Below are 202,925 nucleotides of genomic sequence, written 5' to 3' on the forward strand. Positions count from 1 at the left end.
TGGCTTCACCCGATTCGAGCAACGCCAGCCATTGCGCGGCAGCCCGCGCCACTTCCCGCGCTTCATTACCGGGCGCTGTTCTCATCATAGATCTAGCATCAAACAATGCTCGTAAGCCGTTGTCATATAACGTTTTATTGTTCGCTCGGAAACTTGCAAGCGCTCGGCAATCTCGCGATAACCCAGGCCTTCGAGCTGACTCCATAGAAACGCCTTACGCACTGCTCGCGGCAAGCCATCGAGCAATTCATCCAGCGCTTGCAGGGTTTCCAGCAGCACCCAGCGCTGCTCAGGCGACGGCACGCATTCTTCGGGCAATTGCGCGAGGGCTTCGAGATAGGCTTTTTCCAGGCTGCGACGCGTGTAGAAATTGCTCAGCAGGCGTTTGCCGACGGTCAACAGGTACGCCCGTGGCTCACGCATGTCGGCAATCGGTTGCGCACTGCAGAGCACACGCACAAAGGTGTCCTGACTCAGGTCGGCCGCATCCCAGGCATTGCCCATGCGCCGCCGCAGCCAGGTTTCCAGCCAGCCTTGATGATCGCGATACAGTTCGTGCAGGTGCTGCGGCGATGGCGTCGCTGCTTCAGTCATCTCAAGAGTCCTGCGCGAAGTCAGTTTCAAATGAGAGTGATTCTATTTAACTTGCGCGCCGACACAAAGCCTTTTTATCCGCTACGGCATTCAAGAGCGCTTTAGCGTCTCGCTCGGTAATTCCTTGAACAACGCCCGATAACTGCTTGAAAACCGTCCCAGATGCCAGAACGACCACTGCATGGCCACCTCGGCAACGGTGGTTTCCGTGGGGCGGCGTTTGAGCAGTTCGCGGTGGGCGCTGTTCAACCGGCGCAGGCGTAACCAGTGGCTGGGCGTCATGCCGGTGTAGGCCTTGAAGGCCTGTTGCAACTGACGCAATGACACGCCCGCAACCTGCGAGAGTTCGAGCAGATTGAGGGTCTCTTCCGCGGAATCCGCCGCCCAGTCACCGACGCGTTTCATGATGGCGCGCTCTTCAGTGCGCCGCTGCAAGCCGCCGCCGTCCAGGCACACCCGCGCGTTATCGAGGATGAACAGACAGTCATCCAATAGCTGCTTTGTTAGAGCATCTTTATCAAGCGGATCAACAGCTTGCGACAACTTCGTGAGAGTCGAGCTTAACCAGCGACTGAACAAGGCGTTCTGCCCGCAGTTGAGCTGGGTCATGAACATCCCTTCCAGTTTCGCCACGTCCAGACCGTGCTGGCGAACGAACTCCGGGCCGAACACCACGGCGATTTCCTGGTAGTTCTCCGGGGTGATCCAGATGTTGCGACTGTCTTCATTGAGCAGGTAAAGCGCGTTGTCGCTGCGATCAAAACAGAACGCCAGCGCCCCCGACGGCGCACTGAAATTCTGCTCGACGCGGGTGTTCATCTGCTCTTCGTAGACCTCGACACCTTGCAGATCCAGATAGCGGATCTGCCCGGCGAAATGGCCTGGCGACATCTGTTGGTAATGCTGTACCCAACCGGGTGTCACGCGGACTTGTTCAGCGACATCGGCGGTGTTGAACGCTTGTACCTGGAGCGGATTGCACGTTGTCATGGGGTGACCTTGCGCACTCTTTTGGTGCGCTTTGGTGCTGCTTAAAGTGGATAGATGGAACTGCAAGGCTCGCCCAAGATAGTCGTCAACGCGCCACAGGGGAAGGGGCGGAAGATGAAACCCGCCCTCCCCGGCGTCTATAAAACCAATAACGAGGTCTTTATGAATGCCCCTTTCGATCAGCTGTTCACGTGGCTGAAAGATCACAAGATTACCGAAGTCGAATGTGTGGTCAGCGACCTGACCGGCATTGCCCGCGGCAAGATCGCACCGACCAACAAGTTCCTGCATGAGCGAGGCATGCGCCTGCCGGAAAGTGTGCTGCTGCAAACGGTAACCGGGGATTTTGTCGACGACGACATCTACTACGACCTGCTCGATCCCGCCGACATCGACATGGTCTGCAAACCAGTGGCTGACGCGGTCTACGTGATTCCATGGGCGATCGAACCAACCGCCATCGTCATCCACGACACCTTCGACAAATTCGGCAACCCGATCGAACTGTCGCCGCGCAACGTGCTGAAGAAAGTCTTGCAGCTGTACACCGACAAAGGCTGGAAGCCGATTGTTGCGCCGGAAATGGAGTTCTACCTGACCCAACGTTGCGAAGACCCGGATTTGCCGCTGAAGGCACCGCTGGGCCGTTCGGGCCGTGCGGAAAGCGGTCGTCAGTCGTTTTCCATTGATGCCGCCAACGAATTCGATCCGCTGTTCGAAGACGTCTACGACTGGTGCGAACTGCAAGGCCTGGACCTCGACACGCTGATCCACGAAGACGGCCCGGCGCAGATGGAAATCAACTTCCGCCACGGCGATGCGCTGGATCTGGCCGACCAGATCACCGTGTTCAAACGCACCATGCGTGAGGCCGCGCTCAAGCACAACGTTGCCGCGACGTTCATGGCCAAGCCGATCGGCGATGAGCCCGGCAGCGCCATGCACATTCACCAGAGCGTGGTCGAGATCGCCACCGGCAAGCCGATCTTTGCCAACGCTGACGGGCAAATGAGCGAATTGTTCCTCAATTACATCGGCGGTTTGCAGAAGTACATCCCGAAAGTGCTGCCGATGTTCGCGCCGAACGTCAACTCGTTCCGCCGCTTCCTGCCGGACACCTCTGCGCCGGTCAACGTTGAATGGGGCGAAGAAAACCGCACCGTCGGCCTGCGTGTGCCGACCTCCAGCCCTGAGGCGATGCGCGTGGAAAACCGCTTGCCGGGCGCGGATGCCAACCCGTATCTGGCGATTGCCGCGAGCCTGCTCTGCGGCTACATCGGCATGGTCGATGGCATCGAGCCGAGCGCCGGGGTACAGGGCCGCGCCTACGAACGCCGCAACCTGCGTTTGCCGATCACCATCGAAGAAGCGCTGACGCAGATGGAAGAGTGCGAAACCGTGGCGAAATACCTCGGCGACAAGTTCGTCCGTGGTTATGTCGCGGTGAAGCGTGCCGAGCATGAAAACTTCAAGCGCGTGATCAGCTCGTGGGAGCGTGAGTTCCTGATGCTCAGCGTTTAATTCAAATTTGCACAAAACCTGTGGGAGCGGGCTTGCCCGCGATGGCGGCGGCACATTCAGCAGTGATGTCGAAGCTGCCGGCCTCATCGCGGGCAAGCCCGCTCCCACAGGATTAGCGAACCACCTGAAAAGTCCAATAAATTAGAGGTGTCGATATGCGTCTGTTGAAATCCATGGTACCCGCCGCTCTGGCCCTGATGTGCAGCGTTGGAGCACACGCCCAGCCCCAGGTCAGCGTCTACAACTGGACCGACTACATCGGCGAAACCACCCTCGCCGACTTCCAGGCAAAAACCGGGATCAAGGTGATCTACGACGTCTTCGACTCCAACGAAACCCTCGAAGGCAAGCTCCTCGCCGGGCGCACCGGGTACGACGTGGTCGTGCCATCCAACCACTTCCTCGCCCGTCAGGTGAAGGCCGGGGCTTTCCTCAAACTGGATCGCGCGCAACTGCCGAACTTCAAAAACCTTGATCCGAAGCTGCTTGAACTGCTGGAGAAAAACGACCCGGGCAACGAGCACTCGGTGCCGTACCTGTGGGGCACCAACGGCATCGGTTACAACGTCGACAAGGTCAAGCAAGTGCTGGGCATCGATCACATCGATTCCTGGGCCGTGCTGTTCGAGCCTGAAAACCTGAAAAAACTCACCCAGTGCGGCGTGTCGATGATGGACTCCGCCGACGAAGTCTTCCCCGCGGTGCTCAACTACATGGGCATGGACCCGCGCAGCGAAAACCCCGAAGACTACAAAAAAGCTGAAGCCAAACTGCTGAGCATTCGTCCGTACATCACCTATTTCCATTCCTCCAAATACGTCTCGGATCTGGCCAACGGTGACATCTGCGTAGCCTTCGGCTATTCCGGTGACGTGTTCCAGGCCGCCAACCGCGCCAAGGAAGCCAAGAACGGCGTGAACATCGCCTACGCCATCCCGAAAGAGGGCGCCAACCTGTGGTTTGACCTGCTGGCGATTCCCGCCGACGCGAGTAACACCAAAGAAGCGCACGCCTTCATCAATTACCTGCTCGATCCGCAAGTGATTGCCAAGGTCAGCGCGTCGGTCGGTTATGCCAACCCTAACCCGGCCGCCAAGCAGTTCATGGATCCGGAGCTGGTCAATAACCCTGAGGTGTATCCGCCGCAGGAAGTGCTCGACAAGCTCTACATCTCTACCACCCCGCCTCAAGCGATCATGCGTCTGATGACCCGCTCCTGGAGCAAAGTGAAGTCGAACAAATGAATCAGTACACCGAAGAACACGCCCGCTCCTACTACGCAGCTTCAGCGCGGGCGACCACAGCCTATCCGCAACTGGAAGGTGAGCTGAGCGCCGATGTCTGCGTGATCGGCGGCGGGTTCACCGGGGTCAACACGGCCATTGAACTGGCACAGCGCGGGCTTTCGGTGATTCTGATCGAAGGCCGGCGCATCGGCTGGGGCGCCAGCGGGCGCAACGGCGGGCAGTTGATTCGTGGCATTGGCCATGACGTCGACGGCTTCGCCAAGTATGTCGGCCAGGACGGCGTGCGTTACTTGCAGCGCGCCGGCATCGACTCGGTGGAACTGGTGCGCCAGCGCATCGGCGACCACGGCATCGAGTGCGACCTGCGTTGGGGCTTCTGCGATCTGGCCAACACCTCTGCGCAGTTCGATGCATTCAAGGAAGAGCTGGTCGACCTCGCCGAACTCGGTTATGCCCACGCAACACGCCTGATCGGCCCGGAGCAGATCCGCCAGCAAGTGGTCAACTCCGAGATCTATGCCGGTGGGCTGGTGGACATGGGTTCCGGTCATCTGCATCCGCTGGATCTGGTGCAAGGCGAAGCGCGGCTGGCGGCCTCCCTTGGCGTGCGGATCTTCGAGCAAAGTCAGGTGCTGGAAATCATCCACGGCGCGACGGTGCAGGTGCGTTGTGCCCATGGCACGGTGCGTGCCGGCAGCCTGGTGCTCGGCTGCAATGCGCATCTGGATGAACTCGAACAACAACTCAGTGGCAAAGTGCTGCCGGCCGGCAGTTACATCATTGCTACCGAACCGTTGTCCGAGGAGCGCGCCGCGCAACTGATCCCGCAGAATCTGGCGGTGTGCGACCAGAAAGTCGGTCTCGATTATTACCGGCTCTCGGCTGACCGGCGCTTGTTGTTCGGCGGTGCCTGCCATTATTCCGGGCGCGATCCTGCGGACATCGCGGCTTATATGCGGCCGAAGATGCTCAAGGTCTTCCCGCAATTGGCCGACGTGCACATCGATTACCAGTGGGGCGGCAAGATCGGCATCACCGCCAACCGTTTCCCGCAGGTCGGGCGGCTCAAGCAGCATCCGAATGTGTTTTATGCGCAGGGCTACTCCGGCCATGGCCTGAACGTCACCCACTGGTGCGCGAAACTGCTCGGCGAAGCGATTCATGCCGGGCACAGCCAAGGCATGGACGTGTTCAGCGGCGTGCCGCACATGACCTTCCCCGGCGGCCCTGCGCTGCGCTCGCCCCTGCTGGCGCTGGGCATGTTCTGGTATCGCCTGCGCGAAATCCTTGGCTAACCCCCTACCCAATCTGATCGTTCCCACGCTCCGCGTGGGAATGCCTCAAGGGACGCTCTGCGTCCAGTGACGCGGAGCGTCACGGGCTGCGTTCCCACGCGGAGCGTGGGAACGATCAATAGCGGCATATGCGCTATACAGATTTGCTCTATCGCCAAGCACTTCTATATTGATGAGGTGCTTTTGCGTTCCTGACGCTCAGTGCCCAATCAATCGAGGAGGACATGGATGAAGTCGTCAGCCACCGACGAGCCGCGAGCACCAGGCCAGGCCCCCATCAAAACCCGCCGTTTCGGCATCTCACTGGTCTGGATCGTGCCGATCGTGGCCGTGCTGGTGGGCATCTCGCTGGTCGTGCACAACATCCTCCAGGAAGGCCCGACCATCGTGGTCACCTTCAAGACCGGCAGCGGGCTGACGGCGAACAAGACCGAGGTCAAGTACCGCAACGTGGTTGTCGGCCAGGTCACGGATGTCGAGTTGAGCGACGACCAGAAAAGCGTCAACGCCACCATCAAGCTGGCCAAACAGGCCGAAACCTTCACCCGTGAAGACTCGCAGTTCTGGGTCGTGCGCCCGCGGATCGGCGCTGGCGGTGTTTCCGGCATCGACACCCTGCTCTCCGGTGACTACATCGGTGCCGACATCGGCCAGTCCAATGCCCGCGCGAAAAACTTCAAAGGCCTGGAAAACCCGCCCCCCATTACCTACGGCGAGCCCGGCAAACGCTTCATGTTGCATGCCTCCGACCTCGGATCGCTGGACATCGGCTCCCCTGTTTACTACCGCAAGATTCCGGTTGGCCAAGTCGTCACTTACGCCCTCGACCCCGACGGCAAAGGCGTCAATATCGAAGTGTTCATCCATGCGCCGAACGATGCCTTCGTCACCGAAAACACACGTTTCTGGAACGCCAGCGGCATCGACGTCAATGTCGGCGCCAACGGCTTTGCGGTGAAGACCGAATCGCTCTCGACCCTGCTGGTCGGCGGCATCGCCTTCCGCGCTCCGGAATACAGCCCCAACGACGTCGCAGCGGCCGAAGACAAAGACTTCGAACTGTTCGCCGAGCAGAGCACCGCACTCGCCCCGCCCAACGGCAAGGCGCAGTACTTGAGTCTGCGCTTCGACCAATCCCTGCGCGGCCTGAAAGTGGATGCGCCGGTGGAGTTCCTTGGCATGGAGATCGGCCGAGTGGTCGGGATCAATCTGGATTTCGATGCGAAAAAACGCAGCTTCCCGCTCAACGTCGGCATCGTCATTTACCCGCAGCGCCTGGGCATGGCCTACGGCAAAATGCTCACCGCTTTCAAGCATGACCCCAACGACGAAGCGGCCGGTATTCGTCTGATCGGTACCTTTATCGACAATGGCCTGCGCGCGCAGGCGCGCAGCGGCAATCTGCTGACCGGCCAGCTTTACGTTGCCCTGGACTTCTTCCCGAAAGCCGAGAAAGTCGCGTTCGATCCGACGTTGCGCCCGGTGATGATCCCGACCGTGCCGGGTAGCCTTGAACAGTTGCAGGAAAAACTCGAAGCCGTGGTCGACAAACTCAACAAGCTGCCGGTTGATCGCATTGCCAGCAACCTCGACAGCAACCTGGTCGAACTGCGCAAAGGCCTGACCCAGTTCAACGCGAAGACCTTGCCGGGCGTGCAAAACACCCTCGCCGACGTCAGCAAAACCCTACAGTCCGCCAGCTCGACCCTGGCCGAAGATTCACCGCAACGCGAAAAGCTCACCGAGACCCTCGACGAACTCGGCCGCATGTCGCGCTCCCTGCGTGAACTCTCGGATTACCTCGGTCGCCATCCGGAATCGCTGATTCGCGGTCGCCCAGACAACGCAGCGCCGCTGGACCTGAAAGGACCGCCACGCAATTGAGCACAGGAGCTACCCCATGGCTTTACCGCTGAAGATCACCGTGCTCGCTGCTTGCATGCTGCTCGGCGCCTGCCGCAGCGACCCGATCAGTTTTCATACGCTGACGCCGGTGCAACTGGGCAGCGCCCGCCCCGGGGCGCAAATCCCGATTGAAGCCATCACCGTACCGCCGCAGGTCGACCGCCCGCAAATTGTCATTCGCCAGGGCAACAGCGGTTTGGCGATCCTTGAAACTCAATGGTGGGGCGCGAGTCTGGCGGATGAGCTGCGCAGTGCACTGGTCGATCAACTGAGCAATTCCAGCGGTCGCGGCGATGTGTCGGTGCGCATCGAGGTGCAACGTTTTGATTCAATCCCCGGCCAATACGCCCTGATCGATGCGAAATGGCGGCTGCGTCCGCTGGGTGACACCGACAGTGGCCTGGTCACTTGCCGCTCGACTTTGCAAACGCCGTCAGGGCCGAGCATCAATGAACTGGTGACTGCTCAGCAAAACAACGTCAAACGCCTGGCTGCACTCATCAGTCAGGCGGCAGGCAATCCGCGCGGCTGCCCGTCTTCCTCCTGAATCACACCTTCTGGCTCCAGCTTAAGACGCACGGCTCTCGTGCGTCGGCGAGTCGCTGCTAATCTGAATAGGAATGACATGTATTAACCGTCTTTTTGACGGTTTTTTCTCATCTGTCAGCCTGATTTGCCCGCGACTCAACAATGCAAACCCTTTGCCTCACGTCCGGCGAAGGCTTGCCCATAACGTATAAAAAGCCAGGAGCCCGCCCATGAGTCCACACCTTCCCGCCTTCCTGAAAAGCGCCGCACTGGCCACCGCCCTGCTCGGTTCCGCCCCACTGTGGGCTGCCGACGGCGTTGGCTTGTTGGTCTACAACGCCCAGCATGAAAGCCTGACCAAGGCCTGGGTCGCTGGTTTCACCGAAGAAACCGGCATTCCGGTGACCGTCCGCAATGGCGATGACACCGAAATGGGCAATCAACTGGTTCAGGAAGGTACGGCTTCCCCGGCAGACGTATTCCTCACCGAGAACTCCCCGGCGATGGTGCTGGTCGACAACGCCAAGCTGTTTGCGCCGATTGCGCCAGCCACACTGGAACAGGTGGAAGCGGCTTACCGTCCGGCGCATGGCCAGTGGATCGGCATCGCCGCGCGATCAACCGTATTCGTCTACAACTCGGCCAAACTGGCGGAAAAAGACCTGCCGAAATCCCTGCTCGATCTGGCCAAACCCGAGTGGAAAGGTCGCTGGGCCGCCTCCCCGGCCGGTGCCGATTTCCAGGCCATCGTCGCGGCGGTGCTTGAGCAGAAAGGCGAAGCCGCCACGCTCGACTGGCTCAAAGGCATGAAGACCAACGCCACCGTGTATCGCGGCAACAGCGCCGTGCTCAAAGCGGTGAATGCCGGGCAGATCGACAGCGGCGTGATCTACCACTATTACAGCTTCGTCGATCAGTCCAAGACCGGCGAAAACAGCAAGAACACCAAGCTCTACTACTTCAAGCATCAGGACCCGGGCGCGTTCGTCAGTACCTCCGGCGCCGGCGTGCTGGCCTCCAGCAAACATCAGGAAGACGCGCAGAAGTTCGTCAAATACATCACCGGCAAGGAAGGCCAGGAAATTCTCCACAGCGGCACCTCGTTTGAATACGCGGTCGGCAAAGACGCGCCGTCCAACCCGAAACTGACGCCGTTGAAGGATCTCGATGCGCCAAAAGTCGATGCGTCGAAACTCGACAGCAAGAAAGCCGTCGAGCTGATGACTCAGGCGGGAATCCTGTAAGTGATCCCGGAACCTTTACCGGCGGACGTCGTTGCGGCGTCTTCCGCTCACCTGCCACTGAAAACCCGCGCCCTCAATGGTCGCGGGGGTTCCTGGGTGGTTGCGCTGGCGATCACGGTTTCACTGCTGTCGTTGCTGCCGATCCTGTTTGTCATCGGTGTGTCGTGGGCGACCGGTTGGGCGACTATCGAAGCGTTGGTGTTTCGTCCCCGAGTGGCCGAGCTGCTGATCAACACGGTGTTGTTGGTGTTGATCACCCTGCCCTTGTGCATTGTGCTCGGCACGACGCTGGCGTGGCTGACCGAACGCAGCAACCTGCGCGGTCGGCGCCTGTGGTCATTACTGGCCGTGGCGCCTTTGGCGGTGCCGGCGTTCGTGCACAGCTATGCGTGGGTCAGCCTGATTCCATCGATTCATGGATTACCCGCCGGCGTGCTGGTGTCGGTGATCGCCTATTTCCCGTTCCTTTATCTACCGGTTGCAGCGACGTTGCGCCGACTCGATCCGGCGATTGAAGACGTCGCCGAATCCCTGGGCCTCAAACCTTGGGCGGTATTTTTCCGGGTGGTATTGCCGCAACTGCGGTTGGCGATTTGTGGCGGTGCGTTGCTGGTCGGTCTGCACCTGCTGGCCGAATACGGGCTCTACGCAATGATTCGCTTCGATACCTTCACCACGGCGATTTTCGATCAGTTCAAATCAACCTTCAACGGCCCGGCGGCGAACATGCTCGCGGGGGTTCTGGCCCTGTGCTGTCTGGCGATGCTCACCGTCGAATCTGCCGCGCGAGGCAAGGCACGTTATGCCCGCGTGGGTTCTGGCAGCGCGCGCGAACAACGCACGGTGTTGTTGAGTCGCGGCGCCAAAGCGCTTGGGCTGGGTCTGCAAGTACTGACGTGCCTGCTCGCCCTTGGCGTACCGTTGCTGACGCTGGGGCGCTGGTTGGTCGCCGGCGGTGTAGAGGTCTGGGAAAGTGGTGAGTTGCTGCCCGCGTTGTTGCAAACCCTGTCGTTCGGCGTGGCCGGTGCGTTGCTGACCAGCCTCGCGGCGATCCCCATTGCCTGGCTGTCGATCCGCGCGCCGGGCAAATTGCAGCGCCTGCTGGAAGGCTGCAATTACATCACCAGTTCGCTGCCGGGGATTGTCGTGGCGCTGGCACTGGTGACCGTGACCATCCATTTCGCCCGGCCGATCTACCAGACCACCATTACGGTGCTGCTCGCCTATCTGCTGATGTTTCTGCCTCGCGCACTGGTCAGCCTGCGTGCCGGTTTTGCCCAGGCCCCGGTAGAACTGGAGAACATCGCGCAAAGCCTCGGCCGTTCGCCGCTGCGCGCGTTGTGGCTGATTACCTTGCGCCTCGCTGCACCCGGCGCGGCGGCCGGCGCCGCCCTGGTGTTTCTGGCGATCACCAATGAATTGACCGCGACTTTACTGCTCGCGCCCAACGGCACCCGAACCTTGGCCACCGGTTTCTGGGCCATGACCAGTGAAATCGATTACGCCGCCGCAGCGCCTTACGCACTGTTGATGGTGCTGTTATCGCTGCCGCTGACGGCCATCCTCTACCACCAATCCAGGCGCACCGCTGGCCGATGAACGCACTTGAACTGATCTCCCTGAGCAAAGCCTTTGGCGCGCAGCAAGCGCTGGACGACATCTGCCTGTCCGTCCCGACCGGTAGCCGTACGGTGATTGTCGGCCCGTCGGGCTCCGGCAAAACCACGCTGTTGCGGATGATCGCCGGCTTCGAATTTCCCGACGCCGGCAGCCTGATGCTCAATGGTCAGGTGCTGGTCGACAGCACCCACGCCGTACCGGCTTATCAGCGGCAGATTGGCTATGTGCCGCAGGACGGCGCGCTGTTTCCGCACATGACCGTCGCTGCCAACATCGGTTTTGGTCTGGCCCTGACAGGATCGGCAAAAACCGAACGTATCGCACAACTGATGGACAGCGTTTCGCTGGATGCCAACATGGCCAACCGTTGGCCGCATGAATTGTCCGGCGGTCAGCAGCAACGGGTTTCGCTGGCTCGCGCACTGGCCCAGCAACCGCGATTGATGCTGCTCGACGAACCGTTCTCCGCGCTCGACACCGGCCTGCGCAGCGCCATGCGCAAAATGGTCGCGCGCTTGCTCGAAGACGCGGGCGTCACGACGATTCTGGTCACCCACGATCAGGGCGAAGCACTGTCGTTTGCCGATCAACTGGCGGTGATGCGTGGCGGGCGTCTGGTGCAGTCCGGGCATCCGATGGACCTCTACCGCTACCCGCACGATGAACAGACTGCGCATTTTCTCGGAGAAGCCGTGGTGATGCCCGCGCGCATTGAATCCGGGCTGGCCCATTGCGACCTCGGCCCGGTGCCGGTCGACAGCAACGGTTTCATTGGCGAAGCGCAGATCATGCTGCGACCGGAGCAACTGCAGGTGGGCGGCGCAGTCATCGGTAATCAGGGTTGCCATGCTGTGGTCACCGAGCGCGATTTTGCCGGCAACACCTGCACGTTGACCGTCGAACTACGCTCGTCAACCAGTCAGGATCCGGGGCGCTCACTGTTAGTGCGCAGCTCCGGCATGCACGCGCCACCCGCCGGCAGCCCGGTGCAATTGTCAGTGCTTGGCGCCGCTCACGTGTTCACCGCGTCCTGATCACAGGTCGAAGCGATCCACCGCCCGCCGCCGCTCGTTGTCATCACGCACATCGTAGTTGGCGGTGGTCTGGATATTGCTGTGGTGCGCCAGTTTCTGCGCGATCGACAGGTCGTGCTCTTCGATCACCCGAGTGATGAACGAACGGCGGAAATCGTGCGGCATGATCTTCACCCCGACCTGGGTGCCGCGCTGCCGGGCGATGTAGTAGATCGCGTGTTTGGTGATGCGCTCGCGGGTGATGTGGCTGCCGCGACGGATGCGGTTGAACAGAAAGGCATCGTCGCTCTCGCCTTCCTTGAGTTGCTCGCGGCGAAACTCCAGCCATTTATTGAGCTTGTCGAACGCCCACGTCGGCGCATATTTGATCAGTTGTTTATTGCCCTTGCCGGTGACGGTCAGGCTGCGTTCGCGGAAGTCGACCTGATTCAAGTCCAGGTCCACCGACTCCGATTTGCGCATGCCGGTGCCGTACAACAGGGCGATCACCGCCGCATCGCGCAGGCCCTGCGGACGTGGGTCGGCGGCGCAGACTTCCATCAGTTCGTGAATCAGCGTGCGCTTCAAATTGCGCCCCTGGGACAACCGCGTGCCGGCAATACCTTTGACCGAACGCATTTTCAGCAGATGGTCCTGACTGATCAGGCTCATGCGCCAGGCTTCATTCATTACGCCGCGCACGGCATTCACATACAGCGAAGAAGTATTTGGCGCATAACCGTCGGCGCGCAACGCGGCGACCAGCGCGATGACGTCTTCGGGCTGCAGCCCGTGCCAGGGGATTTCCTCGATGTCGACGTCTTCGAAACCGAGGCGGTCGGCGGCGTCCTGCAAGACATAACGCATGGTCAGTTGGCTGGACGGCGCCAGACGGGCCAGATACAGCGTCAGCGGATTAGTGTTGGACGGGGTGGATTCAGTACTCGACAAGTCAATCAAACGAAACGGCCTTGAATAGAAAACAGTTCAACAAAACAACTTAAAAGTGCAAAGAAACTTATATAAGGAACGACTTTTCCGTAGGACTTTTCTATTAAAAGTGCCGATGAACGGAGGAAGTCTGAACGGTGGCTGTATGGCTAACAGATAAACGAATCGCCGACCGGTTTTTCATGTTCCTTTGACAAAAACGGGCATAACCTTAGTTACAACAGGTTGCCCCGAAAGGCCTACAACCTGCCGTCCGCGGACTTAAAAGTCAATCAGGCATTCCCCGGCCGGTATCCCAAACCATTGAAATCATGTGTTTTTCAGACAATTGGCTGAAGGATGGCTGTCGCCTCGAGGTTCTTATGAGTCAAGCGTTTCTGCCGTTTTCGCGTCCGAGTATCGGTGAAGAAGAAATAGCCGCCGTCGAACAAGTATTGCGCTCAGGCTGGATTACTACCGGCCCCCAGAACCAGGCATTGGAAGAACAGTTTGCCGCTTATATAGGTTGCCAACATGCGGTGGCACTTTCCTCGGCAACCGGCGGCATGCATATCACGCTGCTCGCCCTGGGCATTGGCCCGGGTGATGAAGTCATTACGCCGTCGCAAACCTGGGTCTCGACCGCCAATATGATCTCGTTGCTCGGCGCCAAACCGGTGTTCGTCGACGTCGACCGCGACACGCTGATGACCGACGCCGCACGCATCGAAGCCGCGATCACGCCGCGCACCAAAGCGATCATCCCGGTGCATTACGCCGGTGCCGCATTTGATCTCGATCCACTGTACGCCCTGGCTGAAAAACACGGGATCGCCGTGATCGAAGACGCCGCACACGCCGCCGGCACCCGCTACATGGGCCGCCACGTCGGTGCGCAAGGTACGGCGATTTTCTCCTTCCACGCGATCAAGAACATGACCTGTGCCGAAGGCGCGATGTTCGTCAGCGACGACGCAGCACTGGCCACTCGTGTGCGCATGCTCAAGTTCCATGGTCTGGGTGTTGACGCCTACGACCGCCTGACCGGTGGCCGCAAGCCGCAGGCGCAAGTGATGGAGCCGGGGTTCAAATACAACCTCGCTGACATCAACGCCGCGATCGCCCTCGTACAACTGCAGCGTCTGGACGCGATCAATGCGCGCCGCACCGAACTGGCCGCCGCCTACCGGCAAAAACTCGAAGGCCTGCCGGTGCAGCCGCTGGCGGTACCCGACTACGCGCAGACCCACGCCTGGCACCTGTTCATCCTGCGCATCGACAGCGAGCGCTGCGGCATGGACCGCGAAGCTTTCATGAAAGGCTTGCAGGACCAAGGCATCGGCACCGGCATCCATTTCATCGCCACCCACCTGCACACCTGGTATCGCCAGCGTGACCCACACCTGTACCTGCCCAACACCGAATGGAACTCGGCGCGGCTGTGCTCGATTCCGTTGTTCCCCGACATGAGCGATCAAGACCTTGATCGCGTGGTCGGCGCCATCGCCACTCTTATGGACAAACGCCTGTGAAACCCTATCCGATCCGCTGTGTGTCGATCGTCATCCCGGTCTACAACGAACAGGACAGCCTGCCGGAGCTGTTGCGCCGCACCGAAGCGGCGTGCCGGATGCTGCGTCACGACTATGAAATCGTCCTCGTCGACGACGGTAGCCGTGACGAGTCCGCCAACCTGCTGGAAGAAGCCGCGAGCCGTGAAGACAGCCCGTTCGTGGCGGTCATTCTCAACCGCAACTACGGCCAGCACGCGGCAATCATGGCCGGTTTCGAGCAGTGCAAAGGCGACGTGGTGATCACCCTCGACGCCGACCTGCAGAACCCGCCGGAAGAAATCCCGCGCCTGGTCGCCGAAGCCGAAAAGGGCTACGACGTGGTCGGCACCGTGCGCGGCAACCGTCAGGATTCGGCGCTGCGCCGTTATCCGTCGAAGCTGATCAACCTCGCCGTGCAGCGCTCCACCGGCGTCGCCATGAGCGACTACGGCTGCATGCTGCGCGCTTACCGCCGCACGATCATCGACGCGATGCTCGCCTGCCGTGAACGCAGCACCTTCATCCCGATTCTGGCCAACAGCTTCGCCCGCCACACCACGGAAATCGTCGTCGCCCACGCCGAGCGTGAGCACGGCGATTCGAAATACAGCCCGATGCGTTTGATCAACCTGATGTTCGACCTGATCACCTGCATGACCACCACGCCTTTGCGCTTGCTGAGCATTGTCGGTTTCACCATGGCCGGGCTCGGTGTGTTGTTCGCAGCAGCGCTGATCGTGTTGCGGCTGGTGTTCGGTGCCGGCTGGGCCGGTGACGGCATGTTCGTGTTGTTCGCGGTGCTGTTCGTGTTCACCGGTGGCCAGTTCATCGGCATGGGCCTGCTCGGCGAATACCTCGGGCGCATGTACAGCGACGTGCGTGCCCGCCCGCGTTTTTTCGTTGAAAAAGTCTTGCGCGGCCAACCCGCCATGCCGCCGCGCGCCATCACCGTCGACGGTCTCTCCTCCTCCAATGATCAGGTTCTCTCATGAGCGCAAAAACTGTTGTCTTCGCTTACCACGATATCGGCTGCGCCGGCATTCAAGCCCTGCTCGACAGCGGCTATGACATTGCAGCGGTATTTACCCATGCCGATGATCCGAAGGAGAACGCCTTTTACGCCTCGGTCGCGCAGCTGTGTGCCAGCAAAGGCATCCCGGTGCACGCCCCGGAAGACGTCAATCACCCACTGTGGATCGAGCGCATCGCCAAGCTCGACCCGGAATACATTTTCTCCTTCTACTACCGCAACCTGCTGAGCGAACAGCTGCTGACCACCGCGAAAAAAGGTGCGTTCAACCTGCACGGTTCGCTGCTGCCGAGCTACCGTGGCCGCGCCCCAGCGAACTGGGTGCTGGTCAACGGTGAAACCGAAACCGGCGTGACCCTGCACCGCATGGTCAAGCGTGCCGACGCCGGTGCCATCGTCGCCCAGCAACGCGTGGCCATCGAACGCAGCGACACCGCGCTGAGCCTGCACGGCAAACTGCGCATCGCCGCCTCCGACCTGCTGCGCGATACCCTGCCAGCAATGCTCCAAGGCAAGATCAGCGAAACCGCGCAGGACGAATCGAAAGCCACAGTATTTGGTCGTCGCACTGCCGCCGACGGCAAACTGCTCTGGGCGAAACCGGCCGAGCAACTGTTCAATCTGGTGCGTGCCGTCACCCAGCCGTACCCGGGCGCGTTCTGCGCTGTGGGTGAGCACAAACTGATCGTCTGGAGCGCTGAAGTCGTCAAAGGCAACGACGGTCAGGCACCGGGCCGCGTGATCAGCGTCGACCCGTTGCGCATTGCCTGCGGTGAAGACTCGCTGGTGATCCTCTCCGGGCAGCGCAACGACAACGGCCTGTTCCTCAGCGGCCCGCAACTAGCCAACGAACTCGGTCTGGTCGACGGTTCGCTGCTGCGCGGCGCTGAATCCGGCCGCGCGCCACGTCGCACTCGCGTGCTGATCCTCGGCGTCAACGGTTTTATCGGCAATCACTTGTCCGAGCGCTTGCTGCGTGACGACCGCTACGAAGTGTATGGCCTGGACATCGGCTCCGACGCCATCGAGCGTCTGCGCAGTCACCCGCACTTTCACTACGTCGAAGGCGATATCAGCATTCACTCGGAGTGGATCGAATACCACATCAAGAAGTGCGACGTGGTGCTGCCGCTGGTGGCCATAGCCACGCCGATCGAATACACCCGCAACCCGCTGCGCGTGTTCGAACTCGACTTTGAGGAAAACCTGAAACTGGTGCGCTACTGCGTCAAGTACAACAAGCGCGTGATCTTCCCGTCGACCTCGGAAGTCTATGGCATGTGCCAGGACAAGCACTTCGACGAAGACACCTCGAACCTGGTGGTCGGCCCGATCAACAAGCAGCGCTGGATCTACTCGGTGTCCAAGCAATTGCTGGATCGGGTGATCTGGGCCTACGGCGCCAAGGGTTTGAATTTCACCCTGTTCCGCCCTTTCAACTGGATGGGCCCGCGCCTTGATCGCCTGGATTCGGCCCGTATTGGCAGCTCCCGCGCCATCACCCAGTTGATCCTCAACCTGGTCGAAGGCACGCCAATCCGTCTGTTTGACGGTGGCGAGCAGAAACGCTGCTTCACCGATATTGCCGACGGCGTCGAAGCACTGGCGCGGATCATCGATAACGATGGCGACGTCTGCAACGGCCAGATCATCAACATCGGCAACCCGGACAACGAAGCGAGTATTCGCCAGTTGGGTGAAGAGTTGCTGCGTCAATTCGAAGCGCATCCGCTGCGCGACAATTTCCCGCCGTTCGCCGGTTTCCGCGACGTCGAGAGCAAGGCGTTCTACGGCGCCGGTTATCAGGATGTCGAACACCGCAAGCCAAGCATCGCCAACGCCAAGCGCCTGCTCGACTGGACGCCGACCGTGGAAATGCGCGAGACCATCGGCAACACGCTCGACTTCTTTTTGCGTGAAGCCATGCTCGAACAAGCGGACAAGCGCTAATGCAGGCCGGTCTACGCATCGACGTCGACACCTTTCGCGGCACCCGTGACGGTGTGCCGCGCTTGCTGGAAATGCTCGACGAGGCGCAGATCAAGGCGACGTTCTTCTTCAGTGTCGGCCCCGACAACATGGGCCGGCATTTGTGGCGCCTGATCCGCCCGCAGTTCCTCTGGAAAATGCTCCGTTCCAACGCGGCCGGCCTGTATGGCTGGGATATTTTGCTGGCCGGTACGGCGTGGCCGGGCAAACCGATTGGCCGCGAACTCGGGCACCTGATGCGTCAGGCCCGCGACGCCGGTCATGAAGTCGGCCTGCATGCGTGGGATCACCACGGCTGGCAGGCGAATGCCGGGCGCTGGAGCGATGCGCAACTGATCGAACAGATCCGTCAGGGCGTCGACACCTTGAGCGACATTCTCGGTGAAAAAATCCACTGTTCGGCCGCCGCCGGTTGGCGTGCCGACGAGCGCGTGATCGAGGCCAAGCAAGCCTTCGGTTTTCGCTACAACAGCGATTGCCGTGGCACGCGGCTGTTCCGGCCGTTGTTGGCGGACGGCACACCGGGCACGCCGCAGATCCCGGTGGATCTGCCGACCTTCGACGAAGTGGTCGGCCCCACCGTTGCGGCGCGGGACTTCAACGCTTTCATCCTTGATCACTTCCGTGCGCAACAGCTCAACATCTACACCATTCATGCCGAAGTCGAAGGGATTCTGCTGGCTGAGGATTTTCGTCAACTGCTGGCCGCTGCGCGCCAGCGAGGTATCGACTTCACACCGCTGGGCGACTTGCTGCCCGAGTTCTTCAACAGCTTGCCCGTGGGTCGCGTACAACGCGGCGCCCTCGACGGCCGTGAAGGCTGGCTGGGAGTGCAAGGCGCATGACTAAACGCTGGGCATTGCCGCTGCTGCTGTTGGGCATCTGTCTACTGGCTTACCTGCTGCCATTGGGCACGCATGGTTTGTGGATTCCTGATGAGACGCGCTACGCGCAAATCAGTCAGGACATGTTGCTGAGTGGTAACTGGGTGTCGCCACACTTCATGAGCCTGCGCTACTTCGAGAAGCCGATTGCCGGCTATTGGATGATCGCGCTCGGGCAAGAGCTGTTCGGGCAGAACCTGTTTGGCGTGCGCTTCGCTTCGGCGCTGAGCACCGGGTTGAGTGTGTTGCTGTGTTATCTCGTCGCCCGACGCTTGTGGAACGATCCGCGCAAAAGCTTTGCCTGCGCCCTGCTCTACATGAGTTTCACCATCGTTGCCGGTCAGGCCGGGTACGCCAACCTCGATCCGCAATTCACCTTTTGGGTCAACCTGAGCCTGGTAGCGTTGTGGTTTGCCGTCGACAGTCAAACCAGCGGCAAGCGCATGCTTGCCTGGGCAGTGCTGGGGCTGGCGTGTGGCATGGGCTTCATGACCAAGGGTTTCCTCGCGTGGCTGTTGCCGGTGTTGATCGCTCTGCCGTGGATGCTTTGGCAAAAACGCTGGCGTGAACTGCTGATGTACGGCCCGGTGGCGATTGCCATCGCGATCGTCGTCAGCTTGCCGTGGGTGCTGTCGGTGCATGCACAAGAGCCCGACTACTGGCGGTTCTTCTTCTGGCACGAACACATTCGCCGCTTTGCCGGTGACGATGCCCAACACGACGCGCCATGGTGGTTTTACCTGCCGCTGCTGGTAGCGTTCAGTCTGCCGTGGGCGGGTTTGATCCCGACCACGCTCAAGCAAGCCTGGCAAACGCGCGCCCAGCCCCGGGTGGTGTTTCTACTGCTGTGGCTGCTGATGCCGCTGCTGTTTTTCAGCCTGAGCAACGGCAAATTGCCGACCTACATCCTGCCGTGCCTGCTGCCGATGGCGTTGCTGCTCGGTCATGCGCTGGCCGACCGTTTGCGTCTGGAGCAAGGTCGGGCGCTGAGCATCAATGGTCTGCTGAATCTGCTGTTGGGCGTCGTCACGCTGATTGCGCTGGTGTACCTGCAACTGACCAAACCGGTGTACGACCACGAATTGCACAGCATGGTGCTGGTGTTCATTGCCCTGATCGGCTGGATCATCGCCAACCTGCTGCAAGCGTTCCTGCCGTTGCAGTGCTGGGCGGCGCCGGCGCTGGGCAGTCTGTTGCTGATCGCGGTATTGCCGGCCGCGATGCCCAAATCGGTGGTGGCCAACAAGATGCCCGACCAATTCATCAAGCATCACGTCACCGAACTGGCGCAGACCGATCACCTGCTGAGCAACGACCTCGGCGCGGCGTCGGCGCTGGCCTGGCGTCTGAAAACCCCGCAAGTCGCGTTGTACAACACGATAGGCGAATTGAAATATGGCCTTGCCTATCCTGACGGCATTCAACAACGGGTCGATCCCGATCAAGTGCAACAGTGGATGCGCGAGGCGCGCCGCAGCGGTTCGGTCGGCGTGGTGATGCGCGTCAAGGGGCAGGACGAACTGGACGAAATCGACAGATTGCCAAAGGACGGCGTCCGTTATGAGCAGGGCAACCTGGTCATCATGATTCTGCCCAAGGAGGCGTCATGAGCCTGTTGCTGCTGTTGGCCGCTTGCCTGCTGACCTGTCTGGGACAGGTTGCGCAAAAGTACGCCGTGGAGAGCTGGCGCGGTGTTGAGTCGACATGGGCCGACAAACTGCGCTCGCCGTGGTTGTGGCTGGCCCTGCTCGCCCTCGGCTCAGGCCTGCTGGTGTGGCTGCTGGTGTTGCAGCGCCTGGAAGTCGGCATCGCTTACCCGATGCTCAGCCTCAACTTCGTGCTGATCACCCTGATCGCCCGCTTCGTCTTCCGCGAACCCATCGACCGCCAGCATTGGTTGGGCGTGGCGTTGGTGATCGGCGGCGTGGTGTTGTTGGGGCAGCAATTATGAACGCGCGTCGCGGAATCACTTTCGCCCTCGGCAGCGTTTTGCTGGTCAGTGCCGCGCAACTCGCGATGCGCTGGAGCATGACCCGCCTGCCCGTGCCGGAACACTGGCTAGCGCTGGACAGCCTCGACCTGCGCGCACTGGCCGTGGTCATCGTGGCGATTGTTGCCTACGCCCTGTCGATGCTCTGCTGGCTGGTCGCCCTGCGTGACCTGCCGCTGGGCCGCGCCTACTCGCTGCTGAGCATCAGCTACGCGCTGGTGTATCTGCTGACGGCCAGTCTGCCGCTGTTCAACGAATCCTTCAGTTTCACTAAATCACTGGGCGTGGCGCTGGTCATGCTCGGGGTCATCACCATCAACACTCGTCCGGCTCGTGCGCCCGCATTCAGGAGTGCTCCATGAAAATCACAGTATTTGGCAGCGGTTACGTCGGTCTGGTGCAAGCGGCCGTGTTGGCCGAGGTCGGCCATGATGTCGTGTGCATGGACGTCGACCAGAAGAAGGTCGACCTGTTGCGTCAGGGTCACGTCAGCATCTTCGAACCGGGGCTGGCCAGCCTGGTACGCGAAGGCCTCGATTCGAAACGCCTGCTGTTCACCACCGATGAAAAACTCGCTGTGCAACACGGTCGAGTGGCGTTTATTGCGGTGGGGACGCCGTCGCGTGAGGACGGTTCAGCGGATCTGCGTTACGTGCTTTCAGTGGGCGACGCGATTGCTCGCCATCGTGAACAGCCGCTGATTCTGGTGGAAAAATCCACCGTACCGGTGGGCACCGGCGACACCTTGCGCACGCACATCGAAAAAGCGCTGATCAAGGTCGGTCGCCTGCTGCAGTTCGATATCGTCTCCAACCCGGAGTTTCTCAAGGAAGGCTCGGCGGTTGCCGACTGCCGCCGTCCGGACCGCATTGTCATCGGTTGCGAAGGTGATGAGGTGCGCGACGTGATGCGTGACCTGTATTCGCCGTTCAACCGCAACCATGACCGCATCATGTTCATGGACCTGCGCAGCGCCGAGCTGACCAAATACGCCGCCAACTGCATGCTGGCGACCAAGATCAGTTTCATCAACCAGATCGCCGAACTCGCCGAACACCTTGGCGCCGACATTGAATCGGTGCGTCAGGGCATCGGTGCCGATACGCGCATCGGTTACCACTTCATCTATCCAGGCTGCGGTTATGGCGGTTCGTGTTTCCCCAAAGACATGCGTGCGCTGATCCACAGTGCCGAAGAAGCGCACTGCTCCAGCGATTTGCTGCAAGCGGTCGAGGCGATCAATCAGCGGCAGAAACACAAGTTGTTTGAGCGCATCAATGCGTTCTACCAAGGCGAACTGCGCGGCAAGACTTTTGCCCTGTGGGGCTTGGCGTTCAAACCTAACACCGACGACATGCGCGACGCACCGAGCCGCGTGCTGCTGGAGGAATTGTGGGCGGCTGGCGCCAGCGTGCGCGCGTTCGACCCGGAAGCCATGCAGGAGACCCAGAACCTCTACCCCGACGAATCGAGACTGATGCTGATGGGCACCCCGGAATCGGTACTGCCTGGCGCTGACGCCTTGATCATCTGCACCGAATGGCAGCAGTTCAAGGCCCCGGATTTTGACCTGATCAAACAGCGCCTCAACAATCCGGTGATCTTCGACGGCCGTAACCTCTACGACGCCGAGCGTCTGGAGCGCAACGGCATCCAGTACTTCCCGATGGGCCGTGGCGAATCGCGCAAATTGCCGATTCCGCTGCAACAGTGGCCGCACGCGTCCGACGTCGCTTGATGAGGCAGTCGCTCTGTACGCTGCCCCCCTTGTAGGAGCTGCCGCAGGCTGCGATCTTTTGATTGATCGTTCCCACGCTCCGCGTGGGAATGCAGCCAGAGACGCTCCGCGTCCCAAAATCAAAAGATCGCAGCCTGCGGCAGCTCCTACATGAATATGCTCATTCGCCTTGCACGACCCGCTGACGCAGCGGCCCTCCCCGCCATCGAACGTTCGGCTGCGGAACTGTTCCGTCTTGATCCGCAATTGGCTTGGCTGGCGGATGCCGAGGTGGCGGATGTTGCGCAACATTTGCGGGCTATCGAGGAGGCAAATGTGTGGGTCGCCGAAACTCCCGAACTGGCGGGTTTGCTCCTGCCGACAATTCCCCTGTAGGAGCTGCCGCAGGCTGCGATCTTTTGACTGATCGTTCCCACGCTCCGCGTGGGAATGCAGCCGGGGACGCTCCGCGTCCGAAATCAAAAGATCGCAGCCTGCGGCAGCTCCTACCGGATTGTGTTTGACCGGGGATGGTTGTCCGGTGAGCATGGCGTACGCCCGCCAGGCATTTTCAAATAAGGACATTGACCTCTTAGTGGCCACCTACTCGCGCTTCATCCGCCGGCTGATGATCAGCTCGCTGACCGTCGTTATCAGCCGCGCCCTGATCAGCCCGCTGCTGACCCTGTTCCTCAGCAACAAACTCGGCCTCAACCCGCAAGACGTCGGCCTGCTCCTGGGCATCGCGGTATTCAGTGCCACGCTGTTGTCGCTGTACGGCGGCTACATCATCGATCGGCTGGACAAGCGGCAGTTGCTGATCCTGAGCATGTTGTCGAGCGGCATCGGCCTGATGCTGCTGACCTTCGCGCAGAACCTGTATCTGGTCACCGTGGTGCTGATCATCAGCGAAACTGCGTCGGCGTTGTTCCTGATTGGCTCCAAGGCGATCCTCAGTGAAAACCTGCCGGTTGGCCAGCGGATCAAGGCGTTTTCGCTGAACTACACGCTGACCAACATCGGCTATGCCGTCGGCCCGATGATCGGCGTGGTGATTGCCGGTATCCAGCCGTCAGCGCCCTTCATCGTTGCGGGCGCGATCGCCATTGGCAGCATTTTCCTGCTGCTAGGCGCCACGAAAGAAGCGAATCCGATTACCACAGTCGGCCCGCCGCAAAGTTTTCTCAAGACCCTGATCATCCTGAAGAACGACCGCACGATGATCCTCTTCACCCTCGGCTGCCTGCTCAGCACATTGGTGCACGGGCGCTTCACTCTGTACCTGTCGCAATACCTGCTGGTCACCCACACCCAGCAACAGACGCTGGACACCATGGCCGCCCTGCTCGCCTGCAACGCGATCACAGTGATTTTGCTGCAGTACCAGATCGGCCGTTTTCTCAAGCGCGAGCACCTGCGTCAGTGGATTGCCGGCGGTACGGCGCTGTTCATCGTCGGGCTGATCGGTTTCAGTCTGGCCGACAGCCTGGTCGGCTGGTGCGTGGCGATGTTCATCTTCACCCTCGGCGAGATGATCATTTACCCGGCGGACTTTCTGTTTGTCGACACCCTAGCCCCCGAAGAACTGCGCGGCAGCTACTACGGCGCACAGAATCTGGCGGCCCTGGGCGGAGCGGCGAGCCCGGTGATGTGCGGGTTTCTGCTGATGCACACGCCGGCGCCCGTGATGTTCTACGCCTTGAGTGCCTTGGCGGCGGTCGGCGGCTATTTATGTTTCGTCAGTGGCCGCCGCATAGCCTTAGTGCAAAAATAATGCATTCAAACTGCATTTATATGAATTTGTCAGCATCGAGCCAGACCGGCACACTGTGCGCGTTCCTCCCCCAATGTTGGAACACTTCGAGGGCTTTCCGGATTGCCGGACAAGTCCTTTTTTTTGCCCTGAATTTGCTGCAAGGATCGGATTCACATGCTCGCTCGCTGGTTGCCCGCCGCCATCAACACCCGCCCGACCGAATGGAGCCGCGCCGCTATCGGCATGGCTTTGGGGACGCTGTTTAGTGTGTGGCTTTGCGCTCAGGTGTTTGGCCATGAAGTGGCTTATCACCTGATCGGCCCGTTGGGTGCTTCGGCGGTGTTGCTGTTCGCCGTGTCGTCCGGCGCACTCGCCCAGCCGTGGTCGATCATTGGCGGTTATCTGTGTGCCGGCGTCGTCGCGCTGCTGGTCGCACACGTGCTGGGACGAACCCTCGGTAGTGCCTGCCTGGCGGCGGGCATGGCGCTGATTCTGATGTGCTGGTTGCGCTGCCTGCACCCGCCGGCCGGTGCCTTGGCCTTGACCCTGGTGTTGGCCGATCCGGCGACCATCGCCATGGACTGGAAAGCCATGGAACCGGTGATGCTCGGTGCCGCGTGCCTGTTGCTCAGCGCCTTGGCCTACAACAATCTGACGCGGATTCGTTACCCGAAACGCCCGGCAGAACCGGCGCCGGTTCTGGCCCCGGTCGACAGCCAGGCAATCACCGCCGATGACCTCAAGCTGGCGCTGGCCGACATGGAAGCGTTCATCGACATCACCCCCGAAGACCTCGAACAACTGATCCACGCCAGCGAACTGCACGCCAAACGCCGCAGCATCACCGCAACCTTCACCTGACCCCTAATGTTGGAGCTGCCGCAGGCTGCGATCTTTTGATCTTGAAAAAACAAGGTAAACAGATCGCAGCCTTCGGCAGCTCCTACATGAGTCCGCGTATATTTTTGGGTAAGGTAAAAACGCAGACAGGCCCTGCAGATATCCCCGTTGTACAGGGCAAATTTGCACTGTTACGATCCGGTAACGCTCGCGCGCGAGCTTCTCGAATAAAGACAATAAAAGCAGGGAGTTACTGATGACAGCTCAGGCTTCATCCCCGCGGACTCAGTCCATGGATGCCACGCAAGACGACGTGCTGGCCGAGGTTCGCAACCACATCGGTCACCTGACCCTCAACCGCCCCGCCGGCCTCAACGCCATCACCCTCGACATGGTGCGCCTGCTGCAACAACAGCTCGACGCCTGGGCGGCTGACGCCAATGTCCATGCAGTAGTGCTGCGCGGTGCCGGTGAAAAAGCCTTCTGCGCCGGCGGCGATATTCGCTCGCTGTACGACAGCTTCAAAAGCGGCGATACCTTGCACGAAGACTTCTTCGTCGAGGAATACGCCCTCGACCTGACAATCCACCACTACCGCAAACCGGTGCTGGCCTTGATGGACGGTTTTGTCCTCGGCGGCGGCATGGGTCTGGTGCAGGGCGCGGATCTGCGCGTGGTCACCGAGAAGAGCCGACTGGCGATGCCGGAAGTGGCCATCGGTTATTTCCCGGACGTCGGTGGCAGCTACTTCCTGTCGCGGATTCCCGGTGAACTGGGGATTTACCTGGGCGTCAGCGGCGTACAGATTCGCGCGGCCGATGCGCTCTATTGCGGCCTCGCCGACTGGTATCTGGACAGCAGCAACCTGGCGCTGCTCGATGAAAAACTCGATCAACTGGAATGGCAAGATACGCCGCTCAAGGCGCTGCAGAACCTGTTGGCCAAACACGCCGTGCAAACCCTGGCCGATGCGCCACTGGAAGCGCTGCGCCCGGCCATCGACCACTTCTTCGCCCTGCCCGACGTGCCAAGCATGGTCGAGCAACTGCGCGCGGTCACCGTCGCCGACAGCCATGAATGGGCAACCGCCACCGCGAATCTGCTGGAAACCCGCTCGCCACTGGCCATGGCCGTGACCCTGGACATGCTCCGTCACGGCCGTCACCTGAGCCTGGAACAGTGCTTCGCACTGGAACTGCATCTGGACCGCCAGTGGTTTGAGCGCGGCGACTTGATCGAGGGCGTACGTGCCCTGCTGATCGACAAAGACAAGACACCTCGCTGGAACCCGCCGACCCTGGCTGCGCTCGACGCGGACCATGTCGCGAGTTTCTTCCACGAGTTTGCTGAGAGCGGGAACTGAGCCATGCACGATCTCGAACTGACTGAAGAACAAGTGATGATCCGCGACATGGCCCGGGACTTCGCCCGTGGCGAAATCGCACCGCACGCGCAAGCGTGGGAAAAGGCTGGCTGGATCGACGACGCGCTGGTCGCGAAGATGGGCGAACTGGGTTTGCTCGGCATGGTGGTGCCCGAAGAATGGGGCGGTACTTATGTTGACTACGTGGCGTATGCCTTGGCGGTCGAAGAAATTTCCGCAGGCGATGGCGCGACTGGCGCGTTCATGAGCATTCACAATTCGGTCGGCTGCGGCCCGGTGCTCAACTACGGCAGCGACGCACAGAAGCAGACCTGGCTGGCGGATCTGGCCAGTGGCAAAACCATCGGCTGCTTCTGCCTGACCGAACCGCAGGCCGGCTCCGAAGCGCACAACCTGCGCACCCGCGCCGAGCTGCGCGACGGCCAGTGGGTGATCAACGGTTCCAAGCAATTTGTCAGCAATGGCAAACGGGCAAAACTGGCGATCGTGTTTGCGGTGACCGATCCGGATTTGGGCAAGAAAGGCATTTCGGCGTTTCTGGTACCGACGGATACCGCCGGTTTTATCGTTGATCGCACCGAACACAAAATGGGTATCCGAGCTTCCGACACCTGCGCCGTGACCTTGAACAACTGCAGCATTCCCGAAGCTAATCTGCTCGGCGAACGCGGCAAAGGCCTGGCGATTGCCCTGTCCAATCTTGAGGGCGGACGTATCGGCATCGCCGCTCAGGCGCTCGGCATTGCCCGCGCGGCGTTTGAAGCGGCACTCGCTTACTCGAAAGATCGGGTGCAGTTCGACAAGCCGATCATCGAACACCAGAGCATCGCCAACCTGCTGGCCGACATGCACATGCAGATCAACGCGGCACGCCTGCTGATCCTGCACGCGGCGCGCCTGCGTTCGGAGGGTAAACCGTGTTTGTCGGAAGCCTCGCAGGCCAAATTGTTTGCCTCGGAAATGGCCGAGAAGGTCTGTTCGTCAGCGATTCAGATTCATGGCGGGTATGGCTATCTGGAAGATTATCCGGTCGAGAAGTACTACCGCGATGCGCGGATCACGCAGATTTATGAGGGGTCGAGCGAGATACAGCGGATGGTCATTGCGCGCGACCTGAAGAACTACCAGCTCTAACCTGTAGGAGCTGTCGAGTGCAACGAGGCTGCGATCCTTTGATCCTGAGAGCAAAATCAAAAGATCGCAGCCTGCGGCAGCTCCTACAGAATGCAGGAACTGGCCGCGATGTTATTTGCCCTTGAACTCCGGCGCACGCTTGGCGACGAACGCCGCCATGCCTTCCTTCTGATCCTGCGTGGCAAACGCCGCATGGAACACCCGGCGCTCAAACCGTACGCCTTCAGTCAGGTTGACTTCGAACGCACGATTCACGCTCTCCTTGACCATCATCGCAATCGGCAACGACTTGCTGGCGATCACCGCCGCCACCTTCAGCGCTTCATCGAGCAATTCATCACTCGGCACGATACGCGCCACAATCCCGCAACGCTCCGCTTCCACCGCATCAATCAAGCGCCCGCTCAAACACATTTCCATGGCCTTGGCCTTGCCTACGGCGCGGGTCAAACGCTGGGTTCCGCCCATGCCCGGCAACACGCCGAGGTTGATTTCCGGTTGGCCGAATTTGGCGTTGTCGCCGGCCAGAATGAAGTCGCACATCAGCGCCAGTTCACAGCCACCGCCAAGGGCGAAACCGTTGACTGCAGCGATGATCGGCTTGCGACGGTTGGCTACACGATCGCTGTCGCTGAACAGGTCATCCATGTAGATCTGCGGGTAGGTCAGCTCAGCCATTTCCTTGATGTCGGCACCGGCGGCGAAGGCTTTTTTCGAACCGGTGATGACGATGCAACCGATGTTCGCGTCCGCTTCCAAGGTATCCAGCGCCTGATTGACTTCGCTGACCAGCTGCGCGTTCAGGGCATTCAGCGCCTGCGGACGGTTGAGGGTGATCAGGCCAACGCGGCCGTGGTTTTCCAGCAGAATCGTTTCGTAGCTCATACATAACTCCTCAATTCATTCCCTGTGCAGGAGCTGCCGCAGGCTGCGATCTGTTGACGTTGATTTTCAAGATCAAAAGATCGCAGCCTCGTTGCACTCGTCAGCTCCTACACACGGGGGTGGGTTTATAGGTTGCGGGAGATGACCATGCGCTGAATGTCGCTGGTGCCTTCGTAAATCTGGCAGACGCGCACGTCGCGGTAGATGCGTTCCAGCGGGAAGTCGTTGAGGTAACCGTAACCGCCCAGCGTCTGCAATGCCATCGAACAGACCTTCTCGGCCATTTCCGAGGCGAACAGTTTGGCCATCGACGCCTCGACCAGTGCCGGCTGGCCGCTGTCACGCAGGGCCGCCGCGTAATGCACCATCTGCCGGGCGACGGCAATTTGCGTGGCCATGTCAGCTAGGCGGAACGCGACAGCTTGATGTTCGATGATCGGCTTGCCGAAGGTGTCACGCTCACGGGCGTAATCGCGCGCCGCTTCGAATGCCGCACGGGCCATGCCCACCGATTGCGAGGCGATGCCGACACGGCCGCCCTCAAGGTTGGCCAAGGCAATCTTGTAGCCCTCGCCCTCCTCGCCCAAACGGTTGGCCACCGGCACTTTCACGTCTTCGAAGAGAATCTGGCAAGTGTCAGAGGCGTGCTGGCCGAGCTTGTCTTCGACGCGAGCGACTTTATAGCCCGGTGAATCGGTCGGCACGATGAACGCCGTGATCCCGCGCTTGCCGGCGCTCGGATCAGTCACCGCGAAGACGATGACGATCCCGGCGTTCTGCCCGGAAGTGATGAACTGTTTGCAGCCGTTCAACACATAGTGATCGCCTTCCAGCCGCGCGCGGGTTTTCAGGCTGCTGGCGTCGGAACCGGCTTGTGGCTCGGTCAGCGCGAAGGCACCGAGCATGGCGCCGCTGGCCAGCGGTTTGAGGAAACGTTCGCGCTGATCGTCGTTGCCGAACTTGAGGATCGGCACGCAGCCGACTGAGTTGTGCACGCTCATGATCGTTGAGCAGGCGCCATCGCCCGCAGCGATTTCTTCCAGGGCCATGGCGTAGGCCAGGTAACCGGTGTCGCAACCGCCCCACTGCTCCGGCACGAGCATGCCGAAGAAGCCCAGCTCGGCCATTTCACCGATGGCTTCCTTGGGGAAGCGGTGTTCGCGATCCCACTCGGCGGCGAACGGCTTGAGGCGTTCCTCGGCAAACTGCCGGGCCATGTCGCGGATCTGGGTTTGGTCTTCGTTGGGAATCATGCTGAATCCTTAAATCCGGGTTACCACAACCCCCTGTAGGAGCTGCCGCAGGCTGCGATCTTTTGATCTTGATCTTAAAAACAAGATCAAAAGATCGCAGCCTCGTTGCACTCGACAGCTCCTACAGGGGGAGTGTGTTTAGTAGAGGCATTCCACGGCCATGGCTGTGGCTTCGCCGCCGCCGATGCAGATCGCAGCGACACCGCGTTTGAGGTTTCGCTGGCGCAGAGCCGACAGCAATGTCACCAGAATCCGCGCACCCGACGCGCCGATCGGATGGCCCAGCGCACACGCACCGCCATGCACATTCAACTTGTCATGCGGGATTTCCAGATGCGTCATCGCCGCCATGCCGACCACGGCAAACGCTTCGTTGACCTCGAACAGATCAACGTCACCCAGCGACCAGCCGGTCTTCTTGATGAGTTTTTTGATCGCCCCAATCGGCGCCACCGGGAACAGGCCGGGGGTATCGGCGAACGCGGCATGACCATGGATCACGGCCAACGGTTTCAGCCCCAGTTTCTGTGCCTGCGACTGACGCATCAGCAGCAGCGCCGCCGCGCCGTCAGAGATCGAACTGGAGTTAGCCGCCGTCACCGTGCCGCCTTCGCGGAAGGCCGGTTTAAGCGAGGCGATCTTGTCCAGTTTGGCTTTCGGCGGCTGCTCGTCGTTGCTGATCAGCACCTGTTCTTTGCCGACGGTCACGGTCAGCGGGACGATTTCGGCCTTGAAGCTGCCGTCCTGAATCGCCTGCTGCGCGCGGGTGGTCGAGGCGATGGCAAAAGCGTCTTGAGCCTCGCGGCTAAAGTGGTTGGTTTCGGCGCAATCCTCAGCAAAAGTGCCCATCAGGCGCCCCTTGTCGTAGGCGTCTTCGAGGCCGTCGAGGAACATCGAATCAAGCACGCGACCATGGCCCATGCGGTAACCGGCGCGAGCGCGATCCAGCAGATACGGCGAGTTGGACATGCTCTCCATGCCGCCAGCGATGACCACATCGGCACTGCCGGCGATCAGCATGTCGTGGGCGAGAATGGTGGTCTCCATGCCCGAACCGCACATCTTGTTGACGGTGGTGCAACGGGTCGATTTATCCAGCCCGGCGCCCAGCGCAGCCTGACGCGCCGGTGCCTGACCGAGCCCCGCCGGCAACACGCAACCGAACAGCACTTCATCAACCGAATCACTAGCGACACCTGCACGCTCAACCGCAGCCTTGATCGCCGCAGCACCGAGTTGCGGCGCGGTGAGGCTTTTCAGTTCGCCCTGGAAGCCGCCCATGGGCGTGCGCACAGCGCTGACGATAACAATCGGATCGTTGGAAATAGTCATGACAAATCCTCCTTACTTGGCGGCCATACGCAAGGCACCGTCGAGACGGATCACCTCGCCGTTGAGCATGCTGTTTTCGATGATATGCCGAACCAGTGCAGCGTATTCGGCAGGCTTGCCCAGGCGCGGCGGGAACGGTACGCCGGCAGCCAGCGAATCGCGCACTTCCGGGGTCATGCCGGCCATCATCGGCGTTTCGAAAATGCCCGGTGCGATGGTCATCACGCGGATGCCGAAACGCGCCAGTTCACGGGCGGCGGGCAGAGTCAGGCTGGCAATTGCGCCTTTGGATGCGGCGTAAGCCGCTTGGCCGATCTGGCCGTCGAATGCTGCCACCGAGGCGGTGTTGATGATTACACCGCGTTCGCCGTCGGCATTGGCTTCGGATTCGGCAATCGCCGCAGCGGCCAGACGCAGCATGTTGAAGCTGCCGATCAGGTTGACGTTGATCACCTGGGCGAAGCTGCTCAGCGCATGCGGGCCGTTTTTGCCGAGGATTTTCTCGCCACGCACGATACCGGCGCAGTTGACCAGACCGTTGAGGCTGCCAAACGCGGCGACGGTCGCCTGTACCGCAGCTTCGGCGGCGGCTTCGTTGCTGATGTCGGCCACTACACTTTGCGCGCCCAGACGCTGGGCCTGAGCAGCGACGGCTTCGGCATTCATGTCCACCAACATCACTTTGGCGCCGGCATTCACCAGTAATTCAGCGGTCGCGGCGCCAAGGCCGGAGGCGCCGCCAGTGACGATAAAAACCTTGTTCTCGATCTGCATGACTGTAGGTCCTGATTCAAGCTGAAACGTTAGACGCCGCGGCCTCTTGAGCCTTGGCGATTTCCTGGTTGCGCAAGATAAAGCGCTGCAATTTGCCGCTCGGGGTCTTGGGCAATTCGCTGACAAATTCGATTTCACGCGGGTACGAATGCGCGGCCAGACGTTTGCGCACGTGTTGGCGCAGTTCTTCGGCCAGCTCCGGCGCGGCGCGGTATTGCGCACTGAGCACGACGAAGGCTTTGACCAGTTCGGTGCGCTCCGGGTCCGGCTTGCCGACGACCGCCGCTTCGACCACCGCGGGGTGTTCGATCAGCGCGCTTTCCACGTCGAACGGGCCGACGCGATAGCCGGAAGTGGTGATCACGTCATCGCTGCGGCCGACGAAACTGATGCTGCCGTCCGGATTCCATTCCACGGTGTCGCCGCTGAGGTAGTAATCGCCGACGAAGGCTTTGGTCGGCGCACCTTCGTAGCCACCGAACCAGCACATCGGCGATCGCGGGCGGTCGATGGCAAGGATGCCGGGCTGGCCGACACCGAGTTCGTTGTACTGATCATCGAGCACGACGATGCGATGGCCCGGCGAGGCGAAACCGGCGGCGCCGACGTGAACCGCGTGGTCGAGGCCGTGGTGGTTGCACAGCACCATGCCCAGTTCGGTCTGGCCGTAATGATCGTGGATGACCACGTCGAGGTTGTCGGCGAACCAGCGGATCACTTCCGGGTTCAGTGGCTCGCCGGCGCTGCTGACAATGCGCAGTTTGCCCTTGATCGACTTGGCAAACTCATCACCGCCGGCAATCAGCAGGCGGTAGGCCGTCGGTGAACCGGTGAGGTTGGTGATGCCGTATTTGTTGATCACCCGGCAGGTGCTTTCGAGGGTGAACGGGCCATCGTAGAAAGTGATCGGGTGACCCATCGACAACGGGCCGGTGACGCCGAAATAAATGCCGTAGGCCCAGCCGGGATCGGCGACGTTCCAGAATGAATCTTCCGGGCGCAGATCCACGGCATCGCGGGTGTAGCTCTGGAAGGCGACGATGGCTTTGAGCGGCACCGACAGCGCTTTCGACGGGCCTGTGGTGCCCGAGGTGAACATCAGCAGGAACGGATCTTCACCGGTCAGCAGCACCGGTTCGCAAACGTTGGAATAGTTGGCCAGTTCGGCCCAGAAGCTGTAATCGCCACGGACGATGCCCTGGCCTTTGGCGCCGCCAACGGTAACGAGAGTTGGGCAGTCAGCAACTTCAGCGAGTTTCGGTCGGTTGACCGAGTCGGTGACCACCACTTTGGCGCCTGAGCTGGTCAGGCGATGTTCAAGGGCTTTGGGGCCGAACGCGGTGAACAGTGGCTGATACACCGCGCCGATGCGCCAGGTGGCGAGCACGGTGATGAGCAATTCGATGTTGCGTGGCAGCAGGCCGGCGACCTTGTCACCTTTCTGCACGCCCTGGGCCTGGAGGAAATTGGCGAAACGCGCGGCTTTGTCTTGCAGATCGCTGAAAGTGTACGTCGCACTGGCGCCGTCGCGACCTTCCCAGAACAGCGCGATACGCCCGGGCAAGGCATGACGGTCGCAGCATTCGACGCAGGCATTGAGTGCCTCAAGCGTACCGCTGAGCGCGGCATCCACGGTGTGCTGATAGTTGAACTGTGTGGTGGCAGACAAGTAATCGCGCATTGCCAGAATCCCTCTGTGTTTTTATTAGGCTGGGAAGCGTAAACAACAGAGGGATAGTCGCGCTGTGTGGGGGCTGGGGCAATGGTCAAAGCTATCAAAGTGGCTGACTGGTTTGGCCAATACAGCTCAACATCGCCCCCCTGCCGATCGTTCCCACGCTCCGCGTGGGAATGCAGTCCCGGACGCTCTGCGTCCACTTCAGAATTGGAACGCGGAGCGTCCCATCAGGCATTCCCACGCGGAGCGTGGGAACGATCATCACAGGGGAGTGCCTTTCAAATGTAGGAGTGAGCCTGCTCGCGATAGGGCCGGGTCAGACAACCTCATTGAGGATCAGCGTGCGGTAATGCCCCGGATTCGACCCCGACCACTTACGAAACGCCTTGTAGAACGAACTCGCATCCGCAAACCCCAACCGGCTGGCAATCTCGACAAAACTGATCGAAGGCTCCGCCAGCCAGACAATCGCCAATTCCTTGCGCACGCTGTCCTTGAGGCCCTGATACGTCTGCCCTTCCTCGGCCAGTCGGCGGCGCAAGGTCGAGGCCGACATGCACAACTGCTGGGCCAAAGCCTCGGTTTCCGGCCATTGCTCCGCCGGCAACTGCCGCAGATCCTGCTTGATCCGACTGGCGAGACTCTCCGGGTCGCGGTACTTCACCAGAATGTTCGCCGGCGCGTGGGCCAAAAAGCGTTTCAGCTCTTCGGCAGAACGTTTGATCGGTAGCTCAAGGCAATCCGCGGAAAAGATCATTCGCGTACGGGGGCGATCGAACCGCAGGTTCTCCGAGAACATCACCCGGTAGTCATCGGTAAAATCCGGCTCAGGGCAGCGCAGTTCGATGGCCAGAATCGGAATCCGCCGTCCCGCCAGCCAGCAGGCGACGCCGTGGACGATCATCCAATAGGTGAAATAGGTGAAGGCACGGCGCGGTTCAGGGTCGTCTTCGAGCAGGACGATTTCCGCGAGACTCTGTTGATGCACCAACTGCGCCGGCAGGCGCTCCAGCATCAACGACAGAAAGCTCAGCCCCGTGCTCAAACCCGCCGCCAGCGTCGGCTGCGCCATCGCGCTGCGGCAGAGGAATTCCAGGCTGCCGGACTTCAGCTTGCGCGAGTCCATGCCAAAAAACTCGTCGTCGCCACGTCGGGCCAGCAGGCGCCAGAGTCTGGCGTACTGCGAGGCCGGTACCCGCCCGCCCTCGGATTGCAGCAGCGCCGGATCAATCCCGACCTTGTTCAAGACTTCATCCGTGGCCACGCCCGGGGCACAACTTTGCAGCAGCGCTTCACGCACCAGTTGCACGGCGATGGTGTCTTTTTCCGACATGGAGCGCGGTAAACCTTGTTGTTTTTTGAGTGGCAAGCATCTTACCGCAACCCATGTAGGAGCTGCCGCAGGCTGCGATCTTTTGATGATGATCGTAAAAAAACAGATCAAAAGATCGCAGCCTGCGGCAGCTCCTACATGAGAATGGTTGTTCTTCGAGTTGTTCAGCAACTGTTCAGGTTTGTGTCAATGATTGTCATGTGAGAATGCTTGTCATTATGTTACAACTTGTAACCTCTTCGAATGACTTAGTTGGACACCGAATGCTCGTTCCCTTTCTGATCATGCTGCGCGAAGGCATTGAAGCCGCGCTGATCGTTGGCATCATCGCCAGCTACCTCCAGCAAACCGGCCGTGGCCAGTGGATGCCTGCCGTGTGGATCGGCGTTTTCCTCGCCGCCGCCCTCGCCCTGCTGGTCGGTGGTGGTCTGGAACTGGTCAGCGCGGAATTTCCGCAGAAGCAGCAGGAACTGTTCGAAGGCATTGTCGGACTGGTCGCGGTGGGCATTCTCAGCTCGATGGTGTTCTGGATGCGCAAGGTTGCGCGTTCGATCAAGCATTCGCTGCAAGCCTCACTCGATCACGCGCTGACGTCTTCGAAACACCAAGTGATCGCATTGATCGCCATGGTGTTTTTCGCTGTAGCCCGCGAAGGGCTGGAAACGGTGTTCTTCCTCCTCGCGGTGTTCCAGCAGAGCGAAGGCCCGGGCGCGCCGATAGGTGCCCTGCTCGGCCTGATCCTGGCGATCATCGTCGGCTTCCTGATCTACAGCGGCAGCATGCGCCTCAATCTTTCGGCGTTCTTCAAGTGGACCGGGCTGTTCATTCTGGTGGTCTCCGCCGGAATTCTCGCCAACTCGGTGCAGGCCCTGCATGAAGCCGGGCTGTGGAACCACCTGCAAACCGTGCTGTTCGACTTCAGCGCGACGCTGCCGATGGATGGCCCGCTGGGCTCGGTGCTCGCCGGCATGTTCGGTTATCAGGATGCACCGACCGTCAGCACCCTTGGTGCCTATCTGATTTATCTGCTGGTGGCGCTGGTGATGTTTTTCCTCCCCGCGCCCAAACCCGCCGCGCAATCGTCTTCCGTTTCCAGCCAATAAGGGCATTCATGTCAAAGCCTAATACTCCTCAGGCCTCGCCTCCCCGCGCCTTGCGTTGGGCGGTGGCCGGTTCGGTGGTCATCATGATTGCCGCCGGTGGCCTGTTCTGGTACGCCTCGAAAATGGCGGCGGCCAAGCGTCAGCACAATCACGATGAAGTGGTGGTCAATATCCATCCGGGCAGTTGCGAACCCAATACGCTGACCGTGCCGGCCGGCCGCGCCAGTTTCCGCATCGTCAACCGCTCCGACCGCGCCGTGGAGTGGGAAATCCTCGACGGCGTGCTGGTTGTCGAAGAACGCGAAAACATCGCGCCGGGCCTGAGTCAGGTGATCAACGCCAATCTGCAACCCGGCGATTACGCGATCACCTGTGGCCTGCTGAGCAACCCGCGCGGCACCTTGCACGTCACGCCGACTGCCGCCTCCGATGCGGCCGCGAAAGCCAAACCGTCGATGGTCGCTTTCGTCGGGCCGCTGTCGGAATTCCGTGTGTACCTGGCCAGCCAGGGCAGCGCGCTGATCAAAGCCGTGACCGCGCTCAATCAAGCGATTGAAAGCGGCGACTTGAGCCAGGCTCAGGCGCTGTACCTGCCTGCCCGTGCGGCGTATCAGCGCCTGGCACCGGCCGCGCAACGCCTGGCGGAATTGGACAACAGCATCAACGCCCGCGCTGATTACTTCGAAAAACGCGAGCAGGATCCGGCCTTCGTCGGCTTCCACCGCCTCGAATTCGGCCTGTTCCAGCAGCGTAAACTCGATGAGCTGACGCCTGTTGCCCAGCGCCTGCTCAGCGACGTCACCACGCTCAAACAGCAACTGCTCGCGCAATCGCTGCCACCCGAGCAACTGGTGAACATCGTCGTGCGCAACCTCAACACCCTGGCCGACGTCCGTGCTGCCAGCGGTGAAGAGGAACGCTACAGCCACAGCGACCTCAATGGTTTCGCCGCAAATGCCGAAACCGCGCACAAAGTCGTCGATCTGCTGCGGCCAATGCTGAGCAAATCCGCCGCCGACCTGTTGCCGAAAATCGACAAGGCCTTGGCGGACTTCGACACCGAACTCAACAGTTACAAGATCAAGGACGGCTACGCCAGCTACGACTCCGTCAGCGGCGAACAACGCAAGCAGATCGCCGACAAGGCCCAGGCTCTGGCCGACGCACTGGATGGCATTGATCCCGCCCTCGGCCTCTCCGGCCTGTAAGCAGAAGACGAGTACCGATGAACGATTCAGAACCACTCAACCTGCAACGTCGCCGTGTCCTGATGGGCATGGGCGCCGCCGGTGTCGCCCTCGCCGGCTCAGCCCTGAGCTGCCCGGCCATGGCCGCCACGCCGGCGCAAGTCACCGAAGCACCGAGCAGCGACAAAACCGAAGACCGCCACGATTTCCACGGCGTGCACCAGACCGGCATCGTCACCCCGCGCCCCGCATCCGGCATGCTGGTTTCGTTCGACGTGTTGGCCAGTGATCGCGAAGACCTTGAGCGATTGTTCCGCTCCCTCAACGAACGCATCGCGTTCCTGATGAAGGGCGGCCCGGTTGAGCAGATCGACCCGAAACTGCCGCCGCCGGATTCCGGCATCCTCGGCCCGAACGTGACGCCGGACAACCTGACCATCACCGTTTCCGTCGGCGAATCGCTGTTCGACGAGCGCTTTGGTCTGGCCGATGCCAAGCCCAAGCGCCTGCAACGCATGGTCGGTTTCCCCAACGATGCGCTGGAAGCCGATTGCTGCCATGGCGACCTGAGCCTGCAGTTTTGCTCCAACACCACCGACACCAACATTCACGCCCTGCGCGACATAGTCAAAAACCTGCCCGATCTGCTGCTGGTGCGCTGGAAGCAGGAAGGCAGCGTGCCGCCGCAAGCCCCGGCGAAACCCGGTGTGCCGGCGCAATCGGCGCGCAATTTCCTCGGCTTCCGCGACGGTTCGGCCAACCCGAATTCCAACGATAGCAAAGCCATGGACAGCATCGTCTGGGTGCAACCGGGCAGCGATGAGCCGGCCTGGGCTGCGCATGGTAGCTACCAAGCGGTGCGGATCATTCGCAACTTTGTCGAGCGCTGGGATCGCACGCCGTTGCAGGAACAGGAAAGCATCCTCGGCCGGGTGAAAACCTCCGGCGCGCCTATCGGTGGCAAACACGAAACTGAAGTCCCGGACTACCACAAGGACCCGGAAGGCAAGCTGACCAAACTCGACGCGCACATTCGTCTGGCCAACCCGCGAACCGCTGCGAGTCAGGCCAACCTGATCCTGCGCCGGCCATTCAACTATTCGAATGGCGTGAACAAGAACGGCCAGCTCGACATGGGCCTGCTGTTCATCTGTTACCAGGCTGATCTGGAAAAAGGCTTTATCACCGTGCAGACCCGCCTCAACGGCGAACCGCTTGAGGAATACCTCAAACCGGTCGGCGGCGGTTACTTCTTCACCCTGCCGGGTGTCACGGGCGACAAGGATTTCATCGGTCGCTCGCTGCTCAACGCCACACAACCCAAAACCGCTGCCTAAAAACAACATTCAACACTGGAGCCGCCCCATGAAGAAGACGCCACTCGCGTTATTGCTGACCCTTGGTTTGCTCAACACCCCGCTGTCGGCATTCGCCGCGACAGCGCCGCTGGATCTGGTCGGGCCGGTGTCGGACTACAAGATTTACGTCACCGAGCAACTCGATGAGCTGGGCAGCCACACCCAACAGTTCACCGACGCCGTGAAAAAAGGCGACCTGGCCACCGCGCAGAAGCTCTACGCACCGACCCGCGTTTACTACGAGTCGATCGAGCCGATTGCCGAGCTGTTCAGTGACCTCGATGCGTCCATCGACTCCCGCGTCGACGACCACGAGAAAGGCGTGAAGGCTGACGACTTCACCGGTTTCCATCGCATCGAGTACACGCTGTTCTCTGAGAAAAGCACCCAAGGCCTGAACGAGCTGGCAGACAAGCTCAACAGTGACGTCAAAGACCTGCAAACCCGTGTGGCTGGCCTGACCTTCCCGCCTGAAAAAGTAGTCGGTGGCGCTGCTGCGCTGCTGGAAGAAGTCGCCGCAACCAAGATCTCCGGTGAAGAAGATCGCTACAGCCACACTGATCTGTATGACTTCCAGGGCAACATCGACGGCGCGAAGAAAATCGTCGATCTGTTCCGTCCACAGATCGAGAAGCAGGACAAGGCATTCGTCGCGAAGGTCGACAAGAACTTCGCCACGGTCGACAAGATTCTGGCCAAGTACAAGACCAAGGATGGCGGGTTCGAAACCTACGACAAGGTGAAGGATAACGATCGTAAAGCGCTGGTCGGGCCGGTGAATACACTGGCGGAAGACCTGTCCACGTTGCGTGGCAAGCTTGGTCTGAATTGATTTTTTGTAGCGTCTAGCAAGGCCCCATCGCGAGCAGGCTCACTCCTACATTTGGAATGCGTTCCCCTGTAGGAGTGAGCCTGCTCGCGATAGCGGCTGCATGACCGCCACAAATGTAAAACCTTACAAAATCCGGTACAGCAACCGCTCGATCCGCACCCGACTCACGCGCTTGAGAAACTTGGCCACCCCGGCCGGGTATTCCGGCAAGGTCTCCAGGCTCTGGAAATTCTCGATCCGCGTGGTATGGCGGAAAATTTCTTCCAGCTCCTTCGCCCGTGGTTCCAGCCATTCCCCCTTCGGGTCCTCAATCAGCAGCGCGTTTTCCAGATCCAGACGGAACGCCCGTGGATTAAGGTTATTGCCGGTCAGCAGCGTATAACGCTGATCGACCCACATGCCCTTGAGGTGATAGGTGTTATCGCCATCACGCCACAAGTGCAGGTTCAACTGGCCGCTGTCGATGTTGCGCTGATGGCGTTTGGCAAAGCGGCGCAGGCTGATCTCGTACAGGTACGGCAGCGCGGCGATCACTTTGAACGGCTCGCTCGGCGGGATGTAGAAATCGTTGGCAGTCTTGTCGCCGACGACGATGTCGATCTTCACGCCACGCGCCAATGCGCGGTTGATCTCGCGGATGACCCCCAGCGGCAAATTGAAATACGGCGTGCAAATGGTCAGCTGCTTTTGCGCGCTGGCAATCAGCTCGAGAATCGCCCGGTTCAGCGGGTTGTTCTTGCCAACACCAAGCAACGGCGTAACGCACAGACCGTCTCTGGCAGTGCTGCCAGTGGCGGTGTCGTACGTTGCATATTTGAGACGACTGCGCAGATCACCGATGTCGTTGCGCAGGCTGCGCGTAGTCGGCAGGTTGGGCAGATCGAGGCGATGCACAGCTTTGGATTCGATCAGGCCATGCTTGACCAGGTGATGCATCGAGTCCGCCAGTTCGTGGCTTTGCAGCACGTGATAGCGGTCGAAACGGTACTTGTCGAACTTGTGCAGGTAAACGTTGTTCAGGCTGGCACCGCTGTAGACCACGCAATCGTCGATCACGAAGCCTTTCAAATGCAGAACGCCGAACAGCTCGCGAGTCTGCACTGGCACGCCGTACACCGGCACTTCGCTCTGGTGCGTGCGGGTCATTTCCTGGTACCACGCCGAATTGCCCGGCTGCTTGCCGGCCCCGATCAGCCCGCGCTGGGCGCGCAGCCAATCGACCACCACGGCGATTTCCAGCTCAGGGCGTTTGAGCTTGGCGGCGTGCAAGGCATCGAGGATTTCCTGACCGGCTTCGTCTTGCTGCAGATACAGCGCGACGATGTAGATGCGCTGGGTCGCCGCAGCGATTTTTTCCAGCAGGCAACGACGGAACTCGGCGGCGCCGGACAGAATGGTCACGGCCTCGGCGGTCAGCGGGAAGCTGCGCAATTTGGGCAGCAAGGAACGTTTGAAAAGCAACGGCATAGGGCTCGCAATGGGTCGAATCCGAAGAACCCGAGAGCTTACACCATCGCATCCTTCGGGTCTTGTTAGTGCCTGTAAACAGATCAAAAGATCGCAGCCTTCGGCAGCTCCTACACAGACCAATGTAGGAGCTGCCGAAGGCTGCGATCTTTTGATCTTAAAAAACAATTGCAAAAGGAGAACACTCGTTCTACTGTCGGCCACATGAACGAACTAACCAATACCGAAACCCGCGACATCATTCTCGATGTCACCGAAAAGCTGATCTACAAAAGTGGCATCGCTGCCACCAGCATGGATCTTCTGGTGAAAACCGCCGGTGTCTCGAGAAAAAGCATCTACCGTTATTTTGCGGATAAGGACGAACTGGTTGCCGCCGCTCTGCAACGTCGTGACATTCGCTGGATGCACTGGTACCGAAACGCCGTCGATCAAGCCGAAAGCCCGGCAGATCGCCTGCTCAACCTGTTTACCGTACTCAACGGCTGGTTTGCCTCGGAAGGCTTTCGCGGCTGTGCATTCATCAACACCAGCGGCGAAACCGGTGACCCGAACCACCCGGTGCGGCTGGTGGCCAAGGAACACAAACAGAAGCTGCTCGACTACGTGTGCGAGCTGTGTACCGAATATGGCACCGAAGACCCGCAACTGCTGGCCAAACAGTTGCTGATCCTGATTGACGGTGCCATTACCGTAGCGCTTGTGATGGGTGATCACAGTGCCGCCGATAATGCGCAATGCATGGCGCGTAAGTTATTGGGCCTGTAATGCCTTGATAAGCCGGACTTGATGTTCAACTATTAATTAGACCGGGAGACCGAACATGTCGACTGCAGCCCAGTTACGTCCGCCACTGCCCCCCTTCAACCGTGAATCGGCCATCGAAAAAGTTCGTTTGGCCGAAGACGGCTGGAATTCCCGCGATCCGGAAAAGGTATCGCTGGCCTATACCCTCGACACGAAATGGCGCAACCGTGCCGAATTCGCCAACAACCGCGAAGAAGCCAAAGCCTTTCTGACCCGCAAGTGGGCGAAAGAACTGGATTACCGCTTGATCAAGGAACTGTGGGCTTACTCCGATACGCGCATCGCCGTGCGTTATGCCTATGAATGGCACGACGATTCGGGTAACTGGTTTCGCTCCTACGGCAACGAGAACTGGGAGTTCGATGAACAGGGCCTGATGTTCCAGCGCTATGCGTGCATCAACGACATGCCGATCAAAGAGAGCGAGCGCAAGTTCCACTGGCCACTGGGCCGCCGCCCGGACGATCACCCCGGCCTGTCCGACCTCGGCCTGTAACCCCCACCCCTGTAGGAGCTGCCGAAGGCTGCGATCTTTTGATGTTGTTTTCAAGATCAAAAGATCGCAGCCTTCGGCAGCTCCTACAAGGGGATGTGCTGCGGTCAGGCGACGGCGGCGGTTTTTTCTGATTCGAGTTCGCGTACCAGTGGCAACACTCGCTGGCCGAAGTACTCCACTTCTTCCTGAAAGTGCAGAAACCCCGCCAACACCAGATCCACCCCCACCGCCTTCAACGCGACAATACGCTCGGCAATCTGCAACGGCGTACCAATCAGATTGGTCTTGAAGCCGTCGTTGTACTGCACCAGATCCTCGAACGTCGATTTTGCCCAGTTGCCCTCGCCCTCCGGTGAGGCCCTGCCCGCCTGTTTTGCCGCATCGCCAAACGCGTTCACCGCTTCCGGATCGGCCTGATCGATGATCTGCACCAACACCGCCCGCGCCTCTTCTTCGGTGTCGCGGGCGATGACAAACGCGTTGACGCCAATCTTCACCGAGTGATTGTTCGCCGCAGCCTTGGCACGAATATCGTCAACCTGCGCCTTGATCCCCTCAACGCTGTTGCCGTTAGTGAAATACCAGTCCGAAACCCTTGCCGCCATGTCCCGTGCTGCCCGCGAGCTGCCGCCCTGAAAAATCTCCGGACGCCCCAGCGGTTTTGGCTTGAGGGTGTAATTGTCGAAACGGTAGAAGTCGCCGCGAAAGGTGAAATTGTCCTGGCTCCAGACACCCCGCAACGAACGGATGAATTCCTCGGAACGGCGGTAGCGCTCGTCGTGCTCCAGCCAGTGTTCGCCGATGGCCTGGAACTCGCCTTTGAACCAGCCGCTGACGATGTTTACCGCGACGCGGCCGTTGGTGAGTTGATCGATGGTCGCCAGTTGTTTGGCCGCCAGCGCCGGTTGCCACGGGCCGGGCAAAATGGCTGCGATGACTTTCAGCCTGGTCGTGGCGGCCAGCAAGGCATGGCTGAACGCAACCGACTCATGCTGGAACTCGGCGCCGTAACCGGCGGTGAAGCGGATCTGCGTCAACGCGTATTCAAACCCGGCGGCTTCGGCGATCTGCGCCAGTTTGCGGTTGTAGTCGATACCCCAATCGGTGCGTTGTTCGATCTTGCTGACCACCAGCCCACCGCTGACGTTCGGCACCCAGTAGGCAAATTTCACGGCTTGCTGACTCATTGGCGTGTCCTCGGGACATTTGCGGAGATGGGAGAGGTAGAGCAGCAAGCGTGCCAGCCTGAAAATTCCCGGTTTTGTCGGGTTTATCGGTTGTGCAGATGTTTTGTGGAAGGGGGATTTGTCGGCGGGTTGTTGTGTGGGCAACAGTTGGTTTTATTTGTTGGCTCGACTGCCCTCATCGCTGGCGAGCCAGCTCCCACAAGGATCGGGGTGGACAATGATCTTCAGTGCAACGCAAAAACCTGTGGGAGCTGGCTTGCCAGCGATGGCGTCAGATGGGTCGCCGCAAAAGCTGGATACAGGTAACATGACCGCCCTCCCCGCAGCCAAATCTGCGCCCTGCCGAATAAGCCGATTCCATGCCTTTCGAACTCAGCGTTGACCTCACCACCCTGGCCATTCTGGCCCTTGTCGCTTTCGTTGCCGGTTTCATCGACGCCATCGCCGGCGGTGGCGGTCTGTTGACCACACCCGCGCTGCTGACCGCTGGCCTGCCGCCACACTTGGTGCTGGGCACCAACAAACTCAGTTCAACATTCGGCTCGGCGACCGCCAGTTTCACCTTCTACCGCCGCAAGTTGTTCCATCCACGGCAATGGGTTCACGCCATTGTCGGCACACTGGTCGGCGCATTGACCGGCGCCATCGTCGCCCATTACCTGCCGGCGGAATGGCTGAACAAAATGCTCCCGGTGATCGTCTTCGCTTGCGGCTTGTACCTGTTATTCGGCGGCACACCAAAAGCGCCGCTGGACAGCGACGCACCGATCAAAAAGAAATGGCAATCGACCCAAGGCTTCAGCCTCGGTTTCTACGACGGTGTCGCCGGCCCCGGTACCGGCGCTTTCTGGACAGTCAGCAGTCTGTTGCTCTACCCGATCGATCTGGTCAAGGCCAGCGGCGTGGCGCGCAGCATGAACTTCGTCAGCAACATCGCGGCGCTGTCGGTGTTCGTGTTTTCCGGGCAGGTGGACTGGATCATCGGCCTGAGCATGGGCCTGTCGGTGATGGTCGGCGCGTTCTTTGGCGCGCGCACCGCAATCAGCGGTGGCGCCAAGTTCATTCGCCCGGTGTTCATCACCGTGGTGCTGGGTTTGACCGTGCGCCTAGCCTGGCAGCACTGGTTCAGCGTGGCCTAAGCGCCGCGCCACGTAGACGTCGATCAGATAACGCGCAATCGATTTTGACGCCGGCAACGGCGGCAGGTCGTGCACGTTGAACCACTGGGCGTCTTCGATCTCGTCTTCCTGACAGACAATCTCGCCACCGGCGTATTCGGCATGGAAGCCGAGCATCATCGAGTGCGGGAACGGCCAGCACTGGCTGCCCAGGTAATGAATGTTCTTCACCTCGATCTGCACTTCTTCGCGCACTTCACGAATCAGGCAATCCTCGGCCGATTCGCCCGGCTCGGCAAACCCGGCCAACGTGCTGTAAACCCCGGTGACGAAACGCGGTGAACGCGCCAGCAGAATCTCGTCGCCACGCGTGATCAGCACAATCATGCTCGGCGAAATGCGCGGATAACTGCGCAGGTCGCACGGCTGGCAATACATCGCCCGCTCGCGCGGCACTTGCGTCATGGCTTGCCCGCAGTTGCCACAGAAACGATGCTCGCGCGCCCAGGTGCCGATCTGCGCGGCGTAGCCGAGCACTTTGTAAATCGTGTGATCGCCATCGAGCATGAACGCCCGCAGACCTTTCCAGTTGCAACCCGGCACCTCGCTGGCACTGCGCAGTTCCAGCAAATACACCGGTTCGCCATCGAGATGGCCAATGCCGTGCTCGGTGAGGACTGACAAGTCCTGACGCTTGAGCCATTCCCGGGGGAACAGCGCGCCATTGTCATCGAACAGAAAGCCTTCCGGGCTGCGCGCCACGGCCCAGCCGCCCGGTTGATCGGTGTCGAGTACTGCAGTGGTCCAGCGAGCTGTCATGGTTTCTCAGTCCAGGAATTCGGGTTTCTGTTTGCTCATGTGGGCGGCCATGGCCACGCGCAAGTCGGTGGATTGCAGCATGGCGGCGTTCCAGGTGGCAACGTATTCGAGGCCGTCGTCGATGCGATGGTCGCGCATGTAGCTGATCATTTCCTTGGTGCCGGTGACCGCTATCGGCGATTTAGAGGCGATCTCGCGAGCGATGTCGAGCACGCCTTCGAGCAGCGCGTCCTTGTCGCTGTAGACGCGATTGACCAGGCCAATGCTGCGCGCCTCGTCAGCGCCGAAGGTGCGACCGGTGTAAGCCAGTTCACGCAGCATGCCGTCCCCGATGATCCGTGGCAACCGTTGCAAAGTGCCAACATCGGCGGCCATGCCGATATCGATTTCCTTGATCGAGAATTGCGCGTCTTCGGCGGCGTAACGCATGTCGCAGGCCGCGATCAGGTCGATCGCACCGCCCAGGCAGTAACCCTGAATCGCCGCGAGCACCGGTTTGCGGCAGTTGTCGACGGCATTGAACGACGCTTGCAGGGTGAGGATCTTGCGGCGCAGCAGGCGTGCGTTGCGGCCGACGTCCTTGCCCAGCTCATTGGCGACACCGGCGAGCATCATCAGGTCGATGCCCGAGGAGAAATGTTTGCCGTTGCCGCTGAGCACCACCACGCGCACTTCGTCGGTGTCGTCGATCCACTGGAAAATCTCGACGATCTCGCTCCAGAACGCCGCGTTCATCGAATTGATCTTTTCCGGACGATTGATCTGCACATGGGCGATGTTGTCGGCCAGTTCGACGTTGAAGGCGGAGTATTGAGTCATGGCAGTGATCCTTTACCGGGCTGAAAATGAGGCCCGAACTATAACAAGGCATCACGGTGGCGGTTCGGCCAAATGCGGGACTGACTTGAGGAGATGTACTGCAACACTCCACCCTGTAGGAGCTGCCGCAGGCTGCGATCTTTTGATGCTGATTTTAGAAGACCAGATCAAAAGATCGCAGCCTGCGGCAGCTCCTACAGGGATTTTCGTGTCACGAAGGCTGCGGTTTCGTAGGGGACTGTTACTACATCCTTGCCGCGCAACTCGGGCTCGGACGCGATCAATGCGCGAATCTGCTCATCGATCCTGGCACGCTGTGCCTGCGGCAACGCGGCAATGAAACTGGTCGAACGCACGCGGTTAAACAAGACATCCTCCGGCGAGCCGGTATGCCCATTGTGAAACTGCTGCAACTGCAGTGGCCCGAACGCCGGGTGTGGAAACGCCTTGCGCCATTCACCGGTGTAATAACGCGGCGTATCACCTTCCAGCGCATTAACAATGGCGTCCAGCTTCGGCACCCAGCTCACTTGAGTGTCACGCAGGTTCCAGATCAACCCCAACTTGCCGCCAGGCTTGAGCACTCGAGCGATCTCGGTCAACGCTGCTTCGCTGGCAAACCAGTGAAACGCCTGCGCGCAAATCACCACGTCGACCGACGCATCCGGTAGCGGCAGATCGGTCGCCGTGCCATGCACGGCCAACACCTGCGGCCAGGCATCAGAAAGTTTCTCAAGCATCTGCGCCACGGGTTCGACGGCGATAACCTGCGCGCCCGTGGCCACCAACCGACCGGTGAATTTGCCGGTACCGGCGCCCAGATCGATCACCGTCTTGTGATCATCCAGACCTAACGTTGCCGTCAGCCAGTCACTGACTTGCGGCGGGTAATCCGGACGCCCTTTGACGTAGGTATCGGCGGCCGTTTTGTAGCCCCCGGTGGAATGATGGAGATGATCGTTCATGGCAGTCCCCCTTAACACAGAGCTTCGGATCAACGGCAGACGCTTGCGAGCATAGCGCCGGAATTTGTGCCTGACTTGAACAGTCACTGACTAAGCAATGAATAAAATTTCACCCTGTGGTGTTCAAAGTGAAACATAACCCCCTGTGGAGCCTTGCCCATGACTATCCGTTCCGTTATGTTCGCCGCCCCGTTGCTGCTGGCGGCGGCGCTGTCCAGCCACTTGGCCTTTGCCAACGGTGATGAGGACGACCCGGTGCAGAAGCCCGAGTGCCCCAAAGGCCAGGTCTGGGACAGCAAGACGCAAAAATGCGTACTGCAGACCAGCAGCCTGCTGCCGGACGCCGACCGTACCGATTACGCCTATCGTCTGGCCAAGGACGGTCGTTATGAAGAAGCCCTGGCACTGCTCGACACGCTGAAAAACCCGGACACCGCTAAGGCCCTCAACTATCGCGGCTACGCCACGCGCAAACTGGGACGCACCGACGAAGGCATCGGCTATTACCTGAAATCGGTGAAACTCGATCCGCAATACGCGCAAGTGCGCGAATACCTCGGCGAAGCCTACGTGATCAAAGGCCGCGTCGACCTGGCGCAGGAACAACTGCAGCAGATCAAATCGATTTGCGGCACGTCCTGCGAGGAATATCAGGACCTGGCGCAAGCCATCAACGATTCATCGAAAACCTGACCATCAACAACCGGAGGCCATCATCGTCAGCGATCAGGCATTCAGAGCAGAACTCGGACAGCATCTGGCGCGGCTCTGGCGTTACGGCTTGCTGCTGTCGCGCAATCGGCATGTCGCCGAGGATCTGGTGCAGGCGACCTGTGTGCGGGCGCTGGAACGTGCCGGTCAGTACGTGGCCGGAACGCGCATGGACCGCTGGTTGCTGAGCATTCTGCATTCGATCTGGCTCAATGAAGTTCGCTCGCGCCGCGTGCGTCAGGGCTCGGGACAGGTCGACGCCGAAGGTCAATTGGCGGTTGATGGTGAATACGCTGCGCAGACTCATGTGCTGGCCGCGCAAGTGATTCGCCGGGTGGACGCCCTGCCCGAGAGCCAGCGCGAAACCGTTTACCTGGCCTACGTCGAAGGCCTGTCCTACCGCGAAGTGGCCGAGATTCTGCAAGTGCCGATCGGCACGGTGATGAGCCGGCTGGCCACCGCGCGCCTGAAGCTTGCCGAGTATCCGCCGCTACAAGCCGTACCGAAAACCACCGAAGGAGATCGCCCATGAACACACCTTCGGATGAACAACTGGTCGCCTATCTGGACGACGAACTCGACCCCGGCTATCGCCAGCAATTGAAGGACGCGATTGCCGATGATCCGCTGCTCAACTTGCGCGTGCAGTGGCTGAGCCGCAGCAGCCTGTCGTACAGGAACGCCTACGATGAACTCGCACGGCAAGCCCCGCTGGAACGTTTGCAGGCGCGGCTGGACGCGATTCCTGCACGGGAACCTCAGGGACTGAGTCGACGCTGGTTCATCGGCGCTGCCGCCGCAGGTCTGGTGGCTGCCGGCGTGCTGGCTGACCGCTTGTTTCTCGCCTGGCACACCCGGCAAGCGCAAGACTGGCGCACTCTGGTGGGCGATTACATGGCGCTCTACGTGCCGCAGACACTCGAACATTTGCCGGCCGACGAAGCAGCGCAACGCGCGCAATTGCGCACCATTGATGCCCGCCTCGGGTTGAACCTCACGCCCGCCGCGTTGAAGCTGCCCGGTGCCGAGTTCCGACGCGCGCAAATGCTTGAATACGACGGCGTGGCGATTGCGCAAATCGTTTATCTGGATGCGCGTTACGGACCGCTGGCACTGTGTGTCACCCGCTCGAACAGTGGCAATCGGGCGCTGGCACATGAACGTCGACACAGCATGAACGTGGTGTTCTGGACCCAGGGGCAACATGCGTGGATGTTGATCGGCCATAACCCGGCCAACGAGCTGGCGCACATGGCCACATCCCTGAGCAACAACCCCACCTGAACCCTACCTCTGTAGGAGCTGCCGAAGGCTCGGGCCGCCATCGGACGATCTTTTGATCTTGTCTTTTTTTGATCTTGTCTTTCTAAAGATCAAAAGATCGCAGCCTTCGGCAGCTCCTACAGAGGTTCAGGCGGTGAGGGGTAGCCAGAGGCGGAAGCGCGCACCACCCAACGGTGAAGACTCCACGGTCAGCGTGCCGCCCTGGGCTTCCAGCGCTCGGCGGCTGATGGCCAGGCCCAGACCGAACCCGCCGGTGGCTCGGTCGCGGCTGCGGTCGAGGCGATAGAACGGCTCGAAGATCCGCTCGCGTTCATCATCGGGGATGCCGATACCATCGTCATCGACCCAGATTTCGCACCCCTCACCGTTGACCTGCACGCCAATCTGAATGCGCTTTTCGCAATAGCGCATGGCATTGCGCAGCAGGTTCTGGATCGCGCGTGCGGTCAGGCGCGGATCCAGCGAAAAGCGTTCGAGCTGCCCGTGCAGCAAGACATCGATGACGATGTCCGGCGACTCCAGTTCCTCATCGACACTGCCCAGAATGCTGTCGATAAACTCGTCCAGCGACACCTCGACCTGCTCCGGCAGTTGCGCCGGGTTTTGCAATCGGCTGTAAGACAGCAACTCCAGCACCAACTCGTCCAGCTCGCGGATGTGCGCGACCAGCCCCTGCAAGCGCTCGCGGCTGGCAGTCGGCAAGTCGTCGGACAGCGCCAGGGCGAGGCCGAAATCCAGCCGCGTCAACGGCGTGCGCAGCTCGTGGGACACGGCATTGAGCAAGTCTCGTTGTTGATTGAGCAGGTTTTCGATGTCGCCGGCCATGGTGTCGAACACATTGGCGAGGCTGCCGATGTTGGAACTCGCGGCGATGTTGGTACGTTCGCTCAAATGGCCCTTGCCGAAACGCTCGGCGGTGCCCCTGAGCCGTTCGAGGTCACGCCAGTGCGGCCGCAGCCACATCAACAGGCACGCCAGCAAGGTTGCCCCCACCAGCACGTTGATGCTCCAGTACAGCAAATTGACGTCCATCGGATCGGGCGGCACGACCATTTGCACGGCCATTTCGTTGTCCAGCGGCGTCACCGCCAGCGTGCGCCAGCCCCAGTCGCCGATGCGCACCATGTTTTCTCCGCGCAACAACCGCTCGCGTTCAATCGCCGTGAACTCGGGGTCATCGATGCGCGCCAGGACGATGTGCAGCGGTTGGAAATCCTTGTCCATTGATGCTGCCAGCGCCGGCCACTGATCTCGCGGCGTGGCGTGAAACTGCCGGGTGATCAGCGATTGCAAGCCGCGCGAATAATCGAGGTTGTAGGTGACAAAACGCTCGCGGAACGCCATGACCACCAGATCCGGCACCAGATAGATCGCCGCGCTGTACGAGACGATCGTCACCAGATACAGGCGAAACAGGATGCGAAACATCAGTTCAGCATTCCCATTCGGAACGGCTGAACAGGTACCCCTTGCCCCACACGGTCTTGATCTTGCGCGCTTCGCCGGCATGATCGTCGAACTTGCGCCGCAATTTCGAGATCGCGACGTCCACCGACCGGTCGGTGCCGTTGAATTCGATGCCGCGCAGGCGTTGCAGGATCTGATCGCGGCTGAGCACTTCGCCGGCGTGCCGCGCCAGCACCACCAACAAGTTGTATTCGCCACTGGACAGCTCAACCGGCTGGTCACGCCAGGTTACGGTGCGCTCGGACAGATCAATGCACAGATTGCCCATGAGGATACGGTCGTTGGCCGTCAACGGTTCGCCAAGACTGCTGCGACGCAACAGCGTGCGGACACGGGCCAGTAATACACGCGGCTCGCACGGTTTGGTGACGTAGTCATCGGCGCCCATTTCCAGGCCCAGCACCTGATCATGGCTGTCATCGCGTGCTGTCAGCATCAATATCGGCAGCGTGGCCGAGTCCGCACGCAGCAAGCGGCAGACTTGCAGACCATCGAGGCCGGGCAACATCAGGTCGAGGATCACCAGGTCCGGCGGATTGACTCGGGCCCGCTCACGTACGTGGTCACCACGGCCGATAACGCTGACAGAGTAACCGTTGCGCTCCAGGTAGCTGGAAATCAGTTCAGCGAGGGCGGTGTCGTCTTCGACCAGGAGGATGTTGGGCATGGGTGATCCAGAAAGTGCAGTGGCGACCTTGAAGGCCTCATCGCGGGCAAGCCCGCTCCCACAGGGTTCTCGGGTGATCACAACATGTGTGTCCACAACAGATCCCTGTGGGAGCGGGCTTGCCCGCGATGGCCATCCAACTGTCGCAATAAATTTCAAGGCGTAAAGGATATACGCCCTCACCCGTCCCTGAGTAAAACCCTTACACAATTTCACACAGCGCCTACAAAGCTTCACCGCTAATCTCGGCGACTGCCCGTAGGATGCGGGCATCAATATTGGGGGTAGTACATGTCGAACAAACTGCTGGCCGGGCTCGGCCTGATCGCATTGGCGCTGTCACTGAGCGCCTGTGATTCATCCTCGAAAGCCGAAGAGCAGGCGCCGCCCGCCACCGTGCGCATCGAGACCATCGAAACCCGCCCCCTGTCGATCAGCAGCGAACTGAGCGGGCGCATCGCCGCCCCGCGGATCGCCGAAGTGCGCGCCCGGGTGGCCGGCGTGGTCCTGCAACGCAGCTTTCGCGAAGGCAGTGACGTGAAAAAGGGCGATGTACTGTTCCGCATCGACCCGGCACCGTTCAAGGCCGATCTCGACAGCGCCGACGCCGCTTTACGCAAGGCCGAAGCCAATGCGTTTCAGGCGAAGTTGCAAGAACAACGCTACGCCCAGCTGATCGATGACAAAGCCATCAGCGCGCAGGATTACGACAACGCCCGCGCCATGGCCCGGCAGACCGCCGCCGACGTCGCCGCCAACAAGGCTGCCGTCGAGCGGGCCAGACTCAATCTGGGTTACGCCACAGTCACTGCGCCAATCTCCGGGCGTGTCGGGCGCGCACTGGTCACCGAAGGCGCCCTGGTCGGGCAGAACGAAACCACGCCATTGGCATTGATTCAGCAGCTCGACCCGATCCACGCCGACGTCACCCAGTCGACCCGTGAGCTGAACGAACTGCGCCGCGCGTTCCGCTCCGGTCAGTTGCACCAGGTTGGCCAGGATCAAGTCAAAGCCACATTGATTCAGGACGACGGCAGCCTCTACCCGTTGCCGGGCAAGTTGCTCTTCGCTGATATCACGGTTGACCCGGGCACCGGCCAGATCATTCTGCGCAGCGAGTTCCCCAACCCCGACCTCGACCTGCTGCCGGGCAGCTTTGTGCGTGTGCGTCTTGAGCAGGCGACGATCCAGAACGGCATTACCGTGCCGCAACGTGCGGTACAGCGTGACAGCGCCGGTATTGCGCAAGTGCTGACGGTCGATGAGCAAATGCGCATCGCCCAGCAACCGGTGCAACTGGGCGCGGTGCAAAACGATCGCTGGATCGTCACCGGCGGCCTCAAGCCCGGCGACCGCATTGTCATTGAAGGCCTGCAACACGCCCGTCCCGGCGAAAAAGTGCAGATCGACGACACCCCTCTTCCACTTGCCCAGGCTTCTGGTCAGTAAGCAGGACGCTTTCATATGCCGCAGTTCTTTATCGACCGCCCGGTATTCGCCTGGGTGGTCGCACTGTTCATCCTGTTGGCCGGTGCGCTGGCCATACCGCAGCTACCCGTGGCGCAATACCCGGACGTCGCGCCGCCACAGATCGAAATATATGCCGTGTACCCCGGCGCTTCGGCGCAAACCGTCGATGAAAGCGTGGTCAGCCTGATCGAAGAGGAACTCAACGGCGCCGATCACCTGCTGTACTTCGAATCGCAGAGCAGCCTCGGCAGCGCGACGATCAAAGCTACTTTCCAGCCGGGCACCAACCCGGAACTGGCGCAGGTCGATGTGCAGAACCGTCTCAAAGTGGTCGAGTCGCGCCTGCCGCAAGCGGTCAATCAGCAAGGCTTGCAGGTGGAGAAAGTCTCTTCCGGTTTCCTGCTGCTGATCACCTTGACCTCCAGCGACGGCAAACTCGATGACGTAGCGCTCAGCGATTATCTGGCGCGCAATGTCATGAACGAAATCAAGCGTCTGGACGGCGTCGGCAAGGCGCAGCTGTATGGCGCCGAACGTGCCATGCGCATTTGGGTCGACCCGCAGAAGCTGATCGGTTTCAACCTGACGCCGGCTGACGTCAACGCCGCCATCACCGCACAGAATGCGCAGGTGTCTGCCGGCAGCATCGGCGACCTGCCCAACCCGTCCAGCCAGGAAATCACCGCGACGATTTTGGTCAAGGGTCAGTTATCGACGCCTGAAGAATTTGCCGACATCGTGCTCAAGGCCAATCCGGACGGCTCGACCGTGCGTATCGGCGACGTGGCAAGGGTCGAGATCGGCAGTCAGGAATACCAGTTCGGCACACGCCTGAATGGCAAGCCGTCCACCGCCGTTGGTGTGCAGCTGTCGCCCGGCGCCAATGCGCTCGCCACCGCAACCCTGGTGCGGGCGAAGATGGATGAGCTGTCGCGCTACTTCCCGGTGGGCGTTGAATACAAGATCCCGTACGACACATCGCCGTTCGTCAAAGTCTCGATCACCAAAGTGGTGTACACCCTCGGCGAGGCGATGTTGCTGGTGTTTGCGGTGATGTTCCTGTTCCTGCAGAACGTCCGTTACACATTGATCCCGACGCTGGTGGTGCCGGTCGCACTGATGGGCACCTTCGCCACGATGTTGGCGCTGGGTTTCTCGATCAACGTGCTGACCATGTTCGGCATGGTGCTGGCCATCGGCATTCTGGTGGACGACGCCATTGTTGTGGTGGAGAACGTCGAGCGGATCATGGCCACCGAAGGCTTGTCGCCCAAAGAGGCGACACGCAAAGCCATGACGCAAATCACCGGCGCCATCATCGGCATCACCTTGGTGCTGGTCGCGGTGTTCATTCCGATGGCGTTCATGCAGGGTTCGGTCGGGGTGATCTACCAGCAGTTTTCGTTGTCGATGGCGACGTCGATCCTGTTCTCGGCCTTCCTCGCCCTGACGCTGACGCCCGCCTTGTGCGCAACACTGCTCAAGCCGATTGCCAAAGGCGAGCATCACGAGAAATCCGGATTCTTCGGCTGGTTCAACCGCCGCTTCGAACACCTGACCGATCGTTATCAGGGCTGGGTCGGTTATGCGCTCAAACGCACCGGGCGTTACCTGCTGATCTACGTCGTGCTGTTGGTCGGGCTGGGGATTTGCTTCATGCGCCTGCCCTCCTCGTTCCTGCCGGTGGAAGATCAGGGCTACACCATCACCGATATTCAACTGCCACCTGGCGCGACCAAGAATCGCACGGTGCAGGTTGCCGAACAGTTCGAGGCGCACAACGCCGGCGAGCCGGGGATCAGTGACAGCGTGGTGATTCTGGGCTTCAGTTTTTCCGGCAGCGGTCAGAACGCCGCGCTGGCGTTTTCTACACTCAAGGACTGGTCGCAACGGGGCAGCGACGATTCGGCGAGTTCGATCGCCGATCGCGCCAACATCGCCCTCAGCCAGATCAAGGATGCAATGGCGTTCGCTGTATTGCCGCCACCCGTTGACGGCCTCGGCACCTCCAGCGGTTTCGAATTCCGCCTGCAGGATCGCGGCGGCCTCGGCCATGCCACGCTGATGCAGGCGCGCACCGAACTATTGGCGGCGGCGGAGAACAGCCCGGTGCTGATGAATGTGCGTGAAAGCGCACTGGCCGAAGCGCCGCAAGTGCAGCTGGAAGTGGATCGCAAACAGGCTAACGCGCAGGGCGTATCGTTTGCCGATATTGGCAACGTACTGTCGACCGCGGTGGGCTCGGCGTATATCAACGACTTCCCCAATCAGGGGCGGATGCAACGCGTTGTGGTGCAGGCCGAAGGTGATCAACGCAGTCAGGTCGACGACCTGCTGAAAATGCACGTGCGCAACAACAACGGGAAAATGGTGCCGTTGTCAGCGTTCGTCCAGGCCAAATGGATTCAGGGCCCGGCGCAACTCACCCGCTATAACGGTTACCCGGCCATTTCGATCTCCGGTGAACCGGCGCCCGGCCACAGCACCGGTGAAGCCATGGCCGAGATCGAACGTCTGGTGGCGCAAGGGCCGAAGGGCCTGGGTCAGGAATGGACAGGGCTGTCCTTGCAGGAGCGTTTGTCCGGTAGCCAAGCGCCGATTCTGCTCGGCTTGTCGCTGCTGATCGTGTTCCTGTGTCTGGCGGCGCTGTACGAGAGCTGGTCAATTCCGACCTCGGTGTTGCTCGTGGTGCCGCTGGGTGTGCTCGGCGCGGTGTTGGCCGTGACGCTGCGCGGCATGCCCAACGATGTGTTTTTCAAAGTCGGGCTGATCACCATCATTGGTCTGTCGGCGAAGAACGCGATCCTGATCATTGAGTTCGCCAAGAGTCTCTATGACGAAGGGCATGACCTGATTGATGCGACGTTGCAGGCAGCACGTTTGCGTCTGCGCCCGATCGTGATGACATCGCTGGCGTTCATTCTCGGTGTAGTGCCGCTAGCGATTGCCACTGGCGCCAGTTCGGCAAGCCAACAGGCGATCGGTACTGGCGTGATCGGCGGGATGATTACCGCAACGCTGGCAGTCATCTTCGTACCTGTCTTCTTCGTGGTCGTCATGAAGCTCGTACAACGCTTCACCAAGCACTGATGCAAATGCAGGAGCTGCCTCAGGCTGCGAACTTTTGACGTTGTTTTGAAAATCAAAAGATCGCAGCCTGCGGCAGCTCCTACAAAAGCGTGTTTGCGTGAGCTATGGTGCTGGGATTGTTCACTCTTGTGAGTTCTCATGCGCTTCCTTGCCCGTACCCACCCTCGCCTGTCAGCTGCCGCTCTGGTTGGGCTCTGCGCGGGTCTGTTGGCCCCGGCCGATTCGACCATCAGTAAAATCCTCATCGGCTGGAACGCCGGCGTCTGGACCTACCTGGCCCTGATGCTGTGGCTGACCGTGCGCGCCAAGGCGCCGGACGTCAAACGCATCGCTGAAATCGAAGACGAAAATGCCGGGCTGGTGTTGTTCGTTGTCTGCATCGCGGCGCTGGCCAGCCTGGCGACCATTACCTTTGAACTGGCCGGTAGCAAAGACCTTGAAACCACTCGAAAACTGCTGCATTACGGTTTTACCGCAATGACGGTCATCGGCTCGTGGTTGTTGATCGGCATGATCTTCAGCGTCCACTACGCCAGGCTTTACTACACATGGGACGGCAAGGAACCCGCCCTGCGGTTTGCCGAAGGACTGACAACGCCCAACTATTGGGATTTTCTGTATTTCTCGTTCACCATCGGTGTTGCGGTGCAAACCGCCGACGTGGGTGTCGCGACTCGTGACCTGCGCAAGATAGTGCTTGCACAATCGTTAATTGGATTCGTGTTCAACACGGCGATACTAGGCTTTTCCATCAACATTGCCGCGGGCTTGTTCGGCTGATGGCGCGAGTATTGAAATCACACTGCAAACACGCTGTAAACTGTCAGAGTTGACAGTTTACAACCGCAATCCGCTGCGCTTTGATGGATTGTCCCTGAACAGGCCAACTCAGGCCTCTGGATACCTTCACTCGCATAGAGGATTGGATGATGAAAAAAAATACCCGATTGAATCCCGAGGTCCCTTTCTTCACGGCCGTCGTTGACGGTCTTCCCTTTACCGCCAATCAGCGACTTGTTGAAGAAGTGAGTTTGGCTCCCCCGCTTGATCATCATTATATTTTCTACGGCATTCAGCGCGAAGTTAACCTGGAGTATCGGGAAATCCGCATCATTGTGCCAACATCGCTGGAATTCCAGGCCTATACACTGGGCAGGCCTGAGTCAGAGGCGCGTTTTGAATTCATTGATAACTCGATGAATGTCTATGTTGGAGTTGAAGGCACGATCACGCTCTGCGAATCGAGCAAACCGGAGTACGGCGCAGTAGCCGCTTGGTTCACCCTGAGAGCCGAGGATGACGGCACTGACAGATCAATCGACATTAATGGTCGCTTTGACATGTTGCTTCCCGTGATTCGTTAACTACAAAAAAAACCCCGACACTGGTCGGGGTCTTTTTTTGCTGAAATCGCAGCTTAATAGTTATAACTTACGCCGACATTGCCACTCCAGTTTTGATCAATACTCTGGCCTTTGCTGCCACCTAACTCCGCGTAAACCTGCCATTTATTCTGCGCTGCCACCCAGTTCATCCCAACAGCGTACTCGACATTGGTACTGGATGGATCGCTGTTGAAATCATCATCATTAACTTCAACATCGTTGCTTTTGACAAACTCATGGCCGACCGCCATACGCGCCCTTGGTTGAAATTTACCGCCGCCACTCAAGGCAAATTCGCGCCCGACAGTCACACCGACTTTACCCTGCAGCGAGCGTGCAGCATCGGTGTCCACTTGCAGGCCATTGTCCATTCGATATTGCTTGCCTTCAACAGCCGCAAGTCCCACTTGCACAAAAGGCTCAATGAACACGCGGTTGTCAAATTCGATGTGCTTACCTGTTTCAACGGTTGCGCTAAGACCGAGGTTTTTATACTTGCCTTGGCTGCGTGTGCCATCACTCATCGTCACTTTGGTCTTGTTATCGAATTGGTTGACCTTCCCGACGACATCCAGGTAGAGACCGCTTTCGACGTCGAACAATGTACCGTAGACGCCCGCATTTACACTGTCGACCGTTGCTGTAGAACCGTTTTTCAAATCGAGATCCGTGCGCCCGGCCCCGACAAACGCACCGATCAGCCATTGTTGTCCGCCCAGTTGCGCTTGTGTGTCGGCCCCCAGGGCAAAACCTCGCTGGTTTTGAGTAAACCCGCCTCCGTACGCGTTCGAGACGTTGTACTGACTGCCATAGCTGCGAGTCCAGACGCTGCTGCTGAGGTGTTTAACCGACTCACCATTGCGGGCTGCACCGAACGAGTTGGCGCCACCGCTCCCCAGGCGGCGATCACCCATACGGCTGTTCAGCGTCGTCATCTCTCCATAAAGGATGCTGGGCGCGCTGCCAGCAACCGCTACCGCGGCGTTGGTAGACGTACTGACTGTCTGGTTGGGACGCAGGTAAAGTCCCTCGCCTTCTCTGGCCAGCTCGTAGGTGCGGGAGCCGGCATCGACCAGCTTGCTCAAGGCAAAGTTGGCATCGCCGCTGGCAATATTGCCGATCTTGACGTCGTCGGAGTTTGCCGGATTGGTGCCACTTGCCGTCACTTGAAGCTTGTGGTCGCCACTGGCGCTTTGCGTGACGTTCAAAAAACCGCTGTCGTGCGTATCAACGTCCGTCTGAATGACAAATGTACCCGTGCCATTAAGTGTCGCCACATCCAGTTGATGGTTAAGTCCCAGATGGACAACCCCTTTCTCCAACTGCAGGTTATGCACCGTAGCGTTACCGGTGGTCAGCCATTGGCTGTCATTACGAATCTGCAGGTCGGAAGAGTTTTCAATTGCACCGGTCAATGTGGATGCGTTATTCAGCACAACGCTACCGCCCTGTGCGGTCTTGACATCACCCACCAGACTGGAGCCGTTATTCAACGAGAGGCTGGCGACTTCGGTCACACCACCGACGATTTTGCTGAGACTGTTGATCACTACCTGGTCGACATCATGCACGTTGCCAGTCAACGTCGAACCGTTCTGGAATTGCACGCTATCAGCACTTTCAATACTGCCGGTCAATGTGCTTTGGTTATCGAAAACCACCTGCGAAACATTGCGCAGATTGCCATTGAACGTCGAGCCATTAAGAAATTGTGCATTGCCGGTGTCGAGTATTTCACCGCTCATTTTACTCTGGGCGTCAAACACGACCTGATCGACGTCACGCAGATCACCGTTCATCGTCGATGCATTGAGGAAACGCACACTACTGGCGCCGAGTACATCACCGGTCATTGCGCTTTGCGTATCAAACACGACCTGATCGACGTCACGCAGATCACCACTCAACGTCGAGCCATTGAGGAACTGCACAGTGTCGGCGCCGAGTACGTCACCGGTCATTGTGCTTTGAGTGTCGAAGGCAATCTGCGCAACGTTCTCAAGATTGCCTGTAAGCGTCGACGCATTCTGGAAACGGGCATTGGCCGAACTGCTGTTGTCGACTACCACAGCGCCGTTAACCAGACTGTTGTCGACAACAAGATCAACCGTCGCACCTTGCTTGACCTCAATCGCGTTGCCGTTGCCGCCAGACAACGAGGAACGGTTGGCCAGCGCGATGTTGACCGTTGTACCGGTCAAGTTGGTGTAATCCGTGGAAATACCAGGCCCGCTGCTCCCAACGACATGGGAGTTATCCAGCGTCACTGTTGAAGCCTCAGTCCGGGTCGGCTCGCTACCAATCAATAACCCTGTGGTGCCGCCGATGACCGAGGAGTTGGTTGCCCTGAACGTGCCATTCAGCAGCCTTACCCCTTGCGAGGCGGCACCTGTCGCAGTCAACTGACTGTCGTTCAGATCAAGCACTCCCAAACCGTTGATCTGCGCAGCAAAAGTCACCGCCGTCACCGTGCTGTTGCTCAACTTCACGCTGGACCCGGTCTGGTCCTGAATGTTTCGCGTCAAGAACAAGCCTGACCCATTGCTGATCACTGTGCTGTTCGTCAACTCCGCGCTGCTGCTCGCCAATCGGAGCGCGTCGCCGGTACCGAGGGTGTTTTCAATGGTTCCGCCATTCATATTCATGATCGAAAGCCGTTCAAGCCGGATTTGCTGGTTGTAGCCACCATTGACCGAGAGCTTTGCAGTCAGTGCGGTAATGTTCTGGGTGACCGCATCGTTGGCAATCAGCTCGGAGTTAGGGTTTAACGTCCAGGATTCAACGGCGGATGTACTGTCTATCGTCTTGACTTCGCCGGGATTTAGCGCACCCGCCTGTGTCGCAGAGACCGATAGCATTAACAAAACAAAGGAAGAGGCCTCACGGCAATATTGAATATGTCGAAACTTATAAATTAATGAACTAGGCATACTAAAAGACCTGAGCAATCTTGCGCCTTATAAAAACAACACGAATGCTGCGCTGAGAAACAAATTTCAAGAATGCGGGAGACTACAGACACAGCTGCGCATTTTCTGTAGGAATAGTCCTACTTCTTTGAAGGGCGAATCTTAGAGGTGCATTGGCACAGGAGTGTTTTATTGATAGGCAGTGCAATCAGGGCGCCCCAACCAGTACCAAGGCACTGGTTGAGGCTTCCACTACGGGTTAACCGTCACTCCCCGCGCCCAAATCATCACAATAAAGAAGGCTGCTATTGCGAACCCGAACAGGATGCATCTCTTTTTTCGAGTTGAACTTAGTGCCTCCCAAGTCTATTTCATACCAGATTTGCGCGTAATGAAATGTAACCGGATTGGTCGGCGGGGTTGCCTCTTGAATGTCTTTGAAAAGCTTATAATCCATTTCAAAAACAAGATCCGCGTTCCCTGCTGGCATAGGCAGGGCTTGCGTGAAATCAACGCCCGTAATGGGACCGGTAGCGTCGTCTTTTTCCCATCCTTGCATGCGCATTGTTACTTCACGGCCTGATGGTGCATCGCGCTGCCCGCCAGGCACCGAGACTTTAAGCGGCGGTACGGTTGTTACACCGCCAGTAACTGTTCGAGGCACCATCGTTTTGCAGGTGATGTAGCGTTTTGCACCCAACTCGATAAACGGCGGGCCTTTGTGGTCCAGCAAGCTGATTTGAAACGTTTCTACCAATACGTCAGTGGCAGGTGCCTGGCGCATGATATTGGGGTTGCCCGGATATTCAATGGTGTAATAAGCCGCAACGGTGCCGAGGCCTGCTTCTGAAATAAGCGAAAAATCCACATCGATGAATACTGATGTATCGGCGTTGGTCATTGTTTCATTGCCTACGCTATTCCCAGCCCACCAAAACGTAATCAACGCGTCTTCTAGAAGGTTGGGAACCCCCGTCCATCGGGTTGCAGTGAAGCGTACAGGTTTGTCAATATCCGCTGTCGTCAGATGGTTCAGGGCACCAGCCCCCGCCTGACCCTTGATTTCAACAGGAAGCAAATTATCGTTATCCAGATCCGGCAGAAGATCTGGCTCTGGCCCGGGAAATACAAAATTCACAAATAATGATGTTTCAGGTGAATCAATTGCCGTATTGGTTCCCCGTTTTAACGTATAAGACAGCTGTACAGTGACTTCACCTGTTGCCCCAGTTGTTACTTCATCCAAAATGTCATAGGACAGGTTGAACGGCAAGGGACCCGGTTTACTCCCCAGATCATCGGTTCCAACCACTTTCGGCGCTCCCGTTGGGCCTTTAATGGATACCGTTATCACATCTTTCGGATCGCCGTTATCCGGATAATCAATCAATACATATATTTTGGTTCCAACGGGCAAAAATGTGCCAAGGCTGATTTCCTCTGAATGCGTCGGCCCCGCCGCCGGAACTCTCAACGGTTTCAGTATCGGCGGCGGCAAAAATGCAATCGGTAAGGTTGGAGCGCCCGCCAATACAGAGTCCAGTGATTTATTCAACGGCGCATCATGCAAGACATAGCGATGATAAAGTCCGCCGTTGGGGAGTGTTTTAAGCACATCGACAGGGACTGTGAACTCACCCGAAGTTGCCCCTGCGGCCTTCGGAAAAACGCCACGGGGATAGACGACTGGCATTGTAGTAGTCGTGCCGGACCGGTTTGAAGCACAAAAGGTAACGAGATCATTATCCTGATTATGCAGATAATCTTTGGCGATCTGGACTACCAGGCCAGCAGGATTTTTTACTACCCACGCATCATTGATCACCTCGCCGCCAGCGACGTCGAGATTCTTGAAAACCGCAAAAGGCGGAGATGCTCGACTATAAGGATTTTTTACGTAATAAGGAGGGTTCTTGTCGACGCTGAATTCAATCGGATCTGAGTTATCTTCAATCCCCAACCCGTCTTCGATGTGAAAGCGGCAGAAATACTCAGTCGGGCCGGGTATACCGGGATCATCGGGGATTTTTGTAGTATCCACTGGAATATCGTGTGGAAAAAAACCAGTGAAATCATCGGGAATATCGACTTCGCCCAACAGCACTTCACCCAGGCCCTTTTTATTGCCAAGCACTCTAGCCTTGCCACCGCCAAACAGACCGTCTTTCAACGCCATTATCGTGACACTTATACTCGGTTTGTTTAGTTCTTCGAGCAGTATTCTACCGTCGCCCGGGATCTGCCCTTTGATTTCGGGAGGATCGGCCAAGGGGCCAGAGCGAGAACCACTGCCTGGTAATAGTTTTTTTATATCTTCCTTCACAGTCATATCATTCACTCCTTCTGCCGATAAAACCCGGGGTCAGATCTGCTTCGCCACGATGACTATCCCACCGCCCTGCAAAGAGGACACTTCAGACGTAACAAGGCAAATTACCAGGGATAACTCTGTCAACTCTGGCCAATGCGGCCATCGATCTGCCAATGATTTTCCCGTTGCGAGCCAGCGTATAAATCGCCGTCATCGAATCGTTATCTATCAACGGTTTAATACAGGGAACAAACTCCACGAACTGGGCAAACCCGTGATCGATTTCCTCAATGCTCAAGTCCCGGGAATAGGTCGCCTTGGCTTCCGGCACAACGTGCTCATCATGTTCGCCAGGGTAGCCATTGATACTTCGAAATCCTTGAACTTCGAGTGAGAACCTATCGCCTTCAAGTGCCAACGTTTGCACGGGTATGTTTAGATGAATACCCGCCGTCAATACCGGGCGAGTTCCGCAGGTGTAATACCCATAAATATCCAAATTTGAAAAACCGGGCCTTGGCAGTGGTTCGATGGGCCTCTGGGTGTGATCAATGATCAACGGCTTCTGCGGCGACCGGTCGGGAAATTCAAACGCGGTCACGATGTAATAAATCAAGGCTTGGCCATCGACCAACATTCGCGCAGCAGTGATCGGTATCGTGACCTCTGCGGGAACTATCCCTGTCGGGTATTTGTTTTCATAGATAAGTTCCTCTTTACCATTCTGCAACCAGAAAACTTGCAAGTGATCGTCAAACGATGTCTCTTCCCAGCGCGGTATACGTGCAATGGTTCCACTTAATAATATGGGATAAGGAATAATCCCGGCCGGATTACTCACGCCATCAAGCGTTATGGCGGCCGCCCGCGTTCCTGACCTGGCCCTGCTGGCTTTTATCAAGTGATTTCCCATATCGGATGAGTGACGTCGCCAAGTCGGACTTGTCAGGTTCGAGACTTCTTCAATTGATCCTGGGTTGATTAAGCGACGATTGAGCGGGTGTTGACTACTGTCAGATCTGACAGGTTTTAATACCGCTCGTCGGTTTTTACCGACGGACCGACTTCGCTTTTATTCAAAGCACTTGACGCACACCTTGACAGTGGTGCCTTATGAAACCGGTTTCAGCACCACCCAAAAATAAGGTCCACCGATGTGAATGACTTCTCCGCCGCACAGCGCAGCCGTGTCACCATGCTTGATGTTGCCGAGCGCGCCGGCGTCTCCAAGGCCAGCGTTTCGCGCTTCATAGGCGATGATCGCGCCCTGCTTTCCGATGCCATTGCCTCGCGCATCGAACAAGCCATCGCCGAACTCGGCTACCAACCCAACCAGATGGCCCGTGGCCTGAAACGCGGGCGCACGCGCCTGATCGGCATGTTGGTTGCCGACATCCGTAATCCTTATTCAATTGCCGTGATGCACGGGGTGGAAACCGCCTGCCGTGCGTTCGGCTACAGCCTGGTGGTGTGCAATACCGACCGCGATGACGAGCAGGAGCGCCAGCATTTGGCGCTGTTGCGCTCGTACAACATCGAAGGGCTGATCGTGAACACCCTTGGCCACCACCGCGACGAGTTGCATGAATTGCATCGCGAAATGCCAATGGTGTTGGTGGATCGCAAGGTCGCCGGGCTCGACAGCGATATGGTCGGCCTGAATAACGCGCAAGCGGTGGAGATGGCACTCGCTCATCTCGAACAGCGCGGCTATCGCGACGTGGTGCTGGTGACCGAGCCGTACGACGGCACCAGTTCGCGAGTCGAGCGCGTCAGTAGTTTTCAGGCGCAGATCGCCCAGCGATCACTGCTAAGCGGAACGGTTTTGGAAACCGGCGACAACTTGACTGGCGCTCTTCAATCGTTCTTGCACAAAGCGGGGGCCGGCCCCAAAGCACTGTTTTGCGCCAATGGCGTCGCAGCGCTGGCCTGCGTCAAAGCATTGCGCGAGATCGGTTGCCGTTTATTCGACGATATCGGGGTGATCGCCCTGGATGATCTGGATTGGTATCCGTTGGTGGGGAGCGGGATTACCGCGCTGGCCCAGCCGACACAAGAGATTGGCGCGCGGGCGTTTGAGTGTCTGCTCAAGCGCTTGCGCGGGGATGATGAGGCGGCGCGGGTGCTGGATTTTGCACCGGTGCTGGTTGAACGTGGGTCGACCCGTCAGAGCGACGGTGTTTGAGCTGACGCTATCGCTGGCAAGCCAGCTCCCACAGTGTCCGGGTCGTATAACAATTTTTTGTACACGCCCATGAACCTGTGGGAGCTGGCTTGCCAGCGATGGGGCTTGAAGGAACAACACAAAACTGCCTGATTTTTTTGAACAAAAATGAAACCGGTTTCAGAGGTCAATAACAATGAATAAACCTGCCGTCTCCATCAGTTTGTCCAGCTACGGCGCCGAACTTGTCCGCCAGCGCGGGCAAGGCGCATTCATCGAAATCCTCGCCACGGCCGGGGCCGATCGCATTGAATGGCGCGAAGAGCTGCTGACGCGCGAAGACCCGGCCCAGTTGGCTGAGGCTACACAGGCCCAAGGGCTGCAAAGCATCTACTCGTCGCCCACTGAACTGTGGCTCGCCGGTCAGGCGCAACCCAACCCCGAACTGATCACCGCGCTGCACAACGCCGAAACCTTCGGCTCGAAGTGGCTCAAGGTGTCGCTCGGTTATTTCACCGACACCAACGATCTGCAGGCACTGGCCGAACGTTTGAAGCACAGTCCGGTGCAGTTGCTGGTGGAGAACGACCAGACCCTGCAAGGCGGCCGAATCGAACCGTTCCAGCGCTTCTTCGCCGCCGTCGAACAGCACAACCTGCCGATCAAGATGACTTTCGACATTGGCAACTGGCAATGGCAAGACCAGTCCGCCGCCAGCGCCGCGCGCCTGCTGGGCCGCCACGTCGGTTACGTGCATTGCAAAGCCGTGGCGCGTCGCGCTGACGGCAAACTGGTGGCCGTGCCGCCCGCCGTCAGCGATCTGCATCTGTGGGAACAACTGCTGCGGCACATGGCCCAAGGCGTTATGCGCGCTGCCGAGTACCCGCTGCAAGGCGAGGACCTGGTCGAGTTGACCCGCGAACACGTCGCCGCCCTCGCCCACCTCGGCCAATCGAGTCTGGAGCCTGCTCATGTCTGAGATCGATATTCTCTCGTTCGGCGAAACCATGGCGATGTTCGTCGCCGAGCAAACGGGTGATCTGGCCGCGGTCGAGCAATTTCACAAGCGCATCGCCGGCGCCGACAGCAACGTTGCCATTGGCCTGTCGCGCCTGGGCTTCAACGTCACTTGGCTGAGCCGGGTCGGTCAAGACTCGCTCGGGCGCTTCGTTGTCGAAACGCTGACAAAAGAAGGTCTGGATTGCAGTCATGTCGAGGTCGACAGCGCCCACCCGACCGGTTTCCAGTTGAAGTCTCGCAGTGACGATGGCAGCGATCCGCAGGTCGAGTATTTCCGTCGCGGCTCGGCGGCCAGCCATCTTTCGCCGCAGTCGATCACCGCGCAATTACTCAGCGCCCGTCACCTGCACGCCACCGGCATTCCACCGGCACTGTCAGCCTCGGCGCGGGAGATGTCCGTTGAATTGATGAGCCGCATGCGCAACGCCGGACGCAGCGTCTCGTTCGACCCCAATCTGCGCCCGAGCCTGTGGGCCAGCGAGCGCGAGATGATCATCGAGATCAACCGCCTTGCCGCCCTCGCCCACTGGGTGCTGCCGGGATTGAGCGAAGGTCGCTTGCTCACCGGCTTCAACGACCCGGCCGACATTGCCGCGTTTTATCTCGATCAAGGCGCTGAGGCCGTGGCGATCAAGCTTGGGCCGGAGGGTGCCTATTACCGCACGCAGTTGGCGCAGGGTTTTGTTGCCGGCGTGCCGGTGGCCCACGTCGTCGACACGGTGGGTGCCGGTGATGGCTTTGCGGTCGGGATGATCAGTGCCTTGCTGGAGCATCAGAGTTTTGCCGAGGCGGTGCAGCGTGCGAACTGGATTGGCAGCCGCGCCGTGCAGAGTCGCGGGGATATGGAGGGCCTTCCAACCCGTCTGGAATTGTCCGTTGAGTTTGAGGCCGCCATCGCTGGCAAGCCAGCTCCCACAGGATTTGGTGATAAAAACACAACTTTTGATACACCCCAAAACCCTGTGGGAGCTGGCTTGCCAGCGATGAGGCCCTGACAGACAACATTCATTGAACCTGCTGCGACAAAAACAACAAGCTCAGGAGCCACAAACCATGAAAACCGTGACCCTCGCCACCCGCCGCTGGTGGTACATCATGCCAATCGTATTCATCACCTACAGCCTGGCGTATCTGGACCGCGCCAACTACGGTTTTGCCGCTGCCTCGGGGATGGCCGAAGACCTGATGATCACCCCGGGCCTGTCTTCGCTGCTCGGCGCGCTGTTCTTTCTCGGTTACTTTTTCTTCCAGGTGCCGGGCGCAATCTATGCGCAAAAGCACAGCGTGAAGAAACTGATATTCGTCAGCCTGATTCTCTGGGGCGGCCTCGCCACGTTGACCGGCGTGGTCTCCAACGCCTATTGGCTGATCGTCATCCGCTTCATGCTCGGCGTGGTTGAAGCCGCTGTGATGCCGGCGATGCTGGTGTACCTGTGCCACTGGTTCACCCGCGCCGAACGCTCGCGAGCCAACACTTTCCTGATCCTCGGCAACCCGGTGACCATGCTGTGGATGTCGGTGGTCTCGGGGTATCTGGTGCAGCATTTCAGCTGGCGCTGGATGTTTATCATCGAAGGTTTGCCGGCAGTGCTTTGGGCGTTTATCTGGTGGCGCCTGGCCGATGATCGTCCGTCCGAGGCCAAGTGGCTCAACGACCAGGAAAAGCAGGATCTGGAAAGCGCCCTGGCAGCCGAACAGGTTGGCATCAAGGCGGTGAAAAACTACGCCGAGGCCTTCCGTTCGCCAAAGGTGATTATTCTGGCGTTGCAGTTTTTCTGCTGGAGCATCGGCGTGTACGGCTTTGTGCTGTGGCTGCCGTCGATCCTCAAGGCCGGCGCGCAAATGGACATGATCGAGGCCGGCTGGCTGTCGGCGCTGCCGTATCTGGCGGCGGTGATCGGCATGCTGGCGGTGTCGTGGGGTTCGGACAAGTTGCAGAAACGCAAACGCTTCGTCTGGCCGCCGCTGCTGATCGCATCGATCGCTTTCTACGGTTCGTACGCGCTGGGCGCTGAACATTTCTGGTGGTCTTACACCTTGCTGGTGATTGCCGGCGCCTGCATGTACGCACCGTACGGGCCGTTCTTTGCCATCGTCCCGGAGATTCTCCCCGCCAACGTCGCCGGCGGCGCGATGGCGCTGATCAACAGCATGGGCGCGCTCGGTTCATTCGGCGGCTCGTACCTGGTCGGTTACCTGAACAGCACCACCGGTTCGCCCGGCGCATCCTACCTGTTGATGAGCGGCGCGTTGTTGCTGTCGGTGGTGCTGACGATTTTCCTCAAGCCCGGCGCGAGTGATCGCGTGGTGGCCAAAGCCGTGACTACGCGCCATGTACCGGCCCATTCCTGAAGAGACTTTTGCCATGAAAAAACACGTCGTGTTGTACAAGAAACTCTCGCCAGCGCTGATGGCGCGCCTGCAAGAACAGTGCGAAGTAACACTGATCGAAAGCCTCGACCCCGACGGCCTCATGCAACTGCGCGACGCCCTGCCCCATGCCCACGGTCTGCTCGGCGCCAGTCTGAAACTCGATGCGGCGTTGCTCGATCTGGCGCCGCAGCTTGAAGCGATTGCCAGCGTTTCGGTGGGCGTCGACAACTACGACATCGCCTACCTGAACGCAAGGCAGATCATGCTCACCAACACCCCGGACGTCCTCACCGAAACCACTGCTGACACTGGCTTCGCCTTGGTCCTCGCCGCCGCCCGACGTGTGGTGGAACTGGCGAACCTGGTGCGCAACGGCCAGTGGCAACGCAATATCGGCCCCGCGCACTTTGGCACCGATGTGCACGGCAAGACGCTGGGGATCATCGGCATGGGCCGCATTGGCGAGGCATTGGCCCAACGTGGCCATTTCGGCTTTGGCATGCCGGTGATCTATCACAGTCAGTCGCGCAAACCGGCGGTCGAGGCGCGTTTTGCTGCGCATTATCGAAGCCTTGAAGACTTGCTGCAGCAGGCGGATTTCATTTGCCTGACCTTGCCGTTGACGGCGCAGACAGAGAGTTTGATCGGGGCTGAGCAGTTTGCGTTGATGCGCCCGGAGAGCATCTTTATCAACATCTCGCGGGGCAAGGTTGTTGATGAGGCCGCGATGATTGATGCGCTGCGCGAAAAGCGCATTCGCGCGGCGGGGCTGGATGTGTTCGAGCGCGAGCCACTGGATCAGGCATCGCCGTTGTTGCAGCTTGATAACGTAGTGGCGACGCCGCACATGGGCTCGGCGACGCATGAAACGCGTGAGGCGATGGCGCGGTGTGCGGTGGAGAACTTGTTGGCGGCGTTGAGTGGAGAGAAACCGGGGAATCTGGTGAATTCATCGGCTTGGCAGGGCTGAGAATTTCATTGCCTTATTGGGCCTCATCGCTGGCAAGCCAGCTCCCACAGGTTTTTCAGTGTTGATTACATTTGAGAACGACACAAAATCCTGTGGGAGCTGGCTTGCCAGCGATGAGGCCAGTACCGCCGACCTATAACCATCAGGCACTGCGCGCCTGTAGAAGCTGCGCCGCACACAGCGCAATCCGCGCGCAGGCATCGGCGAGTTTCACCCGATCCAGCACCAATCCCAGACGAATATGCCCCGCCGCGCTCGGGCCGAATGCCTCGCCGGCCAGCACCGACACGCCGTAACCTTCCAGCAAGCGCTCGGCGAATGCCTGCGCGCCAAGCCCGGTCTGGCGCACATCGACCATCACAAACATGCCGCCATCCGGACGAATCGGATACAGCCCCGGACAACCGTGCAAACGCTCGCACACCAGATCCCGGCGCAAGCGATATTCTTCGCGCATCTGCGTCACTTCCGGCAGGTCCGACTTCAGCGCCACCTCCGCAGCTTTTTGCACAAAATCCGGCAGGCCGAACAACATGCTCAGCGACAGATTGACCAGATGTTCCGCCAACGGCTTGGGGCCGATCATCCAGCCGATGCGCCAGCCGGTCATGGCATGGGATTTCGACAGGCTGTTGATAGTCGCCGTGCGTTCGGCCATGCCCGGCAGGCTTGCCGGGCTGATGTGCTCGCCTTCATACAAAAGGTCGCTGTAGACCTCATCGCTGATCAGCCACAGGTCATGACGAATGCACAGCGCTGCCAATTCCTGCCAGATCAGCAAAGACAGGCTCGCGCCGGAGGGATTGTTCGGGCTGTTGAGCAACAGCGCGCGGGTTTTCGGGGTAATACGTGCAGCGACATCAGCAGGATCGACCCGAAAACCGTTTTCCGGTTTCACCGGCACTGGCACTACCGTCGCCCCGCACGCGCCGAACACCCCTTCGTAGGTGACATACATCGGCTCGGCGACGATCACTTCATCACCCGGATCGAGCAGACACTGCGCCACTGAATACACCGCGCATTGCGCGCCGGGCATGATGATCACATGGTCGGCATCGACCGCCTGACCGCTGCGCGCCCGATGGCGCCCGGCGATCAGCTTGCGCAGCGCCACGCGGCCGCGCACTTCGGAATAATGGGTATCGCCCGCCAACAGGCTATCGATGGCCCCGTGGATAATCGGCAGCGGCGTATCGAAATCCGGATCACCCACCGTCAGCAGCAGGATATCGACACCCTCGGCGCGCAACTCCAGCGCTCGGTCGTGAATCTGCCAGGCTGCTGCTCCTTCCCCGGCGATTCGTTGGGTCAAGGCTGAATAGCGCATGTACGTCTCCTGATTGCGCGGTCTCCAGCCTTCACCCTATCTCAAATCACAAAACGCGCCACCATGGCATTCAAATCCACCGCCAGACGTGACAGTTCATGCGTCGCGGCGCTGGTCTGGTTGGCTCCGGCGGCCGATTGCGTGGCCAGGTCGCGGATGTTGACCAGGTTGCGATCGACCTCGCGCGAAACTTGCGCCTGCTCTTCCGACGCACTGGCGATAACCAGATTGCGCTCGTTGATCTGATGGATCGACTGGGTGATCTGTTCCAGCGCCACGCCAGCGGCGCGGGCCATTTCCAACGTCGACTGCGTGCGCTGGTTGCTCTGCTGCATCGACGAAACCGCTTCGCCGGTGCCGTTCTGGATGCCGGCGACCATTTTTTCGATTTCCTGGGTCGACTGCGCGGTGCGATGGGCCAAGGCGCGCACCTCGTCCGCCACCACGGCGAAACCGCGCCCGGCTTCACCGGCACGCGCCGCTTCGATCGCCGCGTTGAGGGCCAGCAGGTTGGTCTGTTCGGCAATGGCGCGGATCACGTCGAGCACCTTGCCGATGTCGCGCCCTTGCGCCGCGAGGCCTTCGATCATTTGCGCGGTGTTCTGCACGTCATGGGTCATGGTCTGGATCGCATCAACGGTTTTCACCACTTGATCGCGACCTTCACGCGCGGCGTGGGTCGACTGGTTCGAGGCTTCTGAGGTCGAGACGGCGTTACGCGCGACTTCTTCCACAGCGGCGGTCATTTCGTTGACGGCCGTGGCGGCTTGCTCGATTTCATTGTTCTGTTGTTGCAGGCCGCGTGAGGCTTCTTCAGTCACGGCGCTGAGTTCTTCGGCGGCGGCGCCCAGTTGCGTGGCGGAACCGGCGATCTGCTCGATGGTTTTGCGCAGGTTGCTCTGCATCGCAGCCAGCGCTTGGAGCAGGCGCGCCGGTTCGTCGTTGCCGTCGACCTCAATGAGTTTGGTCAGGTTGCCGCCCGCGATGGTTTGCGCGGCGGCGACTGCGCGATTCAGCGGCGTGACGATGCTGCGGGTCAGCAGCCAGGCGAGCAACACGGTGGCCATGGCCGCCACCAGCGCGACGATGATAATCCCGGTGATGGCGCTGTCGTAGTGCTCACCGGCCTGGATCGACGCGGCTTTGGCGTCGGCAGCGTTGATGGCGATCAGTTTGTTCAGCTGTTCGCCCATCTGATCGGTGCCGTCCTTGATTCGCGTATTGATCAGGTTGCGCATCTCATCGAGTTTGTCCTGACGCGACAGGTCCATCATTTGATTCTGCGCTTGCAGGTAGTTGTCCAGGGTATTGGCGAAGGTCTGGTACAGCGCGCGCTCTTCCGGGCCGGCCGGCAACGCGGCATAACTGGCCTGGGCGGCGCGAACCTTGTCGACCAGGGCGGCAATGCGCGTTTGTGCTTCCTGCAAACCGGCGGCTTCGCGGTTGACCAATATGCGGAACGACAGAATGCGCAGGCGCAGGACGTTTTCCGTCACCACGCTGAGATGAGTCACGCTGGGCAGCTGCGTCGAGTCCATGTCGACCGAGGCCTGGCGGATGATCGACATGCGGTTGACGGCGAACACGCCGAGCACAATCACCAACAGGGCGATGAAGGCAAAACCGAGGAAGGCACGGGGCGCGATGTTCAGGTTACGCAAGGACATAGTTGGACTCTCGGATGATAGAAACTACGAGCGTCCTTGCCGTGATCACTGGCCCTTGAGAGGGCTTCAGTCCGGCGTCACTGTTTTGGGAAGTCTTTGTGCGCGCCTGTTAGCTGTATCGGCCAGGCTTGAGGGAGATTGCGGGTCAAGAGCAAGTATTTTTCAGGGTGTTACAACAATGAAACAGTGTTCACCCCACATGTAGGAGCTGCCGAAGGCTGCGATCTTTTGATCCTGTTTTTGTAAAGCAAGATCAAAAGATCGCAGCCTTCGGCAGCTCCTACAGGGGTTGGGTCAGGGTTTGGCGAGTTGCCAGACGCGGGCGATGTCGGTGGCGCGTTCGCTCAGCAGGCGTGGTGCTTCGGCGCAGGCCTTATCCAGTGTCATCGGGCCGCTGGTCACGGCAAACGCGGCATCGATGCCATGCGCATAGAGGTCTTGATAACCCTCGCCCAACATCCCGGCAATGACGATCACCGGCACGTTTTGTTGTTTGGCGATCCGTGCCACGCCAAACGGGGTTTTGCCGCGCAGGGTTTGTGCGTCGAACCGACCTTCGCCGGTGATCACCAGATCCGCGCCTTTGACAGCTTCGGCCAGGCCGACCAGTTCGGCCACCACTTCGACGCCAGCCTGGAATTGCGCCCCGAGAAACGCTTTGGCGGCGAAACCCAGACCGCCCGCCGCGCCGCAGCCGGGTTCTTCACGAACGTCTTTGTCCAGCGCCTGCGCGCACAGGTCAGCAAAGTGGCCCAAGGCCTGATCGAGTTGCTCAACCTGCGCGGGCGATGCGCCTTTCTGCGGACCGAAGATCGCCGAGGCGCCGTGCGGGCCACACAGCGGATTGTTGACGTCGGCAGCGATGTCGAACCGCACCTGCGCCAGTCGCGGATCCAGTTCGCGCAGATCAAGCCGCGCCAGTTGCGCCAACGCGAGGCCGCCGGGCACCAGCGACTGATTTTGTGCATCGAGCAGCTTGATGCCCAACGCCTGCATCGCGCCGGCGCCCGCGTCATTGGTGGCGCTGCCGCCAATCGCCAGAATGACCCGCTGCGCGCCGGCATCCAGCGCTGCACGAATCAACTCGCCGGTGCCAAACGTGCTGCTGACGCAGGCATCGCGCTGCCCGGTTGGCACCAGTTGCAAGCCACTGGCCTCAGCCATTTCGATGATTGCGGTGTGGTTGTGCGGCAACCAGCCCCACGCGGCGTCAACCGGCGCGCCGAGCGGGCCACGCACGCGGGTGCGGCGCAGTTCGCCTTCACAGGCAGCAAGAATCGACTCGACCGTGCCCTCGCCACCATCGGCCATCGGGCATTTGACCAGCGTTGCCTGTGGCCACACTTGCGCCAGGCCTCGGGCAATGGCCTCGGCGACGCCTTGGGCACTCAGGCTGTCCTTGAACGAATCGGGGGCGATGACGATCTTCATGATGATTCTCCAGTTCCAATGCCCCTCATGCTGCCAGTCGGCATGCACATTGACGCCTGTCCGCTGCACAATTTGCACAGACGTTTATTGTTCATTTATACAAGGCAGTGGAATTGACGTTGGGTCTCATGGCCTCATCGCTGGCAAGCCAGCTCCCACAGGGTTTGTGTTGACACGTTATTTGTGAACACAGCAAAACCTGTGGGAGCTGGCTTGCCAGCGATGGCGTCCTCAAGAACACCTCAGATAGGCACATCAGTCTGGGGCAGGAGCTGCACCCCGAGGTACAGCGCCAGCATGCCGTCCAGCCGCAGCGGGTCGACGCCACTGAGTTCGGCAATCCGCTCCATCCGGTAACGCAGGCTGTTGCGGTGGATGCCCAGTGCATCGGCGCATGCCTGGCTTTGGCCGTCGTGCTCGCACCAGGTGCGCAGCGTGGCCAACAACTGGCCATTGCTGTCCTTGGCGATCACCTTGCGCAGCGGCTTGAGCAGTTCATCCAGCGCATCATCGTTGCGATGGCGCCACAACATCACCGGCAGCCGATAGCGATTGAGCGTCAGCAGCCGTGAATGCGGCAGTACGTCTCGCCCGTAGGCCAGCAAGTCACCGACCCGGCGATAACACCGGCGCAAACCGAGCAGGCCTTCAGCCTGGCCACCCACGGCAATGCGCAAAATGTTCCAGCCCATGCCATCGAGTTTTTCCAGCAAACGATCATGCTCGACGTTCTGGCTGGCCGGGCGACACCACAGCAGTGACGATTTCGCCGAACTCACGCACCAACTGTCGGGATAGCGCGACGTCAGCCAGGCGCTCAGCGCGTCGACGGTTTGCGCCGGCCCATGTTCCAGCCCCAACTCGAACAAGTACGGCACCCGCGTCAATTGCGGTTTGAGCCCCAGTTGCTGCGCTTCGTCAAACAGGCGCGGTGAATCGCCCGCCTCGCTCAACAGCAACGCCAGCAGATCATCGCAACGCTGCCGCCGCCATTGCTGTTCGGCCTGTTGATTGCGCTGGCCGACCAGCATCTCGGCGGTCATGCGCACGAGCTCGGCGTACGTGCGCAGTTGCTCGGGCTCGCCGGTGATGCCCAGTACGCCGATCAGGCGCTGATCGAGCAACAACGGCAGATTGATCCCTGGCTGCACGCCTTTGAGGTGCACCGCCGTCTGCGCGTCGATCTCCACCACTCGGCTGTTGGCCAGCACCAGTTGCGCGCCTTCGTGGCGGGTGTTGATGCGTTCCGGCTCGCCACTGCCGAGGATCAATCCCTGACTGTCCATCACGTTGACGTTGTAGGGCAAAATGGCCATGGCCCGGTCGACGATGTCTTGAGCGAGGTCGTGATCGAGTTCGAACATAGTCTGTAAATCCTTGAAAACACGCGCGGACGGGTTGTTCACCCGCACAGGGTCTGGCGGTAAACCCTGTGCTCAGGCACAAAGACAATCCTGCCAATGGTGGCCGAGACTCTCAGGGCGATCAACGTTACGCTTTGTATCGCAAAAAATCATAATAAAGAGAGAGCCGCTATGTCGCACAGCGCCGCAGCTACCCAGACCAAAGAAGACGATAAAAATGCCGTTTACAAGCGCATCACCCTGCGCTTGATCCCCTTCATCTTCATCTGCTACTTGTTCAACTACCTCGACCGGGTCAACGTTGGATTTGCCAAACTGCAGATGCTCGACGCACTGAAATTCAGCGAAACCGTGTACGGCCTTGGCGCCGGGATTTTCTTCATCGGCTACGTGCTGTGCGGCGTACCGAGCAACCTGGCGTTGACCAAGTTCGGTCCACGACGCTGGATTGCCGTGATGATGATCACCTGGGGCACGCTGTCCACGTGTCTGTTGTTCGTCACCACACCGACCGAGTTTTACACCCTGCGACTGTTCACCGGGGCCGCCGAAGCGGGCTTCTTCCCGGGCGTCGTGCTGTACCTCTCGCAGTGGTTCCCGACCTTCCGCCGTGGCCGGATCATGGCGCTGTTCATGTCGGCCATCCCGGTCTCGGGTTTGCTCGGCAGCCCGTTCTCTGGCTGGATCCTCAATCACTTCGCCGCCGGACAGGGCGGTCTGGCCGGCTGGCAGTGGATGTTTCTGCTACAGGGCATTCCGACCGTGATCCTTGGCGCCCTGGCCTATTTCCTCCTCAGCGACAGCTTCGCCCATGCCAAATGGCTGACCCCGCATGAACGCGCGGTGCTGGAGGCGGATCAGGCTGAAGACCTGGCGAACAAACCGAAAACCACCTCGGACTCGCTGCTGGCAGTGTTCAAGAACCCGGCGATCTGGGCCTTCGGTCTGATCTACTTCTGCATCCAGAGTGGTGTGTACGCGATCAACTTCTGGCTGCCGTCGATCATCAAAAACCTCGGTTTCAGCGACAACCTGGTGATCGGCTGGCTGAGTGCGATTCCGTACCTGCTGGCGGCGGTGTTCATGCTGGTCGTCGGGCGTTCGGCAGACTTGCGCAAAGAACGCCGCTGGCACCTGGTGGTGCCGATGTTGATGGGCGCGATCGGTCTGGTGATTGCGGTGAATTTCGCCGCTAACCCGGCCATTGCCATTCTCGGCCTGACCATTGCGACCATGGGCGCGCTGACCGGCCTGCCGATGTTCTGGCCTGTGCCAACGGCGATGTTGAGTGCCGGTGCGGCTGCCGGTGGCTTGGCGCTGATCAACTCGATGGGGCAAATGGCTGGGTTCCTCAGTCCGTATCTGGTCGGTTGGGTCAAGGACAGCACCGGGTCGACCGATGCAGCGTTGTATCTGCTGGCGGGCGTGATTGTGGGCGGGAGTCTGTTGGCGTTGCGGATGACGCGGACGTTGCGGGCTTAATAAAAAGTCAAAAGATCGCAGCCTTCGGCAGCTCCTACAGGGGATCACGGTCTCATGTAGGAGCTGCCGCAGGCTGCGATCTTTTTGCGTTTAAAAGGCACAATAATTCACTTTGCCCTGCACAGCGCTTCTGGTATTTGATTAAAGCTTTCCCACCGACCAAAGGATTTCGGCATGAGCTATCGCACACTGGGTCACTCGGGGCTGCGGGTGTCCACCCTCACCCTGGGCACGATGATGTTTGGCGAGCAGACCAGCACCGAGGACTCGCTGCGCATCATCGACAAGGCCTGGGATCAAGGCATCAACTTCATTGATACCGCCGACGTCTACACCAACGGTCGTTCGGAAGAAATCGTCGGCGAAGCGATTGCCCGCCATCGCCACGAATGGGTACTGGCGAGCAAAGTCGGTTTCGGCCCGGCGGACGGCGTGCCGAACCGCAGCGGTTTGAGCCGCAAACACATTTTCAACGGCCTGGAGGCCAGCCTGACCCGGCTCGGCACCGATTATCTCGACATCTATTACCTGCACCGCGAAGACCACAACACGCCGCTGGAAGTGACTGTTTCGGCGATTGGCGATCTGATTCGCCAGGGCAAGATTCGCTATTGGGGCCTGTCCAATTACCGTGGTTGGCGCATTGCCGAGGCCGTTCGCATTGCTGACAAACTCGGGATTGATCGCCCGGTGATCAGCCAGCCGCTGTACAACATCGTCAACCGGCAGGCCGAGACCGAGCAAATAACCGCAGCGCAAACCTACGGTCTCGGCGTAGTGCCTTACAGCCCGCTGGCCCGTGGCGTGCTCAGCGGCAAATACGCGCCCGATATCAAACCGGACGCCAACAGCCGCGCCGGACGTCAGGACAAACGCATTCTGGAAACCGAATGGCGCGTGGAGTCGCTGCGCATCGCCCAGCAGATCCAGCAATACACCGAGCAACGCGGCGTTGGCATGGTCGAATTCGCGATTGCCTGGGTGTTGAACAACAGCGCGGTGACCTCGGCGATCGTCGGGCCACGCACTGAGGAACAGTGGGATGCGTACACCAAGGCGCAGGCAGTGAAGATCACCGCGCAAGATGAAGCGTTTATTGATTCGCTGGTGACGCCGGGGCATGCATCAACACCGGGGTTCAACGATGTGAGCCATTTTGTGTCCGGGCGCAAACCCCACTCAATCTGACGCCCCCTCCTGTAGGAGCTGCCGAAGGTTGCGATCTTTTGATCCTGTTTTTTTAAAATCAAAAGATCGCAGCCTTCGGCAGCTCCTACAATTTTGTGTACGGGGCTGTTGAAAATAATGACCATCCGGCCAATATTCAGCACAGAAACCACGTATCCTTCGCGCCCCGTTCGCCCATCACCCCCGCGAGGACAGTTTGTCTAAAGGTATCGCTCTATCGGTTTCAGCCTCGGTGCTGTTTGCCGTCATGTATTACTACACCTCGTTGCTCACCCCGTTGAGTGGCGTAGAGATTTTCGGCTGGCGGATGCTGCTGACCGTGCCGTGCATGACCGTGTTCATGCTGGTGTCCGGGGAATGGCGGCGCGTGGTGGAGTTGGTTCGCCTGATGGCGGCGAAGCCAAAATTGATCGCCGGCCTGATCGTCTCGGCCGCCCTGCTCGGCGTGCAACTGTGGCTGTTCATGTGGGCGCCGCTGAACGGCTACAGCCTTGATGTTTCGCTGGGTTATTTCCTGCTGCCGCTGGCGATGGTGTTGACCGGGCGGATTGCCTACGGCGAAAGCCTGTCGTACCTGCAGAAAGTCGCGGTGTTTTTCGCTTCGTTGGGCGTGTTGAACGAGTTGTATCAGGTCGGCGGATTTTCCTGGGCGACGTTGGTGGTCGTCATTGGCTATCCGCTGTATTTCGTGCTGCGCAAGTACTTGAAAACCGACCACCTCGGTGGCTTGTGGGTCGACATGACGCTGATGTTGCCAATCGCCTACTGGTTTGTGCATGGCGGCGAACAGGGTTTTGGCGTGTTCGATCAATACCCGGGGTTGATGTGGCTGATTCCGTTGCTCGGCCTGATCAGTGCGTCGGCGTTGGTGGTGTACATCATTGCCAGCCGTTTGCTGCCGTTTAGCCTTTTTGGTTTGTTGAGTTATGTTGAGCCGGTGTTGTTGCTCGGTGTGGCGTTGTTGCTGGGTGAGAGCATCAAGTCCGGGGAATGGCTGACGTATATTCCCATCTGGCTGGCGGTGGTTGTGCTGGTGTTTGAAGGGTTCAAACATTTGATGCGTCAGCGTCGTCCTTAAAAGCAAAAGATCGCAGCCTGCGGCAGCTCCTACATTTGGAATGCATCTTCCCTGTAGGAGCTGCCGCAGGCTGCGATCTTTTGATCGTAAAAAAAATCCCGGCCCTGCATCGCTGCAGGCCGGGATTTTTCAGTTCAGTGGCGGATTACTCAGTGGCAAGCACACCACGGCGCACCTGATCACGCTCGATCGATTCGAACAGTGCCTTGAAGTTACCCTCGCCGAAGCCATCGTCGCCTTTACGCTGGATGAATTCGAAGAACACCGGGCCCATCAGGGTTTCCGAGAAGATCTGCAGCAGCAGACGCTTGTCGCCCTGCTCCGATGCACCATCGAGCAAGATGCCGCGCGATTGCAGTTGATCGACCGGCTCACCGTGGTTCGGCAGGCGACCTTCGAGCATTTCGTAGTAGGTGTCCGGCGGCGCGGTCATGAAGCGCATGCCGATTTTCTTCAGTTGATCCCAGGTCTTGATCAGGTCGTCGGTGAGGAACGCGACGTGCTGGATGCCCTCGCCGTTGAACTGCATCAGGAACTCTTCGATCTGACCTGCGCCCTTGGACGATTCTTCGTTCAGCGGGATGCGGATCATGCCGTCTGGCGCGGTCATCGCTTTCGAGGTCAGGCCGGTGTATTCGCCTTTGATGTCGAAGTAGCGGATCTCGCGGAAGTTGAACAGCTTCTCGTAGAAGTTCGCCCAGTAAGCCATGCGACCGCGATAGACGTTGTGGGTCAGGTGGTCGATGATTTTCAGGCCAGCACCCACCGGATTGCGATCAACGCCTTCGATGAACACAAAGTCGATGTCGTAGATCGAGCTGCCTTCGCCGAAACGGTCGATCAGGTACAGCGGCGCGCCGCCAATGCCTTTGATCGCCGGCAGGTTCAGCTCCATCGGCCCGGTTTCGATGTGGATCGGCTGAGCCCCGAGTTCCAGTGCGCGGTTGTAGGCTTTTTGCGAATCTTTTACGCGGAACGCCATGCCGCACACCGACGGGCCATGTTCGGCCGCGAAGTACGAAGCGACGCTGTTGGGTTCGTTGTTGAGGATCAGGTTGATCGCGCCCTGACGATACAGGTGCACGTTCTTCGAACGGTGGGTGGCGACTTTGGTGAAGCCCATGATCTCGAAGATCGGCTCCAGGGTGCCCGGCACCGGCGACGCGAGCTCGATGAATTCAAAGCCCATCAGGCCCATTGGGTTTTCGTATAAATCGGTCATGGTGACGCCTCATCATTCTTATCAAATTAACCAGGGTTATTTGTCAGTCTGCGAGGTCGGTGGGTGGCGCACAGGAGATGCCACGCACACTGCGGGCGAGGAAGTCACCGTAGATCAGTTGAAACCCGAATATCTTCATTGTCGACCCAAGGCTTTTGCGGGCGAGGCTTCTGCTGCCAGAAGACGATTATTATTGTATGCGTAACCCGATTCTACACAGCGTAAATAGGCTTGTCTGCTCTCTCTATAAAATCCGCTTTTTTGCGCCCGGTGCAAGGGGTTTGTTGCACAGGTAAATGCCCCACAGGATCAGCGCACCGCCCAGGCACATGGCCAGCGTCAACTGTTCGCCAAGTAGCAGCGCGCCGAGGATCACCGCAGTCAACGGATTCAAGGCGATAAACACGCCGGAACGTGTCGCGCCGATTTTGCGAATGCCGTCGTAGTAACCGATGTAGGCCAGCGCCGAACCGAGCACGCCGAGATAAAGCAGGCTCAGCCATTGCGGCGTGCCGAGGCCGATCAATGTCGTCCAGCTCAGTTCGCCACGCAGTGCAGCCAGCGTCCAGAGCATGAGCGTGCCGATCAGGATCGAATACGTCACCGTCTGCACCGGGCCGAGTGCCTGATTCAGGCCCCGGGAAAACAGTGAGTAAACGCCCCACCCCAGCACGCAGCCGAGAATCAACAGGTCGCCCATCCAGGCATCCGCTGTTGCCGCCAGCAATTGTGGGTTGCGGCTGACAATCACCAGGCTCGCACCCGCCATGCACAGCGCGATGCCGCCGACTTTCAGCCTGCCCAGACGCTCTTTGAACAACAGCCAGGACGCAAGGCCGATCACCGCCGGATTCAACGCGACAATCAACGAAGCGCGTGAGGCGTTGATGTAGTGCAGGCCGTAAAAGAAGCACAGGTTATAGAAGAAAATCCCGAAGAAACCCAACAGTGTCAATTGCAGCCACTGCCGGGGCGTCGGGCGCGCCAACGGCACCCGCGCCAGCCATAAAAATCCCAGCAGTGCCGCACTGGCCAGCAAGAAGCGCAGGCTGGCGGCGAACAGCGGGCTGAGACTGCCGGCGAGAAATCGCCCGGCAACGAACGTCCCGCCCCAGATCATGGTCACGGCGGCCAGGGTCAGGTAAACCGGCATGTCGGAAGGTGTCGCGTGGGTCTGTGCAAAATGGCGCATATCACTCCAGAGGGGAAAAGCAGCAACGATGCCGTATCATTCACTTCATTCCTGATCATCGTAAAATGAGCAAAAACTCATGACCCTCACCCAACTGGAAATCTTCTCGCTGGTCGCCGAGCTACGCGGTTTCACCCTGGCGGCCCATCGTTTGGGTATTTCCCAGTCGGCGGTGTCCCACGCAATGAAGTCGCTGGAACAGGAACTGGGCGTCGAGTTGCTGCGTCGGCATCAATCGTCGGTGGAACTTAGCGACATTGGCCAGCAACTGTTGCTGCGCGCGCGGGCAATGCTCGGCCTGGCCAACACGCTGCGTCAGGAAGCGGCCGATGCCCGCGGCATGAAAACCGGCACATTGCGCATTGGCTCGTTCGGCCCGACCTCATCGATCAAATTGCTGCCAAAGATTCTTCATCGATTTCGCCAGGCGCATCCGGGCATTGAGGTACACATTGATGAAGGGCCGGACCGACAGGTGACGCAGTGGCTCGAAGAGCGGCGAATCGATGTTGGTTTTGTTGTGCTGCCGCAGGAGCGCTTCGACACTTTCGCCTTGATTGAAAACCAGATGGTCGCCCTGCTGGCGCTCGATCACCCGCTGGCGACGCGTTCCGCGGTGAGCCTGAAGGACCTGTGCGACGACCCGTTCGTGCTGACCCAGGCCGGTTCTTCGGAACTGGTGTCGCGGCTGTTCATGGCGGCAGGCCTGCAACCGAACATTCGCTACCGCTGCTCCCAATTGCTCAGCACCCTCGATACGGTCAGTCGGGGCGACGCGATCACGATTGTGGCCGAAGGCTCGTTGCCAGACGATCCAACGCCGCGTTACGTGAGGAAACCGTTGTTGCCCGTTGTGCAGCGTCAGATCGGCCTGGCCGTCCTCGATCAGCGTCAGTCATCACCCGCCGCACGGGCGTTTATCGAGTTGGCGACGCGCCTCAATCATCAATGAGCAGCACAAGCGTCGACGGCCATCTATCCTCCCCTCTGGCTCCACAGTTTTTACGCCGTGCGCCATTGCCCGGCCTGCACTCCAGAGCCCTACTCCACCGCGACAGGATGCGCCCATGCCGTTGACCGTCAGACCCCGCCGCAAGCGCAGCATCCGTATCGTCGTGACGCTGCTCAGCGGCCTGCTCCCGATCGTCTTCGGCAGTGTGATTCTGTATCTGCAGGCTGAGCGCACGCTACAACACAGCACTCGGCAAACCGCGGAGGAGGCCCTGCGCCAGTTCGACTTGATGCTCGACAACACCGCTCAAGCCGCTCACGAACTGTTGCCGCTGGCCGGAAAAGACTGTGAAGAGGTGAAACTGGCGCTACGCGAGCAAGTCACCCGCCGCCCGTTCGTGCGCTCGACCAATTTGGTCTGGGACAACAACCTGTATTGCAGTTCACTGTTCGGCCCCTTCAAAGAGGCGGTCAACGCTGGCGATTACCACGAGGGCAAACTGTGGCTGATGAATGGCAATCCGGTCACACCCAATACCGCATTGCTGGTGTATCGCCTGAGTGACGGTCGTGGCGGCGCATTGACCACGCTGGATGGCTATCACTTGAGCAACATTTTGCGACTGATCGGCCGGGAAACCCTGCTGTTGCTGCAAGTCGGTGACAACTGGCTGTCCGCTGACGGCAAAGTGTATCAGGGTGCCCTGCCCGCGTTGCCTGTGGCACAAAGCATGTTGCAGTCCAATCGCTACGCCTTCAGTGTTTCTGCAGGTTTCCCGCAGGGCGAAACCTGGCGCTACATGGCCGACGCATACCCACCACTGTTCAGTCTGCTGATCTTTTTCGGTGTGGTCTCCGGTGCGATCGGCCACATCGTGCAGAAGCGCTCGACGTCACCAAGCCATGAGATGCTTCGCGCGCTAGAGGCAGGCGAGTTCATTCCTTACTTCCAGCCCGTGGTGCATGGCGACAGTAAACAATGGTCGGGCACTGAAGTGCTGATGCGCTGGAATCATCCCAAGGAAGGCCTGGTGCGCCCGGATCTGTTTATCCCGTTCGCCGAACACTCCGGACTCATTGTGCCGATGACCCGCGCGCTGATGCAGCAGACCGCGGCGCTGTTGGGGCCACAGTCTGCGGGCTTTGCCACGCCGTTTCATATCGGCATCAACATTACCGCGAGCCATTGCCACGACCTGGAACTGGTCGAGGACTGCAGGGAGTTTCTTGCGGCCTTCATGCCGGGCAGCATCAGCCTGGTTCTGGAGTTGACCGAGCGCGAGCTGATCGAACCGACTGACATCACCCGTCAACTGTTCGAACAGTTGCACTCGCTGGGTGTGAAAATCGCAATCGACGACTTCGGTACCGGCCATTCAAGTCTCGGTTACTTGCGCAAATTCAATGTCGACTTCCTCAAGATCGATCAGAGCTTCGTCGCAATGATCGGTATTGACGCGCTCTCGCGGCATATTCTCGACACGATTATCGAACTCTCGGCCAAGCTGGATCTGGGTATTGTTGCCGAAGGTGTCGAAACTCAGGCGCAAGCCGAATACCTGACCGCTCATCACGTTAACTTCATGCAAGGCTATCTGTTTGGCAAACCCATGCCCGCCGCCGACTTCATCAACGCATTAAGTCACCATTAACTAAACGCGATTAAGCCGCGGCCGCCGATTCGGCGCACCAAATTGATACAAAAGACCGCTGTTGTTACATGAAGACAACAACAGGATTTACTCTGAGCGCATTAACTACTACAATTTTTTCAACCTGAGCAAGATTGGCAGGTGAGCCACTTATCACCGAGTCGCTTCAAGGCTCTTGGCTTACAGCTTTGTTTGCGGTTGGTATCAGCCAAATACACTATTGGAGTAAAGATATTGTCCAGACTCGCTGAATTTCGTGCAGCTGAAAAGGCCCTTCAGGAACAGCTCAAGCAGCTGGAGTCGCTGAAGAACGATGCCGGGCTGAAGAAAGAAATCGAATTCGAAGAAAAGCTCCAGGGGCTGATGAAAACCTACGGCAAAGGCCTGAAAGACATCATCGCCATTCTCGATCCGAACCCGGCAAAATCCGGTCTGCAAACCTCTGCAGCCCCTAAAACCCGCCGCGCACGCGTGGTCAAGGTTTATCACAACCCGCACACCGGTGAACTGATTGAAACCAAGGGTGGCAACCACCGTGGCCTGAAAGCCTGGAAGGAACAATACGGCGCAGCCACCGTTGATTCCTGGTTGCGCGGTTAATTCCACGCCAACAAAAAAGCCCTGCTCGATACAGGGCTTTTTTATTGACAATATCTAACAAATGAAATGATTTTCATCGAGCAAGTTGAGATCATCCTGTAACGTGCCGACGGTAGAGCGCTAAAATATTTTGCGCCGCGATGTTGCGATCAGTGCCACGGTTAAACTTTGTGCTTAATCCCTTCGGGTATCTAACCGCGCGGCAATAGAACAGCGCGTTAAAGTTTCAGGCTGTTTCTCACCGCCACTATTTCTTCGGCGCTCGCTTTATAAACCTCGGCCTGTCCGGCATAGGAAAGAACGTACGCTTTATCCGCCTCGACCGCTGCCACCAAGGTTTGCGACAAAACATGCCGGCCGTTTTCGGTGATCGTGCAAGTGGTTTCCAGGGCAGACAAAGACCCCAGCGTCGCCGGGTGCACTTTGTTGCAGACGCTTTGATAACCGCCCTGGAAAAAGTCTTTCTGGATCGACTTGCGCATCTCCAGCAGCACACCCTGCAAGTTGACCTGATGACCCGCCTCTACCTGCGTCATGGTCAACTCCATCACCATCACTTGATTGCCATCGGCATCGTTTTTCACCGCCCGCTGCCGGGAAACCTGCGCCGATGCATCAGGCAGCGCTTCCACCTCCCAACCCGCCGGCCAGGTAATGCCGGGCTCGGCCGCCAATACGTCAGCGGCAGCAACAGAAAACGCAAAACAAACTAACAGGGGTTTGAACAGTCGGATCATTGCCGCACGCACTCGCAGATTGAGCGACAAAGTCTGAGCCCCGCCCGCGCGCAGGGCAAGTCCGCCCTTTCATTTGGCGATGTTGGCAGGCATGCGTATCATTGCGCCCATTCACTCGCCCATAGTTATTGGAGGGCCCATGAGCCTGCACGAACTGAACACTTTCCCCGGCGTCACCGCCACGCCAGACAGCGCAACCCGCAACTTCGTCTTCAACCACACCATGCTGCGTGTGAAAGACATCACCAAGTCTCTGGACTTCTACACCCGCGTACTGGGTTTCTCGCTGGTCGAGAAGCGCGATTTCGCCGAAGCCGAGTTCAGCCTGTACTTCCTCGCGCTGGTCGACAAGGCACAGATCCCGGCCGATGCCGCCGCACGTACCGAGTGGATGAAGTCGATCCCGGGCATTCTGGAACTGACTCACAACCATGGCACCGAAAACGATGCAGACTTCGCCTACCACAACGGCAACACCGATCCGCGTGGTTTTGGCCACATCTGCATTTCGGTGCCGGACATCGTGGCGGCGTGCGCACGTTTTGAAGAGCTGGGTTGCGACTTCCAGAAACGCCTGACCGATGGCCGCATGAAGAGCCTGGCGTTCATCAAGGATCCGGACGGTTACTGGGTCGAAATCATCCAGCCAACCCCGCTGTAACTGACAGCCCTCTGTAGGAGTGAGCCTGCTCGCGATTGCGCTGTGTCAGGCCATGATGTTCTGAATGTGCCGCCGCAATCGCGAGCAGGCTCACTCCTACAAATTGGATGTGTGTCAGGCATAAAAAACCCGTGATCGCTCACGGGTTTTTTCATTTCTGCCAGGACGTTTAAGCCGGAGCGGACGTGCGAATCAAGTGATCAAACGCACTCAACGAAGCTTTGGCGCCCTCGCCCACCGCAATCACGATTTGCTTGTACGGCACAGTCGTCACGTCACCAGCAGCAAAGATCCCCGGAATCGAAGTCTCGCCACGGTTATCGACAATGATCTCGCCACGCGGCGACAGCTCGATGGTGCCTTTGAGCCAGTCCGTGTTCGGCAGCAAACCGATCTGTACGAAGATCCCTTCCAACTCGACCGTGCGCAGTTCATCAGTGTTGCGATCCTTGTAGCGCAGGCCATTGACCTTCTGCCCGTCGCCAGTCACTTCAGTGGTTTGCGCACTGGTGATCACGGTAACGTTCTTGAGGCTGTGCAATTTGCGCTGCAATACGGCATCGGCACGCAGTTGCACGTCGAATTCCAGCAGCGTTACGTGAGACACGATACCGGCCAGGTCGATCGCCGCTTCAACGCCAGAGTTACCGCCGCCGATCACTGCGACACGCTTGCCCTTGAACAACGGACCATCGCAGTGCGGGCAGTAAGCCACGCCTTTGTTGCGGTAATCCTGCTCACCCGGGACGTTCATTTCACGCCAGCGCGCGCCGGTCGCCAGAATCACGCTTTTGGCTTTCAGGGTCGCACCGCTGGCAAAGCGGATTTCGTGCAGCTCGCCGTTCTTGCCCGGGATCAGCTTGTCGGCACGTTGCAGGTTCATGATGTCGACGTCGTACTGCTTGACGTGTTCTTCCAATGCCGTGGCCAGCTTCGGCCCTTCGGTTTCCTGCACGGAAATAAAGTTCTCGATGGCCATGGTGTCGAGCACCTGACCGCCGAAACGCTCAGCGGCGACGCCGGTGCGAATGCCTTTGCGGGCGGCATAGATGGCTGCCGAAGCACCGGCCGGGCCACCGCCGACGACCAGTACGTCGAAAGCCTCTTTGGCGCTGATCTTCTCGGCCTGACGCTCGATAGCGCCGGTGTCGAGTTTGGCGAGAATCTCTTCCAGGCCCATGCGGCCCTGACCGAAGTTTTCACCGTTCAAGTAGATGCTCGGCACGGCCATGATCTTGCGATCGTTGACTTCGTCCTGGAACAGCGCGCCGTCGATGGCGACGTGGCGGATGTTCGGGTTGAGCACTGCCATCAGGTTCAGCGCCTGGACCACGTCCGGGCAGTTCTGGCAGGACAGCGAGAAATAAGTCTCGAAGCTGAACTCGCCTTTGAGCGAGCGGATTTGCTCGATCACTTCAACACTGGCCTTCGATGGATGACCGCCGACTTGCAGTAAGGCTAGTACCAACGAAGTGAATTCGTGGCCCATCGGGATACCGGCGAAACGCAGACTGATGTCAGCGCCCGGGCGGTTGATCGAGAACGATGGCTTGCGTGCATCGTCACCGCTGTCGATCAAGGTAATTTGGCTCGAAAGACTGGCAACGTCTTTCAGCAGTTCCAGCATTTCACGGGATTTCGCACCGTCGTCGAGGGAAGCAACGATCTCGATCGGCTGGGTGACCCGTTCCAGGTACGATTTCAACTGGGCTTTAAGATTGGCGTCCAACATACGGGCGATTTCCTTTATTTGAGGCGAAAAAAAGCCCGAGCGAATCTCGCCCGGGCATTTTTAGGGGGCGGTGCAGCGTACTTAAGAAGGTGCGGCGTACCGCCCTGAATTGCGTGTCACAGACTTAGATCTTGCCGACCAGGTCCAGGGACGGAGCCAGAGTGGCCTCGCCTTCTTTCCACTTGGCTGGGCAAACTTCGCCTGGGTGAGCAGCAACGTACTGAGCAGCCTTGATCTTGCGCAGCAGCTCGGAAGCGTCACGGCCAACGCCGCCATCGTTCAGTTCAACGATTTTGATCTGGCCTTCAGGGTTGATCACGAAGGTGCCACGGTCAGCCACACCCACTTCTTCGATCAGCACGTCGAAGTTGCGGGAGATGGCGTGGGTCGGGTCGCCGATCATGGTGTATTCGATTTTGCCGATGGCTGGCGAAGTGTTGTGCCAGGCAGCGTGGGCAAAGTGGGTGTCGGTGGAAACGCTGTAGATCTCTACGCCGAGTTTCTGGAAGGCAGCGTAGTTGTCAGCCAGGTCTTCCAGCTCGGTTGGGCAAACGAAGGTGAAGTCGGCTGGGTAGAAGAACACGACCGACCACTTGCCTTTCAGGTCAGCGTCCGAGACTTGAACGAAGTCGCCGTTTTTGAACGCGGTAGCTTTGAACGGTTTTACTTGGCTGTTGATGATAGGCATTGATGACTCTCCGTCAGGGTTGTGAATTCGATGGGTGAATCCTACCCACTCGCTCGACGGATGGCTCATTGGCAAACCTGATGCTGCTGATTTGTTTTCGCTATTAGCTGACTGTATTAATAGAAGAAAACGATATCTACTACGAAGCCGGGTTATCCATAATCCGAGCCATCCCCTGGAATGGGTTGGCTTCAACATAGCGCATGGCGGACTTCATGTCCTTCCAGCCCACGTAGCTCATCAGGGATTTCAGATCCCAACCGCTTTGATGGGCCCAGGTCGCAAAGCCACGGCGCAAGGAGTGACTGGTGTAGTTCTCGGCAGCGATGCCGGCGCGCTGCAATGCCTGGCGCAATAAAGGGATGATGCTGTTGGCGTGCAGCCCCTCCTCGCTCAGATTGCCCCAGCGGTCGATGCTGCGAAATACCGGGCCGCGCACCAGCGCCGCTTCGGTGATCCAGTCGATATAAGCCTGCACCGGGCACAGCTTGAGCAGCGCCGGGGCTTGATAGGTCTGCCCGAGGTTTTCCCGATCACCCTTGCTGCGCGGCAAATACAAGGTGATGCCTTTGCCAGCGTGCGCTTGCACGTGTTCGATTTGCAGGCGGCAGAGTTCGTCGCTGCGGAAGCCGCGCCAAAAGCCCAGCAGAATCAGTGCGCGATCACGGTAAGCCTTGAGCAGTAACGGACGATCCTGCTGCTCGCGCGCGATTTGCACTTCGTGCTCCAGCCAATCGATGACGCGCTGCAGATCCTGCAACTGCAGCGGCTCGGCCTGTTTTTCCTGCGCCGGATGCAGCGCCCTTATGCCCTTGAACACTTTGCGCACCACTGGCGACTTGGTCGGGTCGGCAAAGCCTTGGCTGTTGTGCCACTGCGCCAGCGCCGACAGACGCAGTTTCAAGGTGTTAATCGAAAGCTCGCCCGCGTGCGCCACCAGATACCGCGCAACGCTATCGGCGGTGGCCGGCAGGAACCCACCCCACTTCACTTCGAAATGCTCGATGGCCGCGCGATAGCTACGGCGCGTGTTGTCACGGGTGGCGGCTTGCAGATAGCGATCCAGATCGCTCATGGGCTGTTTTCTCGCTGGCGTACTGATACAGGGATGCAGATGTGCATTTTGCCGTCTGACACTGGGTAATACCAGTATATCCCGCCTCTTATATTTCAGTCATTTACCTTTATTTTCAGCATGGTACACTGCGTACTTTAGTGGCATGTACCACAGTACGAAACCGTAGGAGATGACATGGCCCGTGGCGGCATTACCAAAGCACTGGTGCAGATTGCGCGCACAGCAATCCTGGCGCGCGGCGAACACCCAAGCATCGATGCAGTACGCATCGAAATGGGCAACACCGGCTCGAAAACCACGATCCATCGCTATTTGAAGGAGCTGGACGACGGCGCTCAACCGATCGAAGCCTCAGCAGAACCCATCGACGATGAGTTGACCGCCCTCGTCTCCCGTCTCGCTCAGCGACTGAAAGAGCAGGCGCAGGAGCCCATCGAGCAGGCTCGCGAGCAGTTCGAAGAACAGCGTGAGGCGCTGGAATCTGAGTTGAAACAAGTTCGTCAGGCGCTGGAAAAAATCGAGCACGAGCACGGCATTCAAGGCGCTGCGCTGGAGCGCGAATCCGAAGCACTGAACAACACGCGCTCGATGCTGCAGACCGAACAAACCCGCAACGCCGGGTTGAACCAGGCATTGGCGGACTTTGAATTGCGCTTGCAGGACAAGGACGAGCAGATCCGCTCGCTGGAAGAAAAGCATCTGCACGCTCGCGATGCGCTGGAACACTACCGCAACGCCACCAGAGAACAGCGCGAGCAGGAGCAGAGTCGCCACGAAGGCCAGGTGCAGCAGATTCAGGCAGAACTGCGTCAGGCGCAGCAAAGCGCGTTGGTGCGTCAGGACGAAATCACTCAATTGCACCGCGACAACGAACGCCTGCTGACCGAGAACCGCGGCACCCTGCGCGAACTGAACCTGATGCAGGATCAGCTCAAGCAAAGCAATCAGCGCCAGGATCAATTGCTGGAACAGGCGACGCGCGTCGACAGCGAGCGCACCCTCCTCCAGGAACGCTTGCGCGTGGCCACCCTGGAAAGCCAGACACTCAAGCAGAACATCGAGGAGCAGACGCTGCTCAATCAGTCGCTGGAAAAGGCATTAAGCAACGCTCAGACGAGCCTGGAAGAAAGCCTGCGTCTGGCGTCTACCGTTGCGGCAGCGCCAGACTCAGCCAAACCGAAGGACGCTTAAGCGCCGACCGGCGTACGCATGGTGACAAACTCTTCGGCGGCCGTCGGGTGTACCCCGATCGTGTCGTCGAAGTCGCGCTTGGTCGCGCCAGCCTTAAGAGCAATCGCCAAACCCTGAACGATTTCGCCAGCGTCCGGGCCGACCATGTGGCAGCCGAGGACTTTGTCGGTCTTGCCGTCGACTACCAGTTTCATCAGCGTCTTTTCCTGACACTCGGTCAAGGTCAACTTCATCGGGCGGAAGCGGCTCTCGAAAATCACTACGTCGTGGCCAGCCTCGCGTGCCTCTTCTTCGGTCAAACCGACTGTACCGATGTTCGGCAGGCTGAACACTGCGGTCGGGATCATCTTGTAATCCACTGGACGGTATTGCTCAGGCTTGAACAGACGACGCGCTACGGCCATGCCTTCTGCCAGAGCCACAGGCGTCAGCTGTACACGACCGATGACATCGCCCAGCGCCAGAATCGATGGCTCGCTGGTCTGGTATTGCTCGTCGACCTTGATGAAGCCTTTGTCGGTGAGCTGCACATCGGTGTTTTCCAGCCCCAGATTGTCGAGCATCGGTCGGCGACCGGTGGCGTAGAAAATGCAATCCGCCTCCAGCACGCGACCATCCTTGAGGGTGGCTTTCAGGCTACCGTCAGCCTGCTTGTCGATGCGCGCAATGTCGGCATTGAATTGCAGATCCAGACCACGCTTGGTCAGCTCTTCCTGCAAATGCTTACGCACCGAACCATCGAAGCCGCGCAGGAACAGATCACCGCGATACAGCAGCGTGGTGTTCGCGCCCAGACCATGGAAAATCCCGGCAAACTCGACTGCAATGTAACCGCCGCCAACCACCAGTACACGTTTTGGCAGTTCTTTGAGGAAGAACGCCTCGTTCGAACCGATCGCATGCTCGCGCCCCGGAATCTCCGGAATCTGCGGCCAACCACCGGTAGCAATCAGAATATTCTTCGCGGTAAAGCGCTCGCCATTCACCTCAACCTCATGCGGGCCGACAATCTTCGCGTGCGCTTCATGCAAGGTCACGCCACTGTTGACCAGCAAATTGCGATAAATGCCGTTGAGCCGATTGATCTCGCGATCCTTGTTGGCAATCAGCGTCGCCCAATCGAAATTCGCTTCGCCCAGGCTCCAGCCAAAACCGAACGCCTGCTCAAAGTCTTCGGCGAAATGCGCGCCGTACACCAGCAACTTTTTCGGCACACAGCCGACGTTGACACAGGTCCCGCCCAGATAACGGCTCTCCGCCACCGCCACTTTCGCGCCAAAACCGGCCGCAAAACGCGCAGCGCGCACACCGCCGGAACCGGCGCCAATCACATAAAGGTCAAAATCGTAAGCCATTTCTATCTCCTCGGCAGGGGATCAGCATACCTGCAGATGCCCATTGGGCAAGCACTGCCATTCGCATGGGAGGGCAAAATGAAAAAACCCGCCGAAGCGGGTTTTTCTTACAAACCAATCAAGCGCTCTTAGTAAGCCTTGCCAGTCTTGTAAAAGTTCTCGAAGCAGAAGTTGGTCGCTTCGATGTAGCCTTCAGCACCGCCGCAGTCGAAACGCTTGCCTTTGAACTTGTAGGCCATGACGCAGCCGTTCTGGGCTTGTTTCATCAGGGCGTCGGTGATCTGGATTTCGCCGCCCTTGCCTGGCTCGGTTTGTTCGATCAGGTCGAAGATGTCCGGAGTCAGGATGTAACGGCCGATGATCGCCAGGTTCGACGGCGCATCTTCCGGCTTTGGCTTCTCGACCATGCTGTGTACGCGATAGATGTCGTCGCGGATCATTTCGCCAGCGATTACGCCGTACTTGCTGGTTTCCTCTGGATCGACTTCCTGGATGGCGATGATCGAGCAGCGGAACTGCTTGTACAGCTTGACCATTTGGGTCAGTACGCCGTCGCCGTCGAGGTTGACGCATAGGTCGTCCGCCAGTACCACGGCGAACGGTTCGTCACCGATCAGCGGACGACCGGTCAGGATCGCGTGGCCCAGGCCTTTCATTTCGGTCTGACGGGTGTAGGAGAACGAGCACTCGTCGAGCAGTTTGCGGATGCCGACCAGGTATTTCTCTTTGTCGGTGCCCTTGATCTGGTTTTCCAGCTCGTAGCTGATGTCGAAGTGGTCTTCCAGCGCGCGTTTGCCACGACCGGTCACGATGGAGATTTCAGTCAGGCCAGCGTCCAGAGCTTCTTCAACGCCGTACTGGATCAGTGGCTTGTTTACCACCGGCAGCATTTCTTTGGGCATGGCTTTAGTCGCTGGCAGGAAGCGAGTACCGTAACCGGCTGCTGGGAACAAGCATTTCTTGATCATATAAGTCCTTGAAAAGGCTGTGTGTACGAGTTTCGGCGCAGTCTAATCAGGCGGCGTGCACCTTACAATGCCCCGCACTGGCTAACCGATGCCATCATAGAGAAATATTCTCGCCGATAGTTCCGTTGGCGCCCTCAGGCAGCGAAATCAGCTTAGCCCAAAGATGCCGCCAAACTGCATCACCATACGCGCATCGCCCCCCAATGCGAGCATTTGCCGGTATCATGGCGCCTTTGAACCAGCGAACGAGACAGATAGATGGCCGCGGTAAAAATCGTCAACGGGTATGTGATCGACAAGAAAGACGGCAAGTGGACGCTGACCACGACCAACGGCGAGCACATCGCCGGCCCATTCGACAGCGAGCAAATGGCGACTGATGTGGCATCGGTGTTTACCGACACGCCTGCATCGGCGAAGCGTCGTGGTAAAGATCAGGACTGATCAAAGGCGACACGCCCCGAGCCCTGCCCATGTGCAGGGCTTTTTTGTACGCGCGTGCAAACAAGTGGCCAATCGCTATAACCTTTTCACACCGGCGCTGTCAGAGCGTCTAGTCCCCCACGCTGAAGACGACATAACCATGAACATGAATAAATTGCTGCCCCTTCTTGCGGTACTGGCGCTGAGCGGCTGCGCGACCTCAGAGACCACTTACTTGAACAACGGCGAACAGGGCCTGTCCATCGATTGCTCGGGCGAGGCCAACTCCTGGGCCACCTGCTACGAAAAGGCAGACGCCTCCTGCGCCGGTACCGGGTATCGCATCGTCGGGACTGACGGCACGCCGCAGCCCAAGGAAAGCGACAAAACCCTCGGCGTCGACGTCGGCAATTACAAAAACCGCAGCGTCGTCGTGGTCTGCAAATAGCCGTTACATGTGGATTTCGGCGAACTTGATCCCTAGGCCGCGCACGACTTCGATCAAGTCGTCGAGCCGGTTGAAGGATTCGACTTCGTCGTTATCGTCGACCAGGAAGTAACTGCGCCCGGCGCTTTTCTTGAAAAAAACGATCCACTCCCCCGGATTCGCCGGATTTTGAATCACATGGGTGGCAGAGATCAGGCCCTCTACGTGGCGCTCCCGTACTTGCTCTCGCTTCATCGCGACTCCATAAAGAAAAATGCCGTCACAGCAGGACTGTGACGGCATCGATGCTGATAACTGAAGAGTCTATCAGCCAGAAATGCAGGCATTGGCAGCGTTACGCACATCCCGTGGGCGCACTGGCACGTTGGACATGCGCTCATGCAGCTTGATGCTGCTGCCGCCGGAGCGGTCTTCGATATCAAAGACCGCGGCCGGGCCGGAAGACAGTTTGCCCGGGACGATTACCCGAACCCCGTCCTTGTGCGGCTGCAACTGCAACGCGCCACGGCTGTCCGCGAGCTTTTCGGCCAGGCACTGCGCATATTCATGGGGTTTCTTACCGGAGATCACACTCATGGTCGGCAGTGTTTCATTGATTTCGGAAACACTCGCGCAACCACCCATAGCCAGAATCAACGGCACACACACCACACCCCACTTCATACAAAACCTCCGTTAAAGACCGTCCGACAGCACAAATGCCGTTTTTCTCCGGGGCCTTCTGCATTTAACCCGCATCCGATTGCGAATATCTGTTCAAAATTGTCAAACCAACGCCCGACGGCCAGATAATAACCCGTGCGGGCTGATAAACTGCGCCCAATCGACAAGCTATCGTTTTGATTTTGTAGAAAAAGCCCTTCTGGAGGCGCCCATGAAATTTATTCACCAGCGCGAGCACCTCAACGAAGACGACATCGTCGTCATCCAATGCTCGCAAATGTGCAACATCCGTCTGATGAACGACGCCAATTTCCGCAGCTTTAAAAATGGCGGCCGTCACACCTATCACGGCGGCGCTTTCGACACGTTTCCGGCGCGCATCACTGCACCGAGCACCGGTTTCTGGAACATCACCATCGACACCGTCAACCGTCGCCCGATCAGCGTTACGCGCAAACCGACGTTGACCCACTCGATCAAGATCATCCGTCGCTCCAGCACCAAACTCAGCTGAGCCGCCCCGCCCATTCAGACAGGTAAGCATGACCGTGCCCCAAACGACCAAATACGTCATCAAGTACAAGCTCAACGGTGAGCGCCGTTTCGAGTTCGCGCAGCTGGTAAACGGCACCGAAGCAGAAGCCAAGGCCGAGCTCGACAAACTCCATGACTCGCAAGACGTCATCAGCGATATCGCCGTCAGCAAAGCCCTGTAACACCCCGTCGGGGAGTTCGACCGCAAGCGGCGGAGTGTTCTGCCGCAACGCCAAGCCCAGACTGACCGCCTCGACCTTGAGTCAAGGAGTCAGCATGTCGATGCCCCCTTCCCGGCTGGAAACGCTCGGCTGGGCAAACCTGGAACACCAGTTGGATCAGCACGGCTGCGTCATTATTCGCTCGCCACTGGGGCGCAAGGTGTAATCGACGGCGAATATCGGTGACCCTGCGTCACGGCGTCAGTCGCCTGCACAGTGGCAATCGGCATACCCTAGGCATCATCTTTCACGACGCTTTGTGACTAGCATGCACCCGAGCAATTTCGATCTATTCGCCGACCACGAACCCGAGCAGCAACCTCGCGCCGAGCAAATTGGCGAGCAGTCGTGGCTGCTGCGCGGTTTTGCCCTGCCGTTGATCGAGCAACTGTTGCCCGCACTCGAGTCGATTCTCCTCGCAGCGCCCCTGCGTCACATGATGACGCCGGGCGGTTTCAGCATGTCGGTGGGCACCAGCAGTTGTGGGGCGCTGGGCTGGATCACTGATCGCACTGGCTATCGCTATTCAAGTGTCGATCCGCTGAGCGGATTGCCGTGGCCGGCGTTGCCGCCGGTGTTTGCCGAGCTGGCCCATTCGGCGGCGGCACGCGCAGGCTTTGCCGGGTTCGACGCCGATTCCTGCCTGATCAACCGATATGTCCCAGGCGCCAAGATGTCATTGCATCAAGACAAAGACGAAAAGACCTACGCAGCACCGATCGTTTCGCTGTCGCTCGGGTTACCGGCGATGTTTCTGTTTGGCGGTTTCAATCGCAGTGACAAAAGCCAGCGTATTGCGCTGCTGCATGGCGATATGGTGATCTGGGGCGGCGTTGACCGTTTGCGCTTCCATGGCGTGTTGCCGATCAAGCAAGGTCGACACCCGCGCCTCGGCGAACAGCGGATCAACCTGACCTTCCGCGTTGCAGGATAAATACAAAAGGATCGCCGGCAGAGTTTGACCGCAAGGCCCGGAGTGTTGCGGCCCGCGCCGCTGGTTAACCTGAATCAAACAGGCCAACGGACTACCGCTCATGAAAACGCTTTCGACCACCCTTAACATCGAAGACGATCCACGCTGGGCCGCCGTGATTGCCCGGGATCCTCGAGCGGACGGGCAGTTTGTCTATGCGGTTAAAACCACCGGCATCTATTGCCGCCCAAGCAGCCTCGCACGCTTGCCGAAGCCGCAGAATGTCGAGTTTTTCGACACCGCCGAACAGGCCGAGGCAGCGGGTTACCGGCCGAGCAAGCGCGCCGGCAAGGATCAAAGTGAAGTCGCCGCGCAGCATGCCGCGACTGTAGCGACGGCCTGCCGCCAGATCGAATCTGCCGAGACGTTGCCGACGCTCAATCAACTGGCCGACACCGCCGGACTGAGCCCGTTTCACTTCCACCGCATATTCAAAGCCGCGACCGGCCTCACACCCAAAGGCTATGCCGCCGCCCAGCGCTCGCGCAAAGTGCGCGAACGCCTGGCTGACGGTGGCTCGGTGACCAATGCGTTGTATAACGCGGGATTCAATTCCAACAGCCGCTTCTACGAGGCAGCCGATCACGTGCTGGGCATGAAACCCGGCGACTATCGCGCTGCCGGGCAAAACAACGACATTCGTTTCGCCGTCGGCCAATGCTCGCTCGGGGCGATTCTGGTCGCGCAAAGCGAACGCGGGGTGTGCGCCATTCTGCTGGGCGATGATCCGCATCAACTGGTCTGCGATCTGCAGGATCAATTTCGCAAGGCGAATCTGATCGGTGCCGATGACGGTTTTGAGCAGTTGATTGCCAAGGTCGTGGGGTTTGTCGAAGCGCCGGCGATTGGCCTGGATTTGCCACTGGATGTTCGTGGCACGGCGTTTCAGGAGCGCGTTTGGCAGGCGCTGCGGGAAATTCCCGCTGGCAGCACTGCCAGTTACGCTGACATTGCTCAACGCATCGGCGCCCCAACGTCCATGCGTGCCGTGGCCCAGGCGTGTGGCGCCAACCGGCTGGCCGTGGCGATCCCCTGCCATCGCGTGGTGCGCAGCGACGGCAATCTGTCCGGCTATCGCTGGGGTGTTGAGCGTAAACGCCAGTTGCTTGAGCGCGAGCTGACTTAGCGAATACCGATATGGACCGCGACTGACACGGGGCCGGTGTAGCTTTCGAAATCAGTCGCGAAGCGTCGTTGAATTTGTGGGTTGGCCTCGAAGAAGGTCCAAATCTTGCCCCAGGTGGCAATCACTGCATCAGGCAGCGGCCCCTGCGCCTCGAACACCAGATAGTCGCCTGCTTCAATGGTGACTGACTGGAAATCCGCAGAAGGCTCGTCCACCGCAACACCCGCCGTAACATCGAATGCGCCCGTGGCATCGGCCTCGTAAGCCGAATACACGCCGTAGACCGGAGAACCGGCGCGTTTACCGGGAATACCCTCGGCCAAGCCCTTAGTGAAAAACTCACCCCACATCGGGCCAATGTTCGCTGTTTCAGGGTTGGGTTCTACTGCATTGGTCGTGCGCACACGCAGACCCGAGACCGTGAACGCGTCGATCTGCTGTCGTTTCAAGTCCATCGAAAAATCTGCTCCCTGCTGATTGAGTGCGGCTGTGCAGCGCCGCGATGGCGCTTACTGTGTCAGCGATTGACGTCTACCACAACCCGTCCGCGCAGCTGTCCCGCGAGCAATTCTGGCGCTGCGTCGATCGCTTCGCTCAAGGCGATTTCGTGACTGATCAATGACAACAAGGCGAAGTCCAGATCCCTCGCTAAACGATCCCAGGCGTGCAAACGTCGCGCTTTGGGCTGGGTGACACTATTAACCCCGGCCAGCGTAACGCCACGCAAAATGAACGGCGCCACGGACGCCGGAAAATCCATGCCTTGGGCCAGACCGCACGCAGCAACCGTGCCTTCGGCGCGTGTACTGGCGCAGGCATTCGCCAGTGTGTGGCTGCCGACAGAGTCGATCACCGCCGCCCAGCGTTCTTTGGCCAAGGGTTTGCCCGGCTCGGACAACGTGGCGCGATCAATGATTTCGCTGGCGCCCAATTGCCGCAAGTATTCATGCTCGGCGACCCGGCCAGTGGACGCTACCACGCGATAGCCGAGCTGGCTGAGCAGCGCGATGGCGAAACTGCCGACCCCGCCATTGGCGCCCGTGACCAGCACCTCGCCCTGATCCGGCGTCACGCCGTTGTGCTCCAGCGCCAGAATGCACAGCATCGCCGTATAACCCGCGGTGCCGATGGCCATCGCTTGCGCTGCGGTAAAGGCTTTGGGCAACGGGATCAACCAGTCGCCATTGAGTCGGGCTTTCTGTGCCAACCCGCCCCAATGGTTTTCGCCCACTCCCCAACCATTGAGCAGGACGTGGTCGCCGACTTTATAGTCGGGGTGCGAACTGACCTCGACCGTTCCGGCCAGATCGATCCCCGGCACCATCGGAAACTTGCGCACCACCGGGCTGCTGCCGGTAATCGCCAGACCATCCTTGAAATTCAGCGTGCTGTAGGCGACGCGCACCGTTACATCGCCTTCGGGCAACTGATCGTCATTGAGTTGCTGAAGATTGGCGCGATAACCGCTGTCGTCTTTGTCGATCACAATGGCATTGAACATGATGGCCTCGCAGGACGGATTTTCAGAATGTCGTGCCTTGAAATACCACATCGCAACACATTGCCACACTCGACTTTCTGCCAATCCGCGAATCGACCGGGTATTTCCATGACGGGCGACTATGCTTTTTCGACGACCGTGGATTCGCGGTTTTTTCCCAGGCAAACGGTCTGTCGATGGAGCTGACAATGTCTTACCCGCGTGCGCTTTTAATGATGTTGATGGTGGGTCTGCTGAGCGCTGGCAATACCTGGGCGGCGCCTGCCAGCAAGGCTAACGAGGCGGCACCGAGCGAGCCGGCTTGGCCTCAGGTCATCACCAGCGGTAAGGCCAAACTGACGGTGTACCAGCCGCAACTCGACAGTTGGGATGGCTACACCCTGAACGCGCGCGCCGCCGTCGAAGCCAGTGGTGCCGATGGCAAGTCCACCTACGGTATCGTCCAGTTCAGTGCCCACACACTCGTCGACAAGGCCACGCGCTGGGTCGCGCTCGACCAGTACAAGATCATCAAGGCGGATTTCCCGGCGGATGCCAGTCAATCGCAGACCTGGCTCGCGGCCCTGCAGAAAGACGCCGACAGTCGCAAGAAAACCATTTCGCTGGATCAACTGGAAGCCGCCGTCGGCGTGCTCTCGGCAGAACAGAAAGCCGACAGCGCGCCACTGGAAAATACCCCGCCCACCATCGTCAGTTCCGATGTCCCGGCGCTACTGGTGTACATCGACGGCGATGCGGCGTATCGGCCTGTCGAAGGCACCGACTTGCAGCGAGTGATCAACACGCGTCCGCTGCTGCTCAAGGATGCGCAAGGCAAACACTATCTGCATGTCTTCGATGGCTGGATGGTTGCCGACCGGTTGAACGGTGATTACGCCCGCCTGCCCTCGCCACCGGCTGATCTGGAGCAAGCCAAACAGGCCGCTATCAAGAGTCGGCAAGTCGATTTGCTGACCGGTCAGAGTGATCCCAAAGACAAGGTCCCCAGCCTGGCTAAACCGCCGCAACCGAAAATTTTTCTCGCCACCACACCTACCGAACTGCTCGTCACCGATGGCGCCGCGCAATGGTTGCCGATTCAGGGCACCCGCCTGTTGTACGTGAGCAACACCACCGGACACATCTTCAAGGAGATTGGCGACCAGAACAGTTACGTGCTGATCTCCGGGCGCTGGTTCCGCGCCAATGACATGAAGGGACCATGGACGTTTACCCCGGCGGATAAACTGCCTGCAGATTTCGCCAACATTCCCGATGACAGCCCGAAAGAGAACGTCAAAGCCTCGGTAGCCGGCACCCCGCAAGCCAAGGAAGCCGCCATTGCTGCGACGATTCCGCAGACTTCGGCAATCAAGAAAAGCGCTGTGAAAATGACCGCGCCACAGTTCGATGGCGAGCCACAACTCAAAGCCATCAACAGCACGCCATTGCAATACGTGGTCAACAGCGCCACACCGATTATCCGCGTCGACAACGCCAGTTGGTACGCGGTGGAAAACGGTATCTGGTTCACCTCCACCACGGTCAACGGCCCCTGGGTTGTGGCCGGCGCCGTGCCGGCAGTGATCTACTCGATTCCGCCAAGCTCGCCCATGCATTACCTCACCTACGTCAAAGTCTACGAGGCCAGCGGCGACACCGTGGTGGTCGGTTACACCCCCGGTTACCAGGGTTCCAATCTGGACCCGGCAACCGGCGTCGTGGTCTATGGCACCGGTTATCCGTATACGCCGTGGGTGGGTAACGTCTGGTATGGGCCGCCCGTTACTTACGGCTTCGGTGTCGCCATCCGCTACACACCCTGGACAGGCTGGACGTTCGGTTTCGGTTTCGGCTGGAGCTGGGGCGGCAGCACGGTCGCGATGGGTTGGGGATGGGGCGCCTATCCGTGGTGGGGCAATTACGGCTGGGGTTACGCCTGGGGCCCGCACTTGTATCCCGCGCCGCTGGCGTGGGGCGGCGCGGCTTACGGTTATCACGGTGGCGCAGTGGCCTGGGGGCCCGGCGGCTGGGCAGGTACCACCGGCAATATTTATCATCAGTGGGGAGATCGAGCGACTGTCAGCCGCTACGGCGCAGGTTATAACGCCTGGACGGGCAATCGCTGGGCCGGTCAGGTCGGTTCCTCCTACAACTCGCGCACCGGGGTCGCCGCTGCCGGGCAACGTGGCGCAGTACACAACGTCTACACCGGTAACTACGCCGCCGGGCGCAGCGGTGAAGTGGTCGGCCCGAACGGTGGGGCGATCGCCGGTGGCCGCGTGACTGCGGGCAATGTGCGCAACGGTACGCAAGTGACGGCCAATCGCGGCGCGGTCTACAACCCGAACACCGGCAACACCACGCAATTCGGCGGTATCCATGGACGTAACGGCGGTGCCGCGCACATCGGTGACAACGTTTACGCCGGCCACGATGGCAACGTGTACAAGAAGACCGACAACGGTTGGCAGTCAATGGTCGGGGGCGGCGACACACGAACAGCACCGATCAACAACAATGTGCAATTGCAGAACCTCAACCGTGAATCCGCTGCACGCAATTTTGGTAACCAGCGCACCAACAACTTTCACAACTCTTCGCAATTCATGAACCATTCGTTTGGCGGCGGTGGAGGTGGCGGTTTTCACCGACGCTGAAAACCTGAACAACAGGTTCTGAATTTCGAACTGGCTCTGAGCCGGGTTTTACTGTTAAAAAACCGGCTCTGCCCGTTTCGTTGTTCGGAGAACCGCTGTCATGAGCCAATGGCCCGATACCCGCATTCTTGATCTTTTCGGCATCGAATTGCCGATCATTCAGGCGCCGATGGCCGGTGCGACGAACGCATCCATGGTGATCGCCGTGTGCAACGCCGGTGGCCTCGGCTCTATGCCGGCGGCGATGCTGAGCATCGAGCAATTGCGCGAAGCCCTGCAGACCATTCGTCAACACACCACCAAACCGTTCAACGTCAATTTCTTCTGCCATCAGCCTCCAGCGGCGGATGAGCAACGCGCACGGGACTGGAAGAATCTGCTGGAACCTTACTACCGTGAACTGGGCGTCGATTTTGATGCGCCGACGCCGGTGTCCAACCGCGCGCCATTCGATGCGGCGGCATGCGAAGTGCTGGAAGAGTTTCGCCCGCAGGTGGTGAGTTTCCACTTCGGTCTGCCGGAGCAATCCTTACTCGATCGGGTCAAGGCCACGGGAGCGAAAATTCTGTCCTCGGCCACCACTGTCGAAGAAGCCGTATGGCTGGAGCATAACGGTTGTGATGCGGTCATCGCCATGGGCTATGAGGCTGGCGGTCATCGCGGGATGTTTCTCAGTGAAGATTTGAGCAGCCAGGTTGGCACGTTTGCGCTGCTGCCGCAGGTCGTCGATGCCGTGAGTGTGCCGGTGATTGCCGCCGGGGCTATTGCTGATCCTCGGGGTGTCGCGGCAGCATTCATGTTGGGCGCAGCTGCGGTGCAAGTGGGCACGGCCTATCTGTTTACGCCAGAAGCGAAGGTCAGTGCCGCGCATCACCAGGCTCTGCGTTCTGCCAAAGAAAGTGAAACCGCCGTCACCAATCTTTTTACCGGCCGCCCGGCGCGGGGTATTCTCAACCGCGTGATGCGCGAGCTGGGCCCGATGTCGCCGGCGGCACCGGCCTTTCCGTTGGCCGGAGGCGCGTTGATGCCATTGCGGGCGAAAAACGAATCGCAGTTTGCCAACCTCTGGGCCGGACAGGCATTCACGCTGGGTCGCGATGTCAGCAGCGCGGAGCTGACCCGGCAATTGGCCGAGGGTGGACTGCAGAAACTGACTCACGGTCAAGAGCGATCACGATGAGCGATGCCACCCCTGTTGGCATTGCTTAAAGCAACACTTTCCGTTTAGCGGCATTTCGCTATATATTTCGCTATATAGCGATTTCACCCCTCGCATCGGGCGGTCCACCTCCAACAATAACTGCCCTCTGCACACGCCAACAACGGAGCTGTTACATGACCATTCGTGCCTCACGTTTTGCCCCTACCTGCCTGGCCACCTTGTTGGCGGTGTTTGCCGTCGGTGCCGCCCAGGCTGATGAAGTGCAAGTGGCTGTCGCAGCCAACTTCACCGCACCGATCCAGGCGATCGCCGCCGATTTCGAAAAAGACACCGGGCACAAACTGGTCGCAGCCTACGGCGCCACCGGTCAGTTCTACACCCAGATCAAAAACGGCGCGCCGTTTGAAGTGTTCCTCTCGGCAGACGACACCACTCCGGAAAAACTCGAGAAGGAAGGCGATACCGTCAAAGGCTCGCGCTTCACTTACGCCATCGGCACCCTGGCGCTGTGGTCGGCGAAAGAAGGTTACGTTGACGCCAAAGGCGAAGTTCTGAAAAAGAACGAATACCAGCACCTGTCTATCGCCAATCCAAAAGCGGCGCCATACGGTCTGGCTGCCACCCAAGTACTGGAAAAGCTCAAGCTGACCGAAGCAACCAAAACCAAAATCGTTGAAGGCCAGAACATCACTCAGGCCTACCAGTTTGTTTCCACCGGTAACGCCGAGCTGGGCTTCGTTGCTCTGTCGCAGATCTTCAAGGATGGCAAAGTCACCAGCGGCTCGGCGTGGATCGTGCCGGCCAGCATGCACGACCCGATCAAACAGGACGCGGTAATCCTCAACAAAGGCAAAGACAACGCCGCTGCCAAGGCCCTGGTTGAATACCTCAAAGGCCCGAAAGCCGCTGCGGTGATCAAGTCTTACGGCTATCAGCTCTAAATGTCGCTGACGAGTGCCGATTTCGCGGCGATCTGGCTGACCCTGAAACTGGCGTCCCTGACCACCGCGATCCTGCTGGTGGTCGGCACTCCGATTGCCCTGTGGTTGGCGCGCACCCGTTCCTGGTTGCGCGGCCCGATCGGGGCGATCGTCGCCCTGCCCCTCGTGCTGCCGCCGACCGTCATCGGCTTTTACCTGCTGTTGATGATGGGCCCGCATGGCTTTCTCGGCCAGTTCACTCAATGGCTGGGCCTGGGCACCCTGACGTTCAGCTTCACTGGGCTGGTAATCGGTTCGGTGATCTATTCCATGCCGTTTGTGGTGCAACCGTTGCAAAACGCGTTCTCGGCGATCGGCACCCGCCCACTGGAAGTGGCCGCGACCTTGCGCGCCAATCCATGGGACACTTTTTTCAGCGTGATTCTGCCGCTCGCTCGGCCTGGGTTTGTGACAGCGGCGATCCTCGGGTTCGCGCACACCGTCGGTGAATTCGGCGTCGTGCTGATGATCGGCGGCAACATCCCCGACAAGACTCGCGTGGTTTCGGTGCAGATCTACGATCACGTCGAAGCCATGGAATACGCGCAAGCGCACTGGCTGGCCGGTGCGATGTTGGTGTTTTCGTTCCTGGTGTTGCTGGCGCTGTACTCCAGCCGCAAGACTCGCGCTGGCTGGAGCTGATCGATGATCGATGCACGTCTGCAACTGGCTTATTCCGGCTTCAACCTCGACGTCGACCTGCATTTGCCGGGTCGCGGCGTCTCCGCGCTGTTCGGCCATTCCGGCTCAGGCAAGACCACTTGCCTGCGTTGCATTGCCGGGCTTGAACGCGCCGAACACGGTTTCGTGCAAATCAACGACGAAATCTGGCAGGACAGCGATAACGGCATTTTTGTCCCGCCACACAAGCGCGCACTGGGTTATGTGTTTCAGGAAGCCAGCCTGTTTCCACACTTGTCCGTGCTGGCCAATCTGCAATTCGGCCTCAAGCGCATTGCCAGATCCCAGCGTCGCGTCGACATGGCGCAAGCCACCGAACTGCTCGGCATTGGCCATTTACTTGAACGTCATCCGCAGCATTTGTCCGGCGGTGAACGCCAGCGGGTCGGCATCGCCCGCGCCTTGCTGACCAGTCCGAAACTGCTGCTGATGGACGAACCCCTCGCCGCGCTCGACAGCCAGCGCAAAAACGAAATCCTCCCATACCTGCAACGCCTGCACGACGAACTGGATATTCCGGTGCTGTACGTCAGCCACGCACAGGACGAAGTGGCCCGTCTGGCCGATCACCTGGTGTTGCTCAGCGAGGGCAAAGCGCTGGCCAGTGGCCCGATCGGCGAAACCCTTGCGCGCCTCGACCTGCCGATGGCCATGGGTGATGACGCGGGCGTGATCATCGAGGGGCAAGTCAGTGCCTACGACGCGGATTATCAATTGCTCAGCCTGCAACTGCCCGCGACCGCAATGAACATCCGCGTGACGCACGCACCGATGTCAGTGGGCCAGGCCCTGCGCTGCAAGGTACACGCGCGCGACATCAGTCTGACTCTGCAAAACAACGAACTCAGCAGCATCCTCAATCGCCTGCCGGTCACAGTGGTCAGCGAGCAGGCGGCGGACAACGCCGCGCATGTGCTGATCCGTCTCGACGCCGGCGGGACGCCGTTGCTGGCGCGGATCACACGGTTTTCCCGCGATCAGTTGGGCGTGCATCCGGGCCAGCAACTCTGGGCGCAGATCAAGGCTGTTGCCGTACTCGCGTAAATCATTCGGCACCACGGCAACGGCGCGCGGTCAATCGTTTTACAGACCACCGCGCCATCGAAGGAAGCCTCCATGCCCGATACCGAGTTGATCGATGCACTGCCATCCGACCTGCACTATGTCGATGACACGCAGCCCGGTATCACCCGCAAGAAACTGCGCGGCAAATTCAGTTACTTCGAGCCGTCCGGCCAGCGCATCACCGACCCCGACGAGATCAAACGCATCAACGCCCTCGCCGTGCCGCCGGCTTACACCAATGTGTGGATCTGCCCCGACCCGCGCGGCCATCTGCAAGCCACCGGCCGTGATGCCCGTGGCCGCAAGCAATATCGCTATCACTCGCGCTGGCGCGAAGTGCGCGATGCTGACAAGTATTCGCGCCTGCGTGAATTCGGGCTGGCCTTGCCAAAACTGCGCAAGCAACTGGAAACGCTGCTGGAGGCACCTGGGTTCAGTCGCGACAAGGTCATGGCCACGGTGATCACCTTGCTCGACGCCACGCTCATTCGCGTCGGCAATACACAGTACGCCCGTGACAACCGCTCTTATGGCTTGACCACGCTGCGCAGTCGCCACGTTGAAGTCAACGGCAGTGCGATCCTGTTCCAGTTTCGCGGCAAAAGCGGCATCGAACACCAGATCACCGTCAAGGATCGGCGCCTGGCGCGCATCATTAAGCGCTGCCTGGAGATTCCCGGGCAAAACCTGTTTCAGTACCTGGATGAAAACGGTGAGCGACACACAGTCAGCTCTTCGGACGTCAACGCCTACCTGCAAACGCTCACCGGCGCCGACTTCACCGCCAAGGATTACCGCACCTGGGCCGGCAGCGCCCTCGCATTGGCGGTGCTGCGAGAGCTGAGCCATGAGACGGAGACCGAAGCGAAGCGGCATGTGGTGGAGATGGTCAAGGGTGTCGCCAAGCAGCTGGGCAATACGCCTGCGGTGTGTCGCAAGTGCTACATCCACCCCGCCGTGGTGGAAAAATTCATGCTCGGCGCCCTCGCCGAATTACCGCGACCGCGCATTCGCAAAGGCTTGCGTGCCGAGGAAGTGGCGCTGGCAATGTTTCTCGAACGCATGAGCGAGATGACAGACACGCCTTGATCGATTGCCCATCGTCCTCTAGGCTAGCCACCTTTCCCTCTCCCAGGACGACCGCAGAAGTGAACAACCCGGCCCTTTAAAAATGCATTCGCGACACGCCGTCAACGGCGCGTGTCAGTTTTCACGACATTTTTCTGGAGGTGCCGATGACTCACGTCTCGCGTACGCCTGCACTCGTCTCGCTGAACCAATTGAGCTTTCAATTCGCCAACGGCGAGACGATTTTCGACGCACTGAATCTCACGTTCGATCACTTGCCGACCGCCATTGTGGGGCGCAACGGTGCCGGCAAAAGTGTGCTTGCACGGCTGATCGCCGGCCATCTGCAGCCTACTGCGGGCAGTGTGGTGCAAGCGGTTGCAGTGCGTTATATCCCACAGATATTCGTCACCACGCCCGGCCAGTCGATCGCCGAAGCGACGGGCACGGCTTCAGTGCTAGCGGCCTTGCAACGGCTGAAACTCGGTAGCGCCACCGATGACGATTTCGACACCATCGGTGAGCAATGGGACTTGGCTGAGCGCCTTCGCCAGCTTCTCGACGAGGCCGGGCTCAGTGAGCTCGATGCGACGGATCTGACGGAACATCTCAGCGGCGGTCAGCAGGCCCGGATCGCCCTGATTGGCGCACTGTTGAGCCAGGCGCAATTGCTGATACTCGATGAGCCCACCAATCATCTGGACAGCGCCGGCCGGCAATGGCTGATGAGCAGGCTCGAACAATGGCGCGGCGGTCTGATTGTGGTCAGCCATGATCGGCAGTTGCTGCAGCACATGCGCAGGATCGTCGAACTCACGTCGTTGGGCGCGACGGTGTTCAGCGGCTGTTACGCGGATTTCGTAGAACAACGCCAGCGCCAACGGGCGGCGGCTCAGGCGCAGTTCGATCAGGCACGCATTGAGCGCCAGCGGCACCGCGCGCGTCTGCAACGCGAGCACGACACGATCCAGCGTCACGCCGCCGGCAGCCGACGCAATGCCGAAACGGCCAACGTCTCCAGCATGGAGCGGTCGGCCATGAAAGCCGCCGCGAAGGAGATCATGGGCCAGATGAAAGTCGGCCATCAGGCCCGTAAAGCCGATCTGGACGAGCGCGTTCGCGAGGCATACGCCCGAGTCGTGCCGGATGATGGAGTGTTGATCAACCTGCCTGGCAGCGTTGTGCCCTGCGGTCGCCAAGTGTGCACGCTGGTGGACGCCTGTTTGCCGTGGCTGCCGGCGGATGCATTGACCCGCCGCGTGAACCTGAACATCCACGGCCCGATGCGCATTGCTATCAGTGGCCCGAACGGCTGTGGCAAGTCGACCCTGCTGAAAATGCTCGCTACAGAACTGGCACCTGTGAGCGGTGAATGCAGCACCCATGTGCCTTTTGCGTTTCTCGATCAGCAACTGAAGCTACTGGATGCCCAAACCAGCATCGTTGAACAATTGCAGGCCCAGCAGACACCGCTCAACCAAGGCACCTTGCGCAGTTTCCTGGCCCAGCTGCAACTGAATGCACAGCGCGTGACGCAACCCTGTGACTTGCTCAGCGGCGGTGAACGCCTGAAAGCCGCTCTCGCCCTGGCGTTATGGCGCCAGACGCCGGCGCAACTGCTGTTGCTCGATGAACCGACCAATCACCTTGATCTGTCTTCGGTACAGGCATTTGAACAAGCCTTGCAGACATTTCCGGGCGCGATTGTCGCCGTTTCCCACGATCTGGCGTTTCTCCAGGCGTTGCATCCCAGCCATTGGCTAACTTGGCACCCCGCCGGCTGGCACTGGCAACCGACGAGTTGAGCTGTCTATTTTTTGCACGATTGCCGCAGGCTTCTATAGTTGATCTGACACGAATCAACTGCGGTGACGCCATGGAAGACATTTTCGTCGTGAAGCGTTGCAACAAGATCATTATTCACGGTCGGCGCGCCGGCGAAAGCCAGCACGATCCAGCCGAAGCCATTGGCTGGTTTCGCATCTGCGACACCCGCACTGGCGGTTTCATCGGCGACGGCTACGACGCCCAGGAGGACGCACAGCTTGAATGTCAGCGCCTCAATGCAGTCAGTTCGCCCATACCGGCCCGCGAGGTTTCCGGCTGATGCCGATCATAACCGGGTCTATACTGAAACCAGCTGAAGGAGCAGCGCCCCAACGGCACAAGGCTCGCCACTCGCGGGCTTTTTGCTGCAGCTCAGCGGTTTCATAGAACGGAGGTGTTCCATGTCCGAAAAAGAGTCCATCACCACCCTCCTCACCCTGCTCGACGCCCGGCAGGCGCGCCTCGCAGCCGCTTGCAAGGAGATCGCCGACTGGGTCGATCACCAAGGCGGCCATCCGACAGCCCTGCGCATTCGTGATCGGCTGAACGACATCGAGAAGGATGCCCCGCTGATTCGCAACACGTTGTCGGCGCTCAAACCTGTGGATCGGCCACTGCCACGCTTCAGATAATCATCACGGTACCAACCCATCGCCCCGCCGCAAGGTTCGCGGGGCGCTGAACGGCAATTGCAGTGTTGCCGAGTGATCGATTGCGCGGCACTTTCAGACTTTCCTGGCCAAACTGTTTCTTTTCACACAATCCTCACATCTGCGCGCTTACAGTGAACTCACTCCTTTAGTGACTACCTTTAACGCCCGCCCGCATGCGGGTGTTTTTTTGCCGATAGTTCGTCTGCCGAACAGTCATGGCTGTCAGTTGTCATAACTTTGTACACGTCACGAAGGAGACAGTTCATGGTTATCCATTTCAACGTCGACGGGCATCTGGCCTGTGGCCATAAAGGCAAACACCTCACTGCCACTCGCGAACTCAATCGCGTGAAATGCCGCAGCTGCCGCAACACCGATGCCTACAAACAAGCGCGAAAAGATCAACGCAACAACGCACGCCGTGTCGCCCGTCAGGCAAAAACCACGCACCACGCCGTCAACTGGCGCGCGGAGTGGACTGAACGGCTGGCCGCGATGGCCGGACGGCAACGCTTGCCTCGTGGCTTTGCCCGGCAAGCGTACGTTTAAACCTGCATAAAAAATGGGCCGATAAAATCGGCCCATTTGCGTTAGTTGTTCCCTGACAATTTTTAACTCGTCCGTTTCCGATCGTGTTCACGCGAGTCTGCGCTCTCTACGTAACTTCACCTACTTAACAATCACGCCTCTCATGTATTGATTCAGATCTCGTAGATCATTAACAGTCCAAGCGTGGGGCGCCAGCTTTACACCATTCTCTCGCAACGTTTTGGGGATCAAGTCCCCATTGGGGCGAAGTATGATCGATGACACGATAACGCCTGGATAATCACTGAATCGCTTCTTGAAGGCAGAAGTGGTCAGGTCAGGCGTAGGCGGATTGCTTTTATGGGCCAGCGGGCCGGTTCCTTTAATCTCGGCTCCATGACACATGGCACATCTCTGTGTATAGAGCGCTTTGCCATTGGCCGTATCCCCGAAGGACAATGAGGTTTGAACCAGTGTTACCAGCGCTAACGACGCGGCGAATAATATTTTCATCCTTGATGCAGCCTTAATCCTGGCAAAAGATGACGCGCGATTGGCATCAGCTGTAGAGAGGGTGAAACAGTTTTGATGCGGCGCACATACGACCAAGCCGTACGTCCACGATCGAAAGGCAAAAAGTAATGCCTAGCAAGTGAATTGCGCACCCACATCAAAATAACCGACCGGAAACAAACAAGGGCTTGCATCAGCTTTCGCCCGCAAACCCTTGATTTTAAGATGGTGCCCGAAGCCGGAATCGAACCGGCACGCCCTTACGAGCGGGGGATTTTAAGTCCCATGCGTCTACCAGTTTCGCCATTCGGGCGGTAGCGCGGTGTTGCCGCTGCATTGCTCAAGTCGCGACCTGACAGGAGGCAGGCTTGAGCAGCAGATCGGGAAATATATACATCACTTCCCGCTGAAGCAAGTTCGCAATGGCCGTTTTCAAGACTAAATCTTTCGACACACTGGAAATAAAAAAGCTCCGTAAATCATGGATCTACGGAGCTTGTTTATAGTGGAGGCCGAGGTCGGAATCGAACCGGCGTAGGTGGATTTGCAATCCACTGCATAACCATTTTGCTACTCGGCCTCAAAACGTCTGTTATCAGTAGCACAACAACAAACGCGTTTTAAACTTGGAGCGGGAAACGAGACTCGAACTCGCGACCCCGACCTTGGCAAGGTCGTGCTCTACCAACTGAGCTATTCCCGCTTGGTGATGCGCATTCTATAGAATTAAGAAGCTCCGTCAACCCCTTGATTCAAAAAAGTTTTATTTCTTTTCGACATCAGTCTTCAGATGCGGCCAGGCCGCGCGAAGGTATTGAACCATCGACCACAGCGTCAGGCCTGCAGACACCATCAGCAAGGCATAACCCAGAACGACCCAGAAACTGAAGTCCCGCGGATTGGCCAACAGGATAACCAGCGCAAGCATTTGCGCCGCGGTTTTCCATTTGCCGAGGTTGGAAACAGCAACATGGGCGCGAGCCCCGAGTTCGGCCATCCATTCGCGCAACGCCGACACCACGATCTCACGACCGATGATCACGGCGGCTGGCAACGTGAGCCAGAGATTGCCGTGCTCTTGCACCAGCAACACCAGCGCCACTGCCACCATGAGCTTGTCGGCCACCGGATCAAGGAACGCGCCAAACGGCGTGCTCTGCTCCAGGCGGCGGGCCAGATAACCATCCAGCCAGTCCGTCGCTGCCGCAAAGGCAAACACCGAGGCGGAGGCCATGTAACTCCACTGGTAAGGCAGATAGAACAGCAAAATGAAGATCGGGATGAGCAGGACGCGTAGAACGGTAATCAGATTAGGGATATTCATCGGCACAACTGGCTACGAGGTGAGGGGGCATTCTACTCGCTATGCAGGTTCGCATAAATCGACTCTGCGAGCTTTTTACTGATCCCCGGGGCTTTGGCGATCTCTTCGATGCTTGCACGAGACAGTTCCTGCAATCCACCAAAATGTTTTAGCAAGTCGCGGCGCCGTGTCGGCCCGACTCCCGCAACGCCTTCCAGCGTTGAGGTTCGCCGGGTTTTGCCACGGCGGGCGCGGTGTCCCGTGATTGCGAAACGGTGGGCTTCGTCACGGATCTGCTGAATCAGGTGCAATGCCGGCGAATCACCACGCAAGGTGAACTCGTGCGCTGCATCATTCAGATACAACGTTTCGAAGCCCGCCTTTCGCGTCGCACCCTTCGCCACCCCGAGCAGAATCAGATCGGGGACGGCCAGTTCATTGAGCACGTCACGCGCCATCGAAAGCTGGCCCTTGCCACCGTCCACCAACAGAATGTCCGGCAACTTGCCCTCGCCTTCCTTCAGCTTGCTGAAGCGTCGTGTCAACGCCTGGTGCATGGCGGCATAGTCATCACCTGCCGTGACACCTTCGATGTTATACCGCCGGTAATCCGATTTGATCGCGCCTTCCGGGCCAAATACCACGCAGGAGGCGACTGTCGCTTCGCCGCTGGAGTGACTGATGTCGTAACACTCCAGGCGCTGCGGTGGCTCATCGAGGTTCAGCACTTCAGCCAACGCGTCAAACCGCGCAGCGGTGTGTTGACGGTTGGCCAGGCGCGCGCCCAAAGCCTGTTCAGCGTTGGTGACCGCCAGTTGCTGCCAGCGCGCACGCGTCCCGCGCACCCGATGACTGATAGCCAGTTCGCGGCCACGCAATTCATGAATCGCCTCGATCAGCGTCGGGAAGTCTTCGTGCACCACGTTGACGATCAATTCGCTTGGCAAATCGCGCTCCGGGCTGCTGATGAAGTATTGGCCGAGGAAGGCCGCCATGACTTCAGAGACATCCTCTTCAATCCCCACTTGCGGGAAGAAGTTCTTGCTGCCCAGCACGCGTCCGCCACGAACACTGATCAAATGTACGCAAGCGCCGCCCGGATTGACGAAGGCTGCAATGACATCGATATCACCCGTACCGCCCTCCATGCTCTGCTGATCCTGCACGCGACGCAGCAATGCAATCTGATCACGCAACTCGGCGGCGCGTTCGAACTCGAGATTGATCGCCGCCTCCTCCATTGCCGTGGACAGTTCATTGGTCAGGGCATGGCTGCGCCCCTCGAGAAACATCACCGAGTGCCGCACATCCTCGGCATAAACCTCAGGCTCGACCAGACCGACACAGGGCGCCTTGCAACGCTTGATCTGATATTGCAGGCACGGGCGTGTGCGGTTCTTGTAGTAACTGTCTTCGCACTGACGAACGAAAAAAGTCTTTTGCAGCAAACTGAGACTTTCACGAATGGCCCCGGCGCTCGGATATGGACCAAAGTACTTGCCCTTGGCCTTTTTCGCCCCGCGATGGATGCTCAGACGCGGAAACTGGCCGTCAGACAGAAAGACGTAAGGGTAGGATTTATCGTCGCGCAACAGAATGTTGTACGGCGGGCGCCATTCCTTGATCAGCGTTTGCTCTAGCAGCAGCGCTTCGGTTTCGTTGGCGGTGATGGTCGTTTCGACCTGCGCTATGCGCCCCACCAATGCGGCGGTTTTCGGTGCCAGGCCGGTCTTGCGGAAATAGCTGGCCAAGCGTTTTTTGAGGTTCTTGGCCTTGCCGACGTACAGCAGACGCGCATCGCTGTCGAACATCCGATAGACGCCGGGGCGCCCACTGACAGTCGACAGAAAAGCGCCGGAATCAAATGTTTCAGTCATGATCAGGCGCTGGCATCGACCATGCCATGGCGAACCGCTAAAAGCGTCAACTCGACATCGCTACTGATCGAAAGCTTCTCGAAAATACGGTAGCGGTAGGTGTTCACGGTTTTCGGGGACAGGCACAACTTGTCGGAAATTATCTGGACTTTCTGACAGCCGACAATCATCAAGGCGATTTGAATCTCCCGTTCGGACAAGGCATCGAACGGCGAATCGTTGGTCGGTTGAAAGGACTTGATTGCCAACTGTTGAGCAATCTGCGGACTGATGTAACGCTGGCCAGCGAATACCAGGCGAATGGCCTGAACCATTTCCGGCAGCCCCGCGCCCTTGGTCAGATAGCCGGCGGCTCCGGCCTGCAGCAACCTCGTAGGGAATGGGTCTTCCTCACAAACCGTCACGGCAACCACTTTGATGTCCGGATGACTGCGCAACAGTTTGCGCGTCGCTTCCAGGCCACCGATGCCAGGCATCTTGACATCCATCAGGACGACATCGGGTTTCAACTCACGCGCCTTGATCAGGGACTCTTCCCCGGACTCGGCCTGGCCGACCACTTGCAGGCCATCGATATCGGCCAGCATACGTGTAATGCCTGTACGAACGAGATCATGGTCATCGACCACTAGCACCCTAATCAAGCAGACACCTCGCGATATGGTCTTATTGGGATGCCGGACACCTTAGCAAAAAGTGCCAGACAGACCTAGCAGAAAGCCGCATTTAAAAAGTTTCAATTCATCTTTCAGAGCTTGCCAGCCGTGGGTTTCAGAGCACAGGTGTTCTTAAATCGAGCTGCATGCGCAAGAAACACTCATCTTTACCTTGAAGCTGTAGTCCTTTTCTCTGATACAAATTTTTTGCCGGATTATTTTCAAAGACCGTGAGACGCAGTGCCGGACGTCTTTCCTTGCTGGCTATCTCGATAACCTGATCAATTGCCCAGGAACCTGCCCCCTGCCCCTGAAACGCCTCAGCTATCTGCAGTTCTCGGATATACAACGCACGAGCATCGCGACTGAGACTGAAAAAACCGATCGCCACTTCATCGCGACAAATCAACCAACTCTCTCGCCCAGACCACGCAACATCAAACGCTTCGTCCTGCCAAAACAAATCATGCTGAATGTAATAACGCAGCATGTTCTGACAGGTGAGCGACCTGGCGAATGCCAAATCCTCAGGCGATGTGCGACGCAGCTGAAATGTCATACCGCTCGTACTACGGCAAGTACTTCACCCTGCCATGCACCTTCGATTCTGCGGGCGGCCACCAGGCAATCTCCGGAGCCTGGGGCCGATACAATCAGCGCACCATCCTCGGACCAGATCGCACTGCGCCCTGCCGACTGCCAGCCGCCGGTAAGGCCGCCATGATTGGCCATCAGTACGGCCATTGAGTGCCGGCGAGCGTAGCCTTGTAGCAGTGCGGTGTCGGGCGCATAACCTGCTTCTCCGATTAATACCCCGGCAGCATAAACGTTGGCCCCTAGGGCGCGGGCGTTCGCTGCGTGGCTGGCGTGGGAAAAGTCCGCGCAGACTGCCAGCGCGACGGTATCGCTACCAATTTTCACGTTGGCCCCGCCGTTTCCAGGCGCAAAAATCAGCTCCTCCCCCGCATGCAAGTGTTGCTTGCTGTAAACAGTGAGCGAGCCGTCTGCGCCTAGCACCAACGCGCCTATCACCACCGCTGAACTCGGGGTCAATCGAATCGGCATCCCCACGACAGCCGTAACACCAAGCTCTCGAGCAAGATCGCGTAGCGGTTGCAGCACGCCATCTTGCGGATCAATCGCCAATGCAGCGGCTACCTCGCCCTCATACCCGGTCAGCGACAACTCCGGAAATACCACCAATTCAACGCCCTGCTCCGCCGCCACTTCGATAAAGCGCAGGTGGCGATCGATATTGGCAGCAAGGTCACCGGCAATGGAAATTGACTGGGCTGCGGCCATGGTCAGCGTCGACATGATGCGTCCTTGGGATAGAGGCAAAACACAGAGTGTGTCACACCGTGCGCAGCACTCAAGCGATAGGCAGATTAATGCGCATGCCATAGCATTTTCTGATTGCTGTGGCGTATCGGCCTCTAGTAAGCTCGGCGCATTCATCGGAGACAGATCATGTTCAACGCCCAATCACAGCTTCGTACCGACAGCGCCCTGCGCTCGGATGCGGCTGCGCGTATGAATAACGTTAGCGCTCCTGCCAGCTTTTATTTTGGGTATTGGTTTAGCCACTGGCGCGCCTGATACCCACACGGCGCCCATAAAAACGGGTCGCCACCAGAGAATTCTCAACCCCCGGTCGGCCTCCCGACCGGGGGTTTTGTTTTTTCAGGCCCAAACTTTTTAGCAACACTCCAGACAATTTGAGGAATCACCCAATGAACTACGCCACTTATTACCGTTACGACATTTTTTCCGCCTGGCGATTTACCAGCCTCCGCTCGGGACAGCCTGCCGCCTCCGATCGGTCACCCACAGGTGGCAAGCACACACACGCAGCCCATACGGCCAATTGTCGAACACCCCAGTAGGGCCGAGTGCGCGGGAAGCCCCCGCCTCCAGCCCAGGAAGACCGAATATGAACCCCTCCGTTTCTGCTTTGCCACTGTCTACCCTCAACTGCGCCAACGAGGCACTGACGCTACGTCTGCCGAGTTCGCTGCAACTCAAGCAGCAATTGCCCCTGAGCAATGCCCTGACCCTGCAGGTCTCCGCCCACCGCCAGGCGGTTCGGGCGATTCTCGATGGACAAGATCCACGCCTGCTGGTGATCGTTGGTCCTTGCTCGATCCATGACCCAAAATCCGCCCTCGAATACGCCGGCAAACTCGCCCGACTCGCCGATCAAGTCAGTGATGAAATGCTGCTGGTCATGCGCGCCTATGTCGAAAAACCGCGAACGACGGTTGGCTGGAAAGGCCTGGCATACGACCCCCACCTTGATGGCAGTGACGACATGGCGGCCGGCCTGACGCTGTCCCGTGAACTGATGCTGGGAATGATCCACCTGGGCCTCCCCGTTGCTACCGAACTGCTGCAACCCATGGCTGCCGGTTACTTCGATGACCTGTTGAGCTGGGTTGCCATCGGCGCCCGTACAACCGAATCCCAGATTCACCGCGAGATGGCCAGCGGATTGAACATGCCCGTCGGCTTCAAAAATGGTACCGACGGTGGCGTGGCCATCGCAGTCGATGCAATGCGTTCGGCAGCCCATCCACACAGGCATTTCGGTGTCGACAGCCAAGGTCATCCGGCAATCATTCAGTCAACCGGCAACCCGGACACCCACTTGGTGCTGCGTGGTGGCCATCAGGGCCCTAATTACGATCGAAACAGCGTCGAAAAAATCAGCGCCGAGCTCGCCCGACTGAAAATCCCGAGCCGGATCATGGTTGATTGCAGTCACGCCAACAGCGGTAAAGACCCTCTGCGCCAACCGGCCGTCTTCAACGATGTGCTGGAGCAACGCCTGCGGGGCGATCATTCGCTGATCGGCATGATGATCGAGTCACACCTGTTCGAAGGTTGCCAACCACTGAAGCCATCGCTGCAATACGGCGTCTCCATTACCGATGGATGCCTAGGCTTCAACGCGACAGAACGCTTGTTGCTGGATGCCGCACACCGCCTGAAAAACCAAAACCAGCGCTGAAGTGAAGATCAGACTTCCGGCGCATAGGGCGCCGGAAGCACAGAACGTTACTCCACGTGCACCTGCGTCACCTCGGATACCTGACTGACATCGTCCGTTCGCTCCACCGAATAGGCGATGCGCACTGTCGACCCCTGATGCTCACGCCAAAAACGATGAGGGACGATAAACACCAGCGGTTGTCCCGCCGAGTCGCGGGTGATTTCCCTATCGTCCCGGTGATTGAAGAAATCTCCATCGCACTTCAAATAGACCAACTCTCCTGCCTGTGCCTGAGCATTGCCGATCACCACGGTAATACCGTCGGTAGAATCCGCTATATCCAGAATGCCGTCTTGAGCCTCCAATACGTCCGGCGCAGCCAATCTTCCGCGAATCAGCGACGCGATAACCACTTTCGCGGACTCGGAGTCGCGCGCTTCGCCGCCTTTCGATTCAACCCGATATCGGACGATCGCCTCACTGCCAAGGTGCGCAACGAAACATTCAGGCGGGAGCCAGAACGACAGCGCTTCCCCCACCGCATAGGCCGCAACGGTCAACGCATCTTCAAATCCATTGTTCGGCGTACCTTGCCAGCTCAGCAGGACTCGATCGCCTGCTGCCATCCGTGCGTATGGCTGCAGGCTGACCCGTGCACCGTCGGGGAATCTTTCGGGATCCAGAACACCGCCGACCGTGTCGTCGACGCAAGGCGCAAGCAAATGAGTCCGAACATCCCCGACATCCATTTGCACACGTTCCGAAACAGCAGGTTCAGCGCACGTCGCACTGTAAAGCGTCCAGTAGATTTCCAGTGATCCGCCATCCAGCGCTGCGACGTGAACACCCTTGATGACGAATACAACGTCCTTGCCTACTTGATCTTCACTGACGAAGCGGGACACCTCGTGCTGATAAGTGAAACCATCAATATCCAGCCCTTCCCAGTGCAGCAATAGCTTGTCACCGCAAGCCATGCCCGGATAAGGCGCAATCCGTGCAATGACTCTCTTCAGTGAGGGATCCAGTGCGGCATCCGTTACAGCATCGAGGGAAGGTACTGGCAAGCGTACAGTTGCCGCACGGATATCAACGCCTTCACCTGCCTGATAGCAAAACTCCAGAGTTGTCTCATCGGCCTTGAAACTCAGCCGCCCCCGACCATTGAGTGAAATCCGACCATCCGGTGTGGCGCCTGACGCTCCACCGTTCTGCTGCGTTGACGGTATTTTCGAGTGTGCCTCATACAGAGTCATCGATGCCTCCATTCCTTGGAAAAAACGCCGTCTTCAATGACCGCGTCGACAGCCCTATTGAACGCTATTGCGCAACGCCAGGATGTCAGCCAAAGCGCTAAGTACGCGGGGCAAATACTGCCAGCAAGGTAGGCAAACAACTGAAAAACACATCAAAACCAGCAGTAGACGGCGGCACATTCGGAGGTGGATCTCAGCATTATCCGAAATTTCGTACATCCACTGATCCAGATTCAAACAGCATCTGAAGCCTCTTCGTACTTCGCCGAGTGAATGACTGTTTTAGAGTGGCCCGCAGATCTCACCGAGAACCTCTGCGATAAGGTAAATAGCATGCAACGGAATGCCACAACGCACTACCCGATCCTATTGATCCATGGTCTGTTCGGATTCGAGCGCATCGGCCACTTCGAACTTTTCCATGAGGTTCGCAAGGCACTCGTAGCGGCGGGCAGCCGAGTGTTTGTGCCACATCTCTCAGCGGCTCATGACAACGAAGTCCGCGGAGAACAGTTATTGCTGCAAATTGATCGTGTGCTCAAAGGCACAGGTGCCGACAAAGTCAACCTGATCGGACACAGTCAAGGCGCACTCACCGCGCGTTATGCTGCTGCGCTTGCCCCACACAACGTCGCGTCAGTGACTTCGGTCAGCGGACCCAATCAGGGCTCCGAAGTGGCCGACACCCTGCGTCAGGCACTCATCCCCGGGCGATTGCCGGAGCATATTGCCAACAACGTAGCCACGCTGTTTGCAGATTTTCTGGCCCTGCTCAGTGGCAGCCTGCTGCTGCCGCAACATGCAGTGGCGGCGCTCAACGCCCTGACGAGCGAAGGCGTAGGCCGATTCAACGATAAATACCCGCAAGGTTTACCCGACACGTGGGGCGGGCATGGACCGACCCTGGTCAACGGCGTTCGCTATTATTCCTGGAGCGGAATCCTCGCGGATCACGGCTCGCAGGCCCTTGACCCGGGCAATATCATTTGCAGGGCACTTTCCAGGCACTTCAATAAAGAAGCCGGGCAAAACGATGGACTTGTCGGCCGTTTCAGCTCCCATTTGGGCGAGGTAATCCGTTCGGACCTGCCTCTTGACCATCTGTCGAGTCTGGGTGGCACGGCGACAGTCCATGCAGTCACGCCGAATCCGATTGACCTCTATGTAGAGCACGCCTATCGCCTGCAAGCAGCAGAACTCTAGGGCCAACGCGATACATGCAAGGGAACTTTGCCGAGAAATCGCCCACTGAATCCGGTAGGCTCCACACTTTACTGAAATAGATTGGAGAGTTTCCCCATGGCTAAAGCCACTGCCCGCCACATCCTGGTTTCCAGCGAAGACAAGTGCAACGAACTCAAGGCTCAAATCGAAGCCGGTGCCGACTTCGCCGAAGTGGCCAAGAGCAACTCCACCTGCCCATCCAGCCGTCAGGGCGGTGATCTGGGCTCGTTCGGCCCAGGCCAGATGGTCAAGGAATTCGACACCGTCGTATTCAGCGCACCGATCAACGTCGTACAGGGTCCGGTGAAAACCCAGTTCGGTTATCACCTGCTGGAAGTTACCAGCCGCCAGGACTGATTCCGTGTCCTGATGGAAGCAGCAGCGGCCCGCCATTTGGTGGGCCGCTGTGTTTCAGTTACACGATACGGCTGGCGACCGGAGCGCTGCTCGCGTACAAATTACGCTTATCGATCACCCGGCTTTAAGGCTGACAATGCGACTGGCTTTCCCCACATTGATGTTCACTGCCGTGGCTCTGCTCCTGGGCGCCGCCGGTGTGAACGCAACACCGCAACATGCGTTGACCGTTTACGGCGAACCGGCCAGGTACCCCGCCGGATTCAGTCACTTCGCCTACACCAATCCGCAAGCGCCGAAGGGCGGGACGATGCGTCGATCGGCGATCGAAATCGGTCACTTCGACCATGTCCTTCCTTATATAGACAAAGGCATCGGCGTCACCCAGATCGACGGCATGCTGTATTCCCCGCTGGCCCAGCGCTCGATGGACGAACCGTACACCGTCTATGGTCTGGTCGCACAGAAAATGGAGCGTTCGGACGACGGTCTGTCGCTGCGTTTCTTCATCAACCCCAAGGCACGTTTCGCCGACGGCAAGCCGATCACCGCCGAAGACGTGCGCTACACCTACGATCTGCTGATGACTCAGGGCAGCCTGCGCTACCGCACGCAGTTCGCCGACGTCAAAGGCGTCGAGATCGAAGCACCGTTGACGGTCCGCTTCGACTTCAAGAGCAACGAAAATCGCACCCTGCCGCTGGACATCGCGACGTTGCCGGTGTTTCCCGAGCATTGGTGGAAAAGCCGCGACTTCGCCGGCGGCGGCGGTTACGAGGCACCGCTTGGCAGCGGCCCTTACCGGGTCGGCAAAGTCGACTCAGGGCGCAGCATCACGTTCGAGCGCAATCCCGACTGGTGGGGTAAAGACCTGCCGGTCAGCCGTGGTCTCTACAACTTCGATCACTTCAGCATCGAATACTTCGGTGACACCGACGTCGCGCGCCAGGTGCTGCGCGGCGGCGCTTATGACTACAACCGAGAGTTTTCCGCCACCGGCTACTCGATTGGCTACGACAGCCCGGCGCTGAGTGACGGGCGCCTGCAGAAAGCCCACTTGGCTACCGAGGCGCCCCAATCGGCCCAGGGTTTTGTGTTCAATCTGCAAAAACCGATGTTCCAGGACCGCCGCGTGCGTCAGGCACTGGCGATGCTCTGGGATTTCGAATGGAGCAACCGGCAGATGATGCGCAACCTGTACATCCGCCAGCAGAGCTACTTTTCCAACACTGATCTGGCCGCCCGTGAGTTGCCCGATGCGGCAGAACTGAAAATCCTTGAACCGCTACGCGGCCAGGTGCCTGACGAAGTGTTCAGCACAGTTTTCAAGGCGCAGAAAACCGATGGCAGCGGCTTGATCCGTGACAAACAGCTGCAAGCACTCGAACTGCTCGAACAGGCTGGCTGGAAACCTGACGGCGATCAACTGGTGAACGCTGAGGGCGAGCCGCTCAGTTTCACGTTTCTGGTCAGCCAGAACGGCATGGATCGCCTGCTGCTGCCTTACAAACGTACGTTGAAACAGATCGGTATCGACCTCAATATCCGCCGCATCGACTCCTCGCAATACGTCAATCGCCTGATGAGCCGCGACTACGACATGATCGTCACCGGTTACCCGGTGACCACTTCGCCGGGCGGCGAATTGCTCAATTACTTCGGCTCGGCGTCGGCCAACGACCCGGGCGCCAACAACTATATGGTGTTGAAAAACCCAGCCGTCGACACGCTGATCAACGGTCTGATCCGCGCCTCGACCCAGTCAGACATGCTCCACTACGCCCATGCGCTGGACCGGGTGCTGCAATGGAACTACTACTGGATCCCCAATTATTATCCGCCGGGCACCTCGACGGTCTGGTGGAACCGGTTCGGCATTCCGTCGGTTCAGGCCAGCAATGACGAAGCCATCGAGAGCTGGTGGGAAATCAGCAGCACACCGCTGACCAACCAGCAGATGACGGCCGAGAAAATCGGCCGTGGCAGACCCGGAGGACCGCACTGATGTGGGGTTACATACTGCGGCGCCTGCTGCTGATCATTCCGACACTGGTGATCATTCTGCTGGTCAATTTCGTCATCATTCAGGCGGCGCCCGGCGGCCCGGTCGAACAGGCCATTGCTCATCTGCAAGGCATCGGCGGAACAAATGTCGGGGGCGGCGCGAGTGAAACCACGAGCAACACGTCACGCGCCAGCCGAGGCCTTGATCCGCAACTGATTAAGGACATCGAAAAGCAATACGGCTTCGACAAACCGGCGCACGAACGCCTGTGGCTGATGCTGAAAAACTATGCGCAACTGGACTTTGGCAAAAGCTTCTTCCGCGGCGCCACGGTCACCGACCTGATACTGGAAAAAATGCCGGTGACCATTTCCCTTGGACTGTGGGCGACGCTGATCACGTACCTGGTGTCGATCCCGCTGGGCATCCGCAAAGCGGTGCATCACGGCAGTCATTTCGACATCTGGAGCAGTACCGCGATCATCATCGGTTACGCGATGCCGGCGTTTCTGTTTGCGATGTTCCTCATCGTGGTGTTTGCCGGTGGCACTTCGCTGAACTGGTTCCCGGTGCGTGGACTGGTCTCGGACAACTTCGAATCGCTGTCGACCCTGGGCAAGATCGCCGATTACTTCTGGCACTTGGTGTTGCCGGTTACGGCACTGGTGATTGGCGGTTTCGCGACACTGACAATCCTGACGAAAAACTCGTTCCTGAACGAGATCACCCGCCAATACGTGGTGACGGCCCGGGCCAAAGGCTTGAGTGAACGTCGTGTGCTGTACGGCCACGTGTTTCGCAACGCCATGCTGCTGGTGGTATCAGGCATTCCGCAGGCGTTCATCAGTGTGTTTTTCGCCGGCTCGTTACTGATCGAAGTGATCTTCTCCCTCGACGGCCTCGGACGCATGAGCTACGAAGCGGCGGTGTCACGCGACTACCCCGTGGTGTTCGGCTCGCTGTTCATCTTCACCCTGTTCGGCCTGCTGATAAAACTGATCGGCGACCTGTGCTACACGCTGGTTGACCCGCGTATCGACTTTGCCGCGAGGAACGCCTGATGTTCAAGTTCTCGCCGTTGGGCCGACGCCGCTTTGAGCGCTTCAAGAAAAACCGTCGTGGCTGGTGGTCGTTGTGGCTGTTCATTGGCCTGTTCCTGCTGACGCTGGGTGGCGAGTTGATCGCCAATGACAAGCCACTGATGGTCAGTTATCAAGGTCAGTGGTACTTCCCGGTGTTCAAGCGCCACACGGAACAAGAATTCGGCGGGCAACTGCCCTTCCAGGCCGACTACCGCAGTGATTATGTGCAGAACCTGATACGCAAGGACGGCGGCTGGCTGCTGTTCCCACCGATTCCTTTCAGCGACGACACGCCAAACTACGAACTCAACAAACCTGCGCCGAGCCCGCCCACGGCGGTGAACTGGCTGGGTACCGACGATCAGGCACGGGATGTGCTGGCGCGGGTGATTTTCGGCGCGCGGGTGTCGATTCTGTTTGCCTTGATGCTGACGTTTGTCAGCGCATTGATCGGCATCGCCGCGGGCGCGCTGCAAGGATATTACGGCGGCTGGGTTGACCTGCTCGGGCAGCGTTTGCTTGAGGTCTGGTCGGGATTGCCGGTGCTGTACTTGCTGATCATCCTCTCCGGATTTGTCGAGCCCAACTTCTGGTGGCTGCTGGGCATCATGGCGCTGTTCTCCTGGCTGGCGCTGGTGGATGTGGTCCGCGCCGAATTTCTGCGCGGGCGTAATCTGGAATACGTCAAAGCCGCGCGTGCGCTGGGCCTGACGGACCGCAAAGTGATTGTCCGCCACATCCTGCCCAACGCCATGAACGCGACGCTGAGCTATTTGCCGTTCATTCTGACCGGAGCGATTTCCACCCTCACCGCGCTGGATTTCCTCGGTTTTGGCATGCCCGCCGGCAGCGCCTCGCTCGGCGAACTGATTGGTCAGGGTAAACAAAACCTGCAGGCGCCATGGCTTGGGCTGACAGCGTTTTTCACCCTGGCATTGATACTTTCGTTGCTGGTGTTTATCGGCGAAGCGTTGCGTGACGCCTTCGACCCACGCTCTTGAAACCGAGATTGAAGATGACTGACAACCTGATCGAAATCCGTGACCTCAGCGTTGCCTTCCATGGCCAGACCGTGGTGCGCAACCTGTGTCTGGACATTCGCCCGGGCGAATGCCTGGCATTGGTCGGCGAATCGGGGTCGGGCAAATCGGTGACGGCGCATTCGATCCTGCAATTGCTGCCCGAGTGCGACGCTCACACCACTGGCAGCATTCGTTACCGTGCCGAGGAGTTGGTGGGCGCCGATCCGAAGGTGCTGCGCGAGTTGCGCGGGAACCGCATCGCGATGATTTTTCAAGAACCGATGACCTCGCTCAACCCACTGCACACCATCGAAAAGCAGATTGGCGAAACCCTCTTGCTCCATCGCGGCCTCGGTGGCAAAGCGGCGCAGTTGCGTATTCTTGAACTGCTGCAATTGGTCGGCATCCAGAAACCGGCAGAACGGCTCAAGGCTTATCCGCATCAGTTGTCCGGCGGGCAGCGGCAACGGGTGATGATCGCCATGGCACTGGCCTGCGAGCCAGAGCTGTTGATCGCCGACGAGCCGACCACGGCGCTCGATGTGACGGTACAGCGCAAGATTCTGCTGTTGCTCAAATCCTTGCAACAACGACTCGGCATGTCGCTGCTGTTGATCAGCCATGACCTCAACTTGGTGCGCAGCATCGCCCAGCGCGTCTGCGTGATGAAGGCGGGCGAGATCGTCGAGCAGGCACCGTGTGAAACCCTGTTTACCGAACCTAAACACCCCTATAGCTGCGTGTTGCTCAATGCCGAGCCGGAAGGCGAAGCCCTGCCCCGCGATGAGCGCGAAAACGTGCTCGAAGTCGATGATCTGCGCGTCGAATTTGTCGTCGGTGGCGGGCTGTTTCAGCGCAAGCAATACCTGCGTGCGGTGGACGGCATCAGCCTGAACATCCAGCGCGGCAAGACGCTGGGTATCGTTGGCGAATCCGGGTCGGGCAAGTCGACACTGGGCCAGGCGATCCTGCGTCTGCTCGACTCCGAAGGCAGCATCCGCTTCCAGGGTGAAGCTCTCGACGGTCTCAATCAGAAACAACTGCGGCCGTGGCGCCGGCAAATGCAGGTGGTGTTTCAGGACCCGTTCGGCAGCCTCAGCCCACGTATGTCGGTGGCGCAGATCATCAGTGAAGGCCTTGAGGTGCACTGTGAATCGTCGGCGGACGAATGCGACGAGCAAGTGATTCGGGTGCTCAAGGAGGTCGGCCTTGATCCAGAGAGTCGCCATCGCTACCCCCACGAATTTTCCGGCGGTCAGCGGCAACGCATTGCCATCGCCCGTGCGCTGGTGCTGAAACCGGCGTTGATATTGCTCGATGAACCTACGTCGGCGCTGGATCGCACGGTACAGAAACAAGTGGTCGCCCTGCTCCGCCAGTTGCAGGAAAAGTACGGTTTGACCTATCTGTTCATCAGCCACGACCTGGCGGTGGTGCGCGCACTGGCGCACGACATGATCGTGATCAAGGACGGCAAGGTGGTTGAACGCGGCCCGAGTCACGACGTGTTCGATTCGCCGCAGCATCCGTATACCAAAGAGCTGTTGGCGGCGGCGCATCCGGGGTAGGCATAATCGCCAATCGACCTGAAACCGAATCGCGGCCATCGCTGGCAAGCCAGCTCCCACAAGGGGCTGCGCTGTACACAACATTTGTGAACGACCGAGACCCTGTGGGAGCTGGCTTGCCAGCGAAGAGGCCCGCATTAACAACCTGAATTCCGGATCAGCCGCCAGATGAACACCACCGAAAGCCTCAAGGACTACCAACGGGTACGCACCCTGGCGATCCGCTCGCTGTTCGAGATCATCGAGCAGTCGAGTGAAGGCACGGTGATTGTTGATCGCGATGCCAACATCGTCTGGATGAATGAGCGTTACGCCCGTCGTTTCGGCCTCGAATCCGCTGCTGGCGCGATCGGCAAGCCTTGCGAAAGCGTGATCCCCGGCAGTTTGTTGCGCGAAGTCGTGCGCAGCGGCCGGCCAATTCTTCTGGACATGCAAGACACCCCGAAAGAGCCTCTGGTGGTGATGCGTCTGCCGATCCACGACGACGCAGGCAGCGTGATCGGCGCCATCGGTTTTGCCCTGTTCGATGAGTTGCGCACCCTGTCGCCGATGCTCAAGCGATACCTGAGCATGCAGGAAGAGCTGGCTTCCACTCGCTCGCTGCTGCGCGCACGGCAGACCAAATATAATTTTGCTCATTTCATTGGCACCAGTGCTGCCAGCCTCGAAGTCAAACGCCGCGCCCGGCGCAGCGCCAGCGCCGAGTCACCGGTCTTGCTGCTGGGGGAAACCGGCACTGGCAAAGAGTTGCTCGCTCAGGCCATTCACAGCGCATCGCCACGGGCGCACAAAGCCTTTGTCAGCATCAACAGCGCAGCGATTCCCGAGGCACTGCTGGAGGCGGAGTTTTTCGGTACCGCACCGGGTGCCTTTACCGGCGCTGATCGCAAGGGCCGCACCGGCAAACTGCAGATCGCTCAGGGCGGCACATTGTTTCTCGACGAAATCGGCGACATGCCCTTGCCGCTGCAAAGCAAGTTGCTGCGTGTGTTGCAGGAAAAAGAGTTCGAGCCCGTAGGCTCCAATGAAGTGATCCAGAGCGATGTGCGGGTGATCGCAGCGACGTCGACAGATTTGCAGGCAGCGATCAAACGCGGTGAGTTTCGCGCCGATTTGTATTACCGGCTCAATGTCTTGCCGATCAACGTACCGCCATTGCGTGAGCGCCTTGATGACTTGCCAGCACTGAGTGAAGCGATCCTCGAAGAGTTGCGCAGTCAGCATGAACTGCATCGCGATGCGTTGGCGCTGCTCGGCCAGCACGCTTGGCCGGGCAACATCCGCGAACTGCGCAATGTGCTCGAGCGTGCGGCGTTGCTCAGCGATGACTTGATGTTGACGGAGCAGGACATCCGCGCGGCGATCGGCACGTTTACCCCGGTTGAACGTACGGCCCCGCCGCCCATTGAAAGCAATGCCGATGAGACATTTGCGCAGGCGCGGGAACGGTTTGACCGGCAATTGATCCAGTCGACGCTGGCGCAATGCGCGGGCAAGGTGCCGCAGGCAGCGGCTCGTCTGGGGCTGGGGCGGTCGACGTTGTACAAGAAAATGGTGGCGTTAGGGATTGCTGATTCCTGAAAAAGAGACATTGTCTCTTTATTGAGAATATCCATTGAAGATCAAAAGATCGCAGCCTTCGGCAGCTCCTACATGACTTTCGATGTAGGAGCTGCCGAAGGCTGCGATCTTTTTTGGCCACACAAGTCTCACAAAAGAGACAAAAGGGATAAACCGATCACGCAGAAACGAATTATCTCCTTATATTTCAATAGCTTAATGTTCTGGCACAAATCTCGCTAAGCCCTCTCCCACAACGTTTCAACCACAAAAATAACAATTCTGGAGAGACACACCATGAGTGTGATCATTGCCTTGGCGGCCCTCGCGCTGCTGATGCTTGCGGCCTATCGTGGCTACAGCGTTATCCTCTTTGCCCCGATTGCCGCCCTCGGCGCTGTTCTGCTGACTGACCCTTCTGCGGTTGCCCCTGCCTTCACCGGGGTGTTCATGGAGAAAATGGTCGGTTTCATCAAGCTGTACTTTCCTGTGTTCCTGCTCGGCGCAGTGTTCGGCAAGCTGATCGAACTGTCCGGTTTCTCGCGCTCGATTGTCGCGGCGGCGATTCGCCTGCTCGGCACCAAACAAGCGATGTTGGTGATCGTGCTGGTCTGCGCCTTGCTCACCTACGGCGGCGTGTCGTTGTTCGTCGTGGTGTTCGCGGTGTATCCGTTTGCTGCCGAGATGTTCCGCCAGAGCAACATCCCCAAACGCCTGATCCCGGCGACCATCGCACTGGGCGCGTTTTCCTTCACCATGGACGCCCTGCCCGGCACGCCGCAGATCCAGAACATCATCCCCAGCACCTTCTTCAACACCACCGCTTGGGCAGCGCCGTGGCTAGGTGTGATCGGCACGATTTTCGTGTTCTGCGCCGGCATGCTGTTCCTGCAGCGTCAGCGCAACAAGGCGCAACGCGTCGGTGAAGGCTACGGCACAGAGTTGCGTAACGAGCCGGAGACGGCTGAAGACCTGACCCTGCCCAACCCGTGGATTGCTCTGTCGCCGTTGCTGGCGGTGGGCATCATGAACCTGTTGTTCACCCAATGGATTCCGCAGTGGTACGGCAAGACGCACAGCCTCGCGCTGCCGGGCATGGCCGCGCCGGTCACCACTGAAATCGCCAAACTCACGGCGATCTGGGCGGTTCAGGCAGCCTTGTTGATCGGGATTTTGATGGTGCTGGCGTTCGGCTTCAAAGCCATCCGCAGCAAACTCGCTGAAGGCAGCAAAAGCGCGGTCAGCGGCGCACTGCTGGCGGCAATGAACACTGCATCGGAATACGGCTTCGGCGCGGTGATTGCCTCGCTGCCAGGCTTTCTGGTGCTGGCCGATTGGCTCAAAGGCATTCCCAATCCACTGGTCAATGAAGCCGTTACCGTGACCTTGCTCGCCGGTATCACCGGCTCCGCCTCGGGCGGCATGAGCATCGCGCTGGCGGCCATGTCCGAGCAATTCATCGCGGCCGCCCATGCTGCGAACATTCCGCTGGAAGTGCTGCACCGCGTCGCCGCCATGGCCAGCGGCGGCATGGACACCCTGCCGCACAACGGCGCGGTGATTACGCTGCTGGCGGTGACCGGCCTGACCCACCGCGAAGCCTACAAAGACATTTTCTGTATTACGCTGATCAAGACCCTGGCGGTTTTCGTGGTGATCGGCACTTTCTACGCCACTGGCATTGTGTGAGGTATTCATGACCACTCTTTCCGGCAAGACCGCACTGGTAACCGGCTCCACCAGCGGCATTGGCCTGGGCATCGCGTTGAGCCTGGCCAAGGCTGGCGCCAACCTGATCCTCAATGGCTTCGGCGATGCTTCAGCGGTGATCGCCGACGTCGGTCAGTTCGGCGGCAAGGTCGGCCACCACCCGGCCGACGTCAGCGACCCGGCACAGATTGCCGAGATGATTGCTTACGCCGAGCGCGAGTTCGGCGGCGTGGACATTCTGGTCAATAACGCCGGCATCCAGCATGTCGCTGCGGTGGAGGAGTTCCCGGTAGAACGCTGGGACTCGATCATCGCGATCAACCTGTCTTCGGTGTTTCACAGCACCCGCCTGAGCCTGCCGGGCATGCGCAGCAAAGGTTGGGGGCGGATCATCAACATTGCCTCGGTGCATGGCCAGGTCGGTTCGACCGGCAAAGCCGCCTATGTGGCCGCCAAGCACGGGGTGATCGGCCTGACCAAGGTGGTCGGCCTGGAAACTGCAACCAGCAATGTCACCTGCAACGCCATTTGCCCGGGCTGGGTATTGACGCCTCTGGTGCAGAAACAGATCGACGATCGTGCGGCCAAAGGCGTTGATCCGCAGCAGGCGCAACATGATTTGCTGGCCGAGAAGCAACCGTCGTTGGAGTTCGTCACGCCGCAGCATCTGGGGGAACTGGTGTTGTTCCTGTGCAGCGAGGCCGGCAGCCAGGTACGCGGTGCCGCGTGGAATATTGATGGCGGGTGGCTGGCCCAATAACCCGGCCCTTTGTAGGAGTGAGCCTGCTCGCGATGGCGGGTTGAGCGTCAACATCATCGGTGACTGGCAGGCCGCTATCGCGAGCAGGCTCACGCCTCCAGAAAACCGGCACTATTACCTGCGCCGTGTGCATGAACCCGAAAACAAGAGGCAATCAATGTCCGACATCCTCTGGCAACCCGATGCCAACCGTATCGCCCACTCGCGCATGGACATGTTCCGGCGCGCGGTCAATCAGCGCCATTCGCTGAAACTCGACGACTACCCTGCGCTGCACCAATGGAGCATCGAGCAACGCTCGGAATTCTGGCAGGACATCGTCGATTTTTTCGACATTCGCTTCCACACCCAGCCCGACGCTGTATTGCGTGAGGGCGAAACAATGCCCGGCGCCGAATGGTTTCCGGGCGCAACACTGAACTTCGCCGAACACCTGCTGCGCCGTCGCGACGATGCCCTCGCGGTGATTGCTGTCGGCGAAAATGGCCAGCGTGAGCAACTGACGTGGGCCGAACTGGCTGAGCACGTCGCCGGGTTCCAGGTCAGTCTGCAGGCGGCGGGCGTTGGCCTCGGCGACCGGGTCGCCGCGTGCATGCCCAATACCTGGCAGACCCTGGTGGCGATGTTGGCGACTACCAGCCTTGGCGCGATCTGGTCGTGCTCTTCCCCGGATTTCGGCACCCACGGGGTGATTGATCGCTTCGGCCAGATCGAGCCGAAAGTGCTGATCACCTGCGCCGGTTATCGCTATGCCGGCAAAGACATCGACCAAACGACGAAGCTCAACGAAATCCTTGAGCAACTGCCTTCACTGCAACAGCTGATCATCGTGCCCTACTCGCGTGCGCAAGCGCGCATCGGCGACTACCGAACGCACGCCGAAGTGCACCTGTGGGATGACTTCTACGAGCCCGCTGGCGAACCGCACTTTGTTCCAGTGCCGTTTAATCATCCGCTGTATGTGCTGTATTCCAGCGGTACCACCGGCGTGCCCAAATGCATCATTCACAGCACCGGCGGCGTGCTGCTGCAGCATGCCAAGGAACACGGCCTGCATTGCGACCTTGGCCCCGGCGATCGTTTGTTTTACTACACGACTTGCGGCTGGATGATGTGGAACTGGCTGGTCTCGGCGCTCGCGGTCGGCAGCGCGGTGGTGCTGTACGACGGCTCGCCGTTTTACCCGGACAACGCGCGGTTGCTGGACTTGATCGATGACGAGCGCATCAGCGTGTTCGGTACCAGCCCGAAATTTCTCGCCACCCTTGAAGCCAACCACGTCAAACCCCGTGACAGCCATGATCTGAGCAGCCTGAAAACCCTGCTGTGTACCGGTTCAGCGCTGTCGCCGCAAAGCTACGATTTCGTTTATCGCGATCTCAAGCCTGACGTTTGTCTGGCCTCGATGTCCGGCGGCACCGATATCGTCTCGTGCTTCGTTAACGGCAACCCACTCTCGCCGGTCCGTCGCGGTGAAATCATGGGCAAGAGTCTGGGCATGGCGGTTGAAGTGTGGAACGACGCTGGCCAGCCGGTGATCGCCGAAAAAGGCGAACTGGTCTGTACCCGGCATTTCCCGGCGATGCCCATCGGGCTCTGGAACGACGCCGACGGCAGCCGGTTGCGGCAATCCTATTTCAGCCTGTTTCCCGGCGTCTGGGCGCAGGGCGACTACGCCGAACAACTGCCCAATGGCGGCATGATGATCCACGGCCGTTCGGACGCCGTGCTCAATCCCGGCGGCGTGCGCATCGGCACGGCGGAAATCTATCGCCAGGTGGATAAAGTCCCGCAGGTGCTGGACAGCGTGGCCATCGGTCAACAATGGCAAGACGATGTGCGCGTGGTGTTGTTCGTGCGCCTTGCAGACGGCATCGAACTGGATGAAACCCTGCAAAAACAGATTCGCCAGGTGATCCGCGCCAACACCACGCCACGGCATGTGCCGGCAAAAATCGTCACGGTGACCGACATCCCACGCACCATCAGCGGCAAGGTGGTTGAGCTGGCCGTCCGTAACGTGGTGCACGGCGAGAGGGTCAAAAACACCGATGCACTGGCCAACCCCGAAGCACTGGAGCAGTTTCGCAACCGCGCTGAACTCAACGACTGAAGCCGCTCAATCCATCAGCCCCCACTCACCCGAAGTGGGTGGCGCTGGCGTGGCATCGGCCTGCAACTTCAGGCGCAGACGCAGGTTGTTCACCGAGTCGGCATGTTTGAGCGCTTCGTCTTCGCTGATGACGCCTTCCACCACCAAGGCGTGCAGCGCCGCGTCGAAAGTCTGCATGCCCAGTTCGGCGGATTTTTCCATGATGCCTTTGAGCTCGCCCAATTCATTGCGCCGGATCAGGTCGCCAATGGTCGGCGTGCCCAGCATCACTTCGACTGCCGCGCGTCGTTGCCCGTCCAGCGTGCGCACCAAGCGCTGCGAAACAAAGGCTTTGAGGTTATTGCCCAAGGCATGCAGCAACTGCGGCCGGCGCTCTTCGGCAAACAGATTGATGATTCGGTCGAGCGCCTGATTGGCATTGTTCGCGTGCAGGGTCGACAGCACCAGATGGCCGGTTTCGGCAAAGGCCAGGGCATGCTCCATGGTTTCGCGGTCGCGGATTTCGCCGATCAGCACAACGTCAGGCGCCTGGCGCAAGGTGTTTTTCAGCGCGGCATGGAAACTGCGCGTATCGACACCGACTTCGCGCTGGTTGATGATCGACCGCCGATGGCGATGGATGTACTCGATCGGGTCTTCGATGGTAACGATGTGCCCGCTGCTGTGGCGGTTGCGATGATCGATCAGCGCCGCCAGCGACGTCGACTTGCCGGAGTCGGTGGCGCCGACAAACAGAATCAGGCCCTGCTTGAGCATGACCGAGTCGAGCAATACCGGCGGCAACTTGAGGTCTTCGAAACGCGGAATATCCAGCTTGACGTTGCGGATGACAATCGACACATCATTGCGCTGCTTGAAAATGTTGACGCGAAAGCGGCCGATGCCGGCGCGCGAGATCGCCAGGTTCATTTCCAGATCGCGGTCGAACTCCTGCCGCTGTTCGGCGTCCATCAGGGAACTGGCGATGGCCGCCACCTCGCCAGGCTTGAACGACTGTTCGCTCAACGGCGTCAGCACCCCTTGAAAACGTGCACTGGGTGGCGCCCCGGTCGACAGGAACAGGTCCGAGCCGTGCTGGCTGGCCAGGCGTGTTAACAGTGCATCGATTTCCATGGCAAAAAGCACCCGCGAAGCTTGCAAAAATTCAGACGTGGCCCGCGGCGGTGACGCAGCGGTACATTGAGCGTCTACCGTCCTGAAGGATTGTAGACGCCGCCTCAACGAACGATGCTCAGGACTGATGTGATGAACGCTGTACCCACCAACGACGATGCGCTGGCGCTGATCGCCCGTACCGACTGGAGCCGCAGCCCGCTGGGCAGTGCCAGTGCGTGGCCGCAAAGCCTGCGCACCGCGGTGGACATCGTGCTGCACTCGCCGATGCCGATGCTGTTGCTGTGGGGGCCGCAACTCACGCAGATCTACAACAACGGCTTCGCCATGCTGGCCGGCCACAAGCATCCGCACGCTTTCGGACAACCGGCGCACCTGATATGGCCAGAACTTCGAGACTTTACCGACCCGATTTACAGCGCCGTCCTACAAGGTCAGGTGCGCACCTACACCGAACGCCGCTTCACTTTGCAGCGTGAGGGCAAAGAGTCGGACTTCTGGCTGGACCTGACTTACAGCCCGATCCGCGACGAAACCGCGCAAGTCGCCGGGATTCTGGTCACGGCCATCGAGACGAACGAGCGCAGGCGCATCGCCCTGGAGCTGCAACAACGTTCCGAAGAAAGCCTCAAGGCTCAACGCGAAAGCGAAGAACGCCTGCAACTGGCCCTCGCCGCCACCGATGCGGTGGGCACGTGGGATTGGGACATTGCCGAAGACCGTTTTATCGCCGATACGCATTTCGCCCAGTTGCACGGAGTCGATCCTGCGCAGGCGCGCCAGTTGCCGATCAGCGACTACCTGCAAGGCGTGCACCCCGAAGACCGCGCGATGGTTGCGCGCAGCATCAAGCATTGCATCACGCATGGCACCGAATACGCCGAGGAATATCGCCTGCTGCAGGCCGATGGCGAGTTGCGCTGGGTGTTCGCGCGTGGCCGCTGCTACAAGGATCATCATGGCCGGCCGATGCGTTTCCTCGGTGCCGCGCTGGACCTGACCGAGCGCAAACACACGGAACAGGCGCTGCGCCAGAGTCAGACCGAATTACAGTTGATCATCAACGCCATGCCGATCCTGATCAGCTACGTCGACCACGAGGAACGTTTTCGCCTGAACAACGCCGCTTACCTGGATTGGTACGGGCTGACGCCGCAGGAGCTGTATGGGCGCACCATCCGCGAGGTCATTGGCGAAGAAGCCTACTTCCTGCGCGCGCCCTACATTGCCGAGGCACTGGCGGGTCGCTCCTGCTCATTCAGCCTCTACACACCGCACCGCGATGGCAGCAACCGCCATGCCTTGATGAATTATTTGCCGCGTCACGGCGCCGATGGCGCGGTGAACGGTTTCTATATCTTCGTCATCGACGAAACCGAACGCAAAAAGACTGAAGAAGCGCTGCGCAATCTCAACGAAACGCTGGAAGAGCGTGTCAGCGCGCGGACCGAACAACTGGCTCAGGCCAATCAACGCCTGCAGAACGAGATGTTCGAGCGCGAGCGAGCCGAAGACGCGCTGCGCCATGCGCAGAAGATGGAAGCCGTCGGCCAGCTCACCGGTGGCATTGCCCATGACTTCAATAACATGTTGACCGGGATCATCGGCAGTCTGGACCTGATGCAACGCTATATCGCCAATGGCCGCGCCGATGAGATCGGTCGTTTTACCGAAGCGGCGGTGTCCTCGGCCAATCGCGCCGCCGCACTGACCCATCGGTTGCTGGCGTTTTCGCGGCGCCAGTCGCTGGATCGCAAAACCCTCAACGTCAATGAGCTGATTCATTCGCTGGAGGATCTGATCCGTCGCACCAAGGGCGACCCGATCGAACTTGAACTGCGCCTGGCCGAGCCGGTATGGCCGGTCAGCACCGACGTCAGTCAACTGGAAAATGCCCTGCTCAATCTGGTGATCAATGCCCGCGATGCCATGCCCGACGGTGGCGAGTTGCTGATCGAAACGGCCAACGTCTACCTTGATGGCAGTGATATCACCACACTGGAACCGGTCAAGGCCGGCGATTACCTGATGCTCGCGGTCAGTGACAACGGCACCGGCATGACGCCTTCCGTGCGCTCCAAGGCCTTCGACCCCTTCTTCACCACCAAGCCGATTGGCCAGGGCACCGGTTTGGGCCTGTCGATGATTTATGGATTTGCCCAGCAGTCCGGCGGGCATGTCAGCCTCGACAGTCTGCCGGGGCAAGGCACCTGCGTGCGCCTGTATTTGCCACGGTTGCAAGGGCTGGAGCCGGAACGCCCGGCCGCCGACCCGATCCAGCAGCCAACGGCCGCCGCCACCGGTGAAACCGTGGTTGTGGTCGAAGACGACCCGGCGGTGCGCATGCTCGTGCTCGATCTGCTCAAGGAGCTGGGTTATCAAGCGTACGAAGCCGAGGATGCAAAAACCGCCCTGCCCTGGCTGGAATCGAATCTGCGGGTGGATCTGCTAGTGACCGACGTCGGTTTGCCGGGCATGAACGGTCGGCAACTGGCGGAGATTGCCCGCCAGCATCGGCCGGGGCTGAAAGTGCTGTTCATGACCGGCTATGCGCAGAAAGCCGCCGAACGTCAGGGTTTTCTTGAAGACGGCATGGACATGGTCGCCAAACCCTTTGCCATTGAGCTGCTGGCCAGCAAGATCCGCACGATGATCAGCCAAACCCCGTGACTTGAGGCATAATTCCGCGCCCCGCCGTCACCCCGTTATCAGGTACCGCACGATGAAAGCCCAAGCCCGCCACATTCTGGTGAAAACCGCCGAAGAGGCCGAACAGCTCAAACAACGCATCGCCAAGGGTGAAGCGTTTGATGTACTGGCGAAAAAATTCTCCACCTGCCCGTCCGGCAAGCGTGGCGGCGATCTGGGGGAAGTTCGACCGGGGCAGATGGTCGGCGCGATCGATGCGGTGATCTTCAAAAAACCGCTGCGCACGGTGCATGGGCCGATCAAGAGCAAGTTTGGGTATCACCTGGTCCAAGTCTTCTACCGCGACTGACAAATCCATGTAGGAGCTGCCGCAGGCTGCGATCTTTTGATCCTGATTTTGAACAACAGGATCAAAAGATCGCAGCCTTCGGCAGCTCCTACAGGGGTTATTGCTTTGCTTATCTGGGGATCAGGGCGCCAGGGACTTGAATCACCTGACTCGCCAATTGGTGTCCGGCCTGCGCAGCCTCTACCGGACTGCTGCCCATCAAGCGCGCTGCCAGATACGCCGCACTGAACGAATCCCCCGCCGCCGTGGTGTCGATAACCTTCGCAACCTTCTGCGCCGGCACTTCAGACGCCTCGCCATCACAGCAAATCAGACACGCCTCGGCGCCGCGCTTGAGCACCACTTCCGGCGTACCGATTTGCGCGTAGGTCGCAAACACCTCTTCGCAATCCGCAAAACCAAACAGTGCCTGTTCGTCATCCACCGTCAGCAAAGCCAGGTCTACGTAGGGCAAGACACTGCGATACGCGGCCCGTGCTTCCTCCACCGATGCCCACAAACGTGGACGGTAGTTGTTGTCGAAGACGATCCGCGCATCGCGCTGACGCGCTTCGATCAAGGTCTGGATGAGTTTCTCGCGGCCCTGCACACCGAGCACCGCCAGGGTGATGCCGCTGAAATACAGCACGTCGTAATCCGGCAGCGCGGCGAGGATCGGCTCGGCGGCAGGCATGGTAAAGCAGTCGCGCACCGCCGCTTCGTTGCGCCAGTAGAGGAAGCGCCGCTCGCCATTGGCGTCGGTCTGGATGCAATACAAGCCCGGCAAGCGACCGGGCAGGCGTTGCACCAGGGTCAGGCCGATGCCTTCGTCCGTCCAGATCCGGCACATGGCATCGCTGAAGCTGTCATCGCCCAGCGCGGTGACGTAGTCGACTTGCGCCTTGTCGCCCAAGGCTCGGGACAGATACACCGCCGTGTTCAGCGTGTCGCCGCCGAAACTTTGCTGCAGGCTGCCGTCGGCGCGTTGCTGAAGTTCGATCATGCATTCGCCGATCAGGGCGATGCGCGGGGTGTTGGGGCCCAAGGGGCTTAGGGTGTTCATCTTGTGGTGTCTCTGTGGATTCACGTGTGTCTGTTACGGCCCCATCGCTGGCAAGCCAGCTCCCACAAGGATTAGCAATCAACCCCCGGCCCCTGTGGGAGCTGGCTTGCCAGCGATTGGGTGCGACGCGGTCTCAAGCCTTAGAAACAGGTTTCCATGCGCTCGACCACGGTCAGTTGATCATCCACCAGCAAACCGACGCGCCACTTGTCGAACGTCAGGCACGGATGTGACGTCCCAAAGGAGATGATGTCGCCAACGCGCAACGCCACACCCGGTGCCACCGTCATGAACGCGTGCTGATCCATCACCGCCGTCACTTTGCAGGCACTGACGTCGTCGCCCGTCGCCGGCACCACGTCGGCTTTGTAACGCAACAACGGCACCGGCAAACCGGCATCAAACGCGACATCACGCTTGCCCAAAGCAATCACCGCAAACCCCGGCTCCGGCATCGACTGGACATGTGCCCAGACTTCCAGCGCCGGGCGCAAACCCTCTTGCAGGTCACTGCGGCGATCGAGCACGCAGCACTGCGCTTCTTTATAGATCCCGTGGTCGTGCGCAACATAACTGCCCGGACGCAAGACGCTGAGGAAGCGTCCGCCAGCATTCTGCGCTTCGAACGATTCGGCAATCAGGTCGTACCACGCTGAGCCCGACGCGGTGATGATCGGCTTGGCAATCGCAAACGCGCCGCTGTCCTGCAACTGCACGGCGAGGCGCACCAGCGAGGCGGCGAATTCACGAATGCCACTGACCGCGTGATCGCCGTGGATCACCCCTTCGTAACCTTCGATGCCGGTCAGGGCCAGCGCCGGTTGGGCGTTGATGGCCTTGGCCAGTTCAATGACTTCCTGCTCGCTGCGGCAACCGCAACGACCACCGACCACACCGTACTCAATCATCACGTTCAACTTGACCCCGCGCGAAGCGAAGTACGCCCCGAGATCGGCGACGTTGTCCGGGTGATCGACCATGCAATAGAAATCGAACGACGGATCGGCCAGCAGATCGGCAATCAGTGCCATATTCGGCGTGCCGACCAGTTGGTTGGCCATCAGCACCCGGCGCACACCGTGGGCATAGGCTGCGCGGGTCTGCGTGGCGCTGGCGAGGGTGATGCCCCACGCGCCGGCGTCGAGCTGACGCTTGAACAGCGCCGGGGTCATGCTGGTTTTGCCGTGGGGCGCCAGCTCGGCGCCGCTGTCGCTGACAAAACTTTGCATCCAGCGGATGTTGTGCTCCAGCGCTTCGCGATGCAGCACCAGCGCGGGCAGGCTGACGTCTCGCGCCAGGTGCGCGCCGATGCTGGCGTCGCCTTTTTCCCCGGCAGTGTTGATGGCAGTCGTCATGGTCGAACTCCTCACATTCGCGGCCGCAGGCGGTCGCGGTTATTCGTTGATACGCCGGGCGAGGCTGTTGGCACTCTCGATCAGCACCCGGCGATAGTCGTTGTAATTGTTCTTCGCATCGGCCCGTGGGGCGACGATGCACAGGGTGCAGATAGCCACGCCATTACGGTCTTTGACCGGGGCGGCGAAGCAATGGGTAAAGGTGTCGGCGACACTGTCGAAAGAGAAAAATCCATCGAGGCCGGCCTGGCGGATTTGCGCCAGAAACAGTTCCAGCGGCAAGCGCTCGCCGTCGGGCAGGATGTAGTCGTCTTCGTCGATCAGGTCGATGATCTGCTGGTCGCTCAAGTGTGCAAGCAGCAAGCGACCGGAAGCCGTCCACGGGATCGGCGCGTTTTCGCCGATATCGGAGGAGATCCGAAAATGCCGCTCGCCCTCCTTCATCAGCGCCACCGTGTATTTTCGCCCGTTGAGCAGGCACATCTGCGCGGTTTCATGGGTCTGGCTGACGATCTCCTGCAAGGCGTGATCGGCTTCGCGACTGAGGTCGAAATGACGTAGATGCGCCTGCCCGAGGAAATACAGCTGCCGGCCGAGATAGACATGACCGTCCTTGCCCACCGGCTCGAGAATCCGTCGCTCCAGCAACGAGGCAACCAATTCGTAGACCGTGGATTTCGGGCTGCCGATGCCGTTGGCAATATCGTTCGGGCGCAGCGGCTGGCCGATCTCCTTGAGGAAGTCGAGGATATCGAACGCCCGGTCCAGACCGCGGGCCCGGCGTTTGATGGTGTCTTCGGTCATGTCATTACTCACTCAATATTCCCTGTAGGAGCTGCCGCAGGCTGCGATCTTTTGATCTTGCCTTTCTGGCGCTTCCAAAAATGCCAAAAGATCGCAGCCTTCGGCAGCTCCTACAAGGGTCATCGTCAGTCAGGTAACCGTTTACGCGCAAACGCGCGAGTGATCAGGGCTTTTTCTTGTAGGCGATGCAGTCGATCTCGACCTTGCAATCAACCATCATGCTCGCCTGCACACAGGCTCGCGCCGGGGCGTGCTCGGGTTTGAAGTACTCGCCGAAAACCTTGTTGAAACTGCTGAAATCACGCGGATCGTCCAGCCACACACCGGCGCGCACGACATCTTCCAGGCCATAACCGGCCTCTTCGAGAATCGCGATCAGGTTCTTCATGGTCTGGTGGGTCTGCTCGACGATGCCGCCGACAATGATCTCGCCATCCACCGCTGGCACCTGCCCGGAAACGTGCAGCCAGCCATCCGCCTCGACAGCGCGGGCGAATGGACGTGGCTGGCCGCCAGCGGCGGTGCTGCCGGTGCCGTAACGAGTAATGGTCATGGGTATTTCTCCTGATTACAAAAGTGAAAAGTCAGAACCGCGTGCTTTTGAGAAACTCAGCCAGACGCGGCGATTGCGGGCGTTCGAACAGATCCTTGGGAAGCCCCTGCTCTTCGATTCGCCCCTGATTCATGAAAACGATCTTGTCCGAGACCTCGAAGGCAAAACGCATCTCGTGGGTCACCAGCAACATGGTCATGCCGTCCTCGGCCAGGCCCTTGATCACGTTGAGCACCTCGCCCACCAGTTCAGGGTCGAGGGCCGAAGTGACTTCGTCGAACAGCATCAGACTCGGGTTCATCGCAATCGCCCGGGCGATCGCCACACGCTGCTGCTGACCACCGGACAACTGACCGGGAAAGTGATTGCGCCGCTCCAGCAGGCCCACGCGCTCAAGCCATTTCTCCGCGAGCACGACGGCTTCGTCCTTGTGCATCTTCTTCACTTTGAGCAGACCCAAGGTGACGTTCTGTAACGCGGTGAGATGCGGGAACAGATTGAATTGCTGAAACGCCATGCCGGTCATTGCGCGATGCCGGGCGATGACCTTTTCCGCATGGCGCACGCGTTTGCCGTTGCTTTCGTCGTAGCCGATGGATTCGCCGTCAAGCAGGATCTGCCCGCCCTGGAATTCTTCAAGCATGTTCACGCAACGCAGCAGCGTGGTCTTGCCCGAGCCGCTGGAGCCGATCAGCGTCACCACGTTGCCGCGCTGCATGCTCAGGTCGACACCCTTGAGCACTTCGACCGTGCCGTACTGTTTGTGCAGGCCACGAATATCCAGCAGCGGCTGGCCGTTCTGAAGGTTGCAAACTGGAGTTTCAATCATGGCAAGGCCACCCGCTTTTCAATGTGCCGGCCGAGTAATTCGATGCCGTAGTTGATGACGAAGAACAGAAAACCGGCGAACAGATAGAACTCCATGGTCATGAAGTTCCGGGCGATAACCTGTTGCGTGCTGAGCAGCAATTCGGCGACGCCGATCACCGAAAGCAAGGTCGAGGCCTTGACGATTTCGGTGGACGAATTGACCCAGGTCGGCAGGATCTGCCGCAACGCCTGAGGCAACAACACGTAGCCGAGGGATTGGTAGAACGTCAGGCCGATGGCCTGGCTCGCTTCCATCTGTCCACGCGGCAACGCTTGCAGCGCACCGCGAACAATCTCGGCGACGTGCGAGCCGCAGAACAGCGTCAGCCCTAACGCACCGGCCTGAAACGCACTGATCTGCCAACCGAGTGCCGGCGCCATATAAAAGCAGGCCAGCACCAGCACAAACACCGGCGTGCCGCGAATCAGGTCGACATAAAAGCGAAACGGCGCGCGCATCCAGAACTTGCCGTACGTCAGCACCAGACCGGCGACCACACCGAGCATCGTGCCGAGCAGGATCGCCAGCGCCGATACTTGCACGCTGGTCAAAAAGCCTTGCCAGAGTGGCTCGCGCGCCACCCACAATTCATGTAGCCAACTGGGCGATTCGTACATCGCAGCCTCCTATCGGCGGATCGCCAGACGCTGCTCGAGGTAACGCAGCAGCATGGCAATGAGGTAACAGGCCGCGACATACAACGCCGTGGTCACCAGCCAGGTTTCGATCACCCGGTAACTCTCGACGTTGATCTTGCGCGCGTAATAAGTCAGCTCCGGCACTGCAATCGCAGCAGCGAGCGAGGTGTCCTTGAACAGCGAAATGAAGTTGTTCGACAGCGCCGGCAAGACGTTGCGCAGCATCACCGGCACGGTGACGTAAGCCTTGACCTGCCACTCGCCCAGACCGATCGCCAACCCCGCTTCGCGCTGGCCCTTGGGAATGCTCAGCAAACCGCCACGGAACACTTCGGTCAGATAGGCCCCGGCATACAGGGACAGGGTGATGATGAACGACGGGATCTTGTCCAGACGAATCCCGAGGCTCGGCAGTGCAAAGTAGATCAACAGAATCAACACCAGAATCGGCGTGTTACGCACCACCGTGACGTACACCGAGGCCAGCACCCGCAGAGCGCGATGCTTTGAAAGCAAGGCAAACGCCATCAGCAGGCCGATCACGCAGCCGATCGCGATCGACACCAAGGCCAATTCAAGGCCCAGACCGAGCCCCGCCAGCAAGGTGTCGAAATCGCGCCACACGGCGGCAAAGTTCAACTGATAGTTCATGGTCAGCAGTACCTTGAGCGGGGCGACATGCATCGCCCCACTCTCACGGGATCATTTGAATTCGACGGGGAAACCGATCGCGGGCGATGGCAGATCAACACCGAACCATTGCTTGAACGACGCCGCATAAGTCGGGAATTCAACCCCGGTCATGGCTTCATGCAAGGCGGTGTTGACGAAGTTCAGCCAGTCCTGATCGCCGCGTTTGACAGCGCAGGCATAGGTTTGCGGGCTCCAGGCGTAAGTCGGGCTGCGATAACGGCCAGGGTTCTGCACCATCAGGTATTTGACCGAGGACTGGTCGGTGGCGGCGGCATCGGCGCGACCGGAGTTCACCGCCTGATACATCAGGTCGACACTGTCGTACTGGTCAACCTTGGCTTTCGGCAGAGCCTGATGCACGAGTTCTTCGGCGTAGACGTTTTGCAGAACGGCCACGGTGACGCCGTCGCCAGCGGCTTGCAGGTCTTCGATTTCCTTGTACTTGCTGTTGTTTGGCAGCAACAGACCGACGCCTTCGCGATAGTACGGCAGCGTGAACGCCACTTGCTGCGCGCGGCTGGCAGTGACGGTGATGAACTGGCAGCTCATGTCGACCTTGTCGGTCAGCAGATTGGGAATCCGCGCATCGGACGACTGCACCACGAACTCTACCTTGCTCGGATCGTTGAACAGGCCTTTGGCGACGATGCGCGCGATGTCGATATCAAATCCCTGCAACTTGCCATCCGCGCCCTGGAAATGCCATGGCGCATTGGTGCTCCCGGTGCCCACGATCAATTTGCCACGGGCCAGCACGCTGTCGAGCTTACTGTCGGCTGCCTGAGCGAGCCCCATGACAGTGGAAGAAGCCGCAAGAACAAAAACACACGCTTTGAACAAGGAAGGTCGGCGATGCATGGCAAGCACTCCAGGATTTGTGTTTATTCCGCTATACCGGAACACGGTTTGTTACTACGGAATAGACAGCAGAAAGTGTGCCACAGGAATGGGCGGACGTCCTGGAGAATATGAAATGTGATGTGAATCAGAGGGATGGAAGCAGGTGGAAAAAATGCCTAACGTGAACGTCTAGATACCAGCGCTACATTTAGCTACATTTTCTGATGTCGGTGACACATCTGGGCACATCTGCATCAATCTGATGCTTGAATTGGGCGGGGTAAAATTTCGCACGCTACAGGGATAAATTTCAACACCGTGGGACCACGGTCAGCTCCCAGGTGAAGTCTTATCAGGTTATCTGTTTGCATTGTGTAATTGCTGTCTACGAATAGACACGTCCAGGCGTCATTGCCTATCAATGCAGCCTCGGAAGCGGCCCATTGATTCAATACTCAAAAACGCATCTGCACACCTGTCATATCTGACAGTAGATTTGCCTGAGTCCTTACTTGTAACGTCTGCAGACATCAACGGTTATTGAGGCTACCCGGATGAACACGATGACTTCACGTGCAGATCTGGCCCCGGTCTACCGCAAAGCCTTGAAAACCTGGCGCCCGGTGATTTTCTACTTCGCGAATGAAGATTGTCCTGCGTGTGAGTGGGCAAGTCCGGTCTTTCGCCAGGTAGCCGAACCTTTTCGGCATCGGGCCGCCATCTATATGCTCAACACTCGCGAAACACCTCGTCACCCGCTTGTCACTGGAACCCCGACGGTGCTGTTCTATCAGGACGGCAAACTGCTGAAGAAACTCAAAGGCTTCGCCAGTGAAGAAACATTAAGCGAGGATTTCGCCAGGCACATCGGCAAGACCAAAGCCCGTACCGTGCACCAAAAGCCTACGCATGATCTGACCTGGCTACGCAGTACGCTGCGCACTCTGTGCACCCTCCCCCGAACTGCTGGCCGGCGAAATGTGCCGAGTGGTGCGAAAACAACCGACAACATCGCGTGACCCTCTGTATCACTTTCCACCTGTAGGAGCTGCCGCAGGCTGCGATCTTTTGATCTTGTTCTTGAAAACGCCAGGATCAAAAGATCGCAGCCTGCGGCAGCTCCTACAGGGGTAAGTGGTTCAGGGTTGGTTTTGGGTCAGCAATACCCGTGTCACGCGACGCTCTTCGACCTTGACCACGGTCATTTGCCATTCCTCGTAGTCCAGCCGATCGCCAACCATCGGCAATCGATCGAGCAAGCTCATCACCAACCCGGCCAACGTCTGGTAATCCTCGGTCGGCTCTGCGCCGAACCCGGTACGCTGCCGAACTCGCATCAGGTTCAGCGCGCCGCTGACCATGAACCCGCCGTGCTCCTCGATCACATCCGGGCCTTCGATTTCGCTGGCATCAGGCAGCTCGCCGGCAATCGATTCGAGAATATCGGTCATGGTCAAAACGCCGACAAAGTCACCGAATTCATTGACCACGAAGGCAATGTGGGTCGAGGCCGCACGCATTTGCTCCAGCGCGTTGAGGATCGAATAACTGTCGAGCAGATTGATCGTCTGGCGTGCAAGGTGTTCCAGATTCGGCTCTTCGCCGGCCAGGTATTCCTTGAGCAACTCCTTTTTGTGCACGAAGCCCAACGGCTCATCCACCGCGCCATCACGAATCAGCGGCAGACGTGAGTAGGACGAGTGCATCAACTTCGTGCGAATGCGCTCGGCATCGTCTGCCAGATCAATGCAGTCGACATCGGCGCGCACGGTCATCAGTGCCCGAATCGGCCGTTCGGCCAATTGCAGTACACCACTGATCATTACCCGCTCGCGTCGGTCGAACAGCTCCGCGATCGGTGCGTCGCCATTATCCAACAGGTCGGAAATCTCTTCGCCGACCTCCTCCACGGCCAGCTTGCGGCCGCCCAGCAAACGCATCACCGCATGCGCCGTACGCTCGCGCATCGGCCGCAAACCCTGCATGGAGCGCTTGCGTCGGGCCCTGGCGATCTGGTTGAACACCTCGATCAGGATCGAGAAACCAATCGCCGCGTACAGATAACCTTTCGGGATGTGGAAGCCCAGGCCTTCGGCCGTCAAGGCGAAACCGATCATCATCAAAAAGCCCAGACACAGCATGATCACGGTCGGGTGCGCATTGACGAAGCGCGTCAATGGCTTGCTCGCGACGATCATCAGGCCGATGGAAATGATCACCGCGATCATCATCACCGCCAGTTCATCGACCATGCCCACAGCGGTAATGACCGCGTCCAGCGAGAACACCGCGTCGAGTACCACAATCTGCGCCACGATCGGCCAGAACAGCGCATACGCCGTGTTACTCGAACGCTCGCCGACATGCCCCTCCAGACGCTCATGCAATTCCATGGTGGCCTTGAACAACAGGAACACGCCACCAAACAGCATGATCAGGTCACGGCCGGAAAAGCTCTTGTCGAACACTTCGAACAACGGCTGAGTGAGCGTCACCAGCCAGGAAATACTCGCCAACAGGCCCAGGCGCATGATCAGTGCCAGCGACAAGCCAATGATCCGCGCGCGGTCACGCTGATGCGGAGGCAGTTTGTCCGCCAGAATCGCGATGAACACCAGGTTGTCGATGCCCAGCACCAACTCCAGCACGATCAGTGTCAAAAGTCCCAGCCAGGCCGTGGGATCCGCTAACCATTCCATAAAATGTCTCGATCTCTCTTCAGTGAATTCAGGCTGCCGGACACGGCAAAGTGCAACGCGAAAGCTCTGAGGCTGCGTTGTCTACGATGTTCGGGAGTCGGAAAACTGGATGCTGCGAGTGCGTCAAGACCGCGCCATGGCGCAGGGAAAACGGAAAACTGGGAGGCTCCGAGAGGGTGTTCATGCAAGTCCTGAATGGAAAAAGGCCTTGAAGCGTACAGGCACTCGCAGGCATTTCCCCAGCCACAAATTATTTCAAAATCTGTAAGAACGCCTCGGCAATCGCCCTGTAAGGCTGGCTGCCGCCTTCCGCCCGGCAGCCATTTTCACCCGAGTGAATCGCTTAAAATCCTGCCAGGTGCTGAAGTTGTTCCAGGGTCTGCGCCTCCAGCACAATCCCTCGCTCCAGAGATTTTTCCCGCTGCAAATGTCGACGATCACCCGGCAGGCGCTTGAGCCCGACGCCGTGCATCTGCCGCACCAGTTCATGACTGCGCTCGGCAAAACTCTGCCCGGCGGCTTTGCTCGGATCGATCACGATCAGCAATTGACCGGTCCACGGGGTTTTCGCGCCGGGATGATTGTTCCAGTCGAATTCGAAAGAGAAATTGCCCCCCGTCAGCGCCGCCGCCAACAACTCAACCATCATCGACAGGGCCGAGCCCTTGTGACCGCCGAACGGCAGCAACGCACCGCCCTCCAGAATCGCTTTCGGGTCCTGCGTCGGCTGACCAAGGCTGTCGACGCCCATCCCGACCGGCAAACGCTCACCTTTTCGCGCGGCAATCTGCACATCGCCATGGGCAATGGCGCTCGTAGCCAGATCGAAGACAATCGGCGCAGCCCCCGCACGTGGCGCGGCGAAAGCGATCGGATTGGTGCCGAACAGCGGCCGGTCGGCGCCATGCGGCACCACGCAGGTCATGCTGTTGACCACACTCAGGGCCACCAGACCTTCTTCGGCGAAAGGTTCAACGTCCGGCCACAGCGCGGCGAAATGATGCGAGTTGCGAATGGCCAGAACCGCGATGCCGGCACTGCGGGCCTTTTCCACCAACAATGGCCGTGCCGCCTCCAGTGCTGGCTGGGCAAAGCCGTTGGCAGCGTCGACCCGCACAAACCCCGAGGCGACATCTTCGACCTGCGGCACTGCCTGCCCGTTGACCCAGCCGCTGTTGAGGGTCGACACATAACCGGGAATGCGGAACACGCCATGGCTGTGAGCACCGTCACGTTCGGCACCCGCGCAATTGGCGGCCAGCGATCGGGCGACGGCGGCGGAGGTACCGTGGCGCAGAAAAATCGTTTCAAGCAGTTGCGTCAACGCCGCCAGCGACAGCGTTGATGAGACAGCAGACGACACAGGATCGGATGGCGCAGACATCTGAAGCTCCAGATTAATTATTGGAGGGAACAACAGCGTACGAACTCGCGAACCGATTAATCACGCCGCCAAGGCAACGTGTCAACCCTCGAACACGGCGGGCCGGGGCAACGGCGTCACAGATTGGCACATTGCGCCCGGCTGCGTGCGGTAACTATGTACCACCTGCAAAGTCCCTGTGACTCATAACCTAGAGCCTCAATCTATCGGCGCTGCAACGCGCCCCGTCGAGACTCGATCATGTCTGCAGCTGTTTCTCCGTTACTGTTTCCCGAAGCCCTGAAATCGCCCGGTCTCTGGAATGAGCTTGGGCGAACGCATGGCTTGTCCCGCAGGGAATTCGACTGGCTGGCCCACACCCAACTGGCCACCCAGACGCTGCGTAGCCGGCAGATCCCGCCGATGCTGGCGCAGCGCATCCTGCTCAGCGTCACAGGCCTGCCCGCCGTGCCATTGGTCGGCTGTTTTACCCTCGGTGCGACCCCGGATGACGGCGGCGAGATTCTCTACACACCTTATGAAGGTATCAAAAAGCACCACAGCCGCACCGACCTCAAGGAACAGCTGAAAAAACACCTCGATACGCCGGGCACCGCTGAACGTTTATTGGCGTTCCTGCCGATCAGTCAACGCCGACAGCTGCTGGAAGCCGATGACCTTCAGATCAGTTTTCAAAGCATCGGCGACGATATATTCGACGACCAGCGCACGGGCATCACTCAAGCCCAGCAGGTAAACGCGCAAGCGATGCTGGCTGAACTGCAGCAACTCCCCTCCCTCGCTTCAATGATCGAGCACGTCCTGCAAGGGTTGCTCCGGGACGCATTCCCCGGGGTGCAACAGCGTCACACGCGCGTCAGTTTTTACCTCAGTCCTGATCTCGGTATGACCCGACACTGGCTCGACGTCCTGAGTTTGAGCGACGCCGTGCTGATGTATTACCGACACGGAAAATGGCCGCAAGGCTCACTGCACGAGTATTCCAATCCGGCGCAACCGCCGGCGCTGGCAGATCAGGCGCAGTGGGAGAATGCCGTTATCAGCGCTGCAGGTAAATTGACCGTGCTGCTGTTCGAGCGCCTTGAAATGTACTGGCAGTCGCCTTGCGCAGAGGGTTCCACGCGTCGCGTTTTTTTTGCGCAGGCACTTGAAGATCAGGCCCGCGCCGACCTGTTGCTCAAACGAGAAACCAATATCATTGATGCTGCACAGTTCACGACCTTGCACGCCATGATAGAACCGCTGCCGACAGTCTCTCGTCTGCCCACCATCGAGACCGTGCGCATGTGGGAGTACCAGGCCAACTACGTCGAACTGGCAGGCTCGTTGATGATCAGCCACACCAACGCCTACCTGTACACACCGACCCACGGCCTGCAAGTACTCAGGGATTACTCGGATCTCAAGCAAACCCTGCTGAGCAAGTTCAAGCGTGCCGGTCACGAGGACGAACTGTACGGGCTGTTGAATCTTGAGGAACGCAACCGTTTCATCGGTCTCGATCACCCGCAGGTAACGGGCGAAGTCATTTCCGGCGAGATTTTCAAAGTATTGTTTGAATTCATCCTGACCAAACAACGGCGTAACGTCGACTACGCGTTGCAGGTGTTTCGCCACAGCGATGGTGCCGTGGACGCACATGCCCTATGCGACAAGGCGCTGGATATCCGCACGATGCTCCACGAGCAGTTGCTGACGCTCGACAGTTTCGAACGCTGGAGTACCCGCCCGATACTGCTCGGACATCAGCAACCCTCGCAGGTACTGGCCGACAAAACCACGATTGCGATCAAATCGTTCGACGACGTCAAATCCCTTCTGGCCGCCGAATTCGCTGCCCAACCGTTATCGCCCGCGACTGATCAGCGGGCCTATCTGGAGAACATGAAACCAAGGCTGGCGCATGCACTGTTCGTGGGTGTGCGTGGCGAAGCAGAACTCAGGGTCATCCACGGCACGCTGCAGCGCCCCCAGCGGGCAATTGTCGATGCGGTGTTCAATGCTGACCAGCCGACACGCAAGGATCGACGTTCCCTCAACGGTTTTCGCCCGGACGCCTGGTCCCTGACGGTGAACGTGTCCGGGGAGAACAACCCATTGCCTCTCGATCAGTGTGTTCTTCTGACTGAGCGCGGCGGACTCGATACGGAGCACTCCGGCCGGGTGATGCTGTGGACACCTGCGCTGGGACTTCAGGCATTCGACAGCATTGTCAGTGCTCGAAAAGCATTGAACCAGCGACTTCAGGACAGCGTTCAACGACTGGCGTTGCTGGAGAACCTGCGCGCCTATCCACAAATGCTCCACCGCCGATACTCGTTAGGGCCGTTGCAGTTGATCGAAGGCAATGTACTGGATGCCTGCATGCAATCGGCGATCGAGCTCTATCTCGCTCGTGCCGAACAACTGCGCAAGCGCCTGCCGGATCATGCACAAATGACTCAGGCACTGTCTGCTCTGAGAAACAATCTGCTCGAAACCAATCTGCAGCGGGCCACCGACCTTGCCCAGGCCATCCGGCAACAACAATTACTTCCGGCATGGCTGGGCATGGCGCCGCTTGCCGAGCAACAACGCCACCTCGAACTGCTGGAGCAATGGCGCAACAGCGTTATCGATGACAAGGACTACCTGCACGGTATTGCCCCCCTGACCCGCTATGTACGCGAGACGCTGCAATCGTTGCTGGAAGCTCGATTTGCCGGGCGTCATCTGGACCCGCTACAGATCGAAATCACTCCTGATCTGGCGCTCGTCGGGCCGGCACGCAACCTGGTCGAATTCGCCTTGAACCACGTCAACATCGCCCAGGGCACTGGCTTCAAAGTGGCTTCAAGCACCTCGCAGGCATTACCGGCCGGCCTGGATCAACAGGCTGTCCGCCAGATGCTCTTGTCCCTCGCCATCCCGACTGTCTACGCCAAGACGGTGACTGACACGCTTTCGCAAAACACCCCACAGGCCGCTGTCCGCAAGCAGCGTTTCTTACGACAAGTTCCCTGGCAACTGCTGCAACATGCCCACGCATTGAAACTGCAACAGCGCTTGTCCGAGCAGGCCTACGACCTGATCAGCCAGGTGTTGGACATGCCGGATGGCAAGGCACGCGCCAGCGTCGAGGGCGCTCATGCGCGCGTATCGCCGCTGGCACTGATCAAGACGCCCGGCGCTGCACCGGTGGAAACACTGGCAATGTACGTGATCGACTCATCGCGACCTGGCCCAACCGTGCTCTACACACCCTATGCCGAGGAGGCGTTTCGCGAATTCGCCAGCGAGACCGATCTGATCAGCGCGCTGAATACGCCGGGCTCACTGCAGGATTTGCTGATTCGACGCTCGCCCGAACATCAGCAAGCATCGTTGCGCGGTTTATTAGCGTCGAGCGTCGGCGAAGCCAGCGAAATGACGTTATCGGTCAATGCCGTCGACAACCATTTCCTGTCCCGTTTGTACCAGGACAACATCGCCCTCTTGCCGCACCTGCTCGCCAGTCAAGTGCAACGTACTGCCCAAGCGGATTGGGAGGCGGCCAAAAACCTCTTCAGCGATGGCATCAAACTGATCTCCGGCCTGTTGCCGGGCAAACTCGCCTACGTTTCATTTCTCTGGCAAAGCTACAAAGACTTCAAGGACTCCGCCGAAGCCTTGCAGGATCATCACTGGAAACGCGCGCTGAAGGCGTTTATCGCCGGTGCTCTGCAAATGATCAGCATGGGTCGTCTATCGATGGAGGAATCCGCTGAAACCGCTGCGGAGAGCGCGTCGCAGCCCCGGCAAATCTCTCCAGCGCCCGTCCATCGCGCCCAGATAAATCCGACGGCACCGTCACGCACCGAGTTGCAATCGTTCGAGTCCACAGCCGTCGCATTGTCCGAACTGCGCCATGACGCCGAAAGCGCGACTTACCTCAATACCCACGACAGACGCACCTACGCGGCCATTGCCGGCAAGGTTTACCGTGTCGACAAACCAGGTGTTGTGTGGCGAATGGTTAACGACCGTACCTATGGTCCCAGTTTGCATAAAACTGCCACGCAACTGGTGCTGGACCCGGACCGGCACACCATCCACTACGGCAAGGCCATGTCGAAAATGTACAACCGGTATGCGACCGACCGCGAACGCCGACTGGTGCTGAACATCGAAGCACACGGTATGGAGGATATTCGCGCCAAACACCCGGACAAGGAGCGCATGTTGGTCCAGGCCGTCGATATGGCCCGCTACTATGCGTTCAACAGCCTGCACAATCTGGCGCAGTTGAAAAGGGACCTTCCCGGAACGCGTCTGGATCGTTTCCTCAAGTCGTTTTTTGATGTAAACACCGTCGACAGCACGCTTCTCGGCAAAGTGAAAAACGCGATCGTCCCCGTCTGTACGGCGCTGGTGGATCCTGCGGAAGATCTGATGAACACCGATCGTTTCATCATCGGCTCGAACAAATATCCCGAGGCCAACCTGATCGCGTTTGTGCTCGATGATGACGAGCATCGCAAGGTGCATTTCACCGAGAAATTTTTCGCCCAACAACTGGATTGGTACAAGTCTTCGCTGACCGAACCTTTCAATGTCGACGGGCATGCCCAGGCGTCCATTCTGATCCATGAATTCGCTCATCAACGTTGCAATGCCGTCGACATTGCCTCGCTGGAAGCCCGACGACCGTTTACCGATCTGATTGAAACGATTACCGGCCAGGGCGCGGCGATGAAAAACTCCCAGCAGACCTTCCAGCGTGAGGCGCTGTCTCTGGCGACCCCGCGACAAGAGTTGTTTTCCCGCTGGAGCGACAAGCGTCAGTCGTGGATCGGGTTCGATCAGATCGCGGAAATGTCCAATGTCAGCAAGGAAATTCTCGACGCGACACTGAGCCCCACACTGGCGGCGGCACGCGACGCATTCCTCGATCAACAGACGCCTTATCCGCGAATTGAGACGATCTTGCGCAATGCCGATTCGATTGCCTTTCTGATTTGCGAGATGGGCAGGCAGCTCGATCCGGTGCCGGCTGGTTCGCCGTAGCCCAGGCAAAAAAAATGCGCAGGCCTGGCCTGCGCATGTGCTGGTTGGTTTGAAGCGCGGATCAGTCCTTCTGATCCCTCAAGATATTGCCGGAAGCGCCATCGATGCGAAATTCGTAGACCACGCCATCAGCCTTGCGCCCTTCGCCCTTCCAGTAGCCATTGTTGTCGGCTTCGATTTCATAGACTTCAACGTAACCGGCCTTGGTCTTGACGGTTTCGATGGCTTTTTCAATGGTAATCCAGCCAGCACCTGGCTTGTCCGCCCATGCAGCACCCGCACTGAGCAACGTGGCAGTGGCAATCACGGCGGCGAAGGTTCTTTTGATCATTTTTTCACTCCATTTATGGATAGTAGTCAGTGGCGTCCTGCTTTTTGGGCGTCAGAGCGAAAAATAAGTTCCACTTTGATGGTTAATTGCCATGACTGATGTTCTCGGCAACTTCCCCTCAAGGTTAGAATGTGCGAAATCAGGACGAGTCAATGACCCAAGACACTCTATCGGAAGCCGAATACGATGCGATCACTGATGCCGCCGCGCATTGGTGCATGCGTCTGCACGCCGCCGACTGCACGGACGAAGAGCGTCGCGCATTCGAACAATGGCATGCCGCTCACCCCCTGCATGCGTTCGAGTATGAGGCCATGCTGGAAATCTGGGACGTTGCCGAGCATCTGCCGCGCCCGGAACCTGCGCCTGTCGTGCTGCCAGGCAGCCAGCGTTCCCGTCCATGGCGTCAATATGCGGTAGCTGCCGGTGTCTGTGTGCTTGCGCTGCCACTGGCGGCGTACACCGGCTGGAATCTCGGCTGGTTGCCCAACAGCTATCAGCATTTCGCCGCCACTGATGCGGTGCGTCAGGTGACCCTGAGTGACGGCAGCCAACTTGAACTGAACCTCAATACGGATCTGACCTTCAGCAACTACAAGAATGAACGTCGCGTCACGCTGAAAAAAGGCGAAGCGTTCTTCACCGTCAGCCACGACCTGAATCACCCGTTTATCGTTCGTGCAGGCGAAGGCCAGATTCGCGTGACCGGTACGCGGTTCAACGTCTGGTTGTATGAAGATCAGGTGCGGGTGAACCTGATTGAAGGTTCGGTATTGGTGACCAGCGATGCCACACTGCCGGGCGATGGCTTGCGCCTCGGGCCGTCGATGCAGGCCCGTTACAGGCACGGTGATTACATGCCGCAGATCAGCCAGACCTACGCCAACGACACAGCGTTGGCCTGGCGCAGCGGCAAACTGGTGCTGGACAATCTGGCCCTCAATGAAGCGCTGCCGCTGATCAACCGTTACCTGAACAATCCGTTGATGCTCGCCGACACCAGTACCGGCTCGATTCGGGTTGGCGGCGTCTACAACATCAAAGAGCTGCACAATCTGGTGAACTCCCTGCCCAAAGTGCTGCCGGTCTATCTGACACGCAACAAGGAAGGCAACCCGGTCATCAACTCGTTGCCGCAAAAACCGGTAAAAAACTGAAGGCCACCTCCTTTGACGGAATGTGGCCCTCGGGTCTTGCTGTAGACACAATCCAGTTATTGCGCCGCGACTTTCCCTGCCTTGTCCACGGTCTCGCCGACCGTCTGCACCTGATACTGCGGGTCAGCCTGGATCTGCTGCTCGGTAAACGGCAACACACTCCACTGCTTCTTCGAAAAGGCCTCGGTCTGGTCACGCGAGTATTTCGACGCTGGATCACTGGACAGCGAGAACGCCAACAGCCCCTGCGCATGCGGTCCTTTTTCGTCGAACGTCACGACTTGCAGGTAGCTGGTGCCACTGACCACCTCAAGCTTGCCATCCTCGCGCGGAACACTTTGAATCGCGTTGTAAATACCTAACGTCCCCGGCCCGCCGTGGATAGGCGTCTGTTGGCCACCACTGCTGACCACCTGGATATCACCCCAGCGCGTTTGCGCCTTGAGGCCCATTTTGCCGGTCGACTCGGCAGAGGCCAGCATCGCTTCGCGCAGTGCCTGTGCCACGGCCGGTTGCTTGACCGCCAGACCGCGCGGGGTATGTTGCGCATCGTTCGGATCGAAGGCGACACTCCAGATATCCGGCGATTCCTGCAGCGCCTGCATGATGTGCTGGAAATGCACCAGGCCCAGGCCCGAATCGAGGTTTGCCCGACCATCCCAGGCTTTGAGGCTGGCGCACACAGGCTTCAATGTCGCTGCGTCGGCGCCCAGGTCAGCCGCGCAAAACTTCAGCAGATCCGGGAGCACCAGTGTCGCCAGATACACCTGATCGTCCATGACCATTTGTTGCAGGTCCTGCACCGCCAGCGAGCCTTTTTTGCTCAGTTGACCCAACCGGTCAAGGGCGAACCGGGAGCGTAATCCCAGCGGTTGGCCTTGTTGACTGATCAGCGGCGAGAAACCCGTCAATGGTTGCGCGGGGTTGGCCAGCCACGCGGAATCGTTGGAGTGCTGGACAAAGTCCTTACGCAGCAATTGCGGTAATTGACTGGCTGCATAAATACCCTTCTGCGCCGCTTGCGGATCAATGTCCCAGGCGCAGGCGCTATTGGCGCCGTCCAGCACGATCATCTGCAAACCGGCACGCGGGTCACTGCACTTGGCCAGCTTGTCGACGCTGACATTCGGCACCACCGACAGATTCATGTACAGCGTCTGCCCCTGGTCATCCACGGCCAGGGTATTGACCCAGGGAATACCCTGAATCTTGTGTACCGAATCCTGCAAGTCCTTAAGACTGGTGGCCTGATTCATCGCGTACCACTGCTTCAGCACGCGGTCGTTGTCGAGATTGGCATCACGCAGGCTGTAAGCAAACTGGTTATCCCAGTCGAGCTTGCCCGGCCATTGCACAATCGGGCCGAACTGCGAGCTATAGACGTCACGCGCCACCGGCACCACTTGGCCGTCGGCCTGTTTGACCTGCACCGTCACGGTCTGCTTGCTCATCGGCAGCGATTGGCCGTCCAGCAGATAGCGTGTCGGGTCTTTCGGATCAAGCTGAAGGCGATACAGCGTGAAGTGCTTGGACGAGTCGACGGTGTGCGTCCACGCCAGATGCTGGTTGAAGCCGATATTGATCATCGGCAAGCCGGGCAATGCGGCGCCCATGACGTCGAGTTTGCCGGGGATGGTCAGGTGCATCTGATAAAAACGCATGCCGCCCACCCACGGGAAATGCGGATTTGCCAACAACATGCCACGGCCATTGAATGAGCGCTCGCTGCCCACGGCCACCGCGTTGCTGCCACGGTCCAGGGCAAAACGCTGCTGACGCGCGTCGGCCAACTGGTAAGCGTGGTTGTCGTGCTCGATGCGCGCGGTGGCTTGCGGCGGCGTGGCGCCCGCCAAGGCTTCGGCAAACTGGCCAACGCCACCTTCCACCAGCAGACGCCGGGTCAGCTTCACCAGATCCTCTGGGGCGATATCGCGCACCCATTCGCCCTGGCACTGCTGCGGCAAGCCTTGCTGGCGACGCTCGGCGAGATAAGTGTTGTAGCCGGCGGCATAACCCTCGACCAGATCACGCACCTGAGCGGTTTGCGCCTGCCAGAACGTCTGGACGGCCTCAGGGGTATTGAGCCATGTGAAGAACACATCACTGACGCGATTCTCGCGCTCTTCGACGGTGAATTGATCGGGGCCGAAATAACGTGAACGCTGGCCATTGACCGTAACGATCTCATTGGCCAGCAGGCAAAGGTTGTCCTGTGCGTAGGCGTAGCCGATGCCAAAACCCAGGCCACGCTCATTTTCTGCACGGATGTGCGGAACACCAAAACCGGTGCGGCGGATATCGGCATGGGCCTCAGAGGCCGTACTGAAGGCATGCGCCGACAGACTCAGTCCGAAAAACATACTGGCAAGGGTCAGCCGTGTTAACTGCCTGGAAATAATCACGCTCGCTCCTGATCGAAATACCGAGGAGCGGATCTGACCTTGCCACGCGAATGGGACGGCAGCGGATCCGCTCTGGAAACACCCACGCGTCCACGCGCAATGAGCCTGTCCAAGAAACGAAACCGGAGAAAAAAATTTAGCCCGACAAAGGGCATTCTCGAGCCGTGAAAACGTGGAAAAGACGAAATGGCGACGAATTTTCTACATTTTTTCTTTCATGATTTGTCGAGCTGAAACGTCTTGTTTAGAGAGAGCAAAAAAACCTTTGCCGATCAGGCCCTGAAAAGGAGTAATCGCATGTACAACTCGCAACTACCAACGGAAGGTAGCCAGGCGCCACAAGGAGCTTCCATGAGCCCGCACGCGAGCGATTTCGGACAACGCGTGGAACGTCACGGCAACGAACGTATCCGGTTGCTGCTGAAAAGTTTTGGTCTGCGCACCAGCCTGATTCGCCTGAAAGTCATCGACGCCTTGCTGGTCGCGGCACAAACCGACCGTCGTCTGGGCGTTCGCGGTGTGCACAGCCAGTTGCTGGACCTGGACATCCCGCTGTCGTTTCTCAGTGTGCGCGAAGTCCTCAAGCGCCTGTGCGCCGAAGGCGTCATTACGTTCAATGCGGATAAGAGCTACAGCCTGCATCCACAGGCCGCGGCCCTTCTCACCGAGTAAAACCTGCTGCGATTGCCGTCAGGATTTGACCTTGCGGCGCAGCACGGCATTGATAATCACCACGACCACTGCAACCCCGATGGCGATGTACTGGAACATTTTCTCGGTGATCATTCCCGCGTTTTGCAGCCAGGACAGGCCGAGCATGATCAGCAGCACGGACACGGCGATCACAATCGAATAAATCAAGCGTTGCTTGTGGGTCATTGCGGGTTCCTGAAACGTTTGAATGTATCTGGTTTGTATCCGCTTGCATGCCATGCGCATACCGTTTCACGGGGATGCGCTGCAACAAACGGGGTCTCATGTTACAGCCGATGAAGAGTTTTGGCTTCATGACGGCTTAACCATGAGGATTTTTGAAATGCTGCGTCGAATCACCTGGCTGATTCCCGTTCTCGCCCTGCTGACCCTGAGTGGCTGCATCATCTTCCCCCACGGCGGCTGGCACGGCGATCACCATCGTTATTACCTGGGTGGCCCTGGCTATTACCAACATCGATAGAACAGGATTGTTCGCCCCGCCTCCCAGCCATTGAATGCCTGAGGCGAGGAATAGACCGCCGATCCACCTCCTCCCAATGCCCGCCTCTGCGCGGGCATTTCTGTTTCTGCGCAACGGCGCCGTTCAACCCGGTTAAATACGCTGCAAGCATTTGAAATCTAATGTCGCAGCAAACCGTTAGGCTCTCTGAGCCTCTGCACCTAGTCTCCAGCAAGCTTTCTCGACTTGCTAACAAGGACGCCCATGCAGAGAACTCTAATCAATATCCGGCCCGCGAAACTCATCGGTTTCTGCCTGGCCCTAACAGGGTTCGAGCTGCTGACCTATCTGGCCAGTGACATGATCATGCCGGCAATGCTGGCCATAACAGATGAATTCGAAGCCGATACACGGCACGTTCCGAACGCGTTCAATCTCTACCTGATCGGCGGTGTCTGCCTGCAATGGCTGATTGGTCCGCTGTCCGATCGACTGGGGCGTCGATGCTTGCTCTTGAGCGGGTGCGCGCTGTTCAGTGTCGCCTGCATCGCCGCCGTCACGACGCGGCATATTGAAACATTCAACCTGCTGCGCCTGATCCAGGGCATGGGGCTGGGCTTCGTCGTGGCGGTCAGCTATCCAGCCCTGCAAGAAGTGTTCTGCGAAGCCGACGCCGTGCGCCTGATGGCGTTGCTCGGGAACGTCGCGCTGCTGTCACCGTTGCTGGGGCCGTTATTCGGCAGCCTGTTGCTGGAATGGCTGACCTGGAGAGAGCTGTTCTATAGCCTGGGTCTGGCGGCAGCCGGTATCTGGCTCGGACTGTACGTCTGCATGCCGGAAACAGTGGGCGTGGCGCGCCGTGATGGCCAGCAATTGGCGCCAGCCGCTCTGTGTTGGCGGCAAACGTGCCAGCGTTATGGGGCGCTGCTGAGCAATCGCCGATTCCTCTGCGCAAGCCTCGCACTCGGCCTGATGAGCCTGCCATTGATTGCCTGGATCGGGCTCTCGCCTTTATTGCTGATTCAGTTGCAGGGCCTGACTCCGCGAGCCTATGGCCTGTGGCAAATTCCGATCTTTTCGGGCGTCATCGCCGGCAATCTGGTATTGGCCCGCTTGCTCGTCAACCACACCCTGCCCAGCTTGATTCGTCTTGCCCTGTGGCCATTCTGCACCGGTCTTGCAGGGCTCATCGCCTGCGCATTGCTGACCACTGACGCTGGGCCAGTGGTTGCCAGCCTGGCGCTGTACTGCGTCGGGCTGGGCATCAGCAACGCCGCACTTTTTCGCTTGGCCCTGTTTGCAAGTGATGACGGCAAAGGCCTGGTCAGCGCCACCATCGGCATGCTCTCGATTGCCGTGATGGGCGCTGGCGGCCTTGTCATTGCGGCTAACGGCGGCGGCAATCGCCTTGAGCACTTCGCGCTGTGGGCAGCCTTTGGCGGTCTGCTGTGCCTGCCGTTCCTCTACGGGTTCTTGAAGGGTACCGACACCCCCGGAACTCAATCTCGATAAAGGAATATTGATGACCTCTTTCCCTTTCAGTGACGCGCTTTGCGCGTTACCGCACCCCTATTGCCCGGATTCAGTACCTGACGGTCTGTTTGACCAGGCCATGGCCGAAATCAGCCGGTTTCATTGCCAACAGACCCCCGACTACGAACGCTGGCTGAACGCTAACGGTCTCGCCATACAAGACCTGGAGCAGATGAAGGACTGGTCGCTGTTGCCTCCGATCTTTGCCAACTTCTTCAAGCAACGACTGCTGTCGAGCAGCACCGGGAAGGATGCACTCGAGCTCACCTCTTCCGGCACCACCGGCAAGAAAAGCCGTCTGCGCTATGACAAGCGCAGCATGGCCGCCGCGCAGTTCATGGTCGAACGCATTTTCGATCATTACCACTGGAATACCCCAGATACCCCCTGCAATTACCTGCTGCTGAGCTACGAACCTGAAGGCCGTATCACCCTGGGGACTTCCTACACCGACCAGTTTCTCTGTCGTTTTGCCCCCATCAATCGCCTGGTTTACGGACTGCGCCTCACCGGAGACAGGCATGAGTTCGACGTGTTCGGTGTGATTGCCGCGTTGCAGTCCTTCGCCGAAGAAGGCCTGCCGGTGCGAATTTTCGGTTTTCCGGCTTTTTTGTGGCAGGCCCTCGAACGAATGCGCGACACAGGGGTAGCCGATGTCCAGTTGCCGGCACGGTCGCTGGTGTTTTTCGGTGGAGGCTGGAAAACCCAGGCGGCACGACAAATCCCCAAATCAACACTGTATGCCCGCATTCACCAGCAATTGGGCATTGAAACGGCGTCCTGTCGCGATGGCTACGGCGCGGTGGAGCACCCCGTGCCTTACATAGAATGTGCCCGCCATCATTTTCACGTGCCGGTCTATTCGAAAGCGTACGTGCGCAATCCTGCAGATTTTTCCGTTTTGCCTTACGGCCAGAAAGGGCTCTTGGGCTTCGTCTCGCCCTACATCTCGTCCAGCCCTGCGCATGCGGTGGTGATGAGTGACCTGGCGACATTACATCCCGGTCAGCACTGCGGTTGCGGGCTGACCAGCGACTGGTTCGAGCTGCACGGTCGTGCAGGCACTGACACCGGTAGAAGCTGTGCCATGGCGGCAGCCGAACTGCTCGGAGGGCATTGATATGTACTTGATTGAAGGGAATCTGCACACCGACATCCATTTCGACGAAGCGCTGGGCCTTCTATACCCACAGCTTCCGCAGTACCTGGGCACAGCGCTGACAAGTGCAACGGTGATCGACGCCGCCGCACAGTTCGCTGAACACCTGCACAACACCCCTTTGGCGGTGGAACTGGAGGCTGAACAATGTCAGGCGTTGAGCGACTTCTGCCATCCCGATGCATTACGCGCCAAGCTTGAACGCGAACTGGGCGACCATCCTGATTCGTTGCGGCGGTTTGATTATTGCCAACCTCGCTTTGAACGCTGGAGCCCCCTTGGGCTGGTGGTGCACATCACGCCATCCAACGCGCCGCTGTTGGCATTCTGCGCGGTGCTTGAAAGCCTGCTGGCCGGCAATATCAATTGGTTGCGTCCCAGCAGCAGTGATCAGGGGCTGACCGCGCGGTTGCTCCAGGCCCTGGTGCAGTGCGATCCAAGTGGACAACTGGCGCACTACATCGCGGTAATACCGGTCAGCACCGAGCATATCGCCCGGCTGTGCAAACACGCCAACGGGGTGGCTGCCTGGGGTGGGGAATCGGCCCTGCAGGCTATCCGCCGGCAAATTCCGGCCGGATGTCGCTGGATCGATTGGGGCCATCGCATCAGCTTCGTCTACATGACGCCGGATGCCGCCAACACGCAGGCACTGGAGGCGGTGGCGGATGAAGTTTGCCGCCTCGATCAGCAAGCCTGCTCCAGCCCGCAATGGCTACTGATAGACAGTGATGACGCGGATGTTCTGCGTGACATCGGCGCACGCCTGGCGGCGGCGTTCGAACGCCGTACCGGGCAGTGGCCCGCGCTGGTCCCGACGCTGCAAGAAGCTTCGCAGATCACCACCGATACCCAGATGGTGCGGTTGGCACAGAGTTTTTCCGGACAAACCGGCCATGTCTGGAATGCACCGGGCTGGCGAGTGATCTGGGCGCATGACCGGCAACTCAGGCCCTCGCCACTGTTTCGCAGCGTACTGCTCAAACCCGTGCCTCGCGCATCGCTCACCCAGACCTTGCACACCTGGCGCAACGTCTTGCAGAGCTGCGCGCTGATCTGCAATGAACTGCAGACCGCAGCGCTTGCGCAATCACTGATCAGTGCCGGCGTCACACGCATTGCCCCGATCAACGGCATCCACGACGGCTATGACGGGGAACCCCATGACGGCGTCTACGCGCTACAGCGATTGTGTCGACGCGTGTCAGTCAGTTTGTCCGCGACCACGCTGCCCTTTCACGCCACCCTCGACGGCCCTACCACGTCTGCGCCGCCCGGCAATCGACCGATCATGAGCAAAGAGGCATTTATCAACGAACCGGTACAACCGGCAGCCCGGCTGTTTTTCCGCTCGGGAGGCAGTAGCGGCACCCCGACACTGTCGGGCTACAGCTACCGCGACTTTGAGCGCCAGATGCGCGCCACTGCTGACGGATTATTGGCCGCCGGACTCGATCCGACCTGCGATCGGGTGATGAATCTGTTCTTCAGTGGTGGGCTGTACGGCGGCTTTTTCAGCTTCGCCAAAGTCCTGGAATTGATGGGCGCGACGCATTTGCCAATGGGTACCACCGCCGATGAAGACTACCGTGAAATCGCGCAGCTGATCATTGACCAGCGGGTGACGGTGCTGATGGGCATGCCGAGTACCCTGCATCGACTGTTTCTCAACGAGCACGAACGACTGCGCGCCTACGGCGCTATCAGCAAGGTATTTCTGGGCGGTGAACATCTCAGCGAACACAGTCGCGAATTACTGCACAGTTGCGGCGTCTCCAGCATTCGTTCGGCGATTTATGGCAGCGTCGACGCCGGCCCGCTGGGCCACGCCTGCAAAGCGAGCGGGGACGGCGTGTTTCATCTGATGAGCGATATTCAGCAACTGGAAATCGTCGCGTTCGATGAGGACACCCCTGTCATCGGAAATGAGATCGGTCGACTGTTGTTCACTTCCAGTGCCCGGGAAGGTCAGCGCGTTGAACGTTACGACGTGGGCGATAGCGGTCGCTGGGTACCCGGTTCCTGCACCTGTGGCCTGCCCTCCCCGCGATTCGAACTGTTGCAGCGCCACGGCAAGTTGATCCGCATCGGCACCGACTTCATCTGTTTGAATGAATTGGCCGAGCACCTGCAATGCCCTTTCCAACTGCTGCTCGACCACACACCCGAGGGTGTCGAGCGCATGCGTGTGCGCTGCGGACACTCACCCACTGATGTTCGGGCGCGACTGTCGAACTACGCAACGTTGGCGACCGCCAATGCAAGGGGGCTGTTGGTTATAGACGTTGAAGTCTGTGCGATCGAACAGTTCACGCGAAACAGACACAGCGGCAAAACGCCCCTTCTGATTGATTCGCGGCGATGACGCGCGACGCAGATCACCCTTGACAATAATTAGAGAAAAAACCGTGACCACTGACCACCCTCTGAATGAGTTGATCACCTTCGCTCATCGGCATTCCGATTTTTACAGCCAACACCTTTCAGGCGCGGCCGCGCCTATGACGTTGCTCAGCGAACTGCCAGTGCTCGACCCGGCCGAATATTGGCGTCACAGCGACAACCTTGATCAATGGCCTGTATTGACCGGGCCGATCGAGCAGGCATTGATTTTCAAGACCGGCGGATCAACCAGCGCCGGCAAACTGTCGGTCTATACCCGCGAGGAATGGCGAACACTGGTCAGCGACTTCGGCAAGAGTCTGACGCCACAATTCAAGCCCGGTGACCGGGTTGCCAATCTGTTCTTTGCCGGCGACCTGTATGCAAGCTTTCTGTTCATCCACGGCGCCTTGGCAAACGTCGCCGAGGACATCAGCGAGTTCCCTTTCACCGGTGACGTCGATGCCGAAGTCCTGGCGCAAGCCATTGTTCGCCACCGAATCAACGTACTCGCTGGCGTACCCGCGCATTTGCTGACCTTCGCCAGCCTGTTGAACCGCCGGGGCCAAGCTCTCAACGGCGTCGACACGATACTGTACGGCGGAGAAAGCCTGTTCGCCTCGCAACGCCAGATGCTCCGCCAGGTATTCCCCGCAGCCCGGATCACTTCCATCGGCTACGCCAGCGTCGACGCCGGATTTATTGGCGCCAGCCACCGTGACTGCGCAGACGGCGAACATCGCATGCCGGACGCTCACGCCGTGCTGGAAATCATTGACGAGCAATCGGGGGAAGTCATTGACGACTGCGATCGCACGGGCATGCTGGTGTTGACCAACCTCACGCGCCGATTGATGCCGTTGATTCGTTATCCCGTGGGCGATCGCGCCTGTTGGCGGGAGCCCGCCGGAACAGCGATGCGCAAATTTGCGCTCAAGGGGCGTAGCGCCAACAGCCAGCGGGTACGGGTCGGCACGCTGTCCCTGAGCCCTGTCGAAATCGGCGAAATCGTCCAGCACTCGGTCGGTTGCGATGACTGGCAACTGGTGATCGAACAGAGGGTTCACAAGGATGTATTGACCCTGAAATGGGTACCGCGTGAATTTTCCCGTGCCTGCACCAACGACGAGCAAACCCTTCAACTCGCCCTGATCAAACAGTACCCGCTGATCGATCAACTGCAGGCCGATCAGCGTCTGGATCTGCACGTGCAGTGCTGCCGGACAGATGATCTGCAGCGTCACCCGCGCTCAGGCAAATGCCTGCGGTTCCTCGACCGGCGCGACTATGGCCCTGATGCGATGGAGTACACGTGATGGAGCCACTGATCCTGCGCAACTATCGCCAATCCGATGCGGCAGCTGTCAGCCAGCTGTTTCGCCAAGTGTACGGTGACCGCTACGTTCAACCGCATGTCTATCTGCCCCGCATGATCAGCCAGAATCATACTGACAACCGCTGGCATTCTTTAGTCGCGGAGGTGGATGAACAGATACTCGGGCACGCTACGCTGTTACGCGACATTACGGCACACAGCGCCGAACTGGCGTTGAGCGTCGTTCACCCGCAAACCCGCGGCCAAAATATTGCGACTCGCCTGGGCGAGCGATTATTGAACCATGCTCAGGCACTGGGGTGTCGCTATGTATCGATCAAACAGGTGACTCACCATCCCTATACGCAGCGCATGGCGATCAACCTTGGCTTTCAAAGCACCGGGCTATTGCCAGACTATGTGCCTTCACCGTTCGGCGAGTCTGGGCCGGAAACGATCGTCATCGGGGTCCGCCCCGTTGACGGCAACCGTTGCCCTCTGCCACAGCAGCGCTGGCCCGCGAGCTGCGCGGATTTCATGCAACATTTGAGCAGCGTGTTCGGCACGCAAGAGCGCACTTTTCACTGGCGCGGCGCAGCGATTCAAATCGATCAACAGGCCAATCGTTATGACATGGTGCTGAAGACACTCGGCCATGGCTTGCTCAAACAGTTGCGTGACTTGCCTGCACATTGGCTGGTGTCGATCCGGCTCAGGCTGTCCCGGCGATTTGCCCATGACCTGAGCAGGTTGGCCGCCATCGGTTTCATATTCACCGGGCTCGCCCCCGGCAACGGTGACTATCGTGGTTGGCTGGCGCTGTTTCATCGAGGCTTCAGTCGAAGAACACTGCAACTGCAATGCCCACTCATGCAGCGCCTGCATGAAGAGGCCCAGCACAATATCGCGGGATGACGGAACGCAAAAATGGCCCGTAGCGCAGGCATACGGGCCATTGTCGGGTCTTATGCTTTGGCGCGAATACCCTGATCCGTCGGCGCCGTCTGGCCATTGCCCATGCCATAGTTCTTGAGGTTCTGCAGTACGTAAATGGCTTTCTTGTACTCCGGGATCAAGCCATTGGCGTATTTGTCACCCCTGATATTGTTGGTCTGGATCGTGTCCAGTTGAGTGGCAAAGTATTCCAGCGCATTGAATTTTGCATCAGGGTCTTTCTGCACGCCGAAACGGTCGAACTTGTCACCGGCATTGAGCAGCGTCATTGCCGTCAGGTCAGAAATCAGGCCTTTGGAGCGCAGGAATGTACTCAAATTACCCAGCTGTTTCGCCGAGACGTTTTCCGGGTCGAACCCCTTGATGTTCTTGTGCAGTTTCTGCTTGTCCATCTCGACGGTGTTCAGAGCATTCGGATCGTTGCCGACCAGGGCCAGCATCTGTTTGACCTTGGCACTCTGCGAAACCGGTTTGCCACGGGTGCCTGTGTCCTGAACCAGCAAACCTGCCTTGCTCTGCCAGGCTCCGGTGTAACCGATAGTCATGAGCGAGCTCCTTGGAAGGCGGGCATAAAAAACTCCTTGGTGACAGACATAAGTGAGCGCGAGTATCGGCGGGCAAACTGATGGCACCAACCTTTTTGTGCGTCTTTTTACAATTCTTGTACATTCACGATACAAATAGCCGCCCCCCCCCGTAAACAAGGCTTTACAGGGCAGCTGAAAACATAAAATAAATAGATCTGCAGCTCTAACGTACGAGCTGGTTAGTTCTTTGTAACAGGACGGATACTGACCTTTTGTCAATTGGCCGCCATCTTGGACGAAAGTACCTAAAGCTTCCGCTCGCGCCGACGATAGCTTGGGATACCCGCACTGTTTCTGACCTGCCCCTCACAATAAAAATCGCAACGAAAGGACCGGTTTCCATGCCCGCATTCCGCACCATTCAGGCTCGCTATACGCTGTTTCTGGTTCTGTTCATCCTTGTGTTGTCGGTGTTGACCGTCGCTGGTATCAGCCAGTTGGTCGCGCCAAAGTTGCGGCATACCGAAGAGCAAGTGGTGCTCAACCGCATCGCCGAAGTCGCCGAACAGATTCAGGGCGAATTGAACAAGGTTCAGTCACAACAACGCAGCATCACCCAGACCATCCCGCTGCTCGACAGTGCCGCGATCGACACGGTATTGCCGGGGCTGGTGGATCAGTACGGTGAGCTGAAGGTTTTTGGTGGCGGGATCTGGCCATTGCCGGGCCAGCGTGAAGCCGGGCGCAATAAATTCAGCACCTTCTGGCACCGCGACGCCTCGGGCAAGCTGGCGGTGAACACCTTCTGGAACAGCGACGCGGCGCCCAACTATTACGACCAGAGCTGGTACAAGGGCGGCATGGCCACGCCACGCGGTCAGTGCGCCTGGGCCGCCGCCTATAAAGACGACGCCAGCGCCGAGCCGCGCACCAACTGCGCGATGGCGATCCAGAAAAATGGCAGTGCCTGGGGCGTGTCGACCATTGACGTGACCCTCGGCTTCTTCAACGACCTGGTCGCCCGCAAGGAAAAAGACCTCAACGCCGAGATGCTCATCGTCGAGGCCGACGGCAAGATCATCAGCAACAGCTCGCGCATCAGCGGCCCGATCGTACTGAAGAACATCAATGAACTGGCCGGCAGCTCGACCTTCGCCAGCCAGATCAAAACCGGCCTGCAAAATCGCGAGCAGGCACAACGCGTCGAGTTCGACAATAACGGTCAGGACAGCACGTTCTTCATGCGCCCGATCGAAGGCACGCCCTGGTTCCTCGCCACCGCCCTGCCGACCAAGATGCTCACCGCGCAGCGTGACGATGTACTCAGCACCCTGAGCCTGTTGCAGATTCCGCTAGTGATTCTGCTGGTGTTGCTGCAAGTCTACGCAATCCGCCAGTTGATCCAGCGCATGAAAGCGCTGAAGGCCAACATCGATCTGCTCTCCAGCGGCGATGCCGACCTGACTAAACGCATCACCATTCGCGCCGAAGATGAACTCGGCGCGATTGGCCATTCGATCAACGCCTTCATCACCTACTTGCAAAACATGATTGGCGAAGTCACCCAGGCCACTGGCGCCATGGCGTCGAGCCTCGACAACCTGCAACGCACCTCGGCACACACCAGCCAGATTCTGCTGCGTCATGCTTCGGAAACCGATCAGACCGTTACCGCCATCACCGAGATGAGCTCGACGGCAGACAGCGTTGCGCAAAACGCCGCCGAAACCGCAGCGTTCACTCAGCGCGCCAACGAAAACGCCGACCGCTCGCGGGTTGTCGTCGGCGAAGCAACCAACAGCGTGGTGGCGCTGATCGACGAAGTGGCCAGCGCGACGCACAAAGTTGAAAACATGCAGCAGGACGCCCAGCGCATTACCGAGATTCTCGGCGTGATCGGTGCGATTGCCGGCCAGACCAACTTGCTCGCGCTTAACGCGGCGATTGAAGCCGCGCGCGCCGGTGAGCAGGGCCGCGGCTTTGCCGTGGTCGCTGATGAAGTGCGCGCCCTCGCCGCCCGGACACAGGCCAGTACCTCGGAAATCAACGAGATGCTGACCCGCCTGACCCAAGGCGTGAGTTCCTCGGTCGCGGCCATGGAGAACACTCAGGCCAGTTGCCAATCGGCGGCCGACGCCACGGCACGAGTCAATTCTGGCCTGGATGAAATGGCCGGTTCGGTCAGCCACATCAACAGCCTCAGCACGCAAATCGCCACCGCCGCCGAACAGCAAAGCGCCGTGACCGAGGAGATCAACCGCAGCATGGTGCAGATCCGCCACATGGTCGACGAACTGGTGCAGAGCGGCCAGGCTAGCGAACTCAACACCCGCCAGTTGCTCGAAGCCAATAGTCGCGTCAGCGCGATCATGGGCCGCTTCAAAGTCCGCTAACCTAAGCCCTGTAGGAGCTGCCGCAGGCTGCGATCTGTTGATCTGGATTTTAAAAGATCAACAGATCGCAGCCTGCGGCAGCTCCTACAGGGGGTGCCTTACCGATTTGTCATCTTGCGCTCAGGGTTTTGTCAGGGTTGATCTACGATCATCCTGCCAGCCTGTCTTGTAGCAACTGGAAACACTCCGTTGGTGCCGGACAGGAAAAACCGGTCAAAATATGCTCCTTTTTGACCGCCAACCGAGTCGAGATCCCGTCATGCGAACCTCTCTGCGTCTGGTCGCCCTAAGCGCCCTGTTCATCTCCTCCCTGGCCCAGGCCGCCGACCTGATCCCGATTGAAGTCCATCGCGACGCCAATTGCGGCTGCTGCAAAAAGTGGATCAGTCATCTCGAAGCCAACGGCTTCAAAGTTGAAGACCATGTCGAAAGCGACATGGCCAGCTTCAAACAGCAACACGGCGTGCCACCGCGTCTGGCGTCGTGCCACACCGCAATCATCAATGGCAAATTCGTCGAAGGCCATGTGCCGGCTGAGCAAGTGCTGGCACTGAGCAAGCGCGATGACTTGTTGGGCGTTGCCGCCCCGGGCATGCCGATGGGTTCGCCGGGCATGGAAATGGACGGCATGAGCGATGCCTATCAGGTCATCGGCCTGAAGAAGGACGGCGCTGATGTGGTGGTGGCGGACTACCCGGCTCATTGATGGGCGCTGCGTATTACGGGCTGTTCCTGGCCGCGTTCGGCGCGGCGACATTGTTGCCGTTGCAGTCCGAGGCGTTGCTGGTTGGCCTGATTGTCAGTGATCATTACTGGTTGTGGGGTTTGCTGGCGGTGGCGACCCTAGGCAACGTGCTCGGTTCGCTGGTCAATTGGTGGTTGGGCCGGGGCATCGAACGGTTCCAGGATCGGCGCTGGTTTCCGGTCAGCCCCAGGCACATGGCGCAGGCGCGCAAGCACTATCTACGTTACGGCCACTGGTCGTTGCTACTCAGCTGGCTACCGATCATTGGCGACCCGCTGACGCTGATCGCCGGGGTCATGCGCGAGCCGCTAGGACGTTTCCTGCTGATTGTCACTCTCGCCAAAGGTGCACGTTATGGCGTGCTGGCCATGCTGACCCTTGGCTGGCTCGGTTGAACCATCAGCTACCCCCATTGCCTGTGTTTAACGTCACCGTAATCCAGCCGTTCCAGCATCGGCCGATTTTCATGGAGTTTGCCCTTATGACCGTCACGCGTTCCCGCTGGCTTCCCGGCCTCTTCCTCAGCGCTGCCCTGCCGCTGTTCGCGCATGCCGCACCGAGGCAGCGCCTGCCGAGGGCCCGGCCTACGGCCCGGAGCTGCAAGGCTTCGAATACCCTTACACACTTAAACACTTCGCCTTCCAATCTCAGGGCAAATCCCTGCAGATGGGTTACATGGACGTCGCTGCCCACGGCAAGGCCAACGGCCGCACCGTGGTGCTGATGCACGGCAAGAATTTTTGCGCGGCCACTTGGGACAGCTCGATCAAGGCCTTGAGCGAGGCCGGTTTCCGGGTGATTGCGCCGGATCAGATCGGTTTCTGCACTTCCAGCAAACCGGACAACTATCAGTACAGTTTCCAGCAACTGGCGACCAACACCCAGCAGTTGCTCAAGGCGCTGGGCATTCAGAAAGCCACCCTGCTCGGCCATTCCACCGGCGGCATGCTCGCCACCCGTTACGCGCTGCTGTTCCCGGAGCAGGTCGAACAACTGGCACTGGTCAACCCGATCGGCCTGGAAGACTGGAAAGCCCTTGGCGTGCCCTATCGCACGGTCGATCAATGGTATGAGCGCGAACTGAAAGTCAGCGCTCAAGGCATTCGCGACTACGAACGCAGCACTTATTACGACGGCCGCTGGAAACCTGAATTCGACCGTTGGGTCGACATGCTCGCCGGCCTCAGCAAAGGCCCGGGCAAGACTCAAGTCGCGTGGAACTCGGCCCTGATCTACGACATGATTTTCACCCAGCCGGTGTACTACGAGTTCAAGGACTTGAAGATGCCGACCCTGTTGCTGATCGGCACCTCGGACACCACGGCCATTGGCAAGGACCTCGCGCCACCTGAGGTGAAAGCGAAAATCGGCCACTACGACGTGCTCGGCAAACACGTGGCCAAGCTGATCCCGCAATCGACGCTGGTGGAATTTCCCGGCATGGGTCACGCGCCGCAAATGGAAGAGCCGGCGCAGTTCCACAAGGCCTTGCTCGGCTGGCTGAACACAACCAATCCTGTTCGTTGATGAGGTGAAGCTGATGGCGGTGCAGATTGCAGTGATCGATGACTGGCAGGACGTGGCGCGCGACGTGGTCGACTGGTCAGTGCTCGACAGCCTCGGTGAGGTGACGTTCGAACATGACTATCCGACAGACAACGCGACCCTGGCCAAGCGTTTGGCCAAGTATCAGGTGATTTGCGTGATGCGCGAGCGCACACGCTTTGATGAAGATCTGCTCGAGCGGCTGCCCAATCTCAAGCTGCTGGTCACCGGCGGCATGCGCAATGCGGCGCTGGACATGCAGGCGGCGGCGACACTCGGCATCAAGGTCTGCGGCACTGACAGCTACAAGCACGCCGCGCCGGAGCTGACCTGGGCACTGATCATGGCGGCCACGCGCAATCTGGTAAACGAAGCCAATTCACTGCGGGCCGGCCAATGGCAGCAAGGCCTGGGCGGCGATCTGCACGGCCGCACGCTGGGCATTCTTGGCCTCGGCAGCATCGGCCAGAAAGTCGCCCAGTTCGGGCAGGTCTTCGGCATGCGGGTGATCGCCTGGAGCGAGAACCTCACGGCTGAGCGGGCCGAACAGGTTGGCGTCAGCTATGTCAGCAAGCAGCAGCTGTTCGAACAGGCTGATGTGCTTTCGGTGCATCTGGTGCTCAGCGAGCGCAGTCGCGGACTGGTCGACGCCCAAGCGTTGAACTGGATGAAGCCGACGGCGCTGCTGGTCAACACGGCCCGTGGGCCGATCGTCGATGAAGCGGCGCTGATCAAGGCGTTGCAGAAACAGCAGATCGCCGGTGCGACACTGGATGTCTTCGAGCGGGAGCCGCTACCGGCCCTGCACCCGTTTCGCACACTCGACAACGTATTGGCGACGCCGCACGTGGGGTACGTCAGTCGGCAGAACTATGAGCAGTTCTTTTCGCAGATGATCGAGGATATTCAGGCCTGGGCTGCGGGGGAGCCAATTCGCTTGATGAATTGAGTCATATCCCGTTTGGATGGTGAATGTGCCATCGTCTTCGCGAGCAAGCTTTGCTCCTACATGGGACGGATTGCGATGTAGGAGCAAGGCTTGCCCGCGATGGGGCAGTCACTGTCCCCCCATCAACAATGTGTTCGCACCACAACAGTGCGACCGCACTCCTCGCTAGCACAGAATCGTGACCGACCAGTCACCGTTTTGGCCCCTCCTGGCAAAAAAAACTGCACTTCGTCGGTGCGTTTGCCCTCCAAAAGCCAAGTTGCCGTTAACGGCAAACCGATTGTCGAACAATTTACCCATTTGCTCTGGCCCGCTCTAGGATCTGGCCTAGACTGGATTTTTCAGGGTTCGACCTGCCGGTCATCTTGCGGAAAAAAACTCGAAACTTTTGCACGAAGCGGCGGGTCATCTGAAAGGTAGGGCCAAAGTGGCTGGTGCAATCCTTGCAATAGCCCAATCACCCATTCTGCTTGCGCGTGTTGGGTAGCGTTTGCTCACCGATGCGTAGCGCGATTGCGCTCGCGTAATTCATGTAGGCGCTGCCGCAGGCTGCGATCTTTGCTTTTAAACGATCAAAAGATCGCAGCCTGCGGCAGCGCCTACAGGGAAAGAGAGAAGAATCAGATCAACAACACGGGAGATTCATATGATCAGTGCGGCATTGGATATTCAGGGAGAGCGTGCTCAGCAGGCGGTTGGCGAAGCGAGCACCATCAGCGTTCCCGGCAGCCGACAGATCAACGTCCCCGGCACCAAGACGCTGACTCCGGTAGCGAGCCAGAATCCCAACAAGAAGAAAGTGTTGTTCGTGACCTCGGAAATCGCCGATCTGGTGAAAACCGGCGGCCTGGGTGACGTGTCTGCCGCCCTGCCCCGCGCCATGGCGCACCTGCACGATGTGCGCGTGCTGATCCCCGGTTACCCGCAAGTGATGCACAGCGAGAACCCGATCCACATCATCGGTGAACTCGGCGGCCATGCTGCGCTGCCACCGTGCAAAATCGGTCGCATGGACATGCCCGACGGCCTGGTGATCTACGTGTTGATCTGCCCTGAACTCTACGAGCGCGAAGGCTCGCCCTACGGTGCCAACAATGGCCGTGACTGGCCGGACAACCATATTCGCTTCGCCCGCCTCGGTCTGGCCGCTGCCGACATCGCCGCCAATCTTGCACAAATCCACTGGTGCCCGGATCTGGTGCACGCCCACGATTGGCCTGCAGGCCTGGCCCCGGCGTACATGCACTGGCGCGGGCAGCGCACGCCAACCCTGTTCACCATTCACAACCTTGCTTATCAAGGGGTGACCAGCCTCGGCTCGTGCCCAGAGCTGGGCATTCCCAACCATGCCCTGCAACAGGAAGGCATGGAATTCTACGGCAAGATGTCGTTCCTCAAGGCCGGCATGGCCTATTCGAGCCACATCACCACGGTCAGCGCGACTTACGCGCAGGAAATCACCACCCCGGATTTCGGCTGCGGCCTCGACGGGTTCCTCGCCGCCAAGACCCAGCAAGGTTTGCTCAGCGGTATCCCTAACGGTATCGACGAGAGCTGGGACGCTGCCACTGATCCACACCTTTTCGCACCGTTCGCCATTGGCGACTGGGAAGGCAAAGCCGTCAACGCCGCCCATGTCCGCGAACTGTTCGAACTGAATGACTCCGAAGGTCCGCTGTTCGCCGTGGTTTCCCGGCTGGTTTATCAGAAAGGCCTCGATCTGACTCAAGCCGTCTCTGAATACATCGTGCAGAACGGTGGCCAGATCGCAATCATCGGTCGCGGCGAGCCGGAAGAAGAACAAGCCATGCGCGACCTGGCGCTGCGCTTCCCCGGTCAGATCGGCGTGCGCATCGGCTTCAATGAAACCGACGCCCGCCGCATGTTCGCCGGCAGCGATTTCCTGTTGATGCCGTCGCGTTACGAACCCTGCGGGTTGAGTCAGATGTACGCCCAGCGGTTCGGCTCGCTGCCGGTCGCGCGCAACACCGGCGGGCTGGCTGACACCATTGAAAACGGCATCACCGGGTTCCTTTTCGACGAATCCACCGCCGAAAGCTATCAAGAAGCCCTAAGCCGCGCGTTCAAAGTCTTCGCCTATCCTGAACTGCTCAATGCCATGCGTTGCCGGGCAATGGCCGCGCCGTTCAACTGGTGCAAAGCGGTTGAACCGTACGCCGAACTCTATGAACAACTGGTGGCCAAGGCCTTGGGTAAAGCAATTCACAAGTAACAGGGAGGTCAACGATGCCGTTACGGTCTACTGAAACCTGGCCACACGGCGCGATCATGCTGGATGCCGAGCACACGCAATTTGCGTTGTGGGCACCGGATGCGTTTTACGTCAGCGTCGAACTGGAAGACGGCCAGTCGCTGCCAATGCTGCCGCAGGCAGACGGCTGGTTCGTGATCAAGGCCCGCTGTGCGGCGGGCACGCGTTACCGCTACAACATCGATGGTGAACTGGAGGTGCCCGACCCGGCCTCCAGAGCGCAGGATGGCGACCTCAACCGCCACAGCGTGGTGGTTGATCCGCTGGCCTATCAATGGCGACACAGTGCCTGGCACGGTCGGCCGTGGAGCGAAGCGGTGATCTACGAGTTGCACGTCGGTGCGCTCGGCGGCTTCGCTGAAGTCGAACAACACCTGGCGCGCCTCGCCGGTCTGGGCATCACCGCCATCGAACTGATGCCGCTGGCGCAGTTCCCCGGTGATCGTAATTGGGGCTACGACGGCGTCTTGCCTTACGCACCGCAAGCCTCTTACGGCACCCCGGAACAACTCAAACACCTGATCGACAGTGCCCACGGCCACGGCCTCGCGGTGATTCTCGACGTGGTCTACAACCACTTCGGCCCCGACGGCAATTACCTGCACCGTTACGCCAAAGGCTTTTTCCGCGAAGACAAACACACGCCGTGGGGCGCGGCGATCGATTTTCGCCGCGATGAAGTGCGCGAATTCTTTATCGAAAACGCCCTGATGTGGTTGCTCGAATACCGCTTCGACGGTCTGCGCCTCGATGCGGTGCATGCCATCGAAGACCCGGATTTCCTCACCGAGATGGCCCAGCGCATCCGCGCGCAAATAGACCCGAATCGGCATGTCTGGCTGACTGTGGAAAACGAACTCAACCAGTCCAGCCTGCTCGAATACGACTACGACGCCCAGTGGAACGACGACGGCCACAACGCCCTGCACGTTTTGCTCACCGGTGAAACCGACGCCTACTACGCCGACTATGCCGCGCAACCCACCGAACAACTGGTGCGCTGCCTGAGTCAGGGCTTTGTGTTCCAGGGCCACATCACCCGTCATGGCGAACCTCGCGGCGAGCCCAGTGAGCACTTGCCGTCCACTGCGTTTGTGCTGTTCCTGCAAAACCACGATCAGATCGGCAACCGCGCGTTCGGCGAGCGTCTGCATCAACTGGCCGATCCACGCGCCGTGCAGGCAGCGACGGTATTGTTGCTGCTGTCACCGATGATTCCGCTGATGTTCATGGGCGACGAATTCGCCGCCGAGCAACCGTTCCTGTTTTTCACCAGTCACCACGGTGAATTGGCCGAACTGGTGCGCGAGGGCCGCCGCAATGAATTCGCGGCGTTCAGCGCTTTCACCGACCCGCACAAGCGTGAACAGATTCCTGATCCGAATGGCGAAAAAACCTTCCACGCCTCTCAGCCGAGGTTGATTGGCAATGGCAGCGTGAAACAGCAGGAAACCCTCGCGCTGTACCAAAAACTGCTGCAATTTCGCCATCAATACATCATCCCCCATCTGTCCGGCACGCAAGCGCTCGGCGCCCATATGCTCGGGTTTGGCGCGGTCAGTGCGCGCTGGCGCCTGGGCAATGGCAGTGAGCTGCGAATTGACCTGAACCTCAGCGACACGCCAGTGGTCAACCCTCCACAGACCGAAACCGTGTGGCTGTTTCAACAGCCGCCCAGCGCCGATCTGTCGGAATCGGGCGAACTGCCCGCGTATTGCGCGCTTGTCAGCCTCACGGCCGCAACCCCTTTGCAACCTCTGGATGGAGAGCGCCTATGAGCGATGCGCAACTGGAAATTCTGGCCAGCCGAGCCGGCCTCGCCGTCGACTGGATCGACGCCAACGGCCGCCCGCAAAAAGTCGCCCCGGCGGTGCTGCGCAATGTCCTCATAGGACTCGGCCACCCGGCCAGCACGGCTCAGGAAATCGATGCCAGCCTGCTGCAACTGCAAGAAGTGCAACAAGATCGCCACCTGCCGCCGCTGCTGACCAGCGACGTCGGCGTCAGCCTCGATCTGGCGCGCTATTTCGCCCCAGAGACGCCTTGTGAAATCCACCTCGAAGACGGTTCGCGACTGAACCTCAAACTCGACAACGAAGCGATGTTGCCCGGCCTGATTCCGGTCGGTTATCAGCAGGTACACATCGCCGATCAATATTTCACCCTGGCCGTGGCGCCGGAACGCTGCTTCAGCGTTGGCGACGCGGTGGACAACCCGATCCCCCGTGCCTGGGGCCTCAGCGTGCAGTTGTATTCGTTGCGTCGCCCTGGCGATGGCGGTTTTGGCGACACTCAGGCGCTGGAAGAACTGGCTCGTGTGGCCGGTGAGCGTGGCGCCGAGGCGCTGGCGATCAGCCCGCTGCACGCAATGTTCAGCGCTGATACCGGACGCTACAGCCCGTATTCGCCATCAAGTCGCTTGTTTCTCAATGCGCTGTACGCCGCGCCCGGCGCGATCCTCGGCGAACGGGCACTACGCGATGCCATCGACGCGGCAGGTCTGGCCGCCCAATTTGCGCAGCTGGAAGACCTGAAACTGATCGACTGGCCAGCCGCCGCCGAGGCCAAGCAGAAACTGCTGCAAGCGCTGTATGAAGGCTTCGTCGCCGGCGATCATCCGCTGCACCCAGACTTTGCCAGTTTCCGTCACGCCGGCGGCGAAGCGCTGGAGAATCACTGCCGCTTCGAAGCGATTCAGGAAATGCGCGCCGCGCGCGGGGAAAATCTCGACTGGCGGCAATGGCCGGAGCACTGGCACGACCCGCGCGGCGCGGCGCTGGCAGCGTTCGCCGAGGAATACGCCGAGCGCATCGGCTACTTCGCTTTTTGCCAATGGCTGATTCACCGCTGCCTGGAGCGCGCACAGACCGCCGCTCGTAGCGCGGGCATGGGCATTGGCCTGATCGCCGACCTGGCGGTCGGGGCCGATGGCGCCGGCAGTCAGGCCTGGAGTTTTCAGGATGAGCTGCTCGCCTCGCTGACCGTCGGTGCGCCGCCGGACATTCTCAACCGCTCCGGGCAAGGCTGGGGGATTTCCGCGTTCTCCCCGGAAGGTCTGATCCGCAATGGTTTCCGCGCATTCATCGACATGCTCCGTGCCAACTTCGCCCATGCCGGCGGCTTGCGTATTGACCATGTCATGGGCCTGCAACGCTTGTGGGTGATTCCTAACGGCTCCGCCCCGGCGGATGGCGCCTATCTGTATTACCCGGTCGACGATTTGCTGCGTTTGCTGACGCTCGAATCCCATCGTCACCAAGCCATCGTCCTCGGCGAAGACCTCGGCACTGTGCCAGACGGTCTGCGCGAAAAGCTCATCGCCCGCTCGATGCTCGGCATGCGCGTGTTGCTGTTCGAACAGGACAACACCCATTTCAAACCGATCCTCGACTGGCCGGACAACGCGCTGGCGACCACCAGCACCCATGATCTGCCGACGATCAATGGCTGGTGGCACGGTCGCGACATCGACTGGAATGCGCGGCTGGGTTTTGTCGACGCCAACGGTGAAATCGAATGGCGCCACCATCGCCAGCGTGAGCGCGAAGGTCTGCGCAGCGCCTTGAGTCAGGACCCGCAGAACTTTCGCGAGGAATCCCACGAGGCCGATCAAGTGGTCGATGCCGCCGTGCGTTTCCTCGGCCACACCCGCGCGCCACTGGTACTGCTGCCAATCGAAGACGCGTTGGGCATCAACGAGCAAGCCAATTTCCCGGGCACCATCGACACGCACCCGAACTGGTCGCGACGTTTGCCCGGTACCAGCGAAGCCTTGCTCGATGACGCCGATGCAGCGCGCCGTCTGGAATTGCTCGCCTGCGCAAGGCTTCAGGCTGCCGAGCGTGACCAATGAACCAAACGCTCATCCAGCCACTGCGCGCGACGTTGCGCCTGCAATTTCATAAAGGGTTCACCCTCGAACAAGCGGTACCGTTGGTGCCGTATTTTGCCCAATTGGGTATCAGCCACATATACGCCTCGCCGCTGCTCGCGGCGCGGGCCGGCTCGATGCACGGCTACGATGTGGTCGACCCGACCCAAGTCAATCCGGAACTCGGTGGCGAAGCGGCGCTGCGAAATTTAGTCAGCACCCTGCGCGAGCACGGCATGGGGCTGATCCTCGACATCGTTTCCAACCACATGGCCGTGGGCGGCAACGACAATCCGTGGTGGCTTGACCTGCTCGAATGGGGACGACTGAGCCCTTATGGCGAATTTTTCGACATTCAGTGGCACTCGCCGGATCCGTTGATGGAAGGCCAGTTGTTGCTGCCCTTTCTAGGCAGCGACTACGGTGTGGCGTTGCAGGAAGGCACGCTGAAGCTGCATTTCAATGCAGAAAAAGGCAGCTTCTACGTCGAGCATTACGACCACCATTTCCCGATCTGCCCAAGCGATTACGGTGACATCCTCAAACCCGAGGAGGCGCTCAAGTCTTTGGCCGATCGCTTCAGTACCCTCAGCTACCAGACCGATGCGCATTCGCTGGCGATCCCCTTGAAGGAAGAGCTGCGGCAACTGGCAAGCGATCCGCAGGTTCTCGAAGCGCTTCAAAACAACCTGAAAAATTTCGACTCGACCACTGAAGAAGGCTTCCAATCGCTGCATCAGCTACTGGAGCGACAAAGCTATCGCCTGGCCAGTTGGCGCACCGCTGCCGACGACATCAACTGGCGGCGCTTTTTCGACATCAATGAACTCGGCGGTTTACGCGTCGAGCGTCCGGCAGTGTTCGAAGCAACGCACGGCAAAATCTTCCAGTTGATCGCCGAAGGGCTGGTCGACGGCTTGCGCATCGACCACATCGACGGCCTCGCCGACCCGCGCGGTTACTGCCGCAAATTGCGTCGACGCCTTGACCTGATCGCGCCAGACCGACACTTGCCGATCTACGTCGAGAAGATCCTCGGCGCCGGTGAAACCCTGCACCGCGATTGGGCGGTGGACGGCACCACCGGTTATGAATTCATGAATCAATTGTCGCTGTTGCAGCATTATCCCGACGGCGAATACGTCCTCGGTGACCTGTGGCAACGGCGCACCGAACGGCCCGCCGCGTTCATCGAAGAAGCGCAATTGGCGCGTCAGCAGATCCTCAACGGCTCGCTGGCCAGCGACTGCGAAAGCGTGGCGCAGGCCTTGCTGCAAGTGGCTCGCGACGACCTGATGACCCGCGACTTGACCCTCGGTGCGATCCGCCGGGTGTTGCAGGCGTTGATCGTGCATTTCCCGGTCTATCGCACTTACATCGGTGCGATGGGTCGCTCGGCGCAGGACGAGGTGTTTTTCCAGCACGCCATGGACGGTGCCCGGCAAACCCTCAGCGAAGCCGACTGGCCGGTACTCGACTGCGTCGCGGACTGGCTCGGTGGCACACCGTGGCGGCGCAAACCGCGTGGCCGCTCGCGGAAAATCCTCAAGCACGCTTGCGTACGTTTTCAACAATTGACCTCACCGGCCGCCGCGAAAGCCGTGGAAGACACCGCGCTGTATCGCTCGGCGGTGCTGCTGTCGCGCAATGATGTGGGTTACAACACCGAACAGTTCAGCGCGCCGGTCAGTGATTTCCACGCGGTCAATCAGCGGCGTCTCGCCGAATTCCCGGACAACCTGCTGGCCACCGCGACCCACGATCACAAGCGCGGCGAAGACACCCGCGCACGCCTGGCGGTGCTCAGCGAACGCAGCCACTGGTACGCCGAGCAGATCGAATTGTGGCGCGCCCTCGCCCGCCCGGTTCGCGTTGATGATCAGGTACCGTCGGCGGGTGATGAGCTGATCCTCTATCAAGCTTTGCTCGGCAGTTGGCCGCTGGATCTGCGCGACGATGATCAGGGCGGTTTCGTCGACTACGCCAAGCGCATCTGGCAATGGCAACAAAAAGCCCTGCGTGAGGCCAAGCTGCAAAGCAGCTGGAGCGCGCCGAACGAGGCCTATGAAAACGCCACCCAGGCCTTCACCGAAAAACTCCTGACCGGCGCCGACGGTGAACTGCTGCGCGCCGCACTGGCCAAGACCGTCAACAGCATCGCCGCTGCCGGCGCACTCAATGGCTTGGCGCAAACCTTGCTGCGCATGACCGTGCCGGGGGTGCCGGATCTGTATCAGGGCAACGAGTATTGGGATTTCAGCCTGGTCGATCCGGACAACCGCCGGCCGGTGGATTACGCCGCGCGCGCGCAGTCCTTGCAGGCGCCTCTGCCACCTGCGCAGCTGCTGGCGAACTGGCGTGACGGGCGTATCAAGCAGGCCTTGATCGCCGAGGTGCTGAACCTGCGTGCCGAGCATGCCGGGCTGTTCCGCCATGGCTCGTACCAGGCCTTGGAGGTGCTGGGCGATCAGGCGCACAACGTGCTCGCGTTTGCCCGCGAACACGAGGGGAAACAGGCCATCGTGATCGTACCGATCCGTTGCGCCACGCTGCTGGAAAACGGTGCTGTACCTCAGGTCGATGCGCTGCACTGGGGCGATACGCGGGTGGTTTTACCGTTCGCCGCCTCTGACGCAAACCTGAAGGGACTTTTTTCAAGCCGCGCAGTCACAAAAAACAGGGAGCTGAATATCAGCGACGCGCTGGGGGATGTCCCGGTCAATCTCTTTATCCAACACTTAACGTAAGCACGAGTTCAGTTCAGGAGCATTGCGATGAGCACCGACGATAAACGCATCCGCGAATTCGCCTATCAGATCTGGGAGTCCGAAGGTCAGCCAGAAGGTCAGGAAGCGCGGCATTGGGAGATGGCCCGCAAACTGGCTGAAGCAGAAGCCTTGGCACCGAAAAAACCACCGAAGGCTGCGGGCAGTAAAGCCGCTGGCAAGACAGCCGAGCCCAAAGCACCGGCCGCCAAACCAAAACCGCCGGCCAAAGCCAAACCGGCCAGCGCTGCCAAGGTGATTCCGCCAGGCGAAAAACCCGCCGAGAAAAAGCCGAGAGCGCCGCGCAAGCCTTAGGCGATCTAAAGCTAAACCGGATTATTGAACTGAATGAATGTGTGGCGGGCTTGCTCGCCACCGGGGACTGACTCGTTCTCAAGAAACCCACAAGTCCCTTGTAGGAGTGAGCCTGCTCGCGATTGCGATCTGACATCCAGCATTGATGTCGACTGATAAACCGCTATCGCGAGCAGGCTCACTCCTACAGGGTGTTGTGTAAGCCCAGAATTTACCCGTTTTGCAGGAGCAATCATGACCCGTCCAAAAAAAGCCGAACCCACCGCGCACGCCGAGCCTTCGAGAATCCGTGAAGGCCTGCCCTTCCCGCTCGGTGCGACCTGGGATGGTCTGGGGGTGAACTTTGCCCTGTTCTCCGCCAACGCCACCAAGGTCGAATTGTGCATCTTCGACGATGCCGGCGAAGTCGAACTCGAACGCATCGAACTGCCGGAATACACCGACGAGATCTACCACGGCTACTTGCCCGATGCGCACCCGGGGCTGATCTACGGCTACCGTGTTTACGGCCCGTATGACCCGGCGAACGGGCACCGTTTCAACCACAACAAATTGCTCATCGACCCCTACGCCAAGCAACTGGTCGGCGAGTTGAAATGGTCGGAAGCGCTGTTCGGCTACACCATCGGCCACCCCGACGCCGACCTCAGTTTCGACGAACGCGACAGCGCGCCATTCGTGCCCAAGTGCAAAGTCATCGACCCGGCGCACACCTGGGGCAACGACCAGCGTGTCAGTGTGCCGTGGGACAAAACCATCATTTATGAAACTCACGTACGCGGCATCAGCATGCGTCACCCCTCGGTGCCGGAAAACGTGCGAGGCACCTTCGCCGGTCTGATGAATGACGACGTGCTCAAGCACATTCGCAGCGTCGGCGTTTCGTCGGTCGAGTTGTTGCCGATCCACGCCTTCGTCAACGACCAGCACCTGCTGCACAAAGGCATGACCAATTACTGGGGTTACAACAGCATCGCGTTTTTCGCCCCGGACCCGCGTTATCTGGCCAGCGGCAAGATCGCCGAGTTCAAGGAAATGGTTGCGCACCTGCACGAGGCCAATCTCGAAGTAATCCTCGACGTGGTCTACAACCACACCGCCGAGGGCAACGAGCAAGGCCCGACCCTGTCGATGCGCGGCATCGACAACGCGTCCTACTACCGCTTGATGCCTGACGACAAACGCTTCTACATCAACGATTCCGGCACCGGCAACACGCTGGATCTGAGCCATCCGTGCGTACTGCAAATGGTCACCGACTCGCTGCGTTACTGGGCCACGGAAATGCACGTCGACGGTTTCCGCTTCGACCTGGCGACCATTCTTGGCCGTTATCACGATGGCTTTGATGAACGTCACAGCTTCCTCGTGGCCTGCCGTCAGGACCCGGTGCTGCGTCAGGTAAAAATGATCGCCGAGCCGTGGGACTGCGGCCCCGGTGGCTATCAGGTCGGCAACTTCCCACCGGGCTGGGTCGAATGGAACGACAAGTTTCGCGACACCGTGCGGGCCTTCTGGAAAGGGGATGACGGCCAGGTTGCCGACTTCGCCAGCCGCATGACCGCTTCTGGCGAGATGTTCAATCAGCGCGGGCGGCGGCCGTACTCGTCGGTGAACTTCATCACCGCCCACGACGGTTTCACCCTCAACGATCTGGTCTCGTACAACGACAAGCACAACGAAGCCAACGACGAGAACAATCAGGACGGCAGCAATAACAATCTGTCGTGGAACCACGGCGTCGAAGGCCCGACCGACGACCCGGAAATCAATGCGCTGCGCCACCGGCAGATGCGCAACTTCTTCGCGACCCTGTTGCTGTCGCAAGGCACGCCGATGATTGTTGCCGGTGACGAATTCGCCCGCACCCAGGACGGTAACAACAACGCTTATTGCCAGGACAGCGAGATCGGCTGGGTCAATTGGGACCTGAGCGAAGACGGCAAGGCGCTGCTGAAATTCGTCAAACGCCTGATCAAGTTGCGTCTGGCTTACCCGATCCTGCGTCGCGGTCGTTTTCTCGTCGGCGAGTACAACGAGGACATCGGCGTCAAGGACGTCACCTGGCTGGCGCCGGACGCCACCGAGATGACCACCGAGCACTGGCACGATGCGCACAACCGTTGCCTGGGCATGCTGCTCGATGGCCGCGCGCAGGAAACCGGCATTCGCCGCAAGGGTGGCGATGCGACCCTGTTGCTGGTGGTCAACGCCCATCACGACATCGTCAACTTCACCTTGCCGGAAGTGCCGGACGGTGGTTTCTGGACCTGCATGATCGATACCAATCAGCCGTCGATCCGTGGTCAGGAGCGTTTTGACTTCGGCCATGAATACTCGGTGACCGGCCGTTCGCTGTTGCTGTTCGAACTGCAACACGAAGAAGAAGATTGATATGGATCTGCAAAACTATCTCGCTCGCCGCACGCCGGATTATCCCGACACGGCGACCCTCGGCGCCTGTCTGCGGGCGATGGTCGAGGCCGGGCATGATCGTTTGCCGTTGCCCGGTAGCGGCCTGACGCTGGAGCGTTTCCAGCGTCTGGCCGATGTCGCCGGGCATGATCTGGGGTTGTGCAAACTCTACGAAGGCCATACCGATGCGTTGGCGATCATCGAACAACTCGGTGGCTCGCCGACGCCCGGCAGCACGTGGGGCATGTGGGCTGCAGAACCGCCACAGGCACGAGTCAAGGTCAGTCCCGCCGGGCACATGGTCGCACTGAACGGGCGCAAGGCGTGGTGCTCCGGCGCCGCGGTGCTCAGTCATGCCTTGCTGACCGCTTGGGACGCCGATGATCAGCAACAACTGGTGGCGGTGGCACTCGATCAACCGGGCGTGACCATTACCGATCAAGGCTGGCAAGCGGTGGGCATGGGCGCCACCGGCAGTGTTGAAGTGGTGTTCGATGGCGCCGAAGGCCAAGCCATCGGCAATCCTGGCGATTACTTGCAACGCCCGGGTTTCTGGCAGGGCGGCGTCGGCATTGCCGCGTGCTGGTACGGCGCCGCACGGCGGATTGCCGATTCGCTGCGCCAGCAATGTGCGCAACGTGAAGAGCCGCATGCTCTCGCCCACCTCGGCGCAGTCGACACGGCCTTGCAAGCGGCGGCTGACGTGCTGCGTTTCAGCGCCTTGCACATTGATGCGCACCCCGAAGACAACGCCGAACTGCTCGCCCGACGCGCTCGTGCTGTCGTCGAGCACTCCGCTGAGCAGGTGATCCGCGAGGTCGGTCGCGCGCTGGGCGCCGGGCCTTATTGCAAGGATCGTCACTTCGCTCGTTTGATCGCCGACCTGCCGGTGTTCCTGCGGCAAAGCCATGCCGAGCGCGACCTCGCCGCCCTCGGGCAACTGATTGCCCGTCAACCCGATGAGGTCTGGTCGCTATGAAAGCCAATCCGATCGTCGGCCAAGGCACGTCTTTGCATCAATGGCAGGCCTCGCGGCATCTGGCAGAGCTGCAAAGTATCGACATCCTCAGCCTGGTGCCCCCAGGTGCGCGGGCCGTGATTGTTGCCCCGCACCCGGACGATGAAGTGCTCGGTTGCGGGGGGCTGCTGCAGTTGCTTGCCGCCGCCGGGCGCGACTTGCAACTGATCTCGGTCACCGACGGCAGCGCCAGTCATCCCGGCTCCGAACGCTGGCCGGTCGAACGCTTGAGCGTGATCCGTCCACAAGAATCCGCCGAAGCCCTGCGCCGCCTCGGTCTGCCGATGCACCGTTTGAAGTGGCTGCGCGGTGGTTTCACCGACACTCAGGTGGCGGCTCAGGAACAACAACTGAGCGCGTTTATCGAACAGCATCTGCGCGCCAACGACGTGGTGTTTACCACTTGGCGCGAGGATGGCCATTGCGACCACGAAGCCGTCGGCCGCGCCAGTGCCGAAGCGGCGCGCCGGGTCGGTGCCATCTGCCATGAGTTGCCGGTGTGGACGTGGCACTGGGCGACGCCTGAAGACGCCGTCGTGCCGTGGCAGCGAGCGCGCAAGATTCTGCTGACGCCGGCGCAAGTCGCGCGCAAACGCCACGCGGTGCACGCCTTTGCCAGCCAACTGGAAGGCGACGCGCAAGCGGGACTCGCCCCGGTGCTCGCGCCTTACGTGATCGACCGCCTGCTGCAGCCTTTCGAAGTGGTGTTTTTATGAGTGTCGAGGATCGCTATTTCGACGGCCTGTTCGCCGGCAACGATGACCCCTGGGCCTTTCGCGAGCGCTGGTACGAACAGCGCAAACGCGCCATCACCCTCGCCGCCCTGCCGCGCCCGCACTATCGATCGATTTTCGAACCCGGCTGCGCCAACGGTGAGTTGAGCGCTGAACTGGCCCGCCGTTGCGACCGCCTGTTGTGCTGCGACACCGCCAGTGCCGCCGTGCGTCTGGCGCAAACCCGTTTGAGCGTGTTTGACCATGCCGAGGTACGGCAAAACCGCCTGCCGGGTGGCTGGCCGGAGGAAAAATTCGACCTGATTGTATTTAGCGAAATCGGCTACTACCTCGATAGCCAGGATCTGACAGCCGTTATCCGTCACATCAGCCATTCCCTGACCGCCGACGGCCAATTGCTCGCTTGCCACTGGCGCCCGCCGATTGATGACTGCCCGCTGAATGCGCGGCAGGTTCACGATTTGATTCACGAGCAACTGCAACTGCCGCGTCTGGTGCTGCATCAGGAGGCGGACTTCATACTTGAGGTCTGGAGCCGTGAACCACGTTCGGTGGCCGCACTGGAGGGCTTGCGGTGATCGGCATTCTGATCCCGGCGCACAACGAAGAAGACTTGCTCGACGAATGCCTGAGCGCCGCGCTGCGCGCCAGCAGGCACGGCTTGCTCGCCGGCGAACCGGTCGAAGTGCTGGTAGTGCTGGACAGCTGCACCGATCGCTCGGCGCACATCGTCGGCCGTTATCCGGTGCTGAACCTGCAGATCGAGGCGCGCAACGTCGGCCAGGCCCGCGCTGCCGGTGCGCGTCTGCTGCTGGAGCGCGGCGCACGCTGGATCGCCTGCTCGGACGCCGACAGCCGCGTGGCCGACGACTGGCTGGTGGCGCAACTCGGGCTCGGCGCTGACGCGGTATGCGGCACCGTGACGGTGGAACACTGGCATGAATCGTTCGATCAGGCCGCGCAGATCCGCTATCACAGCCACTATCGCGGCTGTGACGGGCACCGGCATATCCAGGGTGCAAACCTGGGCATCAGCGCCGATGCCTACCGCTGGGCCGGCGGTTTTCAACCGCTGGCGTGCGATGAAGACGTGCAACTGGTGCGTGAGCTGGAGCTGTCCGGCGCCAACATTGCCTGGAGCCATCGCCCGCAGGTTCACACCAGCGCCCGTCTGGACAGCCGCGCACGCGGCGGATTTGGCGATTATCTGCGACAACTGGCACAGCTTTGAGAAAAAAAACCAGATCAGGCTAATCTGTCACGAGACGAACAGCGCTTCTTGAGCAATACTCTGCTGCGCGGCAATCCAGGGTTCGGAGCGTCGTACGGCAATCAACCTGCCTTCACGGGTCGACCAGCGGCTTTTTATGTCTGCGTGCGCGACTGAGGGCGAGACACTACAAGGACGTCGCACCCATGAAACTGTTATCCCTCAGCGAAAGCGGGCAGCCAGCGCAGATATGGAACAGCGCCCCGCAACTCGACAACATTCCCGTCATCAATACCCGCAGTCTGGTCCCGCCCGGTGCGCGCGCCGTGGTCATTGCCCCGCACCCCGGCGATGAAGTGGTGACATCCGGCGGTCTCCTGCAGTTACTGGCCAACCTCGGCCATCCCCTGCAATTACTCTCGATCACCGACGGCAGCGCCAGCCATCCCGGTTCGCGGCAGTGGTCGGAAAAACGCCTGAGCGTGTTTCGCCCCCAGGAAAGCGTCGAAGCCCTGCGCCGTCTGGGCCTGCCCATGCACAGCCTGAAATGGGTGCGCGGTGGTTTCAACGACAGCGGCCTGATGGATCAGGAAACGCAACTGACTGAATTCATCAGCCGTTACTTGCGCCCCGGCGACGTGGTGTTCAGCACTTGGCGTGGTGATGGCAACAACGACCATGAAGCCGTCGGACGAGCCAGCGCCAGAGCGGCGGAACTGACCGGGGCGACCTTTCACGATGTGCCGATCTGGGCCTGGCACTGGCCGGAGCGCGAGCACAAGTTGATCCCCTGGGAGCGCGCCCGCAAAATTCGCCTCGACACCTGGACCGTCGCGCGCAAAAGCCACGCCACGCATGCCTACGCCAGCCAGCTCAGCGACGAACCGGCACTGGGCCTTGCAGCCAAACTGTCGCCGATGGTGCTCGAACGCATGCGCCAGCCCTACGAAATCGTCTTCCTCTAAAAAACCAACAGCCCCCCTGTAGGAGCTGCCGAAGGCTGCGATCTTTTGAAGTTGGCTGCTAAAAACAAGATCAAAAGATCGCAGCCTGCGGCAGCTCCTACACGGATGGGTATGAAAAGGAACTGCCGGGCCTCTGCATCAGTCGCATGAATAAGCAGACAGATTCAGAGGAGTGCACGTGTCCAGCGATCCCAAGCGTCACCTTAACGATGCGCCCGGCATTCATCGCCTGCGCGTGCTGACGGTCAATACGCACAAGGGTTTCACCGCGCTCAACCGGCGTTTCATCTTGCCGGAACTGCGCGAAGCCGTGCGCAGCACGTCCGCCGACCTGGTGTTTTTGCAAGAGGTGGTGGGTGAGCACGAACGTCATTCGAGCCGTTACAACGAATGGCCGCAAACCTCGCAGTACGAGTTTCTCGCCGACAGCATGTGGAGCGATTTCGCTTACGGACGCAACGCCGTGTACCCCAACGGTCACCACGGCAATGCCCTGCTGTCGAAATACCCGATTCGCGAATACCGTAATCTCGACGTGTCGATCACCGGCCCCGAACGCCGCGGCCTGCTGCACTGTGTGCTGGACGTACCGGGGCATGCCGAGGTCCACGCGATCTGCGTACACTTGAGCCTGCTCGAAAGCCATCGCCAGTTGCAGCTGCAACTGCTCTGCCAATTGCTCGAATCCCTGCCAGACGATGCCCCGGTGATCATCGCCGGCGACTTCAACGATTGGCAGTTGCAGGGCAACGCTGCCCTCTCCCGCCGTGACTATCTGCACGAAGCGTTCGAACGCCATCATGGCCGCCCGGCCAAGACCTACCCGGCACGTTTCCCCTTGCTGCGACTGGACCGCATCTACTTGCGCAATGCCAGCAGCCACGACCCACGTATCCTCGGCAACAAGCCGTGGACGCATCTCTCCGATCACCTGCCGCTGGCGGTTGAAGTTCACCTGTAATCTTGAGGTTGCCTGGACGAAATATTGACAGCAACGCCCTACACGGAGAGATCGGCCATATGGGGGTTTGCATCTGCTGGCAGACCTTCCGTCGGCAATAAAACCTCCGTATGGCGAGGCTTTCCTTCGATATTCCATACAAACAACCACTTAGTTATGTGCAGAAAAACAAACGCTTGCAAACCCCGTTTTGCCACTACCGCTCATCGTTCAATTTCTTGACGAGCACGCGCGACTCTTCTTATCTCTACCTTACTACCCCCGGAATCACTGCCCGGGGCGAGCCTTCGGACACTCGCGAAATCGAGCGGCCACGGTTCGCCCCGCTCCATTCGGTCGCCCCTCGTTCGGGGTAGGAGAGACGCCACACAGAGAGAATGCATGCGCTTGCAAGGTAGACCTCCATGAGAATTTCAATTACCCCACACGAGATCAAAATCACGTTCTGCACAGTGTCGAGCTCTATCTTGCTGTGCTCATCCATGGAGGCGCAGGCCGGTCCTGCGGCGGATGAAACCACGCCGTGGTATCGCGCGGACGTACCGGTCATGACCTTGCCAGCGACCGTCATCACTCCCGATCAGCAACGCTTCAGCTCACGGCCGGACGTGCGTGGCGCCAACCTGATCACTGAAGACCTCGCACCGAATGCCTGGGATCAGCTCTACGGACGCCCTGCCCGGCAGGCGCAAAACGATGTGTTGTCCTCGGGTTTTGCGATGCCTGGCAGTGGCGACTTCAAAGGTCCGGCGATCCTGACTCTGCAAAGTGGCAGCGGTCATACCCAGACCATCGGCCTGATCGGCGGCCTCAACCAGATTCAAGCCAACGGCAACGGCCTGCTCACCAGTCGCGCCCAAAGCGATCCGACCACCGACACCCTCAACCTGCAAGGGCAGAGCCTCGGCGCCTATTACAGCCTGACCGGCGCGCAAGGCTGGCACGTCGACCTGTCCGCCAGCGGTGGCCGCGTCAGCGGCTTCAGCCGCAACGAACAAGGCGCGCGGCAAGCCACTGAAGGCAGCGCGCTGACCTTTTCGGTGGAAGGCGGTTTTCCGATTGGCTTGAGTGAAAATTGGGTGGTGGAACCGCAGGCGCAACTGATCAACCAGCGCATAACGCTCGACACGCCGTATGCCGGATCGGGGAATGCCTCATCAACAGACCTGACCGCCTGGAGCGGTCGTGTCGGTGCCCGGCTGAAAGGCAGTTACGACTTGAACGGTCTGCCGGTCGAACCGTACGTGCGCACCAACCTCTGGCACACGGTGTACACCGGCAATACGGTGACGCTCGATCAGGTCGACAAGATCAGCAGCAGTCGCAAGTCGTCGACCGTTGAATTGGGCCTGGGACTGGTGGCGCGCATGACACCGGCGGTGAGTCTGTACGTGAGTGCCGATTACAGCAGCGATGTCGACGACAACGATTTGAATGGCCTGATTGGCAGCCTGGGTGTGCGCATGCGTTGGTGAGCTTCAGATCACCGAAGATCCCTGTGGGAGCTGGCTTGCCAGCGAAGGCGGCGTGTCAGTCACCAAAAATGCTGAAAGTGACGGCCTCATCGCGGGCAAGCCCGCTCCCACAGGTTTTGCAGCGCCTTGGATCAACCCTCAGGCTTGAGGATCAACACCGCCAATGGCGGCAGGTTCAGTTCCAGGGATAACGACTGGCCATGGCTTGGCACTTCCTCGGTAAACGCCCCGCCGCCATTGCCGTAATTGGAACCGGCATAGGTGTCGGCATCGCTGTTGAGCAGCTCTGTCCAACGCCCGGCAAACGGCACGCCCACGCGATAGGCCTGACGCGGCACCGGGGTAAAGTTGGCCACCACCAGCACCGGTTTGCCGTCCTTGCTCCAGCGCAGCCAGGCGTAAACGCTGTTGATCGCATCATCGCCAATCAGCCACTGGAACCCCTGTGGCGCGTCATCCTGATCGTGCAGTGCTGGCTCCTCGCGATACAGTCGATTAAGGTCGCCGACCAGTTTCTGTACGCCCTTGTGCTCGGAATACTGCAGCAGATACCAATCCAGCTGCTGATCGTGATTCCACTCGCGCCACTGACCAAATTCGCAGCCCATGAACAACAGCTTCTTGCCCGGGTGCGTCCACATGAAGCTCAGATAAGCCCGCAGATTGGCGAACTTCTGCCAGCGATCGCCGGGCATCTTGTCGATCAGCGAGTGTTTGCCATGCACCACTTCATCGTGGGAGATCGGCAAGATGAAGCGCTCAGACCAGGCGTAGACCAGGCCGAAACTCAGCTCATTGTGGTGATGCGCGCGGTACACCGGATCCTGCTGAATGTAATGCAGCGAATCGTGCATCCAGCCCATGTTCCACTTGTAGGCAAAACCGAGGCCGCCCTGCTGGGTGCTCTGACTGACGCCCGGCCACGCCGTGGATTCTTCGGCGATCACCAGGGCGCCCGGTGCTTCCAGCTCCACCACGTCATTCAGGTGCCGGAGAAAATCGATGGCTTCCAGATTTTCCCGCCCGCCGTGACGGTTCGGCACCCACTCGCCCGCCTTGCGCGAATAGTCGCGGTACAGCATCGAGGCCACCGCATCGACGCGCAAACCATCGACATGGAAATGTTTCAACCAGTGCAGCCCGGAGGCCAGCATATAGCCGTGCACTTCGGTGCGCCCCAGGTTGTAGATCAGCGTGTCCCAATCCTGATGGAAACCTTCCAGCGGATTGCCATATTCGTACAGCGCGGTGCCGTCGAACTGCGCCATGCCGTGAGCATCGGTCGGGAAATGCGCCGGCACCCAGTCAAGGATCACGCCAATTTCCGCCCGGTGGCAGGCGTCGACGAATTCCGCGAACTGCGCCGGCGAGCCGTAGCGCGCACTCGGGGCAAATTGCGAGAGCAATTGATAACCCCAGGAACCGCCAAACGGGTGCTCCATGATCGGCATCAATTCAATGTGGGTGAAGCCCAGTTCCTTGACGTAAGGGATCAGCCGCTCAGCCAATTCCGGCCAGGTGTACTGGCGCGCCACTTCGCCCAGATCATCCAGCTCGCACTGCCAGGAACCGGCGTGCAGTTCATAGATCGACAATGGCGCCGAATGCTTGTGACGGTCACGGCGGCTGTTCATCCAGTCGTGATCCTGCCAGTCGATTTGCAGCGGTTCGGCGACTTTCGAAGCGGTGTCCGGCGGCAGACTGGTGGCCAGCGCCATCGGGTCAGCTTTGAGCGGCAAGATCCCGTGGGCGCCGAGAATTTCATATTTGTACAACTCACCCGCTTGCAGGCGCGGGATAAACAACTCCCAGACCCCGGACGGATGACGCAAGCGCATCGGATGGCGACGGCCGTCCCAGACGTTGAAATCACCGACCACCGACACGCGCCGGGCATTCGGCGCCCACACGGCAAACCGTACGCCGTCGACGCCATCGACAGTTTTCAGCTGCGCGCCAAGGCAGGCGCTGAGGTCGCGGTGATTGCCCTCGGCGAACAGATACAAATCCATTTCACCGAGTAACTGGCCGAAGCTGTACGGATCTTCCGCGACCTGCTCGCCACCGGCCCAACGCGTGCGCAACTGGTACGGCCGCGCCTGCTCGAAATGGCCGACAAACAGCCCCGGCGTTTCGGTTTGCTCCAGCGGGCCGCGTTCTTCGCCGCTGTCCTTGTCCAGCACCACAACGCTCAACGCACCGGGCAGATAAGCGCGAATGAATTGCCCGCCAGCGCCATCGCCATGCGGGCCAAGAATGGAAAAAGGATCGTGATGTTCAGCACGCACCAAGGCATCGATATCTTTCGCCGAAGGCAGCAATGCTTCTTTGACCTGACCCTGTTCCTTGTTCGAGAAACTCATGACTACTCTCCACCAAGATCGGAAAAGGGTTTAAGCCCCGTCAATAACCCATACAAACCGTGCAACGGCACGGGCAGCCACGTGGGGCGATTTTCGGCTTCATAGGCCACTTCATAGGCCGCCTTCTCCAGACCGAACAATGCCAGCGCAGCGTCGGCCCCTTCAGGATCTTGCCAAGCATGATCAAGACTAGCTGCCGCGCGGCGATATGCCTGAACAAATGCTTCACGCGCTTCACGCAAATAGCGTTCCGCCACCCGACGGCGGGCGTCTTCGGACTCGGCACTGTGGTCGACGTTGTGGACGTTGATGGTCATCGCCGCCGCGTAATCGAAGGAGCGCAGCACACCACTGACATCTTTGTACGGACTGTGTTTGCCTCGGCGCTCACTCAATGGCCGCGCCGGTTCGCCCTCAAAGTCGATCAGGTAGGCATCGCCTTTGATCACCAGCACCTGGCCCAGGTGCAGATCGCCATGCACGCGAATGCGCAAGCCGCCAGTGGCTTTCTTCGCCAGATCCTGCACATGGGCGAGGATGGTTTTTTTCTCGTCGACCAGCCGTTTCACCAGCTTTTGATCCGCCGCACTGAGTTCGCCCTGATGCTGCTTGAGCAACTTCAGCGCGTGTTCGACTTGAGCAGCAATATCCTTGGCCGTCGCTTGCATGTCCTTGGCGGTGGACACCTGTGGGGCGAAATCAGCGTTGTCGGTCGGTGCCGCGAGCACGTTGTGCATCTCGCCGAGGCGTTGGCCGAGCATGCTGGCAAAATCCTTCAATTCGCCCAGCGCGTTGTAATGCTGCTCCTGCTCGGACATGGCATCGGCAAGTTCATCGCGCAGTGCCCGTTCGAGGTTGTTCTGCGTCCATTCCCAGGCGTCGCCCTGATTGCTCAGATAGCCTTGGGCGATCATCAGCAAGTTGTCTTCGCCCTGGGCATCGCGACGAATCACCGAGCCAAGCAATGGAGAAATATTCTCGAAACCGGCCTCGGTCAGGTACGCGCTCATCTCCAGTTCCGGGTGCACGCCGGAAGCCACTTTGCGGATCAGCTTGAGCACCAGGCTGTTGCCGATCACCACCGAACTGTTCGATTGCTCAGCCGACAGATAGCGCACTTCCGACTCGGCACCGAGGCCGAGTTTTTCCAGTTGCGCCGTCGGTGCGAAACGGATCTCGCCCTCGGTTGATTCCAGCACGGTGTTGTTCTGCATGCCTTGCAGCACGGCGCGAATAAACGCTTCGAGGCTGAACGCATCGGTGATCAAACCGACCTGACGCACGCGACGAACGCGCGACAACGCCAGTTGCTGCGGCAGCGCCGGGCCGACCTGATCTTCGGAGATAAAACCGAACGGCAGCTGATAACGGCTGGTCTGGCCAGCGCTGGTGACCTCGATTTCGCTGAGCAGCACCGGATGTTGGGCGTCGCCAAAGCGCACACCGTAGGCCAGATTCACCTTGTCGATGGCCGCGTCCTTGCCGGCGAACCAGCGACGGTTCTGCAGCCAGCTCGGCAAAATGTTTTGCTCCAGCGTCGCGCGGGACGGTGCTTCGAGCAGCTCTTCCATGCGTTTTTTCAACACCAGCGTGGTGAAGTCCGGCAGGCTCTGCGCAGGTTCCACGTGCCAGCTCGGCATCTGATTTTCCGTGGCAAGCGCAAACCAGTAGAAACCGTACGGCGCCAGGGTCAGGAGGAAATTCAACTGGCCAATCGGCGGGAAGGCGTTACCGCCGAGCATCTCCACCGGCACCATGCCGACGTACGCCGACAGGTCCAGTTCCGCCGCTTGCGCGCTGCGCGACACGTTAGCCACGCAGAGGATGATTTCGTGTTTGCCGTCGGCGTCGGTGAATTCGCGGGTGTACGCGAGAATCCGGCGGTTGCTCGGCGAGAGCATTTTCAACGTGCCGCGACCGAACGCCTTGGACTGCTTGCGAACGGCGAGCATGCGTCGTGTCCAGTTGAGCAACGAATGCGGATCACCGGCCTGGGTTTCGACGTTGACCGACAGGTAACCGTATTGCGGGTCCATGATCGGCGGCAGCACCAGGCTTGCCGGATCGGCGCGGGAGAAGCCGCCATTGCGGTCGATCGACCACTGCATCGGCGTGCGTACGCCGTCGCGGTCGCCGAGATAGATGTTGTCGCCCATGCCGATCTCGTCGCCGTAATACAACGTTGGCGTGCCGGGCATCGACAGCAGCAGGCTGTTAAGCAACTCGACACGACGACGGTCGCGCTCCATCAGCGGTGCCAGGCGTCGACGTATACCAAGGTTGATCCGTGCGCGGCGGTCTGCGGCGTAGTAATTCCACAGGTAGTCGCGCTCTTTGTCGGTGACCATTTCCAGGGTCAATTCATCGTGGTTGCGCAGAAAAATCGCCCACTGGCAATTGGCGGGAATTTCCGGGGTCTGGCGCAAAATATCGGTGATCGGGAAGCGATCCTCCTGGGCCAGCGCCATGTACATGCGCGGCATCAGCGGGAAGTGGAACGCCATGTGGCATTCGTCGCCATTCAAGCCGCTGGCGTCGGTGTCACCGAAATACAGCTGGGTATCTTCCGGCCATTGGTTGGCCTCGGCGAGCAGCATGCGGTCGGGGTAATTGGCGTCGATTTCGGCGCGAATCTGCTTGAGGACGTCATGGGTCTCGGGGAGGTTTTCGTTGTTGGTGCCGTCGCGCTCGATCAGGTACGGAATGGCGTCGAGGCGCAGGCCGTCGATGCCCATGTCCAGCCAGTAACGCATCACCGAGAGCACGGCTTTCATCACTTGCGGGTTATCGAAATTCAGATCGGGCTGGTGCGAATAGAAACGGTGCCAGAAGTACTGGCCCGCGACCGGGTCCCAGGTCCAGTTGGACTTTTCCGTGTCGAGAAAAATGATCCGCGTGCCGTCGTATTTCTGATCGTCATCGGACCAAACGTAAAAATCCCGTGCCGCCGAGCCGGGCTTGGCTTTGCGCGCGCGCTGGAACCACGGGTGCTGGTCAGAGGTGTGGTTGATGACCAGCTCGGTGATCACCCGCAAACCACGTTTATGCGCCTCGGCGATGAAGCGCTTGGCATCGGCCATGGTCCCGTAATCGCTGTGTACGCCACGGTATTCGGCGATGTCGTAGCCGTCGTCACGACGTGGCGAGGGATAGAACGGCAACAGCCAGATGGTGTTGACGCCGAGTTCGGCGATGTAATCGAGTTTGGCGATCAGGCCGGGAAAGTCGCCGATCCCGTCATTGTTGGAGTCGAAAAACGATTTTACGTGAACCTGGTAGATCACCGCATCCTTGTACCAGAGCGGGTCTTTGATAAAGGTGGCTGCCTTGGGTTTCTTCGCCATGTGAAACTCCTGCTGAATTCTATTCAATTCCTGTGTAGGAGCTGCCGAAGGCTGCGATCTTTTGATTTTGTTTTCTGCAAGCAAGATCAACAGATCGCAGCCTTCGGCAGCCCCTACATTGGGTTAGGCGTGCATCAATCGGTGGTGATTCGCCAGATGCCGAACGGCTGGTAAGCCGGGTCTATGCGCATGAACTGGTATTTGCCATGCCAGTCCCAGCGATGTCCGTTCATCAAATCTTCACCATGGGTCGTCGCATCGTCCGGCAAGCCCATTTCCCACAGCGGCAGTTCGAAATTCGCTTCCTGTACGTTATGCGGATCGAGGCTGACCGCGACCAGAATGAAATTGCTGCCATCGGCGCTGCGCTTGCCGAAGTACAGAATGTTGTCGTTCCAGGCGTTGTAGACCTTCAGGCCCAGATGCGTGTGCAACGCCGGGTTCTGTCGGCGGATGCGGTTGAGCTGGGCGATCTCGGCAATGATGTTGCCCGGTGCGGTGAAGTCGCGGACGCGGATCTCGTATTTCTCCGAGTCGAGGTATTCCTCCTTGCCCGGCACCGGCGCCGCTTCACACAGTTCATACCCGGAATACATGCCCCACAGGCCCGAGCCCATGGTCGCCAGCGCCGCGCGGATCAAGAACCCCGGACGCCCGGACTCATGCAGGAATGCCGGATTGATGTCAGGCGTATTGACGAAGAAATTCGGCCGGTAGCACTCGCGCCACGGCGATTCATTCAGCTCGGTGAGGTACGTGGCCAGTTCGGCCTTGGTGTTGCGCCAGGTGAAATAGGTGTAACTCTGCGTGTACCCGACCTTGCCCAACCGCGCCATCATCGCCGGCGTGGTGAACGCCTCGGCGAGGAAGATCACTTCCGGGTGCAACGCCCGCACATCGGCAATCAACCATTGCCAGAACGGCAACGGTTTGGTGTGCGGGTTGTCGACGCGGAAGATCTTCACACCCTCCTCGACCCAACCGATGACGATGTCGCGCAGCTCGACCCACAGGCTCGGAATCGCATCCGGCGCGTAAAAGTCGACGTTGACGATGTCCTGATATTTCTTCGGCGGGTTTTCCGCGTATTTGATCGTGCCGTCCGGGCGCCAGTTGAACCAGCCCGGATGCTGCTTGAGCCACGGGTGATCCTGAGAACACTGAATGGCGAAATCGAGAGCGATTTCCAGACCATGATCGGCAGCCGCCGCCACCAGTCGACGGAAGTCTTCGCGAGTACCGAGTTGCGAGTGAATCGCCTCGTGACCACCCTCCTCGCTGCCAATCGCATACGGACTGCCAGGATCATCCGGGCCAGCGCTCAGCGAATTGTTGCGACCCTTGCGATGCGCGCGGCCGATCGGGTGGATCGGCGTGAAGTACAACACGTCGAAACCCATGTCCTGGATCATCGGCAAGCGCGAGTGCACGTCATTAAAGGTGCCGTGACGTTTGGGGTCATCGGTGATCGAGCGTGGAAACAGCTCGTACCAACTGGCGAACTCGGCCAGCTCACGCTCGACGTCTACCGGGAATTCAGGGCTGACGCTCAAGTAGGCGCGGTGATCGGCCTCGGCCATCAATTGCGCACTGCGCGAGTGCAGAAACAGCGCGACCTGCTCGGTTTCGAGCAACCCCGACAGTTCATGGTGCAGCGCGGCGAGCTGTTCGCTGAGCTGGCCTTCGCTGCGTTCGGCGGCCTGTTGCACCATCGTCCGGCCTTCTTGCAACTCGAGCGAAACCGGTACGGCGGCGGTGTGTTTCTTCTCCAGCTCGTACTGGAAACTGGCGAAGTGATCGATCCACGCTTCGATGCAATAGAGGAAACGGCCCTGATGCTCAGGGCGGAACTGGCCTTGCCAGCCGTTATTGCCTTGATCGGACATGACCTCGCTTTGCCAGGTCTCCTCGCCTTCCTCGCGCCAGCGAATGCGCACGGCCAATTTGTCGTGGCCATCGGCAAACACCTTGCTGGTGACCACAACTTCGCGTCCGGCAATCGACTTGACGGCAAACTGGCCGCCATCGAGGGTCGGCTGGGTGTTTTCAATGGCGATGCGTGGCAACAACAAGGCCTGCGATAGCGGGATGTGCGGGTTGTAGCTCAGTTCTGAGGGGGTTTCAGCAGTCATTGAGCATCTCTCCTTAACGCCCAAAGGACGCTCTTGTGCCGGTTCAGCGTTCGCAATCGAACGCCCGTCCGGAATGAACTCACTTAGGTTCCGAGCGACCTGCCCCGGGAAAAGTTCAGATGAAATTGCCGTTACAGAAAAGCGGATCGAATTCGCCACGAGGTGGTCAATCCACTTAAGCACTTCTCACGCCATGTGCCACACGGAGGTCCACCGATGAACATCCCGATCCCGGCCGAAACACCCGATCCGAACATCGACAAACCCACCCTGCCCGAAACCGAACCGCAACCGATTCCCGAGCAGGAACCACCAGGCACCACACCACCGCCCAAGGAAGAACCACCAACGACCATGCCCCCCGTGATCCTCTGAATCCGCCACCCCTCAGGTACCTGATCGTTCCCACGCTCGGCGTGGGAATGCAGCCCGGGACGCTCCGCGTCCCCAAGCGGACGCAGAGCGTCCATTGAGGCATCCCCACGCAGAGCGTGGGAATGATCAGCCGGCGCAGGAGCGATCAGTGGTCATCCGTCTTCTGCTCTTCCTTCTCGAAAAACTTCACGATCCGTGGCATCACGCTGAAGATGCCCAACGCCAACAAGGTACTGAGCAACGCCGTCGCCTCTTTGCCCATCCCTGCCGCCACGCCAATTGCCGCTGTCATCCACAGCCCAGCCGCTGTGGTCAGGCCCTTTACGTGACCTTCGTCGCCTTCCGGGTTCTTCAAAATAGTCCCGGCGCCGAGGAAACCGATCCCGGCAATCACCCCCTGCAGCACCCGGCTCATCGCATCGGACTCCGCCCCTGAAGTTTGCGGCACCAGCACAAACAGCGCCGCGCCGAGTGCCACCAGCATGTGCGTGCGCACCCCGGCGGCCTTGCCTTTGTGCTCACGCTCAAACCCGAGAATCCCGCCGAGAATCGCCGCCATCAGCAGGCGCACGGTAATGCGCGTCAGCTGCGACGCATCGCCGACGTCGGCGAATTCCGCTTGCAGGGTTGCCCACACTTCATGCCACCACGCGTTCATCGTGCAGTCCTTGTTATTGGCTCATAGACGATGGACAGCGGCGACCATTAATCAGTTGCGCAGAACGATCAGCGAAGCGCGCGCCCTAACCTTGCAGATACCCCTGAAAAAAGGACTGCCGCCATGCCTCTGCGAGTCGATGAATCCAATCCCGAGCAAAAAGTGTGTTTTTTCACCGTCGAAAATGGTGAGGAAATTCGCATTTGCGACACCCTTGAAGTCAGGACAGATAGCGACAAAGCCATGTCTTTCGTTGAAATAGAAGGCCGCCGCGTTTACATCACCGAAGCCGAGGCCGACGCCTTGACCGTTGCCGGTGCCAGAGACGGTCGCAAGCACCTGAAGGCCGACGAGAGTGATTCGGTGATTTGACTGACCCGGATCAACACCCGGCGCAAACGTCTGCGATAGGCATTTGCGCCTTTGTCTGCGGGCTGCTTCAAGTTGACGCAGGCGCTGTGCGAAAAGCCATCTGATCCGCTTTTTATTGAAATACCTGAGTCTGTTATGCAAACAGATCGACGCTCATAGTGCTCTGGCCTGATGGAGGCTGATGAGCGAATAACCATGAGCGAACAAATCCCCGTCCGAACCGTAGAAGCGTCTCCCACTATAAAAAGTGTGCCCGCACGCCCAATGAAGGCGACGGCCAAATCCAGCGACAACCAGATTCACACCCGCAGCTTCACCGGTCTGTTTCGCACCTTGCGCATGAGTGGCGCGGGGTTTCTGTTTTTGCTGTTCTTCGGCACCGTGTGGCTGAACTGGGGTGGCCGGCAGGCAGTGCTCTGGGACCTTTCCGAAAGCAAATTCCACATCTTCGGCGCGACCTTCTGGCCACAGGATTTCATCCTGCTCTCGGCGCTGCTGATCATTGCCGCGTTCGGCCTGTTCGCCATCACCGTGTTCGCTGGCCGGGTCTGGTGCGGCTACACCTGCCCGCAGAGTTCGTGGACGTGGATCTTCATGTGGTGCGAAAAGATCACCGAGGGTGAGCGCAACCAGCGCATCAAACTGCAAGCCGCACCGTGGAGCCTGAACAAACTCGCGCGGCGTGCGGCCAAGCACACCTTGTGGCTGGCGATCAGCGTGATGACCGGCCTGACCTTCGTTGGCTACTTCACCCCGATCCGGCCACTGGCCGAAGAGCTGCTGACCTTGCAGATCGGCGGTGTCAGCCTGTTCTGGGTGCTGTTTTTCACCGCGGCCACTTACATCAACGCCGGTTGGCTGCGTGAAGCGGTGTGCATGCACATGTGCCCGTATGCGCGCTTCCAGAGCGTGATGTTCGACAAGGACACCCTGGCGATTTCCTATGACGTCGCCCGTGGCGAGAACCGTGGACCGCGCAAACGTGATGTAAAACCGCTCGAAGCAGGCCTCGGCGATTGCATCGACTGCCAGTTGTGTGTGCAGGTCTGCCCGACCGGCATCGACATCCGTGACGGCTTGCAGATGGAATGCATCGGTTGTGCCGCGTGCATCGACGCCTGTGACTCGATCATGGACAAGATGAACTACCCGCGCGGCTTGATCCGCTACAGCTCCGAGCGCGAGTTGCAGGGTGGCAAGACGCACCTGCTGCGGCCACGACTGATCGGCTACACCGTGGTGCTGCTGGCAATGATTGGCGCTCTGGCGTTGGCGTTGGTCGAGCGGCCGATGGTGTCGCTGGACGTGACCAAGGATCGTGGGTTATTCCGCGAGAACGGTCAGGGCCAGATCGAAAACATCTATAGCCTCAAAGTCATCAACAAGACCCAACAACGCCAGACTTACAACTTGAGCCTGGTGGACGGCGACGGCTTCCAGCTACAAGGCAAGACTGAACTGAGTCTGGCGCCGGGCGAGATCGTTGACGTGCCGGTGTCGGTGGCGATGACCACCGAACGCCCGACCAGCAGCTCGCAGACCTTGAGTTTCAAGATCGCCGACAGCGATGAGCCCGAGGTTTACAGCGTGGCGAAGAGCAGGTTTGTGGCGCCGATGAATCGTTGAGCCGTTAGAATCCGCTCCCTCACCCCAGCCCTCTCCCAGGGGTAGAGGGGGCCGACCGAGGTGTCTGTCGCTATACATCGACCTGACAGGCCGAGTCGATTATGGATTCAGCAAAGCATGTTCAGGCCGAGTCGATTATGGATTCAGCAAAGCACTTTCAGGTCGGTGTAGTTCACAAGCATCCCCCAATCAGTCCCCTCTCCCTCTGGGAGAGGGTTAGGGTGAGGGGCAGTTCTCCTGACACACCTCATCATCAACCAGCACCAAGGCTCCTCGATGAAACGCTACGAAAAATTCGCCGACGACATCGCTGAACTGATCCGCTCCGGCGTCCTCGGCCCCGGCCAGCGCGTGCCTTCGGTGCGTTACGCGAGCCAGACCTACGGCGTCAGCCCGTCCACGGTGTTCCAGGCATATTACCTGCTGGAACGCCGTGGCCTGATTCGTGCCCGGCCGCGCTCCGGGTACTTCGTCAACACCCACGCGCCAAGCCCGTTTTCCGAGCCCGTCATCAGCAGTCACGTCAATGACTCCACCGAAGTCGATGTCAGCGAACTGGTGTTCTCGGTACTGGAATCGATCAAGGACCCAAGCACCGTACCCTTCGGCTCGGCGTTCCCCAGCCCGACGCTGTTCCCGCTGCAACGCCTGTCGCGTTCGCTGGCCAGCGCCGCCCGCGAGATGGACCCGCGCATGGTTGTCACCGACATGTCGCCGGGCAACCCGCAACTGCGCCGCCAGATCGCCCTGCGCTACATGGTCGGCGGCCTGATGCTGCCGATGGAAGAACTGCTGATCACCAACGGCGCCCTCGAAGCACTGAATCTTTGCCTGCAAGCGGTGACCGAGCCCGGCGATCTGGTGGCCATCGAAGCCCCGGCGTTTTACGCCAGCCTGCAAGTGCTGGAACGGCTGAAACTCAAAGCCGTGGAAATCCCCGTGCACCCGCGCGACGGCATCGACCTCGGCGTGCTTGCGCAAACCCTGGAACGTCATCCGATCAAGGCCTGCTGGTGCATGACCAGTTTCCAGAACCCGATGGGCGCGACCATGCCTGAGGCGAAGAAACAGGAACTGGTCGAACTGCTGCGCCGCCATCAGGTGCCGCTGATCGAAGACGACGTCTACGCCGAGCTTTATTACGGCCAGCAGGCACCGAAACCGGCCAAGGCCTTCGACACCGAAGGTTTGGTCATGCATTGCGGCTCGTTCGCCAAGAGCCTCGCCCCCGGCTACCGCATCGGTTGGGTGGCCGCCGGGCGTTACGCACAGAAAATCGAACGACTGAAACTGATGACCTCGCTGTGCGCCTCGATGCCGGCGCAAGCGGCGATTGCCGACTACCTGCAACACGGTGGCTACGACCGGCATCTGCGCAAATTGCGTTATGCACTGGAAGAACAACAGAGCGCGATGCTCGCCGCGATTGCCCGCTACTTCCCGGCACAGACACGGGTCAGCCAACCGGCGGGGGGCTACTTTTTGTGGCTGGAATTACCGCCACAGATGGATTCGCTGAAGCTGTTTCAGATGGCATTGGCGCAGGGCATCAGCATCGCACCGGGACCGATCTTTTCGCCGACGCAGCGTTTCAGGAATTGTATTCGCCTTAATTACGGCAGCCCGTGGACCGAGGATTCGGAAAAGGCCATGGAGACGTTGGGGCGGATCGTGCGGTCGTTCTGATAACTCGATGTTGAATGCGCGGGCTTCATCGCTGGCAAGCCAGCTCCCACCGGTTTCTTGGTCGCTCACACATTTTGTGTACGCTGAAGATCCCTGTGGGAGCTGGCTTGCCAGCGATGGCGCCGCAACTATTCACATAGATTTAAAAAATTAACGCCCGCCACCGAGATCAACAAACGTCCCGGTCGCATACGAAGCCTTATCCGATAATAACCAGACAATCGCCTCCGCCACCTCATCCGGCCGCCCCCCACGGGCCATCGGAATCGCTGACTCCAGCTTGCTGACCCGATCCGGATCGCCACTCAGTGCGTGGAAATCGGTATAGATGAACCCCGGACGTACCGCATTGACGCGAATCCCCTCGCCCGCCACTTCCTTGGACAAACCGATGGTAAACGAGTCCAGCGCGCCTTTTGAGGCGGCGTAATCGACGTACTCATTCGGCGAGCCCAGTCGCGAGGCTACCGAGGAGACGTTAACGATGCTGCCGCCCTGCCCGCCGTGTTTGGGCGACATGCGCAGGATCGCGTGCTTGGCACAGAGGATTGGCGCCAGCACATTGGTTTTCATGATTTTGAGGATGCGGAATTCGGACATTTCATCGACCCGAGATTTGTGTCCGACGGTGCCAGCATTGTTCACCAGTGCGGTGACGCGGCCCAATTCGGTGTCGACCCGGTGAAACAGCGCGACCACTTCGTCTTCGATACTGACGTCGGCGCGGACCGCAATGGCTTGTGCGCCCAGAGCACGGACTTGTTCCAGCACGCTTTGCGCGGCCTGTTCGTCTTGCTGGTAATTGATGCAGATCCGATAACCTTGCTCGGCAGCCAACAGCGCCGTAGCGGCGCCGATCCCGCGCCCGCCACCGGTGATCACAATGACTTTATCCATGCTGGCCTTTCCCCCCAATGCACACGTAACAGTCGGGGGGAAGAATAACCGCCCTTGACGGGTTTTGCATGGGCTGTGTTGGCAGCAGAACCGCCCACGCAAAACCCCTCACCACAATAAACCTCAGACTGCTGACAGTTCCTTGCCGCGCACGATGTCTTGCATGAAGCGTTCCGCCGGCATCGGGTGCCCGAGCAGATAACCCTGCAACGAATCACAGCCAAGCTGAGTCAGGAAGTCCTGCTGCACGCCGGTTTCAACACCTTCGGCGACAATACGCAAACCCAGTGCCTGACCCAGCGCGACAATCGCCGACACAATCGCCGCATCATCACTGTCGTGCTCAAGATCGCGGACAAAACCACGGTCAATTTTCAGCTCATTGGCCGGCAGGCGCTTGAGGTACATCAGGCTCGAATAACCGGTACCAAAGTCGTCGATGGACAGGTCGACGCCCATGTCCGACAACTCCTGCAACACCGTCATACTCGCGTCAGCGTCGCTCATGGCCGTGGTTTCAGTAATTTCCAGGGTCAGGCTGTTGGCCGGCAAATGATGCGTAGCCAGCGCCTTGGCAACGCTTTGTACCAGCCCGGCATGGCAGAACTGCAACGCCGACAGGTTCACCGCAATACGCCAATCGGTGTAACCCAGCACGTACCACTCGCGCATCTGCCGGCAAGCCTCGTTGAGCACCCATTCGCCGATCGGGATGATCAGGCCGGTTTTCTCCGCGAGCTCGATGAACTTGTCCGGCATGAGCATGCCGTGCAGCGGATGCTGCCAGCGCAACAGTGCTTCGGCACCAACCGGGTTACCCGTGGCGGCGTTGAACTTGGGTTGGTAATACAAGCTGAACTGGCTGTGTTCCAGTGCCGCGCGCAGGTCCTGCAACAGCTGCAACTGCTTGCGCGCGTTATTGTTCATCGACGCGTCAAAGAAGCTGTAACCGTTTTTGCCAAGCCCCTTGGCGTGGTACATCGCCGCGTCGGCATTCATCAACAGTTCCTGAGCGTTCAGGCCATTGCCCGGGTACAGAGCAATGCCAACGCTGGCGGAAATCTGCAAATCATGTTCGGCAACACGGAACGGCCGCGCAATAAGGCCCACCTGACGCGCCGCCAGACCCAATGCATCATTGGGTTCGGTCAGGCGCACCAACAGCACAAACTCGTCGCCGCCAATCCGCGCCAGGGTGTCCAGGCTGCGCAAATCTTCGCGCAGGCGCACGCCCACTTCGCGCAACAACTGATCGCCCATGTGGTGGCCGAAAGCATCATTGACCGGTTTGAATCCGTCCAGATCGATAAACATCAAGGCAAAACAGCCGCCCTGCTCATGGACTTTTTTCATCGCCTGAGTGATCCGGTCATCGAGCAGCATGCGATTGGGCAGACCGGTCAGGGTGTCGTGCAGCGCCAGTTGCGTGAGTTCGCGGTTGGCCACCGTCAGCGAGTGCGCCAGATCGGCGGTGCGCGCTTCGAGGCGTGCGTCGAGGATCGATGTGAGCAATGCGATCGACAGCACCGCCAGCGTGGTGATCAGCACCAGGCTGTCGAGGCCGTTGCCTTTCAGACCATTGAGGGTGGCGCCGCAGAAGCTGCCATCGGGAAACTGCGCGGCGGCCATGCCGGTGTAATGCATGCCGACAATGGCGATGCCCATGATCACCGCTGCCCCGGCGCGAATCAGGCGCACATAGGGCGAATGCTGGCGCAGGCGAAAGGCGATCCACAGGGCGGCGGCCGAAGCACCGACGGCGATCAACAAGGACGCGCCGAACAGCGCCGGGTCATAGTCGATCCCGGGCGTCATGCGCATGGCGGCCATCCCGGTGTAATGCATCGCGCTGATGCCGGCGCCCATGATCAAGGCGCCGAATGCATGCTGCAAAATCGGCAATTTCGGCTGGCTGACCAGCCACAAGGCAAACCCGCAGGACAGCACCGCGATCAGCAGCGACAGCGCGGTAATGGTGATGTCGTAGCCCAGATCGATCGGCAGTTTGAAGGCGAGCATGCCGATGAAGTGCATGGACCAGACGCCGACACCCATGGCCAGCGCACCGCCTGCCGTCCAGAAATGCACGGCACGTCCCTTGGCGGTGGCAATGCGCCCGGTCAGGTCAAGTGCGGTGTATGACGCGAGGATCGCCACGCACAGCGAAATGAAAACCAGGGTGAACGAATAACTACCGATGAGCATGTGCATTCTCGTGGCGACCCGATCCGTACTGCGTCCATTCTCGGCCGGGCAAATGCGCCGATTGTACTGATTGCACAGAAGAACGCACTGACAAAGTAATCAAATTGCCACTAACCCGATGAAACGTTTGTTTGATCGTCCTACAAGGCTCTGGAAAGCACTTCTCCCCCCGTAGGAGCTGCCGCAGGCTGCGATCTTTTGACCTTGATTCTTTAACAGGCAAGATCAGAGGATCGCAGCCTCGTTTC

General features: G+C 59.3%; 170 protein-coding genes, 3 tRNA genes and 5 pseudogenes (1 of these 178 only partly in view). 111 read left to right on the forward strand and 67 right to left on the reverse strand.

Going from position 1 to position 202,925, the window contains the following annotated elements; translation table 11 throughout:
- The 3 genes from ACQ4MY_RS03780 to ACQ4MY_RS03790 form a co-directional block, all read right to left on the reverse strand.
- Nucleotides 1-88, reverse strand: the 5' end (the start) of a protein-coding gene (locus ACQ4MY_RS03780; protein WP_440093820.1) for a FecR domain-containing protein. The gene continues 863 nt to the left of window position 1, outside the view; only the first 88 of its 951 coding nucleotides appear in the window; its start codon is at nucleotides 86-88; the stop codon falls past the left edge of the window.
- Nucleotides 85-594: a sigma-70 family RNA polymerase sigma factor gene (locus ACQ4MY_RS03785; protein WP_440093821.1), complete on the reverse strand. Its 510-nt coding sequence runs from the start codon at nucleotides 592-594 to the stop codon at nucleotides 85-87. The genes ACQ4MY_RS03780 and ACQ4MY_RS03785 overlap by 4 nt, the downstream gene beginning before the upstream one ends.
- 90 nt (nucleotides 595-684) lie before the next feature.
- Nucleotides 685-1,584, reverse strand: a complete 900-nt coding sequence (locus ACQ4MY_RS03790; protein WP_440093823.1) for a helix-turn-helix domain-containing protein — start codon at nucleotides 1,582-1,584, stop codon at nucleotides 685-687.
- 162 nt (nucleotides 1,585-1,746) lie between these two features.
- Between ACQ4MY_RS03790 and ACQ4MY_RS03795 the strand changes: the two genes are divergently transcribed.
- The 8 genes from ACQ4MY_RS03795 to ACQ4MY_RS03830 all read left to right on the forward strand — a co-directional run bounded on the left by ACQ4MY_RS03795 (nucleotide 1,747) and on the right by ACQ4MY_RS03830 (nucleotide 11,978).
- Nucleotides 1,747-3,105 (forward strand): glutamine synthetase family protein, encoded by a 1,359-nt coding sequence (locus ACQ4MY_RS03795; protein ID WP_045123278.1) that lies wholly within the window; start codon nucleotides 1,747-1,749, stop codon nucleotides 3,103-3,105.
- A gap of 155 nt (nucleotides 3,106-3,260) precedes the next feature.
- On the forward strand, nucleotides 3,261-4,349 hold the full coding sequence (locus tag ACQ4MY_RS03800) for a polyamine ABC transporter substrate-binding protein (RefSeq protein WP_440093824.1): 1,089 nt from the start codon (nucleotides 3,261-3,263) through the stop codon (nucleotides 4,347-4,349).
- On the forward strand, nucleotides 4,346-5,647 hold the full coding sequence (locus ACQ4MY_RS03805) for an NAD(P)/FAD-dependent oxidoreductase (protein ID WP_440093826.1): 1,302 nt from the start codon (nucleotides 4,346-4,348) through the stop codon (nucleotides 5,645-5,647). Before ACQ4MY_RS03800 ends, ACQ4MY_RS03805 begins: the two co-directional genes overlap by 4 nt.
- A gap of 228 nt (nucleotides 5,648-5,875) precedes the next feature.
- Entirely contained in the window at nucleotides 5,876-7,531 is a 1,656-nt protein-coding gene (locus tag ACQ4MY_RS03810) for a PqiB family protein (RefSeq protein ID WP_008086011.1), read from the forward strand.
- Between the two features lie 16 nt (nucleotides 7,532-7,547).
- Nucleotides 7,548-8,099 carry a PqiC family protein gene (locus tag ACQ4MY_RS03815; RefSeq protein WP_008086013.1) on the forward strand — a complete coding sequence of 184 codons (552 nt, stop codon included), beginning with the start codon at nucleotides 7,548-7,550 and terminating at the stop codon, nucleotides 8,097-8,099.
- 211 nt (nucleotides 8,100-8,310) lie between these two features.
- Nucleotides 8,311-9,324, forward strand: coding sequence for an iron ABC transporter substrate-binding protein (locus ACQ4MY_RS03820; protein WP_440093828.1), 1,014 nt, complete (start codon nucleotides 8,311-8,313; stop codon nucleotides 9,322-9,324).
- Between the two features lie 3 nt (nucleotides 9,325-9,327).
- A complete protein-coding gene (locus ACQ4MY_RS03825; protein ID WP_440094258.1) occupies nucleotides 9,328-10,923 on the forward strand; it encodes an ABC transporter permease in 1,596 nt (531 codons plus the stop codon).
- The gene (locus ACQ4MY_RS03830; RefSeq protein WP_440093830.1) at nucleotides 10,920-11,978 is read left to right on the forward strand and encodes an ABC transporter ATP-binding protein; all 1,059 of its coding nucleotides are present in this window, start codon (nucleotides 10,920-10,922) and stop codon (nucleotides 11,976-11,978) included. The genes ACQ4MY_RS03825 and ACQ4MY_RS03830 overlap by 4 nt, the downstream gene beginning before the upstream one ends.
- Here the strand turns inward: ACQ4MY_RS03830 and ACQ4MY_RS03835 are convergent, their stop codons facing one another.
- Nucleotides 11,979-12,824: a site-specific integrase gene (locus ACQ4MY_RS03835; RefSeq protein WP_238552732.1), complete on the reverse strand. Its 846-nt coding sequence runs from the start codon at nucleotides 12,822-12,824 to the stop codon at nucleotides 11,979-11,981. It lies immediately after the preceding gene.
- A 446-nt stretch (nucleotides 12,825-13,270) separates the two neighbouring features.
- Here ACQ4MY_RS03835 and arnB point away from each other — a divergent pair, with 446 nt between their 5' ends.
- The 13 genes and pseudogenes from arnB to ACQ4MY_RS03900 all read left to right on the forward strand — a co-directional run bounded on the left by arnB (nucleotide 13,271) and on the right by ACQ4MY_RS03900 (nucleotide 27,164).
- Nucleotides 13,271-14,419, forward strand: a complete 1,149-nt coding sequence (gene arnB / locus ACQ4MY_RS03840) for a UDP-4-amino-4-deoxy-L-arabinose aminotransferase (RefSeq protein ID WP_008086024.1) — start codon at nucleotides 13,271-13,273, stop codon at nucleotides 14,417-14,419.
- Nucleotides 14,416-15,432: an undecaprenyl-phosphate 4-deoxy-4-formamido-L-arabinose transferase gene (gene arnC, locus ACQ4MY_RS03845; protein WP_440093832.1), complete on the forward strand. Its 1,017-nt coding sequence runs from the start codon at nucleotides 14,416-14,418 to the stop codon at nucleotides 15,430-15,432. Before arnB ends, arnC begins: the two co-directional genes overlap by 4 nt.
- Nucleotides 15,429-17,420: a bifunctional UDP-4-amino-4-deoxy-L-arabinose formyltransferase/UDP-glucuronic acid oxidase ArnA gene (arnA, locus tag ACQ4MY_RS03850; protein ID WP_440093833.1), complete on the forward strand. Its 1,992-nt coding sequence runs from the start codon at nucleotides 15,429-15,431 to the stop codon at nucleotides 17,418-17,420. The genes arnC and arnA overlap by 4 nt, the downstream gene beginning before the upstream one ends.
- Entirely contained in the window at nucleotides 17,420-18,304 is an 885-nt protein-coding gene (gene arnD / locus ACQ4MY_RS03855) for a 4-deoxy-4-formamido-L-arabinose-phosphoundecaprenol deformylase (RefSeq protein ID WP_440093834.1), read from the forward strand. The genes arnA and arnD overlap by 1 nt, the downstream gene beginning before the upstream one ends.
- Nucleotides 18,301-19,953: a lipid IV(A) 4-amino-4-deoxy-L-arabinosyltransferase gene (gene arnT, locus ACQ4MY_RS03860; protein ID WP_440093835.1), complete on the forward strand. Its 1,653-nt coding sequence runs from the start codon at nucleotides 18,301-18,303 to the stop codon at nucleotides 19,951-19,953. Before arnD ends, arnT begins: the two co-directional genes overlap by 4 nt.
- Entirely contained in the window at nucleotides 19,950-20,294 is a 345-nt protein-coding gene (arnE, locus tag ACQ4MY_RS03865) for a 4-amino-4-deoxy-L-arabinose-phosphoundecaprenol flippase subunit ArnE (RefSeq protein WP_440093836.1), read from the forward strand. Before arnT ends, arnE begins: the two co-directional genes overlap by 4 nt.
- Complete coding sequence (gene arnF / locus ACQ4MY_RS03870; protein ID WP_440093838.1) at nucleotides 20,291-20,695, forward strand: 4-amino-4-deoxy-L-arabinose-phosphoundecaprenol flippase subunit ArnF; 405 nt, start codon at nucleotides 20,291-20,293, stop codon at nucleotides 20,693-20,695. Before arnE ends, arnF begins: the two co-directional genes overlap by 4 nt.
- Nucleotides 20,692-22,106, forward strand: a pseudogene (locus ACQ4MY_RS03875) (UDP-glucose dehydrogenase family protein). The gene arnF and the pseudogene ACQ4MY_RS03875 overlap by 4 nt, the downstream one beginning before the upstream one ends.
- A gap of 115 nt (nucleotides 22,107-22,221) precedes the next feature.
- Nucleotides 22,222-22,398: pseudogene (locus ACQ4MY_RS03880) on the forward strand (GNAT family N-acetyltransferase); the annotation flags it as partial.
- Nucleotides 22,399-22,645: 247 nt separating this feature from the next.
- On the forward strand, nucleotides 22,646-23,824 hold the full coding sequence (locus ACQ4MY_RS03885) for an MFS transporter (RefSeq protein ID WP_440093840.1): 1,179 nt from the start codon (nucleotides 22,646-22,648) through the stop codon (nucleotides 23,822-23,824).
- 156 nt (nucleotides 23,825-23,980) lie between these two features.
- Complete coding sequence (locus tag ACQ4MY_RS03890; protein ID WP_008082558.1) at nucleotides 23,981-24,667, forward strand: HPP family protein; 687 nt, start codon at nucleotides 23,981-23,983, stop codon at nucleotides 24,665-24,667.
- 235 nt (nucleotides 24,668-24,902) lie between these two features.
- On the forward strand, nucleotides 24,903-26,009 hold the full coding sequence (locus ACQ4MY_RS03895; RefSeq protein WP_440093842.1) for an enoyl-CoA hydratase/isomerase family protein: 1,107 nt from the start codon (nucleotides 24,903-24,905) through the stop codon (nucleotides 26,007-26,009).
- Between the two features lie 3 nt (nucleotides 26,010-26,012).
- Entirely contained in the window at nucleotides 26,013-27,164 is a 1,152-nt protein-coding gene (locus ACQ4MY_RS03900) for an acyl-CoA dehydrogenase family protein (protein ID WP_440093844.1), read from the forward strand.
- Between the two features lie 111 nt (nucleotides 27,165-27,275).
- Here ACQ4MY_RS03900 and ACQ4MY_RS03905 read toward each other — a convergent pair whose 3' ends face one another.
- The 6 genes from ACQ4MY_RS03905 to ACQ4MY_RS03930 form a co-directional block, all read right to left on the reverse strand.
- Entirely contained in the window at nucleotides 27,276-28,049 is a 774-nt protein-coding gene (locus ACQ4MY_RS03905; protein WP_401238042.1) for an enoyl-CoA hydratase, read from the reverse strand.
- 125 nt (nucleotides 28,050-28,174) lie between these two features.
- The gene (locus ACQ4MY_RS03910; RefSeq protein WP_007918873.1) at nucleotides 28,175-29,302 is read right to left on the reverse strand and encodes an acyl-CoA dehydrogenase; all 1,128 of its coding nucleotides are present in this window, start codon (nucleotides 29,300-29,302) and stop codon (nucleotides 28,175-28,177) included.
- A 138-nt stretch (nucleotides 29,303-29,440) separates the two neighbouring features.
- Entirely contained in the window at nucleotides 29,441-30,634 is a 1,194-nt protein-coding gene (locus ACQ4MY_RS03915) for an acetyl-CoA C-acyltransferase (RefSeq protein ID WP_440093847.1), read from the reverse strand.
- A gap of 12 nt (nucleotides 30,635-30,646) precedes the next feature.
- The gene (locus ACQ4MY_RS03920) at nucleotides 30,647-31,408 is read right to left on the reverse strand and encodes an SDR family NAD(P)-dependent oxidoreductase (protein WP_053120266.1); all 762 of its coding nucleotides are present in this window, start codon (nucleotides 31,406-31,408) and stop codon (nucleotides 30,647-30,649) included.
- Between the two features lie 16 nt (nucleotides 31,409-31,424).
- Nucleotides 31,425-33,089: an AMP-binding protein gene (locus tag ACQ4MY_RS03925; RefSeq protein WP_440093849.1), complete on the reverse strand. Its 1,665-nt coding sequence runs from the start codon at nucleotides 33,087-33,089 to the stop codon at nucleotides 31,425-31,427.
- Nucleotides 33,090-33,402: 313 nt separating this feature from the next.
- Complete coding sequence (locus ACQ4MY_RS03930) at nucleotides 33,403-34,419, reverse strand: AraC family transcriptional regulator (RefSeq protein WP_008082580.1); 1,017 nt, start codon at nucleotides 34,417-34,419, stop codon at nucleotides 33,403-33,405.
- A 263-nt stretch (nucleotides 34,420-34,682) separates the two neighbouring features.
- On the opposite strand from ACQ4MY_RS03930, the gene efeU reads away from it, so the two are divergent.
- The 4 genes from efeU to efeO (ACQ4MY_RS03950) are packed head-to-tail and all read left to right on the forward strand — an operon-like array spanning nucleotide 34,683 to nucleotide 38,899.
- Complete coding sequence (gene efeU, locus ACQ4MY_RS03935; RefSeq protein ID WP_440093851.1) at nucleotides 34,683-35,522, forward strand: iron uptake transporter permease EfeU; 840 nt, start codon at nucleotides 34,683-34,685, stop codon at nucleotides 35,520-35,522.
- A gap of 8 nt (nucleotides 35,523-35,530) precedes the next feature.
- A complete protein-coding gene (gene efeO, locus ACQ4MY_RS03940; protein ID WP_440093853.1) occupies nucleotides 35,531-36,730 on the forward strand; it encodes an iron uptake system protein EfeO in 1,200 nt (399 codons plus the stop codon).
- Between the two features lie 17 nt (nucleotides 36,731-36,747).
- Nucleotides 36,748-38,046 carry an iron uptake transporter deferrochelatase/peroxidase subunit gene (gene efeB / locus ACQ4MY_RS03945; RefSeq protein WP_440093855.1) on the forward strand — a complete coding sequence of 433 codons (1,299 nt, stop codon included), beginning with the start codon at nucleotides 36,748-36,750 and terminating at the stop codon, nucleotides 38,044-38,046.
- A gap of 28 nt (nucleotides 38,047-38,074) precedes the next feature.
- Nucleotides 38,075-38,899, forward strand: a complete 825-nt coding sequence (gene efeO, locus ACQ4MY_RS03950) for an iron uptake system protein EfeO (RefSeq protein WP_277757771.1) — start codon at nucleotides 38,075-38,077, stop codon at nucleotides 38,897-38,899.
- 123 nt (nucleotides 38,900-39,022) lie between these two features.
- Here efeO (ACQ4MY_RS03950) and pssA read toward each other — a convergent pair whose 3' ends face one another.
- Nucleotides 39,023-40,366: a CDP-diacylglycerol--serine O-phosphatidyltransferase gene (gene pssA, locus ACQ4MY_RS03955; protein WP_440093858.1), complete on the reverse strand. Its 1,344-nt coding sequence runs from the start codon at nucleotides 40,364-40,366 to the stop codon at nucleotides 39,023-39,025.
- Between the two features lie 204 nt (nucleotides 40,367-40,570).
- On the opposite strand from pssA, the gene ACQ4MY_RS03960 reads away from it, so the two are divergent.
- Nucleotides 40,571-41,134: a TetR/AcrR family transcriptional regulator gene (locus ACQ4MY_RS03960; protein ID WP_440093860.1), complete on the forward strand. Its 564-nt coding sequence runs from the start codon at nucleotides 40,571-40,573 to the stop codon at nucleotides 41,132-41,134.
- 55 nt (nucleotides 41,135-41,189) lie between these two features.
- Entirely contained in the window at nucleotides 41,190-41,669 is a 480-nt protein-coding gene (locus ACQ4MY_RS03965) for a nuclear transport factor 2 family protein (protein WP_008082590.1), read from the forward strand.
- Between the two features lie 104 nt (nucleotides 41,670-41,773).
- Here the strand turns inward: ACQ4MY_RS03965 and sfnG are convergent, their stop codons facing one another.
- Nucleotides 41,774-42,856, reverse strand: a complete 1,083-nt coding sequence (gene sfnG / locus ACQ4MY_RS03970; protein WP_440093861.1) for a dimethylsulfone monooxygenase SfnG — start codon at nucleotides 42,854-42,856, stop codon at nucleotides 41,774-41,776.
- 359 nt (nucleotides 42,857-43,215) lie between these two features.
- Between sfnG and ACQ4MY_RS03975 the strand changes: the two genes are divergently transcribed.
- Nucleotides 43,216-43,995, forward strand: a complete 780-nt coding sequence (locus ACQ4MY_RS03975) for a TSUP family transporter (RefSeq protein WP_095187207.1) — start codon at nucleotides 43,216-43,218, stop codon at nucleotides 43,993-43,995.
- Here ACQ4MY_RS03975 and nudC read toward each other — a convergent pair.
- From nudC to ACQ4MY_RS03990, 3 genes are all read right to left on the reverse strand, one after another.
- A complete protein-coding gene (gene nudC, locus ACQ4MY_RS03980) occupies nucleotides 43,963-44,793 on the reverse strand; it encodes an NAD(+) diphosphatase (protein WP_440093863.1) in 831 nt (276 codons plus the stop codon). The two genes, ACQ4MY_RS03975 and nudC, sit on opposite strands and share 33 nt — an antisense overlap.
- 6 nt (nucleotides 44,794-44,799) lie before the next feature.
- The gene (locus ACQ4MY_RS03985) at nucleotides 44,800-45,612 is read right to left on the reverse strand and encodes a crotonase/enoyl-CoA hydratase family protein (RefSeq protein ID WP_440093865.1); all 813 of its coding nucleotides are present in this window, start codon (nucleotides 45,610-45,612) and stop codon (nucleotides 44,800-44,802) included.
- Between the two features lie 194 nt (nucleotides 45,613-45,806).
- Entirely contained in the window at nucleotides 45,807-46,577 is a 771-nt protein-coding gene (locus ACQ4MY_RS03990) for a class I SAM-dependent methyltransferase (protein ID WP_008082600.1), read from the reverse strand.
- 159 nt (nucleotides 46,578-46,736) lie between these two features.
- Between ACQ4MY_RS03990 and ACQ4MY_RS03995 the strand changes: the two genes are divergently transcribed.
- The 3 genes from ACQ4MY_RS03995 to ACQ4MY_RS04005 are packed head-to-tail and all read left to right on the forward strand — an operon-like array spanning nucleotide 46,737 to nucleotide 48,572.
- Nucleotides 46,737-47,270, forward strand: a complete 534-nt coding sequence (locus tag ACQ4MY_RS03995; protein WP_440093867.1) for a tetratricopeptide repeat protein — start codon at nucleotides 46,737-46,739, stop codon at nucleotides 47,268-47,270.
- Between the two features lie 19 nt (nucleotides 47,271-47,289).
- Nucleotides 47,290-47,820 carry an RNA polymerase sigma factor gene (locus tag ACQ4MY_RS04000; RefSeq protein WP_440094260.1) on the forward strand — a complete coding sequence of 177 codons (531 nt, stop codon included), beginning with the start codon at nucleotides 47,290-47,292 and terminating at the stop codon, nucleotides 47,818-47,820.
- On the forward strand, nucleotides 47,817-48,572 hold the full coding sequence (locus ACQ4MY_RS04005; protein WP_440093869.1) for an anti-sigma factor family protein: 756 nt from the start codon (nucleotides 47,817-47,819) through the stop codon (nucleotides 48,570-48,572). The genes ACQ4MY_RS04000 and ACQ4MY_RS04005 overlap by 4 nt, the downstream gene beginning before the upstream one ends.
- 126 nt (nucleotides 48,573-48,698) lie before the next feature.
- Here the strand turns inward: ACQ4MY_RS04005 and ACQ4MY_RS04010 are convergent, their stop codons facing one another.
- Complete coding sequence (locus ACQ4MY_RS04010; RefSeq protein ID WP_440093871.1) at nucleotides 48,699-50,000, reverse strand: ATP-binding protein; 1,302 nt, start codon at nucleotides 49,998-50,000, stop codon at nucleotides 48,699-48,701.
- A gap of 4 nt (nucleotides 50,001-50,004) precedes the next feature.
- Nucleotides 50,005-50,706 carry a response regulator transcription factor gene (locus ACQ4MY_RS04015; RefSeq protein WP_007912171.1) on the reverse strand — a complete coding sequence of 234 codons (702 nt, stop codon included), beginning with the start codon at nucleotides 50,704-50,706 and terminating at the stop codon, nucleotides 50,005-50,007.
- A 291-nt stretch (nucleotides 50,707-50,997) separates the two neighbouring features.
- Between ACQ4MY_RS04015 and ACQ4MY_RS04020 the strand changes: the two genes are divergently transcribed.
- The 4 genes from ACQ4MY_RS04020 (at nucleotide 50,998) to ACQ4MY_RS04035 (ending at nucleotide 56,630) form a co-directional block, all read left to right on the forward strand.
- A complete protein-coding gene (locus tag ACQ4MY_RS04020) occupies nucleotides 50,998-52,155 on the forward strand; it encodes an efflux RND transporter periplasmic adaptor subunit (protein WP_008082608.1) in 1,158 nt (385 codons plus the stop codon).
- Nucleotides 52,156-52,170: 15 nt separating this feature from the next.
- Nucleotides 52,171-55,266, forward strand: coding sequence for a multidrug efflux RND transporter permease subunit (locus tag ACQ4MY_RS04025; protein ID WP_440093873.1), 3,096 nt, complete (start codon nucleotides 52,171-52,173; stop codon nucleotides 55,264-55,266).
- Nucleotides 55,267-55,404: 138 nt separating this feature from the next.
- Entirely contained in the window at nucleotides 55,405-56,046 is a 642-nt protein-coding gene (locus ACQ4MY_RS04030; RefSeq protein WP_158834838.1) for a DUF1345 domain-containing protein, read from the forward strand.
- 149 nt (nucleotides 56,047-56,195) lie between these two features.
- On the forward strand, nucleotides 56,196-56,630 hold the full coding sequence (locus ACQ4MY_RS04035; protein ID WP_440093875.1) for a hypothetical protein: 435 nt from the start codon (nucleotides 56,196-56,198) through the stop codon (nucleotides 56,628-56,630).
- Nucleotides 56,631-56,683: 53 nt separating this feature from the next.
- Here the strand turns inward: ACQ4MY_RS04035 and ACQ4MY_RS04040 are convergent, their stop codons facing one another.
- From ACQ4MY_RS04040 to ACQ4MY_RS04050, 3 genes are all read right to left on the reverse strand, one after another.
- Nucleotides 56,684-59,581 (reverse strand): autotransporter outer membrane beta-barrel domain-containing protein, encoded by a 2,898-nt coding sequence (locus ACQ4MY_RS04040; RefSeq protein WP_440093877.1) that lies wholly within the window; start codon nucleotides 59,579-59,581, stop codon nucleotides 56,684-56,686.
- Between the two features lie 238 nt (nucleotides 59,582-59,819).
- Nucleotides 59,820-61,889: a hypothetical protein gene (locus ACQ4MY_RS04045; protein WP_440093878.1), complete on the reverse strand. Its 2,070-nt coding sequence runs from the start codon at nucleotides 61,887-61,889 to the stop codon at nucleotides 59,820-59,822.
- 85 nt (nucleotides 61,890-61,974) lie between these two features.
- Nucleotides 61,975-62,772, reverse strand: coding sequence for a hypothetical protein (locus ACQ4MY_RS04050; protein WP_440093880.1), 798 nt, complete (start codon nucleotides 62,770-62,772; stop codon nucleotides 61,975-61,977).
- A 255-nt stretch (nucleotides 62,773-63,027) separates the two neighbouring features.
- Here ACQ4MY_RS04050 and ACQ4MY_RS04055 point away from each other — a divergent pair, with 255 nt between their 5' ends.
- The 5 genes from ACQ4MY_RS04055 to ACQ4MY_RS04075 all read left to right on the forward strand — a co-directional run bounded on the left by ACQ4MY_RS04055 (nucleotide 63,028) and on the right by ACQ4MY_RS04075 (nucleotide 68,398).
- The gene (locus ACQ4MY_RS04055) at nucleotides 63,028-64,056 is read left to right on the forward strand and encodes a LacI family DNA-binding transcriptional regulator (RefSeq protein WP_440093881.1); all 1,029 of its coding nucleotides are present in this window, start codon (nucleotides 63,028-63,030) and stop codon (nucleotides 64,054-64,056) included.
- Nucleotides 64,057-64,231: 175 nt separating this feature from the next.
- On the forward strand, nucleotides 64,232-65,014 hold the full coding sequence (locus ACQ4MY_RS04060; RefSeq protein WP_008082635.1) for a sugar phosphate isomerase/epimerase family protein: 783 nt from the start codon (nucleotides 64,232-64,234) through the stop codon (nucleotides 65,012-65,014).
- A complete protein-coding gene (locus ACQ4MY_RS04065) occupies nucleotides 65,007-66,050 on the forward strand; it encodes a sugar kinase (RefSeq protein WP_440093883.1) in 1,044 nt (347 codons plus the stop codon). Before ACQ4MY_RS04060 ends, ACQ4MY_RS04065 begins: the two co-directional genes overlap by 8 nt.
- A 58-nt stretch (nucleotides 66,051-66,108) precedes the next feature.
- On the forward strand, nucleotides 66,109-67,407 hold the full coding sequence (locus ACQ4MY_RS04070; protein ID WP_440093884.1) for an MFS transporter: 1,299 nt from the start codon (nucleotides 66,109-66,111) through the stop codon (nucleotides 67,405-67,407).
- A 13-nt stretch (nucleotides 67,408-67,420) separates the two neighbouring features.
- On the forward strand, nucleotides 67,421-68,398 hold the full coding sequence (locus ACQ4MY_RS04075; protein WP_440093885.1) for a 2-hydroxyacid dehydrogenase: 978 nt from the start codon (nucleotides 67,421-67,423) through the stop codon (nucleotides 68,396-68,398).
- Nucleotides 68,399-68,540: 142 nt separating this feature from the next.
- Here ACQ4MY_RS04075 and ACQ4MY_RS04080 read toward each other — a convergent pair whose 3' ends face one another.
- From ACQ4MY_RS04080 to ACQ4MY_RS04095, 4 genes are all read right to left on the reverse strand, one after another.
- Nucleotides 68,541-69,728 (reverse strand): pyridoxal phosphate-dependent aminotransferase, encoded by a 1,188-nt coding sequence (locus ACQ4MY_RS04080; RefSeq protein WP_440093886.1) that lies wholly within the window; start codon nucleotides 69,726-69,728, stop codon nucleotides 68,541-68,543.
- A 41-nt stretch (nucleotides 69,729-69,769) separates the two neighbouring features.
- Nucleotides 69,770-71,395, reverse strand: coding sequence for a methyl-accepting chemotaxis protein (locus tag ACQ4MY_RS04085; protein WP_440093888.1), 1,626 nt, complete (start codon nucleotides 71,393-71,395; stop codon nucleotides 69,770-69,772).
- Nucleotides 71,396-71,689: 294 nt separating this feature from the next.
- Nucleotides 71,690-72,826: a glycerate kinase gene (locus ACQ4MY_RS04090; RefSeq protein ID WP_440093890.1), complete on the reverse strand. Its 1,137-nt coding sequence runs from the start codon at nucleotides 72,824-72,826 to the stop codon at nucleotides 71,690-71,692.
- Nucleotides 72,827-73,068: 242 nt separating this feature from the next.
- Nucleotides 73,069-74,190, reverse strand: coding sequence for a sugar diacid recognition domain-containing protein (locus tag ACQ4MY_RS04095; RefSeq protein ID WP_440093892.1), 1,122 nt, complete (start codon nucleotides 74,188-74,190; stop codon nucleotides 73,069-73,071).
- Between the two features lie 171 nt (nucleotides 74,191-74,361).
- Between ACQ4MY_RS04095 and ACQ4MY_RS04100 the strand changes: the two genes are divergently transcribed.
- The 3 genes from ACQ4MY_RS04100 (at nucleotide 74,362) to rarD (ending at nucleotide 77,938) form a co-directional block, all read left to right on the forward strand.
- A complete protein-coding gene (locus tag ACQ4MY_RS04100; RefSeq protein ID WP_008082649.1) occupies nucleotides 74,362-75,672 on the forward strand; it encodes an MFS transporter in 1,311 nt (436 codons plus the stop codon).
- Nucleotides 75,673-75,846: 174 nt separating this feature from the next.
- On the forward strand, nucleotides 75,847-76,860 hold the full coding sequence (locus tag ACQ4MY_RS04105; protein ID WP_440093894.1) for an aldo/keto reductase: 1,014 nt from the start codon (nucleotides 75,847-75,849) through the stop codon (nucleotides 76,858-76,860).
- Between the two features lie 196 nt (nucleotides 76,861-77,056).
- Nucleotides 77,057-77,938, forward strand: a complete 882-nt coding sequence (gene rarD / locus ACQ4MY_RS04110) for an EamA family transporter RarD (RefSeq protein WP_440093896.1) — start codon at nucleotides 77,057-77,059, stop codon at nucleotides 77,936-77,938.
- Between the two features lie 145 nt (nucleotides 77,939-78,083).
- Here rarD and hppD read toward each other — a convergent pair whose 3' ends face one another.
- Together hppD and ACQ4MY_RS04120 are read right to left on the reverse strand one after the other, a co-directional pair.
- Nucleotides 78,084-79,160 carry a 4-hydroxyphenylpyruvate dioxygenase gene (gene hppD / locus ACQ4MY_RS04115; RefSeq protein ID WP_016984437.1) on the reverse strand — a complete coding sequence of 359 codons (1,077 nt, stop codon included), beginning with the start codon at nucleotides 79,158-79,160 and terminating at the stop codon, nucleotides 78,084-78,086.
- 244 nt (nucleotides 79,161-79,404) lie between these two features.
- Nucleotides 79,405-80,352 (reverse strand): DMT family transporter, encoded by a 948-nt coding sequence (locus ACQ4MY_RS04120; RefSeq protein WP_440093898.1) that lies wholly within the window; start codon nucleotides 80,350-80,352, stop codon nucleotides 79,405-79,407.
- Nucleotides 80,353-80,431: 79 nt separating this feature from the next.
- Here ACQ4MY_RS04120 and ACQ4MY_RS04125 point away from each other — a divergent pair, with 79 nt between their 5' ends.
- From ACQ4MY_RS04125 to ACQ4MY_RS04135, 3 genes are all read left to right on the forward strand, one after another.
- Nucleotides 80,432-81,304 carry a LysR family transcriptional regulator gene (locus tag ACQ4MY_RS04125; protein WP_440093900.1) on the forward strand — a complete coding sequence of 291 codons (873 nt, stop codon included), beginning with the start codon at nucleotides 80,432-80,434 and terminating at the stop codon, nucleotides 81,302-81,304.
- Between the two features lie 115 nt (nucleotides 81,305-81,419).
- Nucleotides 81,420-82,955 (forward strand): EAL domain-containing protein, encoded by a 1,536-nt coding sequence (locus tag ACQ4MY_RS04130; protein WP_440093902.1) that lies wholly within the window; start codon nucleotides 81,420-81,422, stop codon nucleotides 82,953-82,955.
- A gap of 234 nt (nucleotides 82,956-83,189) precedes the next feature.
- Nucleotides 83,190-83,555 (forward strand): histone-like nucleoid-structuring protein, MvaT/MvaU family, encoded by a 366-nt coding sequence (locus tag ACQ4MY_RS04135; RefSeq protein WP_007912217.1) that lies wholly within the window; start codon nucleotides 83,190-83,192, stop codon nucleotides 83,553-83,555.
- A 218-nt stretch (nucleotides 83,556-83,773) separates the two neighbouring features.
- On the opposite strand, the gene ACQ4MY_RS04140 is transcribed toward ACQ4MY_RS04135, so the two are convergent.
- Nucleotides 83,774-84,292, reverse strand: coding sequence for a DUF4946 domain-containing protein (locus ACQ4MY_RS04140; RefSeq protein ID WP_440094262.1), 519 nt, complete (start codon nucleotides 84,290-84,292; stop codon nucleotides 83,774-83,776).
- A 139-nt stretch (nucleotides 84,293-84,431) separates the two neighbouring features.
- Between ACQ4MY_RS04140 and gloA the strand changes: the two genes are divergently transcribed.
- Nucleotides 84,432-84,953: a lactoylglutathione lyase gene (gloA, locus tag ACQ4MY_RS04145; RefSeq protein WP_158834893.1), complete on the forward strand. Its 522-nt coding sequence runs from the start codon at nucleotides 84,432-84,434 to the stop codon at nucleotides 84,951-84,953.
- A 169-nt stretch (nucleotides 84,954-85,122) separates the two neighbouring features.
- Here the strand turns inward: gloA and ahpF are convergent, their stop codons facing one another.
- The 3 genes from ahpF to ACQ4MY_RS04160 all read right to left on the reverse strand — a co-directional run bounded on the left by ahpF (nucleotide 85,123) and on the right by ACQ4MY_RS04160 (nucleotide 88,448).
- Nucleotides 85,123-86,685, reverse strand: coding sequence for an alkyl hydroperoxide reductase subunit F (ahpF, locus tag ACQ4MY_RS04150; RefSeq protein ID WP_440093904.1), 1,563 nt, complete (start codon nucleotides 86,683-86,685; stop codon nucleotides 85,123-85,125).
- A 124-nt stretch (nucleotides 86,686-86,809) separates the two neighbouring features.
- The gene (gene ahpC / locus ACQ4MY_RS04155) at nucleotides 86,810-87,373 is read right to left on the reverse strand and encodes an alkyl hydroperoxide reductase subunit C (protein WP_440093906.1); all 564 of its coding nucleotides are present in this window, start codon (nucleotides 87,371-87,373) and stop codon (nucleotides 86,810-86,812) included.
- A 139-nt stretch (nucleotides 87,374-87,512) separates the two neighbouring features.
- A complete protein-coding gene (locus ACQ4MY_RS04160; protein ID WP_440093908.1) occupies nucleotides 87,513-88,448 on the reverse strand; it encodes a site-specific integrase in 936 nt (311 codons plus the stop codon).
- Between the two features lie 177 nt (nucleotides 88,449-88,625).
- Between ACQ4MY_RS04160 and ACQ4MY_RS04165 the strand changes: the two genes are divergently transcribed.
- Entirely contained in the window at nucleotides 88,626-89,642 is a 1,017-nt protein-coding gene (locus ACQ4MY_RS04165) for a DNA-binding protein (protein WP_440093910.1), read from the forward strand.
- Here the strand turns inward: ACQ4MY_RS04165 and gorA are convergent.
- Both gorA and galU read right to left on the reverse strand, forming a co-directional pair.
- On the reverse strand, nucleotides 89,639-90,997 hold the full coding sequence (gene gorA / locus ACQ4MY_RS04170) for a glutathione-disulfide reductase (protein ID WP_440093912.1): 1,359 nt from the start codon (nucleotides 90,995-90,997) through the stop codon (nucleotides 89,639-89,641). The two genes, ACQ4MY_RS04165 and gorA, sit on opposite strands and share 4 nt — an antisense overlap.
- 128 nt (nucleotides 90,998-91,125) lie before the next feature.
- A complete protein-coding gene (galU, locus tag ACQ4MY_RS04175) occupies nucleotides 91,126-91,965 on the reverse strand; it encodes a UTP--glucose-1-phosphate uridylyltransferase GalU (RefSeq protein ID WP_008082670.1) in 840 nt (279 codons plus the stop codon).
- Nucleotides 91,966-92,223: 258 nt separating this feature from the next.
- Between galU and ACQ4MY_RS04180 the strand changes: the two genes are divergently transcribed.
- Together ACQ4MY_RS04180 and ACQ4MY_RS04185 are read left to right on the forward strand one after the other, a co-directional pair.
- Complete coding sequence (locus tag ACQ4MY_RS04180; protein WP_008082671.1) at nucleotides 92,224-92,409, forward strand: hypothetical protein; 186 nt, start codon at nucleotides 92,224-92,226, stop codon at nucleotides 92,407-92,409.
- A 145-nt stretch (nucleotides 92,410-92,554) separates the two neighbouring features.
- Nucleotides 92,555-92,836 (forward strand): hypothetical protein, encoded by a 282-nt coding sequence (locus ACQ4MY_RS04185; protein WP_045123167.1) that lies wholly within the window; start codon nucleotides 92,555-92,557, stop codon nucleotides 92,834-92,836.
- Between the two features lie 3 nt (nucleotides 92,837-92,839).
- Here the strand turns inward: ACQ4MY_RS04185 and ACQ4MY_RS04190 are convergent, their stop codons facing one another.
- Together ACQ4MY_RS04190 and ACQ4MY_RS04195 are read right to left on the reverse strand one after the other, a co-directional pair.
- A complete protein-coding gene (locus tag ACQ4MY_RS04190; protein WP_008082673.1) occupies nucleotides 92,840-93,070 on the reverse strand; it encodes a hypothetical protein in 231 nt (76 codons plus the stop codon).
- A gap of 72 nt (nucleotides 93,071-93,142) precedes the next feature.
- On the reverse strand, nucleotides 93,143-93,499 hold the full coding sequence (locus ACQ4MY_RS04195; protein WP_008082674.1) for a hypothetical protein: 357 nt from the start codon (nucleotides 93,497-93,499) through the stop codon (nucleotides 93,143-93,145).
- Nucleotides 93,500-93,710: 211 nt separating this feature from the next.
- Between ACQ4MY_RS04195 and ACQ4MY_RS04200 the strand changes: the two genes are divergently transcribed.
- The 5 genes and pseudogenes from ACQ4MY_RS04200 to ada all read left to right on the forward strand — a co-directional run bounded on the left by ACQ4MY_RS04200 (nucleotide 93,711) and on the right by ada (nucleotide 96,353).
- Entirely contained in the window at nucleotides 93,711-94,013 is a 303-nt protein-coding gene (locus ACQ4MY_RS04200; RefSeq protein ID WP_016984992.1) for a DUF1883 domain-containing protein, read from the forward strand.
- A gap of 28 nt (nucleotides 94,014-94,041) precedes the next feature.
- Nucleotides 94,042-94,215, forward strand: coding sequence for a hypothetical protein (locus tag ACQ4MY_RS04205; protein WP_440093915.1), 174 nt, complete (start codon nucleotides 94,042-94,044; stop codon nucleotides 94,213-94,215).
- Between the two features lie 221 nt (nucleotides 94,216-94,436).
- Nucleotides 94,437-94,517 (forward strand): annotated as a pseudogene (locus ACQ4MY_RS04210) (2OG-Fe(II) oxygenase); the annotation flags it as partial.
- Between the two features lie 5 nt (nucleotides 94,518-94,522).
- The gene (gene alkB, locus ACQ4MY_RS04215; protein ID WP_440094264.1) at nucleotides 94,523-95,188 is read left to right on the forward strand and encodes a DNA oxidative demethylase AlkB; all 666 of its coding nucleotides are present in this window, start codon (nucleotides 94,523-94,525) and stop codon (nucleotides 95,186-95,188) included.
- Between the two features lie 100 nt (nucleotides 95,189-95,288).
- Nucleotides 95,289-96,353, forward strand: a complete 1,065-nt coding sequence (gene ada / locus ACQ4MY_RS04220; protein WP_440093917.1) for a bifunctional DNA-binding transcriptional regulator/O6-methylguanine-DNA methyltransferase Ada — start codon at nucleotides 95,289-95,291, stop codon at nucleotides 96,351-96,353.
- Here ada and ACQ4MY_RS04225 read toward each other — a convergent pair.
- Nucleotides 96,350-96,808, reverse strand: a complete 459-nt coding sequence (locus ACQ4MY_RS04225; protein ID WP_440093919.1) for a GyrI-like domain-containing protein — start codon at nucleotides 96,806-96,808, stop codon at nucleotides 96,350-96,352. The genes ada and ACQ4MY_RS04225 overlap by 4 nt on opposite strands.
- A gap of 62 nt (nucleotides 96,809-96,870) precedes the next feature.
- On the reverse strand, nucleotides 96,871-97,854 hold the full coding sequence (gene acuI / locus ACQ4MY_RS04230) for an acrylyl-CoA reductase (NADPH) (protein ID WP_440093921.1): 984 nt from the start codon (nucleotides 97,852-97,854) through the stop codon (nucleotides 96,871-96,873).
- A 188-nt stretch (nucleotides 97,855-98,042) separates the two neighbouring features.
- On the opposite strand from acuI, the gene ACQ4MY_RS04235 reads away from it, so the two are divergent.
- From ACQ4MY_RS04235 to ACQ4MY_RS04285, 11 genes and pseudogenes are all read left to right on the forward strand, one after another.
- On the forward strand, nucleotides 98,043-100,493 hold the full coding sequence (locus ACQ4MY_RS04235; RefSeq protein ID WP_440093923.1) for an autotransporter: 2,451 nt from the start codon (nucleotides 98,043-98,045) through the stop codon (nucleotides 100,491-100,493).
- 100 nt (nucleotides 100,494-100,593) lie between these two features.
- The gene (locus ACQ4MY_RS04240; RefSeq protein ID WP_440093925.1) at nucleotides 100,594-101,673 is read left to right on the forward strand and encodes an NAD(P)H-dependent flavin oxidoreductase; all 1,080 of its coding nucleotides are present in this window, start codon (nucleotides 100,594-100,596) and stop codon (nucleotides 101,671-101,673) included.
- 155 nt (nucleotides 101,674-101,828) lie between these two features.
- The gene (gene modA / locus ACQ4MY_RS04245) at nucleotides 101,829-102,596 is read left to right on the forward strand and encodes a molybdate ABC transporter substrate-binding protein (RefSeq protein ID WP_008082689.1); all 768 of its coding nucleotides are present in this window, start codon (nucleotides 101,829-101,831) and stop codon (nucleotides 102,594-102,596) included.
- On the forward strand, nucleotides 102,597-103,277 hold the full coding sequence (modB, locus tag ACQ4MY_RS04250) for a molybdate ABC transporter permease subunit (RefSeq protein ID WP_440093927.1): 681 nt from the start codon (nucleotides 102,597-102,599) through the stop codon (nucleotides 103,275-103,277).
- Between the two features lie 3 nt (nucleotides 103,278-103,280).
- Nucleotides 103,281-104,360 carry a molybdenum ABC transporter ATP-binding protein gene (gene modC / locus ACQ4MY_RS04255; RefSeq protein ID WP_440093929.1) on the forward strand — a complete coding sequence of 360 codons (1,080 nt, stop codon included), beginning with the start codon at nucleotides 103,281-103,283 and terminating at the stop codon, nucleotides 104,358-104,360.
- Nucleotides 104,361-104,432: 72 nt separating this feature from the next.
- A complete protein-coding gene (locus tag ACQ4MY_RS04260) occupies nucleotides 104,433-105,470 on the forward strand; it encodes a DNA topoisomerase IB (RefSeq protein WP_008082700.1) in 1,038 nt (345 codons plus the stop codon).
- Nucleotides 105,471-105,730: 260 nt separating this feature from the next.
- Nucleotides 105,731-106,084: pseudogene (locus ACQ4MY_RS04265) on the forward strand (ATP-binding cassette domain-containing protein); the annotation flags it as partial.
- A gap of 648 nt (nucleotides 106,085-106,732) precedes the next feature.
- Nucleotides 106,733-107,254, forward strand: coding sequence for an ATP-binding cassette domain-containing protein (locus ACQ4MY_RS04270; RefSeq protein ID WP_440094265.1), 522 nt, complete (start codon nucleotides 106,733-106,735; stop codon nucleotides 107,252-107,254).
- A gap of 71 nt (nucleotides 107,255-107,325) precedes the next feature.
- Nucleotides 107,326-107,556 (forward strand): hypothetical protein, encoded by a 231-nt coding sequence (locus tag ACQ4MY_RS04275; protein ID WP_008082702.1) that lies wholly within the window; start codon nucleotides 107,326-107,328, stop codon nucleotides 107,554-107,556.
- Between the two features lie 121 nt (nucleotides 107,557-107,677).
- Nucleotides 107,678-107,908, forward strand: a complete 231-nt coding sequence (locus ACQ4MY_RS04280) for a hypothetical protein (protein ID WP_008082703.1) — start codon at nucleotides 107,678-107,680, stop codon at nucleotides 107,906-107,908.
- Between the two features lie 285 nt (nucleotides 107,909-108,193).
- Entirely contained in the window at nucleotides 108,194-108,478 is a 285-nt protein-coding gene (locus ACQ4MY_RS04285) for a hypothetical protein (RefSeq protein WP_440093932.1), read from the forward strand.
- 120 nt (nucleotides 108,479-108,598) lie between these two features.
- On the opposite strand, the gene ACQ4MY_RS04290 is transcribed toward ACQ4MY_RS04285, so the two are convergent.
- The 9 genes from ACQ4MY_RS04290 to ACQ4MY_RS04330 all read right to left on the reverse strand — a co-directional run bounded on the left by ACQ4MY_RS04290 (nucleotide 108,599) and on the right by ACQ4MY_RS04330 (nucleotide 114,123).
- Entirely contained in the window at nucleotides 108,599-108,970 is a 372-nt protein-coding gene (locus ACQ4MY_RS04290; RefSeq protein WP_440093934.1) for a c-type cytochrome, read from the reverse strand.
- A gap of 226 nt (nucleotides 108,971-109,196) precedes the next feature.
- A tRNA-Leu gene (locus ACQ4MY_RS04295) sits at nucleotides 109,197-109,283 on the reverse strand.
- A gap of 193 nt (nucleotides 109,284-109,476) precedes the next feature.
- Nucleotides 109,477-109,550: transfer RNA gene (locus ACQ4MY_RS04300), tRNA-Cys, on the reverse strand.
- 47 nt (nucleotides 109,551-109,597) lie between these two features.
- Nucleotides 109,598-109,673: transfer RNA gene (locus tag ACQ4MY_RS04305), tRNA-Gly, on the reverse strand.
- Between the two features lie 60 nt (nucleotides 109,674-109,733).
- Nucleotides 109,734-110,294, reverse strand: coding sequence for a CDP-diacylglycerol--glycerol-3-phosphate 3-phosphatidyltransferase (gene pgsA, locus ACQ4MY_RS04310; protein WP_008080159.1), 561 nt, complete (start codon nucleotides 110,292-110,294; stop codon nucleotides 109,734-109,736).
- Nucleotides 110,295-110,326: 32 nt separating this feature from the next.
- Complete coding sequence (gene uvrC, locus ACQ4MY_RS04315; protein ID WP_008080158.1) at nucleotides 110,327-112,150, reverse strand: excinuclease ABC subunit UvrC; 1,824 nt, start codon at nucleotides 112,148-112,150, stop codon at nucleotides 110,327-110,329.
- A gap of 2 nt (nucleotides 112,151-112,152) precedes the next feature.
- Nucleotides 112,153-112,794 carry a response regulator transcription factor GacA gene (gene gacA / locus ACQ4MY_RS04320; protein ID WP_024012761.1) on the reverse strand — a complete coding sequence of 214 codons (642 nt, stop codon included), beginning with the start codon at nucleotides 112,792-112,794 and terminating at the stop codon, nucleotides 112,153-112,155.
- Between the two features lie 127 nt (nucleotides 112,795-112,921).
- Entirely contained in the window at nucleotides 112,922-113,365 is a 444-nt protein-coding gene (locus tag ACQ4MY_RS04325) for a GNAT family N-acetyltransferase (protein WP_440093937.1), read from the reverse strand.
- Nucleotides 113,362-114,123, reverse strand: a complete 762-nt coding sequence (locus ACQ4MY_RS04330; RefSeq protein ID WP_440093939.1) for a carbon-nitrogen hydrolase family protein — start codon at nucleotides 114,121-114,123, stop codon at nucleotides 113,362-113,364. Before ACQ4MY_RS04330 ends, ACQ4MY_RS04325 begins: the two co-directional genes overlap by 4 nt.
- 616 nt (nucleotides 114,124-114,739) lie before the next feature.
- Between ACQ4MY_RS04330 and ACQ4MY_RS04335 the strand changes: the two genes are divergently transcribed.
- Nucleotides 114,740-115,816, forward strand: coding sequence for a 3-deoxy-7-phosphoheptulonate synthase (locus ACQ4MY_RS04335; protein WP_440093941.1), 1,077 nt, complete (start codon nucleotides 114,740-114,742; stop codon nucleotides 115,814-115,816).
- Between the two features lie 47 nt (nucleotides 115,817-115,863).
- Here ACQ4MY_RS04335 and ACQ4MY_RS04340 read toward each other — a convergent pair whose 3' ends face one another.
- The gene (locus tag ACQ4MY_RS04340; protein WP_440093943.1) at nucleotides 115,864-117,054 is read right to left on the reverse strand and encodes a hypothetical protein; all 1,191 of its coding nucleotides are present in this window, start codon (nucleotides 117,052-117,054) and stop codon (nucleotides 115,864-115,866) included.
- 333 nt (nucleotides 117,055-117,387) lie between these two features.
- Here ACQ4MY_RS04340 and ACQ4MY_RS04345 point away from each other — a divergent pair, with 333 nt between their 5' ends.
- The 10 genes from ACQ4MY_RS04345 (at nucleotide 117,388) to ACQ4MY_RS04390 (ending at nucleotide 130,455) form a co-directional block, all read left to right on the forward strand.
- The gene (locus ACQ4MY_RS04345) at nucleotides 117,388-118,257 is read left to right on the forward strand and encodes an esterase/lipase family protein (protein ID WP_440093945.1); all 870 of its coding nucleotides are present in this window, start codon (nucleotides 117,388-117,390) and stop codon (nucleotides 118,255-118,257) included.
- 96 nt (nucleotides 118,258-118,353) lie between these two features.
- A complete protein-coding gene (locus ACQ4MY_RS04350; protein WP_008080151.1) occupies nucleotides 118,354-118,635 on the forward strand; it encodes a peptidylprolyl isomerase in 282 nt (93 codons plus the stop codon).
- Nucleotides 118,636-118,771: 136 nt separating this feature from the next.
- Nucleotides 118,772-120,640 (forward strand): extracellular solute-binding protein, encoded by a 1,869-nt coding sequence (locus ACQ4MY_RS04355; protein ID WP_440093947.1) that lies wholly within the window; start codon nucleotides 118,772-118,774, stop codon nucleotides 120,638-120,640.
- Nucleotides 120,640-121,701 carry a microcin C ABC transporter permease YejB gene (locus ACQ4MY_RS04360; RefSeq protein WP_008080149.1) on the forward strand — a complete coding sequence of 354 codons (1,062 nt, stop codon included), beginning with the start codon at nucleotides 120,640-120,642 and terminating at the stop codon, nucleotides 121,699-121,701. The genes ACQ4MY_RS04355 and ACQ4MY_RS04360 overlap by 1 nt, the downstream gene beginning before the upstream one ends.
- Nucleotides 121,701-122,723, forward strand: a complete 1,023-nt coding sequence (locus ACQ4MY_RS04365; RefSeq protein ID WP_440093950.1) for an ABC transporter permease — start codon at nucleotides 121,701-121,703, stop codon at nucleotides 122,721-122,723. The genes ACQ4MY_RS04360 and ACQ4MY_RS04365 overlap by 1 nt, the downstream gene beginning before the upstream one ends.
- Before the next feature lie 14 nt (nucleotides 122,724-122,737).
- Nucleotides 122,738-124,312 carry an ABC transporter ATP-binding protein gene (locus tag ACQ4MY_RS04370; protein WP_440093952.1) on the forward strand — a complete coding sequence of 525 codons (1,575 nt, stop codon included), beginning with the start codon at nucleotides 122,738-122,740 and terminating at the stop codon, nucleotides 124,310-124,312.
- 168 nt (nucleotides 124,313-124,480) lie between these two features.
- Nucleotides 124,481-125,893, forward strand: a complete 1,413-nt coding sequence (locus tag ACQ4MY_RS04375; protein ID WP_440093954.1) for a sigma-54 interaction domain-containing protein — start codon at nucleotides 124,481-124,483, stop codon at nucleotides 125,891-125,893.
- A 276-nt stretch (nucleotides 125,894-126,169) separates the two neighbouring features.
- The gene (locus ACQ4MY_RS04380; protein ID WP_008080142.1) at nucleotides 126,170-127,561 is read left to right on the forward strand and encodes a GntP family permease; all 1,392 of its coding nucleotides are present in this window, start codon (nucleotides 126,170-126,172) and stop codon (nucleotides 127,559-127,561) included.
- 7 nt (nucleotides 127,562-127,568) lie between these two features.
- On the forward strand, nucleotides 127,569-128,342 hold the full coding sequence (hbdH, locus tag ACQ4MY_RS04385) for a 3-hydroxybutyrate dehydrogenase (protein ID WP_008080141.1): 774 nt from the start codon (nucleotides 127,569-127,571) through the stop codon (nucleotides 128,340-128,342).
- A gap of 157 nt (nucleotides 128,343-128,499) precedes the next feature.
- Entirely contained in the window at nucleotides 128,500-130,455 is a 1,956-nt protein-coding gene (locus ACQ4MY_RS04390) for an acetoacetate--CoA ligase (protein WP_440093956.1), read from the forward strand.
- A gap of 6 nt (nucleotides 130,456-130,461) precedes the next feature.
- Here the strand turns inward: ACQ4MY_RS04390 and ACQ4MY_RS04395 are convergent, their stop codons facing one another.
- The gene (locus ACQ4MY_RS04395) at nucleotides 130,462-131,568 is read right to left on the reverse strand and encodes a PilT/PilU family type 4a pilus ATPase (RefSeq protein ID WP_440093958.1); all 1,107 of its coding nucleotides are present in this window, start codon (nucleotides 131,566-131,568) and stop codon (nucleotides 130,462-130,464) included.
- 132 nt (nucleotides 131,569-131,700) lie between these two features.
- On the opposite strand from ACQ4MY_RS04395, the gene ACQ4MY_RS04400 reads away from it, so the two are divergent.
- Both ACQ4MY_RS04400 and ACQ4MY_RS04405 read left to right on the forward strand, forming a co-directional pair.
- Nucleotides 131,701-134,238, forward strand: a complete 2,538-nt coding sequence (locus ACQ4MY_RS04400; RefSeq protein ID WP_440093960.1) for a PAS domain S-box protein — start codon at nucleotides 131,701-131,703, stop codon at nucleotides 134,236-134,238.
- Between the two features lie 52 nt (nucleotides 134,239-134,290).
- Nucleotides 134,291-134,566 carry a peptidylprolyl isomerase gene (locus ACQ4MY_RS04405; protein ID WP_007912322.1) on the forward strand — a complete coding sequence of 92 codons (276 nt, stop codon included), beginning with the start codon at nucleotides 134,291-134,293 and terminating at the stop codon, nucleotides 134,564-134,566.
- A gap of 109 nt (nucleotides 134,567-134,675) precedes the next feature.
- Here ACQ4MY_RS04405 and ACQ4MY_RS04410 read toward each other — a convergent pair whose 3' ends face one another.
- The 8 genes from ACQ4MY_RS04410 to ACQ4MY_RS04445 form a co-directional block, all read right to left on the reverse strand.
- Nucleotides 134,676-135,608 carry a sugar kinase gene (locus tag ACQ4MY_RS04410; RefSeq protein ID WP_440093962.1) on the reverse strand — a complete coding sequence of 311 codons (933 nt, stop codon included), beginning with the start codon at nucleotides 135,606-135,608 and terminating at the stop codon, nucleotides 134,676-134,678.
- 140 nt (nucleotides 135,609-135,748) lie between these two features.
- Nucleotides 135,749-136,963: an amino acid deaminase gene (locus ACQ4MY_RS04415; protein ID WP_440093964.1), complete on the reverse strand. Its 1,215-nt coding sequence runs from the start codon at nucleotides 136,961-136,963 to the stop codon at nucleotides 135,749-135,751.
- 39 nt (nucleotides 136,964-137,002) lie between these two features.
- Nucleotides 137,003-137,767 carry an IclR family transcriptional regulator gene (locus tag ACQ4MY_RS04420; protein WP_008080131.1) on the reverse strand — a complete coding sequence of 255 codons (765 nt, stop codon included), beginning with the start codon at nucleotides 137,765-137,767 and terminating at the stop codon, nucleotides 137,003-137,005.
- 163 nt (nucleotides 137,768-137,930) lie between these two features.
- A complete protein-coding gene (locus ACQ4MY_RS04425; protein ID WP_440093966.1) occupies nucleotides 137,931-138,320 on the reverse strand; it encodes a RidA family protein in 390 nt (129 codons plus the stop codon).
- Nucleotides 138,321-138,351: 31 nt separating this feature from the next.
- Nucleotides 138,352-139,149: an amino acid ABC transporter ATP-binding protein gene (locus ACQ4MY_RS04430; protein ID WP_440093967.1), complete on the reverse strand. Its 798-nt coding sequence runs from the start codon at nucleotides 139,147-139,149 to the stop codon at nucleotides 138,352-138,354.
- Entirely contained in the window at nucleotides 139,146-139,808 is a 663-nt protein-coding gene (locus tag ACQ4MY_RS04435) for an amino acid ABC transporter permease (protein ID WP_440093969.1), read from the reverse strand. Before ACQ4MY_RS04435 ends, ACQ4MY_RS04430 begins: the two co-directional genes overlap by 4 nt.
- A 9-nt stretch (nucleotides 139,809-139,817) precedes the next feature.
- A complete protein-coding gene (locus ACQ4MY_RS04440) occupies nucleotides 139,818-140,480 on the reverse strand; it encodes an amino acid ABC transporter permease (protein WP_003225455.1) in 663 nt (220 codons plus the stop codon).
- Between the two features lie 51 nt (nucleotides 140,481-140,531).
- Nucleotides 140,532-141,380, reverse strand: a complete 849-nt coding sequence (locus ACQ4MY_RS04445; protein WP_008078012.1) for a transporter substrate-binding domain-containing protein — start codon at nucleotides 141,378-141,380, stop codon at nucleotides 140,532-140,534.
- 536 nt (nucleotides 141,381-141,916) lie between these two features.
- Between ACQ4MY_RS04445 and ACQ4MY_RS04450 the strand changes: the two genes are divergently transcribed.
- On the forward strand, nucleotides 141,917-142,381 hold the full coding sequence (locus ACQ4MY_RS04450) for a thioredoxin family protein (protein WP_440093971.1): 465 nt from the start codon (nucleotides 141,917-141,919) through the stop codon (nucleotides 142,379-142,381).
- 120 nt (nucleotides 142,382-142,501) lie between these two features.
- Here the strand turns inward: ACQ4MY_RS04450 and ACQ4MY_RS04455 are convergent, their stop codons facing one another.
- Both ACQ4MY_RS04455 and ACQ4MY_RS04460 read right to left on the reverse strand, forming a co-directional pair.
- A complete protein-coding gene (locus tag ACQ4MY_RS04455; protein WP_008077858.1) occupies nucleotides 142,502-144,061 on the reverse strand; it encodes a TerC family protein in 1,560 nt (519 codons plus the stop codon).
- 343 nt (nucleotides 144,062-144,404) lie between these two features.
- Complete coding sequence (locus ACQ4MY_RS04460; RefSeq protein WP_440093972.1) at nucleotides 144,405-145,445, reverse strand: Ldh family oxidoreductase; 1,041 nt, start codon at nucleotides 145,443-145,445, stop codon at nucleotides 144,405-144,407.
- Nucleotides 145,446-145,685: 240 nt separating this feature from the next.
- On the opposite strand from ACQ4MY_RS04460, the gene ACQ4MY_RS04465 reads away from it, so the two are divergent.
- Complete coding sequence (locus ACQ4MY_RS04465; protein WP_440093973.1) at nucleotides 145,686-150,470, forward strand: dermonecrotic toxin domain-containing protein; 4,785 nt, start codon at nucleotides 145,686-145,688, stop codon at nucleotides 150,468-150,470.
- Between the two features lie 61 nt (nucleotides 150,471-150,531).
- Here ACQ4MY_RS04465 and ACQ4MY_RS04470 read toward each other — a convergent pair whose 3' ends face one another.
- Nucleotides 150,532-150,801, reverse strand: coding sequence for a PepSY domain-containing protein (locus tag ACQ4MY_RS04470; RefSeq protein WP_008077864.1), 270 nt, complete (start codon nucleotides 150,799-150,801; stop codon nucleotides 150,532-150,534).
- Nucleotides 150,802-150,953: 152 nt separating this feature from the next.
- Between ACQ4MY_RS04470 and ACQ4MY_RS04475 the strand changes: the two genes are divergently transcribed.
- Nucleotides 150,954-151,958 (forward strand): FecR family protein, encoded by a 1,005-nt coding sequence (locus tag ACQ4MY_RS04475; RefSeq protein WP_440093975.1) that lies wholly within the window; start codon nucleotides 150,954-150,956, stop codon nucleotides 151,956-151,958.
- 56 nt (nucleotides 151,959-152,014) lie between these two features.
- Here the strand turns inward: ACQ4MY_RS04475 and pvdQ are convergent, their stop codons facing one another.
- On the reverse strand, nucleotides 152,015-154,360 hold the full coding sequence (pvdQ, locus tag ACQ4MY_RS04480; RefSeq protein ID WP_440093977.1) for a bifunctional acylase PvdQ: 2,346 nt from the start codon (nucleotides 154,358-154,360) through the stop codon (nucleotides 152,015-152,017).
- Between the two features lie 297 nt (nucleotides 154,361-154,657).
- Between pvdQ and ACQ4MY_RS04485 the strand changes: the two genes are divergently transcribed.
- On the forward strand, nucleotides 154,658-155,032 hold the full coding sequence (locus ACQ4MY_RS04485; RefSeq protein WP_045122940.1) for a fe2+ zn2+ uptake regulation protein: 375 nt from the start codon (nucleotides 154,658-154,660) through the stop codon (nucleotides 155,030-155,032).
- A gap of 18 nt (nucleotides 155,033-155,050) precedes the next feature.
- On the opposite strand, the gene ACQ4MY_RS04490 is transcribed toward ACQ4MY_RS04485, so the two are convergent.
- Nucleotides 155,051-155,239 (reverse strand): hypothetical protein, encoded by a 189-nt coding sequence (locus ACQ4MY_RS04490; protein WP_008077621.1) that lies wholly within the window; start codon nucleotides 155,237-155,239, stop codon nucleotides 155,051-155,053.
- A 157-nt stretch (nucleotides 155,240-155,396) separates the two neighbouring features.
- On the opposite strand from ACQ4MY_RS04490, the gene ACQ4MY_RS04495 reads away from it, so the two are divergent.
- The 6 genes from ACQ4MY_RS04495 (at nucleotide 155,397) to ACQ4MY_RS04520 (ending at nucleotide 162,820) form a co-directional block, all read left to right on the forward strand.
- Complete coding sequence (locus ACQ4MY_RS04495; protein WP_440093979.1) at nucleotides 155,397-155,537, forward strand: hypothetical protein; 141 nt, start codon at nucleotides 155,397-155,399, stop codon at nucleotides 155,535-155,537.
- A 243-nt stretch (nucleotides 155,538-155,780) separates the two neighbouring features.
- Nucleotides 155,781-157,028, forward strand: a complete 1,248-nt coding sequence (locus tag ACQ4MY_RS04500) for an MFS transporter (RefSeq protein WP_440093981.1) — start codon at nucleotides 155,781-155,783, stop codon at nucleotides 157,026-157,028.
- A gap of 10 nt (nucleotides 157,029-157,038) precedes the next feature.
- Nucleotides 157,039-158,169, forward strand: a complete 1,131-nt coding sequence (locus ACQ4MY_RS04505) for a LuxE/PaaK family acyltransferase (protein ID WP_440093982.1) — start codon at nucleotides 157,039-157,041, stop codon at nucleotides 158,167-158,169.
- A gap of 1 nt (nucleotide 158,170) precedes the next feature.
- Nucleotides 158,171-160,573 (forward strand): aldehyde dehydrogenase family protein, encoded by a 2,403-nt coding sequence (locus ACQ4MY_RS04510; protein WP_440093984.1) that lies wholly within the window; start codon nucleotides 158,171-158,173, stop codon nucleotides 160,571-160,573.
- A 43-nt stretch (nucleotides 160,574-160,616) separates the two neighbouring features.
- Nucleotides 160,617-161,906 carry a phenylacetate--CoA ligase family protein gene (locus tag ACQ4MY_RS04515; protein ID WP_440093985.1) on the forward strand — a complete coding sequence of 430 codons (1,290 nt, stop codon included), beginning with the start codon at nucleotides 160,617-160,619 and terminating at the stop codon, nucleotides 161,904-161,906.
- Complete coding sequence (locus ACQ4MY_RS04520) at nucleotides 161,906-162,820, forward strand: N-acetyltransferase family protein (RefSeq protein ID WP_440093986.1); 915 nt, start codon at nucleotides 161,906-161,908, stop codon at nucleotides 162,818-162,820. Before ACQ4MY_RS04515 ends, ACQ4MY_RS04520 begins: the two co-directional genes overlap by 1 nt.
- Before the next feature lie 50 nt (nucleotides 162,821-162,870).
- Here ACQ4MY_RS04520 and ACQ4MY_RS04525 read toward each other — a convergent pair whose 3' ends face one another.
- Complete coding sequence (locus ACQ4MY_RS04525; RefSeq protein ID WP_008077631.1) at nucleotides 162,871-163,404, reverse strand: hypothetical protein; 534 nt, start codon at nucleotides 163,402-163,404, stop codon at nucleotides 162,871-162,873.
- Nucleotides 163,405-163,787: 383 nt separating this feature from the next.
- Here ACQ4MY_RS04525 and ACQ4MY_RS04530 point away from each other — a divergent pair, with 383 nt between their 5' ends.
- The 18 genes and pseudogenes from ACQ4MY_RS04530 (at nucleotide 163,788) to ACQ4MY_RS04615 (ending at nucleotide 187,019) form a co-directional block, all read left to right on the forward strand.
- Entirely contained in the window at nucleotides 163,788-165,779 is a 1,992-nt protein-coding gene (locus ACQ4MY_RS04530; RefSeq protein ID WP_008077632.1) for a methyl-accepting chemotaxis protein, read from the forward strand.
- Nucleotides 165,780-166,038: 259 nt separating this feature from the next.
- A complete protein-coding gene (locus ACQ4MY_RS04535; RefSeq protein ID WP_008077633.1) occupies nucleotides 166,039-166,485 on the forward strand; it encodes a DUF411 domain-containing protein in 447 nt (148 codons plus the stop codon).
- Nucleotides 166,485-166,919: a YqaA family protein gene (locus tag ACQ4MY_RS04540; RefSeq protein ID WP_158835275.1), complete on the forward strand. Its 435-nt coding sequence runs from the start codon at nucleotides 166,485-166,487 to the stop codon at nucleotides 166,917-166,919. The genes ACQ4MY_RS04535 and ACQ4MY_RS04540 overlap by 1 nt, the downstream gene beginning before the upstream one ends.
- Nucleotides 166,920-167,005: 86 nt before the next feature.
- Nucleotides 167,006-168,051 (forward strand): annotated as a pseudogene (locus ACQ4MY_RS04545) (alpha/beta fold hydrolase).
- A 13-nt stretch (nucleotides 168,052-168,064) separates the two neighbouring features.
- Entirely contained in the window at nucleotides 168,065-169,018 is a 954-nt protein-coding gene (locus ACQ4MY_RS04550) for a D-2-hydroxyacid dehydrogenase family protein (protein WP_440093989.1), read from the forward strand.
- Between the two features lie 646 nt (nucleotides 169,019-169,664).
- Entirely contained in the window at nucleotides 169,665-171,251 is a 1,587-nt protein-coding gene (gene glgA / locus ACQ4MY_RS04555) for a glycogen synthase GlgA (RefSeq protein ID WP_440093991.1), read from the forward strand.
- A 14-nt stretch (nucleotides 171,252-171,265) separates the two neighbouring features.
- Complete coding sequence (gene treZ / locus ACQ4MY_RS04560; protein ID WP_440093993.1) at nucleotides 171,266-173,068, forward strand: malto-oligosyltrehalose trehalohydrolase; 1,803 nt, start codon at nucleotides 171,266-171,268, stop codon at nucleotides 173,066-173,068.
- Nucleotides 173,065-175,143, forward strand: coding sequence for a 4-alpha-glucanotransferase (gene malQ, locus ACQ4MY_RS04565; RefSeq protein WP_440093995.1), 2,079 nt, complete (start codon nucleotides 173,065-173,067; stop codon nucleotides 175,141-175,143). The genes treZ and malQ overlap by 4 nt, the downstream gene beginning before the upstream one ends.
- Nucleotides 175,140-177,908 (forward strand): malto-oligosyltrehalose synthase, encoded by a 2,769-nt coding sequence (locus tag ACQ4MY_RS04570; protein ID WP_440093997.1) that lies wholly within the window; start codon nucleotides 175,140-175,142, stop codon nucleotides 177,906-177,908. Before malQ ends, ACQ4MY_RS04570 begins: the two co-directional genes overlap by 4 nt.
- 27 nt (nucleotides 177,909-177,935) lie before the next feature.
- Nucleotides 177,936-178,241 carry a DUF2934 domain-containing protein gene (locus tag ACQ4MY_RS04575; RefSeq protein ID WP_008084149.1) on the forward strand — a complete coding sequence of 102 codons (306 nt, stop codon included), beginning with the start codon at nucleotides 177,936-177,938 and terminating at the stop codon, nucleotides 178,239-178,241.
- Between the two features lie 234 nt (nucleotides 178,242-178,475).
- The gene (gene glgX / locus ACQ4MY_RS04580) at nucleotides 178,476-180,635 is read left to right on the forward strand and encodes a glycogen debranching protein GlgX (RefSeq protein WP_440093999.1); all 2,160 of its coding nucleotides are present in this window, start codon (nucleotides 178,476-178,478) and stop codon (nucleotides 180,633-180,635) included.
- A gap of 1 nt (nucleotide 180,636) precedes the next feature.
- Complete coding sequence (locus ACQ4MY_RS04585) at nucleotides 180,637-181,635, forward strand: acyl-CoA dehydrogenase (RefSeq protein ID WP_440094001.1); 999 nt, start codon at nucleotides 180,637-180,639, stop codon at nucleotides 181,633-181,635.
- The gene (locus ACQ4MY_RS04590; RefSeq protein ID WP_008084146.1) at nucleotides 181,632-182,390 is read left to right on the forward strand and encodes a PIG-L deacetylase family protein; all 759 of its coding nucleotides are present in this window, start codon (nucleotides 181,632-181,634) and stop codon (nucleotides 182,388-182,390) included. Before ACQ4MY_RS04585 ends, ACQ4MY_RS04590 begins: the two co-directional genes overlap by 4 nt.
- Complete coding sequence (locus ACQ4MY_RS04595) at nucleotides 182,387-182,986, forward strand: SAM-dependent methyltransferase (protein ID WP_440094002.1); 600 nt, start codon at nucleotides 182,387-182,389, stop codon at nucleotides 182,984-182,986. The genes ACQ4MY_RS04590 and ACQ4MY_RS04595 overlap by 4 nt, the downstream gene beginning before the upstream one ends.
- Nucleotides 182,983-183,639, forward strand: a complete 657-nt coding sequence (locus tag ACQ4MY_RS04600) for a glycosyltransferase (protein WP_440094004.1) — start codon at nucleotides 182,983-182,985, stop codon at nucleotides 183,637-183,639. Before ACQ4MY_RS04595 ends, ACQ4MY_RS04600 begins: the two co-directional genes overlap by 4 nt.
- Before the next feature lie 185 nt (nucleotides 183,640-183,824).
- Nucleotides 183,825-184,583: a PIG-L deacetylase family protein gene (locus tag ACQ4MY_RS04605; protein ID WP_008084139.1), complete on the forward strand. Its 759-nt coding sequence runs from the start codon at nucleotides 183,825-183,827 to the stop codon at nucleotides 184,581-184,583.
- A gap of 178 nt (nucleotides 184,584-184,761) precedes the next feature.
- The gene (locus tag ACQ4MY_RS04610) at nucleotides 184,762-185,544 is read left to right on the forward strand and encodes an endonuclease/exonuclease/phosphatase family protein (protein WP_158835242.1); all 783 of its coding nucleotides are present in this window, start codon (nucleotides 184,762-184,764) and stop codon (nucleotides 185,542-185,544) included.
- Nucleotides 185,545-185,948: 404 nt separating this feature from the next.
- On the forward strand, nucleotides 185,949-187,019 hold the full coding sequence (locus tag ACQ4MY_RS04615; protein ID WP_440094006.1) for an autotransporter domain-containing protein: 1,071 nt from the start codon (nucleotides 185,949-185,951) through the stop codon (nucleotides 187,017-187,019).
- A 131-nt stretch (nucleotides 187,020-187,150) separates the two neighbouring features.
- Here the strand turns inward: ACQ4MY_RS04615 and glgB are convergent, their stop codons facing one another.
- From glgB to ACQ4MY_RS04630, 3 genes are all read right to left on the reverse strand, one after another.
- Nucleotides 187,151-189,382, reverse strand: coding sequence for a 1,4-alpha-glucan branching protein GlgB (glgB, locus tag ACQ4MY_RS04620; RefSeq protein ID WP_440094008.1), 2,232 nt, complete (start codon nucleotides 189,380-189,382; stop codon nucleotides 187,151-187,153).
- A 2-nt stretch (nucleotides 189,383-189,384) separates the two neighbouring features.
- Nucleotides 189,385-192,726 (reverse strand): maltose alpha-D-glucosyltransferase, encoded by a 3,342-nt coding sequence (gene treS / locus ACQ4MY_RS04625; protein WP_440094009.1) that lies wholly within the window; start codon nucleotides 192,724-192,726, stop codon nucleotides 189,385-189,387.
- A 134-nt stretch (nucleotides 192,727-192,860) separates the two neighbouring features.
- On the reverse strand, nucleotides 192,861-194,858 hold the full coding sequence (locus tag ACQ4MY_RS04630; RefSeq protein WP_440094011.1) for an alpha-1,4-glucan--maltose-1-phosphate maltosyltransferase: 1,998 nt from the start codon (nucleotides 194,856-194,858) through the stop codon (nucleotides 192,861-192,863).
- Nucleotides 194,859-195,074: 216 nt separating this feature from the next.
- Between ACQ4MY_RS04630 and ACQ4MY_RS04635 the strand changes: the two genes are divergently transcribed.
- On the forward strand, nucleotides 195,075-195,233 hold the full coding sequence (locus tag ACQ4MY_RS04635) for a hypothetical protein (protein WP_008087190.1): 159 nt from the start codon (nucleotides 195,075-195,077) through the stop codon (nucleotides 195,231-195,233).
- A gap of 145 nt (nucleotides 195,234-195,378) precedes the next feature.
- Here ACQ4MY_RS04635 and ACQ4MY_RS04640 read toward each other — a convergent pair whose 3' ends face one another.
- On the reverse strand, nucleotides 195,379-195,891 hold the full coding sequence (locus tag ACQ4MY_RS04640) for an MgtC/SapB family protein (protein WP_158835580.1): 513 nt from the start codon (nucleotides 195,889-195,891) through the stop codon (nucleotides 195,379-195,381).
- A gap of 123 nt (nucleotides 195,892-196,014) precedes the next feature.
- Here ACQ4MY_RS04640 and ACQ4MY_RS04645 point away from each other — a divergent pair, with 123 nt between their 5' ends.
- The 3 genes from ACQ4MY_RS04645 (at nucleotide 196,015) to mapR (ending at nucleotide 199,575) form a co-directional block, all read left to right on the forward strand.
- Nucleotides 196,015-196,263, forward strand: a complete 249-nt coding sequence (locus tag ACQ4MY_RS04645; RefSeq protein ID WP_008087195.1) for a DUF3203 family protein — start codon at nucleotides 196,015-196,017, stop codon at nucleotides 196,261-196,263.
- Nucleotides 196,264-196,458: 195 nt separating this feature from the next.
- Nucleotides 196,459-197,889, forward strand: a complete 1,431-nt coding sequence (gene ccoG, locus ACQ4MY_RS04650) for a cytochrome c oxidase accessory protein CcoG (protein ID WP_440094014.1) — start codon at nucleotides 196,459-196,461, stop codon at nucleotides 197,887-197,889.
- A 276-nt stretch (nucleotides 197,890-198,165) separates the two neighbouring features.
- Entirely contained in the window at nucleotides 198,166-199,575 is a 1,410-nt protein-coding gene (gene mapR / locus ACQ4MY_RS04655; protein ID WP_008087199.1) for a GntR family transcriptional regulator MpaR, read from the forward strand.
- Between the two features lie 150 nt (nucleotides 199,576-199,725).
- Here the strand turns inward: mapR and ACQ4MY_RS04660 are convergent, their stop codons facing one another.
- Both ACQ4MY_RS04660 and ACQ4MY_RS04665 read right to left on the reverse strand, forming a co-directional pair.
- Entirely contained in the window at nucleotides 199,726-200,472 is a 747-nt protein-coding gene (locus ACQ4MY_RS04660) for an SDR family oxidoreductase (protein WP_008087201.1), read from the reverse strand.
- A gap of 123 nt (nucleotides 200,473-200,595) precedes the next feature.
- A complete protein-coding gene (locus ACQ4MY_RS04665; RefSeq protein ID WP_440094015.1) occupies nucleotides 200,596-202,677 on the reverse strand; it encodes a putative bifunctional diguanylate cyclase/phosphodiesterase in 2,082 nt (693 codons plus the stop codon).
- Nucleotides 202,678-202,925 lie beyond the last annotated feature (248 nt).

Origin of the sequence: Pseudomonas sp. SM4 (genome assembly GCF_051913165.1) — a bacterium.
In the GTDB taxonomy this organism is placed as follows: Bacteria; Pseudomonadota; Gammaproteobacteria; order Pseudomonadales; family Pseudomonadaceae; genus Aquipseudomonas.

What these genes read in the sequence shown, in the direction of transcription:
- ACQ4MY_RS03785 (WP_440093821.1), bottom strand. Translation starts at nt 594, where the DNA reads ATGACTGAAGCAGCGACGCCATCGCCGCAGCACCTGCACGAACTGTAT.
- ACQ4MY_RS03790 (WP_440093823.1), bottom strand. Translation starts at nt 1,584, where the DNA reads ATGACAACGTGCAATCCGCTCCAGGTACAAGCGTTCAACACCGCCGAT.
- ACQ4MY_RS03795 (WP_045123278.1), top strand. Translation starts at nt 1,747, where the DNA reads ATGAATGCCCCTTTCGATCAGCTGTTCACGTGGCTGAAAGATCACAAG.
- ACQ4MY_RS03800 (WP_440093824.1), top strand. Translation starts at nt 3,261, where the DNA reads ATGCGTCTGTTGAAATCCATGGTACCCGCCGCTCTGGCCCTGATGTGC.
- ACQ4MY_RS03805 (WP_440093826.1), top strand. Translation starts at nt 4,346, where the DNA reads ATGAATCAGTACACCGAAGAACACGCCCGCTCCTACTACGCAGCTTCA.
- ACQ4MY_RS03810 (WP_008086011.1), top strand. Translation starts at nt 5,876, where the DNA reads ATGAAGTCGTCAGCCACCGACGAGCCGCGAGCACCAGGCCAGGCCCCC.
- ACQ4MY_RS03815 (WP_008086013.1), top strand. Translation starts at nt 7,548, where the DNA reads ATGGCTTTACCGCTGAAGATCACCGTGCTCGCTGCTTGCATGCTGCTC.
- ACQ4MY_RS03820 (WP_440093828.1), top strand. Translation starts at nt 8,311, where the DNA reads ATGAGTCCACACCTTCCCGCCTTCCTGAAAAGCGCCGCACTGGCCACC.
- ACQ4MY_RS03830 (WP_440093830.1), top strand. Translation starts at nt 10,920, where the DNA reads ATGAACGCACTTGAACTGATCTCCCTGAGCAAAGCCTTTGGCGCGCAG.
- ACQ4MY_RS03835 (WP_238552732.1), bottom strand. Translation starts at nt 12,824, where the DNA reads ATGCGTTATGTCTTGCAGGACGCCGCCGACCGCCTCGGTTTCGAAGAC.
- arnB (WP_008086024.1), top strand. Translation starts at nt 13,271, where the DNA reads ATGAGTCAAGCGTTTCTGCCGTTTTCGCGTCCGAGTATCGGTGAAGAA.
- arnA (WP_440093833.1), top strand. Translation starts at nt 15,429, where the DNA reads ATGAGCGCAAAAACTGTTGTCTTCGCTTACCACGATATCGGCTGCGCC.
- arnD (WP_440093834.1), top strand. Translation starts at nt 17,420, where the DNA reads ATGCAGGCCGGTCTACGCATCGACGTCGACACCTTTCGCGGCACCCGT.
- arnT (WP_440093835.1), top strand. Translation starts at nt 18,301, where the DNA reads ATGACTAAACGCTGGGCATTGCCGCTGCTGCTGTTGGGCATCTGTCTA.
- arnE (WP_440093836.1), top strand. Translation starts at nt 19,950, where the DNA reads ATGAGCCTGTTGCTGCTGTTGGCCGCTTGCCTGCTGACCTGTCTGGGA.
- arnF (WP_440093838.1), top strand. Translation starts at nt 20,291, where the DNA reads ATGAACGCGCGTCGCGGAATCACTTTCGCCCTCGGCAGCGTTTTGCTG.
- ACQ4MY_RS03890 (WP_008082558.1), top strand. Translation starts at nt 23,981, where the DNA reads ATGCTCGCTCGCTGGTTGCCCGCCGCCATCAACACCCGCCCGACCGAA.
- ACQ4MY_RS03895 (WP_440093842.1), top strand. Translation starts at nt 24,903, where the DNA reads ATGACAGCTCAGGCTTCATCCCCGCGGACTCAGTCCATGGATGCCACG.
- ACQ4MY_RS03900 (WP_440093844.1), top strand. Translation starts at nt 26,013, where the DNA reads ATGCACGATCTCGAACTGACTGAAGAACAAGTGATGATCCGCGACATG.
- ACQ4MY_RS03905 (WP_401238042.1), bottom strand. Translation starts at nt 28,049, where the DNA reads ATGAGCTACGAAACGATTCTGCTGGAAAACCACGGCCGCGTTGGCCTG.
- ACQ4MY_RS03910 (WP_007918873.1), bottom strand. Translation starts at nt 29,302, where the DNA reads ATGATTCCCAACGAAGACCAAACCCAGATCCGCGACATGGCCCGGCAG.
- ACQ4MY_RS03915 (WP_440093847.1), bottom strand. Translation starts at nt 30,634, where the DNA reads ATGACTATTTCCAACGATCCGATTGTTATCGTCAGCGCTGTGCGCACG.
- ACQ4MY_RS03920 (WP_053120266.1), bottom strand. Translation starts at nt 31,408, where the DNA reads ATGCAGATCGAGAACAAGGTTTTTATCGTCACTGGCGGCGCCTCCGGC.
- ACQ4MY_RS03925 (WP_440093849.1), bottom strand. Translation starts at nt 33,089, where the DNA reads ATGCGCGATTACTTGTCTGCCACCACACAGTTCAACTATCAGCACACC.
- ACQ4MY_RS03930 (WP_008082580.1), bottom strand. Translation starts at nt 34,419, where the DNA reads ATGTCGGAAAAAGACACCATCGCCGTGCAACTGGTGCGTGAAGCGCTG.
- efeU (WP_440093851.1), top strand. Translation starts at nt 34,683, where the DNA reads ATGCTCGTTCCCTTTCTGATCATGCTGCGCGAAGGCATTGAAGCCGCG.
- efeO (WP_440093853.1), top strand. Translation starts at nt 35,531, where the DNA reads ATGTCAAAGCCTAATACTCCTCAGGCCTCGCCTCCCCGCGCCTTGCGT.
- efeB (WP_440093855.1), top strand. Translation starts at nt 36,748, where the DNA reads ATGAACGATTCAGAACCACTCAACCTGCAACGTCGCCGTGTCCTGATG.
- efeO (WP_277757771.1), top strand. Translation starts at nt 38,075, where the DNA reads ATGAAGAAGACGCCACTCGCGTTATTGCTGACCCTTGGTTTGCTCAAC.
- pssA (WP_440093858.1), bottom strand. Translation starts at nt 40,366, where the DNA reads ATGCCGTTGCTTTTCAAACGTTCCTTGCTGCCCAAATTGCGCAGCTTC.
- ACQ4MY_RS03960 (WP_440093860.1), top strand. Translation starts at nt 40,571, where the DNA reads ATGAACGAACTAACCAATACCGAAACCCGCGACATCATTCTCGATGTC.
- ACQ4MY_RS03965 (WP_008082590.1), top strand. Translation starts at nt 41,190, where the DNA reads ATGTCGACTGCAGCCCAGTTACGTCCGCCACTGCCCCCCTTCAACCGT.
- sfnG (WP_440093861.1), bottom strand. Translation starts at nt 42,856, where the DNA reads ATGAGTCAGCAAGCCGTGAAATTTGCCTACTGGGTGCCGAACGTCAGC.
- ACQ4MY_RS03975 (WP_095187207.1), top strand. Translation starts at nt 43,216, where the DNA reads ATGCCTTTCGAACTCAGCGTTGACCTCACCACCCTGGCCATTCTGGCC.
- nudC (WP_440093863.1), bottom strand. Translation starts at nt 44,793, where the DNA reads ATGACAGCTCGCTGGACCACTGCAGTACTCGACACCGATCAACCGGGC.
- ACQ4MY_RS03985 (WP_440093865.1), bottom strand. Translation starts at nt 45,612, where the DNA reads ATGACTCAATACTCCGCCTTCAACGTCGAACTGGCCGACAACATCGCC.
- ACQ4MY_RS03990 (WP_008082600.1), bottom strand. Translation starts at nt 46,577, where the DNA reads ATGAACGATCATCTCCATCATTCCACCGGGGGCTACAAAACGGCCGCC.
- ACQ4MY_RS03995 (WP_440093867.1), top strand. Translation starts at nt 46,737, where the DNA reads ATGACTATCCGTTCCGTTATGTTCGCCGCCCCGTTGCTGCTGGCGGCG.
- ACQ4MY_RS04005 (WP_440093869.1), top strand. Translation starts at nt 47,817, where the DNA reads ATGAACACACCTTCGGATGAACAACTGGTCGCCTATCTGGACGACGAA.
- ACQ4MY_RS04010 (WP_440093871.1), bottom strand. Translation starts at nt 50,000, where the DNA reads ATGTTTCGCATCCTGTTTCGCCTGTATCTGGTGACGATCGTCTCGTAC.
- ACQ4MY_RS04015 (WP_007912171.1), bottom strand. Translation starts at nt 50,706, where the DNA reads ATGCCCAACATCCTCCTGGTCGAAGACGACACCGCCCTCGCTGAACTG.
- ACQ4MY_RS04020 (WP_008082608.1), top strand. Translation starts at nt 50,998, where the DNA reads ATGTCGAACAAACTGCTGGCCGGGCTCGGCCTGATCGCATTGGCGCTG.
- ACQ4MY_RS04025 (WP_440093873.1), top strand. Translation starts at nt 52,171, where the DNA reads ATGCCGCAGTTCTTTATCGACCGCCCGGTATTCGCCTGGGTGGTCGCA.
- ACQ4MY_RS04030 (WP_158834838.1), top strand. Translation starts at nt 55,405, where the DNA reads ATGCGCTTCCTTGCCCGTACCCACCCTCGCCTGTCAGCTGCCGCTCTG.
- ACQ4MY_RS04035 (WP_440093875.1), top strand. Translation starts at nt 56,196, where the DNA reads ATGAAAAAAAATACCCGATTGAATCCCGAGGTCCCTTTCTTCACGGCC.
- ACQ4MY_RS04040 (WP_440093877.1), bottom strand. Translation starts at nt 59,581, where the DNA reads ATGCCTAGTTCATTAATTTATAAGTTTCGACATATTCAATATTGCCGT.
- ACQ4MY_RS04045 (WP_440093878.1), bottom strand. Translation starts at nt 61,889, where the DNA reads ATGACTGTGAAGGAAGATATAAAAAAACTATTACCAGGCAGTGGTTCT.
- ACQ4MY_RS04060 (WP_008082635.1), top strand. Translation starts at nt 64,232, where the DNA reads ATGAATAAACCTGCCGTCTCCATCAGTTTGTCCAGCTACGGCGCCGAA.
- ACQ4MY_RS04065 (WP_440093883.1), top strand. Translation starts at nt 65,007, where the DNA reads ATGTCTGAGATCGATATTCTCTCGTTCGGCGAAACCATGGCGATGTTC.
- ACQ4MY_RS04070 (WP_440093884.1), top strand. Translation starts at nt 66,109, where the DNA reads ATGAAAACCGTGACCCTCGCCACCCGCCGCTGGTGGTACATCATGCCA.
- ACQ4MY_RS04075 (WP_440093885.1), top strand. Translation starts at nt 67,421, where the DNA reads ATGAAAAAACACGTCGTGTTGTACAAGAAACTCTCGCCAGCGCTGATG.
- ACQ4MY_RS04080 (WP_440093886.1), bottom strand. Translation starts at nt 69,728, where the DNA reads ATGCGCTATTCAGCCTTGACCCAACGAATCGCCGGGGAAGGAGCAGCA.
- ACQ4MY_RS04085 (WP_440093888.1), bottom strand. Translation starts at nt 71,395, where the DNA reads ATGTCCTTGCGTAACCTGAACATCGCGCCCCGTGCCTTCCTCGGTTTT.
- ACQ4MY_RS04090 (WP_440093890.1), bottom strand. Translation starts at nt 72,826, where the DNA reads ATGAAGATCGTCATCGCCCCCGATTCGTTCAAGGACAGCCTGAGTGCC.
- ACQ4MY_RS04095 (WP_440093892.1), bottom strand. Translation starts at nt 74,190, where the DNA reads ATGTTCGAACTCGATCACGACCTCGCTCAAGACATCGTCGACCGGGCC.
- ACQ4MY_RS04100 (WP_008082649.1), top strand. Translation starts at nt 74,362, where the DNA reads ATGTCGCACAGCGCCGCAGCTACCCAGACCAAAGAAGACGATAAAAAT.
- ACQ4MY_RS04105 (WP_440093894.1), top strand. Translation starts at nt 75,847, where the DNA reads ATGAGCTATCGCACACTGGGTCACTCGGGGCTGCGGGTGTCCACCCTC.
- hppD (WP_016984437.1), bottom strand. Translation starts at nt 79,160, where the DNA reads ATGACCGATTTATACGAAAACCCAATGGGCCTGATGGGCTTTGAATTC.
- ACQ4MY_RS04120 (WP_440093898.1), bottom strand. Translation starts at nt 80,352, where the DNA reads ATGCGCCATTTTGCACAGACCCACGCGACACCTTCCGACATGCCGGTT.
- ACQ4MY_RS04125 (WP_440093900.1), top strand. Translation starts at nt 80,432, where the DNA reads ATGACCCTCACCCAACTGGAAATCTTCTCGCTGGTCGCCGAGCTACGC.
- ACQ4MY_RS04130 (WP_440093902.1), top strand. Translation starts at nt 81,420, where the DNA reads ATGCCGTTGACCGTCAGACCCCGCCGCAAGCGCAGCATCCGTATCGTC.
- ACQ4MY_RS04140 (WP_440094262.1), bottom strand. Translation starts at nt 84,292, where the DNA reads ATGATCCGACTGTTCAAACCCCTGTTAGTTTGTTTTGCGTTTTCTGTT.
- gloA (WP_158834893.1), top strand. Translation starts at nt 84,432, where the DNA reads ATGAGCCTGCACGAACTGAACACTTTCCCCGGCGTCACCGCCACGCCA.
- ahpF (WP_440093904.1), bottom strand. Translation starts at nt 86,685, where the DNA reads ATGTTGGACGCCAATCTTAAAGCCCAGTTGAAATCGTACCTGGAACGG.
- ahpC (WP_440093906.1), bottom strand. Translation starts at nt 87,373, where the DNA reads ATGCCTATCATCAACAGCCAAGTAAAACCGTTCAAAGCTACCGCGTTC.
- ACQ4MY_RS04160 (WP_440093908.1), bottom strand. Translation starts at nt 88,448, where the DNA reads ATGAGCGATCTGGATCGCTATCTGCAAGCCGCCACCCGTGACAACACG.
- ACQ4MY_RS04165 (WP_440093910.1), top strand. Translation starts at nt 88,626, where the DNA reads ATGGCCCGTGGCGGCATTACCAAAGCACTGGTGCAGATTGCGCGCACA.
- gorA (WP_440093912.1), bottom strand. Translation starts at nt 90,997, where the DNA reads ATGGCTTACGATTTTGACCTTTATGTGATTGGCGCCGGTTCCGGCGGT.
- galU (WP_008082670.1), bottom strand. Translation starts at nt 91,965, where the DNA reads ATGATCAAGAAATGCTTGTTCCCAGCAGCCGGTTACGGTACTCGCTTC.
- ACQ4MY_RS04180 (WP_008082671.1), top strand. Translation starts at nt 92,224, where the DNA reads ATGGCCGCGGTAAAAATCGTCAACGGGTATGTGATCGACAAGAAAGAC.
- ACQ4MY_RS04185 (WP_045123167.1), top strand. Translation starts at nt 92,555, where the DNA reads ATGAATAAATTGCTGCCCCTTCTTGCGGTACTGGCGCTGAGCGGCTGC.
- ACQ4MY_RS04190 (WP_008082673.1), bottom strand. Translation starts at nt 93,070, where the DNA reads ATGAAGCGAGAGCAAGTACGGGAGCGCCACGTAGAGGGCCTGATCTCT.
- ACQ4MY_RS04195 (WP_008082674.1), bottom strand. Translation starts at nt 93,499, where the DNA reads ATGAAGTGGGGTGTGGTGTGTGTGCCGTTGATTCTGGCTATGGGTGGT.
- ACQ4MY_RS04200 (WP_016984992.1), top strand. Translation starts at nt 93,711, where the DNA reads ATGAAATTTATTCACCAGCGCGAGCACCTCAACGAAGACGACATCGTC.
- ACQ4MY_RS04205 (WP_440093915.1), top strand. Translation starts at nt 94,042, where the DNA reads ATGACCGTGCCCCAAACGACCAAATACGTCATCAAGTACAAGCTCAAC.
- alkB (WP_440094264.1), top strand. Translation starts at nt 94,523, where the DNA reads ATGCACCCGAGCAATTTCGATCTATTCGCCGACCACGAACCCGAGCAG.
- ada (WP_440093917.1), top strand. Translation starts at nt 95,289, where the DNA reads ATGAAAACGCTTTCGACCACCCTTAACATCGAAGACGATCCACGCTGG.
- ACQ4MY_RS04225 (WP_440093919.1), bottom strand. Translation starts at nt 96,808, where the DNA reads ATGGACTTGAAACGACAGCAGATCGACGCGTTCACGGTCTCGGGTCTG.
- acuI (WP_440093921.1), bottom strand. Translation starts at nt 97,854, where the DNA reads ATGTTCAATGCCATTGTGATCGACAAAGACGACAGCGGTTATCGCGCC.
- ACQ4MY_RS04235 (WP_440093923.1), top strand. Translation starts at nt 98,043, where the DNA reads ATGTCTTACCCGCGTGCGCTTTTAATGATGTTGATGGTGGGTCTGCTG.
- ACQ4MY_RS04240 (WP_440093925.1), top strand. Translation starts at nt 100,594, where the DNA reads ATGAGCCAATGGCCCGATACCCGCATTCTTGATCTTTTCGGCATCGAA.
- modA (WP_008082689.1), top strand. Translation starts at nt 101,829, where the DNA reads ATGACCATTCGTGCCTCACGTTTTGCCCCTACCTGCCTGGCCACCTTG.
- modB (WP_440093927.1), top strand. Translation starts at nt 102,597, where the DNA reads ATGTCGCTGACGAGTGCCGATTTCGCGGCGATCTGGCTGACCCTGAAA.
- modC (WP_440093929.1), top strand. Translation starts at nt 103,281, where the DNA reads ATGATCGATGCACGTCTGCAACTGGCTTATTCCGGCTTCAACCTCGAC.
- ACQ4MY_RS04260 (WP_008082700.1), top strand. Translation starts at nt 104,433, where the DNA reads ATGCCCGATACCGAGTTGATCGATGCACTGCCATCCGACCTGCACTAT.
- ACQ4MY_RS04270 (WP_440094265.1), top strand. Translation starts at nt 106,733, where the DNA reads ATGCGCATTGCTATCAGTGGCCCGAACGGCTGTGGCAAGTCGACCCTG.
- ACQ4MY_RS04275 (WP_008082702.1), top strand. Translation starts at nt 107,326, where the DNA reads ATGGAAGACATTTTCGTCGTGAAGCGTTGCAACAAGATCATTATTCAC.
- ACQ4MY_RS04280 (WP_008082703.1), top strand. Translation starts at nt 107,678, where the DNA reads ATGTCCGAAAAAGAGTCCATCACCACCCTCCTCACCCTGCTCGACGCC.
- ACQ4MY_RS04285 (WP_440093932.1), top strand. Translation starts at nt 108,194, where the DNA reads ATGGTTATCCATTTCAACGTCGACGGGCATCTGGCCTGTGGCCATAAA.
- ACQ4MY_RS04290 (WP_440093934.1), bottom strand. Translation starts at nt 108,970, where the DNA reads ATGAAAATATTATTCGCCGCGTCGTTAGCGCTGGTAACACTGGTTCAA.
- pgsA (WP_008080159.1), bottom strand. Translation starts at nt 110,294, where the DNA reads ATGAATATCCCTAATCTGATTACCGTTCTACGCGTCCTGCTCATCCCG.
- uvrC (WP_008080158.1), bottom strand. Translation starts at nt 112,150, where the DNA reads ATGACTGAAACATTTGATTCCGGCGCTTTTCTGTCGACTGTCAGTGGG.
- ACQ4MY_RS04325 (WP_440093937.1), bottom strand. Translation starts at nt 113,365, where the DNA reads ATGACATTTCAGCTGCGTCGCACATCGCCTGAGGATTTGGCATTCGCC.
- ACQ4MY_RS04330 (WP_440093939.1), bottom strand. Translation starts at nt 114,123, where the DNA reads ATGTCGACGCTGACCATGGCCGCAGCCCAGTCAATTTCCATTGCCGGT.
- ACQ4MY_RS04335 (WP_440093941.1), top strand. Translation starts at nt 114,740, where the DNA reads ATGAACCCCTCCGTTTCTGCTTTGCCACTGTCTACCCTCAACTGCGCC.
- ACQ4MY_RS04340 (WP_440093943.1), bottom strand. Translation starts at nt 117,054, where the DNA reads ATGACTCTGTATGAGGCACACTCGAAAATACCGTCAACGCAGCAGAAC.
- ACQ4MY_RS04345 (WP_440093945.1), top strand. Translation starts at nt 117,388, where the DNA reads ATGCAACGGAATGCCACAACGCACTACCCGATCCTATTGATCCATGGT.
- ACQ4MY_RS04350 (WP_008080151.1), top strand. Translation starts at nt 118,354, where the DNA reads ATGGCTAAAGCCACTGCCCGCCACATCCTGGTTTCCAGCGAAGACAAG.
- ACQ4MY_RS04355 (WP_440093947.1), top strand. Translation starts at nt 118,772, where the DNA reads ATGCGACTGGCTTTCCCCACATTGATGTTCACTGCCGTGGCTCTGCTC.
- ACQ4MY_RS04360 (WP_008080149.1), top strand. Translation starts at nt 120,640, where the DNA reads ATGTGGGGTTACATACTGCGGCGCCTGCTGCTGATCATTCCGACACTG.
- ACQ4MY_RS04365 (WP_440093950.1), top strand. Translation starts at nt 121,701, where the DNA reads ATGTTCAAGTTCTCGCCGTTGGGCCGACGCCGCTTTGAGCGCTTCAAG.
- ACQ4MY_RS04370 (WP_440093952.1), top strand. Translation starts at nt 122,738, where the DNA reads ATGACTGACAACCTGATCGAAATCCGTGACCTCAGCGTTGCCTTCCAT.
- ACQ4MY_RS04375 (WP_440093954.1), top strand. Translation starts at nt 124,481, where the DNA reads ATGAACACCACCGAAAGCCTCAAGGACTACCAACGGGTACGCACCCTG.
- ACQ4MY_RS04380 (WP_008080142.1), top strand. Translation starts at nt 126,170, where the DNA reads ATGAGTGTGATCATTGCCTTGGCGGCCCTCGCGCTGCTGATGCTTGCG.
- hbdH (WP_008080141.1), top strand. Translation starts at nt 127,569, where the DNA reads ATGACCACTCTTTCCGGCAAGACCGCACTGGTAACCGGCTCCACCAGC.
- ACQ4MY_RS04390 (WP_440093956.1), top strand. Translation starts at nt 128,500, where the DNA reads ATGTCCGACATCCTCTGGCAACCCGATGCCAACCGTATCGCCCACTCG.
- ACQ4MY_RS04395 (WP_440093958.1), bottom strand. Translation starts at nt 131,568, where the DNA reads ATGGAAATCGATGCACTGTTAACACGCCTGGCCAGCCAGCACGGCTCG.
- ACQ4MY_RS04400 (WP_440093960.1), top strand. Translation starts at nt 131,701, where the DNA reads ATGAACGCTGTACCCACCAACGACGATGCGCTGGCGCTGATCGCCCGT.
- ACQ4MY_RS04405 (WP_007912322.1), top strand. Translation starts at nt 134,291, where the DNA reads ATGAAAGCCCAAGCCCGCCACATTCTGGTGAAAACCGCCGAAGAGGCC.
- ACQ4MY_RS04410 (WP_440093962.1), bottom strand. Translation starts at nt 135,608, where the DNA reads ATGAACACCCTAAGCCCCTTGGGCCCCAACACCCCGCGCATCGCCCTG.
- ACQ4MY_RS04415 (WP_440093964.1), bottom strand. Translation starts at nt 136,963, where the DNA reads ATGACGACTGCCATCAACACTGCCGGGGAAAAAGGCGACGCCAGCATC.
- ACQ4MY_RS04420 (WP_008080131.1), bottom strand. Translation starts at nt 137,767, where the DNA reads ATGACCGAAGACACCATCAAACGCCGGGCCCGCGGTCTGGACCGGGCG.
- ACQ4MY_RS04425 (WP_440093966.1), bottom strand. Translation starts at nt 138,320, where the DNA reads ATGACCATTACTCGTTACGGCACCGGCAGCACCGCCGCTGGCGGCCAG.
- ACQ4MY_RS04430 (WP_440093967.1), bottom strand. Translation starts at nt 139,149, where the DNA reads ATGATTGAAACTCCAGTTTGCAACCTTCAGAACGGCCAGCCGCTGCTG.
- ACQ4MY_RS04435 (WP_440093969.1), bottom strand. Translation starts at nt 139,808, where the DNA reads ATGTACGAATCGCCCAGTTGGCTACATGAATTGTGGGTGGCGCGCGAG.
- ACQ4MY_RS04440 (WP_003225455.1), bottom strand. Translation starts at nt 140,480, where the DNA reads ATGAACTATCAGTTGAACTTTGCCGCCGTGTGGCGCGATTTCGACACC.
- ACQ4MY_RS04445 (WP_008078012.1), bottom strand. Translation starts at nt 141,380, where the DNA reads ATGCATCGCCGACCTTCCTTGTTCAAAGCGTGTGTTTTTGTTCTTGCG.
- ACQ4MY_RS04450 (WP_440093971.1), top strand. Translation starts at nt 141,917, where the DNA reads ATGAACACGATGACTTCACGTGCAGATCTGGCCCCGGTCTACCGCAAA.
- ACQ4MY_RS04455 (WP_008077858.1), bottom strand. Translation starts at nt 144,061, where the DNA reads ATGGAATGGTTAGCGGATCCCACGGCCTGGCTGGGACTTTTGACACTG.
- ACQ4MY_RS04460 (WP_440093972.1), bottom strand. Translation starts at nt 145,445, where the DNA reads ATGTCTGCGCCATCCGATCCTGTGTCGTCTGCTGTCTCATCAACGCTG.
- ACQ4MY_RS04465 (WP_440093973.1), top strand. Translation starts at nt 145,686, where the DNA reads ATGTCTGCAGCTGTTTCTCCGTTACTGTTTCCCGAAGCCCTGAAATCG.
- ACQ4MY_RS04470 (WP_008077864.1), bottom strand. Translation starts at nt 150,801, where the DNA reads ATGATCAAAAGAACCTTCGCCGCCGTGATTGCCACTGCCACGTTGCTC.
- ACQ4MY_RS04475 (WP_440093975.1), top strand. Translation starts at nt 150,954, where the DNA reads ATGACCCAAGACACTCTATCGGAAGCCGAATACGATGCGATCACTGAT.
- ACQ4MY_RS04485 (WP_045122940.1), top strand. Translation starts at nt 154,658, where the DNA reads ATGTACAACTCGCAACTACCAACGGAAGGTAGCCAGGCGCCACAAGGA.
- ACQ4MY_RS04490 (WP_008077621.1), bottom strand. Translation starts at nt 155,239, where the DNA reads ATGACCCACAAGCAACGCTTGATTTATTCGATTGTGATCGCCGTGTCC.
- ACQ4MY_RS04495 (WP_440093979.1), top strand. Translation starts at nt 155,397, where the DNA reads ATGCTGCGTCGAATCACCTGGCTGATTCCCGTTCTCGCCCTGCTGACC.
- ACQ4MY_RS04500 (WP_440093981.1), top strand. Translation starts at nt 155,781, where the DNA reads ATGCAGAGAACTCTAATCAATATCCGGCCCGCGAAACTCATCGGTTTC.
- ACQ4MY_RS04505 (WP_440093982.1), top strand. Translation starts at nt 157,039, where the DNA reads ATGACCTCTTTCCCTTTCAGTGACGCGCTTTGCGCGTTACCGCACCCC.
- ACQ4MY_RS04510 (WP_440093984.1), top strand. Translation starts at nt 158,171, where the DNA reads ATGTACTTGATTGAAGGGAATCTGCACACCGACATCCATTTCGACGAA.
- ACQ4MY_RS04520 (WP_440093986.1), top strand. Translation starts at nt 161,906, where the DNA reads ATGGAGCCACTGATCCTGCGCAACTATCGCCAATCCGATGCGGCAGCT.
- ACQ4MY_RS04525 (WP_008077631.1), bottom strand. Translation starts at nt 163,404, where the DNA reads ATGACTATCGGTTACACCGGAGCCTGGCAGAGCAAGGCAGGTTTGCTG.
- ACQ4MY_RS04530 (WP_008077632.1), top strand. Translation starts at nt 163,788, where the DNA reads ATGCCCGCATTCCGCACCATTCAGGCTCGCTATACGCTGTTTCTGGTT.
- ACQ4MY_RS04535 (WP_008077633.1), top strand. Translation starts at nt 166,039, where the DNA reads ATGCGAACCTCTCTGCGTCTGGTCGCCCTAAGCGCCCTGTTCATCTCC.
- ACQ4MY_RS04540 (WP_158835275.1), top strand. Translation starts at nt 166,485, where the DNA reads ATGGGCGCTGCGTATTACGGGCTGTTCCTGGCCGCGTTCGGCGCGGCG.
- ACQ4MY_RS04550 (WP_440093989.1), top strand. Translation starts at nt 168,065, where the DNA reads ATGGCGGTGCAGATTGCAGTGATCGATGACTGGCAGGACGTGGCGCGC.
- glgA (WP_440093991.1), top strand. Translation starts at nt 169,665, where the DNA reads ATGATCAGTGCGGCATTGGATATTCAGGGAGAGCGTGCTCAGCAGGCG.
- treZ (WP_440093993.1), top strand. Translation starts at nt 171,266, where the DNA reads ATGCCGTTACGGTCTACTGAAACCTGGCCACACGGCGCGATCATGCTG.
- malQ (WP_440093995.1), top strand. Translation starts at nt 173,065, where the DNA reads ATGAGCGATGCGCAACTGGAAATTCTGGCCAGCCGAGCCGGCCTCGCC.
- ACQ4MY_RS04570 (WP_440093997.1), top strand. Translation starts at nt 175,140, where the DNA reads ATGAACCAAACGCTCATCCAGCCACTGCGCGCGACGTTGCGCCTGCAA.
- ACQ4MY_RS04575 (WP_008084149.1), top strand. Translation starts at nt 177,936, where the DNA reads ATGAGCACCGACGATAAACGCATCCGCGAATTCGCCTATCAGATCTGG.
- glgX (WP_440093999.1), top strand. Translation starts at nt 178,476, where the DNA reads ATGACCCGTCCAAAAAAAGCCGAACCCACCGCGCACGCCGAGCCTTCG.
- ACQ4MY_RS04585 (WP_440094001.1), top strand. Translation starts at nt 180,637, where the DNA reads ATGGATCTGCAAAACTATCTCGCTCGCCGCACGCCGGATTATCCCGAC.
- ACQ4MY_RS04590 (WP_008084146.1), top strand. Translation starts at nt 181,632, where the DNA reads ATGAAAGCCAATCCGATCGTCGGCCAAGGCACGTCTTTGCATCAATGG.
- ACQ4MY_RS04595 (WP_440094002.1), top strand. Translation starts at nt 182,387, where the DNA reads ATGAGTGTCGAGGATCGCTATTTCGACGGCCTGTTCGCCGGCAACGAT.
- ACQ4MY_RS04605 (WP_008084139.1), top strand. Translation starts at nt 183,825, where the DNA reads ATGAAACTGTTATCCCTCAGCGAAAGCGGGCAGCCAGCGCAGATATGG.
- ACQ4MY_RS04615 (WP_440094006.1), top strand. Translation starts at nt 185,949, where the DNA reads ATGAGAATTTCAATTACCCCACACGAGATCAAAATCACGTTCTGCACA.
- glgB (WP_440094008.1), bottom strand. Translation starts at nt 189,382, where the DNA reads ATGAGTTTCTCGAACAAGGAACAGGGTCAGGTCAAAGAAGCATTGCTG.
- treS (WP_440094009.1), bottom strand. Translation starts at nt 192,726, where the DNA reads ATGGCGAAGAAACCCAAGGCAGCCACCTTTATCAAAGACCCGCTCTGG.
- ACQ4MY_RS04630 (WP_440094011.1), bottom strand. Translation starts at nt 194,858, where the DNA reads ATGACTGCTGAAACCCCCTCAGAACTGAGCTACAACCCGCACATCCCG.
- ACQ4MY_RS04635 (WP_008087190.1), top strand. Translation starts at nt 195,075, where the DNA reads ATGAACATCCCGATCCCGGCCGAAACACCCGATCCGAACATCGACAAA.
- ACQ4MY_RS04640 (WP_158835580.1), bottom strand. Translation starts at nt 195,891, where the DNA reads ATGAACGCGTGGTGGCATGAAGTGTGGGCAACCCTGCAAGCGGAATTC.
- ACQ4MY_RS04645 (WP_008087195.1), top strand. Translation starts at nt 196,015, where the DNA reads ATGCCTCTGCGAGTCGATGAATCCAATCCCGAGCAAAAAGTGTGTTTT.
- ccoG (WP_440094014.1), top strand. Translation starts at nt 196,459, where the DNA reads ATGAGCGAACAAATCCCCGTCCGAACCGTAGAAGCGTCTCCCACTATA.
- mapR (WP_008087199.1), top strand. Translation starts at nt 198,166, where the DNA reads ATGAAACGCTACGAAAAATTCGCCGACGACATCGCTGAACTGATCCGC.
- ACQ4MY_RS04660 (WP_008087201.1), bottom strand. Translation starts at nt 200,472, where the DNA reads ATGGATAAAGTCATTGTGATCACCGGTGGCGGGCGCGGGATCGGCGCC.
- ACQ4MY_RS04665 (WP_440094015.1), bottom strand. Translation starts at nt 202,677, where the DNA reads ATGCTCATCGGTAGTTATTCGTTCACCCTGGTTTTCATTTCGCTGTGC.